Here is a 230,686-nt window from a genome sequence, read left to right on the forward strand (position 1 = left end):
TAGTCAACGCAGACGACAACTTAGGGCAAGAAATAATTAAGGAGGCTAGAACTCCCACCCTAACTTACGGATATACAAATCCTAGCGATATATTCGCTATGGATTATACCGAAGACCAAGATGGGCTTAGCTATATTCTTAACCTTTACGACCAGGTCAAAACTGTTAAATACCATCTGCACGGATTGTTTAATGTTTACAACACGCTTTGCGCTAGCGCACTTGCAAGAATATTTGGCATAAAGTTAGAGCAAATTGCGCAAGGTATTAATAAGGTAAAACAAATTGACGGAAGAAACCAAACGTTTTTTGATGGAAAAGGAAGTAGAATTGTCGTTGATTTTGCGCATACTCCCGACGGCATAAATAATATTTTAACTTATTTAAAAAGTAGCTCGCAAGGTAAATTAATCGTTGTCTTTGGTTGCGGAGGAAATAGAGATAGATTTAAGCGTCCGCTAATGGCGAAATGCGTAAGCAAATTTGCTGACTACATCTTTGTAACTAATGACAATCCTCGTAACGAAGCGCCTCAAACCATTCTCCAAGACATTGAATGCGGGCTGTCTACTACTAACTATACCTTACAGTTAACTCGCTCACAAGCCATTACAGAGGCGGTAGCGATGGCGTGCAGTGGCGATACGGTAGCAGTGTTAGGAAAAGGCGCAGAAAAATATCAAGAAATTAAAGGAGTTAAAATACCGTACAGCGATATTGACGTGGTACAAGGGTTATTGTGATAGATGCAAAAATTACTATTATTACTTTTAATATCCATCGCTTTTTCGCTAATTGCCTTAGCGGTAGGTTTGCCTATACTTAAAAAATTTAAGGCTAAGCAAGAAATTCTTAGCTATGTAATAGAACATAAGAGTAAGAGCGGTACTCCTACTATGGGTGGCGTTTGCATAATGATAGTTTTTGCTATTTGTTCCTTTATATTTTTTGAAGGAAGCAATGATTTAGGAAAATTAGCCGTTTTGTTTACGCTTGCTTACGCCGTAATAGGACTGCTTGACGACTATATTAAAATAAAATATAGACAAAATGAGGGACTTAAACCTTATCAAAAAATTATCGTTCAACTTGCTCTTGCGGTTATAATAGCCTTATTTATCTATAACAATGTTTATGTCGGCGGAAAATTACTTGTTCCGTTTACCAAACTTTCAATCGATATTAACTTTTTTATAATACCGCTTGCAATTTTTATTTTTTTGAGCGTTACAAACGGGGCTAACTTGACCGACGGACTTGACGGACTATTAACTAAGGTTACAATGGCGTATTTGTTTATAATAGCTATTTTTATCTATTTACGTTATGACGAAGCAACAAAATTAGGCGAAACTTTACTTATGCAAGAATATGGCAATCTTCTTGTGGTATGCGTAGCCTTGCTAGGCGTCTTGCTAGCATTTTTAGTATTTAATTGTTTTCCCGCAAAAATATTTATGGGCGATACCGGCTCGCTTGCCTTAGGCGCTTGCGTCGCTTGTTTGTCTATGTTTACAAGAATGAGTTTATTTATACCAATTTTAGGTATTATTTACGTTATTTCTTGTTTGTCGGTAATAATACAAGTTGGGTATTTTAAATTTAGTCACGGCAAACGAGTTTTTCTAATGGCGCCTTACCACCACCATTTGCAGAAAAAAGGTCTTAGCGAAAGTAGAATAGGCGACATCTACGCTTTAATTACTTTGTCTTGCGGAATATTATTATTGTTAGGAGGGAGCGTTTGAAAAGCTATTTAATCTATGGCTATGGAAAAAGCGGTAAGTCCTTATACGAATATCTTAAAAAAAGTAACATTGTACATATTTATGACGACAACTTGGAATTATCAATTAGCTTTCAAGAAGCCATTAAACTTATACCTACGCTAGACTATTTGATACTTAGTCCGGGCGTAGCTAGAACAAATAAATTATGTTTGTTATGTAGCGTATTTGGCGTAACTATTCTAGGCGAAACCGAATTTGCAATTGAAAATATCAAGGCTCAAATAGTTGCGGTAACTGGTACGAATGGCAAAACAACAACTTGCGAAATGATTAATCATATATTAAACATTGGCAAAAAAAGTAGTTTTCTCGCCGGTAATATCGGTACTCCTCTAACCCAAATGTGCGATAAATTGACTGGTCAAGACATCGCAGTAGTCGAAATGTCAAGTTTTCAGTTAGAAGAATTTAATACTTTTTCGCCTTACATAAGCATTGTTATAAATGTCGATATAGACCATCTTGACCGTCATTTAACAAAAGAAAATTATCAAAATTGTAAAGCTAATATCTTTATCAATCAGCAAAGAGGATATTCTCTATTTAATTATGACGATTTAACCGCTTACGAATTGAGTAAAAAGGCGAGAACAAAAGTAGGATATGTAAGTCTAACTAAAAAAGTCAATGGCTGTTATTTTGATGGTAAAGATATAATTGTAGACTTTTTTGATATAAAGATGTCTATAAATTCGCCAAATATAAAATACTATGTTAGACATAATATATCAAACTTGATGTTTGCCGTACTTGTAGGAGCTTTATACGACCTAACCAAGCAAGAAATTGAGTTAGCTATTAATACTTTTGCCGTGTCGGCTCACCGAATGGAATTTGTTAAAACTTTAAATAACATAGCTTTCTATAACGATTCCAAAGGCACTAATATTCATTCTACGCTTTCTGCTATTTCAAGTTTGGGGGAATGTTGTTTAATTTTAGGCGGTAGCGACAAAGGATACGACTTCGACGAATTAATTAGAAATTTATCAAGTTGTAAGTTTATAGCTTGCTTAGGGCAAACCAAAAATAAAATACTTTCGTCGTGCCAAAAATACAATTTTACTAGCGTTGAAGGTTGTGACAGTCTTGAAGAATGTTGTTTGGCTTGTTACAACTACGCTCGCTTAAATCATATTCCTACCATTTTACTTTCTCCCGCTTGCGCAAGCTTTGATATGTTTAAAAACTATCAAGAAAGAGGCGAGCGCTTTAAGGAAATTGTAAATTCGCTAAGCTAAAAAGCAAATTTATAAGCCGAAGGGCTTGCATTATACCGCATAACTTAAATAACAAAACCAAAATTAAAGAGCTAAAATATTTATACCGATACAAGAGGTGATAATTTGAGAACGCTTGGCAAAAAAGCCGAACTATTAAAATTTGATTACATAATTTTGCTTTCTACGATATTTCTTGTAGGGCTAGGCTTGCTTTTTATCTTCTCAGCTTCTTCCTATACGGCTCAAAAAGACTTTGGAAATAAATACTATTTCTTGATTAAACAGGCTATTGGCGCATTAGTCGGTTGTGTTTGCCTAGTTTCAATTTATTTTGTCAATCTTGAAAAAATAAAACGTCTTTCAATTCCCTTTGCCTTACTAGCTATGATATTGTTAGGTTTAGTATTTGTCCCAAAAATCGGCATAGAAAATTATGGCGCAAAGCGTTGGATAGGCTTTGGCAGTTTTTCTTTTCAACCTAGCGAACTAGCTAAGTTTGCCTTCGTATTCTTTTCTTGCGTATATATATCAAATAAGAAAGTCAATATGGCAAAGTTAACTCACAATTTGCCAATTATTATATGCGGAGTTGTATATTGCTTGCTAATTATTATCGAACCAAATATGTCAATTACGGTTTGTATGGGGTTGATAATGGTGTGTATGTTGTTTGTCGGCGGTATGAAATTAAAGTGGTTTTTTATCTGTATGATTCCACTTTTGCTAGTTGTGCCGATACTAATTGTAATAGAACCATATCGGTTGCTTAGACTACTTGCCTTTGTTAATCCTTTTGCTTCGCCTAAGGACGAAGGATATCAATTAATTCAATCGCTATATGCGCTAGGAAGCGGAGGTTTTTTTGGCGTGGGACTATTTAACAGTCGTCAAAAATACGAATTTTTACCTTTTGCCGAGAGCGACTTTATTTTTTCTATTATTGGAGAAGAAACCGGGCTATTTGGTTGCATTATTCTTTTCGGCTTATATTTTATTCTTATTTTTAGGGGAATTAAATTAGCCGTTTCTTGTAAAGATAGATACCATACATTATTTGCCAGTGGAATAATCTCGGTAATAGCCATTCAATGTTTAATAAATTTTGCCGTTGTGACCGGTAGCATACCGCCTACGGGGTTACCCTTGCCATTTGTTAGTTATGGCGGAACGTCCTTAGTTGTCTTTATGAGTTCGGTAGGAATATTACTAAATATCTCTAACAAATGCTTTCTTAACAAAAATGTCTTTCTTACCATATTATAAAACTGAGGATAAAAATACTTGTTGACGGTTTTCGTCAACTCTATTTTTTAAAACAAAAGGGAGTTTAACTATGAAATTTGTTATACAAGGCGGAAATGTTTTACAGGGAGAAATTAATGTAAACAAAGCCAAAAATAGCGTGCTTGCATTGCTTGCCGCAAGCATATTGACAGAGGAACAAGTCGTTCTTAAACAATGTCCAAAAATTTTGGACGTACATAGTATGATAAATCTTCTTACAAGCCTAAACGTCAGTTGCGTTTGGCAAGGCGACGACATTGTCATAGACAGTTCTAACATAAATAATTATGAAATAGCTTCAAGCTACGCCAAAGAAATTCGCAGTTCAATTTTTCTTATGGGTTCAATTTTAGGTAGAATTAAAAAAGTTAAGGCGGTGTTTCCGGGTGGTTGCGACATAGGGCTTAGACCTATTGACCTACACCTTAAAGGTTTGCGAGCCTTAAATATTCAAATTGAAGAATATGGCGGATATTTGTATTGCGACGGAGAAAACGCTGTCGGGGGAAATATTCATTTAGATTTTCCTAGCGTAGGAGCAACTGAAAATATTATTATGGCGGCGGTATTGAGCAAAGGCGAAACGGTAATTAGCAACGTTGCAAAAGAACCCGAGATTGTTTCTTTACAAGAATTTCTTCAATCAATGGGCGCAAAAATAAGCGGAGCAGGCACAAGCGTAATACGTATTAGCGGAGTAGACAAATTGCACGGCGTAGAATATACGCCCATTAGCGACCGAATTGTAGCTAGCACCTATTTACTCGCCGGAGCTATCACAGGCGGAGATATAACCGTTAAACAGTGCAATCCGCAAGATATGTTGGCGTTAATTAGTAAAATTGACAAAACTTGTGGCGTTGTTAGCTTAGGCAAAGATTGGGTTAGGCTAGTTTCCTACGACCGACCAAATAGTATAAAACTTGTTGAAACACAACCTTTTCCGGGCTTTCCAACCGATTTACAAGCTCAAATTCTTGCAGTTCAAACTATTTCTAAGGGCGCAAGTATGGTGGTTGAAAATATGTTTGAAACACGCTACAAGCACGTCACCGAATTGACTAAAATGGGAGCTGATATTGTAGTGAGAGATAGAACTGCGCTTATTAGAGGAGTTGACAGACTTAGCGGAGCAGACGTGTACGCCCAAGATTTACGTGGCGGAGCGGCGCTTGTGCTTGCCGGGCTTAGAGCCGAAGGGCAAACCACAGTCAATGATATTAAGCATATTGATCGAGGGTATTATCTATTTGAAGAAGCTCTTAAAAGTTTTGGCGCAGACATAATTAGAGTGTAAAACCTTAACTAATTTTGTTTTAATCGTCTTTTTGCCGTTAAAATAATTATTATCTTAAAATCGCCATAAATAAGGCGATTTTTTAATTTGTTTGTATTGACTTATTGATATATTTTATATATAATTATCACCAATAGACATCGCTAGGTAGGGTTATGAGAAAAAGAATGTTAGTTATATTTTCTATATTGCTTGTGATTGTAATTATCGTAGTGCTTAGCAGTACGGTGTTTACAGTGCAGTCGTCAAATATATGTTTTTATAATGAAGACGGTTCGCTTTCAACCACTCCGCAAGAACTCGTTTCAAGCGATTTATCTAGTAGCATTAGAGGAAAAAGTATTTTCTTTTTTAGCGAAAGCAAAGCCATAGAAGCTATTCAAAGCGACCCAGAGCTAAATCAATATTTTGTTGTCGACGTGGTTAGACATTTTCCAAATAGCGTCACCATTCATTTAGCCAAACGCAATCCTATCTTTGTGCTTAGAAAAGAAGGTAAAAATTATTTACTCGACACCTTTGGCGTTGTAATTGCATTGATAGACGATGCAAGCGGATATGTCGACATAACCGACGACTTTTCGGCTTATGCGATAAATCTTATCGTTGGTCAAAGCGTAACTTGGGCAAACGTAGAAACCGGCAATCAATACAAATATATTAGTTGCGTTGCGTCGACGGTATGGAGATTTTACTACAATTTTTCCTCGATCAATACTATTATTAAAGGATTTAAATTTGATAAAGATAGATTGACTATTTTTACTAGAACGGGCGCAGAAATAGTAATTTTAACCCCGGGCGAACAGCTCGAAACAAAATGTATACTAGCGTTTAGCGTGTACGCAAGTGAAAAAGAAGATAACACAACCGAAAAAACCATAATTATGGTAGACCAAAAAAATAGAGTATCAACAGCAAATAAATAGGAAACAACTTATGAAAAATGATTATATTGCAATTTTAGACTATGGTTCAAGCAAAATTACTTGCTTTGTAGGCTCGCCTTCCCAAGAAGGATTTGTTATAAATACAATAGGGCAAAGCAAATATAGCGGTTACTCTAACGGCGAATGGTACGAACCTGAGAAACTTGCTCAGGCGACTTCTTTTGCCATCAAACAAGCCGAACAAAACTTAGGCGAACGCATTAAAAATGTGTTTGTCGGCGTTGCCGGAGAATTTGTATCTGTAATTGCAGGCGAGGCTAGTCTAGCTTTTCACACCAACAAAAAAGTTACCAAAGACGATATATCCGAGATTTTTAGCCGAGCTAATATCTACCGAGAGGCAAAAGGGTATACCGCAATTAGTCGGTCGTCCATATACTTTCTAATTAACGATACTTTGCGTACGGTAGACCCTATTGGCAAAGTCGCAAATAAATTGACCGGACTAGTATCTTTCATATTTGCTAGCGATGTTTTTTGCGATAAAGTATCTAAGGCTCTATCAAGCTTAGGCGTAAATGTAACCGAATTTATTTCAAGTAATCTTGCGGAAGCGTTATACCTTGTCGAGCCTGCTATAAGAGACGACTTTGCCGTTTTAATAGACATAGGATATATCAGCAGTAGCGTAATGCTAATTGGCGGTGACGGATTGGTATTTATGAAGTCATTTTCACTTGGTAGCGGACATATTATAGGCGATTTATTACAAGTTCTCAATATTGCTTTTCCTGTTGCCGAACAACTATATTCTGGCATAAATCTTAATCTCGAATTTACTAAAACCGATATGTACAAGCTTAAAAGCGGAGTTGAGGTTGAAGCTAATAAGGCAAGCGATATTGTACGAGCAAGAATAGAAGATATTAGCGATTACATAGTTAAATGTTTTGTAGAATGCGAATTTGAAATTCCAGCTACTACGCCGGTTTATTTAACAGGAGGCGGACTTACCTATGTTAAAGGCGCTCACGAATACTTAGGCAAACAATTAAACAAAAATATTAAAATAATTACTTCTGCCAATTCTTTGACAAATAGGCACGAATTTACTTCGTCTTATGGTTTACTTGATTTGGCAATTAAACAGCAAAAACCTAAAAAGAAAGGTTTGTTTGCTAAGTTATTCTCATAGGAGGGGAAGAATATGTTTGAGGACAACAATATAAGTTATGAAAAGCGTGAAGGCGGTACATACGTTGCAAGCATTAAGGTGTTTGGCATAGGCGGTGGCGGTAATAATGCGGTAAATCGTATGATACAAGCTAACATTAAAAGCGCAGAATTTTACGCTATTAATACTGATAAACAAGCGTTATATATGTCTTTGGTCAAAGAACCCGACCATAGAATTCAAATAGGCAGTACTTTAACTCGTGGTTTAGGCGCAGGCGCAGACCCCGAAATAGGTAGAGCCGCCGCAGAAGAAAACAAAGAAGCGATAGCCGAACTACTTAAAAATACCGACTTATTATTTATTACAGCCGGTATGGGCGGTGGCACAGGCACAGGCGCAGCCCCCGTAATTGCCGCAATCGCTAAGGAACTAGGTATTTTAACAATTGCCGTTGTAACTAAACCCTTTGCTTTTGAAGGTAACACAAGAATGAAAAATGCCGAACTTGGCATAGCTAATCTTCGCAAATGCGTGGATACTATTGTTATAATTCCTAACGACAAACTAATTACAAGTTTTTCTAGGGATATTACAGTAGTTGAGGCATTCAAAAGGGCAGACGATGTGTTAAGACAAGGCATAAGCGGTATTTCGGACCTTATAGTTTACCCCGCTATGATTAATCTTGACTTTGCCGACGTTAAGACGGTAATGCACAATCGTGGTATGGCGCACATGGGGTTAGGCATAGGAAAAGGTCCTAATAAGACGGTAGACGCAATTAAGCAAGCTGTTTTTAGCCCTCTACTTGAAACAACTATCGAAGGTAGCACGGGTTTAATTATAAATATCACAGGCGGAGAAGACTTAAAAATTTATGAAGTTTACGAGGGAGTTAAACTCGTTCGTGATGTCGTAGATCCAACGGCTTCCTTAATATTCGGCGCAGATATTAGAGAAAATATGACAGGCGAAGTTCAAGTTACGATTATTGCAACTGGGTTTGACGCTAAAAATACTCTTAAATCTAAGCCCAACGCCTTCTTTAATGAAAAAGTTGTTACAAACGCAGATAATGCCTCGCCCTCGACAAAAGATTTATACGGGACAAAGCTTACAAGCGTATACAACACAACCGAGGGCGATAAAGAACAACCGTTAACTCCCAAAGCCAAAGCTGTGGCAACTACCGTTCCCGAAGGAATTATTAGGGTTGAAGACGATAGTAGCATACCGGCATTTTTAAGAAAATTAAAGAGGTAACAACTATGAGAACATTTATTTCACAAATATATCAAGACTTTTCTAAATTTGACAATAAGCAGGTAACCGTTTGCGGTTGGGCTAGAACAATTCGTGACCTTAAAGCGTTTGGTTTTATTGAGCTTAACGACGGTACTTGTTTAAAAAGCGTACAAATAGTATTTGAAAAAGATATCTTAACAAACTTTGACGAGATTACTAGCCAAAACGTTGGTTGTGCGCTAGCCATTGACGGCATTGTTGTATTAACTCCCGATAAGCCTCAACCTTTTGAAATAAAGGCTAATGAGATTAGCGTAGAAGGCAAATCTTGCCCAGAATATCCTATGCAAAAAAAGAGACACAGCATTGAATTTTTGCGTGAAGTTGCGCATTTAAGACCACGCACAAACTTATTTAACGCCATTATGAGAGTTCGCTCTAAGGCAGCGTTTGCCATTCACTCTTTCTTTGACAGCAGACAATTTGTATATGTTCATACGCCCATTGTAACGTGTAGCGATTGCGAAGGCGCAGGCGAGATGTTCCAAATTACTACGCTAGATATAGACAATCCGCCAAAACTTGCAAACGGCAAAACCGATTACACCCAAGACTTCTTTGGCAAAAAGGCAAGCTTGACCGTATCGGGACAACTTAACGTAGAAACTTACGCTATGGCGTTTTCTAATGTTTACACTTTTGGACCAACGTTTAGAGCCGAACACAGTAATACTCAACGTCACTCCGCCGAATTTTGGCAGATTGAACCCGAGATTGCTTTTGCCGACCTTAACGACGATATGCAACTTGCCGAAGATATGATTAAATATGTTATTAAGTATGTTCTTACAAATTGCAAACAAGAGATGGACTTTTTCAACAGCTTTGTAGATAATACCTTACTAGCAAGACTAACTACGCTTGCTGACAGCGCATTTAAGCGTATGACTTACGACCAAGCGATAGAGATGTTACAACCTCATAACAGCGAATTTGATATGCCTATTAAGTGGGGCGTAGATATCGGCACAGAGCACGAAAGATACTTGACCGAGAAGATTATTAAAGGGCCAGTGTTTGTTACAAACTATCCTAAGGAAATTAAATCTTTCTATATGCGTCAAAACGACGACGGCAAGACCGTTGCGGCTATGGATATGTTAGTTCCCGGCGTAGGCGAGATGATAGGCGGTAGTCAACGAGAAGAACGCTTAGACAAGCTTCTTGAAAGAATGAAAGAACTTAATCTTAAAGAAGAAGACTATTGGTGGTATCTTGATTTAAGGAAATACGGCGGAAACAAACACGCAGGCTTTGGACTAGGTTTTGAAAGGCTTGTAATGTATCTAACGGCAACAAGCAATATTAGAGATGTTTTGCCTTTCCCACGCACAGTTAACAACGCTGAATTTTAATAAAAATGTAAATATACTTGTTTTAGTCAACAAAGTATATTATAATAAATACAAACATCAACGGAGGAATTAGATATGGTTTTTGAAAAAATTAAAAATTTGCTTGCTCAACAATTAAACATACCCGCCGAGAAGATTACTATGGAAAGCGATATTATTGCCGACTTAGGCGCAGATTCGCTTGACGTAGTCGAACTGCTTATGGCGCTTGAAGAAACATACAATATAGTAGTTCCGGACGAACTAGCTAATCAACTAAAAACAATTAGTTCGATTGTAGACTTTATCGAAAAGAATAAGAAATAAATCTTATTTATTTTTAAAACATAATTGTATTTTATCTTTACTCAAAAAGAACGTTTTAAAGCGTTCTTTTTTATTTAATTGTTAAGCGATAAAAATTAAAGACGATATACTATAAATTTATAAAAATATGTTTAAACTAGTAATCATACTTACAAAAAAGTAATGTCAAACTTAACCTTATAATATTTTTTAGCTATAAATAAAATATTTAGTTAAAATAAAATTGTTATTTTACCCTTTTCAATTAAAAAAATTATAGTTGCATATAATAGTTGTACGGGGGAAAATATATAATGTTTGAAGCGACAATTAACGCCACATACGCAAATAAAAATTATCTTGCATATATTAAAAGTCAATTAAAAGACAAAATAATAGCCGTAGAGGGTTTGCTTGAACAACAAGATATGCTTACAAGAAGTTATTTAAGCGTAGCGTGTAACGACGCTTTTGCTACGCAAATTAAAGATATTCTAAAAGATAGCGTTGCCGAAGCATTATCGCTAGGGTACAAAAATGAGTTTTTTAAAGAACAACTTAACATTAAAAAAAATACCTTTTTAACTAATACGCTTGTTAATATTATGAGCATATTTGACAATAATTTAGATAAAAAGGCTATTAAGCAAAGTATCAATTCGTTAAATAATTTGTCGCTTGAAGGTCTTTGCGATTTTAGACTTCAAAAGCTTAAAGGTAAGTGGGAAGAAATTATTAAACTAACTAACGCTTACGATATTATTCTTAATGACAAGGGCATTCTAACCGAATTTATTCTTTATTTAGCCCAAGCAGTGCCAACAACAAATAATAGTTTAACCTTAACTTTTACCCACGACGATTATTTGTTATTTTCGGATAAAAATAAATTGCTAGATAAACTTACCCTTTTTACTCAATGTACGCTTGAAGAAAGCATTATGTATAATATAATTTGCAACAAACCAAAAAGCGTAGTTGTCGTAGGTCAAATTGACAACCTAGACGCCGACTTTGTAATGTTGCTAAATTCGCTATGTATTGTTAAAAAAGTTGGCAGTTAGAATTTGCCTTTTAAGGTTAAAAACATTTGACAATCTAATATGTTTAGATTAAAATGTAATTAATTAATAACGTTATTAATTAAGACAAGTAAATAGAAATTGTTTTTGCAGAGAGTCAAACAATGGTGTGAGTTTGATAAAATTATTCTATTTGTACCACTTATTTAGACGTCGCTAACAGCCTAGCGTAAAAGGCTAATTGAGGTTAGTAACACTAACAAATTAAGGTGGAACCACGGCAATATGTCGTCCTTATTGAGATAACACTCGGTAAGGACTTTTTTTATCGGGTTAAGCGACATTTTTAAAACTTGCTATTACTTATTACTTTAACTAAGTTTTATTAAAGACAAATAGCCAAATTATTTTAAATAACAAATTTGATAAAATAAATAAATACCGTAATATTTTTAGCATAAATAAAATTAAGACAATCATAGCTAAATAAATTTAAAAATAAATATATTGGAGGATAAAAATGATTAAAATAACTTTTCCCGACGGAAAAAGTAGGGAATACGACGCTTGTAAGGCTGGCGAAATTGTAAAAAGTCTTAGTCAAGGTTTATACAAAAATGCTGTTTGCGTAGAACACAATGGTAAGTTGCTTGACCTTGAAAGTATAATAGACACCGACGGCAATTTTAAGGTTTATACTTTTGAAGACGACATAGGCAAAGACGTTTATCACCACACTACTTCTCATATTATGGCGCAAGCTGTAAAAAGGCTGTATCCTACGGCAAAGGTTGCAATCGGCCCTTCGATTAAGAATGGTTTTTATTACGATATTGAGTTTGACCACGAGATAACGCAAGAAGATTTACCAAAAATCGAGGCGGAAATGGCAAAGATTGTAAAAGAAGACCTACCTCTTGTTAGACACGAGGTTAGCAAGCCTGACGCAATCGAAATGTTTGGCAAAGAACACGAAGATTACAAAGTATTGTTACTTAACGACCTTGATGTTGCTAGCGTTTCAACTTATACGCAGGGCGAATATACCGATATGTGTAGAGGACCGCATTTGTCAAGTACCGGAAAGGTAAAAGCTTTTAAATTACTTTCTCTTGCCGGCGCTTACTGGCGTGGAAACGTCAACAATAAAATGCTTAGCCGTATCTATGGCACGTCTTTTGACAAAAAAGCCGACCTAGATAGTTATATTAATATGCTTGAAGAAGCAAAAAAGAGAGACCACCGCAAACTCGGCAAAGAACTTGAATTGTACGATATTTACGAAGAAGGTCCGGGTTTTCCGTTCTTCTTACCTAAGGGTATGCTTCTTAGAAATCTACTTGTAGACTTTTGGCGTCAAGAGCACCGAAAAGCAGGCTACAAAGAGATAAGCACTCCGTTAATTCTTAATAAAGAGTTGTGGCTAAGGTCGGGGCACTGGGACCATTACAAAGACAATATGTACACTCTAAAAATTGACGAACAAGATTATGCGGTTAAGCCTATGAACTGTCCGGGTTGTATGTTGGTTTATAAACATAAACCTCGTTCTTATAGAGATTTGCCCGAAAGAATAGCCGAAATGGGCGTCGTTCACCGTCACGAATTGTCAGGCGCATTACACGGACTTATGAGGGTAAGATGCTTTACGCAAGACGATGCGCACTTATTTATGACAGAGGAACAAATTGTTGACGAGCTTATGGGCGTAGTCAACCTAATTGACCGCATTTATGGCGTATTTGGTTTCCATTATAAAATGGAAGTTTCGACAAAACCCGAAAATTCTATGGGTACTGACGAACAATGGGAAACAGCTACAAATATGTTAATCGAAGCGCTAAATAGACTTGGCAAGGGTTACAAAATTAACGAAGGCGACGGCGCATTCTATGGCCCGAAGATTGACTTTCACCTTGAAGATAGTCTTGGGCGTACTTGGCAATGCGGTACGGTTCAACTCGACTTTCAAATGCCAGAAAGATTTGACCTAACTTATATTGGCGCAGACGGCGAAAAGCACCGTCCGGTTATGATTCACCGCACAGCCTTAGGCAGTATCGAAAGATTTATAGCCATTATAACCGAACACTTTGCCGGCGCATTTCCAACTTGGCTAGCGCCTACGCAAGTAATAGTTTTACCAATAAGCGAAAACACCGTAGAATATGCAAAGCAAGTTGCAAAACAGCTTGAAGAAGCCGACATTCGAGTAGAAACAGACCTACGCAACGAAAAGATAGGCTATCGTATTCGTGAAGCTCAACTTCAAAAAGTTCCATATATGCTAGTAGTTGGCGACAAGGAGTCGCAAGATGGCGTTGTTGCAGTTAGACAAAGAAAGAAAGGCGACCTCGGCGTAAGCTCGATAAGCGACTTTATTAAACTTATCAAAGAAGAAGTAGCTAGCAAAATAATGTAGCAACCTTAAAATAATTATTATTTTTAACTTATGTAGCAAAACGGTTGACAATAATCAGCCGTTTTGTTATATTATACGAACAAAGAAGAAATACCATTTCTCACCAACCGACAAACGTTGTTTGGTTATTCAATAAGACTTTTACAAGAGATTATTCTTGTATGACTTATAAGATGTGGTATTTTGCCACATTTTTTTTATGGAGGTTTACCACTATTAACGAACTTCAAATTAATGACCAAATTAGAGAAAAAGAAGTACGCCTTATCGCTTCAAACGGAGCGCAACTTGGCATTGTGACACGCTTTAAAGCGCAACAGCTCGCCGAAGAAGAAGGGCTAGACTTGGTTATGATTTCACCCAAAGCAGTTCCGCCTGTTTGTAAAATTTTAGATTACAGCAAATACAAATACGAACAATCTAAAAAAGACAAAGAGATGCGTAAGAATCAAAAAGTCACAGAATTAAAAATAATCTGGCTGTCAATGACCATTAGCGAAGCAGATATGCAAACTAAGGCAAAAGCGGCGCAAAGGTGGCTAGTAGAGGGCGACAAGGTTAAAGTTTCGCTTAAAATGATAGGCAGACAGCAAGCCTACACGCTTCGTGCAATAGAAGTAGTTAAAAAGTTTTACCAAATTCTTTCACCGGTATCTAAGATTGAGAAAATCCCGCTTGCCGAAGGTAGAAACGTAACTATGGTATTAGCCCCGCTTACAAGTAAATAATAGAACAATATGGAGGAAATAAATAATGCCTAAACAAAAAACACACAGCGCATCTAAAAAAAGATTTAAAGTACTTAAATCCGGCAAAGTCAAGAGAGCGCAATGTAACAAAAACCACAAATTAACCAAAAAGACAACCAAAAGAACTCGTAATCTTCGTGGAACGGCTTATGTAGATAAGATTCAAGCTAATACCATCAAGAAAATGATGCCGTACTAATAGGGAGGTAACACAAAATGAGAATTAAACGCGCAGTTAATGCGGTTAAGAAACGTAGAAAAATATTAAAATTAACAAAAGGTTATTTTGGCGCTAAGTCCAAAAATTATAGAGTAGCTCGTCAAGCCTTTATGAAGTCAGGTAACTATGCATATATTGGTAGAAGACTTCGCAAAAGAGATATGCGAGGACTATGGATTGCTCGTATTAACGCCGGCGCAAGAGTAAACGGACTGTCTTACAGCAAGTTTATGCACGGTCTTAAAGTAGCTAACATTGACCTCAACCGCAAAGTACTTTCCGATATGGCGATAAGCGACGCAAAAGCTTTTAGTGCGCTTGCAGAAATTGTTAAGACTTCACTTACTAGTAAATAACAAGAAAATCAAGCCTTGTCGTATATCGATAAGGCTTTTTTATTAAAATGATAGAGTCAAAGAACAACCAAATAATTAGCTTTACACGCAAATTATTGCAAAAAAAATATCGCAAAGAAAGCGGTCTTTATCTTGTCGAAGGGCGTAAACTTGTAGAAGAAGCTATTAGACTTAATCTTGTCGAATATATCGTAACGTCTAGCCAAACTCAAATACAGTTTGACAAGGTCTATACCGTAGCCGACAATGTTTTTTCAACGCTTACCGATACAATTAACAGTCAAGGCGTAATCGCCGTTGTTAAAATGCCCACAAACGACTTATGCGTTCCGCAAAGCAGTTGCCTTATACTTGAAAAAATTCAAGATGCGGGCAATCTCGGGACTATTATGCGTACGGCGGTAGCTACCGGCTACAATGATATTTTTTTAATAGATTGCGTTGACGCATATAGCCCTAAGGTAATACGTTCGGCGAGTTCGGCGCATTTCTTCACGCATATTTATTCTGTCGACTTAGAAACAGTATATTCCTTATTACATTCGACGCACAAATTTATTTGCGCAGATATGAAAGGGGAGAATATCTTTAACTATACGCAAAGTATACCGCTTCACGCTCTTATTATAGGCAATGAAGGCAACGGAATAAGCGATAAAGCTAGACAACTTAGCGATTTGACACTGTCGCTACCTATGAAAAATAATCTCGAATCTCTCAATGCCGGAGTATCGGCAGGAGTTTTGATGTATATATTAAGTAATAAATAATGGAGGTAAAATATGTCAGGACATAGTAAATGGAATAATATCAAAGGCAAAAAAGGCAAGAGCGACGCCGCAAGGTCTAAAATTTTTACAAAAATCGGTAGAGAAATAGCCGTAGCTGTCCGCAGTGGCGGTAGCGACCCCGATACAAACAGTTCGTTATACAACATAATCGCTAAGGCGAAAATGTCTAATATGCCTAACGACAATATATCTCGCAGTATCAAAAAAGCCTCGGGAGAACTCGGTAACGTGGTTTACGAATCAATTATCTACGAAGGTTATGGTATCGGTGGAAGCGCAGTGATATTAGAGTGCTTAACCGACAATAAAAATCGTACGGCAGGCGATATTCGTTCGCATTTTGAAAAATATGGCGGTTCGCTAGGCACAAGCAACTGCGTATCTTTTATGTTTGAACGCAAAGGCGTAATCGTAGTCGAAAGGCTTGAAGGGCAAACCGAAGATAGTTGGTTTGAGCTTGCCTTAGAATGTGGCGCAGACGATGTTATGGTAGAGGACGAAGAAGTTTTAATGTATACTACTCCGCAAGCGTTTGATAACGTTCGCAACAATTTAACCGATAAAAAAGTTGTATTAATTTCAGCTTCGGTTGATTGGATACCTAACAATACAATAATTCTTGCTCCCGACCAGCTTGTAAGATTTAACAAAATGATTGATATAATGGAAGACAACGACGACGTACAGAATGTTTACCACAACGTCGAATTGCCGGAAGTTGAAGAAGAATAGATTAGTCTTTTTTAAACTGCCTATAAAGGCAGTTTTTTTGTTTCAAACATTTTTTGTTGACTATTTTGCTTAATACATTTATTATATAGGTACTAGGAGAATAAATGAAAATACTTGGTATTGACCCCGGTCTAGCTACGATAGGCTATGGAGTAATTGAAAGGCTTGATAAAATTGATAAAGTTTTAGATTATGGCGTTATTCTTACGCCCAAAGAAGAAACTTTGCCCGTTAGACTTGCTATGATTTACGATAATGTAACTAAATTAATTATAACTCACAAGCCCGATTGCGTAGCCGTTGAAGAATTGTTTTTTTATAAGAATATTACAACCGGTATTAGCGTCGCCGAAGCTAGGGGCGCTATACTTACCGCTGTCGTAAGAGAATGTGGCAAATTGTACGAATACACGCCTCTACAAATTAAAATGGCTCTAACCGGATACGGACGAGCCGACAAAAATCAAATTCAACAAATGGTTAAGCTAATACTTAAATTAGACAAAATTCCTAAGCCCGACGACGCCGCAGACGCTCTTGCCGTTGCGCTTACCCACCTTAATTCGGGTAGACTAGGCGAAGAAAGTTACATAAAATAGTAAAATCAAGTATTTAATTATAAAAATAGTAAAATTAGAAACTAAATTTGGAAAAATTAATCGGCTAGATTTATTAATAATATAGCTATATGATAAATTAAATACTAAATGTTTAATTAAAATAATGAGGTAATATGTTATATTTTATTTGTGGTAAAATTGTAGAAATTGAAGATACCGCCGTAATTATCGAGAATAACGGCATAGGGTATCGACTATTAGTTTCAAAAAACACTACACGCAAACTCAGCGTCGGTAAAGAAACGCAATTATATTGCCATCTTCAAGTTAGGGAAGATTGCCTTGTTTTATATGGTTTTAGCGATTTAGCCGAAAAGAATTTATTTAGTCAATTAACCAGCGTTTCGGGCATAGGCCCTAAAAATGCTCTTAATATTTTAAGCGGTATGCCACTTAACAAAATTATGGTAGCTATTGTTACTAGCGACACTTCAACTTTGTGTTCGATTAAAGGCCTAGGCAAAAAAACCGCTGAAAGAGTTATACTCGAACTAAGAGAAAAATTACAAATCGACAAACCTTTGCTTAAAGAACTACATTCAAATGAGGAAGAAGAAGTAATAAGCGTGTTGAAATCTTTGGGAATAAGCAAAAATGACGCTAGCGAAAGAATTAGATTAGCCAAAGAGAATGGCTTTGTGACAACCGAAGAAATTTTAAATTACTGTCTAAAAAATTCTTAATTTTCAATAATAAGTTATTATTGAGATTAGAACAAAAAATTTGTTAAAGGAAAAAATATGGACGAACTGATTAAAAGCACAATAGATGTTCAAGAAATTGAGAGCGAGAATGTTTTAAGACCCAAAAGTATGACAAATTATATTGGGCAAGACTCGCTCAAAGAGAAATTATCTATCTATATCGAGGCGGCAAAAAGTCGTAACGAACAGCTCGACCATTGTCTTTTCTATGGTCCTGCGGGGCTAGGCAAGACTACGCTAGCCCACATAATTGCCGGCCTTATAAATACTCGAATTACTATTACAAGCGGTCCTGCTATCGAAAGACCGGCTGATTTAGCCGCTCTACTTACTAACCTATCGCAAAATGAAGTTTTATTTATAGATGAAATACATCGGCTCAACCATTCGGTAGAAGAAATTCTTTATCCCGCTATGGAAGACTATGCGCTAGATTTTATGATTGGAAAAGGTCCAAGCGCAAGAAGCGTAAGGCTTCCATTATCCAAATTTACTTTAATTGGCGCTACTACAAAAGTTGGTATGCTTTCTCAACCGCTTAGAGATAGGTTTGGCATAAGAGCTAAACTTGAAATGTATTCGGTCGAACAATTACAGCAAATTGTAGAGAACTCGGCAAAAATTTTAAATATCAATATTGATAAAAATGCAGCTTGTCAAATAGCTTTGCGTAGTCGTGGAACGCCTAGAATAGCTAATAGACTGCTTAAAAGAGTGCGTGATTACGCCCAAGTTAAAGGCAACGGCTCGATTGACAATGTAATTACAAATTACGCTTTTTCTCAACTAGAAATAGACTCTTTGGGGCTTGATAATGTTGACAAATGCGTGCTTGAAACCATTATTGACAAATTTAACGGCGGTCCTGTTGGCATTGAAGCGTTAGCTTCGGCGTCAAACGAAGATATTACAACAATAGAGGACGTTTACGAACCCTATTTAATGCAGTTAGGTTTTATCGTTCGCACGCCAAGAGGCAGAATTTGTATGCCTAGCGCCTATGCTCATATTGGAAGGGCGCTCGACGCAAATGTAAATAAATTTATAAATTCGCAAATTGACCAAAAAGTTGAAGAAAATATTGATACAATAAAGAGTGATATAAATGAATAAATCTGATTTTTATTTTGATTTGCCCAAAGAATTAATAGCGCAAACGCCGATAGAACCTCGTGACCATTCTAGACTGCTTGTTTACGATAGGCAAACTAAGCAAATAGAGCATAAGCATTTTTACGACCTACCAAATTATTTGCGTAGCGGAGATGTTCTTGTAATAAATAATACTAAGGTTTTGCCTGCAAGAATTTATGGCAAACGCAAATTTAGCGAGGGCAAAGTTGAGTTTTTGCTACTCAAAAGACTAGATTATACGCATTATCAAGTGCTGACAAAACCCGGTAGAAGCACCAAAGTTGGCGACGAAGTAGTGTTTAGCGACGAACTTAGCGCTGTTGTAACCGACATTATCGAAGACGGAGTTCGCATAGTAGAATTTTCTTTTACAGGCGTATTTGAAGATATAATCGATAGGTTAGGACAAATGCCACTTCCGCCTTATATTACTGAAACGCTTAAAGACAATACTCGCTATAATACAGTTTACTCAAAATTGCTTGGTTCTTCGGCTGCGCCTACGGCTGGATTGCATTTTACTAACGAATTATTACAAAAAATTAAAGATTTAGGAGTAATTGTAGCCGAAGTATTACTTCACGTTGGGCTAGGCACATTTAGACCGCTTAAAGAAGAAAAAATTGAAGACCATTTAATGCACACCGAACATTATGAGATTACTCAGCAAACCGCCGATATAATCAATCTTGCAAAGGTTCAAGGGAGAAGGATTGTTTCCGTTGGCACTACTAGCACAAGAGTACTTGAAACGGTAGCCGACGAAAATGGTTTTGTAAAGGCAAGCAAAGGCGAAACAAGCATATTTATTTATCCGCCTTACAAATTTAAAGCTGTTTCGGCGCAAATTACAAATTTCCATTTACCCGAAAGCACGCTTATTATGTTAGTTTCGGCGCTATGCAGTAGAGAAGAAGTTTTAAATATTTACAAGGTTGCAATAGAAAATAAATATAGATTTTTTAGTTTCGGCGACGCTATGCTATTTATCTAACATTATAATTTTACAGTTTAGTTAGATAAGTTGAAGCAATACTCTAAGTTATTATAGGTTTTAAAGGAAAATATGACAAATTTTAGTTACAAAGTTATCAAACAATCAACCACAAGCGGAGCAAGAACGGGCGAATTTACTACGCCTCACGGAGTAATTCAAACGCCTATATTTATGCCGGTGGGAACAGCTGCAACGGTTAAAGCAATGCTACCTAGTACCCTTAATGATATAGGAACACAAATTTTGCTTTGCAACACTTATCACTTATATTTACGTCCGGGCGAACAAATAGTAAAAGACGGCGGAGGACTCCACAAATTTATGTGTTGGGATAAACCTATTCTTACCGATAGCGGTGGATTTCAAGTTTTTTCCCACGCAAAGACACGCCAAATTAATGAAGAAGGCGTTGTATTTAGTTCGCATATCGATGGTAGTAAACACTTGTTTACGCCTGAAAAAGTTATGCAAATTGAGAGCGACTTAGGCGCTGATATTATTATGGCTTTTGACGAATGTTCGCAGTACGGCATAGACCACCAAGAAGCTGAAAAAGCCAAAGATTTAACCCTTAGGTGGCTAGAACGTTGTGTAAATTCGCATAAAAATGAGAATCAAATGTTATTTCCTATAATTCAAGGCAATATGTATGAAGATTTGCGTATCGACAGCGTAAAAAAGACCATTCCTTACGCAAAATGTGGTATAGCTATCGGCGGTCTTTCGGTAGGCGAGCCTAGCGAAGTTATGTACAAAATGCTTGACGTCCTTCAACCTTATTATCCCGTTAATATGCCTAGATATTTAATGGGCGTAGGCACTCCCGATTACATTATCGAGGGCGTAAGGCGAGGCGTTGATATGTTTGACTGCGTTTTGCCTACAAGAATTGCCCGAAACGGCGCTTGTATGACCTCAAACGGGCAATTACAAATTAGAGACGCTATTTACAAAACCGATTATTCTCCGGTTGACAATGAGTGCGATTGTTATTGCTGTAAAAATTTTACACGTTCCTACATTAGACACTTAATAAATTGCGACGAAATTTTAGGGGCTATGTTACTTAGTATTCATAATATTTCTTTCTTACTTAATTTGACTAAAAATATAAGAAAAGCTATCAATGAAGACTGCTTTGAGGAATTTGCAGACAAATTTTACTCAAAATATTATACTAATTACAAAAAATAATTGCCAAATCATATTTCTTAGTATATACTAATAGAAATTGATTTATATTAAAGGAGTATATTATGTTATTAAATTTATTATCATTCTTAGCCGAAACTAAGCCCGAAAATAAAAATGGCTGGGTGACTTGGGTATTTCTAGGCGTTGTTGTTGTGTTAATGGTGGTTTTACTTATCGTTCCGCAACGCAAGCAAAAGAAACAACGTGAACAAATGGTAGCTAAGCTTAAAGTTGGTTCGTCAATTACAACTATCGGCGGTATTATTGGCACAGTGCTTGATATCAATGAAACAAATGGCGATATGGTAATTGAAACAGGTATTGACGGTTCTAAAACTACAATGAAAGTTGTAAAAGGCGCTCTTTACCAAGTTAATCCCGACGTAAGCGAAATCAACAAAGAGGGAGAACTTCCCAAGCAAGAAGACACAGTTGACGAGATAAAATAATTTAATTAGTTTTATTCATAAACAATCGAACCTCCACATAGTATTTACTATACTGTTTGGAGGTTTTCTTATGTCGCAGAATGTTATAAGTTGCAAACGCAATCTACTTAGCGAATCGTTAAAAGCAGGGTTGTTCTCCTTTATTATATGTACTTTTTTAGTATTGTTACTGGCTTTAATAGTTAAGTTAACACAAATGTCCTCAAACGCTTTGCCTATTATCAATCAAGTTATCAAAGGCGTAAGCGTAATAGCGGGTACTATTATTGGAATACGAGGTAGCAAAGGACTATATAAAGGGGCGCTTGGCGCAATTCTTTTCGTAATATTTACCACAATTATTTTTGCTTTACTAGGCGGTAAATTTGACTGGAAACAAATTGGGCTTGATGTAATTATGTGCGTGCTACTTGGCGGAGTCGTAGGCGCTATTCGTTCAAATAAGACAAGTAAAGAATAATATATCATAGGCGATTTACCCATTTAAATTTAATTTGTAGCAAGTTTACAAGGAAGATAAGCTTATCTTCCTTGTTTTTTTATGATAAATTTACCTAAAAAAGCTAGAAGAACGCAACAAAATCTTAAAATCAATTGACTTAATTGACATTTGATATTATACTTTACAAGTTAGTTATTTTATAAGCATTAAGGAGTAAACTTATGTCAAAAACAAAATCTGTTGTTCTTTTTACAATCATAATTGCAGTAATGTTGTTTTTAACTGTTTTTGCCGTGATACCCGAATTTCATATTGGCAGAAATATTTATCAATCGCCGATTACCGTACTTCCCAAAGGTCAAGATATTTACAAAGGTCTATACACCGATTTCAAAATCACTAGACCGGGTGGAATGACCGACGAAGCTTTCAATGAGTCAAAAGATAAGACTATATCTATACTTAGAAAAAGACTGGGAGATTATAACCTTAGCGACGCAATAATCTTGTCAAACGACGATGTTTATGCGATAAGACTGCCTACTTCGTTAAACGCTAAAATGGCAACCGGCGTTTTTGCGCAAAGAGGTTTGTTTGCTATTTCTACTACTGATAATCTTAACGACCCATCTAAAATAATAATATCTAATGCGCATTTATCTTCGATTGATACTGGGTTTTCCCAACAAGCAAATAAATTCTACATTTCCCTTAACCTTACAAAAGCAGGTAAAGCGGCAGTCGAGAGCGCCACAATGTTTGCTTCTTCGTCAAACAAAATTAATTTGACGCTTTTCCTTGATGGCGAGAAATTATATTCTGTGCCGGTCGAAGCGCCAATGTCGTATGATGTTTTAACTATTCCCTCAGATAACGAAGAGAATACCAAACTAATTAAGGCAGTATTGTCTTATGGAATTCTTCCTATAAGTTTGACTGTTGAAGAAGGCACGTTTATTGCTCCTGCGTTTGATACTGACGTTGTTATGTGGCTTATGATATCACTGGTTGTATTTATTGTTGCAATCTTTGTTTCACTATCCATCGTTTATGGCGTAGTCGGGCTAGCTAGCGCTTTATCCTTGGTAGTTTCTCTCTTAGCTACGCTTGCCTTATTAACTTTTGCTTACACTCCCGAATTTACTATAAGCGGAATTTTTGCCGTAGTATTTGGAATAGCCTTATTTACAGTTTGTTCGGTCAACTTCTTGCAAAAGACTAAGTCAATCGCTTTAACAATCGACGAACCCAATATGCAAAAGAGAATGTTTATCGCAACCGGTAGGGCAAGAAAACTTACCGATATGACAACGGTTAAAATTTGCAGTTTATGCGTTCTTTCCGCCGTTGTTTTAGCTTTCTTTGGTTACGGCACGTTTAGAATATTTGGCGTAGTCCTAGCCTATATGTCGCTTGCAACTTTGTTATGCAATTTGTTTGTAACAAGACCTCTTGCATACTTGCTTATCAATATTACAAACTGTCGCAAATGTCTGGCTCTACCTAAAAGCGAGGAGGTAAAATAATATGAAAAACAAATTAATTATCATTTCGGTTATATTTGCGCTTGTTATCATACTCGGCGTTGTTAGTATTTTTGTAACTGATATCGGCGGTATCGATTTTAGCAAAGGGAATAGCCTTGTTATTACAAATAAGCTATATAACGAACAAGGATTTGAAGATTATATCAAAAAATTAGACGCCGAATTTGCAACTTTGGGCGTAAAACCTCAATCTAAGCAATTATTAAACAACGCTTACGATGAAGTTTTGGGTGTTTCTTACGAATTCTACGCATTAAATCAAGAACAACTTAAAGCTATCGGTACTTCGGCTACTAACGACAACGTAATAGTTAAATCACTAGCTATTGACGGTAGCGCTAGCAAACAAAAATTAGTAATGGCTTCAATAGGCGTTGGCGTGTTATTAGTTATACAATTTTTATATTACCTAATATTTAATAAATCTACTAATGGCGTAAGAAGCGGACTTGTAGCTACTTGTTTAACTTTACTTGCTGTTATTTTTGCTTGCGGAATTGCCCTTACCCTTTGTCTAATCGGTATTAAATTTGCAGTTTTAACAGCTATGGGTATTTTTGGCGTAGCTTTTGTTAGCATTTTTACAAATGCCTACATTTTTTCAAAACTTAATATTATTGCAAAACAAAATGTAAAGAATGTTAGAGAGCATAAAGACCTTGTTTCTTATTCGCAGGCTATTGCAGAGAGCAGAACGCCTCTTACGGCTGTTTATATGTTCTTATCGGTTGCCTTAGTAATATTAGGCGCTATCGGTATGTTCTCGCTACTAAGCGTTGTTGTTACCGCTCTACTAGGAATTTATTTTGCCGGCGCAACAAGCTATATGTTTTTATTACCTCTTTGGGAAAAAAACCAAGCTAAATAAAACCTAACAATTATTACAGCCTACCTGCAACGGTTAGGCTGTTTTTTGGTATTTAAATGAAAAATAATTTTTGTCAAAAATGTGAATATAATCAACAAGATGTCGAATTCTTTTGTCAAAGGGGCGTAGATACAGCCTTTGCTAAGATTTTGTCATCTCGTGGCGTCGATTGCAAAAATTTTGACAAATTTTTTAATTTCGATTTTTCCAACTTTTACAATCCTTTTTTAATGAATAATATGGATAAAGCCGTCGAGCAAATCAAAGAGGTTATGCTTAACAACCAATCTATATTAATTTATGGCGATTATGACGCTGACGGAATTACCGCAAGTAGTATTTTAAAGTTATTTTTTGAAGATAATGGCGTTTATTGCAAGTGCATTATTCCTAGCAGAGCCGATGGATACGGACTTCACGTTGAAAATATTAGAGAGGCATTTGAAAAAACTCGTTATAATCTTGTAATCACGGTTGACTGTGGTATATCTAATAAGATTGAGGCAGGGCAAATACTTAGCGAATTTAATACAAAATTAATCATAACCGACCACCACGAATTGCCCGCTGAACTACCCGATTGTCTTTGTGTTAATCCAAAGATGGGCTATCCTTTCGCTAATCTATCCGGCGCAGGCGTTGCCTTTAAAATTGTTCAAGCCATAGCGGGAATTGAGGTCGCATCAACTTACGCCGACCTTGCCTGCGTAGGAACAATAGCCGATATGATGCCTCTTGTAGACGAGAATAGAGATATTGTAAAATTAGGACTTGCTAATTTTAATCACAAAGGATTAGTTATTCTATCTGCAAATTCTCAAAACAACAAAAATCAAGTGACCGCAAGCGATATCGCATTGAGAATTGCGCCAAAAATTAACGCTGCCGGTAGACTTGGCAATGTCGAACTTGCCTTAAATTTACTTTCAGACCGTCACTATATGAATAAAAATACGGCTGAAATGCTTACCGACCTTAACCAACAACGCAAAGATTTGTTAGAACAACTTTTGCAAAGCGCCGAAAGTAAAATAATTAAAGATGATTTTTTACAAGATAAACTAATATATATCTACGACGACAACTGGTGTAGCGGAATTCTTGGAATTGCCGCAAACAGATTTAAAGAACAATATAATATGCCTGCCGTCGTGCTTACAAAAGACGGCGACAACTACGTAGGCTCGGCTAGGGGAATTGACGGAGTCGATTTATTTGAGCTTTTTAATGCTAACAACAATTTATTGGTTAAATTTGGGGGACACAAGGCCTCAGTAGGTTTTACGGTAGCAAAAGAGAACTTATTTGCTTTACAAGATGCGCTTTCAACTGATTTGAATAAACTTAACGGCGAATTATTTAATCCTGTTTATTACTACGATTTGCCATTTGAGGATAGGTTTTTAAATAAAGATTTTATTGCCTTGCTCGACAGTATGCAACCTGTTTTTCCACGTGCAAACCCGGTATTTTGCTACACCGGTTACTGTAAATCAGCATCGTTATTTGGGCAAGATAAAAATCATTTAAAAATTACGCTTGACAACGGACTAGAACTTAAAGGTTTCTATAAATTTGCAAAGTTTTATACTCAACTTAACACTTCTTGTCAATGCGAAGTACTATTTTCGCTTGAAGAAGACAAATATAGCAAAACAACTTGCGGTATAATTATACAAATTAAGGTTAATAATTCACTATATTTTGACGATTTGTATGCTCAAAATTATATAATGCGTCTTGGTAATTCTAATAGTTTGCAATTAATTGATAAATCGCAAGTTGAAGAATTACTTAATGAAAATACAATAGCGGTTTTCAATTCTTATGTAGAATTTGAAGAGTATGCCAAAGAATTCGATTTTTCTAACTATTATTTAGATATTTTTGAACAAACTAATTTTTTTACTAAGTGCGTAATGATTTCGCCCGTAAACAACAACGTGCTTAAATATTATAAAAATGTTATTTGTTTTGGCAATTACAGTCAACTTTTCGCCAATTACGGTCAGGGCTACCTATATCAAAAAGTTACCCAAACTCCGCAATTTATTTCTCAAAAAATAGATAGGGATATATGTTTAGCAGTATTTAAAGCCTTAACAAAGGGCAGTAGGGCAAATTCTCTTAAAGAATACTATGATATTTCTCAATTTAGCGATATAACATATACGCAATTTTTGCTTGCGATAAAAGTTTTTTGCGAACTTGGACTAATTGATATTTTCCAACCTTTCAAAATAGCAATAGACAATGATAAAAAAGTAAACCTAACTAATTCTCAACTATACAACCATTTTAACCTAGTTTGATTTTTGTTGTATTTTTAGCTTTTTAGTGGTAAAATATTATTATGGACGATTTAAGAACAAAAGAATTAACTGAAAATTTAATTAGTAAGATAAATTACTACTATCCTAAGGACGAACAAACTATTATTGAGGCGCTTAAATTTGCTTCTGCGGCTCACGAAGGTCAGTTGAGAGCTAGCGGTTCTCCTTATATTAGTCACCCCATACAAGTTGCCGATATTTTAATCGATTTAGGGTTAGATTCGGCTACTATTTGCGCTGCGCTTCTTCACGATACGCTTGAAGACACCGAAGTAACCGACGCAATGTTGCGTGAAAAATTCGGCGACACAATAGGCGACCTTGTGCAAGGGTTGACCAAACTTGCAAAAATTCACTTTGACACAATCGAGCAAGAACAAGCTGAAAATATTCGCAAAATGTTTTTCGCTATGGCAAAAGATATAAGAGTGCTTATAATTAAGCTTGCCGATAGATTGCATAATATGCGTTCGCTAAGTTACCTTTCAAAAGACCGTCAGCTTGCAATGGCGAGAGAAACTATCGAGCTTTACGCTCCGCTTGCTGGTCGTCTTGGTATTTCTCCAATTAAGTGTGAGTTAGAAGACTTGTGCTTGAAATATCTTGACAACCCAATGTATGAGTATTTGTCAAAAAATATTGCGCAAACCAAAGTCGAAAGGCAAGAAATGGTTGATGCAATATTAATTGAGCTTAGAGAAATTGTAAAAGACGCTGAAATTCCCGACGCTGAAATATCGGGTCGCACAAAGCACTTTTATAGCATATACAAAAAAATGAAAAATCAACATAAGACGTTAGACCAAATTTACGACCTAACTGCCGTACGTATTATTGTTGATTCGGTTAAAGACTGTTTTACCGTACTAGGTTCTATCCACGCTAAGTGGAAACCTATTCCCGGTCGCTTTAAAGACTATATTGCCGTTCCAAAGCCTAACAGATATCAATCTTTGCACACAACAGTTATAACTAATTTTGGCGTGCCTATCGAAATTCAAATTCGTACTTACGAGATGCATAAAATTGCCGAATATGGTATTGCTGCGCACTGGAAATATAAAGAGGGTGTAACTGGGGACACTCCGCTAGACGACAAACTTCAATGGATAAAAGAATTTTTGGCTTACGAACCCGATGTAAATAGTCACGAATTTCTTGATATTATTAAAAAAGATATTTCAATTAGCAACGAAATATATGTCTTTACCCCTAAGGGTGACGTACGAGCCTTAAAAGCAGGTTCTTCTGCGCTTGACTTTGCCTACGCTATTCACAGCGAAGTCGGCAATCATTGTGTTGGCGTTAAGGTCAACTCTAAAATTGTTCCGCTTGCAACAACATTAATAACCGGCGACGTTGTCGAAGTATTAATCAATCAATCTAGCAAAGGGCCGTCAAGAGATTGGCTAAAAATTGTAAAAACGTCTTCGGCAAAAGTTAAGATAAGACAATTTTTCAAACGAGAACTTAAAGACGAATATATCAAAGCCGGCAAGCAAATGCTTGAAAAAGAGGCTAAACATAAAAATTTAACGCTTTCGCAACTTCTTACCGACGAAGCGGTCAAGGCCGTTTGCGACCGATATATGTACAATAATCTTGAAGAAATGTACGCTTCGGTAGGCTATGGGGGTATTCTTGTCAGCCAAATTATGCTTAAACTCATATCGGCAAATAAGCAATTAGGCAAAATTGAAGAAGCCGTAACCAAATCAAAGTCTACGCCGTCAAAAGATAACGCAATTACTATTAAAGGTCACGATGACTTGCTTGTTAGATTCTCCGGCTGTTGTTCTCCCGTACCGGGCGACGAAATTATCGGGTATATTTCTAGGGGTAGGGGGGTTTGTATTCACCGCAAGGACTGCGTTTCCCTTAAAAGCTTAGAGCAAGTTCGTTTAATAGAAGCGGAATGGACATCGCTAAGCGCAAACGCAACTTTTTCTGTTGATATTCAAATAGTTGCCGAGAGCCGTAGTGAAATTTTTGCCGACATAACAAAAATGGTTTCCGCCGAACAACTACCGCTACTTGCAATCAATGCAAGACGGGACAAGAACCATAACGCTATCGCTATAATTACAGTTGAAGTAACTAATCAACAACAAATCGCTCATTTAATAGAAAGGCTTAAATCTTTGCCTAGTATTATAAATGTGTTTAGAACTACTAAATAATTTGGAGAAAAACTATGCTGACTATTTGTAAACAAATCGGCGTTATAGGCACAAATTGCTACGTTGTAGTCGACCAAGAAACTAAAACTTGCTTGATTATTGATTGCGCTTATGATGGTAAAGAGATTGAAAATTACATACTGCAAAATAATCTTATTCCGCTTGCTTTTTTGCTCACTCACGGACACTTTGACCATTGTGGCGGAGTAGAAAATATCTTAAAAGAATTTAAACTTCCCGTATATTGTCATATAGAAGACGCCGAAATTGCTCGCAAGGCAGGGTCTAATCGTTGGGGCGCTCCAAGCTGTGATTGCTATGTTACTAACCCGATAAGCGACCAAACAAGCCTTAAAATAGGGTGTTTTGACATTAAAATTTTGCATACTCCGGGTCATACGCAAGGCAGTGTTTGTTATTTTATAGAAGACGGTATGTTTTCGGGCGATACTCTTTTTGCAGGCGACGTTGGTAGAACCGACCTTGCCGGCGGTAGCGGTATCGAGCAACATAAATCTATGCAAAAAATTAAACAAATTAAGCAAGACTATAAACTTTTTCCCGGACACGAAGAAAGTTCGACTCTTAGTTACGAACAAACGCATAACGAATATTTGTTGAGGTAAAATGGAACTTTATACAACTAACTTAGGCTTTGCAAGCGACTTAATTGATGTTGCAAAGCTTTTTATTATTAATACTGAAATTAAAAATACCGACAATTTGTCGGCGGACATTGTTCATAAGTCGAATATATCCAATTTTATTTTAACTAATCAATGTTTTTATAAGCAATTTAGTTTTTCTAATACCATAGCGATTGATAAAAAATGGAACTTACTCGAACAAAAGCGTTACGCAAAGCGTTATGCCAAACTTTCGGTATATTTTTGTCTTAAACAAGCCTATGATAAATCTTTGCCGTGGGGGAGTTTGACGGGAATTCGTCCTTCTAAACTTGCCCAAGAAATTATTGATAGAGAAGAAGGCGACTTCGCCAAACTTTTTGGCAATCTTTTTGATGTTTCTCAACCAAAAATTCAATTAATTAGCGATATTTTAGCTAATCAAAATGGTTTAAAACAGCTAGACGACAACGTCGTTGACTTCTATGTAAATATTCCTTTTTGTACAAGTCGTTGTAGCTATTGTTCATTTACTAGCGGAGTAATTAGTTCGTTACGCCAATTTGTCGAACCTTATGTCGATAAATTGTGTACTGAAATTGCTATTTTTATAGAAATGTGTAAACAAAAAGGCAAAAAAATTAAAAATATCTATTTTGGAGGCGGAACGCCGACTTCTTTAAGTTGCGCCGAATTAGAAAAAATTATAAAGCTGTTTAAACCTAACGGAGAATTTACCGTCGAAGCTGGACGACCTGACACAATAGATAACGATAAACTGGCTATGCTAGCAAATTATGGAGTTAATAGAATATCAATTAATCCGCAAACTTTTAACCAATCAACGCTTGATTTGGTTGGTCGTAGGCATAGCGTATTAGACATTTATCAAAAATATAATCTTGCAAGCAAATATAATTTTATTATTAATATGGACTTAATCGCCGGACTTCCGCAAGAAAATCTTATAATGTTTGAAAATTCTATAAAACAAACCTTAAACCTTTCTCCGCACAATATAACCGTACATAGTCTAGCGCTTAAAAAAGGTAGCGAACTTAAAAACAATGCCCAAGTTAGCGACCAAAAAGTTGTAGCCGATATGGTAGATTATTCTCAAAGTCAATTGTATAAGGCTAATTATTCGCCTTATTATATGTACCGACAAAAATACGTAAGCGAAAGTCTAGAAAACGTTGGGTTTTGCAAAAATAACACCCAATGTCTATATAATATTGATATTATGGAAGAAACAACCTCGATTGTAGCTTGCGGTTGTAACGCTATAAGCAAACGAGTTTTCGTTGGTCAAAACCGCATTGAAAGACAGGCAAACGCCAAAGATATCGTCACTTATTTAAATGATTTTGATAGATTTATTTCACAAAAACAAAAATTATTTGATTAAATTTTCATAAATTAAATGTAATTAGCAAAAATAAATATTATTCATAACTATTAAAATGCGTCTCATTAATTTAACATATTTTTCAATATGTATAACTTCTTGGGGCGCATTTCGAATATAGTCATTTACATTAAATTAACAATTAAATTATCAAAAGATTTAATCTTACCAAATTGAACAATATAAATAATGCAATAGGGGTATCAAAATTTTAAACATATAACTTATTAATAAAATATTAAATATAACAAGAGCAAATATTGTAAATAAATACGCTAAAATACAATATTTAAAATATACAATATATTTACAAAATAAAAAAACACAAGAAATGCTCTTGTGTTTTGGTGGGAAGAGGTGGATTCGAACCACCGTAGCAACTTGCAACAGATTTACAGTCTGCCCCCTTTGGCCGCTCGGGAATCTTCCCAAATTGTAAAATATTTGTGTGTAGTTTGATTATAAAAAAATGGAGCTGGTGATGGGAATCGAACCCGCAACCTATTGATTACAAATCAATCGCTCTGCCTAGTTGAGCTACACCAGCGTAAGTTGGTGCCTCGGGGCGGACTTGAACCACCGACACGGGGATTTTCAGTCCCCTGCTCTACCACCTGAGCTACCGAGGCATTTGCTTGTGGCGACCTGGATGGGACTCGAACCCACGACCTCTAGCGTGACAGGCTAGCGTTCTAACCAACTGAACTACCAGGCCAAAAGACAAAGCAAACACTTGTTAAAATATACTTGGTGGGGCTTCAGGGACTCGAACCCCGGACCAATCGGTTATGAGCCGACCGCTCTGACCAACTGAGCTAAAGCCCCAAAAAGGATTGTTATATGGTCGGGGTGAAGAGATTTGAACTCCCGGCCCCATGGTCCCAAACCATGTGCGCTACCAAACTGCGCTACACCCCGTTGTATTACCTACAACAGCCCTACTAATTTACAATATTTTTAGCTAATTGTCAATACTTTATCGGTATTTTTTTTATTTTTCTTTTTTTTAATTTAAACTCATAATTTGTCATATTTAGGCAATGTTTTCTAATTTTGTGGGAATACTCTAAGTTAGAATATTTAAGGAGGGCAAAGTATGGAAGTAATCTCGAAACGTGAGGCAGACAAAACTGTAATTTATCTTTTAGGGGAGCTAGATAATCATAATTCTGCTTATGCCCGTAGCAAAATGGACGCTTTATTAGAGGACGTAGGCACAAATATAGTTATTTTTGATTTAAAACTGCTTTCTTTTATGGATAGTACGGGTATAGGCGTGCTAATAGGTAGGTATAAGAAGATGAAAGACACTTTACAAATGTTTGTGCGCAATCCTAATAAAACAATCGATAAAATATTTCAAATGGCAGGGCTGTACCAAGTATTTTCAAAAGTGTAAGGAGAGAAAAATTATGACAGAAAACAAAATGACATTGACTGTTGACGCTATTTCAATCAACGTTGGTTTTACCCGTAGCGTAGTAGCTGCCTTTGTCAGCCAACTTAACCCAACGGTAGAGGAAGTCGGGGATATAAAAACCGCTGTTTCCGAAGCGATAACAAATTGTGTCGTACACGCTTATTCCAACAACGGCGGACAAGCTCAAATAAAAGTTGCTGTAAAAGGCAAAATAGTAGAAATAGAAATTGTCGACTACGGACAAGGTATTGACGACGTAGCCAAAGCTATGCAACCATTCTTCACCTCTTCTTACTGCGAAGAACGCTCTGGTATGGGCTTTACCGTAATGCAAGCTATGATGGATACTCTTGACGTTACTTCCTCCTTAGGCGTTGGCACAACAGTAAAAATGACTAAAAAAATCACCTCGTCAGTCGAGGTGTAACTATGCTTAATCACCAAGAAACAATGCGTCTTATTGTGCTTGCGCAAAAGGGCGACGAAACGGCGAAAACCGAGCTTATCGTACAAAACACTCCTCTTCTTAAAAGCATAATTAAGCGTTATATGGGAAAAAATGTCGAGTACGACGACCTTTTTCAAATCAGTAGCATTGGGTTACTTAAAGCAATTAATAATTTTTCGCTCGAATATAATGTTAGATTCTCTACTTACGCCGTGCCTATGATACTGGGGGAGATTAAGCGATTTTTAAGAGATGACGGTTATATTAAAGTGTCTCGCTCGGTAAAGTCGCTTTCTAACAAAATTAATAAATATATCGAAGCTTTTGGCAAAGAAAACAACGCCTCGCCTAGCGTAGAACAAATAGCGCAATATTTTGCGGTTGAACCGACAGAAATTGTATTTGCAATGGATAGCTCAAAAATGCCCGTATCGCTCTATGAACAAAGCGATAACGGCGACGACAAAAATCCGTGTTTGCTCGACAAATTAGTAAGCGACAAAAAAGACGACGACTTAATTGATAGGGTAATTCTCAAATCCGTCATAAACGAGTTGACCCCAAGGGAAAGAAAAATAATTTTGCTTAGATATTTTAGAGATTTAACGCAAGGAGAAATAGCTATTCAGTTAGGAGTTTCGCAAGTTCAAGTGTCAAGGTTAGAAAATAAAATTTTAGAAAAAATTAAAGATAAATTTAATTAAAAGTCCAACCTAAATAAATATCTTTTAAATTTTACAAGTCTTAAATTAATTTTAAGACTTTTTTGTTTATATTTTTTGTTTTGGTTAAAAATATCTATGAGGTATGAAAATGAAAACAAAAAAAGTTAGGGAGTTTGGTCAAAACATTGATGAAAAAGAAACATATTACAAACAGCCAAAAGATTTCGAAAGTAAAAACAGCCAACAAGGTGGGCAAAACAAAGAGTTTTACAGAAATTAATAAAGAAAATTATAAGGAATATGTCTTTAATAAAGCTCCGCATTCTAGCCATCTTAAAAATTTGGTCTACGCCTATATTGTCGGCGGACTTATTTGTACGCTTGGACAAATTTTTATCGAAGGCTTTGTGTTGCTCAAATTTTCTCGTGAAATCAGCACGGGACTTGCTTCTAGCTGTTTAATCGCTCTTGCCGCATTAACTACCGGCATAGGCGTTTATGACCGCCTAGGTAGGTTTGCCGGCGCTGGTTCGACTATACCTATTACCGGGTTTTCTAACGCTATGGTTTCGCCTGCGTTAGAATTTAGAGCCGAAGGACTAATATATGGATTAGGAGCAAAGATGTTTGTAGTTGCAGGACCAGTTGTGGTAAACGGCGTATTATTTTCAGTTTTAATCGCCTTAATTACGCTCATTTTTGAGGGCTAATATGGACGAATATTATAATTGTCGAACTATTGAGTTCAAAAATTCCTATTTTTCGCAAGGTTTTACCTTTGTTGGACCAAAAGAAGCTGAGGGTAAATTAGGCAAGTTTTTCGATTTGACTACCTTAGACGACAAATTAGGCCAAAAAACTTTTGAAAAAGCCGAAAGAAAGTTCTTTGAAAATGCAATTTATGGCTTAGTTAATAAGTGCGGAATAGAGCTTAGTCAAGTTGACGCTATTGTCGGTGGAGATTTGCTCAATCAAATTGTTTCGGTTGCTTTTGGCGTAAGGGATACTTTAAGACCTTTTTTGGGATTATATAACGCTTGCGGAACTTATGTAGAAAGTTTAATTGTCGGTTCTATTCTTGTAGACAACTACTACGATAGAGTTATTTGCCTAAGCGGTAGTCATTTTTCTACCGCCGAGAGGCAATATCGTTATCCGCTTGAACTTGGAGTGTTTCGTTCTCCCGTATCTCAATGGACTGCAACCGGGGTTGGTTGTACCTTACTTGCTAACAATAGCCTAAATAATATTCGCATAGTTAGAGCAACAATAGGCAGAGTAGTTGACTATGGTATTTTAGACTTAAACAATATGGGCGCAGCTATGGCTCCTTCGGCGTATGATACCTTGCTTAATCATTTTACAAACACAAACACAACGGCAAAAGATTACGATTTAATTTTAACCGGCGATTTAGGCAAGCTCGGCAAGTCAATTTTAATAGATTTGGCGCATTGCAAAGGTATTGATTTATCTAAAAATTTAGCCGACTGCGGAGCTAGTCTGTATCACCCCAGCCAAAAAACTTATATGGGCGGAAGCGGGGCGGCCTGCTCGGCAATAGTTGTCAATAGTTTAATTTATCAAAATTTAGTAAGCAAACGCATTAAAAGAATGTTGGTAATAGGAACAGGCGCTTTAATGAGTCCAACAACGTCTTTTCAGGGTGAAAGCATACCGGCGATTGCCCATTGCGTAGAGATAACAAGTGATTAGAGGAGGCAAATTATGGCGTTACTATTATTAAAAGCTTTTTTAGTTGGCGGAGCGATATGTCTTTTAGGACAAATAGTGCTTAATTTTACGCATATAACAAATGGAAAAATTCTTGTTTTATTTTTAATTCTTGGAGCTTTGCTTCAAGCGTTTGGACTATATGAAAAATTAATTCTTTGGGCTGGCGCCGGCGCAAGCGTGCCTATAAGCGGTTTCGGTTGCGCTCTCGTCAAAGGCGCAGTTGAAATGGCAAGAGAAAAAGGCGTAATGGGAGCTTTTATGGGCGGGTTATCGGCTACTTCGCTAGGACTTGCAACCGCTATTGTTTCGGGCTATATCGTAGCGATAATTTTTAAACCGCATACTAAAAAGAATTAATAGCGCCTCGCTTTCTTACACTGCGTAACAAAAAAGATACTTTTTAAAATGTCATTTTTATTTACGTATCATATTTATTGCAAAAGAAAAATAGAATTTAACATTTTTGTATCAAATGAGTAGTTAAATTAATATACTATACAAATGAAGTATTATAACACTAACTATTGCGAGCATTACTATAAAATTAAGAAAAAAAGACGATTTAAAAGATTATGGCCGATTATATTTCCTATAATTGCCCTAATAACTTTCTATTTATATAGATATATTTTTCCCGAAACGTCTAAAACGATAGTCGCATACTGCGATGCGCAAATGGGTTCGCTTTCGGCGATTGCAATCAATGACGCTATGATGTCTTTGTTTGAGCAATCGGTAAAATTTAGCGATTTTGTCACTATTGAAAAAGATAATAATGGTAAAATTACCTTAGTTCAAGCAAACACTACGGCTATAAATGTTCTGGCACGAAAAGTTACTAAACAAATTGAAAAAAATCTTGAATTTTTAGCTAGCGGTGGCATAGATATTCCCTTAGGCACGTTGACAAATTGGCCTATGTTTACAGGAGCGGGTCCCAATTTTAAGGTTGAAATTATGCCTAACGAATCGGTAATATGCAATTTTGTTTCAGTTTTTGAGCAGGCTGGCATTAATCAAACTCTACATAAAATTTATCTTTCAATAGAAACAAACATAATTATAATTATGCCTACGAGTAACCAAGAAGTTAATAATACAAGTCAAGTGCTTATTTGCGAAACAATTATTCTAGGCGATGTGCCGGAAGTATATTTAGGTAGTATCAAGTTAGGTAATTAGTAAAAAATAGTTGATTTTATCTCTAATCAATGCTATTATACAATAAGTAAGCGTTGACGAGGCATAAGATGTCGCCATAATATGTTTATAGAGAGCGTTTGTTTGGTGTAAAAACGTAGCATAGGCGAAATGATATTCACCTTCTAGCTCAAAAAGTGAACGGTAATTTTACTAATTAGCTCTTTGCGGGTAATTCCGTTATAGATTATGAGGTTTTTTTAAAAAACGAACTTAGGTGGTACAGTGATTAATAATCACCCTAACGGCATTATTTGCTTGTTAGGGTTTTTTAATAAGGAGAAGTATATGAAAGAAAAAATTGAAGCGCTTGTAGAAAGTTGTATTCAACAAATTAATGAGGCAAATTCTTCAACGCTTAAAGACATTAAGGTACTTTTTTTAGGTAAAAACGGTCAACTTACGACTATCTTACGTGGAATGAAAGACATTTCGCAAGAGGAACGACCTCAAATAGGTTCTCTTGTCAATCTTGCTAGGGTTAAACTAGAACAATTATTTAACGATAAGGAACAAGAACTTAAACAAGCCGAATTGCAACAAGCCATTGCGAACAATTCTTGTGATATAACGCTAACAAAAAATATTTCTAGATTAGGCACGCTTCACCCTATAAACAAGGTTGAAAATGAGATTATTGATTTGTTTACAGGACTAGGGTTTAAAGTTTTAGAAGGTCCTGAGATAGAAACCGATTATTATAATTTCCTAGCATTAAATGTTCCTGCCGACCACCCTGCTCGTGATATGCAAGATACGTTTTACTTTACTGCTAATTATCTCTTGCGCACGCATACTTCGCCTAACCAAGTACGTGTTATGGAAGTAACCAAACCGCCTATTAAGATGCTTTGCCCGGGTAAGACTTATCGTGCGGACTCAGATTCTTCGCATTCCCCGATGTTTCACCAAATAGAGGGACTTGTAGTTGACGAACATCTAACTCTTAGCGACTTGCTAGGCACTTTGGAATATGTCGCCAAAAAACTATTTAGCAAGGACACTAAGGTGCGTTTTCGCCCGTCGTACTTTCCTTTTACCGAGCCAAGCGTAGAAGTCGATTTATCTTGTTCGTCTTGTAATGGCAAGGGTTGTAGTCTTTGCAAGGGGACTGGCTGGGTAGAAGTGCTTGGCGCAGGTATGGTTCACCCAAACGTACTTGAAAATTGCGGAATAGATTCTACCAAATACTCGGCTTACGCTTTTGGGCTAGGTATTGAAAGAATGGCTATTATAAAATACGGTGTTACCGATATTAGACTGTTTTTTGAAAATGATATTAGATTTTTGAAACAGTTTAAGGGTTAAAGGGAGGAAAATTTATGAAAACAACGCTTAATTGGTTAAGAGATTACTGCGATATAGATGTTTCGGTAGAAGAACTTTGCGCTCGCCTTGTAAACGCAGGTTTTGAAGTCGAAGAAGTTAAATATTTAGGCGAAGGATTTAGTAATGTTGTAGTAGGTAAAATTACTAAAATTAGCAAGCACCCCGACGCCGATAAACTACAAATTTGCGAGTTAGACGTAGGGGACGAAATTCTTCAAATAGTAACTGGCGCAACTAACGTTCAAGTTGGCGACGTTGTTCCGGTTGCAAAACATAACTCGACTTTGCCTTGTGGCAAGCATATTACTAAGGGTAAACTTCGTGGAGTCGAATCTTGCGGTATGCTTTGTGGTGGGGAAGAAATGTGTATAAACAATTCTGTCTATCCTAACGCTGAGTTTGACGGCATAGCTCAACTAAATAAAGACGAGCAAATAGGTCAAGACATTGTAAAAGTCTTGGGACTTGACGACTACTTATTAGACATTTCCATAACGCCTAACAGACCCGATTGCGGTTCTATTTATGGCATTGCAAGAGAAATCGCTGTTATATTAAATAAGCCTTTAAAACCTATTGATGTTTCGTTTACTCCCTCAATTGATAAATGCGCTTGCGAATACGTCGATGTAAAAGTTCAAAGCCCCGAATTATGTCCAAATTATACATTGTCGGTTGTGGATAACTGCATAATTGAGCCTTCTCCAATGTGGCTTACACGTAGATTATTTGCGCTTGGACTTAGAAGTATAAACAATTATGTTGACATTACCAACTATGTTTTAATGGAATTAGGTCAGCCTATGCACGCATTTGACTATGCCGACTTGACCGACCACACAATTATAGTAAGAAGGGCAAACGAAGGCGAAAAGATAATTCCGCTAGATAATAAAGAATATGCATTGACAAAAGAATGTTTGGTAATCGCCGACAAAAATCGAGCAATAGGACTTGCCGGTATTATGGGCGGAGCAAATAGCGGTATTAAACCTACAACTGCCAGGGTTGCATTTGAGTCAGTCGTTTTTTCTAAGGAAAACATAAGAAAAAATAGTAAGATGTTAGGTATTCACTCTGATTCTTCGGCAAGATATGAAAAAGGCATTGACGACTTTACCTCATTACTTGCGACTAATCGAGCGCTACATTTAATAGAACAGCTTAACTGCGGTAAAATTGTAAAAGGGCAAGTTCACATTGGTAATTATTCTACTAAACGCAAATTAACCTTTAATTATGACGAATTTGAACGCATACTTGGTATTATTATTCCGCAAGAAGCAATTATTGATATTCTCAATAGATTAAATATTTCTACCACTATCGTAAATGGCGTTGTAGACTGTTTAATTCCCGAGTATAGGCAAGACGTTTCTTTGCCTTGCGATATTATCGAGGACGTAATTAGACTCTATGGTTACGACAAACTTACCTCAACTTTGCTCAACGGCACAAATATTACTTTTGGGGGCAAAACCACCGATAGAGTAGTAGCTGACAAAATTAAAAATATTCTCATAGGATTAGGGTTTAACGAAACTATAACTTATTCTTTTGGCGGTAAACAGCTGTTTGACAAGTTGTCGCTTACCAAAAATGCAGATTTAACCAAGAATATCCGTATAATAAATCCCTTAGGCGAGGAGTTTAGCATTATGCGGTCAACATTAGACGCTAATATGTTAGATATTTTTTCTACCAACGCTTTAAAGGGCAACTTTGATTTGTCGTTATTTGAGTATGGCAAAGTTTATATTCCAAAGTCGTTGCCACTTGAAGAATTGCCTTACGAGATTAAACAACTTTGTTTTGCGGTAACTGCAAATGACGGTTTTTATGTTGTTAAAGATATTTGCTTAGAAATACTAGCAAGTCTAGGCGTAGATATCGACAAGCTTGTATTAAAAGCTAGTAAAGTCGAACACTTGCACCCTAATATTTCTTGCGAAGTTTATTATGACGACATATTGCTTGCTTATTGCGGGCAAGTTCACCCAACAGTGCTAGATAATTTTGATTTAAAAGAAGTAGCGATAGCAAATTTAAATATTACTAATATTTTAAACTTTTACTCAACTGCTATAAAATATCGCACTATTTCAAAATTTCCTGCCATAGATAGAGATTTTGCTCTTGTTGTCGAAGAAAAAGTTACTGCAAAAGAAATTATTGACATAATTAAAAATAGTTGTAAACATTGCGAAAGCGTAAATGTTTTTGACGTATACAAGGGCGCTCAAATTGAGAAAGGAAAAAAGAGCGTGGCTTTATCGGTTAAATTTAGGGGCGAAAAGACCTTGCAAGAGAGCGATATAGAACACGAAATAAACAAATGTCTGTCTATCTTAAAAGATAAGGTAGGCGCGACGCTAAGGTAGTAATGATTAATAATAAAACTTTAATAAAACTAGAATATCAAACAATAATGTCGCAGGTTGCGCTCAAAACACGTAGCGAACTTGCAAAACAAAAGTTAAGTCAGTTTTTGCCGACTTGTGATATATCTACCGTCAACTTGTTGCTTACACAAACCCAAGAAGCCGTAGAATATGTTAATTCTGCAATTTCTCCCGACTTTACTTTTGACATTGTCACGCCTGCGCTTGAACGGGCAAGAATTTGTTCAACTCTATCTATAAGAGAAATTCTTTCAATAGGTAGGTTGCTACGCATTTCAAGGTTGCTTCGTGAAAGCATTACAAACTATGCAAGTCCTAAGGTACAACTTCTTGTAGATATGGCAACTAGACTATACTTTAATAAGGGGCTTGAAGAATTAATAGAAACTTGTTTTATTTCCGCCGAAGAAGTTGCCGACCAAGCAAGCTTGTTGCTTGCGACTATTCGCCGTAAAATGAAACGAGTAAATATTGAAATTCGTGAAAAACTTAATAGTTACACACGTTCCAAAGATTTATCGGTATATATGCAGGACACAATAGTTACTCAGCGTTCGGGTAGATATGTAATACCAATTAAACAAGAATATAAAGGCTTTGTAAAAGGACTAATTCACGACCAATCCGCATCGGGTTCGACGGTATTTATTGAACCTCTTGCGATTGTAAACTTAAATAATGATTTAAAGCAATTAGAAATGGAAGAAAGCGCCGAAATTGAACGTATTCTTATCGAATTTACTCACACGATTTGCGACATTGTTTCCGGGCTTGCAAGCAACCAAGAAATTATATCTAATCTTGATATAATATTTGCAAGAGCAAATTATTCGGTAGACAATAAGTCTACTCTACCTAAAATAAATAATAGGGGATATATTAATTTAATTAAGGCTCGTCACCCGCTATTAGATGGTAATGCCGTTCCCATAACCATAAACTTAGGCGACAAATTTAATGTAGTAGTAATCACCGGGCCTAATACCGGAGGTAAAACAGTTACGCTAAAAACCGTAGGGTTGATGTGTTTGATGGCTTATAGCGGACTATTTATTCCCACCCAAGAGGACAGCGAAATCGCTTGTTTTGACGATATATTTTGCGATATCGGCGACGAGCAAAGTATTGAACAAAGTCTTAGCACTTTTTCAAGCCACATTGCAAATATCAAATATATAACCGAAAATATGACTTCAAATTGTCTTGTTTTACTTGACGAACTAGGCGCAGGAACTGAGCCAAACGAGGGGGCGGCATTAGCCTTAGCTATTACGCAATTCCTCTTACAAGTCAAATGCAAGGCTGTGCTGACCACGCACTATGGGCAGTTAAAAGAATTTTCATTAATTACGCAGGGCATTGAGAACGCTTGTATGGAATTTAACCCCGAAACTTTTGCTCCCACCTATAAACTTGTGCTAGGACTTCCCGGCAGTTCAAACGCTATTGAAATAGCAAGTAGATTAGGTTTAAGTCAAGAAATAATTACAAATGCAAAGAGTAAATTATCCAAAGAAAAAGTCACGTTCGAACAAGTTTTGAGACGAGCCGAAGAAGTTAGACAAGCAAACGAAACTGACCGAGAAGATATTTTATCAACTAAAAAAGAACTTTCGGTTCAACTTAAAAAGGCGCAAAGTCAAAATCAAATTTTGCTTGAAGAGCGTGATAAACTACTTAAAAAAACGCAGTTAGATATTAGACAAGCCGTTAGAGAGGCGCAAGAACAAGCTAACGAGTTGATAGAACAGCTCAAAGGCATAATTAATTCTGCCGAGTATGACGAAGCGACTTTGTTTAAGGCTCGTTCGGTCGCAAAACAAATAGGTAGCATTTCTTATCAAACAAGCGAACAAGAGCAAGACTTTTTCGTAGGCGACAAAATTAATCCTAATCAATTAACGCTGGGGCTTGAAGTGTTTGTAAAGCAACTTAATTCTGTCGGCAAAGTTATTTCTATTGAAAAGAAAGGCAAAGTTATGGTGCGTTGCGGTAGTTTCTCTACAAAAGTAGACGTGGGCGATTTGTACGAAAACCATTCTGTAAAGACAAAACGTGAAATAAATACTTCTTTTCACACTCAAATTAGAGCTGAAAGCGGAAAAAGCGAGATAAATTTGTTGGGGCAAACCGTAGCCGAAGCCATAGAAAACGTAGACGCATTTTTAGACCAAGCTGCGCTTTCGGGGCTTAGCGAAGTAAGAGTTGTTCACGGCAAAGGCACAGGCAGGCTAAGAAGCGGACTACACACGCATTTAGCTAAACATCACCTAGTTAAAGAATTTAGGCTAGGGGTATATGGCGAAGGAGAAGACGGCGTAACAATCGTCAAACTTAAATAATGTATTATTTTGATAATTCTGCAACCACAGCGGTATCCCAAGAAGTTCAAGAAATAATAGAAAAATATAATAAAGAGCTGTATTTCAACCCTTCCTCGCTTCATAAGTTTTCGCTAGATATTACTAAACAAATCGAACAAGCCAAAGTTCGTATTTGTTCTTGTCTTGACGCCACAAGTTGCAAGGTTATATTTACTTCCGGCGGTACGGAAGCTGATAACCTTGCAATTTTTGGGTGTTTACATCAAAAAAAAGGCAACGTAGTTGTTTCTTTGGGGGAACATTCGGCAGTTTTTAACTGTTTTAACGTTCTTGCGAGCAAGGGTTACGAAATAAGAACGTGCAACCTTAATGCCGACGGTAGCGTAGACGCCAAACATCTTGCAAGTTTAATCGACCAACAAACCTTGCTTGTAAGCGTTATGCAGGTAAATAATGAAACTGGGGCGATAAATGATGTCGCAACTATTAGCAAAATTGCCAAAGGCATTAATCCTAGTGTTATTGTTATGAGCGACGGAATACAAGCCGTTGGCAAAGTAAAAGTTAGTTTATCGAATTTAAACGTTGACTTATATACAATTTCCGGACACAAAATTCACGCCCCAAAAGGTATAGGCGTGTTATTATACAAAAATGTTAGCCTTAACCCGACTATTTTTGGAGGCGGTCAACAAGACAATTTACGTTCGGGTACGGAAAATGTTTCGGGAATAATGGCGATAACTAAGGCAATAGAACTTGCAACTTCTAATTTAGAAGAAACAATTAATAAATATAAGCTATTTAATCAAGTTTTGGACGATGCTCTACAAGAGGTGGGCGATTGCAAACGTTTTTGCCTTAATAATTGTTTTGGTATATATTCTTTTGCCGTTAAAAATTTGCAATCTCAAATTTTGCTTAATATGCTTGAACAATTTGACATCATTGTCGGGTTAGGCTCGGCTTGCAACTCTAAAAAGAAAAGTCGTGTTATGCAATCAATAGGGTTAGAAAAAGAATATTTAAGCGGAGTAGTTAGAATTAGCTTTTCTGCCGAAAACACCTTAAACGAGGTAAAATTTTTAGCAAACAAATTGCAAGAAAGTATAATCTTGCTAAGAAAAATGAAGGGGATAAAAATATGCAAGTAATTGTAATTAGATATTCGGAAATTCACTTAAAGGGTAGAAATCGAGGATATTTTGAAAATGCGTTAGTTCGCAATATCAAAGTTGCGTTACAAGACTTTAATTGTCAGCTATCAAGGCTTTCAACACGCTACATTGTTTCGGGTTTCGAATCAACTAAGCAAGAGCAAATCGTTGCAAGACTTAAAAATGTATTTGGTATCAACTCGTTAAGCGTAGCTAACGTTACGCCAACTAATCTTGACGATATAACTAAGGCTTGTATGCAAGTCGCAAAGTCAAGCGGAACATTTAAAATTATAACTAATCGAGCCGACAAAACTTTTCCATTAAATTCAATGGAAATTAGTTGCGAAATAGGCGGACGATTGTTAGACGCAAATCCAAACATTAGCGTCGATATCCACGCTCCCGATTGGTCTATTAACATTGACGTTAGGGAAGGCGGGCAAACCTTAGTTTATTCAAATACCATGCGTTGCGTCAATGGAATGCCCGTAGGTACGAGCGGTAAGGGAATTCTATTGCTTTCTGGGGGCATAGATAGCCCCGTGGCAGGTTTTATGATGGCTAAGAGGGGAATGAGCATACGAGCTTTACACTTCCACAGCTATCCGTTTACAAGCCTACAAGCCAAAGAAAAAGTCTATGAACTTGCAAAAATTTTAAAAGAATATACGATTAATTTAACCATAGACGTAGTAAACGTTGCAGAAATTCAAACCAAAATACACGAGCTTTGCCCCGAAGAATTTATGATAACTTTGCTTAGACGTTTTATGATGCGTATAGCCGAAAGACTTGTCAAACAGCATAATGCGCAAGCCATAATTACTGGCGAGAGTCTAGGTCAAGTGGCTAGCCAAACAATCGAAGGGCTTACAAGCACTAGCTCAGTCACCACTATCCCAATACTTAGACCTTTAATAGGCTTTGATAAAGACGAAATTGTAGAAATAGCCAAAAAAATTAATACTTTTGAAACTTCAATTAAGCCTTTTGAAGATTGTTGCACTGCATTTTTACCAAAAAGTCCAAGTATCCACCCTAAATTAAAGATGGTTGAACATTTCGAAGAAGCCTTAGATATAGAAACTCTTGTAAATTCTGCTTTAACTACGATAGAGACAATTACCTTCTAAAACCTTTAATCTATGTAATATTTACTACTTTTACTCTATAAAATAGCATTTTATAGCATACTATTTGTGTAATAGTATGCTATAAATACCAACTATTTAGAATTTTGTCTAAGACTTTATTCTTTTCTTGTTTTTGTTTTTGGTTTGCCGGTATGCTTATTGTCACGTTTGCCTTTTGGCAATCGAATACGTCGCACAGTATATAGGTATATGTTTTGTTACATTCGATATTTCTGTCAACGAACGTTCTACCGCAATCTTGGCTCAATAGCTCTTTGTTTTCTTCGCAAACTCTATATAAGTAACAATTTTCGCTTTCGGTAGTTATTGTAACATTTTTACCATCGTATACAGCTTTAATCAAATTTTTCTTTTCTTGCAAGTAGTTGGGTTTATCCGGCAAATTCTTATTTGAGAAAAATACTTTAACAGTCTTTTTTGGGTCTAATAAATTGTGAGCTTGAATTAGCCTGTGTTTTTTATATAATTCGTCAAGGTCGATTGTTACTTCCTGAATATTTTGAGGAATTTCAAAATTTTGCGGAGCGTCATTGTATATTTTATTTAGAATTTTTTTAGCGATTAAGGTGGGCTGATTACTGCCCATTGTTTGATTTGTCAGCAAATTTTCCTTGCTAAGCCAAACCGTAAAAGTATGTTGTGTCGTATATCCGCAAAGGATAGCTTGACTATTTGCGTTGTCGTTTCCGCTTACCGTGCCTGTCTTGCAAGCTACTTGATAAGGTTGATTTATTTTTTTTGCCGTTCCATATTTTGCAACGTCGCATAGCATATTTGTCATAAGAAAAGCTGTTTCGGCATTAAATACTTTTTTTACGCTTGGAGTATGCGTATAAATTATACCTTGTTTATTGCTGATTGACTTAATAAAACTGGCGTTACTAAATTCGCCATCGTTAGCAAAAGTTGCATAAGATTGCGTAAGTTCTATAATATTTACGCCTTGACTTATACAGCCTAACGCAAGAGTTAAATTATCATCTTGCTTAGTAGTTTTAATGCCGTTTTTACGTAGATATTCTCGACTTTTTTGAGTGCCTATTGTGTTTAATATTTTTATTGCTGGTATATTAAGACTTTTTTCTATTGCTTTGTCAACAGTTGTCCAGCCGTAATACATATTTGCGTAGTTGTTTGGTTTGTAACCGTTAAAATTGGTAGGTTCGTCAAGAATTGGCGACTTTGGGCTAATTTCATTTAAGTCTAGCGCCGGAGCGTATACAGCAAGCGGTTTTGCTACCGAGCCGATTTGTTTACGAGCATATAGAAAGTCTTCGTTATTTGAAAAATATCCTATTATTCCTCTTGTTTTATTGTCAAGTAACATTGCTGACTTAGATATTTCTTGTCCGTGAATATCTTTTTCTTCATCTTTTTCTATCGTATCGGCAAGGTCTTTACTAATTTTTTCGTCAAGATAAGTTTGTATTAAAAGTTCGGAGTTTTCTAACTGAGTCGGCGTCATATTGAGTAAATCGCAAGCTTGTTTGATTACTCCGTCAACATAACAATCATAGCAATCATTATTTGTAATGGTAGCGACTTCGATGTTTTCTTCTAATGCGTTTTGATACTGTTCTTTGTCGATATATTTGTTTTCTAGCATAGTCGCAAGGACTGTGTTTCTTCTATTAATACATTTCTCTTTGTCAACTAGGGGAGAATATTGGTTTGGCGCTTTAATAATTCCCGCAAGCGTTGCGCTTTGCGACAATGTTAGTTTATTAGACGGAACATTAAAATATAATTTGCTAGCTCGTTCAATACCATAGGCGTTTTTACCGAAATATATTGAATTTAAATACAGTTCAAGGATTTCATTCTTCGAATAATGCTTTTCAAGTTGTAGCGACAACAGAACTTCATTAATTTTTCGCTTTATAGTTTTAGTATTTGACAAATGGCTATTTTTAATAAGTTGTTGGCTTATTGTCGAACCGCCTTCTTTGAATGAAAATGAAATAAGATTATTTAAAAAAGCTCTTAAAATACTTTTTGTATCAATTCCATTATGGGAATAAAATCGTTTATCTTCGATACTGATAAAAGCATTTTTTGTATAATCTTCAAGTTCGGTTAATACCACATACTTTTTACCCGAATTTGTAGGATTGTTAATTTTACTATTTGAATTATCGACAATAACCAAACTTTTTGATGCGTTTATTAATTTGTTTTCATCAAATTTGACATATTCTTTATTGCCCACAACACAAATAATGCTTACAACTATTGCAAGTAAACATACAATTAGTATTGCCGATAGGGTAATTAAAATTATTTTTGCTTTTTTCTTCTTCATATCAAATTTATTATCTACTTTTAAGCGTAAATTATTTGTTTTCTCTTGTAAAAAATGACAAATAAAGTTATAATCTTTAAAAGACTTGCAAAGGACGTTATTTATGAACTATTTTATCAAAACTTATGGCTGTCAAATGAATATACACGAATCCGAAAAGGTTGCGAAAATATTAGAAGATTTGGGATATATTTCAACTAATGATATCGAACTAGCCGATATTATTGCCTTTAATACTTGTTGCATTAGGGAAACGGCTGAATCAAAAATAAAGGGTCACATAGGCGAACTCAAACGACTTAAACAGCTCAATCCCAAATTAATTATAGTTATTTTTGGTTGTATGACACAACAAACCAGCGTAGCTAGTTTAGTTGCAAAGAGATTTTCTTATGTTGATATAGTAATAGGCACAACAAATTTGCACTTGCTTAAAGATAAGATACTAGCTATAAAACCAAAAAAACAAATTATTGACGTTGACGAATGTTCGGCTCACCCAGAATTGAATTCCTCTCGCACAAGTTATCCTAACGCTTGGGTAAACATAATTTATGGTTGCAATAATTTTTGTTCGTATTGTATCGTGCCTTATGTTCGTGGCAGAGAACATAGCCGAAATAAATTAGATATTATAAATGAAGTTAAACAATTAATTGACGAAGGGTATAAAGAAATAACTTTGCTAGGTCAAAATGTCAATTCCTATGGCAATGATTTGCAAGACGGTTCTAATTTTGCTGATTTACTTGCAGAAATTGCAACCCTAGACGGACATTTCCGTTTAAGATTTATGACTTCCCACCCAAAAGATTTATCACAAAAGGTAATCGATACAATAGCTAAATATCCAAAAATTTGTCATTCTGTGCATTTGCCCGTCCAAAGTGGCAGTGACGAAGTTTTACGTAAAATGAACCGTCGTTACACAAGACAGCATTATATAGACTTAGTAAATTCTATTAAGTCTACTATTTCTAACGTGGGCTTGTCTAGCGATATTATGGTGGGCTTTCCGGGCGAAACCGAACAAGACTTCCTCGACACCTTAGACCTTGTAAGACAAGTTAGATTGACTTCTTGTTTTTGTTTTGTTTATTCTAGGCGTAAAGGTACTTTGGCAAACGATATGGTTCAAGTTCCGCAAGCAATTAAGACCGACCGCATTAAGCGATTAATCGAAACTCAAAATCAAATTACCAAAGAGATTAGCAAAACGTATGAGGGAAACACCTATGAAGTTCTAATCGAAGACACTAACACTAGGTTTGTAGATACTTATTGTGGGCGTACCGATTGTGGAAAACTTGTAAACGTCAAAAGCAAGGTCAATTTAATAGGGGAGTTTATAAAAGTCAAAATTAAAAAATCTCAATCTGCAACGCTTTGGGGAGAAATATTATAGTTATGTTAATATTTCAATAATGTTTTGCTCAAATATTATTGACATATCGTTTAATTTTATTTCACCGAAATATAAACACGTTATTTAACTATTATTGTATTAACCTTAGACTAAAAATTTCTTGATATAGTAGGGAAGTTTTATAAATACTTGTAATTTTAACACCATCAAAGCTTTATTAAAAAGAGCTTGAAAGTAATAATATATTTAGATACTAAAAAACAATACTTTAAGTTGTATATTAATGTTGTGGCATCAAAAGTTTAAAAGGAGCAAGCCAATGGGGACAGCCGTTTTTGAGCAATATTTAAGCATTAAAGGTCAATATCCTGACTGTATTTTATTTTTTAGATTAGGCGACTTTTATGAAATGTATAGGGAAGACGCTGAGATTGCTAGCAATTTGCTAGATTTAACTCTAACCGCTCGTAGTTTAGGCGAAGAAACTCGCACTATTATGTGTGGAATTCCATTTCATTCGGCTCAAAAATATATAAACAAACTAGTTAGTTGCGGATATAAAGTCGCTATATGCGAACAAACACCTTCTATAAATGACAAACTAGCGTGCCGAGAAGTTGTAAAAGTTGTTACAAAAGGCACAAACATCAACGACCTTGTTGAAGATAGAAATAATTTTATTGCTTCGATATATCTATATGACAATAATTTGGGTTGCGCAATTTGCGACGTTTCAACTGGCGAATTTAATGCTTACGAACTTAATGATTTAGATAGTCTTGACAATCTTTTAGTAAGTTTTGCCCCAAATGAAATTATTAGCAATAGCTATTCTTTACGGCTAAACGATTGTTTGTCTTGTATTCTATCCAAGCAAATTTGTAAAATTACTCCGTATTACGACTACGCTTATAACTATAAAACGGCAAAAGAAATTGTTGATAAAAATTACAATAGCGATAGATTTAATTTTTCGATAAATGGACGCAAATTTGCCTTTATTGCCTGTGGTTCGCTATTAAGTTATTTAATAAATAGTCATAAATGCAATTTAAACCATATTACTAAGGTAAACTTCAAATCAAATTCGACATATATGTCCCTTGACAGCGTGACAAGACGCAATCTAGAAATATCTCTAACGCTTAGAGATGGTAGACGGAAAGGTAGTTTGATTGATTGTTTAGATATGACCTGCACTAATGCCGGCGCAAGAATGCTTGTTGACTGGATTGAACGCCCGCTACAAAATATTGAACAAATAAATTATCGCCTTTTTGGCGTAGAAGAATTAGTTAAACTAAAATTGCAAGAGCAACTAAAACAAACCTTAACGCAAACAACGGATATTCAAAGGGCGATTGCAAAAATTTCTTGCAATTCTTTTAGTGTTGACGACTGTCTGTCTATTAAAAATTCATTAAAATGTTTGCCTAGTTTGTTAATGCATATTAATCATTGCAATTCTAACATTATAAAAGATATTATTACTACTTTGCATGGTTACGAGGAAGTAGACAAATTCTTTTCACTTATTTTTGGCAGTGAGAATACTTTTGCAAAAGGATATAATGTAGATATCGACCAAGCCTACGACGAACTTAGCCTCGCAAATAAACAGCTACACGAGTATGAAGACGAACTTAAAACTTCGCTTCAAATTAAGACGTTGAAAGTTTGCGACAACAAAAATTATGGTATCTATATTGAAATTCCCAAAAAACAAAGCAATATTCCGGAAGATTTTTCATTAAAAAGCTCTACGACAGCCGTCAATCGATACGTAACGCAGTATACAATTAATCTAGAACATAACTTGCGCTATTTAACTCAAAAGGTAAGCGATTTAGAACAAAAATTATTCGCTCAATTTAGAGCGGAATTTGAATCTCGCATACCAATATTACAGCAAATTGCAATTAGCGTAGCGACAATAGACTGCCTTAATAGTTTTGCGTTTGTTGCGGTTATATATAACTACGTCTTACCTAATATTGTTGAACCTAATCAACCCTTAATAATTGTAGATGGAAGGCACGCAGTAGTTGAAAGGAATATAGAAAAATTTGTACCAAACAGCTTAATTATCAATCAAGCTCGCACAATTATAGTAACAGGTCCAAATATGGCGGGTAAAAGCACATTTCTTCGACAAAATGCAATAATTGTTTTGCTCGCACATATCGGTAGTTTTGTTCCTTGCACAAAAGCGCAAATTCCATTAACCGATAAAATTTTTACACGGGTAGGGGCAATAGACGACATCTCGCTTAACAAAAGTACTTTTATGGTAGAGATGCTTGAAGTTAAGAATATTCTCTCTCTCACTACAAATAACAGTTTGATATTGTTAGACGAGATAGGCAAAGAAACTTCAACGCAAGACGGTTTAAGTATTAGCGACGCAATTTTAGAACATATTACTTACTCGATTAAAGCCAAGACTATTTTTTCTACTCATTTTCATAAACTTGTCGAACGTTATAAAACTAATGAGTTAGTAAAATGTTATCAAAGCAAAATAGAGATTAAGGACGAACATATTAAATTTTTATACCATATAGCAGAAGGCATTTCTAACAAAAGTTACGGCATTGAGATTGCTTCGCAAGCTGGTATTGCTAAGGATATTATTTTAAGGGCAAAGGAGCTGACAAGGTTTTATGAAAATTAAGCAATTAAAAGAGTCTATATTCCTTGATACCAATAATATAGTTAGAGATATTCCTTCGGTAATTAGAGAACTAATTGAAAATAGTATTGATGCTTCGGCGACTGAAATTACTATAACTATACCCGAAGATTATAGTAGCGTTACCGTTGCCGACAATGGTTGTGGAATAGAAGCTGAGGACGTTGATTTACTTATTAAGTCAAATTGCACAAGTAAACTTGACCGTAGTGATAAGTTGTTGGGATTTAGGGGTTTATCTCTTTTTTGTATCGGCGAATTTGCAAGTATGGATATTACTACAAAAATATCTACTATGAAACCAATAGTATTTAAATATTATAAGGGTTTACGAAATACTATTAAAGACATAGTAACTGATGAAATTAAATATGACAGTGGAACAACCATAAAAGTATATGGATTTTATGAAATTGATACGACTTCGCAAACTTTAATTAATGACATTGTTAAAATCGTTGGTAATATTATTCTTTCAAAACCAAATATTACCTTTTCTCTCACGATAGGAAACTATAATTTGCATCATAAAGCAAGCGAAATGCTTGACGCCGTTGGCGATGTTTGGGGAGAAAAAGCCAAAAATGATTGTTTCTATGCAACATGGTATTATACTGGTATTACAGTTGAAGGCTGTTTTGGCAAACCTAATTGTTCAATCGATACCAAGGTATTACAAACAACGTCCATTAATGGTAGGGTAAGCGTAAACGCAGTTGTACAAAGCGCTATTGAAAACATATATAATCACTATTATATGATTTCTAGATTTCCAATTTATTCTCTAAACATTACAATTCCATACAAAGATGTCAACTTCAATCTTGTTGGAGATAAGTCGCAAATTGAATTTAGCGATGACGATTATGTCTACAAAGCTGTTAGAGCCTGTGTGTCAAAGTGTCTTCAATACTACTACTTGCATCAAAAATTGAACCAACGAGTAGATTACGTAGCTTGCTATATCAATAAACACTATCAACTATATACTAATAGTTTAAAGAAATCTAAGATAGCAACTCTTCCTAAAATTAAAGGGTATGACGGGCAAACATTCTATGACAACGGCGGAGATATACTTGAACATACAAGTAACTCGTGGTTTTTGCGTGACCATACAATATTCGAATTAAACGAAGCTCTTAGCGACCTATACAAGAGGGAAACTTGCAAAAAATCCTACTATACTTATGCAAATGCAAAAGTTCTAGGTATGGTCTTTGACCGCTTTATTCTTATGCAGAGAGATGATTTTTTCTATTGTTTAGATTATATAGGCATGAGAGCAAAATATTATTTTGATACCTACCTGCTTTCATTTGAAAAGAACATAATCGCAACAACCACAATGGTTGAACCTTACGTATTTAGACTTGACAAAGTTGATATGCATAACTTAGATTTTCGTATGCCTTTACTTGCGAAGTTAGGCTTTGTTTTTGCGCCATTAACCGACTACTATTATAGATTAAATAAGATACCCGACATTTTTGCCGGTTCGCTTGATTATAAAAAATTTGTCACCGAATTATTAGTATTATTACAGCGTCGTGAAGAACTTAATGATGAGGAATTTGCCAATTTTATTGATGCATTAGCTTGCAAACATCTTCAAATATGTACCCAAAACATTACGCTTAGCGAACTAAAATCTTTTGTCAAAAATTTAGACCGTGATAAACTAACAATATCCTACGATGGTAAACCATTAATCGTTGTTCTAACCATTTTTGATTTTCAACGTAAGTTTTTGGGGGATAAATGCTTATGAAACCTTTACTTATTATTGCCGGCGCAACGGCTGTTGGCAAAAGTTCCCTTGCCTTAGAACTGGCAAAAACTCTAAATAGCGACATTGTTTCTGCCGACTCTATGCAAATATATAGAGGGCTAGATATAGGAACGGCAAAGCCTAGCAAAGAGGAGCAAAGAGCGGTAAAACACCACTTAATCGATATTGTAAATCCAGATGAAACATTTAACAGTTTTTTATATAAAGAAAAGGTTGAAGAGCTGTTTAAATCTAACGCTTATGGCGAAGTGCCTTTATTTGTTGGCGGTACTGGATTTTACTACGATTGTCTATTGCGCTCGCTTGATTTTAAGTTTGATGAGAGTTCCTCGCAAATTAGAGAAGAGCTTCTTGAATATTATAATAATTTTGGTAAAGATGCCTTGTTTGCTAAATTAGAAGAAGTTGACCCCGAGTCGGCAAAACTAATACACAAAAACAATATTGTTAGGGTTATTCGAGCTATTGAAATCGCAAGTAGTGGGGTAAGGCTGTCTTCAAGAACACGCAATAAAAATACAAATTATCCCTATATTATGTTTACGCTTGATATGGATAGAGCAAAACTTTATGATAGAATTAATAGTAGAGTTGATAATATGATTGCGAACGGCTTAGTTGAAGAAGTGGAAAGCATCTATAATTATTACAATAGAAATAAAGAATTGCAAGCGCTACAAGCTATTGGATATAAAGAAATTATTGAATATATAGAGGGGGCTATATCAAAGAAGGATACAATCGAACTTATCAAACAGCGTACTCGCAACTATGCTAAACGACAAATAACTTTTTTTAAACGGTTTGATAACGTTATAACGTTAGATGCAAACCTAGATATTACAATTTTGATTGATAAAATATACTCTTACTATAATAGTATTATATAAAATTCGATATTGTAAGATACTATTACTGTAATAATACTATATAAAGGATAAAATATGAATAAACTAATTAAAAATGCGTTAGAAAAACTAAGCGACAAATTTGCTAAAATTGACGAAATAGCATTAAACAATCAAGCAAAGGTGCTTAGAGCTTTTAGCCAAAATAAAGTTGCGCTAAGACATTTCTCGGGAACTAGCGGTTACGGATATGATGATGCGGGTAGGGATACTTTGAGTAATCTTGTTGCAAGTATTTTTAATGCTGAAAGCGCAATAGCTAGTCCGTTGCTTGCTTCCGGAACTCACGCAATCACAGTTGCTCTATTTGGCTTGTTAAGACAAAATGATGTTATGTTAAGTATTACCGGTGAAGTCTATGATACTTTACAAGAAGTTGTTTTAGGTAAAGACGTCAATTCTCTTGCTGATATCGGCGTAAAGTACGAAGTAATTTCGTTGTTAAATGACTCTTTTGACAGCGATAAAATTCTTAATTATATCTCTACGTCTGTGCCCCGAATTATTTATATTCAACGTTCTCGTGGCTACGAAATGCGTTCGGCAATTTCAAACGATAAAATAAAAGATATTGTTAATAAAGTTAGAAAGGTTGCGCCAAATATTATCGTAATGGTTGACAACTGTTATGGCGAATTTGTCGAGGAACTCGAACCTACCGATGTCGGCGCAGATATAGTTGTTGGCTCTTTTATCAAGAACTTTGGCGGTGGGCTAGCCCCAAGCGGAGGATATATTGCAGGCAAAAACGAACTGATTAAACGAATATCATATCGCCTAACGTCTTCCGGAATAGGGCAGGAAGTCGGTAGCTATGCCTATGGCTATAAAGATTTCTATCAAGGTATTTTTCTTGCTCCACACGTCGTTGCGCAAGCAGTGAAAATAACTCAGTTGTTTAGTTATGTTTTATCAAATTTGGGTTATGAGGTTTTGCCTAGCCCAAATCAAATAAATTATGATATAGTTTGTTCAATTAAATTTAATAATAAAGATAAATTAATTTCTTTTTGTCAAGCTATCCAACGCATTTCGCCTATCGATAGTTTTGTTACTCCAATGCCGTGGGCAATGCCGGGTTACGCCGACCAAGTAATTATGTCGGCTGGTTGTTTTATTCAAGGCGCATCAATTGAGCTAAGTTGCGACGCTCCAATTAAACCGCCTTATGTGGTTTATATGCAGGGCGGACTTACCCTCGAACACGGTATACTTGCGCTAGAAGAAGTCCTCAAAACTTTATAATCAAAATGATATATTTTAGATAAATTACATTAAGTAGGTGAGTTATATTAAATATATAAGTTATATTAATTATTTAAGTTGTATTTAATATGTAAACTTTAATATTACAAAAAGATAATGACTAACGATTATTTATAAATTAAAAGGACTTTTGTAATTAAACAAAAGTCCTTTTTTAAAAAATTTGATTAAATTTCTAAAAGTGATAAGCATCATTTTAAATTAGATAAAGTTAAAAATATAATTATTTAAAATATATATCAATATCCTAGCTCAAAACTTCTTAATACAGCCTACGACAATCCCTAGAATTTGCACATCGCTGTTGTGATAATCAAGGACGATATCTTTAAGATTAGAGTTCTCCGGGTGGAGATACAACTTGTCGCCACGCCTAATAAATCTTTTAATCGTAGCTACGTCATCAAACATCGCAAGCACAATTTGATTGTTGTCGGCGTTGTTTTGCTGTTTAATAACTACTAAATCTCCGTCAAAAATACCTACCTCAATCATACTGTTGCCAGTTACTCTCAATAAAAATAAATCATTTTGATTAAATAACTGTTTGGGAAGATTGTAGTAACCTTCAATGTTTTCGACCGCTAGTATTCCTGCTCCGGCGCTTACTGTGCCAACAAGGGGTAAAAATAGACCATCGGCTTTGTTTGCTAACCCGATAGAACGGTTCTTGTTATTTTGTTTTTCTAGCTTGCCAAGTTTAACTAATTTGTCGATATAAGAATAAACCATCGACGTAGAGCTAATGTCAAGGCCGGCGCAAATTTCTCTTACGGTGGGGGGATAACTGTTTGTCTGTATAAAATCACGCACGTAATTAAAGACAGAATTTAACTTTTGTTCAACTTTACTCATATTTAGATATTAGCACATATAGTATCATTTTGCAAGCAAAAAAGAACATTTGTTTTGATTATTTGATACTTTTAATTAAACTTAGGTTATTTACACGCATAGTATAACAGCTTATGGCTAATCGTACTATACTATGCGTGTAATAGTACACTATTTAATGTATTGTTCGAACTTACTTAAATAAATACGCTCGATAGTCGTTTTAATAATAACGTTTTCTTCGGTATAGTCCATTGTAGTTTTAGTACCAAATTTTTGTATTAATCCCAAAATATCAAGCTTGTCACAGGGGACTGTTAAAACAATGTCGATATATTTTTGATTGATATGCTCTTCAATTTTTTTCAACAATTCTTCTACGCCAATATTTTTCAACGCCGAAATGTAAACGCAATCATTAGTATTTTCAAATCGTTCCATAAGCAAATCGCATTTATTATATACGGTGATTATCCTTGAAGTTATACCTAATTCGGCTAGTAATTCCTCAGTCACTTTTTGGTGCAAAGTATGTTGCGAAGAAGATATGTCTACTATATCAAGTATTAAATCGGCATAAGTAATTTCTTCCAACGTTGATTTAAAAGACTCAATTAAACCGTGCGGTAGGTTGTTAATAAAGCCAACTGTATCAGTAAATATTACGTTTACTCCGTTTAAAGACATTTTGCGGGCTGTGGTATCAAGAGTTGCAAAAAGTTTATTTTCGGCAAGAACATTCGCTTGTGTTAGAAAATTAAAAAGGGTTGATTTTCCTGCGTTTGTGTATCCGGTTAGCGCAACAATAGGCACATTATTTTGCATTCTATTATTACGAGATACGCCACGTTGTTTTGTAATTTCTCTAAGTTTTTCATTAAGGAAGGTTATTCTGTCTTTAATTTTACGTTTGTTAACTTCAAGCTTTGTTTCGCCGGGACCACGTGTGCCAATACCGCCACCTTGACGTGTAAGTTCGCCAAGCTCCGACCTAAGGCGTGGTAAGTTGTATTTTAACTGAGCAAGCTCGACTTGAATTTTTCCTTGCGCCGAACTAGCGTGCATAGCAAAAATATCTAGAATTAGATTAGTTCTGTCAATTACAAGACAAGGTATTTTTTCTTGAATATTTCTAAGTTGTATAGGGGATAAAGTTTCTTCAAATACAACTAAATCGATGTCGTTTGCCTCAACTTGACTTGCAATTTCCAGTAATTTTCCACTGCCAACAACAGTCGCCTTATCTAAATATTCTTTATTTTGATTAACTGTAAGAACAACTTCGCCATCGGCAGTTTTTACCAATTCGGTTAATTCGTCAATATCGTATTGACTTTGATTGTTTATAAAAACGAGTAGCACTCGTTGTTTTTTTATTATATTATCTTCCATAATTTTTCCTTCATATATTTTATAGTTGCGCCATAAGGCAATTAGATATACCAAAAAAGCATTACACAAAAAATAAACATCAAAAAAACTTTTAAATCAATTTTAATGTCTTTGCGCTATTTTGGTACTTTTAGTTTTATTTTTTTTAAATCTTTACTTGCTCATTTGAGTTATTCCTTTATAGTATAATTCCAATATTTATTATTGGTTGATTGTTTTTTATTAGTTTCTTTGTAATTCGCTACGTTAAAAATTACTTATGATATTTATCAAAATCTCGTCTAATATTAAAGTATTTACTAATATTATTAAGGTTAGTCGTCTTTTTTGGAGTTAGGTTTTCTTAAAACAACTTGCTTAGAAGCTTTACGCCTAACGTCGTCGCTAATTGCTGCGTAATGTTTTTTTGTTGTGTTAACGTCTTTATGACCAAGAACGTCGGCAACTATATAAATATCGCCAGTTTGCCTATATAATTCTGTTCCGTAAGTGCTACGAAGCTTATGCGGAGATATTTTTTTAAGCGGACTAGCAATTTGACTATACTTTTTAACGATATTTTCAACTGAACGAGTAGAAATGCGCTTGTTTTGTAGCGATAAAAAGAATGCGTCTTGGTTAATTTCTTTTTGATTTTTGCGTAGCTGAGAATAATCGGCTAAAATTCCGCCAATTTCTTGACTGAAATATAAAACTACACGATTTCCGCCCTTGCGAGTTATTATAAAGCTAGCGTTATCAAAGTCGATGTCCTTGACATCTAGTCCAACAAGCTCGCTTATTCTTATGCCAGTGCCAAGCAAAAGCGCTACTATTGCAACGTCTCTTACGCTAGTGTTTTTGTGATAACTAAGTTGATGGGCGCTAAGTCCAATGCCTGTTTCGGCGCTTTCTAGGATACTTACAATCTCTTCGCCTTCAAGTCTAACAATTTCTTTTTCGTGAATTTTAGGAAGTCTTACGGGCGCAGTAGGGTCTTTTGACATCATTTCTTTGCGTATAAAGAATTTGATTAGCGCTCGAATAGAAGAAAGTTTTCTAGCTTTGCCTTTTTCTCCGTTGCTTATAGATTTTCCCTCAGCATTTTCGTAATAAGATAAGTAGCTAAGATATTTTTCGATATCGTAACTGCTTAAACCTTCAATGTCGCTTAAAGTAATTTGCTTGACGGCTTTGCCAACAAATTTGGTTTCGCTAGTGATGTATTTTAAAAATAACTTAATGTCATACATATAATTAAGCCGAGTTAGCGCCGTAGTGTTGTTTTCAATACCTATGCAGTATTCTCTACAAAACTCTGGCAGTTCTAAATCTAACATCTCATATATTTTATTAGAATTTTTATAATCTCTTTGAGCAAAATACGTCTTTTGTTTTTTCATATTATAATTATACCAAATTTACTCAAATATGTAAATGCTTATTTATTTATATTTTTTTGCTTGGTTTGATATTTGAGAAATATGCGATAGTTTTTAGCTATCGTAATTAAACATAAATTCTAAGAGGCTAGCGTAGCGTAAATCAAAATTCGCTGTTGCTTAATATAATATTAAAAATTAAATATAGTTAAAAGTTCAGTTAAAGAGATACAAAATATAATATTATTTGTGTAATAGTATATAGTAATTTAATTACGAAATTGGTAAGAATTTTAATTTATAAAGGCTAAATGGTACTAATTGACAAAATTGCTTGTATCTATGCGTAAAATTCGTGTTTTACGCATAGATACTTACCCCATAGACAACCCTCCCGATAGTCCTTTTGTTAAGCCACATATAATAAAAATTAAAAAATATCCATAAGAAAAGTATAATGTTCAATCAGCTGTATGTTCTTTTTGTAATTTGGTAAAACTTTTTCAATTAAATTTATATACAAATTTGTATTTTCACTTGCTATCAATTTATATAATTGACCTACTACTATGCACAGTTGTAGATTTGGTGGTAACTGTATTACGTTACTTCGTAATTTTAGCAAATTATCCTTGCACTCTCCCCAACAATTAAGGTTGTCGCATATTTCTATGCCCGACGGGCAAAGGCTTAATCTCGAACCGATTGCTGAAACATAATTTGGCAATTTTTGGCTTGCGGACTTCTTAATTATACCGCATAAAGCGTGTCGTCTCTTGTCGTAGCTATCAAACGATGCTTGGCTAAGCAGAATATCTTGTCTAGAAACGCTTGTATTTTTTTGTTTCGACGGCAGAACGTTATAAACGTAGCCATATAGAATTGTCTTTTTACAGGCGTAGAATTCTCGTAACATTTCTTGGTCAAATTCCACGCTAGGCTTTGTGTCAATAGACTTATTGGGTTTTAAGCTCCCACAACGTTCCCTTTCAGCGCCTTCTTTTTCCGGCGTAATAATAGTAATCGGCGCATATACACTCTCTACAAGCTTCTTTTCTAATTCTACAAGTGTCATATTCTTGGGAATTTGCGCAATTAAAGTGTCACTTTTAGTAGACAATTTAATCGAATTATACTTATGCCTCAATACTACTACGTCCATTCTCTTTCTCCAACTTAATTATAATACAGTCAAAATCTAGTATTTTAGATTAAAATTAAAGATTATGTAAAATTTTGTAATAATATGATAGGCATAGTATTATATATTCTTGACAAAGCTGTTATACTGTATTAAAATTAATATAGAATTACAAAGGATGGTTAAAAATATGGCAAATTTTGACTTTTTAAAAGGCAATATTGAAATAATCATTTTAAACGCCCTATCGTTACAAGATGGTTATGGATATGATATTGCAAAAGAAATTAAAGACAAAACGCAAAATTCCTATGAGATAAAACAGCCTACCCTTTACGCATATTTAAAAAGGTTAGAATTGCAAGAATTAATAACCTCTTATTGGGGTAGCGAATCTAGCGGCGGCAGAAGGCGCTATTATAAAATTACCGAAAAAGGTCGGCAATTTTGTCAAAATTTTAATCTAGAATGGAAATATCAAAAAACAGTTCTTGACACCCTTGTCCCCGACGACGATAGTTTGCCGATAACTCAAAAAGACACTACTTTGATGTTTGGCAAAAAAGTTAAAAAGCCCGTTCAAAAGATAACTCAAATCGAACAAGAAGAAATTGCTAAACAGCTTGATTTGCTAAAAGATGTTACTGCTTCTACACAATCAAAACCCTTGGCAAAAGCCGACGTTACTGCTTCTACGCAATCAAAGCCTTTGGCAAAAAATAATGATTTATTAATAGAAGAAGAAGTAACCGCCCCAGCGCCCACCACTTTCCTATCTTACAAGAAATCAAGTCTTGAACATAAGCCGATTGCTACAACTTCACAAATTGAAGATGTTTCTAATCCTGATATAGACTTGCAACCTTACGCTCCAAATAAAGAAGAATTTTTAGAAAAATTTAATAAAAAAGCGCAAGAAATTATTGATAAAAATATCCAAACGGCTCAACCTGATGTTAAAGAAGTTTTAACCGAAACAAGTTATGATGATGTTTCAACTAATTCGACAGCTCAACAGACTAATTATAAACACGTATTTAATACTCTACTTAAAACTCAGTTAGACGACTCGGCGTTACATAGCGCCGACGTAGACATTCAACCCGAGATAAAGAGTTCGCAAACGTCTTCCCTAGACGAACTTGCAGACTCACTAGCAAAAGTTGGTATTAAGCTTAAAGTTTACAATAATCAAATATCTAACTATGCTCCCCAAGCTATGCTGTACAAAAATAAAATTATTTTTGTTTCAATTTGGCTAACGTATTTTGCGACCGCTATTGAAATGCTTTTTGTTTGGCTTGCAGGCATTAATGTTTTACCTATCAACACATTAATTATTTATTGGTTATGCCTAGCTACCCTACCTATTGCGTTAACGATACTTTACATAATCAACCCAAATAAAAAGACTAAACCGATATTTAATTTTAAGTACCATATAGTTAATGCGCTTATTGGCGCAGGACTTATAATTATTTTAGTATTTTCATTGTTTGTACTATTTGGTTGTTTGTTTAGCGACACTGTCCAGCTATTAACCTATGTAATCTTACCTTTGATTGTCGCTATAAACGTACCGATGTATCCAGTATTCTATAAACTTATATTCAAAAAAATGTTGATATAACTAATACAATTTTAAGTTAAAAATAATAAAAGTCATTTTTTAAAAAAAGTATCTCCAAAGAGATACTTTTTTGTTTATAAAACTAGGTAAAATGTGTTTTGTTATAATATTTGTAGTCAACGATTAAAAAAGTGATAGAGTCAATTATAGGTCGGTTTTATGAGCTTTAATCTCTTGCGTAGCTAAATCATCGCAAATTTGATTATATTTATCTCCGGAATGTCCCTTAACCTTTACAAAAATTAAGGTATGAATTTCTATAAGTTCCAGCAATTCTTCCCATAGGTCTTTATTCTTAACATCTTGTTTTGAGGAATTAATCCAACCGTTGCTAGACCACTTTCTTAACCAGTTGTTGTTAATAGCGTTTACAACATAAGAAGAATCAAGATTTATTTCAACTTCGCAAGGCTCTTTAAGCTGTTTGAGCGCATTAATTACAGCTTTAAGTTCCATTCTATTGTTAGTGGTTGCCACTTGGTAGCCACTAAGTTGTTTAACATTGTTATTATAAATTAGCACAGCTCCCCAACCGCCGTTACCGGGATTGCCCGAGCAAGCTCCATCGGTATAAATAATTACTTTTTTCATAATTTTCCTACTTATTGACAGATTTCTTATTGACACAACGACAAAAATATTTTATAATACTCTTACTTAGGGGAGTGGCTCAACGGTAGAGTAGTGGTCTCCAAAACCATTGGTTGCGTGTTCGAATCGCGTCTCCCCTGCCAGCAGTCCAAAATCACAATATATAGTGGTTTTGGGCTATTTTTATGCCTACATCTTGTATTGTTTGAGAATGTTGGCGCAAAAATGGCGTAAAAATTTATTTAGACATAGATTGATGTACTTACATTATACGTATTTTAATGTATATAGTCAAATAAATTGACAAATGAAAAGTTTAAGTATTAAAACAAAAAATAACTCTCTACCTAAGTAGAGAGTTAAAATTTGATTGTTATTTAGCTATGTCAACGCTACGTGTTTCTCTAATAACGTTAACTTTAATTTGACCTGGATATTCAAGCTCTTGCTCGATTTTTCTTGCTATGTCCTTAGCTAGCAATATTGTCGATTCGTCGTTGACAACTTCGGGTTTAACGATAATACGTATTTCCCTACCTGCTTGAACAGCAAAACACTTTTGAACGCCGTCAAATTGATTGGCAATTTCTTCAAGTTTTTCAAGTCGTTTAACATAGTTTTCAAGTGTTTCACGCCTTGCGCCCGGTCTAGCAGCTGAGATAGAGTCTGCCGCAGCTACAAGCACAGCTTCAACGCAAGTTGGTTCTACGTCGCCGTGATGAGCTTCAATACAATTAATGACTTCTTTACTCTCTTTGAATTTTTTAGCGATGTCTGCGCCGATTTCAATGTGAGTGCCTTCGGTTTCGTGGTCGACTGCTTTGCCTATATCGTGTAACAGTCCGCCTCTTTTTGCAAGTTGTATGTCAACGCCTAATTCCGCCGCCATAAGTCCTGCAAGATAAGATACTTCCATTGAGTGTTTTAAGACGTTTTGCCCGTAACTTGTGCGGTATTTAAGCCTGCCTAATAATTTGATAATTTCGGGGTGTAGATTAAATACGCCGGTATCAAATGAAGCTGACTCGCCGTCTTCTTTAATAGTGATATCCATTTCTTTGCGAACTTTTTCGACTGTTTCTTCGATTCTTGCCGGATGAATACGCCCGTCGGTAATTAATTTTTCAACCGTTATACGAGCAATTTGTCTACGAACAGGGTCAAAACCTGACAAAATTACTACTTCGGGAGTGTCGTCTATTATTAGTTCGACGCCGGTAGCATTTTCAAGCGAACGAATATTGCGACCTTCTCTGCCGATTAGTCTACCCTTCATTTCGTCGTTAGGTAGTGAAACAGTGGTGATTGTGATTTCGGCTACTTGATCCGAAGCGCATCTTTGTATTGCGCCACAAATAATTTCTTTTGCCTTTTTTTCGCCGTTTTCTTTTGCCTCAGCCTCAATGTCACGAACAAGACTTGCCGCATCTTTGCGAGCGTCTGCAAGCATAATGTCAACCAACTCTTGTTTTGCATCTTCTTTGGTCATCTTGGACACCGCTTCAAGCTCGGCTAAAAGTTTATCGTTAAATTTGTCAATTTCGTTTTGCTTTTTAGCTAATTCGCTTTGTTGGGCGCTTAGATTTTTTTGAATTTGTTCGGTTTGTTCAACTTTTTTGGATAAATTTTCTTCTTTACGGTCTAAATTTTCTTCTTTAAGAAGTAGCCTAGCTTCTTGTTTTTTTGCTTCGGCGCTTCTTTCTTTGAGTTGTTTGTCCAACTCGGTTTTGAGTTTAAGGGCCTCTTCCTTCGCTTCTAGTATTGTTTCCTTTTTAATAGTTTTTGCTTCTGCTGTCGCATCGTCTATTATAGATTTAACATAATTTTGCGCATTGCCAATTTTGCCTTTAATAATTTGTTTATATATGACAAAGCCTAACGGACCGCCTACCAGAATACCAATAATTGGTAAAATAATGTACCAAACTACATCGGTTGCAAAGAAGAAACCTAGCAAATTGTGAATCATAGTTCCTCCTAGATTGTTGTATTAAGTTTTCAATTTTCAAAAGTAGCAATATATGCAATTACAGCTTATTGTTAAAATCAAACTACATATAATATAACCTTATTTAAATCAAAAGTCAAGGTTATTATAAAACTATATGGTTATTTTTAGCAAAAATAAAAGACCTATACTAAGGTCTTTTATCAATTAAAATTATTCGTTAATTTCTTCGGCGGGTTTCAAATAAGTAGCACGAATTTTTGTTTCTAACTCTTTCATAAGCTTAGGATTAGCTTCTAGATAAGCTTTTACATTTTCTTTGCCCTGACCTATCTTGTCGCCGTTGTAAGAAAACCAGCTACCGCTCTTTTCGATTAAACCGCTATCGGTTGCTAAATCTAGAATACAACCCGATTGCGAAATGCCTTTTCCGTACATAATATCAAATTCGGCAGTTTTAAAAGGTGGCGCAAGCTTGTTTTTAACAACTTTAATTTTTGTGCGGTTACCCATCATATCCGCTCCGTCTTTGATTTGGTCGGTTTTTCTAACGTCAAGTCTTACGCTTGAATAGAATTTTAATGCCTTGCCACCCGTTGTTGTTTCGGGGGAACCAAACATAACGCCAATTTTATCTCTAAGTTGGTTGATAAATATTATGCAAGTATTAGATTTATTGATTATTGCAGTTAATTTGCGTAGAGCTTGCGACATTAACCTAGCTTGTAGTCCTAAGTGATTATCTCCCATATCGCCTTCAATCTCGGCTTTTGGAGTAAGCGCAGCGACCGAGTCAACTACGATTAAGTCGATTGCGCTACTGCGTACAAGATATTCGGTAATATCTAAGGCTTGTTCGCCGTTGTCGGGCTGTGAAATATATAAATTCTCTAAATCTACGCCTAAATTAGAAGCGTAAACTGGGTCTAATGCGTGTTCTGCGTCGATAAAGGCAGCCGTACCGCCTAGTTTTTGCACTTCGGCAATAATATGTAGCGAAACGGTAGTTTTGCCCGAAGACTCAGGCCCGTAAATCTCAACAACTCTACCCTTAGGAACTCCGCCAATGCCAAGAGCAATATCGAGAGTCAAACAGCCTGTGGGAATAACGTCAATACTGCGTGTTGCAGCGCCTTGTCCTAATTTCATAATAGCGCCTTTGCCAAATTGTTTCTCTATTTGCAATATTGCTTGGTCTAAGGCTTTCTTTTTGTCGTCCGTCATTATAAACTCCTTTTAGAATATTTTAATATATTTAATTAGCAAAAACAACGCCGTATTCGCCATTTTTTTGCGTATAGTGTTGCGGTCGCCATTGTGAGTAATATTATATACTTGTTTTTTACCGCTTTTATTAGTAATACAAATATAACACAAACCTTGTAATAAATCAATATTATTTTGCATTTCTGCATAACCAGTTATTGAAAGAGCGTAGTCGCAATTAGAATTTGTCATAAGTCCGCTTGCCATTTGTTCGGCAACCTGAGTAGAAACTGCCGAATATGTCAATAGGTCTCGGTTGGAAACGTCGAGCCTATCGTGTTTAGCCTTGTTTGAATAAGTAACAAGACCTTCGGTAAGAACTTTACTTGCGCCCGAAATTTCTACAATGCTTGAAGCGATTAATCCGCCGGTCACAGATTCGGCAAGCGAAAGTAGTTTGCCTTTAAGCGTAAGTAAATTTACAGCCACGCTTTGTAAACTGCGATTTTCAAGACAATATATTTCTTCAAATTGTTTTACTACCTTAGAGATAATTACATCTTTGGTTGAAGTTGTAATTTTAAAGGTAAAGGCAATAGAGAGCAAAGTATCTAGATAATTTGTATAAGTGTTTATGATTACGTCTTTGCAAGCAAGTCCGCTAAGCTTACTCTCTACTTCTTGTTTAGTTAATCCAAAAAGTTTAAAATAAGAAATTTCAGCTATACCATATCTTGGCAACAATATTTTTTTAATAAAAGTTTGGTAAAAATATTCCTGCGCTTTAACATTTTGCGGTAAAGTAATAATAAGACGACCGTCAACATCGCCTATAAGCATAACGTCCTCGTTATATGTTTCAAAAGAAAAGTTCAAAGGTAATTTAGAATTTGCCGTTGCGACAAATTCGTTAACGCCTGTCGAAATGTAAAAATTAGCTAATTTATCGTTTGTTTTGGCGGACAAATTGAGCTGTTTTAAACCCTCGCCAACTATAATTAAGCAGTCGCTATTTGTTATTTCTCCGCCACATTGATAGTTTGCATCTAAACAGTCACAGCGAAGAATGTTAAATAGCTTGTCGCAAACGGTATTTGCGGAATAGATTAAAATCATTTTTATGCCTCGGCAAAAACGTTTTTATTTTGAATTAGATATACTATGCCAGAAATAATAGTTAATAAAACGGCTAAACCGAGAGTACTATACGCTAATATGTATATAACATCGTAAAAAACTTGGGAAACAGCAACTAGTTGAGTCTTCATATTGAGTAACATTGTAATCGGTAAAGCTATGGTTTGCATAACGGTTTTTAGTTTGCCGTATATGTTAGCTTGAACAATTACTCCCTTACTTGCCGCAACTTGACGAACCATACTTATGAGCAGTTCTCTTGCAATTATGACTGCGCCAAAAATTGTGCAAATCCATTTAGGTTCAAGCATTTGACTGTACGCTATTAAAAATAAAGCAAATCCTACAAGTAGTTTATCGGCGATTGGGTCAAGTAATTTACCTAAATTAGTGACCATATTATATTTACGAGCAATATGACCATCTAGTAAATCGGTAAGAGCGGCAATAATAAATATGCCTATTGCAACAAGCGGAGCGTAAGCAAAGTCTAATAAATAGACTACTGCAAATACTGGAATTAGGGCAATTCTTAGTAGAGATAATTTGTTAGGTAAGTTCATAGTATTTCTCCTATTAAATCGTAGTCGGTATTTTGTGTAATATTTGCGTTATAAAATTGACCGATAGTCAATTCTTTGTCACTATAAATATAAACAATCCCGTCGATATCGGGGGCTTGATACATACTCCTTGCTATGTAACAATCGTCTAATTTTTCTTCTACAACCACTTCTAACTGTCTGCCAACATATTTATGTAAATTTTGACAAGAAATCTTTTGTTGAAGTTGATATAATTTTTTAACCCGAGTTTCTTTTGTGCGCTTATCTATTTGTTCAAACTTTGCAGCAGGCGTGCCTTCCTCTATCGAATACGCAAAAAAACCTACGTTATCAAGTTTGTATTTTTTTAAAAAGGTAGCGACTTTATTAAATTTTGTTTGGTCTTCATAAGGAAAACCGCATATAAAGGTTGTTCGTAGCGCAATATCGGGATAATTTGCGGTAAGATTGTCGAATAAGTCGTAGACTTGTTGTTCGTTAGTTTTGCGATTCATTTTAGCGAGAATGAAGTCGTCTACGTGTTGTAGCGGTATGTCTATGTATTTAGCAATTTTGTTTGAGGCGGTTATTAGTTTTAGCAAACTATCGTCGACGAGTTCGGGGTAACAATATAAAATACGTATCCAATGTAAATTTTGTATAGCCGTAAGCTGAGTTAGAAGTTCGACTAAACTAGGTTTGCCATATAAGTCGAAACCGTACTTAGTTGTATCCTGAGCGACTAAAATGACTTCTCTTACGCCCCCATTTACCAAGTCGACTACTTCATCGATTATATTTTTAATCGGCCTTGACCTAAATCTACCCCTTATATAAGGTATTGAGCAGTAAGAACAAAAATTATTACAGCCATCGGCAATTTTTACATAAGCATAATGACTTGGAGTAGATACAATTCTTTTGCCTTGCGAAACTGTGTCTAATTTAGAAATAGGACAAATAAAGCGTTGGGTCGAGTTAAAACAGCTGTCTACAACTTTAACTATGTCTTCATAATTTGCTCCGCAAATACAATCTGCCTCTGTCAAATCTTTGTAAAGTTCCTGACCATAAATTTGTGGCAAACAGCCGGTAAGAATTATTTTTTTACATAAATTATTTTTATATTGTGACAACTCAATAACTTTATTGATTGACTCTTGTCGTGCCGACTCAATAAAACCGCAAGAATTTACTATAATAATTTGGGCGTCTTCTTTTTGACTGAGCGTATATCCGCTTTCGACAAGTTTGTAGGCCATTATCTCGCTGTCAATTCTATTTTTATCGCAACCCAAAGACTCAATGTAAAAGGTTTGCTTATTCTCCATACAATTCGTTAAACTCCTCCATTGTGATTAGAACTTTGCGAGATTTGCTACCGTCAAAATTGCTAATATATTTTCTACGGTCAAATTCTTCGATAAGTCGTCCGGCTCTACTATATCCAATGGAAAAACGGCGTTGCAACATAGATATCGAGGCATTATTTGACTCTACGCAAAATCTCAACGCTTCGATAAAATATGGGTCTAATTCTTCTTCAAGCTCTTCAACGCTCTTAGTCTTTTTAACCTTTAAAATTTTGTTAGAAATTTCTTCGTCGAAATAAGCGGTATTGTTGCGAGCAATAAAAGTAAGTACTTTTTCGACTTCGCCCATTGTGACAAGCGCGCCTTGAAGTCTTACGGGCTTAGGCGTCATTGAGGACATATAGAGCATATCACCCTTGCCCAAAAGTTTTTCTGGCCCGCCTTGATCAAGAATTGTTTTACTGTCGCCACCCGAAACAACTCTTAAAGCCACTCTACAAGGGAAGTTGGCCTTAATTGTGCCTGTAAGTACGTCTACGCTAGGTCTTTGCGTCGCAAATACAAGGTGAATACCGGCAGCTCTTGCTTTTTGAGCCAAACTCTTAATACGACCTTCCAAATCTTGCTTGTGATAAGTCATAAGGTCGTTAAGCTCGTCGATTACAAGGACTATTCGAGGTAGAAGTTGTGTCGTTTCTTTATCAATCATATTATTGTATTGAAGCACGTCCTTTGCGCCTAACTCTTTAAATAAAGTATACCTACGTTCCATTTCGTCTATTAAATAGCTTAGCGAAGAAATGCACTGCTCGGGGTCGGTAACAACTTGATTAACCAATAAGTGAGGCGAACTTGCAAAAATAAAGAATTCGACTTGTTTAGGGTCTACGAGTATAAATCTTAATTCTTCGGGAGAATATTTATACATTAGACTTATAATTAATGAATTTAAAAGTACGCTTTTTCCCGTGCCGGTCGAACCTGCAATGAGTAAGTGTGGCATATCCGCAAGGTCGGGAACAATTTGTTTGCCACCAATATCTGTGCCAAGAGCAAAAGTAAGGTTACCCTTTGCTCTATAAAAGTCGGGCGTATCAATAACTGTTTTGAGCGCAACTGTTTCTTTAATGCGGTTAGGAACTTCTATGCCAAATAAATCTTTACCGAATATTTGCGGTTCTATTCTAACCATACCAACAGCCGAAAGATTAATACCTATGTCGTCTGCAAGCGCCATAACACGCTTGATAGAAATACCCGGCGCCATTCGCAATTCGTACCTTGTTACGGTAGGACCGGGAACGATATTTTCGACTTTTGCCTCAATGCGGAAGGAAGTTAGAATATCTTCAAGCAATTTTGCTGTTTCGTTATAATTTTCGTCTTCCTTAGATATTTTTATCGGCGAATCGTTTAATAAATCAATAGGAGGCGAAATATAAGGTTTGTAATGATAAAGTTGTTCGGCTACGTTATCTTTAATATTTAATGCAATTTGATATGCTTGTTTGCCTTGCTCGGTTTCAATAGGTTTTTCAGTATAAGAAATTACCTGTTTAGGCTTGCTAACTTCTTTTGTTACAAATAATTCTTCAACTTCGTCAATTCCCTCGTCGTCAAGCTCAACTGGTTCGGCTTGCTTTGCGTATATTTCAGCAGGAGAAACGGCTTCGGTAGGTTTAACGTTGTAAATCGGGCTTGGCTGAGGCGATATCGGTTTTGTTTCGACTTGTTTAAAAGTAGTTTCTTCAACGTAAAAAGGGTTTATTTGTGGTTTTGTATCTACTTGTGTTTCTAGACTAACTTTTGACAAATCGAGTATTTGCGAGCTGTCAAAGTTAGCGTTTGCCGAAGAATTGTTAATATGTTCGTTAATCTTTTCTTTTTCTTTGTTCTTTTTCTCTCTAATAGCCTTAGTGACAGCGTCGGCGTCAACAGGCTCGACCATATCAAAAGGACGAGTCGGTTTGATAAACTCTCTATCGGTGCTTGACATAGAGGGTTTTTCTTCAATAGGCTTATCGAATACGCTTATTGGGGCTTCGGGATAAGTAGTAGGCTTAGTTAGAGGAATAATATCGGTTGTTGAATATTCCTTTTGTGGAGTTTGTTTATCCGGTACGGTGTTTCCATATAGAATTTTTAAGGAATTTTCTAAATTATCAATGGTAGTTTTTTGCTTTTCCGCTGGTTTTTGGTCTATGTCTTTTGTCGGTTGTTGAGCGACAGGCTTAGGAGTTTTAACTAAATCATTTGCAAATACCGATAAAAATAACATTAAAAGCATGCAAACAATAAACAAAAAGTATGCGAGAAGCATTGATGTCTTTGCGACAGGATAAACTACTGCGCCGGCGATTACTCCGCCAAAACTTGGATAATTATTAAAATTGTAACACTGCTTAATATAATCGACATAGCTTACTTCAACGCCTAGATAGATGGAAGAAGTAGCTAAATGTACAAACAAAACTATGGTGTAATATAGTAATATGAAACAAATAATTTGTTTAGCGGTAACCTGTATTTTTTTGTCGGCAAGGACAAAAGCGCATACGGCAATTATGCTAATTAATATTCCAAAAGAAGAAAGTCCAAAGCAACCAAAAAAGAATTCGGCGATTACTCTACCAAATTTAAACATATATTTGCCTGTTATTAGACATATAAAGATTATTGCAGAAAGAATTACAAATATTAGACTAACAATCTTTCTTGCTGGAAATTTTTTGGAGTTTTGAACAGTTGTCATTTAATACCTTTCTCCCCTTTGTAGTGTTGACATTATAGCACTCTTTGCCGTACAAAGCAAGCCCCAAATTTAAAACTAAAAGAAATAATGTGTCTATTTTTTAACTTTTATTAAATTGTAGTTTGGCGCTTTAACTCCTACGTATACGCTAGCAGGAACACAACTAAATATTTTTTGAGTAGCGTTTGCGATATCTTTTATAGTTACTCTTTCAATTTCGGCAAGTTGTTCTTCAATGCCTTTAATCTTGTCGGTACGTAATAGTTGCGAACCGTTAGAACGCATAACGGACATTGTATTTTCCTGAGATAATTTAATGCTACCTAATATTTGTGACTTACTGCGTAAAAACTCTTGTTCGGTAATGCCTTTTGCCACTAATATATCAATTTGTTTATGCAAAATATCTACGACTTTACTAAGCTTGTTTGGATTTGTTCCACAATAAAGTTCTAAATAACCGCAATCGCTGTAAGCCGAATTATATGCGTATACCGAATAAGCTAAACCGTTCTTCTCCCTTATTGCTTGGAAAAGTCTGCTTGAAACGCCTCCTCCAAAAGCTATCGCAAGAAGTACGGTAGCTGGAAAAAGACTGTCGTTGTAGCTAAAAGAAGGATATGCAAGCGCTATATGAGATTGTTCGGTATCTTTGAATGCGTGAGAAAAGTCGCTTTTAAATTCGGGCAAAACCTCGATAGTGTTTGTGTTTCTTTTATTAAGTTGTGACTCAAAATATTTTTGCGTAAGTTCGATAGCTTCTTCGAAAGTTGTATTGCCGGCAACCGAAATAACTATGTTGTTAGGCGTGTACCTTAAACGCATAAAAGCTTGCAAACTCTCTCTGGTTGCTTGATTGATGTTTTTAGGCGTGCCTAGTATTGTTTGACCCAAACTTGTTTTTCCAAACAAATTTTGAGCAAGCATATCGTGGCAAACTTCGTCGGGGGTATCTTTATCAACCGAAATTTCTTCTTTAATTACTCTTTTTTCTAAATTAAGTTCTTTTTCGGCAAAAGTAGAATTTAGAAAAATATCCGCAAGTAAATCAAAACTATCTACGAGATTATCTTTACCTGTTTTTGTATAAAAACAAGTCGTGTCTTTGCTTGTGAAAGCGTTAATTGTACCGCCTAAGCTATCTATCTCATTAGAAATTTGCGTCGCAGAGCGTCTGCTAGTGCCTTTAAATAGCAAGTGTTCTATAAAATGAGAGTAGCCGTTGTTAGTTTCGTCCTCGTATCTACTACCGCTTTTTACTAAAATTCCCATACTTACCGAATATATATTATCGTATTTGTAAAAAACTAATCGTAATCCGCTTTCAAATTGTTTAATTTGAGCTTCCAAACTATTTTTCTCCTTTGATTTATTATATATCAACTTATGTTTTGACTAACTGTGGTAAGTTCAAACCCATTTTGCTGATAATATTTTATAATGTTTTCGAGAGCGTCTAAGGTTGAACGTGTTAAATGCATAAGAATTAGTTCTCCGTTACTGGGGTTTTTAGTCGCTCTTTTAAATATTAAATTGCTATCCTTATCTCGCCAATCGATAGTGTCTTTGCTCCACATAATTGTCTTGTAACCTAGTTCGGTTGCCTTTTCAAGCGTATGCTTGCCATAAGCTCCCGAAGGAGGGGCAAATAAAGTCATTTGTACCCCGGTCAAACTCTCAATTAATTTATGCGTTAGAAAAATTTCATTATAATTCTCGGTTGCGTTAATTTTGTCGTGAGATAAATGAAAATATCCGTGATTTCCAAGTTCGTGTCCACGCTCTACAATTTTTTTAAGGTCGCTTACGTGCTTTTCAACCCAACAACCACCTACAAAAAACGTTGTTTTAATTTTATATTTATCAAGAATTTGAAGCGTTTTATCTAAAAATTCCTCGCCCCAATACAAGTTAATCATAAGGGTCACACGCTTTTTGTTTGAGTTTCCCCTATCGATTATTTGTTTTTCTCCAAGAACGGCAAGAGCTGAATTTGCGTTAAAACAAGCAAAACCAACAGAAATAACAACTATTGCTATTATAACATTACTTACAACATTAATAAAGATATTTTTCTTTTTTTTCATAAATTACCTCTTTATACTGTATGTTGTAGCTAAATTGCTTATGAAAAAATAGCTCCGTAAGATACGGAGCTATTGATTAATTAAATTTATTTAATTTTTTAGAGTTTTAAGGTCAACATTGATTTGATTTATTAGAATTTCTTGATTAGTTTAAGGTCAATTCTACCTTTTTCGTCAACTTTGAGAACTTTTACTTTAACTCTGTCGCCGACATTTACAACGTCGGTAACTTTCTCAACTCTTTCTTTACTTAACTTAGAGATGTGAATCATACCATCTTTGCCGGGAGCAAGTTCGACAAATGCGCCAAACTCTAAACAACGCACTACGTTTCCGTCAAATTCGTCGCCAACTTCTGGGTCTTTTGCAATCGCAAGAACCATTGCCTTTGCCTTGTTAGACATTTCTTGGTCTGCCGTTGCGATAAATACTACGCCGTCGTCGGTAATATCAATTTTAACGCCTGTTACTTCGATAATCTTGTTTATTACTTTGCCACCGCTACCGATAACTTCTCTAATCTTGTCGGGGTTGATGTTAAAGCTAATAATTTTGGGAGCGTATTTAGATAATTGTTTGCGAGGAGCGGGCAAAACTTTTGCCATTTCGCCGAGTATAAATAGTCTACCTTGTCTAGCTTGTTCAAGAGCGGTTGAAAGAATATTCTCGTCAATGCCCTTAATCTTAATATCCATTTGAATAGCGGTAATACCCTTAGCTGTGCCGGCTACTTTAAAGTCCATATCGCCCAAGAAATCTTCAAGACCTTGAATATCGCTTAGAATTGCAACTTTGCTACCGTCTTCTGCTTTCATAAGTCCCATAGCTATACCTGCAACGGGAGCTTTAAGAGGAACGCCTGCGTCCATAAGAGCAAGAGTCGAACCGCATATACTTGCTTGCGAAGTACTGCCGTTACTACTTACAACTTCCGAAACAGTGCGAATTGCGTAAGGAAATTCGCTTTCGCTAGGAATAACTGGGTCAAGGGCTCTTTCAGCTAATGCGCCGTGACCAATCTCACGTCTACCAGGACTTTTAAGTTGCTTTGCCTCGCCTGTGCTATATGGCGGGAAATTGTAATGGTGCATATATCTCTTGAAACTTTCCTCTTCGTCAAGTTGTTCAAGTTTTTGTACTTCGGAGATTGTGCCTAAGGTTGCAGTTGTAATTACTTGTGTCATACCTCTTGTAAATACTGCCGAGCCGTGTACCCTAGGAAGTATGCCGGTATCACACCAAATAGGACGAATTTCAGTTGTTTTTCTGCCGTCTGGACGAATACCTTCGTTAAGAATTTTTGCTCTAACTTTTTCTTTGGTCATTTTATAAAGAACTGCGTTTACAAAGGGAACAGCTTCGGGAAGTTCGGCTGTAAAATGTTGTGTAACTTCTTTGTTAAGGTTGTCTTCGTTTTGTTGTCTTTCTAGCCTATCGAAAGTGTCAAGCGCTTTGTCAAGTTTAGCGTCGGCAAAACCACGTATCGCTGTGTCAAATTCTACCGGCGTTTCGTGACAGTCGGGCGTAACTTTGTCTTTACCAACTTCACGAACTATAAATTCGATAAAGTCGCATTGTCTTTTTATTTCTTCGTGACCAATTAAAATAGCGTCGAGCATTTCTTTTTCGGTAACTTCGTTAGAGCTAGCTTCGACCATCATAATAGCGTCTTTTGTACCTGATAAGTTAAGGTTGATTTTGCTTTTTTCTTTTTGTTCGTTGTTAGGGTTGATAATATATTTGCCATCAACATAACCTACTACGACACTACCCGTTGGACCTGCAAAAGGTATGTCCGAAATTGATAAAGCTATTGAACTACCTATCATACCGTACACTTCGGGTTGAACGTTAGGTTCAACCGACATTGCTGTTGCAACTACGGCTACGTCGTTTAGAAAACCCTTAGGGAAAAGCGGTCTAATAGGACGGTCGATTAGTCTTGATGTTAGTATAGCCTTGTCTGTTGGGCGTCCTTCTCTCTTTTTAAATCCTCCCGGAATTTTACCGACGCTGTACATCTTTTCTTCAAAGTCTACTCCTAAGGGAAAGAAATCTATCCCTGCCCTAGGCGTATCGGCTAGCGTTACGTTAACCATAACTACGGTTTCGCCAACGTGAATCATACAAGAGCCGTTTGATTGTTCGGCGTACTTGCCAATTTCTACCGACATCGTGCGTCCGCCAACCTCAGTTTCAAAGATGTTGTAAACTCGATTGCCAATTTGTTCTGTTTTCTTTACATAATTACTCATTCTCTTCTTCTCCTATTTATTACGAAAAAAAGGGGTGGTATTTACCTCCCCTTTTATTGATGTTTACTTTCTTAGATTTAGCTTAACTATGATATCTCTATATCTTTCAATATCAAGCGCTTTAAGATAATCTAGTAGACCTTTTCTATGACCTACCATTTGTAGTAGACCTCTTCTGCTGTGGTGGTCTTTCTTATGAATTTTTAAATGTTCGGTTAAGTGATTAATGCGGTCTGTAAGCAAAGCGATTTGCACTTCGGGCGAACCTGTATCTCCCTCTTTGCGAGCGTATTGCGCAATAATTTGTTGTTTGGTTTGTAGTTCTTCCATTGTTGTTACCTCCATTATTTTATTAAGCCATTAAACAAAGTAAAGCGCCGGAGTAGTTTCGCATAAACTTTGTAAAAGGACATTTATTATTATACCACAAATATGTATGTTTGTAAACATATTTTGTATTATTCTTGGTCGTCTTCCTTCTTTTTGTGAGGAGGTCTTTCGACTTCGACGGGTCTTTCCATTGTTGCTTTACGAGAAAGAGTAATGCGTCTATTCTCAATATCAAAGTCAATTACTTGTACGTCGATTTCGTCGCCAACTTTCAACGCTTCGTTAATATCGCCTAACCATTCCCAAGAAACGTTGCTAATGTGAAGTAGTCCGTCAATACCTTTGTCAAGTTCAATAAATGCGCCGAAAGGTAATATTCTCGCTACCTTACCTTTAACAACTGCGCCGATAGGAAATTTCTCTGCGGCTACTGCCCAAGGGTGCGGTTGAAGCTGTTTGTAACCTAAGCTAACACGCTTAGTATCTCTATCTAATTTAAGTACTAAAAAGTCATAAGTTTTGTTAAGTTCGAGTATATCTGCTGGTTCTTTGATGGGATTCCAAGATAAATCTGACAAATGAGCCAAGCAATCGAAGTGATTAACTTCTACAAATGCGCCAAAGTTAGAAAATCTTACAACTTTACCTTCGACGATTTCGTTTACTTCGATATTGTTCCAAAATTTGTCTTCTTTTTCTTTCTTTTCACGAATGATAAACTCTCTGTGGGAAGCGACAATCTTCTTTTTTGCGCTGTCTACGCCATCGGGCAAAGCTAGCAAACTAAGTGTTTTGCCAACATATTGCTCTAAGTTCTTAACAAAGCCTTCTCTTATTTGAGAAGCGGGAACGAATACTGTATAGCTACCTAGTCTTGAAAGTAATCCGCCCTTTACAGCCTTAGCCATTACTAGGTCAAAAGACTTGCCTTCTACGATACCGTCAACTAATTCGTCGTCTTTGTACAATATATCAATTTCTTTTTTAGAAAGAAGAACTCTCTTGTCTGTTGATGTTACCATACATTCGATTGTGTCGCCAACATTGATGTTTTCTTTGGCTATTTCCCAGTTCTCTACTGCGAGCTCCTCATTGGGGATAAATCCATCACCCTTTGAATTAGGTATTTGTAATGAAACGCCGTCGTCGTGCTTTTCAATAACTTTACCTTTAAGTTTAGAACCCTTTTTGTAGCGTCTTTGAGACATTTTGTCTACGGTTTCGGTAAATAAATTTTTAGCTATTACTTCCTTAACCTCTGCGACTTCACCGTTGTTTTTTGCTTCTGCAACCATCTGTGATAAAACCTCCTCCATCAACTCCTTTGGAGTTGAAGCACCTGCAATGATACATATTTTTAAATTTTTTGGTAAATTTACAATTTCATTTGCATTTTCGATTAATATAGCCTTAGCGTATTTGCTAGCTAGGGAAAATAGCTTATTTGTGTTACTGCTTTGCTTATCCCCAACAACAATCGCTAAATCGCTCATCGAAGCGATATATTTAGCAAATTCTTGCCTATCTAGTGTAGTATAACAAATAGTATTGAAAATTTCAAGCATTTTCACGCTATCTGTCAAAAGATTTCCAAGCGCAGGCTTAACTAGTTCGGCATTATAGGTTGTTTGAAACATTACAAGAACTTTCGAATACTTGTTTAGGTCAATTATTTGAGTTCCGTCGGTAATCAAGGCAGTATTGTCGCACCAGCCATTAATACCTATTATTTCCGGGTGAGTTGACGAACCTATAAGAACTATTTTGTATCCGTTGTCGTAATATTGTTTAGCCCGAATTTGTATAATTTTTACATAGGGACAAGTAGCGTCTATGACCTTAATATTATTTTGCATACAGTAATCAAATACGGTTGGACTTGCTCCGTGCGCTCTAATTATCAGCGTATCGCCATTATGTAATTTAGTAATATCTTCAATCGGTTTGATACCTTTGCTTTGTAAGTCTTGTACAACCCTATTATTATGCACAAGCTCGCCAAAAGTGTAGGTATTAGGTTGATTGATGTATTTGTTAGCCCTTGCTACGGCGCTAGCTACGCCCTTACAAAAGCCTTTGTCTTTGCCTAAATAAATTATCATATTTTACGCTCTAACAAATTTAATTATTGTTATCTTGGGTATCGGCTTGATTTTTGTCAACTTTGTCGTTGCAGATAAGTTCATATTCCTTCGCAAGCTCTTTTACGGCTTGATGTTGAATAACTTCTCTTACCGTCTTTTCTTTATTTATGCCTTCTTTATTTATAATAAACTGTTCTCGTTGAATAATTTCATTTCTACGTCTTTTGCGGTGAGTTATTCCTTTTTCTTTAAGTAGGTTAATTAATTCTTGGCGTGTTTTATCCATATAATAGGCTACTTTTGTAGTGGCTTCGGCAAGAACTTGTTTTGTAAGTTGTTTGCCATAATATTCGTCAAGAGTAAATTCGTCGCCAACGAGAAAATAATTTTTACAAAAGGCTTTTGTACGGTCAAAAATATAGATAGGTCTAATTGGCGATTTTGTTTTGATAGCAAGCATAGCCGTACCAACTTTAATTTCTTGCAAACGGTCAATTTCTTTATTGCGAGTTCCCTCGGGAAACACACCAAAAATTTTATCGTCTTGAAGCAAAGACATACATTTTTTTATAGCTACAAGGTCGACTTCGCCCCTATTAATAGGAACGTATTCTAAGGCTTTAAAAATAAATTTTAAAAAGGGGTTGCGGTCAAATTGAGATTTATAAAGAAATCTTGCACGAGAAGACGTCCAAATCGTCCAAACCAGTGGGTCCCAGCCCGATACGTGGTTGAAGGCTAATATTGCCTTTTTCTGTTCAAAATTAGTTGACCCAAATATTTTTGTAGGAAAAACAAGCTTGAATGGCTGTTTAAGCACAGCGATTAGATTATATAAAAATTTACCCAAATATTTTCTCCTTAATTATTAAATATATCTTGTCGACTGTTTGTTGTAAGGTTAATTCGGTAGTATCAACTTCAATGGCGTCAGCTACTTTTATCAAGGGCGCAAAAGAACGACTCGAATCATTATAGTCTCTTTGAGTCAAAGAATCAAGTACTTTTTTAAAGGTAGTGTCTACGCCTTGCTCTTGTAATTGCATATATCTACGTTTTGCTCTAATTTCTTTGCTTGCGGTAAGAAATATTTTAATTTGAGCGTTTGGCAATACATAAGAGCCTATCTCTCGCCCGTCTAAAATACAGCTTTGCTTGATTGCAATTTGACGTTGAATATTTGCCATAGCTATTCTAACAATAGGCAAAGCCGATATGTCGCTTGCTGATTTACCGACAATTTCTGTTCTAATTAGATTAGTGACTTCTTCTCCGTCAAGAAAAATTCTATTGTTATCTTGACTTATCTTTATATCTACTTTTGTGTTGTCAAGCATAGTTTGTACGCTAGCAATGTCAGCAAGAACAAGTTGCTCCCTTAACGCTTTAAGTCCTAAGCATCGATACATAGCGCCGGTATCTAAATATACAATATTTAATTTTTTAGCGAGCATTTTTGCGATTGTGCTTTTGCCTGCGCCCGATGGTCCGTCAATGGCTACGTTATAGTTCATTGTAAGTCCTCCCTTAGTATATTTGCGCCTTTAAGATAACAAAATTTAATGGTATCTATATTTTCGGCAAGAATTAATATACGAAGGCACAATTTTAAAGAATTTTTGACAGATTGCTCTTGCAAGCACATATAGGCAAGGTCTTTATATTCTTCAATTTGTCTAATAGAGTATGCGGGATAAGCCTCTGTAATGTCGGCAGTTGAAGAAAAGATAACGGCGACAATATTGTTTGGCAATAAATTATTAGCCTTAACGCAAGCTAAGAACAATTCTTGCGCGCAAGAATAAATATTTTGCTTAGTATTATTATCTACTGTTATAGCTCCTCGTATTCCTTTCATTTGTTCCTCTTATATTGTTTTATTTATAAAAATAAGTTTTATCTTCTTTTGTTCTTTTGGCTAAATTATGTTTAATATAGTTAGCTTTGCTTTTGTTGTCCGGCAAGATAGCCTGTCGCAAAAGCGATTTGTAAATTAAAACCGCCCGTTAGAGCGTCAACGTCGATTATTTCGCCTGCAAAATAAAGGTTTGGAATTAATTTGCTTTGCATTGTTTGGGGAACAATTTCTTTTACGGCGACGCCTCCGCTAGTTACGATTGCTTGGTCTATACTAGCAAGTCCTAAGCAGTCAAAAGAAAGGTTTTGTAGAGTATTTACCAGCCTATCTCGCTCGGCTACCGTTAAAGAATTTGCTATTGTTTGGGATATTTCACTTTGTTTTTCTACGACTTTTACAAGTCTTTCGGGTAGCAAGGTTAGCAAAATATTCTTAATTTCTTTTTTCGGCGCAAGCAAAATCTCACGCTTGATTCGTTCGGTTAATTGATTTATGCTTAATGCTGGTTTTAGATTTATTACTAATTTATAATTTTTAAGGTCAAGTCTATTTGCGTAAGCCGACAACGTCAACGCTATTGGTCCAGAAATACCATTAGAGGTAAACAGCATTTCGCCAAAGTCGCTTTTTATAATTTTACCGTTTGGCGCAATTAGAGAGAGTGTGACATTTTTAAGCGACAATCCTTCAAGCTCGCAACAACCGTTTGCATTAAAACTAACAAGGCTAGGTTTAGGCTCGATTATTGTGTGTCCTAACATCTTTGCAATTTTGTAGCCTATGCCGTTACTGCCGGTAGCTTTGTAGCTTACGCCTCCGCAAGCTAGAATAACGCTGTCGCATAATACTATTCCTGTCGTAGTATTTAATGAAACCACCTTATTTGAGAATACTTTACAGCTTGTAACCTCAGTATTGTATAAAATTTTGACATTTAATCTATTAAGCTCATTTGAAAGCGCTTTGGTAACGTCGCTAGATTTGTTGGATAATGGAAAAACTCTTTCGCCCCTTTCTACTATTGTTTCTAGACCCAAATCTTTAAAATACTCAATAGTTCTTTGCGGTGGAAAAGCATAGATAGCGCTATACAAGAATTTACTGTTAGTCACAACGTTAGAAAGAAAGTCTGCTGGGCTACATAAATTTGTAAGATTACATCTACCTTTACCCGTTATGTATATTTTTTTACCTAATTTATCGTTATGTTCAATCAGCGTAACAATATTACCGTTTTTTGCTGCTTCAATAGCGGATATCATTCCACTTGCGCCTCCGCCAACTACGACTACTTGCATAAGAGTTCCTTAGCTTGCGATATTGCCGAATAATCTGTGCGGTCTAAGTGTAGCGGAGTAATAGAAATATAGCCTAAATGTACGGCGTTTACGTCGGTAAATTCGGTTGAATCTAGGTCGGGGCAATCAACTATTTCGTGAGGCGTGCCTTCAAGGGAATAGCCTATTTTGCCGTCAATTTCTATTTCGGCATAATAATCGCTATATGGTCTATGTCCTTGACGTGCCACGATTACTCCCCTAATTTCTTCCTCGCAAAGATTGGGAACATTGATATTTAATAAATTTTCTTTAAATTCGAATTTTAAAAGGGTTTCTAAATTGTTGTAGATAAATTGGCAACAAGTGTCAAAATGATTGTCTTTATATGAACAGCTAGAAAGGGCTATCGACTTTAAACCTAGTATTACCGCCTCTTGGCTTGCGCCAACTGTGCCCGAATATATAATGTCGGTAGCAAGGTTAGCCCCTCTATTTGGACCCGAAATGACTACGTCGGGGGTTATTTTTAGGTGTCTTGCGGCAAACATAACGCAATCGGCGGGAGTACCGCTAATTGCATAAGAATTTGTCGCGCCTTCAACTTCGACTTGTTTAAAATAAATAGGTCTATGGAAATTTATGTAATGCGAATACGCCGAACGCTCGCCGTCAGGAGCGCATACATAAACTTCGTGTTTTTGCGACAACGTTTTTGCAAGTAATAACAGCCCTACGCTTTGTATTCCGTCGTCGTTTGTGAGTAATATTTTCATAACTTTACCTTTATATTAAATTTAACGCAACAGCTTGACATTTTATAGCAAACTTTTAAGATAGGCTATTTCCTTTGCGTTAAGGTCACGGTATGTACCTCTTGTAAGTCCGCCTAGCCTAATTTCGCCGATAGAGGTTCTCTTTAAAAACTCAACTTCTTTGCCCATAACGGCAAACATATTTTTTATTTGGTGATTTCTGCCTTCAAAAATTGTTACTTCAAGTTTTGTCTTATGAGCGTCGCCTTCAATAATATGAACAATAGCCGGCGAAGTCGGTTTGCCCTCTATAACAACGCCTTCTTGCAAAGTTTTGCGTTCCTCTTCGCTAAGCTTGCCCGAAATTCTAAGCAAATACGTCTTGGGAATTTTATTTTTAGGGTGTGTAAGAACGTTAGCTATTGAACCATCGTTAGTAAGTATAAGTAGCCCTTCCGTGTCGTAATCTAGCCTACCTACGGGGAAAAGTCTGGCTTTGATATCTATTAAGTCCATAACTGTTTTGCGGTCTAGGTCGTCTTTTACCGTTGTAACATAGCCTTTTGGCTTGTGCAACATAATATAATATTGCTTTTTTGTCGGTCTAATTGGCGACCCTTCAACGGTTACGCTGTCAGTTTCGCTTATTTGAGCGCTTAGCGTGGTTACAACTTTGCCGTTGACTTTGACCTTGCCCGAAGAAATAAGTTCTTCGCTTGCTCTACGGCTAGCAACTCCGCTATCAGCTAGATATTTGTTAATTCTCATTTATTATCTTCCTTTTATTTATATTTAAATAGTACTTAATTTTTGCGAAAAAATCAACTGTTTAGCAATATAAATACTAATATTGCCACTTTCGCCCTTTTTGGAAGGTAAATTGACGACTTTTTTTATTTCAACGTGTTCGCCATTTCTTAAAGGATATTTAAATTCTTGCGGACAATAATAATATGTTGGTTCTTTGTCAAAAAATTTAATTCCTACAACTTTATCTTTTGAAATAATAGTTTTTAAAGAATAATTTTCAAAGCCGTAGCAAAGCATATTTTTACTTTCTTCAAACATAGGCGAACAATTAAGTACGACGGCTATAAGTTGCATACCATTTTTAACTGCGCTACCAACAAAACAGCGACCGGCTCGCTTGGTAAATCCCGTTTTTACGCCATTTGCAAATTCGTAATTTTTAAGCAGTTTATTTTTATTTAATATCAAACGAGAATTTTCTTCAATACCTATTTTTTGGCTCTTGCTACTTACTATTTTTTTAAAATTTTCATTTTTAAGCCCTTCGCAAGTAATTTTTGCAAGGTCATAAGCGGTTGTATAATGTAAATCATTGTGAAGTCCGTGAGGATTTACAAAGTTACTGTTATTTGCGCCTAAACTCTTAGCGGTTTTTGTCATTAGTTTAGCAAATTCCTCTACGCTACCCGAAACATATAAGGCAAGGGCAGTAGCCGAATCGTTACCGCTTTGTAACATTAAACCATAAAGAAGGTCGGCTACGCTTATCTTTTCCCCGACTTTAAGATAAATTGACGAACCTTCTATTCCTACCGCCTCTTTTGGAATGCTTACAATATCATTTAAATTTGCGTTCTTAATTACCGTCAATGCCGTTACAACCTTAGTCGTGCTTGCCATTGGCAATTTTTTATCCATATTTTTGCCATAAAGAACTCTACCGCTAATTTCCATTAAACAAGCCCCTTCGGCGCAAGTTAAGTTTTGAGCGTGAGCGGAATTAAAATTTATACCAATATATAGGCTTATAGCAAGCAAACTTAACGCTAGGACAAAAGAGGTAAAACTTAATATTCTTATTTTCATATTTTTAAGACTTTTTAAAGTCGTCGTAGATAGTTTTTGCCGTATCAATAATTTTTGTAAAAGCGCTTTCTTCTTGCGCTTTAATTATTTTTACGCCGTCTTTGTTGACTACGAGAAACCCTACCGGAGTAACTGATGCGCCCCCACCCGAACCGCCTGCAAATTGATTGTCGTTTAGTTGCTTAAAGCCTTTTTTGCCGTATTCTCCCCCGCCTGCAACAAAAGCAAACGTTAGCTCGGACACCGGAAGAATTACGCTACCATCGCTTGTTACTATTGGTTGACCTACTATTGTGTTAACTTCGGCAAGATGCTTTATATTTGTAACGGCAGTATCAACTATTTGTTGTATTTGGTCGTTTTGCATAAGTTTTCTCCTTGTTTTTAAATATTTCTATTAGTATCTTTAAAATACTTGTATTTATACTTAACCTAATTTGAGTTAAATTTTGGTTTATCGTATACACGCAAGCATATTTTAATTTGGAATTTGTATTATTGCTAATTAAAATTGCGATTGAACTTGCAACAATATCTACGCTTTGCTCGATTAATAATTTCTTAGGTTTATCTAAACGAATATATCTTATGAGCGATATTTCATTAAGTTTAATTGCTTTTACTAAGAACATTTTACTTTTTCCTCCGCCTTTAACTAAATCTATATACTTTTTAGTAAATTTAAATGTCCCTTTACAATTAAATCTATCGCTGAAAAACTCTAATATAATTGAGATTACTCTAATAAAAGAATATAAAAATATTTTTAGGTCTACAAAATTGCCTGCAACCTTAACTTTTACAAGTATATTGATTGGGCAAACTAAAATAATAATTAAGATAAGTAAAATGATTAAATATATCATATAGTTAGTTTCAATTTAAAATATGAAAAATATGCGTAAAATTTACTCACAATAAAAATATGCGTTGAGCAGTACTCAACGCATAAGGTAAAACTAATCGATTATATCAAACTTTTCGCCGATAAGGAAATCGGGAATTGATTCTTCATTTTTGTAATCAACATCTCGATTACTATTATATAAGTCAGTTTTTGGAACAAAGCCATTTGATATCGTTTGTATTCTTTCAAGCAAAGCTTCGTAGTCGGGTAGTTGAGAAATGCTAGACAAAGAAAACCTCTTTAAAAATTCGTCGGTAGTGCCAAAAAGCAAGGGCTTGCCGATAGCGTCTTTTCTACCTAAAATTTTAATCATTGACAATTTTGCTAAATTTTGAAGGGCGTATGCGCAATCGACAGTACGAACTTCTTCCACTTCTAGCTTGGTAACGGGTTGTTTGTACGCTACAATAGCCAGCGTTTCAAGCATAGCCTTAGTAAGTTCTTTCTCTCTAATTGGATTAAGAACGGTTGAAACAGCGTCTACATAGCAAGAATTGCTTGCAAGTTGAAGTTTATCGTTAAATTGCATAAGAATAATACCATTTTCACCGCTGTAATGTTCTTTAAGCGTAGCAACTTCCTGTAATATTTCTTTTTCGGTAACTTTTAATTTATCGGCAATATCTTTAATTGATATTTCTTTGCCAGCTACAAAGAGAATTGACTCAATTATATTAGATAGATTCTTCATATTTTATATCTCCATTGAAATTCTTATTTTTGTAAATGTAGATTTCGTCAAAAAGTTTATTTTGTTCTACGCTAATTACTTGATTTTTAAGTAATTCTAAGAGCGCAATAAACGTCACGGCAATTTCTAATTTTTCGCAACCTTGCTCAAATATTTGAGAAAAAATTAAGCTGTCGTTTTCTTCAAGTAATTGTTTAATGAAGATTATTCGTTCTGTAACTGAAAATTCGTCTTTTTTAATCTCTCTTGGCGTCTTTTTGTTTATTCGGTCGACTTCAAATTTGTGCATTATATTAGCGAATGCATCAAGAAGGTTATTTAGCGAAATATCTTTTATTGAGAATCTTACGGTTTCGGCTTCGGGACTAGGGTCTTTGAATAAGTGGTTGACGTCCTCTTTGGTTTTTAATTTTTCGCTCGCCTCTTTAAAAAGATTGTATTCTTGAAGCTGTCTAATTAATATTTTTTCGGGAGCGTCAAAAGGCTCTTCGTAACCCGGCATTTTGGGAAGCAAAGCTCGTGACTTAATTTCTAGTAGCGTCGCAGCCATATCCATATATTCGCTAGCTTTGTCTACGTCAAGAGTGTCAAGTTGTGACATAAAAAATAAAAACTGCGAAGTAACTTGGGATACAAATATATCTTTTATTTCTATTTTTTCTTCTTTAACTAAGTGTAACAATAAGTCAAGCGGTCCGTTAAATATAGAAAGTTGTAGTTGTAAAATTGCTTCTTCCATTTTTTCTCCTAAGTAATTGCCGCAAATAGTCCGGATAAATCGGGAAGACCAAACAAGGACCAAAATTTGCTAAATAACCACGTTATGCCTTTGAGGGAGTAATTTAAATATAACGATAACGGAGAATAATCAGCAATTTTGCCCGCATTGCCCCATAATACAAAAAATATTAAAACGTAAAAACTATATTTGCGTAGAAAAATCATAAATTTATTGTTGTCAGGCACAAAAGTATTAAGTAATCTGTAACCGTCCAAAGGATATAACGGTAAAATATTAAATAACGCAAAGTTAATGTTTAGCACGGTCGCCCACGTAAAGTACATAAACATAAACTGATAGATATAAGCTAAAAAACTATTGTTAATTGAAACTTTATTTGTAACTAATATAAATATTGAGAATAATAGAATAAGAATAAAAGAAAGTAGCAAATTTGTAAGCACGCCTGCGATTGAAACTTGAATGTTTCCCTTTCTCTCATTTTTAAAATTGTTTGGATTGACAGGAACGGGGTTAGCGTAACCAAAGCCGACTAAAATCATCATCATAAAGCCGATTAAATTAAAGTGTTTTATTGGATTAAGCGAAAGTCTGCCTAAAAGTTTTGCAGTATTGTCGCCATTTATCAAAGCGGCTATACCGTGCGAAACTTCGTGTAGAACTAGCGCCGTACAAACTGCAAGTAAAAAGGAAAAAACATTGACTAAGGCTAGAACTAAATCGCCTTGCGCAGATTCTATCAAATGATAAATTAACATAACCTCTCCTTTTTGTTAGATTGTAACAACCTTTTGGTTTTTTGTCAATTAATACCGATAAACCCAATAAATAAATATCTCGATAGTTTTACCGAGATATTTATTTGCATACAAATATTAATTAGGCTGTTTGTAGTTACGATTACAATTAATCACATATAGTTTTAAGCAAATTATAATGTTTTACCAATTCTTGATTAATTCCCTCACACAGTCAAAATAACTTTTAGAAGATATGTCGCAACTTGCAATCAATTCTGTTTTGTCTATCACGCTACCATTTTCTTGTAAAATTGCGTACCCGATAATGTCGCCACGTTTAACCGGGCTGCAAACTTTTGTGGGTAGATCAATTACTATTTCGCCCTTAGTTTGACCCTTTTTTCCAAATAACGCTAGATTTTTTTGAGGAAATAAAGACAATTTATCGACTTTTCCGCCCGAAACATCAACATTAATTTCTTGTGTTTTGTTTAGATAGATATAACTTTCATAATTTGCAAAGGCATAATCAAACATCTTACTAATTTCGGCAAAGCGAGATTTACTATCTTCTGCGCCAATTACTACTGCAATAAATCTACTGTCTTGTCGCTTAGCGGTTGCGCATAAGCAGTGCATAGCCTCTGCGGTATAACCTGTTTTACCGCCGTCGCAACCCGAATAAAATCTTACGAGCTTGTTAGTGTTTGTCATACCCGTTGTTCTTCCGTCTGGGTGAAGATAATCTTTCATCCAAATTTTTGAACACTCAAAGAAATTTTCGTTAGTTATAAGCTCCCTCATCATTGTCGCAACGTCAATACTACACGAGAATTGTTCGGTAGTAGGCAAACCCGTACAATTAGTAAAGTGAGTGTTTACTAATTTAAGTTTATTTGCCTTGTCGTTCATTAATTTAACAAAACTTTCTACGCTACCGCTAATATGCTCGGCAAGAGCAACGCAAGAATCGTTTGCCGAACAAATTATTATCGATTGAATTAAATTTTGTACTTTATGAACGCTATTTGCCGACAAAAATACTTGTGAACCGCCCATAGATGCAGCGTAAGGCGATACAATAATTTCAGTATCTAGGGTTATTTTGCCTTGTGAAATTGCATCGTAGATGCAGAGTAAGGTCATAATTTTAACCATACTTGCAATAGGTCTAGCTTGTTTTGAATTTTTTTCAAATATAACCTTGCCGGTATTGAAGTCCATTAGCAAGCTTTGCTTAGAATTATATTTGTCAAAAGTTGTGTTAGTTTCTTGTTTTTCTAAATTTTTAGTCGGCTTACTTTGCGCTTGACACTCTAAGAGTTGATTTGATTCGCCATACACAATAATAGCGGGTATGCCTATTGAGCTAACAAACAGTAATAAAGCTAAAAACAGTAATACTAATTTTTTCATATTTCCTTTTCTCCGTTTTCTATTAGTGTTTGTTTCAAATATGTTTTTATGTAAAAATATAGTAATTACCAAAAATATAAATAACTATTTAGATAAATTGAAAGGAAAATATAACTAGCAAATTAATAATGGAATACATAATATAAAAAACCTTCTTAAAAAAGAAGGTTTAAAAACATATATTATTTAGTTAACTTATCCCAAAGCGATTTAGAATTAAAATTAAGCCCAAGCTGTTCTCGTATAGTATCGGCGATTGCGTCAAAACCCTTGATTGTGCCTAAATTAGTAGGAATAATCTTGTCGCCAAACACAAGTAAAGGCGTATATTCTCTTGTGTGGTCTGTATGTTCTTTGTGACAAGGGTCATTTCCGTGATCGGCTGTTACATATAAAACATCGTCGGGCTTTAAGTATATCATAAGTTCGGCTAGCTTAATATCGATTTTTTCTAACGCCTGAGCGTAACCAAAAACATCACGACGGTGACCGTAAAGCATATCGGTATCAATTAAATTGACAAAGACAAGTCCGTCAAAGTCTTTCTTGGCAAGTTCGATTGTTTTGTCAAGCGATTCGGCATTATTGTGAGTGTGATAACTCTCGGTTAAACCCGAAAAATTAAATATATCTTCAATTTTGCCAACGCCAACGCTAGCAAGTCCGGCATTTGAAACATTGTTAAGTAAGGTGTCGCTAGGCGGAGAAACAGAATAATCTTTGCGGTCGTCCGTTCTAACAAAAGGAAATTCTCCGGTAAAAGGACGAGCGATTATTCTACCTACGTTATATTTGCCAACGCAAAGCTTTCTTGCGATAGAACAAAACTCATATAACTTGGCAAGAGGAATAACATCGGTATGGACGGCTATTTGTAGTACGCTGTCGCCTGAGGTATAAACTATCGGGCAACCTGTCTTGATATGTTCTGCGCCGTAGTCTTTAAGCGCTTCCGTACCGCTATACGGCTTGTTAAGCAAAACTTTTACGCCAAAAGCGTCTTCGAGCTGTTGAATAAATTCGGGCGGAAAACCATCTGGAAAAGTTGGAAATGGCTGAGTAGTTACTACGCCTGCAATTTCCCAATGCCCTACCGTTGTATCTTTGGCTTTACTTAATTCTTCCATTCTTGCATAAGCGCCACGAATATTTTTGGTATCACAGTAAGTATTGTCAATGCTATATAGTCCAAGAGAAATAAGCGTTGGTATATCCATATCATAGGAATTATAAATATTTTTAAGCGTGTTAGAACCACGATCGCCATAAAGACGCGCATCTGGCATCTCACCAATGCCAAGTCCATCAATAACTAAAATAAAAGCTCTCAATATTGCATACCTCCTATTGCTAAAATTATATAATAAAAAGCAAAAAATGACAATCAAATTGATGTGGTTACTGTCAATTAAAAATATGTAAACGGTCTAATTAGTATAAAAACTATGATAGTTTGAGCAATCGAGATAATTAAACACAAAAGAACAAGCAGAACAAACTTATAGCAAAGGGCGCTTATATTTGCACAACTTAACCTACAATCATAGACGTGATTTACCGAATATAATACAATGGCTAAAATTACAACCGCTTGAATTATAAACAAAAAGACTATATACGGCAAAGCCATTAAACCTATGCTAGCTATACAAGACTTAATTGCAAATGCAGTTGTAAAAGCTTTTAACCAAGCTACGACGCAGCCAAATCTTAGTAGCGGTCGATATAGAGCTAAAACAAAGAAAACGATTATAATTGCAAGGTATAACCATAAATTTTTAAATAAAACAGGAAAGAAACCTCCTTGTATATAGACCGTAATATTTGTATATGAAATAGAATATAATTCGTATTCGCCATTTGCCTTAATAAATATTAGCCCCAAAACTAAACAAACAAGATAAATAGCAAGTACGAATATATTATATTTTTTATGCGCAAATAAACTTGCGTAAACATCCTTTAACAAATACCTCATAATAAAAAATATGAGGTATATTGAATATATATGTTAATTATTTAGTTTTCGAGCATCCATTCGGCAAGAATACCATAACCTTTTGTAGGGTCGTTGATAAATACGTGTGTGAGCGCTCCTGCAAATGCGCCGTCTTGAATAATTGGGCTACCGCTCATTCCTTGCACAATTCCGCCGGTTAGTTCAAGTAAAGTTGGGTCAACAATTCTTACAACTAGCCCCTTGTCGCTCTTGGAAGTTTGTTGAACTACTTTTATTATTTCAATATCATATTCCCTAGGCGTATCGCCTATTACCGTTGAAATAACTTTCGCATTGCCCGGTTTGACTTGCGTGCTAGATAAAACCGGATATAATTTTTGTTCAAAGTCATCTGGTAAAGAAAAAACATTGCCGTAAGCGCCATATTTATTGTTTACATATAGCGTGCCTAAGGTGTCGCTAAGCGAAAAATTCCCTTTAAGTTCGCCTGCTTTACCTTTTTCGCCTTTAACTGCGCCGTTTATTTTACAGTTATAAATTCCGCCTTTTGTAATTTTTAAAATTTCGTTAGTATCGTGATTTAATATAGGGTGACCAAGGCTACCAAATTGAAGATTGTTTCTTATATAAGTCAACGTACCTATTCCCGTGGCGTTGTCTCTTGCCCAAATACCTAGCTTATATGTCTTAGACAGAACGTCTTTTCTAGGAGTAATCTTTGAAGATATAAGTTTATCGCCTCTAATAAAACTTATATCGCAAGGCTTGCCTTGACTTGCGTTAGCAATATGAGTAAGCGTAGCTACGTTATTGATTTTAGTGCGGTCTAACTCGGTAATAATATCGCCGATATTAATGCCTGCCTCTATTGCCGGAGAAACAACGCCCTCGCTTGAAACAAATTCGTTAAGCCCTATTACTGTTATGCCGTTGCCGTCAAGAGAAATACCGATAGGTTTTCCGGATAAATAAACTTTTTCTCTAATAACTTTTTGCACTTGCGGAAAGAACAAATTATTTAATTCTTCTAAGGTTGGCGACGTAGTCTCTGCGTAAGCAAATTGCGGAAAAGCAAATAGACAAACAAAAAACAAAGCTACAAATATAAATATTTTTTTCATAATTACTCCCTTATTGTTGTTTTAAGTAGTTTGTGAATATGCTTAGAAAAATATTAAAAAAAAGAGCCTATTTAGGCTCTAAAAATTAAAAATATTAAAAAAGTAGTTTAGTTTATAAAAATAAATATAAAAAAACTATAAAACTTAACAAAAGCGTTAGTTTACCTTTGATTTAGCGCTATTTGCCCACTCAATCATTTGCTCGGCATAGACAAGCGAAACCGAACTAATGTTTTCGCCCCCTGTAAGGCGAGCTATTTCGCTTATTTTTTGTTTTTGGTCAAGAACGGTTACATTTGTGCTTGTTTTATCGTCTATTGTCGACTTAGTTATTAGTAAATTGTAGTCGCCTATCGCAGCAACTTGCGGAAGGTGAGTGATTACTATGCATTGATAGTCTTTACTGACATTTGCAAGTTTTATCGCCATTTTTTGAGCGATATTGCCGGAAATACCAAGGTCAATCTCGTCAAAAATCATTGTTGGTATTTGTTCGATTCTTGCGGTAATGTTCTTAATCGCCAACATAAATCTTGACATTTCGCCACCGCTAATTACCTTTGCAAGCTGTTTAGTTGGTTCGCCCAAATTTGCGCTAAGCATAAATTCGACTTTGTCAAATCCGTTAGAGGAAATATGCTGAGAATATTCTTCTAAGGTAGGCGTTTGCGAAAAGAAAACGTCAAATGTAGCCGACTGCATACCTAAATCGGCAAGCTGTTGTTCGATATCCTTTTTAAATAACTTTGCCGATTGTTTGCGATGAAGGGACAATTTGCAAGAAAGGTCGTACATTTTTGCGACTATTGCATCTTTTTGAGTTTGAAGTTTAGCGATTTGCTCGGTAGCGTTAGAAAGCATATCAAACTGTTTGATTGCATCTTGTAAAAAGTTATTAATCTCGTCAACATTTTGACCGTATTTGCGTTTAAGCGTTTTGTAAAGCTCAATACGTTGCTCTAAGATATCTATTTGATTAGGTTCGTATTCTATTTGAGAGAGTATATTAGAAAGCTCTTCGCATACGTCGTCAAGCTCAATCATACTAGCTTTTATTCTTTTTTGAAGCTCAAAGCATTGACTGTCAAGGTTTGAACAACAATTTAAACTTGAATTTGCCATTGAAAGTAGGTTTATAGCGTTTTCTTGATTTTGAGAAAGACTATCAAGCGCAACCGAAACGCCCTCTACAATTTTTTCGGCGTTAGCTATGCGAGCTTTTTGAGCAAGCAAATCGTCTTCTTCTTTGCTAGAAAGTTCTGCCTTGGTAATTTCGTCAATTTGATAATTTAATATGTCAAGCAAACGCTGTCTTTGACTATTATCTCCGCCAAAAACAAGTAGTTTAGAGTTAATATCCTTGTAATCTTTAAATAAAGCTGATAATTTGTCGGTTTGCTGACTTGGCATATAAGCGTCTAATACTTTAATATGGTTATCTACTTTAAATAAATTTTGATGTTGAGATTGTCCAAAAATATCTACCAAACAGCTTGTAAGCTCTTTTAGCATAGCCGTAGTTACTTGCCTGCCGTTTATGCGACATTCGTTTTTGCCCGAAGTAGTAAGAGTACGAGAAATAATTAAGGTTGTATCTTGTTCAAAACCTAATTCGTCTAGCTTAAAATAAGCGTTAGAATTTTGCTCAATTTGAAACACAACCTCTACCCTTGCCTGCTCTTGACCGAATTTAATCATTGTTTTGTCGGCTCTTTCGCCCAAAACAAAGGCTAGCGAATCAATAATAATCGATTTGCCTGCGCCCGTTTCTCCGCTTAAAACGTTAAGACCATTTGAAAGGGCGATATCTAATTTGCCAATTAACGCAATATTTCTAATATTTAAATTTGTAATCATAGTGTTTGACTAATTATGTAATTATTTAAGTATGTTTTCAAGTCTGTTTGTAATATAAATAGCGTCTTGCGAAGTTGCCGAAACAAGTAAAACACAATCATTTCCTTCAATTCTACCTAAAATTTCAGTTATTGAAAGCTGTTTTATTATGTTGCTAACTATGTTACCACTATTCTCTAAGGTTGTGACCGATACAAAATTGTTTACGGCAATTATTGAAATAACCGTTTCTCTTAAAATATTAAGTAATTTTGAGGATATTTTGGTATCTATCCCACTGATTGTAATGTAACGAGAAACGTTTGCTTCCGAGGTCGTTTTTATCAGCCCTAATTCCTTAATATCCCTAGAAATTGTAGCTTGCGTCACGGGATAACCCGATTCTATTAGCAATTTTGCCAGTTCTTCTTGCGTTTCGATATCTCGTGAGGCAATTAAACTAAGTATTTTTGACTGTCGTGTAGCTCTTATCACTATTCTACCCTACCTATTTTTCTTAATTTTTCAAAAAAGTCATTTTTTAGTGTAATAAGTTGCAAAGTTTGAGGTAATTTAACTATCTCAACTTTGTTATCTATAAACGTAACGTCTTGTAAGATGCCGTCGGCATAAAGGCAAGCGTTATTGCTTAATTCTAATTTAAGAGTGTCGCTATCTTTGTAGACAATTTGATTAGATGCGCCTATTGTGGATATTGGATTTAGATAGAAGCAATTTGTATCGGCAAGTAAAACGCTACCATTACAACTCAAAGAATATGCAGTTGAACCTACGGGCGTACTTATAATAAGACCGTCGCCGGTATGTTTGCATAAAAATTGGTCATTTAAATATGCCGAAACCGTAACCGTATTGCCTCTATACGCATTACAAATAAACATTTCATTGACGGCTACTACGTCGGTATCTTTAACTTGAAGTAGCGAACAGTTTTTAATCTTATAGTCAAGGTTTTGCAATCGAGTCAGCGCATTTAAAAAGTCTGCTCTTTTAGGCAAAATTTGAGATAAGAAGCCTACTGTACCGGCATTGACGGTTATTATTGGAACAACGCCGGCATATCTACGACCATAATAGAGCGTAGTGCCATCTCCGCCGAAACAAACTAAAATATCAAAGTCTTGACTTTGACTTTGATAACAGTAAGGAATATTAAGTTCTTGCAAACAAGTAACAAATTCTTCGACAAGTCGTTGCTTATTCTTTTTAAGATTAAGAGCAATACCGATACGCATACAAACAGTCACCTTCCGTATAATTATTATAATTATACATTAGGCTAAATAAATATTCAAGTCTATTTGTGTAAAAAGTTAATAATAAGTTTTGATAAATATTCTTTGGTAAAATTTGCCTCGACAAGTTGCTGTTCAACTTCGCCTTGCTCGACAAATTTGTCGCTTTGAGCAAGACAAACGACCGATACATTTTTTGTAGCAAAAAATTGAGTTACGGCAGAACCAAACCCACCTTGCAATACATTTTCTTCTAGCGTAATAACTAGCGAATTATTTAGAGTTGACAAAAATTTGTTATCTAGCGGTTTAATCACGCAGGCATTAGTAATATTTATAGAAATTGCATATTTTTTTAGTTCTTGCGCTGTTTGCAATGCTAAATTTATCATTCGATTGCCTACGCAAAGCAGTTCGACTTTGCTTTCGCCGTTTAAAATTCTATTCCAAGATAATCTATCAAAATGTTGGTCGAAAGATACGTCAATATCTTTGGAATATCTAATAGCAAGTGGCGAATTGAAATTTGCCGACCACAAAAGCATATCTTCAAGTTGAGTTTCGTCGGCTGGGGCAAGAATTGTTAAATTTGGAATAAGCGACAAGTAGGATAAATCAAATAATCCTTGATGCGTTTTACCGTCTGCCCCGACAAAACCAGCTCGGTCTATACAAAATACAACAGGCAAATTTTGTAAACAAGTATCGTGTATAATTTGGTCAAAACCACGTTGCAAAAAAGTAGAATAAACGCAAAAATATGGTTTAACGCCACAACTAGCTAGGCTAGACGCAAAGGTTACGGCGTGCTGTTCGGCTATACCACAGTCAAAAAATTTATCGGGGTAATTGCTTGCGAACGCATCTAAGCCCGTTCCGGACGTCATTGCAGCGGTTATAGCTACAATATTGCTACCTTCTTTGGCAAGTTTAGTAAGAGTTGCGCCTACAACATTTGACATTGATATTTTTGTGACGTTTGATTGTTTAGAAACGCCGTGAAAAAGTTCGGGATTTAGCTCGGCTGGGGCATAACCTTTACCCTTAGTTGTTTTAATATGCAAAATAGTAGGTTGCTCTACGTTCTTTTTAATTTTTTGAAGTAGGCTTATCAATTTTGCAACGTTGTGACCATCGACTGAACCAATATATTTGATGTCAAAGCTATTAAAATAAAGATTGTTTTTAATAAAGCCGTATTTTATTACACGCTTACAAAAACTACAAATTTTGTAGGTAAGCTTACCTAAAAGAGGAATTTTTAATATAAACTTTTTGAAACTTTCTTTTCTCTTGTCGTATTTGCCAACTCTTAGGTTTGCAAGCCCCGAAGCGGTGTTGCCTACAACTTTATTTATTGCTAAGCCATTGTCATTTACAATAATTAGCATTTTACTTAAAGCTATATTATTAAGCGCTTCAAAAGACATTCCGCCCCCTAACGCCCCGTCGCCGATTATTGCGATTACGTTATAATCAAGTTTATTAACATCTCTTGCCGTTGCAAGACCTAACGCAACCGATATCGAGGTGCTTGCGTGTCCGGTATTAAAAGTATCAAACTGACTTTGAGCCGTGTCGGGAAACCCACTTAGCCCGCCTTTTTGCCTAAGAGTATTAAATTCTTCTCGTCTGCCTGACAAAATTTTGTAAACGTAGCTTTGGTGTCCTACGTCCCAAACAAATTTATCGTTTTGGTCAAATACATAAGCAAGGGCTACGGTAAGCTCGACTACTCCTAAGTTACTTGAAAGATGTCCTCCGTTTTCTAGCACAATCGGCACTAAAAAATCCCGTATTTCTTGACATAATACGGGTAAATCTTTAATAGAAATTTTTTTGACATCGTCAAAACTAAAAATATTTTCTAACATTATTTATCAAAAACTGACAGTAGTTTTGCAAGGCTAAATATAATGTTATTTGCCTTAGAAACGGCTATTTTTTTGCAAATTGCTTTGCCGGTAATTGTAACCGCTGCGATTACCGCTGAAACTAGGGCACTAGTTACGATTATTGGAATAGGGTCGGTTAAGCCTAGTTGTATTTGTATTACTACGGCAATAGTAGCTCCCGAAGCGCCGGAAATAATGCTACATACGTCGCCTATAATATCGCCAAAAATTGACGATACCTTATCGGCATTTTTACATAGCCAAACGGCTCTCTTTGCGCCCTTAACCTTGCGTGAAGCCATTGATAAATACGGCTCAACATCGCAAGAGGTTGCCGCTACGCTTACCATATCGGCTGTAATTGCAATTATTACAATAAGAAGTACAAGAATAACGGCAATTATCATTTTAACGAAGTCAACTTGAATTGCGTTATATACTATTTCTGTAATAATACTAAAAAATAAAGATAAGAATACAGCAATTACTAAGACTTTAATTAACCACTTAATAACGCCTTTTTTTATCTTATCTTTGGGCTTAATATTATTACTATCTTCTTCTACTTTTGAAGAAGATAGCTCTTTTTTTGAAACAACAAAATTTCTTTTGTCTTTTGATTTTTCAGCAAAGACTTCTACGACATCGCTGTCGTTTTTGGAGTCTTTTTTTGTTGACATATTTTTCTCCGTTATTATAAAAATAAGGTGGTGATAACACAGATAAACCTTACGGCATAGGTTCAGTAGGATTTCCCCATCGTTCGCTCATCGTCGCCGAATAAGCAGTTTCCTTTTAAGAACGACAACGTAATGTTGCCAATCACGCAACTGAATCGCCACTTAGTCCGTACTATAATCTCCGCATTACCTTCTGTAAAGCAGTCTAGAAGATTTCCTTGGCAAAAAACAAATACATTTATCTTCTTTTGCAGAGTTGATTTCATAGAGCAGTCATATTTTACAGTTGGCCAACCTTAGATATGTTCACTAATCCCACAAACCCCGCTCAAAGCAGGCTACTCTGTACACAGCTTAACGGCCGCATAGCAGGTTCATACTCGAAGAGTAAGGTACTTTATTCGCTTACCCTTTCGGGTCTCCACGACTACTGGGAATATAACTCAGCCGTATGCCATTACGACATACCCAATAGTCTTAACTTCCAGCACCAACCCATGTTTGGGCAACATACGCCAGCACCAGAAACTTCATAGTTGTGCCCTTTGACGATCTTTTAGCCCCGTCTTGAATGTATCGTATTTTGACTAGAATACTGCACCACCTGTTTAGTATTATAGCATAATAGTATGCAAAATGCAAATATGTTAATACATATTAGGCTTTTTTTAATTAAATTTCATTTAATTTTCAACTGATTTAGGTTGTCAAATAGGTATCCGCTATAAATATTTAAATTTTTGAGCGCAAAATAAGCGTTTGTAAGATATTTTTCAAGTAGTTGAGCGTCCTCGCCGTTTTTAACTTCATTGTCGGCAAGGTCGTCTGCGAGTTGAAAAGCTAGCCCGTAAAAGTTAGCGTAATCAATAAAATATTGTTGAATTTGTTGACTAGCGCAAGCATATTTTGCTATGCTTAGGACGCTAGCGACAAACATCTTAGAAGTTTTTAACAAAGAAATTTGATAATTTGGACAAGCAGACTGCAAATCAAAACTTTGACCTAGTATCATACCGTTTACGCCCGAACATTCGAAGATTGAATTTATAGCTTCGGCATAACCAAAAGATAAGTCGTTATTTTGTAGCAATATTGATATCGCTGTATTTAGTAGTCCGTCGCCTGCAAGTAACGCCGTCGCTACGTCAAACTCCTTGTGACAGCTAGGTTTGCCTCGACGAAAATCGTCGTCGTCCATACAAGGCAAATCGTCGTGAATAAGCGAATACGTATGTATCATTTCAATAGCCGATGCAATCGCTCTAACTTGGTTGTTGTCTAGTAGAAAATAATCAGCAACGGCAAGACAAGTGAAAAATCGTTTGCGTTTACCGCCCGAAAGCAAACTATACTCCATAGCTTTATATAGTCTGTCGTCCCCTTTTGGCAAAAAACTTAGCAGTACAGAATTTGCGTCTACGCTATTCGTCAAGTCCATCTAGGCTCTCCTTTAAAATAATTAACTTACCTTTATAAGAATTTAGCGCTGAAAAACATTGTTTAGTAAGTTTGACCCCTTGTTCAAGCAACTCTAAACTATAATTTAAGGTAATATCTTTGTCTTCCATTTTCTCAATAATATTCTCTAATTCAATCAATAATTTTTCAATATCCATATATACCTTCTATTTTTGTGTTTTTATTTCGACAATTTTTGTTTTTAGTTGCCCGTCTTGCATAGTTAAATCGATTATATCGTCAACCTTAACTTGACTGACGCTACCTATTAATTTAGTTTGCTTAGATACTTGCGCAAAACCATTTGAAAACTTTTTGAGAGGGCTAAGCGAATCAAGTTTAATTGAAAGATTACTTAGTCTACCTTCTTGACTAGCTAAATTTGTAGCCGTTTGATAATATACTTTATTTACGCTTAGCCTAGTTTTTTGAATTTGACTGTTTAGTTTTGCATCAACCGAAGAATAAATATGCCTAAGAAGTTGAATACATCTTTGTCTGTATTTTATCAAATCTATCGTAAGTAGTTCGCCAGCTTCGGTTGGCGTAACCGCTCGAATATCTGCTGTAAAGTCGCACAGCGTAAAGTCTATGCCGTGTCCTATTGCCGAAACTGTGGGTTTTTTACAATTATATAAACACCTAACCACTGTTTCGTTGTTAAATACTGATAAATCTTCCTTGCTACCGCCACCACGTGCAAGTATAACGGCGTCAACTTGACTAGAAGAAAAATAATTTAGTGCCTCGCATATATCGTTTATAGCAAGTTCGCCAGAAACTCTTACTGGATAAAGAACTGTGTCCGCAGTATTATTACGACGTTTAACCACTTCTAGAATATCGGTAATTACAGCGCCTTTATTTGAAGTGATTATGCCTATTGTTTGGCAGTTTGTAGGTACGATTTTTTTGTTTGCAAGGTCAAAAATACCTTCTTTTTCAAGCTTTTCTTTGAGCAAAATATACGCTAGATAGTCTTGACCTAAATTTTTGGTTAATTCGACTTTTGTAACCGTAAAATTAAACCTTGCATTTTTTGTAAAAAAGTTGATATTACCGCTAGCTACAATTTCTAGACCATTTTTTAATAAGGAATCAAATTTACCTTTATAGATAAAACAATCAAGTGTGCTTGCTAAGTCTTTAAGAGTAAAATAAACGCCGGAATAGCTATCTTTTAGGTTGCATACTTCGCCCTTGATTGATAAAGTATTGAGCATACTCTCGCTGTCAAGTATGCCCTTAATATAAGTATTAAATTGAGTTACCGAAATTATCATTAAAAATTAAGCGTTGGTTGGTCTAGGATTAGCTCGTACAAATTCGGCTAATATGCCGTTAACATAAGAAAGGCTTTTGTCGGTAGAATATTTTTTTGCAAGGTCAACCGCTTCGTTAATGCAAACCGCTATTGGCGTATCGAAGTGTTCAAGCTCATACATAGTAAGCGCTAGTATAGCTAAGTCAATCTTATAAATACGGTCTAATTTAAAGCCCTTAGAATAAGTAGCGACTTTATTTTTGTATTCGTCAATATGAACGGACACACCTCTATACAGTTGCAAGACAAAATCTTTGTCTTCGGGGGCAAGTTTTTCAGCGTCAAACATTTCAAAACATTCGTCGTCTTCTTTGATTGACTGATTAAACATATATTCAAATGTTAAACAAAATGCGACTTCACGCGCGTATCTTCTCATATTCCTCCAAATATATTTTAACCCCTTAGGTTTTAAGGGGTTAAAGATTATTTATCAAAAATTACGTCTACTATATGAACATTAATTTCTTTTACACGAAATTCGGTCATAGTTTCTAAGGCGTTTTTAATCGTGCTTTGTATTTTGCTAGCTACTTCGGAAACTTTGGAAGTATAGATTAAACTTACGAATACATCGACAAAAAGCATATTGTCCACGTAATCTACTCGTATATTTTTAGGTACTTGTTTACTATTTTTACCTGAAATAGAAGGTTTGATGACTTCTTTAATCTCGCCGAGAGCGCAATCGATTAGCCCTACAACTATCTCGCTACTATACTCAACTTTGCCGATATTATCGTGATTAGATACTACTTTCATAACAATCTCCTAAATATTATGTTAGTAGTATAGCATAATAGCAAAAAAAATACAAATAAATTAAGATTATTTGCATTTTTTTAACCTATAAATATTTTAAACGCTTTGGATAGTTATATAATCAGTTGTAGTATTAGTTTCGCCAATAATTATGTTGTAGATTACCCCCGTATCTTCCTTTGTCAAATCTGAGTCAGAAACCACAACGTTGATGCGGTCGGTAGCCGCCGCAATACTTACTACCGCATCGGCAAAGCCCTGAGCTTTAAGCAAGGTTTCTAAATACAGTTCAAGTTCGGCAACCTCAATAAGTTTAAGCTTTTGCGCCATAGCGTCGGCTCTTGCTTGTTTAAATTCGTCGCCTTCGGTTTTGATAATTTCGTCAAGCTGTGATACCTCATAGCTACGCAAGCTCTGTTTGTTTAGTCGATAAGCCGAGAAAAACGTTACAGTTTGGCTTGTTCCTCCGTCCTTATCGGTTTGAGCGTCGTCGTTATTGGATAATAAAGCGATGTTTACATAGGCGGCAAGCGCTAATATAAGCACCATTGATACCAACAACACAATTTTCTTTTTCTTAGACATTTTGTTTCCCCTCCATTATTTTTTATATGAAAAAATTTCAATTAGATAGTCTTCTATTCCCAGTAGCGTGGTTATCGCTTGCGTTACCTTTACCCTATTTATAGCGTTTTCAGCTCCGCTAAATACCACTACAACGCCTAATATATTAGGCATTATTTCTTCGATTAGTACAGGTTTACCGCCGATTAGAACAATTTTCGAGTTTTGATTTTTGTCGTTTTCATAAGCATATACTTGTTTAATGTTGCCTTTATAGGTAATCGCTACCGAAACGTTGTCTACCCCGTCAATTTTTGACAAAATATCGTTTAACTTATCCTCTAAGGTATAATTGTATTTTTCTAGCTGAGTTTTATCATCTAAATTAGTTTGAACTATTTTAGGTTTTGCAGAGCTACTAAAAAATACTATCAAAACCAAAACGCACAAGATACAAGCGACAATTACCTCAATGTTTTTAATATTCTTAATTTTTGCAAAAAAACTTAACTTTTCAATATATCATCACCTGCCCTTTTTCAATCGATAAAAATTTAGCGGTAATATCTATTATCTTTTCTTTAATATTTATATGAGAAATATTTTTATCTATAACCAAATTATTTAAATTAAGTAACACTTTTTCTACCAAACGAATATTGTTAGAGTTGGCGTAAACAATTTGACATTCAACCTTTTTATAACCCTTGCTTTCTAAATAGATAATTAATGAGTTCTCTCGTTCTTGTGCGCTTAGATTATTGACAAACTCAATAAAATTAGTATCAATAGTGATAGGATCTTGATTATCGCTTGTAGTTAAATCGGCAAGATTGCTATTAAATATAATCGGCAAAGGTTGTATTATTACAAAAATTACAATAATAGCCATTATGCCCTTAATATATTTATTTGTTTGTCCGTCAGGAATTATAATGTCAACCAGTACGGTTAATATTACTACCCCTATTACGGCTATTGCCCAAACTGATAACTTTGCAAGCATATTTTTCTCCTACACAAAAGCGTTTACCGAACAAATTAGTAGCAATATCACAACAAAGAGCATAAAAGCCACTGCAAGAACGGTTAAATATAGAACGGTTAACGATTTAGAAATACTTGAAAGAAAGCTAACTACTCTTTTATCGGTTACGGGTTCGGTAACGGCTGAGGCTAGTTGAAGGGATAAACTATACGCAATAATTTCAATAATCGGCGAAGTAATAATTGTAAGAAGGGCAAATAGCCCGACAATTCCAAAAGCGTTTTTTATCAGCACGCTACTAGCTAAAATTAAGTCAAAACCTTCGGCAAGATAACCGCCTAATATAGGCACGTAATTTTTGGTAGCAAACTTTGCCGCCCTTATTGAAACGCTATCTATTGTGCCTGCGCTTACTCCTTTAATTGTCAAAAAAGCAGTAAATACAGTGAACACAATACCTAGTATTATAGTTGCGCTACTATGAAAAAATTTGGCTAGTTTTTCTAATTTAATATTGCTAGAAAGGTTAGAAATAACAGTAAAAACTATGCTCATAATTGCAAGAGGCAAAATTGCGATTGTAACAATTTCTATTATTGTTCCGCAAAAAATTGCCACTGAGGGCTGAAAAACCGATAAAGTAACTTTACCGCCTATTGCCGAAATCAGCGTCAAAAGTATAGGCAAAGCTAAATTTGATAATTTTTTAATATCTTGAATTGTACGCCTTGTATGTTCGATTAATTTCCAAACTGCAATTAAAGTAACTATTACAATTACTGCGTAACATACAAAATAAACAACCTCGCTTGTCCCTCTTATAAAGGAATTATCTTTTTTAACTAGCACTCCTAGCAATAGAGAAATGACTACAATAGTTAGAACGCTAGGTAATAAGTCAATAATTTTACCAAAAAATATTTGTATAAGAAATTGAAAATAATCAATTTCCTGAACGTCCATTTCGCCTTTAATAATCTTTTTAACTGCGTCTACTACTCCGCTATTGATTAAAGAATTATCAAGAGTAGAAAGAAAATTTTCAAGTTCCTTCCAATTTAGTTGTTCAATTTGTTTATCAGTATTTTCTTGAATATTGTCTATAACTTCGCTTTCTTTGTCTGCATAGGCAAAATTACCACTAAGTATTATAAAAATAGTCAATATTAATAATACTATGACACAAATAGTATTCTTTTTCACGGTAATAGTTTTATTACAACCTCCACAAGACTAGTAATTAAGGGCAAAGCTACTATCATAATACAAATTTTTCCGGCAAAAAATATCTTATCGCCTATGCTACGACTATCGGCGTCAATACACATATTACCTGCAAACTCAGTTAAATATCCAATACCGATTACTTTAATTACAGTTGCGAAAAGTCCGCTATTTATACCTGTCTTTTCGGCTAGATTATAGAAAGTATAAGCTACGTCAAATAGCCCGTCTAGTACGGAAATAATGATGATTATACCGCTACCAATTCCCAGTAGCAAGGCTGTTTCCTTGCTATATGGCCTTAGATAAATTACCATAAAAGTTGCAACTATGCCAAAAGCTACAATTTGCAAAATGTTCATAGCTAAAATTTAAATAATGATTCAATCGAACTAAATAATTGAAAAACCATATCTAACACAATTAAAAGCCCAAGTATAAGCCCTGCGATTGTTACCAAAGTAGCTATTTCGTCTTTATTAGCTTTTTTTAACAAAGCTGATATTACTGCGGTAAGCAAACCTATTACGGCTATTTTATAAATTAAACTTATATCCATATTAAATTATTATGATACACAATAACACACCCACAAAAACCCCTAATTTTAACACCAATAACGCTTTACTTTTACTTTCGCTAGATACTTCTTCATATTTTTTATTAAAATATTTGCTGAAAAATTCTACTTCTTTTATTTGTGTTCTTGCATCATTTTTTCCTAAAAGATTAAAGAAATCTTTAATGTAGTTGGCTTCTTGTTGTGTTAAATACTTTAAACTTATATCTTTTCCCGAGTAATAAGCGTCTTTAATAGTTATAAATTCACTGCTATAACTAGGACTACTAAACAACGCTGACAATTTATCCAATTTGTACTCTAAGTTTGCCGTATAACTAGCGCAAAAAGAAACAAAGCTATAATAAAGTTTCTCTTTAATTTTATATTTTTGAGATAACTTATAACCGATATATGTACAACTGACAACTAAGACAATACAAGCTAATTGCATAGGTTACCTAAGTTGTCGTAAACGGCTTCGACCTGCCCTATTTGAGTTTTTTTATTGAGTAAAACTATATAGTCAAACATTTGTAAATTATCTTTCAACCTTGTTTTTATTGCTTTAAAGCTGTCGGCGTGAATTGAAGCGTATAATTTTATACCGCAACTTGTTATACTTTCAAGTTTTGTTATTTCTTCGTCGCTTAGTTCGTCGCAAATAATTACGTCGGGGTTTACCGTTCTTATGCCAATTTGCATAGCGTAGACTTTTTCGCCTAAATAGACATCGCAATTTGTCATAGTTTCTAAGGCTATTTCTCGTCTTTCGTCAGCGATTAAAACGTTATAATTATGTTTGCCTATAAATCTAGCAATATCTCTAAGCAAAGTAGTCTTACCACAACCCGGAGCGGAAGCTACAAGGACGTTACAAGGTGGAAAAATATATTGTTTTAGCTTGTCGCAACAACCAACAATATTATGCGGTAATCTTATTATTAGACTTGTGACGTCTTTGATTGTTCTTACTATGTTTGATTCTTTAACTAACGTTCCAACTACGCCAATGCGAATTCCATTAGAAATTGTGAGAAAACCTTGAACAATTTCCTGCGAATAAGCGTAAACCGAATGCTCGCAAGCAATAAATAAAATATCTTCTAATTGTTTGCCTGTTGTTACAAAACATTTATAGTCGCTGTTTACAAGTCCTCTATCGCTTAAATAGTTCCATTTGCCAAAAGCTAACACTCTAATTGGTTGATTTGCTCGTAGCCTCATCTCGCAAATATTGTTTATGCCAACAGCGTCTAAGACTTGTCCATATTCGGGTAAAAGACTCATCAAGTTCATAGTTTAATTTATGGTTTAAATCAAAGTAGTAGAACAAAAAAGAAAAATGATATTATATTAAGTAAGCATAAAAAATATAAAAAAATAATAGCGCCATAAAGACGCTATTAAAAGTATGTAAATTTGATTAAATTAAAGATATTACTTCTTAACTCTTTCCATATATTCGCCTGTGCGAGTGTCAATTCTAACGATATCGCCTTCGTTTACAAACATAGGAACAGGTACTTCATAACCCGTTTCAAGAGTTGCGGGTTTAGTAACGTTTGTAGCCGTATTGCCTACTGCGCCGGGTTCGCAAACGGTAATTTTAAGTTCAACAAAGTTTGGAGGCTCAACTGAAAATGCCGCGCCCTTATAAAACTTAATTGTAGCTTGCATATTCTCGGTAATGTACATTAAGGCGTCTTCGACTTGACTCTTGTTAAGAGGAACTAAGTCGTAAGATTCGTTGTCCATAAAGTAGTATAATTCGCCATCGGAATAAGAATAGGTCATTTCTTTATTCTCAATTCTTGCTGATTCAAATTTTTCAGAAGGGTTGAAAGTTTTTTCTAAAACTGCGCCGGTAACAACGTTTTTTAATTTAGTGCGAACAAACGCCGACCCCTTACCTGGTTTAACGTGTTGGAAATCAACAACAACAAAAATGTTATTGTCGAATACGAAAGTAATGCCTTTTCTAAAATCTCCTGCTGTAATCATATACTATCCTCCTAGATACTTTATAATATTATAATATCTTTTTGTGAATTTGTCAAATTGATTATTTTATCTTTTTTAACAATTACCATATCTTCTATTCTAACTCCGCCTAAATCTGCAACATATATGCCGGGTTCGACGGTGGTAATCATATTATCTTCTAAAATATCGGTAGAAACAGCGTTGCTAGTAGGTCTTTCGTGAATATCGATACCTACGCTATGACCTAGACCGTGATTAAAGTTGTTTGCAAAACCTGCCGAAACAATTACCTGACGAGCGAGAGCGTCAATTTCTTTGCCCATCATACCGCATTTAATGTTGGATAGACAAGCTTGTTGAGCTTGTAAAACTACATTGTAAATATTTCTCATTTCAGCGCTAGGCTTGCCAAAAAATACCGTTCTTGTCATATCCGAGCAATAACCATTGTATCTTGCGCCAAAGTCCATTGTAATTGCGTCGCCATTTTTAATTAATTTGTCGGTAGGGTGAGCGTGAGGCTTGCTACCATTTGCTCCCGAAGCTATAATTGTTTCAAACGCTAAACCGTCTGCGCCAAATTTACGCATATAATATTCGAGCTCTACGGCTATTTCGTGTTCGGTTACGCTTGAAGAAATAAATGATAAAATTTTAGTAAAAGCTTTGTCAGTAATTTGCTGAGCCTTAGTCATATTGTCAATTTCAATTTGAGTTTTTGTCTTTCTTGCTTCAAGTATGCTTTCGCCTACCGGAACAAACTTATATTCGGGCAATTTTTCAAAAAGATTAACTGACTCGGCTACTGTAATTTCGGTATCTTCATAACCTACGACTTTTGCGTTAATGTTATGTAAGAGTTCGTTTGCGCATTTGTAAGCGGCGGTTGCGTTATCGGCAAGAAATACGTCAATGCCTTTGCCAGCCATAGCTTCTTTTGCCATTTGAAAATAGCGAAAATCTGTAATATAATTTGCGCTTTCTCTTGTTAAAACAAGAATTCCAAATGAACCCGAAAACTCCGTGAAGTACAAACGGTTGTTATGCGAAGTAACAACTACGGCGTCCACATTAGGAATATAACTAAACATTCTGTCTTTTTTAAGCATAATTAATCTCCTCTATTATATATTATTATATATTTTTTTCATTGTACAAGCGTCAATATCTTGCGTGCCTGCCGATTCGCACATAATTGTCGGGGATAAGTCAAGACATTTCAAGGCTTTCGCTAAGGGTTCAAATTCCGGGCCATAAGTCGAATTATCAAATGTAAGGTGACGTATCTCGCCAAATTTACCAAACTCAATTTTAGAAAAATGTATATGAAGTCGTTTAGAACGTTCCCCGAGTTTTGTCAACATATTTTCTAAAATTTTGACATAATCGTCATAAGTATTAAGTTTACCTAAACTTCTCGCATAAATATGTCCAAAATCTAAGGTAGGAATATAAATGTTGTCGATTGAACAAAGTTCAATCACTTCTTCGGCTGTGCCTATTTGACTACTTTTGCCCATTGTTTCTAAGCAAATAAGGTTATTCTGCAAAGAATTGTCATAAATTAGTTGTGTTAATACTTTTAAACGTTGTTTAACTAATTCAAAAGCATTTGCGTAAGACATTTTACCTTGCGTTCCGCTGTGGACGACAACTCTATTTCCGCCTAAGAGGTTTACCTTTTTGCAACAATTTATGATATACATAAAAGATTTATCTATCATATCTTGACTAGGATTTGCTAGATTAATGTAATACGGCGCATGAACTGACACATCAATATTATTTTTTTTACATTCTTGACTAATTTCTATGGCTTTGTCGTCGCCTAATGTAATACCCCTACCAAAAGAAATTTCGTAAGCGTCAAGCCCTAGTTTATTTAAATAGCTTGGAGCTTCAATTGTGTGTTTTAAACCGCTTTCAAAAAATTTTAAGCTGTTTCCACTGACGCCAAATTTAATATTTTGTTGCATATTCGCTGTCCGCCATAAGTTGAGCTTTTAGCTCGTTAGGATTTTTGTATATTTTGGTTTCTCTAATAAATTTAAGCAAAGTAACTGCTAATGTTTTTTGGTACAAATCACCATTAAAGCCAATAATATGAACTTCTACCAAATTTGTATAAACATTAAACGTAGGCGCTGCGCCTATATTGACTATACAGCGATATGTTTTGTCATTTAGCACGCTTTCGCCTATAAAAACGCCTTGTGGAAGAATTTTGTCATTGTCAACGGATAAATTTGCCGTAGGAAAACCTAACTTTTTGCCTTGTCCTCTACCTGCGACGACTTGTCCGCTTATAAAGAAGTCGCTACCTAATAATTTATTAGCTTCTTCGATATTACAAGAAGAAATAAGTTGTTTTATTCTTGTTGTGCTAACTTTTATATTGTCAACGCTATATTGTTCTATTACAAAAAGCTTAATATTAGCTTTATCGCAAAGTTGTTGAAGAACTTGAACGTTTGCCTTTTGACAAGAAAAAGTATAATCAAAACCGCAAACAAGGGCTACGATATTATGCTTAATTAATTTATCAAAAAAAGTTTGAGCGTCAAGCGAGGCAAAAGCTCGGTCAAACTCGCAATATAGCTCTACGTCTATGTTTGTTTGTTCAAGAAGTTGAGTGCGTTCTTCAAAAGTGTATATCAACTTGTTTGAAACGCCCAAAACATTTAAAAAATTGTTAGTAAAAGTAAATAACGCCGACTTTGCATTGCAAAGGTTGGCTACTTTTTTCACATTTAAAACTATTTCTCTATGTCCTAAGTGAAGGGAATCAAAAAATCCTAAGCCTAAGACAATTTTATCTTGTTTTGGAAAGTAGAAGTCTATTCTATCCATTATATAGGTTATACTCCATTTGCAAGGTATCGTTATTGTTTACAGCTATGCCAAACAAAGTTCCATTGCAATAAACAACAAATTTACCGTCAATTTGTTGGTTAAAAGGAATCTTTACTCCATTTGAAAGTTGACGATAAAATTCGCTGTCGATGTCTATTCGTGGTAAATCGGTAAGAGCGTAATCAATCGGCAGTAAATACTCGTCTATTTGCCCGCTTTCTTTAAGAGTATCGAGTAAAACAGAATTTTTAAGAGTAAAGCAACCGCTCTGCGTCCTTCTAAGTTTGCTCATAATAGCTAGACTACCAGTCACATTACCTAAGTCACGAGCAAGCGACCTTATATAAGTACCGCCACCGCAAAGAATCTCAAAAGTATATTTATTTGGTTCGGTTTGTTCAAGCAGTTGATAATTATATATCATAACCTTACGAGGCGCAAGATTAAATTCAGCACCGCTTCGAGCTAATTTGTAAGCTCGTACGCCACCTATCGAAAGCGCCGAGTAATTGGGAGGGAGCTGTTCTATCTCGCCTATAAAGCCAGATAAAGCCCTTAAAACCATATCTTTTGTAGGAATTATCGCCGTCGTGTCAGTTACGACTCCGCTAGCGTCAAGCGTATCGGTTGAAACACCAAAAGTATATTCGGCAATATATTTCTTTTGCTTAAAGGTTAAATAGTCAAATAGCTTAGTTGCCTTGCCTATTGCAACGGGCAATACACCGGTAGCGTCAGGGTCTAGCGTGCCTAAATGCCCGACTTTTGCCTTAGTCAATCTTTTTACAACCGCTACTGCCTTAGCCGAACTTATACCTTGTAATTTATCTATAATTATAAAACCGTCCACTTGTTTATCCTTTAAGTATACTAAATAATTTAAAAAATAAGTAAAAATTCTACTAAATTAAAGAACCTTTACAATACTTTAAGTAAAATTGTTGCTAAATTAAGTTAAGGCGAGATAGCGTATCTTCGACTTCTCTTTTAATTTTTTCGAGAACGTCTTCAAAAAATCCGCTAATTTGACAACCCGAAGCAAATTGATGTCCCCCGCCACCGAAAAATTCGCAAATTTCTCTTATTGATACATCTTTACCACGCATACTGACTTTATAAACATTTTCAGCGTATTCAAAAACTGATACTGCAATTTTTGCCGTGTTGATGTTGATAGCGTAATTTACTACGTCGCTTGCGTCCTCGGCCGTACAATTATAGTCTGCAAGGTCTTTTTTCATAATATATACAAGACAATACAAGCCGTCGTAATAAGAACGGACACGTTCAAGCATACGACCTAGCAGTTTTGTGCGGTTAAAACTAATTTCTTTAAAAAAAGTGCGATTGACTTTGGTAATACTTACATTGTGTCTAGCTAGATAACTTGCGTTTGCAAGCGTATCAGCCGTTGTATTTGCGTGTGAGAAGTTACCTGTATCCGTGCTAATTGCAAGATAAAGTAAATTTGCAAGCGTTGAATCGATATTAACATTTAATACTTTAATTATATCTAGAATAATTTCTGCTGTTGAAGAAGTGTTGAATAAACAGTTATAAACCGCATAAGGCAAACCATTGTGGTGGTCGATAGAGAGAGTATTTAAAGATTGGCTAAATTCGCCTGAAAGCTCCCCTAGTCTAAACACATCTCCGCAATCAATAGCTACTATAAGGTCAAATTTTTCTTCAATTTTAGAATATATTTGAAAATTTTCGGGAATAAAACGAGATATTTTTTCGTTAGGTTGCTCGTCGCAAAAGACTTTGCAGGTCTTATTTAGTTGGGAAAGGGATAGACTTAGCCCGATGGCGCTACCAATAGTATCTCCATCGGGATTAGAATGACATATTAAAGCAATTTTATTAAACTTAATTAATAAATCTGCTGTTTCTTGTGTTGAAAGTAAAATTTTTTTCATTTTTCTCGCTATTTTTTGTCGCCATTATTCTCGCCATTGTCAAGAACGTCTTGTTGAAGCGGTTCTTCTTTGATTTCAGCTAACAATTCGTTTATTTTGTTAGAATGTTCGTAACTGTGGTCTAACTCAAAAAAAAGTTGTGGCACTGCTCTAATTCGCATAGTTTTAAGTAAACAATTGCGAATAAAACCCGCCGAAGACTGCAAACCTTCAAATGTGCGTTTAGACGCTTCGCTTGAAGTAGAGTAAATACTTACATATACCTTAGCAAAAGTCAACTCGGTATCGCAAGTAACCTCAGTAATGGTAAACATCTCGGTAATATTTGGATTTTTTACTTTTTTATTGATAATTTCAGTGATATTTTTTCTAAATTCACTATTTAACTTTTCAATTCTGTCGCTCATAAATTTCCTATAATTACAAAACTGTAATTTAATGTTTAATAGTTTTAATTATTGTTTAATTTGTTCGATAATATACGCTTCGATAACGTCGTCTTCTTTAATGTCGTTATAATTTTCAATAGTTATACCGCATTCGTAATCGCTAGCGACTTCTTTTACATCGTCCTTAAAGCGTTTGAGCGTATCGATTACGCCCTCGAATATTAAAACGTCGTTTCTATATAATCTAACCTTGGCGATTCTGGTGATTTTACCGTTTGTAACGTAGCAACCGGCAATTGTACCGACGCTACTAGCCTTATAAATTTTACGAACCGATGCCGAACCAATAACCACTTCTTTAAATTTAGGCGAAAGCATACCGTGAATTGCTGCGTCAATGTCGTTAACTGCATCATAAATAATACGATAAAGTCTAATATCGACGTGTTCTGCCTCTGCGCTAATCTTCGCCGCATTGTCAGCTCTTACGTTAAAACCAATTATAATGGCGTTACTTGACTTAGCCAAACTTACGTCGGTTTCATTAATTGCGCCTACGCCACCGTGAATGGACTCGACTCTAACTTCTTCGTTGCCAACCTTAGACAGAGCCATTTTAATAGCGTCTAGACTACCTTGCACGTCGGTTTTGATTATTAGATTGAGAACTTTCATATTATCTTGGTCAATTTTACCAAAGAAATCGTCAAGCGTAACAGGAGCGGTTGAAGTCTTGCTTTCTTCTCTTATCTTAGTCGTTCTTTCGTCGGCAACCTTACGAATAAGTTTTTCATCGGCTACATATAAGAAGTCGCCTGCATTAGGCACTTCGGAAAAACCTACTACTTCGGCTGGCCACGAAGGTAACGCCTTAGTAATTTTTCTTCCCTTGTCGTCGGTCATAGCTCTAATTTTGCCTGTCGCAGTGCCTGCGATTACATAGTCGCCAACTCTTAAAGTACCATTGCTTACAAGAACGGTTGCTACAACGCCACGACCCTTATCAAGTCTTGACTCAATTACCGTGCCTGCGCCTTTTTTGTCGGGGTTAGCTCTAAGCTCTTTAACTTCGGCAACTGTAAGAATAGCTTCTAGTAATTCGTCAATACCTTGACCTGTCTTTGCTGAAACGGGTACCATAATCGTATCGCCACCCCATTCTTCTGTTACAAGGTTAAATTCGGTTAATTGTTGTTTGATACGCTCGATATTTGCTTCGGGTTTGTCTACTTTGTTAATAGCTACTATAATAGAAACTCCCGCAGCCTTAGCGTGAGAAATTGCCTCGATTGTTTGTGGCATAACGCCGTCGTCGGCTGCTACAACAATTATCGCAACGTCGGTAACTTGCGCTCCCCTTGCTCTCATCTTAGTAAATGCTGCGTGACCCGGGGTATCGATAAAAGTAATTTGCTCGCCGTTAATCGAAGCGATATAAGCGCCTATATGTTGAGTAATTCCGCCGGCTTCTCCCGTTGCTACCTTAGTCTTACGAATTGCGTCAAGCAGAGAAGTTTTGCCGTGGTCTACGTGTCCCATTACGGTTACAATAGGCGGTCGTTTAGCATTATCGGGAAGATTGTCTTCAAATCCGTTATCCGTCATCATTTCTTCGGCGGTCTTATCAAGTTTTAATTCAAGTTCGACGCCAAAGCCATTTGCGATGTACGCTGCGTATTCAAAGTCAACAGAATCGTTAATATTTTTAAGTATGCCTTCTTTAAATAATTGCTTAATTATTTCAGTTGCAGGTTTACCTATCTTATCGCTCAAAACCTTAATTGGAACGTCTTGGGTTGAAATTATAGCTTTGTCGATTTTTTTCATTGGGGCAATAATAATTTGTTGCTTTTTGCCTCTTGGCTTACTGCGAATTCTACCTTCCTCGTCCTCTGGCGAATAAGTGCGTGTGACAAGGGTGCGTTTATTGATTTGTTTCTTGTCGTCTGGCTTATCGTGAGTTTTATTTTTATTGCCAAAAGTCTTTGCAACGCCGGTATTTACTATTGGCGCAGTCGTCGGGTGGAGAGGTTTTTTAACTATTGGTCTAGTCGCACTAGTGTCTTGGTCTTTATTTTGTATAAATTTACCGCCAAAAGGAGCTTTTGCGCCGTTACTGGTATTATTATTGTAAGGCGGTCTAGTCGTACTAGCGTTAGGATTTCTTGGATATCTTTCGCCAACGTTTGCGGGTTTTTTGGGATAAGTTGGTGGTGGCGTAGGCTGTAAGAACCTTCTTACAGTAACGTTGCCTTTTTCGTCAGTATTTGTTTTAGTTGAAATATTAGGATTTGCTAGCGTAGGTTGCGCTGCGCTACTTGTAGCGTTAGAATTTTGAGAAATTCTCTTTTCTTTTTTAGGCTCGACCTTTTGGCTAACTTCGGTAGGCTTAATTGGTTCGACTTTTTCTTTAACTTCGATAGGTTTGCTATCTTTGTTAACTTGCGGTTTTACTTCAACACTTTCGGGCGTTGCTTCAACTTCGTTATTTGCTTTTGGCTCGGTTGGTTTGACCTCAACTTGCTGTTTTGCCTCGCTGATAACTTGCGGTACTACTTCTTCGATAATTTGCTGTTCTTGCGAAAAAATAGCATCGTTAACACTCTTGGCAAATTCGTTTTTCTTCATAGAGATAGAAACGTCAATCTCATCTAATTGAAGTTTAGCAGACCTTATAAGTTGTGATAGCTTAGTAGCCTTAGCTTTTGTACTCTTGATATTTCTAAGGTTGTCAAAACTTTGTGTGTTTTCAGTTGTAGTCTTAATTTCGGTTGTCAAACCCATTACCTCCAAATGTTTAGCCTAGAAGTTCTTCTTCTAATTGTTTATATACGTCTTTGCTAATTTCACAGCTAAGACTTCTACTTATTGCTTTGCTCTTGATACACTTATTTAAGCACGCTGTATCTTTACAAATATAAACGCCCCTACCATTAAGTTTACCAGATTTATCGATTACGATTTGCCCTTCGGGTGTGTGGACTATTCGCAATAATAAATTTTTATCTTTTTGCTGTTTGCAACCAACACAGGTGCGTTGAGGAATTTTTTTGTTCATAGTTTTGTTAATTAAACACCATTTATTATTATATCATAAATATAGAAACTTGCGTTAAATATCTATTAATTATTATCAGGTTTTGTATCTATATCAAGATTTTCGTCTAAAATTTTTGCTATAATAGGATTTACTTCTTGACTTTGGATATTTTCTTCATTTAAGGTAGGCTCATCTTCTTGAACGGTATCGTTAGCGTCAAATAGACCGCTTGCAAGAGCAACGCTATAAGATTTAACGTCAATTTTCCAACCTGTAAGACGAGCGGCCAAACGGGCATTTTGTCCGTCTTTGCCAATAGCCAATGATAGTTTATCATCGGGAACAATTACCTTAGCTTCTTTAAGATTTTCATCGGCTTGAACCATAAGAACTTTTGCAGGAGAAAGCGAACGAGCGATAAAATCGATAATATCTGCGCTCCACGGAATAATGTCAATTTTTTCTCCGCCTATTTCGCCTACGATTGCATTTACTCTTGTGCCGTGATTGCCTACGCAAGAGCCAACTGCGTCAATTTCGGGGTCAAGCGAAGTAACGGCAATTTTTGTGCGGAAACCCGCTTCTCTAACTATGCTTTTAATTTGTATAATACCCGAACGAATTTCTGGAACTTCATTTTCAAACAACCTTTTGATAAAACCAAAAGTTGTTCTTGAAAGCATAACCTGCGTACCTTTAAGACCTTCTTTAACTTTTTTGACAAAAACTTTAATTTTATCCCCGGGCGCAAATTTTTCGCCGGGAATTTGGTCAGAGCGTAGCAAAATACCTTCCATTTGATTTTTGCCTATTTCTACAAAAATTGTGCCGTCTTCTTTAATTCTAGACACTACGCCGATTAAAAGTTCATTTTCTTTTTCGATATATTGACTGTAAGTAATATCTTTTTCAGCTTGTTGAAGAAGATTTAAAATAGTATTTTTTGCTGTTTGAGCGGCAATTCTACCAAAGTCTTTGGGAGAAATTTCATTAATAACTTGGTCGCCGATATTATATGTCTTTTTAAATTCACGAGCTTCTTCAAGCGACAGTTCTTTTTCGGGTTCAACGACTTCTTCAACTACATTTTTATAGGTAAATACTCTTATCGTTGACTTTTCGGGATTAAGCTTAACTGTAACATTAAGCGCTTCGCCATAAGATTTTTTGCAAGCGTACGTCAACGCCGATTCGAGCGCCTTAATAAATACGTCTTGGTCAATACCTTTCTCTTTTTGCAAATCTTCCAAAGCAATAAAAAATTCTTTGCTTATCATCTTTATATCCTCCGATTAATTGTTAAAACTCTATATACGGCGTTATTTTTGCCGTAAGTGACTTCTTAAATGTGATTGGTTTATTATCTACTAATATTGTAACGTCTTCGTCAGTTTGAGATACCAACAAGCCGACATATTGCTTATGACCTAGGTAAGGAGCGTACAGCTTGACTACAACTTGTTTGCCACTGTTTTTTTGAAAATCCCATTCGGTTACAATAGCACGGTCTAAACCGGGAGAAGAAACGTTTAGAATATAGGACTGGTCGTCAGTAGGGTTAAGGTCGTCTAAGGGCTGGTCAATAGCTCTATGCAAGGCTTCGCAATCGACAATTCCAACGCCCTCTTTCTTGTCGATAACGACAATTAAGTGCATTCCGTCAAATTGCTTAACATAATTAACTTCTACTAAATATAGTCCTAAACTTTCGGCTATTGGCCTTACAAGTTGTTCGACATATTGACTAATTTTACTCATAAAAACATCCTTACATAAATATGAGAGCGGGCAAACCCACTCTCGCTAAGACTTCTTCATAGGTATTCTATCATAATAGGTTAAAATAATCAAGTGTTTTATAATAGATAGTTTTGTGTTGCAAAGCAATTTTTATAGTTTTATTGCTTAAATAGTAGTAAAAATAGTTAAAATATAGAAAGTTTTGACACCTTTATAGCAAATTGTTGTCTTTTACAAACATTTCAAGCAAACAAACTGCCATACTCAGCGAAGTGTCAAGATATTCTTCTTGTATTAACGTTTGAAAAATTTCGCTAAGCGTTGAGTAATTTACCTTCTTTTTCTTTTTATCGCTTAGTCTTCTACCTAATAGATAGTTTTGCGAAAGTTGAATAAAGTCAAAATTTATGTTGTTAAAATAGTAACCGTAACCCGTTGCGTAGTATTTAATAAATGACATAGCGACTTCTATATTTAGCCCAACCACAACAGAATTAGCGCAAAACTTAAATAAATCTGGAATAATATCGGTAATAGTAGGCGACTCAATCAATTTTGCATTGTCAACCCCTTCTATATCAAGAATTATTTCGGGGTTAATTAAAGTCGAAAAGCCAGAAGTAATCTTACCATTTTCAATTTTTGTACAATTAATCGAATAAACCTTGTCTTCTAACACTTTTTGACCGCTAGATTTTAAATCTAAGGTAACAATTACATTATTTTGTAAATATTCGCAAGTTTTTTCACCGCCAATTTTTATTTGTTCGGGAACGGCAACTTTTGTTGGCTTAATCAATAAATATTTCTCGGGCATAGGTTTTGTCGTATTAACATTTTCTTCCATTGGTAGAATATTACAAAGAGAAATGTCATAAACTTTTAATTCTAATTGTTTACTGTAATTTGAAAAACTTACTGCGCCACAAACAAGCGCATCAAGGTCATTTCTCAAAGTCGATAATTTAAGGGCAACGTCGTTACGCCCAAAAGCTACGGCTTGTATGCTACCGCTATAATCGGTTAGAGTAAATTTATAGATAATCGCCGTTGTTTTTTTAGATTCCAGTATATTGAAATTAGATATTTTACCGCAAACGACGCAAGATTTTTGCGTATCGACTAGGTCAATAATATATCGTGGTTGACTAAGTATCTTTTTGCCGACAAAACGTTCGACGTTTACAACTTTATTAAATCGTTTAGGCTTAGAAAGCTCGGCGTTAAGACTAATTTGTTGGTAAACTTTAACCTGTTCTTTTAGAGTGTCAATTTTAGTATCGCTACTGTGAACCATTATAGAAATATTAAAAGTTAAAGCAGATATATTTGTAAAAGTTGACTGTAATTGTTGCTTAATTTGAGCATTTTCAAATATTTGAAAAGTCAGCTTATCTAAATCGAAAGCAATATCGCACTTGCCATCATTAAGTAAAATTGAAGGTTGAGTAGTTAGACGATGCTTAATTGATGGGTGGTCGTCCATAAATTGTTGGATAATTTCCTCAACTTCTTCATTCGTGAAAGTATCAAGCATAAATTTAATGTAACATTCGTAAGAATTATCGTTAAATTTATAGGTAAGAGCCCTAATTTGTTTTTTTTGCTCCTCGCTTAAAGAATTTTTAGTACAAAAAGTATAAGTTACGTCTTGTCTATTCGTATCAATGACAGTTTTGCGTAACCTTAAATCTTCATATTTGCCTGTAACTTCTCTTATTTTTTGAGCTAACATTTTTACCTTTTGTACCTTTAAGTTGAGTTAGAATATATTAAAACGAATAATTATCACAAATATACTTATATTTTTAGTGGTTTATTTAGAATTTAATTGTTTTTCAATCACAAGTTTGTCAATCTCTTGTAAAAAAAGCTTTACTGCGTCTTTTTTATCAACTTTTTTGTAAATAACGCCTTTTTTAAAAAATGAAATTTGTCTACCGCCGGCAAGACCTAGTTCGGCACTTGCGCATTCGCCCGGTCCGTTGACTTCGCAACCCATAACGGCTATTTTTAGTTGAACATTAATATTTTTTACATAATCGTATACTTGTTTTGCAACCGAAACTAAGTCAATTTGGCATCTTCCACACATTGGGCAAGACACAAGGTCAACTTTTTGCTGTGGATAACCACATTCTTGAAGAATATTTCTAGCTACGATTACTTCTTCGATTGGATTTTCGGTAAGCGAAACTCTAATGGTATCCCCTATGCCTTGACTGAGCAAAGTAGAAATTGCCAAAGTGTTTTTAACTATTCCGTATTGCATAACGCCGGCTTCGGTAAGCCCGATATGTAACGGATAATCAAATTTTTGAGAAAGAGCGCAATTTACAGCTATTGTTTGACTAACTGAGGTGCTTTTTGCCGACAAAACAAGTTTTGTAAATTTGCGTTGCTCAAACATATCTATGTATTGAGAAATGCCCGATAAAAAAACTTCTTGCTGGCTTAACCCTTTTGAAAGTAGGTCTTTGTCGAGAGAACCGCTATTTACGCCTATTCTTATAGCTGTATTGTGTTCTTTTGCCGAATCTATAATATAATTTAAAGACTCTTTTGGAAAATTACCGGGATTTATACGAATTTTTGCCACACCGCTTTCGATAGACTTTAAAGCAAACTGAGCGTTAAAATGTATATCGGCGACAATGGGCAAAGAGCAAGAGCTTACAATTTTAGACAAGGCATTTGCGTCTTCTTGACAAAAAACAGCAAGCCTAACTATATCGCAGTTGACTCTTTTAAGCTGTTCAATTTGTAGAAGTGTAGCGTCTATATCTCTTGTCTTAGTGTTTGTCATAGACTGAACGGCTATTTTGTTGTTTCCGCCTATTACAACGCTCCCGATATTAATTTCTTTGGTAATCCTTCTCATAGCTAAAACCATTTAAATACGTCAATAAATATTACAAAGGCAAGCAAAAGAATTATACCGACAGCGTGTATCCACGACTCAACTTTGCGATTAATGGGTTTGCCCCTTATCCATTCGATTAGCACAAATATCATTCTACACCCGTCAAGAGCGGGTAGAGGCAATAAATTAAATACCGCAAGGTTGACCGAAATAAGGACTATTAAGAAAAGAATGCTGGTAAAGTCTACTGCGACTATGCTAGCTATCATATCAATCGTAGTTATTGGCCCGCCTACGCTCTCTATCCCGATTACGCCGGTAATTAGTTGACCTAATGTTTTGAGAACAACCGTTCCTACTTTACCGCAAAAGACAAAGCCCCTGCCAAACGATTGGAAAAATGGCGTAACAATACGTTCGGCGCTACTCTTTACTCGTATTCCAAAGTCGTTATAGGTCTTTTCCTTGCCGTCTTCGCCGATAATCTTATAGGTATAGATTTTAACGTTTAAAAGGGTGAGAATTTCGCCTTGTTTATCGCTTATTTTGGTAACGGGCGCAGTTTTATCAGTAGGTCTAAATACCGTTACGCTTGCAGAATCGCCAGATTCTTGAATTAATTCGGTATAGTCGGCAGGAAAATATATATCTTTGCCATTAATACCTAAGATAATATCGCCTAATTGAATTGTGTTATTGTCGTAGTTAGGCGAAGTTTCATAAATAGTGTAAGTTGTAAGTCTATATTCGCCAAAACAAGAAAAAGCTATAATTGCAATTAAAATTGCAGAAACAAAGTTAAACAAAACTCCGCCAAAAAGAACAATCAGTCTTTTCCAAGGTTTTTGATTATTAAAAGCGTCGGGACTATTTAATTTTTCTTCGTCTTCGCCGTCAAAAGAACAATATCCGCCAAGAGGAATTGCCCTAATTGAAAACTTTTCATCGGTTGTTTTATGTTTTTTTTGAAATATTTTGGGCCCCATACCAATAGAAAACTCGGTAATTTTAAATTTTAAAAGTTTTCCAAAAGTATAATGTCCAAGTTCGTGTATAGTAATCATAAACATCAATACTAATAAGGCAATTAAAATATAGCCTATTTTAGCAAAGACTTGACCAACCGTAACGCTTAAAAGAAATGTCATTTATTTCTCCTCATAATAATCCATAAGAAATTTGTAAGCCAAACTATAAACTTTAAAAATATTGTCTTTTGTTACTTCCATTGACTTTAAACTCGGGTAAAAAGAATCGGCAACAAAAAGAATATTTTTATAAAAGTCGGTAAAATGTATCTTCTTCTTTTCAAATAATTTTCTTAGAGCAAGGCAACTTGCGACCATAACAGTAGGCATTATGCCACTGTTACATTGTTGATTGTAACATAAAACCGAACAAGGGAATTTTTCCTTGTCAAGAGGCAAAAAGTTTAGCTCTCTAAGTTCGGTAAGTTTAAGGTCTTGCGCTTGCGATTTAATTCTTGTCGGGTAAGTTAATGCGTATTGTATCGGCAATCTCATATCGGGTTGGGCAAGTTGCGCTAGCGTTGAACCGTCAACAAATTGAACAAAAGAATGAACTATACATTGTGGGTGTACTACAATATCAATGTTTGAAATAGGAACGTCAAATAAAAAATGCGCTTCGAGAACTTCCATAGTCTTATTAAACATTGTATTTGAGTCTATTGTTATATCTGCGCCCATATTCCACTTTGGGTGTTTTTTAGCTTGGTCGTAAGTGATAAATTCAAGTCTACTTGAAAGTTCGTTATAAAAACTACCACCGCTAGCTGTGATTGTAATTTTTTGTATAGGTTTTCCGTCGGCGCATTGCCATATCGCCGAATGTTCGCTGTCTATGGGAAAAACTTTGCTAAGACTATTTTTCCTCATTCTGGCGATTAGGTCGCCCCCGCAAACTATAATTTCCTTGTTTGCGACAGCTATGTCAATGTTGTGAAGCAAACAATAAATAAAAGCGTCAAGAGAGTCGATTCCGCTTGTCGCAAATATTGCAAGGTCAATATTTTGTTCAACCGCCTTAGTCAAACATTCCTTGCCGTCACTAGCAACTAACCCCAAATATGTAGGCAAAAATTTAAGAGCTTGCTCCTGCAATAACTCGGCGTTAGAGTAAGCCGTAAGCGAAATAACACGAAAATCTTGTTTATGTGACGCCACAACTTCTAATACTTGTTTTCCAATAGAGCCTGTGCTACCTAAAATTGCAATTCTTCTCATATTTGTATTGTATTATAGGATAAACGTCCATATTACCGCAACAAACACGCTGTTGAGCATTATGCCGTCAAACCTATCCATAAATCCTCCGTGAGAGCCTAAAAGGTGGCTGTAATCTTTAATACCGCAATGCCGTTTTACATAGCTAGCAAGCAGGTCGCCTATTTGAGTGCAAATCGAGCCAAATATACCCATTAAAAGATAACATATTATTTTCATAGGCATACTAAGCGGTATACCTGCTTTAAACCAATGAACATTCATAAGCGGTAAGGCTTCAAATAAGAAAAACACAAGTCCGGCGCCAACAATACCGCCAAACACTCCGCCAATAGCGCCCTCGACTGTTTTGTTAGGCGATATAACGGGAGCAAGCTTGTGTTTGCCAAACAATACGCCAAAGATTAAAGCGCATACGTCCGACATACAAGAAATAGCGAATACTAACGCAAGTCCTACTGTATTTAAAGGTAAAAGTTGTTCGCCTCTTAACGAATCTACAATATAACCGTTATCAAACATAGGATTACCCGGCCCTATTTCTACCGAACTTGCTGATTTGTTGATATAAAACAATGTTGAAAGAAGTAATGCAGGATAAATCAATACAAAAGCAAAATTTTGTAGCGAACCCTCAGGTAAATTTTTAAATATGGTAATAGCGCAACCGATAATAAATATAAGTAAGCTAAATAAAACAATACCGGTATAACCAAACCAAAAGTAAGGTATGCCAAAGACGATTGCGTACGACCAAACTAGCCAACTAAGTTCGTCGGGTATCTTTGGACCGAGCGCTTTTCTAGTTTCTAGTATGCAGATGCCTATGACTGCGCACAAGAAAAATGAAACATAATATCTATCGACAAATTCTCCTAGTAGTATCATACCAACAAATACAATCATAATGAGCGTCGACATAAAAATTCTCTTTTGTATCATTTATTCTTTTACCCCTCCAAAATTACGTATCCTCTTACGATATATTTCTAATGCCGTACAAAGTTGTTGTTTGTCAAAGTCTGGCCAAAGGCAATCTGTAAAGTATAATTCGGCGTATGCGCACGAATATAACATAAAATTGCTTAGCCTCATTTGTCCGCCCGTACGGACAACAAAGTCTATTTCGGGAAGTTCATTTAATATAGTTTGAGTAAATTGTTTCTCGCTTACTCTTTTGCCTAGTTGAATAAATTTATTTGCAGTTTCAACAATTTCCGCCCTACCGCCATAATTTAAACACAAGTTAACTGTAATATCATTGTTATTGCAAGTATTCTCAACTGTTTTGTTAATTTTGTTTACTAATGTTTGCGGTAAAGAATTGTAACTACCAGTAAAAATAATGCGAATTTTGCCCGATTCGTCGTTAAAGCTGTCGAGATAACGACAAGCCAAACTAAACAGCCCGTCAACTTCGGTTTTCGGGCGTTTCCAATTTTCGGTCGAAAACACAAATAGACTTACATATTTTATGCCAAATTCTAGGCAATTATCAATAACTTTATGAACAGTTTCAAGTCCTTCTTTGTGACCTTCTTTGCGTGGTAGACCTCTTAATTTTGCCCACCTACCATTACCGTCCATAATAAAAGCTATGTGACTAGGCGTCATATATACCTCGATATTTTAAATAATGCCGTGTTTCTTTGACACGGCATTGACCAATAAACTAAGTATGCGTTGTCAAAGAGTTAAACTACTAAACAATCCGCCTCTTTGTTCTTGCCAAGAAGTTCAATCGCTTCGATTTGTTTAGCCACGATTTTGTCAATCTCGTCTTCGTAAGATTCAATTAAGTCTTCGGATATAGTCTTTTCATTTTTAATCTTTTTTAGACTTTCCATAGCGTCTCTGCGAACATTTCTAACTGCAACTTTGGCTTCTTCGGTAAGTTTTTTAACAGATTTAACTAATTCAAGCCTACGTTCTTGGTTAAGCTCAGGAAAAACAAGTCTAATTACTATGCCGTCGTTTTGAGGCGTGACGCCGATATTTGCAGCAAAAATAGCTTTTTCGACCTTGCTTAACATAGATTTGTCCCACACGGAAATGACTAGAAGTCTTGCTTCTGGGTTAGAAATGTTTGCCATTTGCGAAATAGGAGTTGGAGCGCCATAGTAGTCGACAAGAATTTTTTCAACTAGCTTAGGGTTAGCCCTGCCTGCTCGCATAAGGGAAAATTCACTCTTCATATAGTCTATGGACTTGGCAATTCTTTCATCAACGTCCATAAAGATTAATTCAATTGTTTCGTTAGCGTAAACCATAATAATTCTCCTCTACTAATATACTTATATTATACTCAATAAAATTGTAAATTTCAATAGTTATTCAATAATTGTGCCAATATTTTTACCTTCCACCGCATTAATTATGCTATTTTTGTCGGCAAGAGCAAAAACAAGAATAGGAATTTTGTTTTCCATACACATTGAGATAGCTGTGGTGTCAAGAGCGTGTAAATTTTTGCTTATAACGTCCATATAACTTATTGTGGAATATTTTTTTGCTGTTATATCAATCTTGGGATCGCTAGAATACACGCCGTCTACCGCCTTAGCGCAAAGCAAACAATCTGCGTGAAGTTCCGCCGAGCGTAACGCAGCCGCCGTATCGGTAGTAAAGTAAGGGCTACCTGTTCCGCAAGCAAATATTACTATGCGACCTTTTTGTAGGTGACTAAGGGCTTTACGCAAAATATATGGTTCGGCTACTTGTTTAATTTCTAGGGAAGTTTGCACTCTTACGGGAATAAGTTTAGCTTCAAGAGCGTCTTGAATAGCTAAGGCGTTTATAACGGTTGCAAGCATACCCATGTGGTCGGCTACCGCCCTATCCATTTGTTCGCCTTGCCTACCACGCCAAAAGTTACCTCCGCCGACAACAAGACCAATTTGCAAACCTTGCTCGTAAAGAGTTTTAAGCTGTTCGACTATTGAGTCTACGGCATTATTGTCGATACCAAAGCCTTTACCGCCCGCAAGCGCTTCACCGCTAATTTTTAAAACAATTCTCTTATATTTTAGCATTATTGCTCCTTATCAAAAGGGGACAAAATTGCTTGTCCCCTTTTATAAATTGTTATTTGTTGATAGATTCTAATTGTTCGGCAATTTCTTTTGCAAAGTCTGTTGACCTCTTTTCAAGTCCCTCGCCCATCTGGTAACAAGTAAATCTTCTAATTGATATTTTCTCGCCTACGGCGGCTATTGTTTGATTAATTAACTCTTTAATAGTAATTTCATCATTCTTTACATAAGGTTGTTCGAGTAAACAAACTTCGGTGTAATATTTTTTAATACGACCATCAACCATTTTTTGAATAATAGCTTCGGGCTTAGGCTTAGGCTCGTTTTTAGCCTGCGCAATAAGAATTTCTTTTTCGCTTTCAATTTTTTCTTGGGAAACGTCTTCGATTGAAACAACTTCGGGTCTTGTCGCTGCAATTTGCATACATAGGTTGTGAACAAGGTCGGTAAATTGTTCGCTACGAGCGACAAAATCTGTTTCGCAGTTGACTTCAAGCAACACGCCTATTTTGCCACCCATGTGGATATAACTGCCTACAACGCCTTCTGCTGCGATACGGCTTGCTTTTTTAGCTGCTGAGGCTATGCCTTTTTCTCTTAAATATTTAATTGCTTCGTCAAAATTGCCGGCTGTGGCAACAAGAGCCTTCTTGCAATCCATCATACCTACGCCGGTAGTTTCACGTAATTTCATTATATCTTGATTGGTAAATTCTGCCATTTATTTAAACTCCTTAATAATTATTCTGCCTTTGGCTCTTCGACAACAACTTCGACTGCTTTTGCTCTTGCTTTTTTAACGGGTTTTTCTTCTACAACTTCTTCTGCCGTTTGGGCTACAACAACTGTTTCGGTAACAATTTGTTCAATCTCTTGATCTTTGATAATAGGCGTTTCAACTATTTTTGCTTTAACTTCTTCTCTTGCAACTTCGTCTTCTACTTGATATATTACGCCTTCTTTGGCTTCGATTACAGCGTTTGCAATTACAGCGGCTACAATCTTAATTGCGCCTATTGCGTCGTCGTTACCGGGTATTACGCAGTCAACTTCGTCGGGGTCGCAGTTAGTATCTACTATTGCTACGATAGGAATATTAAGGGTATGAGCTTCGGCGATTGCAATAGCTTCTTTTTTGCAGTCTACTACAAATAAGCAACCGGGCATACCGGGCATATCTTTGATGCCGCCGATATTTGCTTGTAATTTATCTCTTTCGCTTCTAAGTTTAGCAACTTCTTTTTTGGGAAGAAGGTCAAATTCGCCCATAAGTTCTCTTTGATTGATACTGTTAAGTTTGTCAATACGAGTGCGAATTGTCTTAAAATTGGTAAGCGTACCGCCTAACCAACGATTATTGATGTAGAACATACCGCAACGCTCTGCCTCAGCTTGAATAGCTGTTTGAGCTTGTTTTTTTGTGCCTACAAATAGAATTGACTTACCCTCTTTGGCTATGTCACGAACAAAGTTATAAGCTTGCTCGGCAAGTAGTACGGTCTGTTGAAGGTCAATAATATGAATATCATTTCTCTCCGAATAGATGTACTTCTTCATTTTAGGGTTCCATCTTCTTGTTTGGTGTCCAAAGTGGACGCCTGCTTCTAATAGTTGTTTCATTGAAACTACTGCCATTTTGTGTTACACTCCTTTACTTTTATTGTTTTACCTCCTTGCATCATTTACTACGGCAAACCTTTTTACAAGGCACAAAAGCCGAATTGATACAAGTGCGTACTAAACCTTGTAAATTATAACATAGCTTGTTACTTTTAGCAATTATTTTTGAACTCATTTTAGGCGTTATTAGTAAGAATAACTTGTAAATATAAGTAAAATGATTGATGTTAATGTAAAATTACTTAACAAAAGCGATATACAAATTATAACCTACTTATGTTTGCATATCGCTTGTTATTAGATAAATTAAATTGATAACTTAATAGTTAAGAAATATTATTTCTTATTGCAATCGCACTTTTCGGCTGAGTGTTTGTGTTCGTCACAACCGCAATCGCACTCGTCGTCACAATCGCATTCGTCGTCGCAATCGCATTCGTCGCCACAACCGCAACCACAACCACATTCTTCGCCTTCAAATTCCTCAGCCATCTTGTCATATAGTTCAAACAAAGTGTCTTGTAACGCTTCGTCTTCTACCGGTAAGAGGTTGAATATCTCTGGGTCATTCTCGTCTTCGCTTATTTCAAATACAATAACGCAATCGTCGTCAAGATCGTCGGTTTCTTCCATTGGTTGTAAGAAAGCGTAGCTCTTACCTTCGTGCTCGATTGTAGCGGAGTGATAACACTCTAATTCCTTGCCGTCCTCGTCTGTTAGAGTTATAACTCTGTCTTCGTCAACTGGTATTTGCTCGGTCTTATCCTTCATTGTAGTTCCTCCAAAAATTTATTTTTTATAATAATCAAGATAACTTTGTAGTATTATGGTCGCCGCTACCTTGTCTATAACGCCTTTGCGTTTATCCCTAGATACATTACCCTCTATCAAAACACGTTCCGCCGAAACAGTGGTCAATCGTTCGTCAATAAACTTAACTTCAAGACCCGTTTTTGCGCTAAGTTGAGAGGCAAATTCCCTAGTCTTAATAGTTTGGGCATTTTCATTGCCGTTCATACTAATTGGTAACCCCGACACAATTACGGTTACGTCTTGCGCAAAACAAACAGAAGCAAAATATGCAAGGTCACGTTCGATTGTAGTTCGTTCGTAGGTGCAAAACGGGTTTGCAATTATTTGCATTTTGTCGGAAAGCGCAACGCCTATGCGTCTGTCGCCGATATCTAAGCTCATTATTCTACTCATTTCTTTATATTAACATATTCGCAAAAAAATTGATAGTCTTTTATTAAAGTTATTTTAATTGAAATTACCTATGATATACTATTACAGAAATAGTATTATATATTTTGTTTAGATATGTGTAAAATAAAGAAAACAGGGTAGCTTTCGCTACCTTGTTAGTCGTTATTCATTAGTTTGAGTAACTTTTTCTTACCAGTTACAAACATTTGCTTAACTTGCGGAATTTGCGCAAGCGCAAGACCCGCTGTTATTCCTACGGTTAGACCTATAATTAAACCTTTAATTTGCATTAAATTCACCCCCTTTGCCTTAGTGTGAGTAAAAGCAATGGGTAAAATGCGTGAAATATAGATAAAATTAGTAGGTAAAATTATTAAATTTATTTTTACTCGGTTAAACTAACAATAGTTTATTTCGCAGTAGAGTTTTTTTCTCTATATTGAGCGATAGCCGTTTTAATAGCTTCTTCCGCAAGCACCGAGCAGTGTATTTTTTGAGGCGGAAGCCCCTCTAAATATTCGACTATTGAGGCGTTTTTAAGGTCTAAGGCTTGGTCTAAGGTCATTCCCTTTACCATCTCGGTAGCAACCGAACTGGTAGCTATTGCAGCTGTACAGCCATAAGTTTGAAATTTTGCGTCGGTAATAATGTCGTTATCGATTTTTAGAGAAATACTCATAATATCGCCACAAGTAGCGTTGCCTACTGTGCCGATAGCGTCGGCGTTATCAATTACGCCTACATTTTTAGGGTGAGCAAAGACCTCTAATACTTTATCGTTATACATTTATCTTTTCTCCTTGTGATAATTTAAATAATGGTGAAATGTTGCGTAATTTTTCTACGCTTTCGGCAAGAACTTCTACGCAGTAATCAACTTCTTGCATTGTGTTGTGTTTGCCAAAGGAAAATCTAATCGAACCGTGAGCGTCAACAATATCTACCCCCATAGCAAGTAAAACGTGCGAAGGTAGCAAGCTTTGCGACGAACAAGCCGAACCGCTAGAAACTGCAATTCCGGCAAAATCAAGCAATGTAAGCAAACCGTCGCCTTCAATATATCTAAAACAAAAGTTTGCATTGCTCGGTAGTCTAACGGCTGTGTTTGCTGTTCCATTAAAACGAATAAACGGAATTTTTTCTTGAACTAGGGATACAAAATAATCTCTTATACTTGCTATATATTTAGCGTTTTCTTGTAGGGTCGAGGTCGCTATTTCAATAGCTCTACCCATTCCAACGATAGCTGGCGTATTGCTCGTGCCTCCTCTTTGCGCTCTTTCTTGTCCTCCGCCTATGATTAGTTTGTCGATAATTAAACCGTTGCGAATATAGAGAGCGCCAACACCCTTAGGTCCGTAGAATTTATGAGCCGAAATGGTAGCTAGGTCAACGCCAAGTTTGTGAACGTCAACTGGGATAGAGCCCATAGCTTGAACGCAGTCGGCGTGCATTAATATACCCTTAGAGTGAGCCAAAGCCGAAATTTGTTCGATAGGTTGAATAGACCCAACTTCATTGTTAGCGTACATTATTGAAATTAATACGGTATCGGGACGAATTAATTTAGTAAGTTCGTCTACTTTGACAAAGCCAAATTCGTCTACGGGAGCATAACTAGCCTCAAAACCATTTTTCGCAAGCCATTCTACGCAATTTAAAATAGAATGGTGTTCGATTGTAGATATTATTATATGTTTGCCTTTGTTTGCCCTAGCGTACATTGTTCCTTTAATAGCCCAGTTGTTAGCCTCGCTACCCGAACCGGTAAAATACACTTCGTTGGGCATTGCGTTAATTGCTTTCGCTACGCTTAATCTTGCTTTGTCGATTGCAATAGAACAAACTTTACCAAAAGAATGTAGGCTGTCGGCGTTGCCGAAATTATCGCAAAAATATGGTTTCATAGCCTCGAAAACTTGGCTATCTAATTGTGTTGTTGCCGAATTATCAAAATAAACTTTCATTTATCTTCCTCCAAAAGTTGTAAAAGCGAAATATTATCTAAAAATGCGTTAATATGCGAATAAAGTTTGTTAAATAGCTTAAAGGGAATACAGTCGTGTTTGCCGTTACATTTGCCTTCGATACAATCAACTATAAGTAAGTTATCTTCGCACGCCCTTAAAACTCTACCTACCGAAATATCTTGCGGTGGTTTAGAAAGCAGGTAACCGCCATAAGCGCCCCTAGTCGCAACAATAATACCATCTTTTTTAAGTAGAGAAAGAACTTGTTCGAGGTATTTATCCCCTACGTGAATAGTATTTGCAAGCTCGGTTGAGGTAATTAGTTTGGCTTGACTGTAATTTTGAGAAAGAATGACCGAAACATACAGTCCATAGCGAGATTTTGCCGACATTTTCATAATTTTTAATTCCTACCTTTTTACTAGGAATAGTATAACAATAGTGCTGACAAATGTCAAATAAAAATAAATAAAAAAGACAAAAATAAATAAATATTTCTGTCTTTGTTTATAGGTAATTAAGATAAGTTTTCTAAGTCTATGATTAGTCTAAAATATCATTTGCATAAAGCGGGTATTTTTGAGTTAGTTCAAGCACTTTTGCAAGATTTTTTTCAAGACAAGCTTCGCCGTTTGCAACTACGTCGCCGATAATATCGCCGATTAGTTTCATCTCGGGACTGCCCATACCACGTGTTGTTACGCTTGGAGTACCAATTCTTATACCGCTTGTAATTTTTGGAGGAAGGGTATCGAAAGGTATTGCGTTAGCGTTAACCGTAATATGTATGCGGTCAAGCATAACAGTTAAGTCTTTGCCGGTAAAGCCTGTATTTGATAGGTCAATCAAAATTAAGTGATTGTCAGTACCGCCAGAAACAAGCCTAAGCCCCTTTTCTTTAAGGGTATTTGCAAGAGTTTGAGCGTTATCAAGAACTTTTTGTTGATAAATCTTAAATTCGGGTTGCAATGCTTCGGCAAAACATACTGCCTTAGCGCCTATAATGTGCATAAGAGGTCCGCCCTGCGTTCCGGGGAAAACTCCGCTATCAATTTTTTTAGCCCACTTTTCTTTGCAAAGGATAAGTCCGCCACGAGGACCTCTAAGCGTCTTATGAGTAGTTGTTGTAACTACGTCGGCATAAGGAACGGGACTTGGGTGTAAACCTGCCGCAACTAAACCGGCAACGTGCGCCATATCTACCATAAAGATTGCGTCAACCTTGTCGGCAATTTCACGGAAACGTTTGTAATCAATAAAACGAGCGTAAGCTGACGCTCCCGCAACAATAATCTTAGGGTGACTTTCTAAGGCTATGCGTTCTAGTTCGTCATAGTCGATTGTTTCGGTTTCTTTGGTTACTCCATAAGGCACAATGTTAAAATATTTACCCGAAATATTTACTTTGCTACCGTGTGAAAGGTGTCCGCCGTGATTGAGGTTCATTGCCATTATTGTATCGCCGGGCTTTAAAAACGCTATGTATACAGCGGTGTTTGCATTTGCTCCGCAGTGAGGTTGAACGTTTGCGTGTTCTGCTCCAAAAAGTTGTTTAGCACGGTCACGAGCGATATCTTCTACGATATCAATACATTCACAACCGCCATAATAACGATTATTAGGGTAACCTTCGGCATATTTATTTGTAAGGTGAGAACCCATAGCGGCAAGAACGGCGGGAGAAGCAAAGTTTTCGCTTGCGATAAGTTCGATATTCTGTCTTTGTCTAGTCAGTTCTTTAACATACGCCTCGTAAATTGCGGGGTCGTTTTGCTTTAAAATCTTTAAATCTATCATTTTGTAAGCTCCTATAAATATTGTTTAATCTTTTCGAGTATTTCAGCTTGCGGAATAGCGCCTACTATGCGGTCAACTAATTTTCCGTCTTTGTATATGCACATATTTGGAATAGCCGAAACTTCGGCTAACGTAGCAAGCTCTCGATTGTTATCAACATCGACTTTGCCTATCTTAGCCTTACCGTCAAGTAGCTTAGCTACTTCTTCAAGAATTGGCGCTACCATTCTGCAAGGACCGCACCAGGTCGCCCAGTAATCTACTAGACAAACGCCTGTGGCTATAAAATCGTCAAATGTTTGCTTATCAAGATTGGTTATTAATTCGTTCATTGTCATTCTCCTCTATTTTCAACATTCTTGGTATTAATTTTAGCTTACTTGCATACCGTTTGTCAATACATCTTACAAAAATAAACCCTATTGCCAACCCAAAAACAAAAATTAACACAAGCGCCCAGTCGGGCAAAGGAAATATGCTTGCAAGAAGCATAACTAAAAATGCAAATACAAGCGGTATAACGTAGACAATTAGAGATGTTGCGGTCGCCGAAACACCGGTGATATCAAGTTCTACGGTTTGGTCGACAGTTGCGTTTAAGGTGTTTGGAACAGTTAAATCTACAAATTTATCTTTTTGAGAAATGTTACACATATTGCAGTTGCCACAAGCCGAAGTACGCATAATACGCACAACGGCTAAATCTTTTTTAACGCTAATTATTTTGCCGTGTTCAATCATTCTTTAATCACTTCTATGCCTAGCTCGGCAAGTTGAGGTTTATCTACTACGTTTGGCGCTTGCGACATCATACAAGTTGCGGTTTGAGTCTTAGGAAAAGCTATTACCTCTCTAATATTGTCAATTTTGCCTAGCACCATAGTAAGCCTGTCAAGTCCAAAAGCCATACCTCCGTGAGGCGGAGTGCCATATTTTAAAGCGTCTACAAAATATCCAAAGCGGTTTTTTATCTGTTCTTCGGGAATACCTAAAACATTAAACATTCTCTCTTGCATTTCAGTATCGCATATTCTTATGCTACCGCCACCCATCTCGTCGCCGTTAATTACAATATCGTAAGCTTTTGCGCGCACTAAACCCGGTTTAGAGTCAAGTAATGGTAGGTCCTCTACCATTGGACTGGTAAACGGGTGGTGACGGGCTACAAAACGACCTTCGTCCTCGCTATATTCAAGCAAAGGAAATTCGGTTATCCAAAGTAGCTTATAGTCATTTTTGTCAATTAAATTAAATTTACTTGCAAGTTCGCAACGTAAAGCCCCTAGCGCAGTTTGAGCTTTTTCGGCAACTTTGTCACAAATTACAAAGGCGATATCACCGACGGCTAAATTAAGCTTTTGTTCAAAGTCCTTAGTAGCTTGCGGAGTTAAATTCTTAGCAAAGCTACTACGAATCGAACCTTCTTCAACTGCAAAATATCCTAGCCCTTTAACTTTATAACCCTTTACAAACTCAGTGTAACGGTCAAGAGTCTTGCGAGAAAGCTCGGCTTGTTTGCCACGAAGAACAACCGCTCCTATATAGCCATTATCATTAATAATATCTTGATAAATTGAAAAACCACAGTTATTTAACGTAGTCGTTATATCTTTAATCTCAACGTCATAACGAAGGTCGGGCTTATCCGTGCCAAACCTAGACATAGATTCGGCATAAGTCATACGCATAAAGTGAGGCGCAAGTTTAATGTTTAAAAGTCTATCAAACCAACGAATTATTAAACCCTCAACAAGATTGATAATCGAATCGGGTTGGTCGATAAACGACATCTCCATATCGATTTGAGTAAATTCGGGTTGACGATTTGCTCGCAAGTCTTCATCTCTAAAACAACGAGCAATTTGATAATATCTGTCCATACCGCCCATCATAAGTAGTTGTTTATAAAGTTGGGGCGCTTGCGGAAGAGCGTAAAAAGAACCGTGTTTAATACGACTTGGAACAAGATAGTCCCTTGCTCCTTCGGGCGTACTCTTGCCTAAAATAGGCGTTTCTATCTCGCAAAAACCACATTCGTCGAAATAGTTGCGGGCAATATTGCATATTTTACTGCGTAAAATTAAGTTTTGCTGTAATTTTGAACGACGCAAGTCTAAGTAGCGGTACTGTAAACGCAACATCTCGCCCGCCGTGTCGTCGCCGATTGAAAACGGTGGAGTTAAGGCGGTAGATAAAATTCTAAGTTCGGTTGCGCATACTTCAATTTCGCCGGTTGTCATATTAGAATTAGTATTGCCCTCTTTTCTTAGGCGAACAAAACCGCAAACGGCTATTACATATTCGAGTTTGATTTCGCTAGCCTTTTGAAGCAAAGATTGGTCGCAGATATCGGTGTCAAATACTATTTGCGCAATGCCTGTAATATCCCTAAGTTGTAGAAACATTAAACTGCCTAAGTCACGCCTGCGATGTACCCAGCCCATTAAGACGACCTTTTTATCGACGTCTTTTGCCGATAACTTTCCGCACATATCTGTTCTTGTTAATCCGTTAAGAAACTCTTGCATATATGAAAATTCTCCTTGGTTTACAAAATGTATTTTTTAAGATTAAGACTTTTAGCCTCGCTAGAATAATAAGCCGTAACAAATTTTTTGTCAATTATTATTGTTTGAGATTTATTTTCTTCTTCGACTTCGTAAGAAATATCTTCGGTAATGTGTTCAAGAATACTTTGAAGTCGCCTTGCGCCTATATCTTCAAAGGTATTGTTAAAGTCTACCGCAAAGTCGGCAATCGCCTCGATACCATCTTCGGTAAATTGTAGATTAATGTTATCGACCGAGAGTAATTTAGTGTATTGCGAGGTAATAGCATTTTCGGGTTCGGTTAAAATTTTAACAAAGTCGGCTTTGTTTAAGCTTGATAGCTCGACTAAAATAGGAAATCTACCTTGTAATTCGGGAATTAAATCCGAAACACTGCTAACGTGGAAAGCTCCGCTTGCAATAAATAAGATGTGGTCTGTACGAATATTGCCATATTTTGTGTTAACCGAACAGCCCTCGATTATGGGTAGAATATCTCTTTGCACGCCTTCACGAGAAACGTCAGGACCATTAGAACTGCCTTTGCCGGCAATTTTATCTAATTCGTCAATAAATATTAGCCCTTCGTTTTCGGCACGAGAGATTGCTTCTGCGTTGACCGAATCGCTGTCAATTAGTTTCTCTGCGTTATCGGCTATTAATATTCGCATAGCTTCGCCAACGGTTAAGCGCCTTTTTTTAGTTTTATTTGGCATTAAATTGCCGAAAATACTGCCTAAATTTAGTTCGTTACCACTACCGGGAACAAGCTCGATTGATTGAGGTTTTTCGGTAATATTTATTTCGATTGGAAGGTGGTCAAGATGTCCCGAACTTACTTCGTCACGAATTGTAGTTTTATTAATATTTTCGGGGAAGTTCTTGTCGGCAAGGAGAATTTCACAAATTTTGGTTATCGCCATTTCTCGTGCTTTTTGTTCGACGTCTTTACAACGTTCGTCGTTTACTAAACGAATGGCTACTTCTACAAGGTCACGAACCATTGATTCTACATCTCTACCGACGTAACCTACTTCGGTATATTTAGTAGCTTCAACTTTTAGAAAAGGCGCTTTTACAAGTTTAGCGAGCCTACGAGCAATTTCGGTCTTGCCTACGCCGGTAGGACCTTTAAGAATTATATTTTTAGGCGTAATTTCTTCTCTATCTTTGGGCGAAAGTTGACTTCTACGATAACGGTTGCGTAGAGCAATCGCTACGGCTTTTTTTGCATTATCCTGCCCTATTATATATTTATCAAGTTCGGCAACAATTTGTTTTGGCGTCATTTTATAGTTCCTCCACAGTTATATTAGAATTTGTATAAACACAAATATCGCTTGCAATTTTAAGAGCTTGATACGCTATTTCTTTTGCCGAAAGTTCGGTAAAACCGTATAAAGCTCGTGCAGCCGAAAGAGCAAAATTTCCTCCGCTACCTATTGCGCAAATACCATTTTCGGGTTCGATAACATCGCCTGCGCCCGATAAAATTAAAAAGTTTGTTTTGTCGGCTACAATCATCATTGCGTCAAGTTTACGAAGCATTTTATCAGTACGCCATAGTTGAGCAAGCTCAACTGCGCTACGCATAAGGTTGCCCGTATATTTTTGAAGCATAGCCTCAAATTTTTCAGTTAAAGTAAATGCGTCGGCAACAGAACCTGCAAAACCGACAGCTACCGACCCGTTATAAATACGACGAACTTTTACAGCGTTACCTTTGAGAATAACGTTTTCGCCTTGTGTGACTTGACCATCGCCGGCTATTGCAATTCTGCCAAACCTAGATACTGCGCAAATTGTTGTGCCTCGTATAGTATCCGAATAAATTGTCATAGTAAATCTCCTTTGATTGTTTGAGCAATCTTACTTATATTATTAATTGAACGCTCGGCATACGCCATTTTTTTAGCTTTTTTGTCCTTTATAATTTGGTCAAGAGGGCTAAGTATGCCAAAATTTGCATTCATAGGTTGAAAATTAGAATTTTTATTACTTATATAATTAGATAATGCGCCTAAAATAGTAGAATTGTCAAGTGTTAAAAGAGGCAATTTTTTAATAAATCGCGCGATATTTATACCGCAAAGGAGTCCGCTTGCGATTGATTCGCAGTAGCCTTCTACTCCGCTAATTTGTCCGGCAAAAAACAAATTTGGGTATTGTTTCGATTGAAAAAAGTTGTTAAGCAAATCGGGCGAATTGATAAAAATATTCTTGTGCATTACTCCGTAACGGACAAATTCGGCATTAGCAAGCGCCGGAATTAATCCAAAAACACGCTTTTGTTCGCCAAATAGAAGATTGGTTTGACAACCTACTAAGTTATATAGGCTACCCTCGACATTCTCTTTGCGAAGTTGAAGTACGGCGTACGGACGTAAATTTTCGGCTGGGTTAAATAGCCCTACCGGCTTAAACATACCGTAACGAATAGTCTCTATGCCTCGACTTGCCATAACTTCAATAGGCATACAGCCTTCAAAAACATTCTTTTCGTAGTCTTTAAGGGTTGCTCTTTGGGCGGAAATTAGCTCGTGCCAAAAAATTTCGAATTGTTGCTTAGTCAAAGGGCAATTAATATAATCTTTTTCGCCCCTATCATAACGGCTTGCGATAAAGTAATTAGACTTATCAAGGCTTTCGGCTGTGACTATTGGGGCGACTGCGTCGTAAAAATGTAAAAACTCGCCCGAAAAGGCTTGTAGCGAGGGCAAAAGTTTTTGACTTGTTAGCGGACCTGTGGCGACTACTACAATTTCGTCGTTTGAAGGTAAAATACTATCTTCTTCCCTATTAATTATTTCAATATTGGGCATAGCTTGCAAACGGCTTGTAACTAACCGAGAAAATTCCTCTCGGTCTACTGCAAGCGCCGACCCCGCAGGTACGGTTGTTTTGTCGGCAGAATTAATAAGCAAACTATCAAGCAAACGAAGTTCTTGCTTGATTAGTCCGCCCGCAGTAGAAATGTCGTTACTTTTAAGCGAATTAGAACAAACTAACTCGGCATAAGTATCTAATTTATGTACGGGAGAATGAGCGAGAGGCTTACTCTCAATTAATGTCACCGCAATACCGCATTTAGCTATTTGATATGCGCATTCGCAACCGGCAAGCCCTGCGCCTATAATTTTAATTTTCAACTGTTGTCCTCTATTCTGTTGATATGATTTTAATAGTTAAATTTTTACTATTTAAATAATTGAGTATACTATTCTTCTATTTTCTTTTTATAATCGCATTCTTTGTTGGGACAAGAATAGAATTTACCCTTTTGAAGTTCTTTTATAACAAGGTTGGTTTGACAATTTGGACATTTGATGTCTGTTGGCATATCCCAACTAACATAGTCGCAGGTAGGGTAAGCCGAACAACCGTAAAACGCCTTAGATTTGCCTAAGCGCTTAATAATGTTGTTGCCACACTTAGGACATTTTGCAATATATTCCTGCAAAGAAATAGTGTTTTTACACTTTGGATACGCCGAACAAGCAAGAAATTTGCCCATTCTTCCCTCACGAATTAGCATTGGAGCGCCACATTTATCGCAAACTTTATCGCTAACTTCGGGTGGCTTTTTATTTAAATTTTTAAGTGATTTGTTCGCTCCGCAAGTTTCGCAATGGTAATATCTGCCAAAACGCCCAACTTTTATCGCCATAGTATTTTTACCGCCACAGCTTTCGCAGTCGATAAATTCTTGTTCGCCTTCAATCGGCGCAATATCGCTTGTTGAAGCCTTGCTTATCATTTGAGCAAGCGGTTTGTAGTATTCCCCTACTATTTCTTGCCACGAAACCGTAGCGTCTTCTTCGATAGTATCGAGTTTATCTTCCATTTGAGCCGTAAATTTAATGTTAATTATATCGGCGAAGTTTTTCTCTAAATATTCGATAACAGTAATGCCTAGCGAAGTGGGAATTAGCGATTTAGTGTCTTTATCTAAGTATTTTCTTGCAAAAAGAGTAGATAAAGTGCTTGTATAAGTGCTGGGTCTGCCTATTCCGTTATCTTCCATTGTCTTGATTATACTAGCTTCGGTATAGCGTGGCAAAGGTTTAGTAAATTTTTGCTCGTGTTGAAGTTCAACCAGTTTAAGAACTTCGCCCTCGCTCAAATTAGGTAAGGTAGCGTCGTCGTCTTCTTCGCTCTTAGAATAATTGTAAAGCTTGGTATAACCATCAAAGATTACAGTTTTGCCACTTGCCTTAAAACCATAACCGTTGCAATCAATTACAACTGAAAGACTGTCGTAACTAGCTTTGCTAGCGCAACTTGCCAAAAATCTATCGTAAATTAATTTGTAAAGTTGATATTGGTCTTTGGTCATTTTGTTTTTAACTAGCTCGGGTGTAACTTCGGGATTTATTGGTCTTATAGCTTCGTGAGCGTCTTGGGCTGACTTTTTCGAAGAATAAAAGTTTGGCTTTTCGGGAATATAATCTTTGCCATAGGTCAAGGCAATATATTCTCGGGCTTGATTAGTCGCATCGGCAGAAACTCTAACCGAGTCGGTACGAATATAGGTAACGTAGGCGGTATGCTCGCCGTTGACGTCAATACCTTCATAAAGTTGTTGAGCGGTTTGCATACATTTCTTGCTACTCATTTTTAATTTATTGACTGCGTCTTGTTGCATTGAGCTAGTGGTAAAAGGCGCAAAAGGCGAAGAAGTTGTTATAGAACGCTTAACCGACTGTGTAACAAAGGGTTTGCCCGACATCTGGCTTAGAGCTTGTTGGCACTCAATACTACTAGCAATTCTAAGTTTCTGTTGGTTGTAGGTGGTAAGGAGAGCCTTAAAAGTGGTCTTTTGATTTAATTTTTGTAGATTAGCCGAAACCGTCCAAAATTCTTCGGGTATAAACGAATTAATTTCTCGTTCCCTATCTACTACGATTTTTAAAGTTGCCGATTGAACTCTGCCGGCTGAAAGTTTAGGTTGTATCTTTTTACATAGTACGGGCGAAAGTTTATAGCCTACAAGTCTATCAAGCACTCGCCTTGCTTGTTGAGCGTTAACTAAATTTATGTTGACAAAGTCAGGATTTTTAATTGAATTTTCTACGGCTTTTTTGCTAATTTCATTAAATGTAATGCGGTTTTTTAACTTAGGCGAAAGTTTTAGCACGTGTTGAAGGTGCCAGGAAATAGCCTCGCCTTCTCGGTCCGGGTCAGTTGCAAGCAAGACTTCATCGCATTTTTTTGCTTTGCTAACTAGCCTAGCTATGACTTCTTTTTTGTCGGGATATACTTCATAAATTGGCTCAAAATTGTTTGCAATATCTACCGCAAGTTTTTTTTCGGGCAAATCTCTTATGTGACCTCCCGATGCGTCTACTATATAATCGTTTGATAAATATTTAGCTACTGTTTTTGCCTTTGACGGCGATTCAACTATTACTAATTTCACTATTATTCCTCCGTATTAAGATATTGATAAAAGTTCCCGACGAGCTTGCAAATTATACCTTTAAGTTCTAGGTTTGCAAGAATAAAATTTAATGTAGAACTTTTTAACTTGGTTCTATTGACAATATCATCAAAGTGTAACTTACCTTGTATCAATTCGTCAACTACTATTTGCTCCTCCATATTTAATTGTATAGGCGGTTTTGGAATTGCAACTGATAAGTCGCAATTAAGTATGTCTTGCGGACTAAGCGTCATAGCGCCTTGCAAAGATTTAAGAATTTGATTACTTCCCTTAAAATTAGTGTCAAATATATCTCCCGGAACAACATAAATATCTTTGCCTTGTTCAAGCGCATATTCGTAAGTCGACATAACGCCACTTTTTAACGGAGCTTCTACTATTAAAATGCCTTTGCTTAGCCCTGAGATTAAACGGTTACGCATTGGAAAATTATATTGATTTGGCGAGTCGTAAGCTTGATATTCGCTTATAAGTAGTCCGCCGTTATCAACAATAGACTGCGAAAGAGCTTGATTTTCAACAGGATAAACATTTAGTAATCCGCTACCTAATACTGCGACAGTTTTTCCTAAACAATTTAAAGTGGTTTGGTGAGCTACCGTATCAATTCCGTATGCAAGACCGCTAACTATTGTATAACGTTTAGCGAGTTCGGCAACATATATGCTTGCGACTTTTTTGCCATAGAGCGAAGCTTTTCTTGTGCCAACAACTGCAAAACAAGCAGAATTAAGTAAGTCTAAATTTCCTTTACAATAAATAGCTAGTGGCGGGTCGGGCATTTGTTTAAATAATTTAGGATAGTTTGAACAATAATAAGTAACTGGAATAATGCCCTTAGAAAGTAAATCTAGATATAGGCTATCACAAAATGCCTCATTTGCCGAATATTTAAGTCTAACATAGGCGGTTTGTCCTATTAAATCGATTATTTCTTGCGAGTGTGACTCAATATTCATAAAAAGTTCTTCTGCGCCCCCAAACAAATTAAGTAATTGGTAACGTTTCAAAGGAGTGCCAAAACCTAATGTTGACAGAAGAAGGCAAACTTTTTGCTTTATTTTAAACATTTTTGTTTACATTACCCCAAATTTACGGTCAAGCGACCTATATTGTATGGCTTCGGCAATATGAGAAGGTAAAATATCGTTGGAATTATCAAGGTCAGCGATTGTTCGAGCCACTTTTAAAATACGATTATACGCTCTTGCCGACAATTTAAGCCTTTCAAAAGCTTGTCTAAGTAAATTATCGCTTTCTTGGTCAAGCTTACAATACTTTTTAATTTCTGCCGAAGTAAGTTGAGCGTTACAATGGTGAGTAGAATTAATAAATCTTGTCGCTTGTATTTTACGCGCCGAATTTACCCTTAATTTTACGCTTGAAGAAGATTCTTCTTCGTTTTGGCTTACAAGTTGAGAGTATTCGATGTTGTCAACTTCAATATGTATATCAATACGGTCAAGCAAGGGCGCAGAAAGTTTACGCATATATTTAACAATTTGCGAAGCGGTGCAAGTGCAAACTTGATTTGCGCTACCAAAATTACCGCAAGGACAAGGGTTCATACTGGCTATTAAAATAAAGTTAGACGGATATGTAATAGTTCCTTGCGCTCGGGAAATAGTAATAACGCCGTCTTCTAAGGGTTGACGCAATGTTTCTAGACTTTGTCTAGTATATTCAGGCAATTCGTCAAGAAAAAGCACGCCATAATGCGCTAAGGATATTTCGCCGGGTTTAATTTTTGCCCCTCCGCCAACAAGGGCGACGGTAGTAGCGGTATGGTGAGGCGAACGGAAAGGACGAACTCTAATCATTCCGTCGTCGAGTAGTCCTGCGACGCTATAAATTTTAGCAATCTCTAAGGCTTCGTCAAAAGTCAAATCGGGCATAATTGAAGGAACTGCCCTAGCTAACATAGTTTTGCCTGCGCCGGGAGGGCCTATCAACAAAATATTATGTCCCCCGCTTACGGCAATTTCCATAGCTCGTTTTGCCGAATATTGACCTTTAATGTATTTAATGTCGTTGTCGTAAGTTATTGAAGTGTCGTTCTTCCAACCGTCAGTTTCAATAGGCGTAAGCTCGGTTTGATTAGTTAAAAATTCTATGGTTTCTCTAAGACTATCTACCGCAAAGACCTTTAAACCTTGCGTAAAACTTGCTTCTTTGCTGTTTTCTTTGGGAACAATAACATTTTTATACCCTAATTGTTTTGCCGAAATTAACATTGGAAGTATGCCGTTTACGTGTTTAACGTCGCCGTTTAAAGATAATTCGCCTAAAATAATGTATTCGTTAATTTTGTCGCAAACTATGGTTGAACAAGATTGTAAAATTCCAAGCGCTATTGGAAGGTCATACATACTACCTTCTTTTTTGATATCGGCAGGGGCAAGGTTGACTATAACCGAAGCTATTGGATATTTATAACCGCTATTTTTTATAGCCGAACGAACACGCTCTTTTGACTCTTTAACCGCAGTGTCTGCAAGACCAACAATATCCACCCCGGGAAGACCGGTTTGAATATCAACTTCGATAGTTAAAGGTATGCCTTCTAGTCCGTTTAGAGCAAAACTGTAAACTCTGCTAAGCATAATTTAATTCTCCTAGTAGAAAATATGTTTTTAGTATAGAGTGAATAATAAATAATTACAAGCCTTTTTGACTTATTTATACAAAAACGCCATAATTATGTATTTAATATACAAAAAGGCAACACGTAAGTGTTGCCAAAAAGAAAATTCGCTATTAAACTTTTTCCTTAATCTTTGCAGCTTTGCCCGTCCTATCACGTAGATAGTAAAGTTTTGCTCTCCTAACCGAACCTTTGCGTAAAATCTCGACTCTTTCAATCTTGGGGCTGTGTAGTGGGAAAGTCCTCTCTACGCCGATACCCGAAGAAATTCTTCTTACTGTGAAACTTTCTCTTAGTCCGCCGTGTTTGCGAGCGATAACAATGCCTTCATAGGCTTGTAGCCTTTCTTTGTTACCTTCAATAACTTTAAAGAACACTCTAACTGTGTCGCTGACGTTAAATTGAGGAACATTTGGATTAAGACTATCTTTTTCGATTGCTGTGATAATGTCCATAATTCTTACTTTTTCTCCTTATTAAATTTAAGTTTACTAAGTGTTCATTCACATATAGATGTCAGCGGAACACCCGAAGTACCTAGTTATACTAGCACAATTTGCCTAACTTGGCAAATGTTTTAAGTCAATTTTTAGCTTATTTTATAAGCATTATTAACTATAATCTTAGCTTTTAAGTAGATTATCTTGTAAAAGCCGAGATAATATGATTAATTTGTTTATCAATTATTTCTACGCAGTCAAAACGACAAAATGTATTGACTATATCGTGTTCGACTATATAATATTTTGCAACTTGAATAATTTTACCTTGCTTATGTTTATTTACGGCTTGCGAAGGTCTGCCATAGTCTAAATTTTTACGATACTTAACTTCTACAAAAACTAACACTCCCTTATCTAAACAAATTATATCTATTTCGCCTATTGGGCAACGATAATTGCGTTTAAGAATTTTGTAGCCCAACTTTTTTAAATAGTTGGTAGCTTTAATTTCTCCAAAAGCGCCTAAAATCTTGTTAAACATTTGTAAAGTGAGTTATAAAAGTCTTACGGTGTATCTCACAAAAACCGTATCGTTTAAGGGCTGTTATATGTTTTGCAGTACCATAGCCTTTGTTTGAAGCAAAGTCATAAAAAGGATATTTGGCTGACAGCTCTTGCATTAGCCTATCCCTAGTAACTTTCGCAACTATGCTTGCGGAGGCGATTAAATAACTTAGCAGGTCGCCTTTTACTAAGGAAAAAGTAGGAAACTTTGTAGCTTTTAGACAAACCGCATCAATTAAAACACAGTCAATATCTTGCATTTGTTCAATACAAGAAGTCATTGCGAGTTTGGTAGCGTTTAAAATATTAATTTTGTCAATTTGTTGAGGAGAAACAATGCCTATATGATATTGAGTAGCTTTACTGATAATTTGCTCGTATAGCTTTTCTCTTTTTGCAGGACTAAGCAGTTTGCTGTCGGTTACGCCCTCAATAATATCATTTAAAGGTAATTCTACGCAAGCGGTCAGCACGGGACCTGCAAGACAGCCTCTACCGACTTCGTCAACTCCGGCAAGGCGAATTAGCCCTTTTGCATTAAGTTGTCGTTCATAAATTAAGTTGTCGATAGTTTGACTTTTCACAACTTTTGTTTGGGTTGTTCAAGACAAATACGACCTATTTTGGCTTTGCGAAAGTCGTCGATTATTGCCTTTGCGCCACGTTCGAGGTCGGGAATATTACCGCTAAGTAGATATCCTCGTTTGATACAAATTTGTTTAAGCGTTTCTTCGGGCGAAAGCAATTCGGTAAGTTTATAGCGTTCGATTAAGAGCGAAGAATAAAGCTGAGCAAGCTCGGCAAGCAAATCTTGCGCAAGAGTTACTATGTCAACTATTTCTTCTTTAATACTACCTATAAAAAACAAGTGTTTACCGGTTAGCTCGTCGTCAAATTTAGGCCAAAGAGTGCCTGGCGTATCAAGAAGTTCAAGACCGTTATCAAGTCTTACCCACTGTTTTCCCTTAGTTACTCCGGGTTTATCGCCTGTTACGGTAGCTTTTCTAGCCGAAAGACAGTTGATAAGCGTTGACTTTCCCGAGTTGGGAACGCCGAGAATCATAACTCTTACCGGGCGAATTATTCCACGAGCTTTGCAAGTGTTAGTAAATTCTTGGCAAGCGTTGAGAAAAGTTGCTTGGAGTTTATTTTTTTCTGCGCTGTTAATGCTAGAAAGAGCTATGCAAGGGTGACCCCTTTCTTTAAAAAAAGATAACCATTTGTCAACAATTTGCTTGTCGGCAAGGTCGCATTTGTTAAGAATAAATACCGTAGGTTTGTTGGCAAATAACTTGTTAAATTGCGGATTAAGGCAAGAATACGGAGCGCGAGCGTCAAGCACATACCCTACGCATTGGCATAAAGAGATGTTTTCGCCCATAACTCGCAGAGCTTTGTTCATGTGACCGGGAAACCATTGTATCATAATTAATCCTTATTGAGTAAATCGGGACGAAACCGTTTTGTCATTAGTTGAGATTGTTCTTCTCGCCATTTGTCAACTTCTTGGTGATTACCGCTAATAAGTACGGGCGGAACGGAAAGACCGCAAAAAACTTGCGGGCGGGTATATTGAGGATATTCCAAAGAGTTGTTGCTAAAACTTTCATCGACTACCGATTGACTACTGCCTAGCACGCCGTCTACATAACGTGACACAGCGTCGACAACTACCATTGAAGCTAGTTCGCCTCCGGTTAAAACATAATCGCCTATTGAAAGTTCGTAATCTATGTCAAGGTCAATAATTCGTTGGTCAATGCCTTCGTAGTGACCGCATAACAACAGTATGTGTTCTTCTTCGGCAAGACTCTTTACGACTTGCTGAGTAAGCGTCACGCCCTTAGGCGACATATAAATGCGCTTAGCTTTATGCTCGCTGTCTACGAAATTAATACAGTCGTGAATGGGTTGAGGAGTAAGTAGCATACCTGCCCCTCCGCCAAAAGTATAGTCGTCGCATTTGCTATGTTTGTCTTGCGAAAACTTACGAATATCATAAACGTTGATTGTAAGAAGTTGTTTTTCCCGAGCTTTACCTAGTAGCGATGCCGATAAAGGCGTAAACATTTCGGGAAAAAGCGTTAAAATATCAATTTTCATAAACGCTAACCTCATTAAAACGTTGTTCTTCAAGAGTAATTTGTTTTTTAGTTAAATCTACATTTTTAAGCAAGCCGACAATAAAAGGAAACATAATTGTCTTGCCATTAGAACACTCTACGGTGAAGACATCTGCGCCTTTACCTTGCAAGACCGAAGCGAGTTTGCCTACTACTTCGCCTGAACTAAGTATTACTTGACAATCAATTAAGTCGTCGATAAAAAATCTATTGTCGGGTAAAGTTAAATTTTGACTTTCGACATAGACTTTTGCGTTAGCAAGTTCTTCGGCGTCGTTGCGTGTGTTTACGCCATCAAATTTGACTATAAATAAAGTATCAGTAAGCGCTCTAACGCTAGAAATATGCGTTAGAGCGTCATTGATATAGCAATTCTTTAATTTGGTAAATTGAGCTAAATTGTCAAGTAAACACGACAATTTAACTTCGCCTTTAATGCCGTGCGCTTTGACAATAACGCCGATTAATTTCATATTAGTTAATCTGCAATTTCGATTGCGTATCTTTGCCCGTTCTTAATGCCTGCCGCCTTAAAGATTGTGCGAATTGCCGTTACTATTTTGCCTTTTTTGCCGATAACTTTACCGACATCGCCGGGCGCAACTTTAACGGTGATTGTTTCTACGCCGTTTTCAAGCGAAGAAGTAATCGAGATATCTTGTTTATTGTCGACAAGATGTTCGATAATAAACCTTACTGCTTCAATCATTATATTAGTCCTTCGTAACTTTCTTAGAAGCTAATAAGCCTTGCTTTACAAGTAAATCTCTTACTGTGTCCGAAGGCGTAACGCCCTTAGCAAGCCAAAGTTTAACTTTTTCTTCGTCAAGCTTAATTTCGGCTGGATTTTTAAGAGGATCATAAGTACCGAGTAAATCGATATATGCGCCATCTCTTGCTGTGCGTGAGTCTGTCACTACCACACGGTAAAAGGGTGTCTTGTTGCTTCCTAGTCTTGTCATTCTCATTTTAACTGCCATTGTAATTTTTCCTCCGAGTAAATTTAATATATTTTGTTTGTATTATTTATGTTTGTAATTTTGTAATTTAGAAAGGTAACTTTGCGCCTTTTTTGCCAAACCTACGCATCATTTCTTTGGTTTGCTCAAATTGTTTAACTAATTTATTTACCTCGGCGACTGTAACTCCACTACCGCTAGCTATGCGTTTGCGACGAGAATAATTGAGTATCTTGGTATCTTGTCTTTCTTTTGGCGTCATTGAAAGAATAATCGCCTTAGTGTGAGAAACGTCTTTGGGGTCAATTTGCGCATCTTTAAGCCCGAGTTTGCCCGCATTTGGAATCATACCCATTAAGTCGTTAAGATTGCCCATCTTAGCCATACTGTCCATCTGCGTTAAGTAGTCGTCAAGAGTAAAGGTCGAATCTTTAAGTTTCTTTGCCATTGCCCTAGCGTCTTGCTCGCTTACCGACATTTGAGCTTTTTCAATCAATGTTAGAACGTCGCCCATACCCAGTATACGATTAGCTATTCTATCGGGATAGAAAGGTTCTAAGTCAGTGAGTTTTTCGCCTGTTCCAGTCAATTTAATTGGCTTATTGCAAACCGCTCTAATTGAAAGAATTGCGCCTCCCCTAGTATCGCCGTCAAGCTTAGTTACAATTACGCCAGTTAGACCGATTGAATCTTCAAAAGTCTTAGCTACCGTTACTGCATCTTGTCCGGTCATTGCGTCAACGACAAGTAAGGTCTCGGTTATGGATATATTCTTCTTGATGTCGGTGAGTTCCTTCATCAAGTCGGTGTTAATGTGAAGTCTGCCTGCGGTATCGGCAATAACTGTGTCAAAATTATTAGCTAGCGCATATTCGATAGCCTTAGAGAGTATTTTTGTAGGGTTTGCCGTACCCATTTGGAAAAAGCCAACGTCAGCCTTCTTGCTTACAATTTCTAACTGAGTAATAGCGGCGGGACGATAGATATCGCAAGCTACTAACAAGGGACGCTTATTCTGCTTTTTAAGGTAGACGCCAAGTTTACCGCACATTGTTGTCTTGCCTGCGCCTTGTAGACCGCACATCATTATTACGGTTGGTAGTTTGCTAGAAACTAATAGTTTACTTTGCTCGCTACCAAGTAGAGCTATAAGCTCTTGATTTACAATTTTAATTACCTGTTGACCGGGCGAGAGCGATTTAAGGATATGCTCGCCTAATGCCTTTTCGGTTACTCGGGCAATAAAGTCTTTGGCGACTAAGATATTAACGTCGGCTTCAAGCAAGGCTATTCTAATCTCTCTCATTGCTTGCTTAATTTCTAGCTCGGTCAAAGCGCCTCTATTTGTAAGTTTAGAAAATACGTGATTAATCTTGTCCGCAAGAGTAGTAAAAAATGCCATTTATTCACCGCCTACTATATTAGTTAAGATTTGTAGTTGCTGTAAAATTTGCTGTTGAAGATAAACTTCTTCCCCGCTTAAATTATCTTTAATATTTGTAACCGTTTGCTTAATTAAATCGTATTTTTCCAGTAAGCCAAGTTTATGCTCATAATTGAGTAGCTGTTGCTCGGCAGTTGTAACAAAATCATAAGCGCCTTGCCTAGAAATATTGTATTGCTCGGCAAGTTCGGCAAGCGAATTGTCATAATTGTAGAACAAGTTAAGCATATTAGCTTGTTTTTCGGTTAGCAATTTGCCATAGATATCAAAAAGCATAATTGTTTGAAGTTTGTCTTGTGTTTTGTTCATAAATTAAGGTGTAAAGCAAATTTACTTTACACCTAGATTATATCATAAATATTAAAGTTGTCAAACAAATTTAATTAAATTTTTAAATAATACTTTCAACAAAAGCTTGTTCGTCAAACGGAATTAAATCGTCAATCCCCTCGCCTAGACCTACAAAATATACCGGCAATTCTTTTTCGGCGGCGATAGCAAATATAACTCCGCCTTTTGCCGTACCATCAAGTTTAGTAAGCACAATACCGTCTAAGTCTATGGTTTGATTAAATATTTCTACTTGGGAAAGGGCATTTTGCCCCGTTGTAGCGTCAAGAACAAGTAAATTTTTTTGCGTTGCGTTAGGATATTCTCTTGCGACAACTCGATTTATCTTTTTAAGTTCTTCCATCAAGTTAACTTTATTGTGAAGTCTGCCTGCCGTATCTATTATTACAATGTCAGTGTTATGAGCCTTAGCCGAACTTAAACAGTCAAAAACTACGGCTGCGGGGTCTGAACCTTGACTATGTTTGACTAAGCGTACGTTTGCTCGTTTGCACCAAACTTCAAGTTGCTCGGCTGCGGCGGCTCTAAACGTATCTGCGGCGGCCACAAGCACGCTTTTGCCCTGCGTAGTATAGTAATTTGCAAGTTTACCAATAGTAGTAGTTTTGCCAACGCCGTTTACGCCTACAACCATAATGACAACGGGAAAAGTAAGCTCAAAGGTAGAGTCGTAAAGGTTTTCAATCAAGGTTTCTTTAAGATATTGTCTAGCTTTTGCAGTATCGGTTACTTTATCTTTTACCATCTTTTCTTTAAGTTGGTCGATAATGCCTTCGGTTGCGTAAGCGCCAACGTCAGCCGACAAAAGAAGTTCTTCAAGCTCTTGATAAAATTCTTCGCCAAAAATGCCCTTTTTAAAGAGTTGAGCAATGGTAAAGCTTATCGCTTGTTTAGTTTTTTTAAGTCCTTGCGCTATACGTGAGAATATATTCATATCGAATACCTACTTAATTATTTAGTTTTTCTAGTTAATTATTTAGACGCTGTATTGCTTAGTTTTTCTAGTTAATTATTTAGACGCTGTATTGCCTAGTTTTTCTAGTTAATTATTTAGACGCTGTATTGCTTAGTTTTTCTAGTTAATTATTTAGACGCTGTATTGCTTAGTTTGTTCTAGGCAAACATTATATTGCTGTATTGTTAGTTTGCTTTAATTAATAATCACTGCAATTTGCATAAAAGCGTCGCCTTAGTTTGCAATAGTTGACAGAGCGTCGGTCAACTGTACCGATACAATCTTGCTTACGCCCTTTTCTTCCATTGTAACGCCATAAAGAACGTCGCAACTCTCCATGGTTGGCTTTTTGTGGGTAATTATTATAAATTGCGTATCTTCTACAAACTTTTTAATGTAGCTAGATATGCGCTGAGCGTTTGCGTCGTCTAGGGCGGCTTCAATTTCGTCTAGTACGCAAAAAGGCATTGGTCTAAGTTTAAGTATGGCAAACAGTATTGCAACTGCGGTTAAAGTGCGTTCTCCGCCCGATAGTAAGGTAATATTTTGAAGTTTTTTGCCCGGAGGCTGAGCCTCTATTTCGATACCATAATCCATTTCTTCTTTGTTTTCTTGTCGGTCGATAGTCATGTGGGCGTGTCCGCCGGCAAATAGCTCTTTGAACACCATACCAAAATTAGCGTTAATAATCTCAAAACCATCGTTAAATCTTACGGTAATTTCCCTTGTGATGTCTTTCAAAAACTTTGTTAGGTCGGCTTCGGCTTTTTTAAGGTCTTCTATTTGAGTATTTATTTCGTCATAACGCTTTTGTGTGCTGTTGTAATCTTCAATAGCGTTTTGGTTAATATAACCTAAGCGAGATATGGAATTGCGAAGTTTGCCAATTTGCGGTTTGCTTGCCTCAAAATTGTAATTTATGTCTTTGTAACGCATAGCCGAACTATATGTTAAATCATATTCGTCTTCCATACGCTGTTGGGCTAATTTCATATCGTCGTCAAGCCTTACAAGATTAAATTCTTCTTTATTTTTGCTCTCGGTATGTTGTTGAACTTCGGCTAGATAAAATTGTCGGTCGTGGTCAGCCTCGCTAAATTTGCTTTGTATATCTTTTTTAAGTTTATCGGCGCTTTCTAATTTTTGGGTAATTCCGTTAAGTTCTGCAACTTCTTCGGCGTTACCTCCGCTACTATTTATTTGGTTATACAAATCTTTAATTTGTATTTCGTTCATAGCAATTTGACGCTTTTTTTGATTAATATCAATGTTTGAACGAGAAAGCGTTTGATTATAAGAACTAATTCTACTTTCGTACGAACGAATATTTGAAGTAATACCTGCAAGCTTTAATTTATTGTTGTTAATTTCTTCTTGAATACGGTCTTTTTTATCTTTTACTATGGTAAATTCTTTTTGAATTTGATTAGCCGACTCGGCAGAAGTATCTTTTTCTTGTTGAATTATTTCTTCTTGCGATAAAGAGTCTTGCAAAGATAGTTTTAAAAAATCGCATTTTCCGCTAATTTCTTGTTTTTCTTTAAGTAATTTATTTCTATTCTCAATTTTTGCCTCTTGTAAGGCTGAAAATTTTGCCAGTCTTTCGGCTAAAACCGACATAAGAATTAAATTTTGTTGCCAGTTTTCGGCTTTGACATTATCTGCTTTTAATTCGGTTTTACATTTTAAGCTAATATTCTCAACCAAAGAATTAATATATTGAGTTAAGCCTTGATCAAGCGTCATTTTTGATAACGCAGTAGAAACATTTAGCACGTAACCGTCAATTTGACCTGCCATTTCTTGCGTTGTTTGGTAGGCAAAATTGCTATCGATTAAATCTTTAATTTCTTTGCTTTGCGACTGACTCATTTGATTTAACCTATTTGTAATTTCGTCGCAGTCGTTGTCAATACGAGAAATGCGTGAAAGCAAGCTGTTTAGCTCGCCTTTAACTACTGAGGTCTTTGAACGTTGAACGCTAAGCCTATCAATGATAACCATTAATTCTTTTCGTTTTTTGTCTAACTTTTCTTGCGCTATCGTAATAGCGTCAAGATAACTAAAATGTTCCTGTTTAAGTGTTTCCAAGTGGGCGGTGATTAACCCTTCTTGTTCCTTCATCTCGATTGTAGATTTTTTAGTAAGTTCTATATTGTGTTCGGTGTTAGAAATAAGAGTTTTTAGGTCGTCTATTTCAACGTTTAATTTTTTATTATTTTCACCGTTATGTTTAATTCTTTCATTAAGAAGTTTCAATTCTCCCGAATAACGCTCGATTAAAACCGATAAATTTAATTGCGTGCGTCTTAAATCGGTAATTACAGCGTCAATATCGGTAATTTCGGCAAATAATTTTTCGTATAGAGCAAACGCTTGTTTATATTTGTCTTGCGAAATGGCAAGCTGTTCGTCTATGGCAACAATTTTTTGTTTAATAGCATTTTTATTTGCGCTAGAATTGTCATAATTATATATGTAACTGTTTATTTCGTGATATTTAAGTTCCTCGACTAAGGCTAGATATTTTTGGGTGTCGTTAGCTTGTTTTTTAAGCGGAGTTAGCTGACGATTAAGTTCGTTTATAATGTCGTAAAGTCGAACTATATTATCACGAGTTTTTTCAAGTTTCTTCTCGGTTTCGGCTTTGCGAACACGAAATTTTGATATTCCTAACGCTTCTTCAAAAATTGCTCGACGGTCTTCGGGACGAGCGTTTAAAATAGCGTCCATTCTACCTTGTCCTACTATTGAATAACCTTCTCGACCTAGTCCGGCTTCACGCAATAAGTCGCTTATGTCTTTAAGCCTAGTCAAATTTTTATTAAGATAATATTCGCTTTCGTTACTGCGATAAAGTTTACGAGAAATGGTAATTTCGTCCAAGTCTATTGGAAAAATACGTGGCTTATTGTCAAGAATTAAGGTAACTTCGCAATAACTCATAGATTTTCTTTGTTCTGTGCCTGAAAAAATTAAGTCAAGCATAGTTTTGCCTCTTAACGCTTTTGCCGACTGTTCGCCTAAAACCCAGCGAATAGCGTCAACGACGTTAGATTTTCCGCAACCGTTAGGTCCAACAACGCCAGTTATTGGATAGTCAAATTTAAGAGATAATTTGTCGCTAAACGACTTAAAACCATATATTTGTATTTCTTTAAGATTCACTTTTGCTCCTTTTTGCTGATAATTTCTAGGGCATTGCTTGCCGAAACAGTTTGGGCTATTAATTTCGAACCGCCTAGACCGCTAGAAACTAAAACTCCGTCTAGATAAAGTTCGTAACAAAATTCGGGGTTGTGGTCGGGTCCACGCTTAAACGCTTGTTTATATTTGATTGATATTTTATTTTTTTGACAATATTCTTGTAACATTGTCTTGGGGTTGCTATAAAAATTACCGCTTATGCTTTGGTCGAGTTGATTAGACAATGTATTTAATACAAATTGTTGAGCGTTAATATAGCCTCCGTCAAGATAAATTCCACAAAGTATTGATTCGTATAAATTTGCGTAAATTTTTAAATGTAACGTATCTCTAAGCATAAGTTGGCTGTCGCCTAAATACAAATATTCTTGTAATTTTAGCGACCTTGCAACGGCGGACAAAGTTTCGGCAGAAACAATAGAAGAACGAATTTTTGACAACTCGCCTTCGTCTTGCTTAGAATGGTCATAAATATACTTAGATACAATTATTTGAAGCACTGCGTCGCCTAAAAATTCCATACGCTCGTTGCTTGTTAAATTATGTTGATTTGCGTAGGACGAATGCGTCAACGCCTTGATTAAAAGGTCAACGTTAGAAAAATTGTAACCTAATATTGTTTGTAAAGCCGTTAAACTATTGTTCATTGTTACGTGGCAAAGTATCTTTTATCTTGTTGATAAAATTACTTTTGTGCATTTCCTTGACTTGCTCGATAGCGCAACAAATCGAATTAGCCTTGCTTGCTCCGTGAGCTTTAATTAATATTTTGTTTATGCCTACAAACGGCGCTCCGCCATTTTGGTTGTAATCCATACGAGATTTAACCCTTCTAAATGCAGGCTTGGCAAGTAAAGCGCCTAACTTTGTGAAAAACCCCTTAGATATTTCTTGCTTAATCATTTTTAACATAGTAGTTGCCGTACCTTCGCAAGCCTTTAAAGCTATGTTACCGTACATACCGTCAGCTACTACAATGTCGTAACTGCCCGAAAGAATATCCCTTGCCTCCATATTGCCTACGAAATTAATAGGTTCTTGTTTGAGTAGTTCAAAGACTTGTTTAGTAAATTCGTTACCTTTCTTGTCTTCTGTTCCATTACTTAAAAGAGCTACTCTTGGCGAACTTATACCCAGCACGCTATTTGCGTAGCTTATAGCAAGGTAAGCAAATTGAACAAGCATAGCTGGCTTGCAATCGACGTTTGCTCCGCAGTCAATTAGCAATACTTTACCGCCATTTAATGTTGGAAGTAGCGGAAGTAAGGCAGGACGAGAAACGCCCTCGATACGACCGATTTTTAAGACTGCGCCAGTAAGAACTGCGCCAGTACTGCCCGAGCTAACCATTCCTACGCACTCGTCGTCATTTTTAACTCTGTCAAGGGCGACAACCAAAGAAGAATCTTTTTTTGTTCTAATAGCCGTAGTGGGTACGTCAAGGTTTGTGATTACTTCGCTAGCGTTTAGATATTCGATGCGACCGTCAAATTTACCGCCTACTAGATTAGTAAGTTCGACGGCATTTCCCGTTAGAACAAGGTTAATATCTTGATTTTGCATAAGCGCTAGAAGACACCCTTTTACCGTTTCTTGCGGGGAATAATCTCCGCCGTAACAATCAACTACAATTTTCATAATACTACTCCCTATTTAATGTTATTAATTATACCTTACTATGACTACTCTTGCAATACTTTTTGATAAATTTATAATATGTTTCACAAAATTGATAAATTGTTTCACAAAAAAAGTAGGCTAGACAAAGCTAACCTACTTTTGATTGGTATCAAACTAAAAATTACTTCTTTTTCTCTTTCTCTATTACTATTGCTTTTCCGTCGTAATAACCGCAGCCTTCGCATACTCTATGAGACAATTTAAGCTCGTGACACTGTGGGCAAGTAGAAAGGCCCGGAGTAGCTGCTTTCCAGTTAGCCGCTCTGGTATGTTTTCTTTGCTTAGATACTTTACATTTTGGTACTGCCATAATTTCGCACCCCCATTTACATATTAGACACAGTCGCAATTATACTTGCTTTGTCTGCGTTTGTCAAACAATTTTTACTATTTTTTAATAACCCTTTGAGTTTCTTGGGCAATTACTAATTCTTCGTTGGTTGGAATGACCAAAATCTTAACTTTTGAGGTTGGGGCTGACAAATCAACAATTTGTCCACGTGGGCAATTATTGTTTTTGTCTAAATCAAGTTTGATGCCTAAATAATCCATATCTTCGCAAGCCTGTTCTCTTACATAAGGGGTATTCTCGCCGACGCCTGCGGTAAATACTAGACAGTCTAGACCATTCATAACTGCGCTATATTCGCCGATATACTTTTTAACACGATAAGCAAAGATGTCTACTGCACGTTTGTTATATTCTTTTGCAAGATTTTCTTCGCCAGTTAAATCTCTAAAATCACTGCTATTGCCCGAAAGCCCTAACATACCGCACTCGGCGTTTAAGTGTTTAAGAACTTGCGATATTGTTTTATTGGTTTTTTGCATTAAAAACTCAACAATAGCCGGGTCAATCGAACCCGAACGAGTACCCATTGGAAGTCCGTCTAAGGGCGTAAAGCCCATTGATGTTTCTACGCTTATTCCGCCGTTTACTGCTGTGATTGAAGAACCGTTGCCTAAGTGACAAGTAATCGTTTTAAGTTCTTTTATAGGTTTATTTAGATATTTTGCAGCTTCTTGCGAAACAAATTGGTGGCTTGTGCCGTGAAAGCCGTATTTACGTATGCGATATTGCTTGTAATCTTGGTAGGAGATACCATATAGATAAGCTTTTTGAGGCATTGTTGCGTGAAAAGCGGTGTCAAATACGCCAACCATAGGAGTTTTAGGCATAACGGCTTGACAAGCTACTATTCCCATAATATTTGCAGGGTTATGTAGAGGCGCTAGTTCGCTGTTAAGTTTACAAGAATCTAACACTTTTTGGTCGATTAAAACCGAGCTAGAATAATCTTCTGCGCCGTGAACAATACGGTGTCCTACTGCGCTTATTTCGTCCATAGACTTAATAACGCCACATTCCTTGCTAACTAAACAGTCAAGAACCATTTTGATAGCTACCGTGTGGTTAGGCATATCTTTTTCAAAAACATAGGACTTGCCATTTGCCTTATGAGTTAATACCGAACCGTCAATAGCTATTCTCTCGCAAAGACCTTTTGCAATAACGCTATTGTCTGCCATATTGATTAATTGATATTTAAGCGAGCTACTGCCCGCATTGATAACTAAAATTTTCATTTAACTTCCCCTTTAAATTGATTGTAAAGCTGTCATTGCGACAACGCCTACAATATCTTCGGCTATGCAACCACGAGATAAATCGTTGCAAGGCTTTGCCATACCTTGGCAAATAGGACCATAGGCTTGATATCCGCCTAAGCGTTGAAGTATTTTGTAACCGATGTTGCCTGCGTTTAGGTCAGGGAAAATAAAGACGTTTGCGTGACCTGCGACCTTACTGCCCGGACACTTTAATTGACCAACTTCTTCGACGATAGCTGCGTCAAATTGAATTTCGCCTTCTATTTCTATTTCGGGAGCTCGTTCTCTTACAATAGCGGTTGCGTTAGCGACCTTAGTTACGTCGTCGTTTTTAGCGCTTCCCCTAGTTGAAAATGATAACATTGCAATCTTAGGAGTGTCTGTTACGAATTTTTTAGCCGAAGCGTTTGCGCAAATTGCAAAATCTGCAAGTTCTTCTTCTTTGGGGAAAGGGGTAACTGCGCAATCTGCAAATAAAAGTTTGCCAAATTTTTCTACGTTGGGGTTATACATAACGAAAAACCCCGAAACCGCCTTGATGTTAGGAGCTGTCTTGATAATTTGTAGAGCCGGTCTAAGCAAATCGCCGGTTGAGTGGCAAGCTCCGCCTACCATACCGTCAGCGTCGCCTAATTTAACCATCATTACGCCGTAATACATAACGTCTTTGACAAGCTCGTAGGCTTGCTCACGTGTAAGACCTTTTGCTTTTCTAAGCTCAAAAAGATAGTCTGCGTAACCGTCGAGTTTGTCGCTTGTTTTTGGATTGATTATTTGAACATTTGCAAGTTTAGAACTTTTAGCTCTAATCACATCGGCATCGCCAAGTAAAATGACTTTACAAAAGCCATCTTCAACAATCATCTCGGCAGCCTTAATTACACGTTTGTCCTCGCCTTCGGGGAGAACAATAGTTTTTTGGTATGCCCTTACCAACTCTTTGTAGCTTTCAATTAATTGGGACACTTAAAACCTCCGTTGCAAAAGAATTGCAAATATGTATTTTTTAATGTATAATGAAACTATACTATAAAAAAAGCTAAAAGTCAAAAGACAAAGGACAATATTTTGAAAATTTGCGGAATTATTTGCGAATACAATCCTCTACATAGCGGACACTTATATCACCTTGATTTTACCAAACGACAAGGCGACGTTGTCGTATGCGTTATGAGCGGAAACTTTACCCAGCGGGGCGAAATAGCTTGTATGGACAAATATGTCAGGGCAAAGCACGCTATATATTCCGGAGCTGATATAGTGCTAGAACTTCCAACTATATTTGCAACCTCTTCTGCCGAACATTTTGCTTATGGCGGTATAAAAATTCTTAACGCAATAGGCGCTGATATTCTTTCTTTTGGAAGCGAATGCGGAGATATCAATTTATTGACCGAATACGCCGAGATGCTTAATCACCCAACCGAAGAATTTAACCTAACCGTCAAACATTTTCTAAGCAAAGGTATGAGCTACCCTGTTGCAATATCTAATTCGGCAAGTCAACACTTTGCGAAACCGAATATATTAAACAAACCCAATAATATCTTAGCCATAGAATTTATTAGACAAATAAAGATGCAAAATAGTAAAATGACGCCGATTACAATCGAAAGAGAAGACAACTATAACGAAAATAATCTTAGATTTAATTATCCTAGCGCAACGGCTATACGACATCTATTTGAAACAAATCAATTAGATACAATCGGCAAATTTATTCCCGACTATGTTTATGAAGATTACAAAAAACAAATACGAAGCGACTACGAACAACTAATTTACGCCTATTTAAATACTCTTAACGCCGATAGCTTAAAAAGTATTTCTAGAATAGAAGGCGTTACCGAAGGACTTGAAAACCGAATTTTAGCAAATTGCGCAAAGGGAAATTATTCTTTAATGGTAGAAGCTATCAAAACAAAAAGGTATACTTTAACAAAATTGCAACGTATATTTTTAGCAATTCTACTAGGCAAAACTAAAAATTTGCTTACAAGAGCTAAAAAAATTAGACCTTATACAAGGGTGCTAGCAATTAATAAAGATAAACTAAATCTGCTTAGTTACCTAGCAAAATGTAAAATAAGTCTTGTACCCGATATTTCAAAAGAACAAAATTGTTTGTACGAATTAGACTTAAAAGCCTCAAACATCTACGCCTCGCTTGCGCAAGAAGTAGGCAACAAAGACCTTACTATGGGACTGCAAAAAGTGTAAATTTAAAAATCATTTTTGCTCGACTTACCGCATAACTTTAAATATATGGTAAGTCTTTTTTTATTGCTTTTTTTAATAATTTTCGGGCTATATATTACTCAGTCAAACATCTATATTTTGACCTTTTTAGATGGGCTGACTATTTGGATTAAAGCCGTTGTTCCGGTATTGCTACCCTTTATGATTATTTCAAAAATAGCTCTTAACTATGGAATATTCGACAAGCTAAAAGGCGAAATAATTTTTAAAAAACTTTTTTCCGCTCCCAAAATAGCCCTAAGCGTATTTCTTCCGTCCTTGCTTTGCGGTTATCCGCTCGGCGCAAAACTTGTAAGCGAACTCTATTCTACTAGGCAAGCGGATACCGCATTATGCTATAAATTGTTAACTTTTTGCTCGTTGCCTTCGCCAATATTTACTATTGTCACAGTAGGTTGTGTAATGTTAAATAGCCTTGAAATAGGCATAATAGTCTACATTTCTTGTATTTTATCAAATACTATGTGTGGAATAGTACTTAAAAAAGCCTTTGTTTGCCAACAATTACCAACTTTACAGTTAAAAAAAGTAACCGCTACAAATATAATGACAGACTCGATTATGTCCACTCTTTCGGTTGGAAGCTATATCGCAGTCTTTGCTTTGCTACAAGAATTAATATATCAAATTACAACAACACTGATACCCAACATAAATATTAATATGTTTAACATTTTTTGCGGGCTAATCGAGATGTCGAGAGGTTGTAGCAAAGTAGCTCAGTTTTCTCCCTTGCTAGCAAGCTGTATATGCGCATTTTACGTAGGTTTTGGTGGGCTATGCGTGTTTGCTCAAAGCTATTCTTACTATAAAAAATGCCGTCTAAACGGCGGGATAATGCTAGCAATTAAGTTACTACAAGGGGCGTTTGCTTGTATATTTTGCCTGTTGATTATAGTTATTTTTTAAACTTTTTTGCCTCGATAATCGAGTCTAATTCTATTAAAAGCTTGCCTGTTTCTTGTATGGAAATACATTCGTCAATTTTAGAATATCCGTATTTTTGGCTATCTCTACCGCAGTTTAAATAGCTCTCTAACATAATTCCGCCTATTTGGTCAAAGTGATTTGTAACTGCGTCAATGGCGTTTGCCGATTGATTACTCGCCCTCTTATCGCTGTTTGCGTGCGAGCAATCTATTAAAATAAAGTTATTTTTTATATCTAATTGCTTATATAGACCGTTTAATTTTTCCAGCGTTAGGTCGTTACAGTTATTATAATTTATGTCTTTAAAAGTGTATCCCCTTAAACAAGCGTGGGCAAGTTTATTGCCCGAAGTCAAATAAGTCAAGTTATTATCAATTACTGTTTTTGGGTTAGAAATACAAAATATTGATTGAGCAAGCGCAGTCAAATTGCCCGAAGTATTGTTCTTTACGCCAACGGGTATATCTAGTCCGCTGGCAAAATTACGATGCAGGGTTGATTCGCTTGTGCGTGCGCCTAAAAAATAATAAGATATTAAATCTTTGCAATATTTATATTGTTCAAAAAAAAGTAACTCGTCCGCTAAGGGCAAATCGGTAATTGATAAGCAATCAAGCAAAAGTTTGCGAGAAGAATAAATACCATAAGCAACGTCGACGTTGTCGCTAGAAGAACCAAAAAACATACCAATATAGCCTTGACCTAAGGAACGAGGTTTTGCGGTGATTATTCTAGGCACAAGTAAAATATTTTTAAGTTGATGCGAATATTCAGCCAACAGATTGCAATATTCCTTAACTGCTTGCGCATCGTCGGCGGCGCAAGGACCACAAACAACTACAAAACGATTTTTTGTAGTAATAGCGTCAAACAAAAGTTTATCATTTGCTAATTTTTTAGCTCTTAAAGTCGAATTTAAAGGTAAATCTTTATATAGTTGCCTTAACGAAGGTAATTTTGATTGAAGTGTGAACATTATTTATCCTTAATTTATTTAGTTTTCGGTATAGTTTACTTGCTCGCAAGTTAAAAAGGCGTGTGAGCTGATTAATATAATATTATTTTGTAAGTAATTTTACTATGTTTTGTTCTAACCCATTCGGGACAAACTTCGAGATATCTTTGCCTAGAATAACAAGCTCCCTAACTAGACTGCTTGAAACTGCTTGAAACTGCTTATCACAAGCAAGGAAAACTGTTTCAACATTGCTAAATTGCTTGTTGATATCCGCCATATCCATTTCGTATTGAATATCTTGGGCGTTTCTACCGCTTTTAATAATCAAATTAGCGTTATTTTTAATACAAAAGTCAATTAACGCACCATCAAATTTTGCAACAACTACGTTTGGCAAGTTTGCCGTAGCTTTACAAACTAGGTTAAATCTATCTTCTAAGGCTATTGAATACTCTTTATTGCAGTTGTTGAGTACGGCAACAAATAATTTGTCACAGAGCTTGCTAGAACGAACAATTATATCAAGGTGACCAAGCGTAATCGGGCAAAAAGAACCACAAAAAACACCGTTCATAATTTTTAAACTCCTAATTTATAAAAAGTAAAATTAATTGTGCCGACTTTTTTAATTCTATATTGATGCAAAATATCAACCGAAGTTGGTAAAATTGTTTTTAGCGAAGATTCGCATACAATAATCGCTTGGGGAGAAAGCAAATTATATTTGCAAAGAAGTTGAAGCGCATTAACATAGTAATCGCACATATAAGGGGGGTCGATAAAAACTATGTCAAATTTACCGTCAAGCATAGCAAGAGCGGTTTGATAATCGCTTTTAATCACCGATATTTCGTCAAGGCAAACAAAACGTTGAGCATTTTGCTTGACAGCTTCAATACTAATTGAATCTTGGTCGACAAATACCGTTTGAATTGCTCCCCTACTTAACGCTTCGAAGCCTAACGAACCCGAACCTGCAAAAAGGTCTAGTACTCTTACGCCTTCTAAGTCAAATTGAAGAATATTAAATAAAGTTTCTTTGGCTCGGTCAAGCGTAGGACGAGCTTGGTTATTGGGAATAATTATGTTTCTTCCCTTAAATTTTCCACTAATAATTTTCATAGTTACATATTACCACATAATCAATATTTTTAACAAGTTAAAAATGACACTTGTAAGGTTTTTAATGTTTAATATTTATCTAAAACAAATAATTTTTGTGTTTTGAGTAATTCCGTTAAAGAAATATTTCCAAAAACACATTTTGTGAGTTCTTCGACGGTAAGATTTGTAAAAGTGGTATTTTTATCTTCTTTATGCGAAAAAGAAATTTTAGTATTAGAATTGCTTACGATTAATTTGTAATAACCATTGTTAAGAGGAAAAAAATTGTCGGTCAAATAAAAATTGTAACTGCCACAACTATCATATTTAATATGTTTAAGCAAATATTTTACGTTGACGATTCTTACCATTAAGTCCCAGTTATCAGGAGTATTTAAACCGCTAGCTAAACTAGGATAAATTGAAGAAACATCGCCGGAATAATCAAGCAAATGCCCTAAGCGGTCAAGACAAACATAGCAATTTGTTAGCCCTAATTTGTAAGAATTTATTGTAAAATTAGACACTTTCCACTCGCTAAGCAGTTGCGTATAACGAGCTAAATCTCTAATTATGTAGCCATCGAAATTTTTACAATATTGTTCGTAACAAGATAGCAAAAACGAGGGTCGCAAGTCGTTAAGAATTGAAAATTGTTGTTGAACTGCCGTTTGAGGCTTTGAATTGACTTGTATGCGGGTAAAATCATATTTGGTGTAATATGTAAAGGAAAATGGCGACAGAACTACGAAGGGCGTTCTACGAGCGTAAAGAAGGTTTAAAGCTTTGTAGATTACCTTTTCCATAATACGTTTTCCACGCAGGTCAGGCAAGGTCGCAGCTGCGCTAACATAAGAAAAATTAAAAGTCTTACCCCTTAAAAACATTTTTTTAGTGACAAGGTGCAAGGCGGAAACAATTTTTCGATTTATTTTATGCGTTACAGTGTTGCGAGGCAAAAAATAATTATCAAAAAAGAACTCTACTTCTTGGTCCAAGTCGTCAAATGATTTTTTATATAATTCTACTAATTCGCTTTTTTTCATTGAAATATTATAGCACAAGAAATAACAAAATCAATTGAAATTAATTAAAAAATATGTTAATATATATAAGAGGTGATTATGAAATTTAAATATAAAACGCCGTTACTGGCTCAAATAGTAATTTATATCTTATTGTGCGTGCAAACAGCAGTTATTTTTCTTGCAATTAGTAAAATATTTGGTTGGTTTACCTTTAATAACAATAATTTGTGGCTTGATATTCTTGAAATTGTTATAAGCGTAATTGTCATTGTCGCAAGCATATTTCTACTTACAACAAAATATATAGTAGATAAAGAAAAAATTAAAGTAAAATTCGGTTTCTTTGACCTTACAAGCGGAAGATTTTACATCAATCGCATCGCTAGCATTGTAACCGATAGCAAAACAAATAAATTATTTATAAATATACAAGAAAAAAACGGCGAGCCGTCGATTATTGAAATTGCAATTTACGCAAATAGCTTTGATGGTTTTATCACGGCTATAACAGCGGTTAACCCATCTATCGAGACCCTAGTCAATTAATATGGATTTACTTATCGCTAGCAACAATTTAGGTAAAATTGCCGAATTTAAAGCAATGTTAAGCGACAAATACAAAAATATCTATGGTCTTAAAGAATACGGCATAGTTTGCGATATAGAAGAAACCGGACAAAGTTTTGAAGAAAATGCAAAAATTAAAGCTACGTTTATTAAGAATTTACTAGGCATTAAACAAATTGATATTCTAGCCGACGACAGCGGACTATGCGTAGACGCTTTAAATGGCGCTCCTAGCATATATTCGGCAAGGTTTAGCGGTATTGACGCTACCGATAAACAAAATAGAGATAAATTATTAAACTGTTTAAACGGTATTGCCAATCGTAAAGCATATTTTGAAGCATATCTAGTCTTAATTAAAGCAAACGGACAAATTATTACTGCAAACGGCAGGGCTTATGGCGAAATTACCACAGAAGAAATAGGCGAATTTGGCTTTGGCTACGACTCTATTTTTTATAGTTACGAGTTAAACGCTACTTTTGCAAGCGCAAATATAGCTCAAAAAGACAAAATTAGTCATCGTGCAAAAGCTTTAATAAATTTACTCAATATTTTATAAAATTTAAGTTAGCCTTAGTTATGCTTAAACAATTAAACTAAAACATCTAATTTGTAATTTATTAAAAAACAACTCAAAAATATTTTTGAGTTGTTTTATTTATTTTATAATTACAGATATTCTAGTTTTTAAATATTGTTAGTCTAAAATGTTATAAAAATAAAATTAATATACTTTTAAAAAAATTTTAAAAAAATACCCAAAACTTAGCGATTGCTTAAAAGCGAATTTATAGATTTGGCGCAAATACCGGCGCTACTCCACGCAAATTGAAGATTATATCCCCCACAGTTGCCGTCAATATCAAGAAGCTCGCCGATAAAATATAAATCTTCGACTAGGTTTGAGCTCATTGTTTGAGCGTCAACTTGCGATAAATCTACTCCGCCTTTTGTAACTTGCGATTTGTCAAAAGGTAAAACGCTAAGTTGAGTTAGAGAAACCTTTTTTACAAGATTGCAAATTCTTATAGCGTCGACTTGACTAAGTGGCGTAGAGACGTCATAGCCTAACTTAAACAACAAATTTAAGGCTATTTTGTTATTGAGTAGCCCTGTAAAAAGATTTTCACACGTTAAATTTGTTTTGCATCTATTTGTAATTATCGTATCTATATCAATATCGGGAAAAAGGTCAAGTTCAATTTTGCTATTGTTATCAATTTTAAAGCGAGAAAGTTCAAAAATAGCAATACCACTTATGCCATAATCTTTAAACATAACTTCGCCGTTTACGCTTTGAACTAGCCTACCGCTATTATATAAACTTGCCTTAACATTTGCTTTTATTCCGTTAAGCCCTTTTAAAAAGGCGTCGACGCACTTAATTGGCGCAAGCGAAGGATAAAGCGCAGTTAAAGTATGCCCTAATTGCGTAACAAGTTTGTAACAAGGGTTACTTGTAACGCTACTGTTACCGCCACCGCAAAGAATAACTATATCTTGATAATATGTTTTGCCTTCGTTGTCGGTAAGAAAGAACTTAGCGTTCTTCTTTGTAATGCTAACGATTTCACAATTACATATAATTTTAACGTTGCTGTTTAAATTTAACCGCAAAACATCAAGAACGGTGCTTGCTTGATAGGTCGCAGGGTAAATAAGGTCGTCTTGATATGTCAAAAGCAAACCCAACTTTTCAAAAGCTTTTATTGTGTCTTCTACGCTAAAATTAGTAAAAATTTGCTTAGCAAACTCAAAATTGTTGTAATTAAGACAAAATTTATCTAAGTCGTTGCAACTATGCAAATTACTTAAATTACATCTGCCATTGCCGGTTTGTAGAAGTTTTTTGCCGACACGGTCATTTTTTTCAAATATTGTTACTTTGTAATCGGCTTTAAGCATATTAGCGACAAATAGTCCGCTTGCTCCACCGCCTACTATGGCTACGTTTTTCATTTTTTCTCCCCTAGCTCTTGCGTATTTTAAGTTTACCACATCTTTGTCTTTTTCACAACTTCTACATTAAACTGTTAATTTTAATTTTATTTAAACAATTACATTAAATTGTTAAATTTAAATTTATTTCAACATTTATATTAAATTGTTAATTTTAAATTTTATTTCAACAATTTAAATAGGTAATATTTACCAAGTAGTTAAAGATTGCCACCAAGTTTGCATTACTATTAGTTTTCTTGCAAAATATATTGCTACAAATACAAATACACCACAACATAGTGCGGTGTATCTTGGTGGAGATAAGGGGAGTCGAACCCCTGACCTCTTGAATGCCATTCAAGCGCTCTACCAACTGAGCTATATCCCCATAGTTTATTTAATTTTTTTATAATATGCTACTTGACTACCAGCAATCTTTTCTTTGCCGTTGGTAGAGCAAGCACTTCCGGGTCGCAATTACAAATTGCTCCCCGCTTTGGCTAACAAATTGCCAAAGGGCAATTTGTCTTAACGCGTCGCGCCAACTGAGCTATATCCCCATAGTTTATTAAATTTATATCAAAATAATATTTAGCAATTATGCTATAATTAACAAATGTTAAAAAATGGCAAACAAATAATACTAAAAATAATCTTACAAATTAAAGCAAACTGTTAGTTGAGCTTAATACTAATAGAAGAATAAACAATATATTAGATAAGGTCAATATCAAAGTTTGAAAAACGCTAAGCAGTATTTCACATAATATTTTATTGCTTATATATTATATAATCTATAATAGTTTTTGTCAATATTTATTTGTCATTTTATAAAGTATATGCTATAATAATTAAGATACTTAGGGGAAAAGCAAATATCAAGCCCGTTAAGTATCTTGCCAATATACCGTTTAGTTTTGAGGCGTCAAACTTTACAAATGTATATTCGCAGGACTTATGCTTAAAATATACTTCGTGACAAAATTTAACTGCATAATTGCATTATTTTGTTGACAAACTTATGCCAAAGTGCTAAAATTTTTAAGCGTGTTTGTGCGGGTGTGGTATAGTGGTAATACGGCAGCCTTCCAAGCTGCAGTTGTGGGTCCGATTCCCATCACCCGCTCCAAGTTGATTTGTGCCTGTAGCTCAGCTGGATAGAGCATCGGCCTTCTAAGCCGGTTGTCGGGGGTTCGAATCCCTTCAGGCACGCCAATATGGTGGGCGTAGCTCAGTTGGTTAGAGTGCCAGACTGTGACTCTGGATGTCGTGGGTTCGAGTCCCATTGCCCACCCCAGTACAATTTTTATACTTACTCGTTATAGGGGTGTAGCCAAGCGGTAAGGCATCAGACTTTGACTCTGACATGCGTAGGTCCAAATCCTGCCACCCCTGCCAAAATTTTGACCCATTAGCTCAGTTGGTAGAGCACATGACTTTTAATCATGGTGTCCCGCGTTCGAGTCGCGGATGGGTCACCAAATAGGCGCCTTTAGCTCAGTTGGTAGAGCACCTGACTCTTAATCAGGGTGTCCAGGGTTCGAGTCCCTGAAGGCGCACCACCAACTGAGGATGAAGATATTCATCCTTTATTTTGCGGATATGGCGGAATTGGCAGACGCGCTAGACTTAGGATCTAGTGGATTCACTTTCGTGCAGGTTCAACTCCTGTTATCCGCACCAAAACTTAGCCGATTAGGCTTAACTAGCTCTACAATCGTTATAATGTGTTTAAGTCGTAGTTTTTCTAAACATATTTGACCGTGTAGGGTTTTTTATTTATTAATTTTTACCGTTTCCCCCTATTTACAAAAAGTTTTATCGCTTCTTCCCCTATTTATTAAAGTTTTATTTTTCGATAATAAACAAAAACCACTTTTAGAGCTAAATTTCCTAAATACAAAAATTCTCTATCTAAATTAGATAGAGAATTATTTAAGAATATCTTTTTTGTTAAATAAATACTAAAAGTAAAATGTTAAATTATCTTATGTATATAAAAAGTAACAAATATTAAATATTTAGTGTGTCTTCATAAGAAGATATGCAGTTTTTACCACGAGATTTTGAAAAGTAAAGCGCTTTATCGGCGCAGGTTGCAAGTTCGCCTCTACTCATAGCAAGACCTTTGCTGTTTGCGTAGCCAATACTGACAGTAACTTTGCCAAAGGAAGAAGATTTGTGCGAAACATTAAGTTTGTCAACTTTTTCCATAATTAAATCACAAATTTTTACAACATTTTCATTATCAAAATTTACGCAAACTGCAACAAATTCTTCGCCTCCAATACGAGAAACGAAAAAAGAACACTCCGTCGCAATCTCACGCAAAACTTTGCCAATCTTTTGCAAACAATTATCACCGTTTAAATGACCATACACGTCGTTATATGACTTAAATGAATCTATGTCCAACATAATTATAGACACATTATCGGGTTTTTGCGAAAAAACATCATTTACAAACGTATTGTAATGACGCCGATTAGATAGTCCGGTAAGCTCGTCGATAAGGGAAAGTTTTTCTAATTGAACTTTATTTTGAAGACTAGTCAACTGTAAATTGATAATGGTAACGTCTAGCCCTATTCCAACAATACAACAGCAAACAGCGTTTAGAATATCGTTAGAATATATTAGCGGGTAAGGTTGTTTGACAATAGAAGTTAAAATACAAAAAAAGGCGCAAGAGGACGCAGATAGCGCAATTGCATAAATCGGCTTGCAAATATGTAGCATAGGAATTATTATTAAAAAAACATAAAACGTAACCGCATAAACATCGGGGCTCTTAATAGTGCCTATGTCAGCTGCAAGATATAAAATGGCGATTGCGTAAATATAAAAGAATAATTTTGTTAATTTTTTATGTTTGTTTACTACAAACAACACTAATAACGTTTCCACCAAGAAAAACAATGCGTAAAATAAATAAAACAGTTTAAGATTACTGATTAATGCGTTAAAAAATGTAAGCAAAAATAAAAATGCGCACATGCCGGTAGAAAAAATACAAGCTTTTTTTAGCAAAGAATAGTTGGTTTCTTCAAGTAAATTCTTATTTTCTATATAAAATTTCGAATCAACATTACCAAACAAATAATCTTTAAATTTCGTAAACAGTTTCATTATGTTGCGTCCTTTCGTATATATTAAAAGTATTGTGGCAAGCAAAAGACATTTAAATATTTTATCTATATGGTCTTGATTAAATATTTATTCCAAAAAGCATCAGCAATTATTCAAGTATTTTATCTAACAAGATTATCAATTACAAGATAATTATAATAAGATAAATACTCATTCTTTTTGATTATACCATAAAAAACTTTAAAAGTCAATGTATTAAAAACAATGTAAATTTTATAAAAAAAATTAGACTAAATTTTTTTAGTCTAATTGGTAATTTATAAACTTATTGTTAAATTAAATTACTTGTTACATTCCCCCACTGAGATATTCTCAAACCTTTTTGATTTAATTTCATAGATTCGTAAAAGCTTGGGTCGATTATAACGCTGTATAAATATTGGCGGAATATTTAGTATTGCGTTGATTATTACTATCGGCAATGAAATAGTCAAAAAGCTATAATTTAAAAAAATAAGATTTGCTAGTCCGGAAATTAGACAAAAGTAATGTATTATTTCTCCGCAACAGTTCTCTTGCAAAAATCTAAGCAAATAAGAGGGGTCGGTAGTATCAATTTTATTTTTCTTAAACGAGCCTAGTCCGTCAAGTTCCATAACATAGTCTTTCCATCTTTTGATGCGAGTAAATTCGTAAAATTTAAGTTCGGCGGAGTTAGTTTTAAAGAATTTTTTGTAAGGCGAAAAAAACCGCATCGGCAAAGAATGTATTAAAAAGGCAAACAAGCCATCTACGCCTACCACTAATACAAAGTTAAGCAGAGTTAGTATTAGGCAATACCACACCGAATACGAACCTAGTAACCAGTTAAGTCCAAAGATTGTAAGTAAACTTGTAGAAATTATAACTATGTAGGGAGTAAACATTTTTCACCTTTGCGTAATAGTATTAGATGGCAAAACCATCGATATTTGTTGTTTTGTAAATGTATCAAGATTAGTTCTTAATTAAACTTTACGGTATTTAAAAAAAATATATAAAATATTATACCCCAAGGCTTACATTATTACAAGAATAAAATTTAAATATCTCAAAATTTTAAACAATAAAGTTTCCGCCATCATAAGCAAGTGGAATTTTATACACTTCTTCATATTTTGCCTTAACCAAAGAGAAGTTTTGTTCTAACATATCTTCAACGTTTTCCCTTTCGGTAAGCTTAGAATTTGGATAAATCGGTGGCATTACGTGAATAGTGTAATTTTGATTAGGAAAACCAAACTCGTCTACTCCGTCTACGGTTGTAAGGGTAGTAAAACAAGGAATAACCGGAACATTATTCTTAACGGCATACAAAAAAGCTCCACGCTTAAATGGCTTAGGCTTGCGATAATTCCACCACATAGATTGTTCGGGATAAACTAAAATATATTGCCCCCGATTAAGTAATTCCGTAAAAGCGGAATTAAAATTGCGCATTGTATGGATATTGCTACTCAAAGGCAAAGTGTAGTAATATTTTAACATATAGCCGACTGAACCCGGCATATTATAATTGCCTTCTCTTATAACAAAATTAAGACGTTTGTTTACTTTTGACTCTAAAACAGCGTTATAGACACAAATATTTTCAAACTGACTGAAATGATTGCTTGTTATAATTGCACCGCCGTCAACTTTTTTGAAATTTTCTGCGCCTTCAACTTTAACGTTAAATTTCTTTTTAAAAGTTTTGTTAAAGCGGTTGCCTAAAAAGACTGCTATTGCAGTCTTAATTTTTGTAGAAAATTTAACCTTTAAATAGTCAACGTCTTCGGGAAGCAAAGTTTTTGTAGGCGGGTCAGCCTCTACGTCAATAAAGAAATAATCTCCGCCTAGCCTCTCATATTCTTTTATCTTGTTGACTATGGCTAATCTTTCAAGATATTTATCGTTTTGTTGATTGTCACTCATAATTTAATGCCTTTAAGCAAAAACCATATCGCCGATTAAGTCGTCGTTGCTTTCAAGTTTAGGCTCTTGATAATTTTTTACTACTAATTTTTTGTAAAAAGTATGTTCAAGTTTACAAATACGCTTTGCTCTTAGTTTTAAATTAACGCTACCTAATTTGTCTTTACTGCGTTGTTCGTTGGTATATTTCTCTCTCTTTTGAAATAGTAAATCATAAAAAACAGTTTTTACGGCATATTGCCAAAAATATTTGTCATATTTAATGCCATAATACGTCCACGGTTTTTTAAATAACGCATAGTGTATTAAATTTAATTCGCCCTTGTAGCCGTCTTGAACACATTCTTTATTCCAACTCAATGGAATATATGTAACTTTATCTTTTGCAATAAAATTAAGATAATCTTGGTCTTGGGCAATCGTTTCAAATTTGTAAGTTTTTATCATTTGTATAAAGCATTGCTCAATGTCATATTCTCTAAACTTTTTTAAATTCATTACTAAAATACCGGCGTTAAAATATTTGCGATAGTCAAGCCCTAAGACTATTTTGGAATAATCTCTATATTCTTTTACGCTTGCAACGATTTGTTCGGGAATTGCGCCTAAAAAGTTGTCGCCTATTTCAACATTATAAAGTTTAGAAATGTCGCCTAAAACAACTATGTCGGCGTCAAGATACAATGCCTTGTCGTATTGAGGGAACAATGTTTGTATAAAAAATCTAAAATATGTTGTCTTTGTGTAATAGTCACGAGTGTCCAAAGCGTCGCAACAGCTAGCAAGCCTTTCGCATACGTTTACAAATTCTATCTCAAAATTATCACATTGATAAGAATAAATGATATCTTTGTTGGTTGTGTTCAAGCCATTATTTAGAATATACACGCTATACTTATTTTCTTGGTTTGCATTATCTATTAAAGAGCGTAGAGCAACTGTCAAATATGGAACATAGTTATCATCAACGGCAAAAAAGATAGGTATTTTGTTAGTTTTGATAATCATAATATAATCTCCTAAATAGTATTGTTGTTACATTAATACATTTTTGTGATATTTGCACGAAAATTCTTTTAAAATTGAGATACTCTTGAAAAACTATTATTATACTCAACTCTAATAATATTCGACCTGTGTTTTTATATCTACTAATAAGAGAATTTGCTTAAAATACCTCAAATTAGTTGCCAAAAACTCTATTTTAGCTATAATAGTTGTTATGGAAGATTTAAAAATAATAATTGCTGAAAACTTAATAGATTTGCGTAAGCAAAATAAAATGACCCAATCCGAACTTGCCGAACGACTAAATTATACGGATAAAGCAGTGTCAAAATGGGAGCACGGCGACGCCTGTCCCCCGATTGAGGTGCTTAGTGAAATTGCAAATATGTATAATGTCACTGTCGACTATTTAACGCATCGTGGCACTGTAAAAGAAAAGTCTGCATTTGTGCTTAAAAATAAGAAAAATAATAAAATTATTATTGCTTTGCTTGCCGTTTCGCTTGTATGGATACTGGCTACTATTTTCTTCGTGTATTGTAAAATAATAGGAAACTATGTATTCTGGCAAGTGTTCTTGTGGGCAATTCCGGCGTCTGCGACTCTACTTATAATTTTTAACGGCATTTGGGGAAGAAGAAAATATGGCGTAATTTACGTTTCTATCCATATTTGGTCGCTACTTGTATGTTTCTATATTCAATTTATAGCCTACAACTTATGGCCAATTTTTATACTAGGCGCTCCTGTTCAAATAGCCATTGTGCTTTGGTACAATCTTAAAAAACAATAGGCTTACCGTTTAGTCGATGTTGCGCTATTCGCCCCGTCTAGATGCCCTTTACGCCCTCAAACGAGCAAGTAATGATACTAATTTATGCAAAGGTTATAGATAAAGTAATTTTATTATATTGTTTTGATTATTTTAATTATAAATTATTATTTAAAAGTATTTTCAATTTGCCTCCCTTACGCTAGGAAAAACAAGTTTGATTATATAACATATTTAAGATTTTTGTTAGAAAAATTTTCGTCATAGTCTATTAGATATTTAATAAATTTTAATTTTTAAAAAATATCTCGGTCAATTTTGACCGAGATAAATTTTATAGTTTTTACTTTAATAAAAATTAAATTTCTTTTAAAGTTTAGTAAATTTAAATATTCTATGGCTTTTGAGCTGGAATATATTCGATTACGCCCATTAACTGCATTGGACCGGCAGAACCTCTAAATTCGAGCAAATCGCTTGTAGCCGAGCCTAAAAATGACTGTGTCATCATAGTGTTATACATAGTGATATAAGCGACTGTTTTTTCAGCGTTATTTTGTTGTTGTTGATAAACTCCAACAATAAATTGTTCTTTGGGCGTTAAGGTCAAACCTTGTTGCGCCTTGCCGAGAGCTGTTCTAACCTCGTTAGTTGCCGTAGCCACTGCACTTGCAAATGCTGTAACTTGCGAATATTCGTTTACAGGCGCCATAAACATTCCACCTTGTTTACGAGGGTCGTTATAATTGTAATCGGGAGTTGTGTTATCGCTATCAACTTGATAGTAATATGGTCTAGTAATATTGTAGGTTACTTTACCGTCGGCGCTAATAAATTTAATGTCCCAACAAGGGTTAATACCTGAGGCTGCGTTACCTGCTTCCCCCACGCCACATATAATAAAGTTAACCATTTCGGCGTTTGCCGAAGTTTTTATCGCTTGCATAGAGTTTGCGGTAAACAATTTAACATTATCGTTTAATGGTCCTTTAAGGGTTTGAGCGGCAGCGCTAAATCCACTTGCTACAAACCAAAGTTCTGTGCCTGATACCCAGTTATCAAAGGTATTGTCGCCTTTAAAAGTATAACGAGGGTCGCAAGAAAAGACTTTACCGTCAACAACCTTGTCGTATTGCGTTCCAAAATAGTCTTGTAGATTGATAAGCGGACCGCCAGCTCTTGATAAGTGACAGTTTTCGACCGTTGTATCATAACAGCCCCAAGTGCTTATGGCAAAAGCGTTTGTGTTATAAATTCGAGTGTTCTTTACAATACCGCTAGAATTTAGCACGGGTTCTCCACCGCCGTGATAACAAACACCGCTAGAACCTTCGGTTAATATACAGTTATTAACGTCAATGTCGCCATAGCCTTTAATGCAAATAAAACCGCTAGTTTCGTAGTAATGCTCATTTACGGGTTTGCCCCAGGCATCTGTGCCGTCGGGGCGTTTGTTGTTGCCGATAATCTTTAAATTATTAAAGACCATTTTATTCCAGTCGCCCGGTGCCGGCGAACGAGTAATGCCGGTAAGTTTGGCAGGATAAGTGCCGTCAGCCATAACAACCGCATTTTGGAAAATTGCTTGATAACTATTTGCAAGTTTGTTTGTCTTAACATCGCCAACAAATTCAGTAAATATACCGTGCGAAGCGTTACCGCCAATACCTTTTTCGCATACGCCTAAACGAGCAAGTCCCTTGCCGTCTACCGTAAAGTAATTGCCGTTTACAGTTATGGTATTGTCTTTGTTATCGCTAAATCTTACAAAGGGGTTGCAATTTTGCTCTTTTTGACTACCCATAGAGTTACCGTCGTTAGGTCTTGCGTGTCCTAAGGGTTTGTTTGTTTTAATATCTATAAGAAGATTTGCGGTGACTGTTTCTTCTACGCCGTCATCGGTTCTTGTAAAAGTAATGGTGGTTCCATCGATAGAACGAGTAACAACTGCATCGTCGTATGTGACTACGCCGTCTTTTGTAGCTTGATTGTAAACCTTTGTATAGTAATTTCCATTTTTTTCTTCAACAATATAGAAATTCTCTTTGTTGTCAAAATAAGTTCTACCTATGCAATTACATTCGCTTTCCTTATCCAAAAAGTTCTCGCTTGTGTGAGGGGTTGTTAGCAATAGCGAACGAAGTAAGTTTACAGTGTGAATTTCAAGGTCAAGGAAGCAAGTCTTCATACCTTCTTGGGTATAAACGTTATGACCGTCGTTGACTACAAAAGTCATAATAAGCGGAGTCATATTTGTTTGGTAAGTTGGCTTGATTGTAAGTTCAATATTCTTTCCAACAGCTAAGGCGTTAAATTGAATAGAATTGTTTGTAAGCGTAGCGTATTCGCTCATTGATTTGCTTACGCCGTCAACCTTAATTGTATAAGTTACGGGGAAAGCGTTAAATAAACCGACTGCAACGTTAAAGTCAGGAACAAATAAGTTAGCAGAACCAATAGTATATGGTACGGCTATCGTATCTAAGAAACCTAATTTGGTACTTTCCTTAACTAGATTATCAACGGTATCTTGATAATTTGAATAATTAGCGCCTTGTGTGAAAGTGGTAGAATAGTCGACAATTCTTACTTTCCAAATTGCGACTTTTTCGCCTTTTGTAAGTCTAATAATAGCGTAACCTACTTTACTTGCAACTAACTTTTCATTATCTTCAATTAAATCAATGCTATCTTGCGCTGTTTGAGCTAAAATTTCAATTTTTGCGCCCGTGCCAAAAGTATACTGCATTCCTTTAAACAATATAAAAGTGCTAGTTTCAACTACTTTTTGACCGATTAATTCGCCCGAACTAATTGGAGCGTAGGTTGACTCTTGTACCGTAAAAGTAAACGTTACGGGTTTACTATCTTTTCCGTTGCCTTTTGCTATAATTTCTATGGTATGTTTTTCGCCCAAAGCAAAGTTAGGTAAAGGAAAAATATTAATGGCGACAGTACGAGGTTCTCCGCCGTCTACTATTATTTGATAAGAAGTTGCCGAAGCAGATTTATCCCAAAATAGACTTCCTTCGCAATATTGAATATTTGTAACTTCGGCGTTAACAAATACGCTCCATTTTGCGTAAAGAGTAACGTCGCCGGTTGCTTTATCTGTTGCAAAGTTCCATAAGGTAGTAAATTTGTTGTCTTTATACCAACCATCAAAAGTATAACCATCTTTTGTAGGGTCGGCGGGTCTAATTAAAAGCGAGTCGTAACCAACGGTTGTTTTTTCTATTACCGTTCCGCCGTCCGTATCAAAGTTTGCGTCATAAATTTCGACTGCCCACTTTGCGTAGAGCGTTGTATCGGCATTTGGCATCGTGGTGAAAACATAAGGCTTTTCAAGTGTAATGTCGCTAAACCAACCTTGAAAAATATAGCCAACCTTGGTAGGGTCTGCCGGTTGAATAATGGTTTCGCTCTCAAAAGTCGTAAGCGAATCAACTATACTACCGCCGTTTGTTTCAAATTCGATAGTGTATTTGCTTAGCCACTTAGCGTGAATGGTTGTTGTTTTAGTTATGTTGTTAACATTTTTATCCAAAAAAGGTTGTGTCAAGCCGGTATCCGTAAACCAACCTGCAAACTTTTTGTCTGCTTTTGTGGGGTTAGCAGGCATTTGGAAATCTTTGGTAATCTCGATATCGTCTATGCTACTTCCACCGTTTGTATCAAACTTAATATAAGCTTTATCGTTACAAGCGCTTAGAACTAACGTAGATAACATTACTATTACTAACAATAGCGCAAGATATGATTTTCTTTTCATATTATTCTCCTATTAATTATTATTGTTATAAAAACCAAAAGTATTTACAATTGGTGAATTTTTAATTATATTGATATTATTTAGGCAAATGGGTCTATCGTGCCACCGCCCGGCGTCTTTGGAGCTAGCATAATTGTCGCAGATTTTTCCGAACCGTCGGCGCATTTAATTGTGATGGGAACACCGCCTTCGGGGACTTTGCCTTTGAGAAATGTTACTATCGCCATACCCTCTCCTGCTTGGGATACTGAAACTATATCATTGTAAGATGATGGAATGATGATATTTACATCGTGTGAAGTAACATTTTCTGGGGAAACAATCCAATAAAGCAAATACGTGCTACTTGCGTCTAACTCAACTTCAATTACGAGCTTGTCTTCTTCGTTAAGCTCTAATTTTTTACCGTTTATGTCCGTAAAATATATGTCCGTAGCGGTAACATTTTCGGGAAAATAGTCAGCCATTATACCAAACACCGATACAACGATAATGGATAAACAAAATACTACAAGAACTATTACTATAATTAATTTTCTATTCATATTTACATCTCCACTTCGTTGAAATACGCTTTAAGTCGATTGACAAAAAGATAAATTCTGGCAAGGAAAAATACTATTGCCAAAGCAAGAACTTTGTAGTAACCCATATTGCCGTCTTTTAAGCCAAAAAAGGTAAGTAGTCCTGCCGTTAAAAACGCAAGAGCAAGCCCTATCCAAACACTTTTTGTAGCGTTAGAGTTGTCAATTATTGTACCGGTTGCAATATATTCTTTAATTTTTGGATTGAGTAAGTCCATTTCAAACGACCAAAGAATATGCCCGATATTGATAAACATAAACAAAGCAAATATTAGCCAAATATAATTTTTGTCAAATGTAACAACAAAAGCTAAGGTTACACAAGTTACGCCTATCGCAACGGTAGAAAAAATCATATTGACTAAAACTTTTGCCCAAGCAATAACCGAAGTTTGACTAGGGACAGTTTTAAGTAAATAGAATTCTCCGCCTTCTACGCTTAACGCTGTTGCGCTTGCGGTATTGCTTGCTAAAATCATAGTAAGACCTAGGCAAACGTTAACTACAAGAATAAGCAAATTGCCAAATTCGCTAGCGCTAATAAGCGAGAATATTTTGTTTACCAAAAATAGTAAAAATGGCATAAGCAATAAATAGACAAAGTTTCCAATCATAAGATTAGAGTTACGAACGGTCATTTTAAGCTCTTTTTTAAAGAAAGTGCTAAATACTGTTTTACTAGGCTTAGAAGAAGTATGTCGTTTAGACTTGCTACTTATCTCAGCTGTTGCGCTTGCCAATCTAAAATACGTAGGCATTGTTACAAGGAAAACTAAACCGGCTAAAACTGCAATTACAGCTAAAACTATCAGTAGATTGATAAAAATATCTTTTCCAACTAAAAAGAAAGCGATATTGCAGTAAAACAAGCCAAAGGTATTAAACACAATTAAAAAGTTATTTATCTTCTTCAATACGGCTGAATAGTAAGCAAGAATTCTCAAATCTGGGGGCAGAGAATTTACAAAGGTAATTATGCCGTAAAAGACTAGGGAAAATATGCCTATTAAAATTAAACCGACAACTACCGGCTGAGACTTTAAAAAGTTGCCGATATATACTGCGGGCAAGCTCAACAAGGCGCCGATTAAACAATTTATTAGCGGAAGAATACCTACTACAACAAACATATTGAAGAAATATATTAGGCTTAGTCCCTTTGCGTTAAATATGCCAAAGGCAAGTAAAAACGGCAGTATAGACATTAAATTCTTTAATAAATCTAGTATATAATATACGGCTATTTTACTTATAAATACTTCGTTATGCTTTGCAGGATAACTTAATAGCAAGGCGTTATCTTTACTTAGATACAGCGTGTTCATTAAACCGGTCATACAAGTGATAATGCTTAGAACTTGGGTAAAAATTATGGTAAAAAGCATTAAACTCTCCGAAACAGGCACATGAATAAAGTTTTGCACTAGAAATAGCACAAGATATATTACCGCAGTAATAAGCATAAAGATAATTAGCTTAAACAACATTTTAAGCCAAAACTTCTTTTTGTTAGATATCAAAGATACGTCGAGCCTATCGCCTAACTGCATCAGTGTTAGAATTTTTAATCTTCTAAACATTAATATCCTCCGCAGGCTTTTTCATTTCTTCTGCGCCTTCGACATATTGTAGGTACATATCTTCTAGCGAAACATTTTGTTGTTTAAGGTCGGCGATTGAATGAACGCATTGTAATTTGCCTTTTTTGATTATGGCGATACGGTTGCAAATCTTCTCAACTACTTCAATAACGTGACTTGAAAAGAATACTATATTGCCTTCGTCTGCGTGCTGACGCATACATTCTTTTATTTGCCAAGCGCTAGTCGGGTCAAGACCGGTTAAAGGTTCGTCAAGTATCCAAACCTTAGGGTTGTGTATAAGGGCGGCAATTACGGTAACTTTTTGTTTCATTCCGTGAGAATAACCCTTAATCTGTCGGTCTATATCGTTTGTTAACTTAAACAAATCAAGATATTTAGTTAGTCGGGCTTGTCTATCTTCTCGGCTAACTTGATACAAGTCGGCGACATAATTAATGTATTCTCTACCCGTTAACCTTTCGTATACTGCGTGATTATCAGGCACGTAGCCAATTAACATTTTTGCCGGAAGAGGTTGTTTTTGTATATCATAACCGCAAATCTCAATAGCGCCCGATGTTATTGTTTGAATGCCAACCAAACTCTTAATCAACGTAGACTTGCCCGCTCCGTTATGACCTAAAAAGCCAAAAACTTCGCCGTCGTTTATTTCTAGGCTAAAATCGTCTACGGACTTAAAATTATTATTAGAATATATTTTAGTAAAATGACTAATCTTTATCATATTTTTACCTTCCTCGTTTAGCGGTTGACTGTTTTTCAAATTTATTTTGCTTGCATTTGCTATTCCAAGCAAATCTGCCTTAGCTTTGCGTTTACGTATATACAAATCATACCAAGAGTCAGCAACTCTAAATAGCGAAGTGTAGGCAAACCAAGTTACAAACATTAAAACGATGTAGCCGACATAAATAATTAGCCAGTATAGCGGAAAAACTGTAAAACTTAGTCCCCAAAACTCAAATGTATAAGTAAACAACCTTTTAATCGATATTAAAAAGGTAAATTTTTCAGCTAAAAATTCGCTATTTAAAAAGAAATAGTCTACCGATCCATAGTTGCTAAACCAAGGGTTGATAATGCACATACCTAAAAAATAGGCGGTAAATACAAGTATAGCTCCCCTAACCATTTTAAAAGTCGGTCTGGGAAAAATATGCAAAGCAACGCCCATTAATGGCAACATAAAGACATAGAGATGTTCGTACCAAAAGTGCATAGCGCCTAAGGAAAATGCGTCGGTAGTTACGCTAGGCATAGCAAGAGCGCACAAAGCTCCTAAAACATTGACTAGATAGTTAAAGTAAAACAATTTTTTTACCTTAAATAACATAGCTATAAGCATAAGTATTACGGCAAGATTGCACATGTGAAGGGGCAAACGCTCAACGCTAAACGCAAAGTCATAAGTAGAAAAATATAGCATAAAATTGCTAACCGCTAAACTTACTACTAAGAAATTTCTTGTTTGATAGTCTTTTTTTCTAAATAACATATAGAGCGTTAACGGTGCGAGAAAAGCGAAGTACAAAACTAATCTATGCTCAAAATCAAAACTTTTAAGAACGTACCCCGCAGGACCTAGTAAATTAAATAGGGTTGACATAGGAGCGACCATAATCGTAAATAAAGCGATAAGAGCCGACATATAACCTAATTGTCTACCAAAAGATGCAAAATCTTTGCTAATAATTTTTTGATACAAATAGTAAACGCTAAGCCCAAAAATTAAAGCTGTTTCTAATATAAACTCATAGGTAAGATAATTTGTATAGCTAAATTCGCCTGCGATAGCCTGCATATTTGCCGAAAAGAATATAATATTGAAAAGGGCTACAAGGGGCGTGACAAAGGAAACTATGTTTTTAAGAGGTTTGATGTCAAAAAAAGTGACAAGCAAACACGAAAGTATGCTTATCGAAGTAAGTACTCTCAAAAAGACATAGAAAAGGTTGCCGACAACGCCAAACATTCCTTTTAACGCTTCAACATTATCAAACGGTTCGCCATAAGCGAATATTCTAAAAAAATACACGACGGCCAAAGCTATGCTTACGCCACGTAGTATCCATTGAATTCTGTTAGGTTTGTATTTAAGCAATACTATTAATACAGTAGCTAAACTACAACCAAAAAAACTCGTAAGTAAATATGCCATACTTCAATCCCTTATTTAATTGTTTGCCAAAGTAGATGAGTTTCAAAACATCAAACTCAATATTTGTAAAAAATATTAAAGTTTTAATGCTTATTGCTAAATAAAAAATATCTGTAAACTAAGCGGTCTAAATTGTAAGAGAACTGTTAATTAAGAAAATTTTTCTTGAAAAATTGTTCTTAGTACTAGCTTTTGTAAAAAATTTAAACGTTGCAAATTTATTACCAAAATAAATATTCAACTTATATGAAACGATATATATAATATTAAAACAAAATTTTACAGTAATAAAGAATAGAGCTCCCGTTAACACTATATTTATAAATAATATAAGTTTATCAAGCCCTATTGTAAGCGCAGTAACTAGAAAATTGTAAAATGCAAGAAATTGAGCGCTGTCAATAATCATATTTGTATGATTGAAAAAATAGAGTTTTGCGCATTGAGAAACAATATACGTGCTAATTAGCGTAAAATTGCGTATGTGAAACAAGCGTGAAATATTCCATAACGCTTTAAGCATAAAGGATAGAAGAGCAATTACGGCAAACATAATTAAAAATAGTAGCGTTAATATAAATGAAATATTAGTTTCCATACTCTCTCCTTTAACAATAATTGAGTCAAGTATAGCAAAATTAGATGAAAATTGCAATATGTTTATATAAAAATTTTGTCAATAATACAATAATATAATTACCATTGTTAAGATTTGCTATTAAAAATCACAATTCGACAAACATTTTTACTAACAAAATGCGTATTTTAGCAATATTATAGTGATTAAAAATGACATTGATATCTCTTTTTTAAAAAAATATGTGATAAAACTATATTTATCTTTAACACAAAAAAATTGCCCGTAAAAACGGACAATTTTTACATTATTTGTAATGTTTAATCGTATTCGCCCTGCGTAGTCTGCTTGATTATTTCTTTTGCTTCTCGCTCGCCTTCATTTAAAAATTTACATTCCTTAGGACTGATATATGTAAGCAAAGTCAGTAATTCGGCAAAGTGAACTTTTTCTTCGTCTCTTATGCTTTTCCATATTGCCCTTGCCGCAGGATTGTCAGTAGAGCGATAATGCAAATCATACTGATTAATCGCTTCAAGCTCCCCTCTCATATCCTCTCTAATTGCGCTCTCTAATTGCGCATTGTCAAACTCTTTCAAATTTTACCTCCCGTTTATTTTATTATATGGCGTAAAAACTAAAAGGGTTTGTTTAAAAGTTGAACTATCGAGTTTGTTTTAAGTAGCGTAAAGCTTTTACATTACGGGAAGAACTATGCCTTGAACTATCATAAAGTATAGCAATACCGATACAACGTCTACTATTGTGGTAATTATTGGCGACGCCATCAAGGCTGGGTCGAGTTTACATTTTTTGGCAAGTATAGGTAAAGTACAGCCTAACAATTTTGAAAAGATTGCTACGATAAATAGCGTTATTCCAAAAGCAAGCGTTAGCAACCATACCTGAGCGCTTGTAGCGACTTTGTGAGCGTACATAATCCATATAATAGGAACGTTGACAATAGCAAGGGTTAGTCCTACTAATGCGCCTACGCAAAATTCTCTAAACATAATTTTAAATATGTCTTTTGGCTCTACCTCGTCTAAGGCGAGAGCTCGAATAATTAATGTGCTACTTTGAGCCCCGCAGTTTCCACCGGTATCCATAAGGCGAGGAATAAAGGCTACTACTAAGGGTAAGGCAACAAAGACATTCTCGTAATGAGTAATAACTAGACCGGTTAAAATACCGCTAACCATAAGTATAAGCAACCAAACTATGCGGTTGGCAAATTGCTTGATAATTGGAGTCTTCATATAAGACTCTCCGCTAGGAAGTAATGCGCCCATCTTATGGATATCTTCGGTCGCTTCTTGTTCTAGTACGTCCATAGCGTCGTCGACAGTTACTATGCCTACAAGTCTAAGCTCGTTGTCAACAACCGGCAATGCCACAAAACCATATTTTGCAAGCTTCTTTGCGACTTCTTCTTTATCTTCAAAAGTATTCGCATAGACTATTTGAGTATTCATAATCTTGCCAACTAAGTCGTTCATATTTGCTAGCACCATTGAACGAATAGTGCACAGCCCCATTAAGTGTCTTTGTTGGTCGGTGACGTAACAAGTATATATGGTTTCTTTGTCAATGCCTGTTATGCGAATACGCTCGAAAGCTTCGGCTACCGTCATTGTAGATTTAAGGCTGACAAACTCGGTTGTCATTATTGCGCCGGCGCTAGAAGAAGGATATTTCAAAAGTTCGTTGACTTCTTGCCTTGTTTGTTCGTCGGCTACGGCGATAATACGTTTTGCTACGTTAGCCGGCATTTCTTCGATAATATCTACTAAGTCGTCTACGAATAATTCGTCAAATACAGCTTTAAGTTCGGGGCGGGTAAAGCCTTTAATCAACATTTCTTGAATGTGACTATCTAACTCGACAAAAGTTTCTGCGGCAAGCTCCTTAGGCAATATCCTAAAAAGTATAATTTGACTGTGGGCATCAACGTCGGTAATAATCTCGGCGATATCTGCCGCTTGCAAACAAATTAGTCTAGGTCGAGCTTGGGCAAATTTCTTCTCTTCGATTAATTGTAACAATTCTTCCATATTTTCACCTCCTGAATATAACAAAAACCCTGCCGAAAGGCAAGGTTAAAAGCAAATTAAAAGGCAAAATACACTTAAAAACGTATTACCACCATACAAGCTTTAGTATCAAAGGGCGATGAAGTTGCATTAGACTATGCCTTGGTTTCGACATTGTCTGCTAACCTGCGATAAGTGTCTCCACTTGTTTGCGGCAGCAACCCGTATCCCTCTGGTAACCTTACCTACCGGAGTATTTATTTCTTTCATTATATATGTACGCTTAAAATTTGTCAAGTGATACAATAACAAAAACCTTTTTAACTTTCTTGTTTACTGTTTACTTTACAAGCTTTGCTTTTACACTATCATTATAACAATTAATTGCGCATTGTATACGTATGAATTTGTCAACTTAAAAAGAAACTTTGCGAGAGTAATTTAAAAGTATATTGACATTTGACTTTTTAGTGTTATACTTCTATTAATAGCTATAACAAATCATAAGGAGAGCATATATGAGAGCAATTTTTTTCGTACTTAAAAATCAACGTTTGCTTACCCCCTTGCTCAATGAGTTAGAAATTAACGGTATAACCGGCGGTACTCTTATAAATAGCAAAGGTATGGCAAAACAAATGGCAAAGATTAGCGAATTACCTATATTTGGCTCTTTGCATCAACTGCTTAACGACGAGGAATACGACGATACCTCGACATTAATTTTTATCGCCGACGAAGTTAAAGAAAAAATAATTCTTTCGGCAATCGAAACTATCGTTGGAAAACTTGACCAACCAAATAGTGGTATAATATTTGCTATGCCGGTCGATTACACAATAGGACTTAAATTTTAAATTACAAAATATTTAAATTTTTTGCATTTCAAATTTTTGAAAAAGATAAGACAATAAAATAGAAGTGCTAATTTTTGAAAAAGATAAGACATTATAATAGAAGAAGGACGGGAAAATATGAACTTTTCACCGTCCTTCTTTTATTTATTGGAGGCTATTTGCTTATAGCAGAATACATACTAGACTGCCCCTGCCTTCGTTAATAATTCTGCCGACGGTTTTGCGGATTTTTTCTTGCGCTTCGACTGGCATTGACATCAATTTCGTTTGCAAACCTTCCCTTGCAAGGCTAGACAAACTCTTTCCAAACATATTTGTATCCCATATTCCCTTTGGATTGTTGTCAAATTGCGAAAGCAAATACTGACTTTGTTGTTGAGTGCCTACAAGCGGATTTACTTCGGTTGAAACGTCGACTTGCATAATGTGCAAACTTGGCGCAATGGCTTTGAGTTTGACGCCGTATCTACCATTTGACTTAGATATTTCGGGTTCGGCGCATTCCATTTCTTCAACTTGTGGCATAACTATGCCGTATCCGGTCGCTTTAACCGAGTCGAGAGCGTCTTTAATATGGTCGTATTGTTGTTTGCCATAGGCGCATTCGGTTACAAATGACATTAAAGAGAATTCGTCGTCAATGCTTCTTCCGGCTTGTTTGCTTAAACAATCATAAAATAGCTTTGGTTCGGCTTTGACGGCATAATTTACCGTTCCATCGCCCATATTCATATTGTCTACGTCGATTTGCGCAAGTTGACTGTCGCTGATAAATTGGCTTGTAAAGCTATTAGCGTCGCTCATTTTACGCATTGAAGCAACACAAGCTTTAAGTTTGTCAATAATGCTACAAATTAAAGGGTGGCTAGGCGGTAAAGTTTGCATCCACTTAGGAACGCTAATCGCAAGTTTTCTAATTGGAAATTCTTCAAGAACTTTTTCTAAAATTTCTTCTATTTGCTTAGTAGTAATATTGATTAAATCTACGCAAAGTACGTTAACATTATACTTTTGTCGAAGTTGATTTGCTAAATTTTGGCACGCTTCGTCTTGCGGGCGTTTACTGTTTAACAAAACAATAAATGGTTTGCCTAAATTTTTAAGCTCTTTTATAACTTTTTCTTCGCTAGAAACATAATTTTGCCTAGCTATGTCGGTAATTGTGCCGTCAGTTGTTACAACTACGGCAATATTGCTGTGGTCTTGCACGACTTTTTTAGTTCCTATTTCGGCGGCTTGTTCAAATGGCATAGCGTCCTTTGACCACGGAGTTTTTACAAGCCTTGAATGTTGGTTTTCTTCGTGTCCCATAGCGCCGTCAATTAAATAGCCGACGCAATCAATTAGTTTGGCGTTTACCTGCATTTTTTCGCCGATTGTCAGTCGAACAGCCTGCGCCGGCACGAATTTAGGCTCGGTTGTCATAATCGTTCGGCCTTCGGCAGATTGTGGCAACTCGTCGGTAGCTCGGGCAAGGTCTGCCTTGTCGCTAATTTTTGGCAAAACGACCTTCTCCATAAATTGCGAAACAAAGGTACTTTTACCCGTTCTTACCGGACCTACCACGCCTATATAGATATCGCCCTTAGTTCTCTTTGCAATATCTTGGTATATATCATACTGCATTTGTCAACCCTCCCAAAAATAACTTATCACTTGTTAATTTTATGTAGGCAAAAGTTAAATATAGAACTACATTATAAAAAAATCTAAAACAAATAAGAAAAAACAGCCTTAAATAATTAAGGCTGTTAAAATATGCCGATAAGTAATAAAACATATTTAAATTGTTAGATATTGTCTGGTAAGTCTTAGAATAATTAAAGTTTAAACAAAATTAGCTAAAACAAAAATTATTCGTCCTTTTCGTTACCGCCTCTAATTACTATTCTAAGCGGAGTACCTTGAAGGTCAAAAGTCTTACGCAAATAATTAGTTAAATAACGCTTGTAAGAAAAGTGCATAAGCGTAGGCGTATTTACAAATATTACAAAGGTAGGCGGACAAACGCTAACTTGGGTAGCGTATTTAATCTTTAACCTCTTACCGGCTTTACTTGGAGGTTCTACCGACGACACAGCGTCGCCAATACAATCGTTAAGTAGACCTGTCGTAGCTCTAAAATTAGCCTTAGCAAAGACGTAGTCAATTTGCTCCCACAGTTTGCTAACTCTTTGTCCGGTAAGCGCCGAAGTAGTGGTTGCGATAAAGTAATCCATAAAAGCAAGGTCGGCTTTAAGCTGATTGTTAAATTTATTTACGGTGTTAGAATCTTTTTCGATTGTATCCCATTTATTTATAACAACTACGCTAGGCTTGCCTTGTTCGTGACAATATGCGGCTATTTTAACGTCTTGTTCGGATATTTCGCTAGAAGCGTCAATTACAATTAAGCAAACGTCGGCTCGACGAATTGAGGCAAGCGAACGAACTACGCTATATTGTTCGATAGTCGAGTCTTCGATAGAACGTTTACGCCTAATACCTGCGGTGTCAATCAAAGTGTAATTTTTGCCGTTTACGGTCACTCTTGTATCGATGCTATCTCGGGTTGTGCCTGCAATGTCGGTAACTATTGAACGGTCGTAACCTAGCAATTTGTTTACAAGCGAAGATTTGCCCACGTTAGGTTTGCCAACAACGGCTACTTTAACATTTTCTACCGTGTCAACAGGCTCGACGCTAGGCAAGTGTTCAAGAACCTTGTCGAGAAGTTCGCCTAGACCTAGCTTTTGTTCGGCAGAAATTGGTATAGGCTCGCCCATACCTAAGCCGTAGTAATCGCATAAGTTAAGGGTAGAGAAGTCGTCTATTTTGTTGACTACAAGCAATACCGGCTTTTTTGAACGTCTAAGTAAGCTTGCTATGTCAAAGTCGTCGGCTGTTAGTTCGCTTCTGCCGTCGACAAAAAATAAAATACAATCGCAAACTTCAATAGCAAGTTCGGCTTGTTTAACTATATGCGTGTGCATTGTATCGGTAGATTTTAACTCGATACCGCCCGTATCTACAATAGTAAATTGATGCCCTAGCCAATCTACGTCCGAATATATGCGGTCACGAGTAACGCCCGGCGTGTCTAAGACGATTGAAATTCGGCTACCGCTAATTTTATTGAAAAATGTTGACTTGCCTACGTTAGGTTTGCCAATAATAGCTACTAATGGTTTCATATAATTTCCTTTAAACTAGAAAGTGACTAGGTCAAACAAGTCAATATCGGTTTTTACGACTGTGGAGTCGAGATAATGCAACGGAGAATTTTTCTCAAAGTGAAAAGTAAGTTTGTAACAGTATAAGGCTTGTTGTTTAACTTTGTACTTCTTACTAATGGCATTGACTCCATATTTGCCGTCGCCAACTATTGGTAAATTGTGAAAAGCCAGGTGCGCCCTTATTTGGTGTGTACGTCCTGTAACTAGCGTTACGTCAAGCAAAGACAGTTCGCCTTTGCGTTTAATAAATTTGTAATGTGTTTCTATCGGCGAATATCCAACTTTTTGGGTTGAAGAAACATATACTTGACTCTTTTTGCTATCTTTAAATAAAAAATCTTTAAGAATTTCGCTCTTTTTGGGTTGTCCGCTAACTAGACAATAGTATTGTTTGTCAAGTTCCCTATCTTTAAACACTTTGAGCAGTTCTTTTTCGGCAACATCGTTTAAGGCAAACAAAACTAACCCCATAGTGTTGCGGTCAAGCCTGTGAACGGCTTTAACTGTAATTTCGTCAAGTTGAGCGTTAAGACGAGTTGTCAAACTGTCCTCGCCTTCAACTTCAATTCCTGCCATTTTGTTTGCGACAAGAATATTTGTGTCTTGAAAAACAATCTCGATATTATCTTTTTCTCTATCTTTAATGTAGATATTGATAATGTCGCCAGTGTTGACATAAACGTCTTCGCCAATACGCCTACCATTGACTTTTACATTGCGATTGTTAATTACTTTAACAATTTGGAAAAAGCCTAACTCGGTATTTTTTGCTATCGCATCAGATAACAAAGTACGATTTAAAATTTTAATTTCTTGTAACATAGAAATATTATACCAAAAAAAGATAAAAGTAGCAACTACTTATACAAAATAGTGTTTCTTAAATTAAAATTAGCTAGTCAAATATTTAACTAGCTAAAATACTTTTTAAAAGATTAATTGTTTTAACTTCTTCGCCATTCAACCTTGTTTATAATTTAAGGCGTATATTTAGTCTTCGTCGATAATGTAGTCGCAAAAATGTTTGCCTTTGGGATTTTTTGGCGGAGTTGAGTTACATTCAAACTGCTTGCTTGTAACATAGACAAGTATACAGTCGTCGCCGATACGTTTAACCTGCGTCCACGGAATATACAAATCGTCTTTGCTACGAAAAACCTTGCGTTCTTGTGGCACAACTATGCCTTTTATTACGCAATTTTCGCTACTTATTACTATATCGCATATTCTTCCTAGCCTTCGCCCGTCGGTAACGTTGATAACTTCTTTACTTCTTAGCTCGTTATAGGTAATATCCATTAATAACCTCTTAATATTTGTTATTATAAGTTTAGTTTGAGTTGAGTTTTTATATGACAAAAAACAAGCTTTTTCTTTAAAATATTACTTATAAACTGTAAACAAGCTTTTTCTTTAAAATATTACTTATAAACTGTATTTATAATTTAAATACATATTTAAGCGATTTATCGACTACATATATTGTTTTAACTCTAAAAATGCGTTTTTTTCTAATCTAGAAACTTGCGCCTGAGAAATTCCAACTTCTTTTGATACTTCGCATTGAGTTTTTCCTTCATAGTAACGAAGTCGCAAAATATTTTGTTCTCTTTCGCCTAATTTTTTTATAGCTTGACTAAGCGTAACGTTATCTATCCAAACATCGTCGTTTCCGGACTTGTCGGCAATTTGGTCGACATAAAGTAGGCAATCTTTGTCGTCGCTATAAACGGGTTCGTAGAGCGAAATTGGTTCGTTTATGGCGTCAAGACAGTAAGTTATTTTTTCAATAGGTAGGTCTAGGGCTTGCGATACATTGTTGAGGTCTATTTCGTCGCTACTTTGCTGTTCAAGAAGTTCTCTTGCAAACATAACTTGATACGCCGTATCCCTTATGCCCCTTGAAACTCTCATACTATTTGTTTCTCTTAAATTGCGTCTAATCTCGCCTATTATCATAGGCACGGCATAAGTGCTAAATTTGACGTTTAAGTCAATGTTGAAGTTGTCGACTGCTTTGACAAGTCCTACGCAACCAACTTGAAATAAATCGTCTAGATTATTGCTTCTTGCCGTATATCTTTGAACTACCGATAAAACTAACCTTAAATTTGATATTATAAATTGTTTTCGAACTTCATTATCGCCCGACTTTATTTGTTTTAACATCTCAAAAGACTCTTTATAGGATATTTTTGGCAATTCCGCCGTATTTACACCGCATATAACAACTTTTTTAACCATAAAACACCTCCAAAATATCTTGCTAGACCTATTTTGCGCTAATTAATCTAAAATATACAATAAAAAGTGTCGCAAACTATGTTGACATTAGAACAAATATACATTAAAATTATATAGACAAATAATACAAAAGGTAGAAATTATGAAAAAAGAATATTATGAAGGTATTGACAAACTGCATATTAGGTCAGCGCTTAATGCGCTTAATATACCGCTTGACAAACCTACGATAGCTATTATTTCAACTCAAAACGAGGCGGACCTATCTAACAATACTCTTGAAATGGTAACTAAACGAGTGTGCGAAGGCGTGTTGAGCAATGGCGGTATTCCTAAAATTATGCACGTTTCAACCTTTTGCGATTCGACAATTTATGGCACAGAACAAGCAAAATATGAAATTTTACTTCGCAACTCTATCGCTAATCAAATTGAAATGCTTGCAAGCAACAAATTTTTTGACGCCTTTGTCTTTGTCGCTTCTAACTCAATAGCCGTTGCTGGTATGCTTATGGGCGCTATACGAATTAACCTTCCGTGTATATTTGTAAGCGGTGGTACGATGGCGCCGATTAAGAGTTTGGTTGACGAACACATCGGTTATAACTACTGGTATACCGCTGTTGGCAAAATAAAAAATGGCGAAATAAACATTGACCAAGCCAAGAAAATTGAGCAAACTAAGCCCCTTTTTACCGGCATAGATTGCGAACTTTACGAACCTAACAGCATCAACTGTATGTTAGAGGTTCTAGGTTTGGCTGTATCGGGCAATAGTACGGTTATGTCTTATTGCTCAACACGCCTTGACCTTGCCTACAAGAGCGGTCAAATAGTCCTAGAAATGATAAAAAACGACCTTACGCCCAGTAGAATTATCAACGCAAATTCTCTTACGGCTTGCCTAGTCTACGACCTTACAGTCGGCGGAAGTTGTTCAAATATTCTGCATTTACTAGCCTTTGCAAATGAGATAAAAAAATATTGGCGAATAGACACAATTAATTTTAACACAGTAGATTTACTTAGCAAGAAGATACCTGTTCTTTTTGCCAGTAGTGGCAATCGTAGCTTTGTCGAACTTCTCTGCGACGCAGGCGGAGTTTACGCCGTACTAGCTCAACTTAGTTCGCTTGCGTTAATTAATTGCGACTACCTAACTTATCTTAACAAGCCTATGTCTAAAATAGTATTTCAAGCCCCTATCAAAGATAACAAAATTATTAGAACGGCAAAAGAAGCTGTTAACCCAACCTCGTTTATTAGAGTCCTTAGCGGTAATATAGCGCAGGGCGCTCTACTTAAATTTGACGGAAAAACACCTATCTTTAATGGAACGGCAAAGGTGTACGAAAACGAAGAATCGCTTACTTACGCTATTCTTGACCGTGAAATAAAAAAAGGCGCCGTAATAGTATTGCGTAACGAAGGTATTCAATCGGGCAATGGTATGCGTCAAATTATTCAACCTATGGCTCTTTTACACGGACTTGGATTAGATAAAGACGTGGCAATAATTACCGACGCAAGAATTTGCAGTTTCTATCAAGGTTTTGCAGTTGGTCACATTACGCCCGAAACAATCGCAAACAGTATTTTAAGTATAATTCAAGACGGCGACAATATTGAGATTAATACAATTAAGTGTAGACTTACCGTAGATATTAAGGCAAAAGAGATTTCCAAACGCAAAACTAACGCTATCGGCGAAACACAAGCAAATTCTGCCCTTGTTAAACGCTGTAAAAACATTTCTACTGCGGTTGAAGGTTGCGTAGAAAACTAATTATCAGTAAAAACTAAATAAATACATAAAACTAAACTGATAAGAAGAATATATTAAGATAAGAATTATAAAAATATTTAGTTAAGAATATTTAAAGTTAATAAATATAGAAGATATTTTATTTAAAAAGAACGGTAATTTATACCGTTCTTTTTAAATATTTATGTATATTAAATTTTAATACTTTGTAAAAAGGATTTATTGTTTTTAACAAGATTAATTATATATTTTAAAAACTATTTGTCTTGATTTTGTTTTTTAGCTTTGGCAAGTTCCTTTTTCCAACACCAATAACACAAATTCTCATAGGACTCGTCTCCGCCGATAAATACAATCGGGCCGTCGTCAACTACTTTTCCATCGATAAAACGCGCATTGATTGTACTTTTTGCTCCGCAACGACAAACTGACTTAATTTCTTGTATGCTATCGCAAAGTTCGACAATACGCTTGCTACCCTCAAATAATTCGCTCTTAAAATTGCTCATTAAGCCGTAGCAAAGTACGGGGACACTGCGTGTAACTTGTTTAAACTGTTCTACTTGAACCTTCGAACAAAATTGCGCTTCGTCGACGATAACGCAGTCAAATTTGCCAAGTTGCTTAGTTAATTCCAAAAATTGTACGTAAACGTCGGTGGTTGGATTAAAAGTATAGCAAGGACTTTCTAGTCCTATTCTAGATTTAACATAGGCTTGCTCGCCAATATTATCTCTACTGTCAAGAGAGGGTTTGAGTAAAAGCACATTCATACCCTTTTGCTCGTAATTAAATTTACACATTAACGCTTGCGCAGACTTACTACTGCCCATAGTGCCATATTTAAAATATAATCTAGGCATTGCTTGCTCCTTTTAAAATATCGTTTAGTTGTTGACTTAATTGTTCGTTTGAAACATAACTTAAACAAATTAAGTTAGGATTTCCTTTAATCATACAAGAAATATCTAAGCCTTGCTCGTAAAAACAATAAATAGGTTTATGTTTTGCTTGGGCGTAAGCTATTTCGAACCCAACGCCAAGCGAGGCAACTGTAATTTCGGCAATTACAATATCGCTTTGGTCAAGCCAGGCAACGTCTTGTTCGTATACTTGTTCGGGCGAACTTTTGCCAGTTACATATTTACAATCTGCAACGTGTTCGGTCAAAACTACGCCGTAACGTTTACAAATTTCTACCATAACCGCATAAGTACTTACTTTCTGCCTGCCACCCTTAATAGAACCGCAAAAATATATGTTCACTATCTTCTTTCCTGCTCGCTTAGAAAAATATAAGCGATTGCGTTAGGCCCTACGTGACACCCTATTGTAGGTCCCATAATGCGTATTGAAGGGCGGAATTTGTATTCGAGTTCGAGGGCGCTAGCTAGTTCGTTTGCCCCCAAAACATTGTCGGTGTGAACAACGACCATACGGTTGTCTTTTGCAAGCGTAAACTTTTTACCTTCGGCAATTATAGCTTTAATCGCATTTTTTCTACCGCCAATAACTTTTTTAATAACTTTAAGCTTGCCTTCTTTGTCAAAGGTAAGCACAACTTTGAGTTGGATTGCAGTGCCTATCATTGCGGCTGCGCCCGACACTCTACCGCCACGTTTAAGATGAAATAAATCATCTACAATTACATAGTGTTGTATATGGTGTTTGATATTTTGAACATAATCAACCGTTTCTTGCATTGTTTTGCCGTTTTGTTGCATATCATAAGCAATCTTGACTAGCATACCTTGACCAACCGTTGTTGTGTGGCTCTCAATTACTTTGGCGCAAAAATTAGGGTATTGTTTTTTGACTTCTTCAATCGCTTGGTTAGCTACGTCCATCGTAGGGGCAAGACCATAAGAAATTGTAAAGTGTATTACATTATTATGTCCTTGCTCGGCTAAGCTGGCAAAATACTCTCTATGTTTCTCAAAATTATTCATAGAAGTTTTAACCGGTATAGCTTTTCTAAGAAGGTTATAGAAGTTGACATATTGTTGATACTCGGTAAAATTATCGTCTACAAAGTGTATGCCATTTTGTTCTACCGTTAAAGTCAAGGGCAAATAGTCTAGCCCCATTTGCTTGACTTCGTCGACAAACAAGTCGCAAGTACTATCTGTTGAAATGTAAAAATTATCCATTTTTCTCCTAATGCAATATCAAAAAAACTAAATTACGACAAATTTGATATTGAAGCGATGGTAAATTTATTTATCCTTTAAAAAACAAAAAGTATAATATAGTCATTTTAACATAGACGCTTAAATTTTGCAAATATATTTACCTTTTACCTAGACAAAAAATAATTAAATATGCGAGTAGCATATCTTATGATACTCGCATATATTGATAATGCAACACCGTATACGCTGTAATCATTAACGACATAAAATATTAAAAAGAATTTATTAAAAAATGATAAAAATGCTTGATTTTTACGCAAATATTTGATAAACTATCAAGGCTAATATAGCAATGCGGGAGTGGCTCAGTGGTAGAGCGTTGCCTTGCCAAGGCAAATGTCGCGGGTCCGAGTCCCGTCTCCCGCTCCACAATTAAATTGTCCCCCACTTATAGTTGGCACCATAGCCAAGTGGTAAGGCAGAGGTCTGCAAAACCTTCAACCCCAGTCCGAATCTGGGTGGTGCCTCCAAAAGCAAACCTATTGCCCTTACTTATATGGCGATAGGTTAGTTTTTTTAAATGCCGATGTGGCGAAATGGCAGACGCAAGGGACTTAAAATCCCTCGAAGGCAACTTCATGCCGGTTCGAGTCCGGCCATCGGCACCAATAGCAAACGACAATATTTATTGTCGTTTTTTTATATTTAAAGTAATTTTTAGCCTTGCAAATTTAATATAGGTTAAGAAGAATTAGCTTTTTGGTCGTATACAACGCAAGATTTTTTGTCCTTTGTCCTACCAAAAGTGCGTTCAATGCGGTATATCTTGTCAATTTGACTTTGCTATATTTTTAGCTGTGTCTATTACTATTCTTCTACGTATCTTGCGAGAAAAAAGCTCGACTAAATTTAGTCGAGCTTAATTTATTATATAAAAATGTTTTAAAAAACAATATACAAATTGCTTAGACAAGTTTATTCGGTCATAATCTTAATTATTTCTTTGTCGGTTTCACGCATTCCGTCTTTTGCAAGACGCCCGATATTTTTAATATTTTGTTCTACACCCTTAGTTACAAGCCCGTCGCCTGCATAAAATTGTTGACCTTGTTTATACATATTGTATCCTAAAATACCAGAGTAAATTGCTACCGCTATCTTACTTGCGCAAGAGGGTTTAGCTCCGTCGCAAACAACACCGCTAGATATTGCAAGTCCGTTTACAATAGTATGCGCAATAGTATCGGTGTCGCCGTCAATTAAATAAGCTATGCCTGATGCCGAGCCGATACCAGCTGAGATTGCTCCGCAATACGCCGACAATTTGCCTATGCCTGTCTTTTGATGTATTGTAACTAAATTAGAAACTACTAAGGCTCTAAATAATTTGTCTTGACTTGCATTTAAATGTTTTGCATATTCAATTACAGGTAGACTTGCCGTCATACCTTGATTACCGCTTCCCGAAACAATTATTACGGGTAGTTCGCAACCGCTCATACGCGCGTCGCTACCGGCAGACGCCATAGCCATAGCCCTAAATAGAACGTCGTCGCAAGTACTTAATACAATTTTACCTATATTTGCGCCATAATTATTATTTATACCCTCATAAGAAATTGCCGTATTATATTCTATTTGCCGGCTAATAGGTTCTTTAATATCTTCAACGTCAAGAGTATTTGCATAATCTACTATGTCTTCGATGTTAAGTAGCCCATATTCTTCGCAATAAACTTCTTGCTGTTCTTTTTCGTCAAGCGAGAATACAACTTTATTATCTTTTTCTACCCTAATTATATTAGTATGAAGGTCGGCTAAAATTACTTTTGCGCAATGTTCGTCGTCTTGTACAAATAATTCGATATAAAGTTGCTTAGAAGAAGAACTTGGAGAAATAGAAATATTGTCTTTGAGCAAATATTCATCTATTTTTTGGCGTTGCCCGTCGTTAATATGAGAAAGAACTTCAAGTTTATCGCTGAAATTTCCTGCGATTAGTCCGGCTACAAGCGAAACTTTAATGCCTTTAAGCCCCTTAGTATTGGGAACAACCACGCTTTTTGCATTTTTAATGATATTACCGCACACAGATAAACTACACTTTGTGGGTAGTTTGCCTAGCGTTTCCCTAGCGACAGATGCGCAGTAAGCTAACGCAATAGGTTCGGTACAGCCAAAGGCTGCGACAAGTTCTTTACTAAGTATATGACAATATGCCTTGTATTTAGCATCGCTCTTTAACATTTGTAACTCCTTATAGCAACTAATATATTTATTTAAGTGTTGCGTAGTAAATAATACTTTCTTTTATTGCAATTTCAATCGCATTAGTCATAAGACTAAGTTCCATGTAGGGAGCGCTAGGTTTATCTACGACTTGTTCTTTTATATAAGGAACGTGTATAAAACCATTGATATAGCGTTTATTTTGTTGAAGCAATCTATATAAGACGCTATTGCAAACATACGAACCTGCTGAAAGCGACAAAACAACGGGAATATCAGCTTTTTTAATAGCTTCTACAATATTTTCAACTGGTAAAGTCGCAAAATACGCCGTTTGTCCGCCAAAAATTAAATAGTCGGCATCGCCTACATTCTCTTTTATTTTATAGTTTAGTCCAACTTTTTCAATCGCTATTGCCTTGCTATTGCCAGATTGTCCAACATTTATAATTATATCGGGATTATATTGAGATATTAAAGCGTTAAGTTCTTCAAAAGAACGTGAAAAGTCGGTAGTAATCTCTCTTACAATAATGTTAGCCCCTTCGATTACACTAGGTAAATTCTTTACGGCTAAGTAAGAAGGGTTGACTACTTCTTTGCCAAAAGGCGTAAAACCCGTAACTAAAACAAGCATTAATTCTCCTTTTATTTGTCAACAGACCTTATAAATATTTGCAAATTTGTCCCGACCAACTTTTTTATTATAGCATAATCGAATTAAATTTGCAATATAAGCGTAGCAAATTAAAAGCCTATAAATTTTACAGCGATAGATTAATTGAACGTTTTATCTATTGTATTTTTGGCTAATATTTCTAATGTATTCGCTTAAATTTGCCGAAAAATCTCTTTTATGCGTTCGATAACTCCAATTTAAACAAGACAATGTCGAAGGTAAATTCATTCTGCTTGACTTACCTTGACATAAGAAGTCTTGCAAGGGGATAATCACCATATTTGAACGACTAGCGTAAGCAAGATTAATTAATGTTTGTATAGTATTTTTATAACCGTTAGAGCTATATTTAACGCCTAGCGCCTCGCATTGAAGTTTAAGCTGTTTGTAAAACTCTTTTTTGTCACTTAGTTCCTTAATAAATTGAGCCAAAGGCGCATTATCGTGCGTGCCGGTGTATACGACACAATTTTTATTGTAATTTGTAGGCTTATGACAATTTGCAGGGTCTTTATCAAAGGCAAATTCAAGAACTTTCATATTAGGATAATTCGTTTGTTTAACAAGCTCTTTTACATCGTCGTCAATTTGCCCTAAATCTTCGGCGATAATTTTTTTATCAAGCAAGTCTTTAAATAGGTCAAAACCTACGCCGACAAGCCATTTACCGCATTTGGCGGTAGTTTCTGCGTATGGAATTGCATAGTAATTTGCAAACCCTCTAAAATGGTCTATTCTTACATAATCGAAAAGTTTTAAAGCGTTATTTATTCGGTCTATCCACCACTTATAGTTTGTCTGTTTGATATATTCCCAGTCATAGATAGGATTTCCCCAAAGTTGCCCGGATTGGCTAAAATAGTCGGGCGGACAGCCTGCGACTACTGTTGGCTTTCTCTCTTTGTCGAGTAGAAACATTTGAGGATTTTCCCAAACTTCTAAGCTATCGTAAGATACATAAATAGGCATATCGCCGATAATTTCAACGCCTAAATTATTAGCGTAACTTTTAAGAGCAAACCATTGTTGAAGAAAAATGTATTGCGTCCACTCCCAAAATTCTATGTTTTTACTTTGCGCAAGACAAAATTGGCTTAAAGCGACGCTGTCCCTATTGCGGTATTGTAGCCCCCATTTATCCCAACTAATACCCTTATGATGTTGTTTAATGGACATAAATACGCCATAATTATGATATTTGCCTACTTTTAAAAAGTCGGCGTACTCTTGGCTGGGTTTAAATCTAGTAAACGCTTTAAAAAGCAAATTAAAACGGTTGTGATAAAGAAATTCGTAGTCGATAGGTTCAACATTATTTGTCGCAGTTAAAATATCTTCTTTGGTGAGCAAGTTCATATTCTCTAAAATATCAAGGTCGATAAAATACTGATTAAAGGCATAACTGCAACAAGATTGGTACGGACTATCGCCATATCCAGTAGGCACAAGGGGCAATATTTGCCACAGTTTAAGCCCGCACGAATTTAAAAAATCTACAAAATTATAGGCGGACTTACCTAGGCTACCTATGCCGTAATCGCTAGGCAAAGAGCTTATGTGCATTAAAATTCCGCTTTTACGCAAGTTGTCAGTCATAATCTTCTCCCCCCGCTTTTATCTAACGTAATAAAATATATTACTAATTTTACCACAACTGCCTAACTATAAGCAAGAAGAAATATCCCCCGCTTAAATAAATCTTTAATATTCTTTTAATTTAATTACAATTTATTTAACAACAAAATCTACCGCCTAAAATATTTAAGCGGTAGAATATTACCAGTATTATAAAATTAATTTAACAAATTATTTATTTGGCACTACTATTTGACTGCCGTAAACTTTATCTTTTATCCAAGGCGAAACAATGCTTACAATTTGATTGTCTTTTGTAGTAAATCTCATTGTTGTGTTTGTTCCATCGCTAGTTACCGCAAGCCCGATAAAGTATTTCTCAAAGAATTTGTCGCCTACGTCAATTTGTTGTACGTTGCTCTTTCGTGAAACCATCACAAGCGGAAAAGATGCGTTTGTAGTATAGCCTTCGGGCTTAGTTGAAGTATACCCTGCGTAGGCTTCTTGCAAATATAAAGGGGTATTTGGTTCGGCATTTGGCTCGACATACATTAGTTGATGTCTATGTCCGGCAAACATCATAGTCAATTTCATTTGATTAAGCCTTTCAATCCAACTATCTTTGACTTTGCCTGCGTGGTCTTTTGCATATTTGAAAGTAATAGGAATATGACAAATTCCTATGCGATAATCAATACCTTCGGCGTCAAATTCGTCGTCTTTGTTATCAAGAATAGTGTCTAAAAATTCGGTTTGATCGGCTCGGTATTGGTCAAATCTAGAAGAATCGTAAAACTCCGCCCAGTTATCGCCGTGATCCTCGCCTAAGTCAAGCACAACTCCCCAGATATTTTGCATTTTAAAGGTAAAATAGAAGTTTTGATTTACCGAACCTACAAATTTATATAATTCGTCGGCAATTAAACCTTTTGTTTCGTGATTTCCCCTTGCGTAAACAGTGGGAATTTCGCCCCTAGTAATTCCGCCCATAACTCTAAGCCCATAGACAACGTCGCCGATAGTATCAAGCCAGTTAGCCGTATCTCCGCAACAAATTAGGAAGTCTAACTTATCGCCAAAGAAATTGCCAGCCTTAATAGCTTGCCTATATTCGGTATGAGTATCGCTTAAAACATAGTAGTTTAAGCCGTTTTCGGTATCGATACCACGCCAATTATATTCTTGACTTATGGTAACGCCCTGCATTGCGCTATAAGGTCCTCTTAATATCATTGCCCGAGAAAAAATAGTATATCCGCCTGCATTGTCTAGCTCCTCCATAGGCACGCATACTTTATGAACTCGGTCTTGACTTGTTCTTGAACCTGCATAGGTAGCGTTATACTCTTTGTCGCCTACTTTAACCCACGCCGTACTCTTTGCGCTAGTTATAAATACAATTTGATATTCTTCTTCTACTGCGTATACAACAGGCGTAGTCTCAAATTGATTAGGAATAATGCCAAAATATCCAAAGAAAATGCCAAAAACTAAAACAAAAACTAAAACAAATTTAAATATTCTACTATTTGCAAGTTTGGTCTTAGGATAATAGAATAAAAGAAATACAAGCAAAGCAATCAATGCCGTAAAACCAAAGGCTATTGCAAACTCACGCAAAAAATATTTGTAGCTGTCGTATGCGACGCTTATTATATAGCACTCTACAACAAAAAAGAACAACGTCAACACGCTGAAAATAATAGTAGGTATTAAGTATCTCTTACCGGAAAGCAAGATTATTAGACTTGCTACTGCAATTAGAAACATTAAAGCAATTATGATATAAGGCGAAGCCTTGCCTAAAATTGCAATAATACCTGACCACATTGAGTGTATGGCATAAAAACATAGCACGTTAAACACCGAAATGACAGTAGAAGTTATAGATAGCCATAATTTACTTTGTTTCATATATATTCTCCTTTATTGATTACCTAATTAATTATATAACGAATATATACAAGTGTCAATGCAAGTTATATAAAATATACTTTGCCATAAGATTAAAATTAAACCAAAAAATAGGTTACTAGATTTGACAATCAAAGAATATATTATATTAAAGAACTTTATCTGTCTAGGTAAATTTTACATAAACAGATAGGAGAGAATTTATGGAATACCTTCAAATTGTAGGAGTACCTGCGATAGCAACCATAGTATATTGGGTTATTAACTTAATGAAATATACTTTTAACAGCGATGTAAAATTTTTAAGGTTTGTACCTTTACTGTCAGCGCTAATAGGCTCGATTATGGGCGTTTTGTGCTACTACCTTGCGCCCGAACTTATTTCGGCAAACAATATAGTAGTAGCGATTATCGTAGGCGGAGCAAGCGGTCTTTCGGCTACTGGCACGCATCAAATAATTAAACAACTTGGCGAAAAAGACGGAGTTGAACCGCCAAAAAAATTATAATAAGAAAGGTAATTATTATAGTAAACAAGCTAATTTAGCTACAAATAACCGCTCAAAATATATTTTGAGCGGTTAATGGTTAATTTAATATTTCTCAATTTATTAAAAGATTGATTTGTTAAAGGTAAATTATGTTTGATTAATCGTCAAGAATTTCTTGACAAAGTTCTTCTAGCGTTTGACTGACTTGGGTTAATTCGCTAAGTTCTACTAAATGAGTTGTGGTTACGCCTTTTTCAACTTTTGTTATTTTTACTGATTGCTTGTCAATATCGCTTACTACGGTAAAATCAATATTGGGCGTTGTGGTTACGGTAATTAAATTATTTGGGCTAACGGTTTGGGTCTTAGTCGCAGTTACCCTACTTATTCGTTTATTATTTCGTGAAGTTATTCTCAAATGTTTTCCTCTCTACTCTTAGTAATAAATTCTGTCTTAATATTATACAGTTTGTCTGATAGGTCTACCTTGTAAATTTCGCTCTTAACATTACGGGTATGTTCTTCCCAAAATTGAGCAAGGTTATCTTTGGCTTTTTGCTTAATTTTATATATGTCGGGCAATTTAACAACAAGCTTGCCATTAGAAATAATCGTATTCATCATTGGTTTTAGATAGAAGTCGCTGACAATTTGTCTTTTCCAACGTTCGGCGGGGTGAGTAATTATTAAAGGTTTGTTTTCGTCGATTACTTCGTCATATACGCAAATGATATCGGCAAGAGCTTTATTTGTAACCTTGCTGATTAATCTATAAAACGTCTTTCTACAAGGGTTGGTAATTTTAATAGGATTGTCCGAAATTTTCATTTTTGGTATATATTCGCCGTTAACTTTTAATGCCGCAAGTTTATAAACACCGCCTAGACTTGGTGTTTCGTTGCTTGTAATTAGTCTTGTGCCAACGCCGTAGACGTCAATTCTTGCGCCCTGATTGTTTAGCGATTGTATTACATATTCGTCAAGGTCACCGCTAACAAATATCTTTGCGTCGGGGTAACCTGCTTGGTCTAACATTGCGCGAGCTTTTTTGGATAAATAAGCTAAGTCTCCGCTATCCAGTCTTATGCCAACGGGTCGAATACCTTTTTGGTTAAGTTCGTCGAATACTTTAATTGCGTTAGGAACGCCACTTTTTAAGGTGTCGTAAGTGTCGACTAGCAACATACAGTTGTTTGGATAAAGTTCGGCGTAAGCTCTAAACGATTCTAGCTCGTTATCGAAAGACATTACCCAGCTGTGAGCGTGAGTACCTTTTGGAGTAAGGTTAAACATTTGACAAGTAAGCACATTGCTCGTACTACTGCAACCGCCGATTACGGCAGCTCTTGCGCCATAAATTGCAGCATCTGGGGCTTGCGCTCGTCTTAAACCAAATTCAAGTACGCTACCATTTCCTGCCGAACGACAAACTCTTGCCGATTTAGTTGCAATTAAAGTTTGGAAGTTGACAATATTAAGTAAAGCGCTTTCTATAATTTGAGCTTCGATAATTGGCGCTTCTATTGTAATTACGGGTTCGTAGGGAAAAACAACCGCCCCTTCTTCTACGGCGTAAACATTGCCCGAAAACTTAAAATTACTTAAATATTCTAAAAATTCCTTCGACATTTCATTAGTACTGCGTAAAAATTCAATATCTTGTTTAGAAAAGTGTAAATTCATAATATATTCTACGGCTTGTTCGAGTCCGGCGGCTATGCAATAGCTACTCTCGTCATAGGGACGGAAAAAAAGGTCGAATACGGCGACGGTGTTGGACATATTCTTCTTAAAATAGCCGTTGCTCATAGTCAATTCATAGTAGTCAGTCATCATACTTAGATTTCTCATATCTAAATAATCTCCTTTGCTAAATATATTTAACTTCTTAATTTGTCTTGTGTGTTGGTTATATATTTACCTTATGTTAATTTTTTGCTTGTTTTTTATGAAAAATTCGCTTTAACAAAACAAGAATTTCTTTGCGATAAATTACGATTATTTTAATAAAAGCAAGAACTATTACAAGAATAGACACCGCCTGCGATATTCTTATGCCGGTATCCCAAAGTTGTTGTTTCCAAATAAGAGGAACTCGCAAAAACAAGCTGTCGGTACGCAGACCTTCTATTACAAGTCTAACCGCTCCATAGAATAAACCGTAAAAGGTCAAACACCAACCGTTGCGGTAATGTTTGTTTTTAAGCAATAGTAAACAAATAATAAAACCTAATAGAGTACACATCGACTCGTAGAAAAATGTCGCCTGATAAAAACTACCGTTAATTTCTACGGCGTTAGGAAACCATTGCCAAATAGGGTTGGTAATTATATTGCCGTGAGCTTCGCCGTTGATAAAGTTACCCCACCGCCCCATTGATTGCGCTAAAAATAAGCCCGGAATAATGCAGTCGGCAATTTCGAGAAAGTTAAGTTTCTTTACCTTTGTTATAATGTATACGGCGACATATCCTGCGATTACTGCGCCATATATGCCTAGTCCGCCGTCACGAATTGCAAATATATGCTTAAAACTCCAATAGTAAGCCTGTGTAACCTCGCCCGACCAACCTACTGTAATCAATTCTTGATTAAAATATTGCGCCGAAGTGATATAGTCGTAAGGAAATATAAGAAAATAAAGCCTTGCGCCGATAATTGCAAGCGGTATTACCAAAACTGCGTAGTCAAGGCAAATGTCGCTTAAAAGACCTTTGCGTTTGAGCAATCTTGACATTACAATCATAGCGGCGCAAATGCCAGCTACAATAATAATGCCATAGAAATATATTGGATACCCCCAAAATTCTATGGCTCTGCCGTTAGAAGAAATTTTAATATCTAGCCAATCAAAAGAAATTTTACTTATTAATTGCCAAAATAAATACATATCTTGCTTCCTTTTCACTCAAATTAGTTAACCCATTATACCCTAGTATACAAGGCTATGTCAAGGTAAAAACAAATAGTCTGCCTCAAAATTAAAGGCAGACTAAATAAAAGTTAAATTATATATTCCACTTTCTTATATACTCAGATTTTACTTGTTTATAGTAGCAAATTGCCATAACTCCAATATTTAATAGACTAGCAAAAAATATTATAGACGAATAGAGAGAGCCGTGCGTCCTAAACGAAGGTATTGCCCAAACAAGAACTTGAAAAATTACCAAAAATACCGTACAAAATAGTAGTGCGCTAAAATATCCATAGTAAGATTTGTTGTGATTTTCAATTATTATCATAATGTCGCAAAGAATAATAGACGCTAAATAAATTGAAGGCAACACCCACTTAATAGATATTCTTATGCCTGTAAATTTGTTGATTATAAGCTCTAACATAACCGCCAAAAACGTGCCTATAATTAAGTCAATCATAATTTGATTATACAATTTGCTTTTACGAGTGATTGGAAAAAGCACGCAAAACAAAGAAAACAAAGTGCCGCACATAGCGTAAGCCGACCAAGTAATAGTATGCGCTATAAATAGGTCTATCGCAACCGCAACTACCATAATAAGTATAAGAAGTCTGTTAGCCCTGCTACGAAAGAAGTCGACTTTTTCTTCAAGAACTACTTTGGGATATATCTCATATTTTTCAATTTCTTCATATTTTTCAAAAGGTTTATCGCCCTTTTCTTCAAGAAAACTACCGCATAAAGGACAATTTTCTTCTTCTTTATTTACATTTACTTTGCAAACTGTACAATATTTCATTTTATTTCACCTCCATAAACGGTTTCTATACATAAAGGAATATTATTTTCATCAAGAATTTTTACAAATTCACGCTCGAACAAAGTGTCTTTAAGCATAGTAGAAAAAGTTATTGCGGTTAGATTGTTGTAGGTAGAAACGCCTATTCCAAATATTTCGCCTAGACAAAATTCATAGCGAACTACAAATTCTTCAAACTCTTTTGGAGCTTTAATCAAGCCTAAATTTGATAAAGTATAGGTGTTTAAGTTGCTACCAAACATACGATAAGCCATTTTAAGCGCTATGTTTTTAAAAGGCAAGGGGGCAAGTCTCATTAAAAGATGTTTTTGCGCCGAAACGTTGTAATTTATCATACGTTGGAAATATTCTTTGTTTAATTGTTTGTCAAAATCGCCTTTAATATGTTCTATTAGCTCTTCAAAAGTTCCGTCGGCATAAGTTGCGTAGATGTACGAGGTAAAATTTCTATAAGTCGTTCCGCCAAAAATTTGTCTTAGATTGCAAGGAACGCATATTCTAATTGGTTTTTTATCTTTATTTAAGGTTAAATCACAATGTTTTTTAATACTTGCTACGGCGCACGCTGAAAGAAATTGCGAGATTGTGCAATTATATTCTTTTGAGGCTTCTTTTAATTTACTTGCGTCGCATATTGCTTTACGGTGAATAACGTAATCTTTTGGCAATCGTTCGCCTATTAAATGTAGGGCTTTGATGTGTTCTACGGCCTTTTCGCCGTCGTTTGAAGCGCCCTGCGTGCTGTCGATAAGTTCTTCGTGACGGGGTAAGTCCTTAGAATGAGGAGCGTTTGTGCGGTCGGCGATAACGTATCCGCAATGCCTTAAATAAGTTGCGACTAAGGTATTTAAAAAAGATAATCCGCCTGTGCCGTCGGTAGTTGCGTGGAAAAATTCGGCGATTATCTCGTATTTACGATACAATACTCTAACGAGGGCGTGTCGCCTATCCATTTTAAACGGACGACAAGGTAATTCGGTTTCTTCTTTAACCATAACAGGATAAGACGGACTATCAAGATAATACCAAAAAAGTCCGGCTCTTAGCGTGCTTGTCATAGTTGGAAAGCGAGGAACAACGTCGTTTAAAGCTCTCTGCAAAGTTTCGGGGTCAACCTCAATATTGAGCGTGACTGATAACCTAAATAAAGCGTTATTTTCGTAAGAAATAGCCGGATAAATAAGAGCCGAGTTGTCAAGTTTGTGCCAAGCAAAGTCAAGGTAGGTTTGTTCTTTGGCAATTTCGGCTAATTTAAAAGTTAGCCCCTGCATTTGAGTAAATTTAAACTTAGACTCGGCGTTGCGTTGCTGTTTAGCAAATTTTTTTGCTTCTTTACTCATTTTTTTAGATTGCTGTAACATAATCTTTTTTTCGGTCTTATATTTATTTTTTTGGTTAGTAAGGTCAAGTTCTTTTTTGTCGACGTTTGAAACCTTTTTTTCATTTGTAGTATTTAAATTTTTAGTCATTTACTAGCTCCAAAGATAATATGTAACTTTTATATTACCACATTTTAGTTTGTTTGTATATATTATTACCAAGTTTATAAGTATAAATCAATTCTGCGTTGTCAATAATCACATTAAGTTAAAATTAAATAAAATAATAATTTATCCTAAAACGCAAATGTATATATTTTTACATACACGACAAAATTTAATTGCGAATAGGATAACAATAGGAGAAGGAACAAATGGAGATAAAAAGAGGCGATATTTTCTATGCAGACCTTAGCCCTGTTGTCGGTAGCGAGCAAGGCGGGCTTCGCCCTGTCCTAGTTTTACAAAACGACGTTGGCAATCGATACAGTCCTACGATAATAGTTTCGGCGACTACAAGCAAATTGACAAAGGCAAAACTTCCTACGCATATAGAATTGCCCACAAAAAAATACTGTATTCCCAAAGACTCGATAGTGTTGCTCGAACAACTTCGCACGCTTGATAAATCTCGCCTAAAAGACAAGATAGGCTCGTTACCGCAAGACGTTATGGAGCAAATCGACAAAGCCTTGTTAGTTTCGCTAGGCATACTTAGTTAAAGAAATACTAATGGTAGCGTAGTTGTTATACAAAAATAATTAAATATTACTAATCTACCTCTTTAAAGTCAAAGCAATCAAGATAAACCTAAGTAAAAACAATAGCGAATACTTTAAAACCATAAAAGAATTGTTTATTTTACAGAGTCAAGTTTGGGCTTGCCAAAAGGTATTTGAGCCAAAATAATGGCTACAAACATCATTCCACAGCCTATCAATTCTCGGGTGGTCAATATATCGCCGAACACCACATAACCGCCTAGAACCGAAAAGACCGACTCTAAACACATAATTAAAGAGGCGACTGTGGGATTCATATTTTTTTGAGCAACAATTTGAAGCGTAAAGCCTATGGCGCTAGAAAGTACTCCGGCGTAAAGCAAAGGGAAATATGCTTGCAAAATTAAGGTGATATCGGGTTTTTCAAAAATAAACATAGCTATAAAACCAAGTACTGCGCACACTGCATATTGTAACCAAGCAAAGTGTATGGTGTTGACCGAACTTACAAAGTGGTCGACAACAAGAATATGTATGGCAAACATTAATGCGCAACCTAGTAGAAGTAGGTCGCCGGTAGACAACTTAAATTCGCCGTCGATACACAGTAAATAGAGTCCAACGGAAGAAATGGCTACGCTGATAAATACAATCCAGTTGACTTTCTTTTTAATAAAAATTCCAAGTATAGGCACTAACACAATATAAAGCGTAGTTATAAATCCGGCTTTTCCAACCGAGTCGGTGTTGAGTATGCCAAACTGTTGTAAAGCGCAACCGGCAAATAAAATTAATCCAACGATAACTCCGGCAAATAAAGTTATTTTTTTGCCCTTAGGGTCGTTTGTACCCAAAATATTAAATTTTTCGCCTCGTCTTTTTGCCAGAATAAACATAATAGGCAACATTACCACAATAGCGAGTAAATTTCTAATGGCGATAAAGGCAAAAGAGCCTATCCCCTCGCCTGCTTTTTGAGCGACAAATGCCGTACCCCATATAAATGCGGTTACAAGTAGAATAATATTAGACCGTAATCTAGGTTTATCAATCATACTTTTATAAGGGCGAATGCAATCGCCGAAGTTTTATTGTGAGAGATAGATATCTCTATTTCTTTACCGTATTTTGCAAGTTCTTCTTTTGCCTCGCCATAAAGGACAACTATGGGCTTACCCATTATATCGTGGTCAATCTCCATTTCGTTTAATTTAACGCCGTTGCCTAGTCCAATACCGAGCGCTTTACTTATTGCTTCTTTGGCGGAAAAAAGCCCCGCAACCGTTTGAGCGGAGTTATTTTTGGTTATTATATATTCTTTTTCCTTGTCGGTAAAGAAAGTATTAAGAAAGTCTTTATTGATAAGTTTGGCTATTCTATCAATCTCAATTATATCAACGCCTATCATTCTTCCTCTTTAAGACTACTTATAGTCGTATTTATTTGCTCGTAGTCAAATCCTCGATAAAGCAAATATCTATAAAGTCCTTGTAATGTTTTGTTATCCAGTTGTTTATTCTTTAAATATTTATTTGCTTGAACTAAGCAAGATTGTTTGTAGGTTTGCGGGTCAATTTCGCAAAGAAACTGTTCGATTATTGTTTCGTCTACGCCTCGTTGAGTAAGCTCGGCTTTCATTTTTCGGTCGCCGATTGAGTTTTTAGCCTGTTCGACATAAGTTCTAGCGTAGTCAAAATCGTTAATATACTTGTAATATTTAAGTTTTGTTATGACGTTATCGACAACGACTTGGGCAAACCCCTTATCTAGCAAATAATCGGTAGCTTGTTTTTGAGTCTTTAAACTTCTTGATATATAGTCGATTGCCTTAGAAAAGGCGATATCGGTTTCGCTTGTTTGCAAAATATCGTCTAATTCTTCTTGACTAAGTTGGTCGCCGACCTTCAACCGCCTAGAAAGCACGGTAATTGCCGTAAGACCGCATTTAAACTCATTGTCTAAATATAGGTTGACACGTTGCTTATTTCTTTTTTGAATTTCAAGAGTAGTAATTTCCATTAATAATTATATGTAACCTCGCAAACTACTGTCAAACTGCTCTTTCCGCTTGTAAGCTCGGCAAGAACGGCTTCGACTTGACTAACATCTTGTTTTTTGATTATAAGGTTAGCCTCAACTCCCTGCGAATAGTCAAGTTGTATTTTACATAAATTTTGAAGTCTAGCATTTACAATTTGGTAGTTGTCGTAATTTAATATAGTCTTTGCCCTAACGCAATCAACAAATTCGACCTTTTCGGCGCTTGCAAGAACTCCGCTAGCCGTACCCGAATAAGCTCTAATTAGTCCGCCTGCGCCTAACTTGATACCGCCAAAATACCTTGTCACCACTACGCACACGTTATTTAGTCCGCTTTTTTTCAAACAATCAAGAATAGGCAACCCGGCTGTGCCTTGCGGTTCGCCGTCGTCGCTATATTTAGAATATTGTCCGCAAACATAAGCGTAAGTGTTATGATTTGCGTCATAATATTTCTTACCTATCTGTTTGATAAACTCTTGCGATTGTTCGACGCTCTCAATTCTACAAGCGTTGCCTATAAATTTTGATTTATTTATCTCTACCGAATAAGTAAATAGCTTATCTTCTATGGTTGTGTAATTCAAATTAAATAAATTGCACTTTTACGTGGATTTTTTTGCCTTTATGCAATACAAACTCGCCTTTTTCTACAAATTCGAATGGAATATCTTGTAAAACATTCTCAATTTTTTGTTCTTCAATGGCTACGCCTCCGCCTTCAATCAATCGCTTTGCCTCGCCTTTACTGTTAGCAAGTCCGCAAGCGACTAAACAATCTACAACTTTTTGGCATTTTTCAATTTGTTTTGTGGGCATTAATTCGGCGTTACCTGCAAATGCCGCACGTGATTGCTCTTGGGCAAGTTCAGCTTCTTTTTCGCCGTGAATAATTTTTGTTATCTCGTAAGCTAATCGCTCTTTCGAAGCGTTCATTCTCTCGTCCTTATATTTAACAAGTTCGGCAATTTCGAAAACGTCAACAAAAGTTAGGATATTAAAGCAATCTTCAACCTTTTCGTCTTCGATATTACGCCAATATTGATAGAATTCGTAAGGCGTAGTTTTCTCTCGGTCAAGCCAAACTGCTCCGCTAACTGTCTTGCCCATCTTCTCGCCCGTCGTAGTCGTTAATAGTTTGAAGGTCATAGCAAAGGCTGGTTTGCCGTCAAGACGCCTAATCAAGTCTGCGCCTGCAAGAATATTGCTCCATTGGTCATCGCCACCGAGTTGTAACGAACAACCATAGTTACGGTTGAGCATTAAAAAGTCATACGCCTGCATAAGCATATAGTTAAATTCTAAGAAAGATAGCCCTTTTTCCATACGCATTTTAAAACATTCTGCCGTAAGCATTTTATTTACGCTAAATTGCGAACCAACTTCACGCAAAAAGTCAATATAATTAAGGTTTAGCAACCAGTCGGCGTTATTTACTACTTTAACGTTTGGGCTAGATAAGTCAATATATTTACCCATCTGCTTTTTAAAACATTCGTTGTTATAATTGATTGTTTCTTTGGTCATAAATTTGCGCATAGCTGTCTTGCCTGATGGGTCGCCTACCATAGCAGTACCGCCACCAAGTAGAAGAATTGCTTTGTGACCGCAGTTGAGCATGTGTCTAATAGTCATCATTTGAACAAAATGCCCAATATGCAGGCTATCCGCCGTAGGGTCAAAACCAATATAAAATGTCATTTGTTCGCTACCTAACTTTTGATACAACTCATCTTCGTAAACGACTTGTTTGATAAGTCCCCTTTCTCTAAAAACATCAAGCACATTTTTCATATTATCCCTCCAAATTGTCCATTAATCTTGAACAATTATTAAATAAAATTTTTCTGGCGACTAAAACATACGCCACGCTTAGTATAATTGTAACACATATATACGCAATAATCGCCCAAAATTGAGCCGTATATACATATAAAGCTATAAACGATACGCTTACTATCAAAAAGACAACTATTATTCCAAGCCCTATTGCTAACGACCAAATCGAGGACGGGTTGTTCTTTGCCCCTTCCATAAATGTATTCCAATGTAATCTAGGCTTTAACAAATCAATGTATATTTGTAAATAACTCGAACCTAGCGTAATCAAAGCAAGTATTACAAACATAGCCATTGCAAAGAAGACAGAGATGTTAAACATCAATGCGCAAGTAAGAGTTGATAGCAAACTGGATACTAGCGTAAAAGCAAGTGTCAATATCAGTTTTGCCTTGACTCTTAATTTTGCGTCAATAGGCAAAGTTTTGTAGATAAAGAAAGTCTCGCCCTCTCGTGTAAACGCCGATACGGCATTCATATTCATTGAAATGATCATCGCAGGCGTTATCGAACAAGACACTGCGACAAATAATATGTCGATAGCGTAAGGAAAGTTTAAAAAGCCTATCATATCAAGCAATGAAGCAAGACCTGTCACAAATGCAAAGCTCATAATAACAGACATTATAGGCGCTAAAACAAAACCAATCAAAGAATATGTCCCCATAGCGGTTTCACGCATTATTTGTTTTAGGTCGTTTGACAACAACGCCTTTAACTTGCCTTTCTTTTGATATTCAACTTGTTTTTTCTTAGAATTTGACTTTTTGGGAGTTTCAAGCTGTTTGCTTATGCTCTTTTTGTATACGATAGAAGATATAAGCACAGCTAAACAGGCTAACAAAATATTTATTCCCAAACTACCGAATAATCCGCCAAAATACATTCCAACCGAATTGGCGACAAGACTACCGGCAAGTAAATAATTAGGCAACATAATCTTAGCAAAGTCATTAATTTGAGTAATTATGTTTGTTGCGTCAACGCTTCCGCCTTGAAAAGAAAATATCAACGCATAGTATCCGGCAAACAAGGCTACAAACAACACCATTGAAAGTATTGTGGTCATTGCGCCTTGACGTTTAAATAATGCCGACAAATACATAAGCGGTATCGCAAGTATTGTAGCGATAAGTAGTGGTAAAAGTGGCGAAATAAGCATTACGGGTATTAATTGTAAGTAATATCCTAAGCCTAAATTTGCGCCTATTCCAAACGGAACAAGTATTACAATAACTAATAAAGCATTGGAAATAACTTGGTTTATATATACATAAATTAATTTACTTATGTATATTGTGGTCGGTTTAATGGGTAACGCAAGCATTATTTCAATATCTTTGCTCATATAAACTACATTTAATAGAAATATTAACGAAAAAACTAAAACTGCCGCTTGACTAAATGTAATAAGCATTGTTATTACCGCTCTAACTAGCCCGATTTCGCCACCAGATTCAAGTGTATAAGCAAACTCGCCAAGCTCAACAAAATTACTGGTAAAAATAAAGAACGCCGGGAGTATACAAATGCCTAAAACTATAATTAAAATTATAGTTTTTGGTTTCAATTTACCCTTGTCAACCCTATAACGTTGTATAAATTGCACTCTAAGCAGAGATAATATTGTTTTAATCATTTTAATACCTATTTAAATATTTCGGTAGACTCTACGCTTTGCGTCTTAGTCAAACGCAAGAATGTTTCTTCAAGCGTTGCGTTAGAAGCGGTTAAAATATTGTCAAGCGTATCTACGGTTACAAGTTTACCGTGATTAATTATAGCTATGCGGTCGCATAATTTCTCGACGACTTCAATTACGTGGGAAGAAAAGAACACTGTATTGCCATTCTTTACGTGTTCTCTCATAAGTTGTTTAAGCTCGTAAGCAGATTGAGGGTCAAGTCCGGTCAAAGGTTCGTCAAGTATCCAAAGTTTAGGGTTATGAAGTAAAGCTCCAATTACGAGAATTTTTTGCTTCATACCGTGCGAATATGTCTTGATTTGACTGTTTATAGAATCGCCCAAATTAAACATTTCAATAAAGCGACTGCTTCTTTTGTTAATTTCGTCTTGTGGCACTTCGTACATTTCACCCATAAAGTTAATATATTCTTGTCCTGTTAATTTATCAAAAGTGTCGTGCGTATCGGCAACATAACCGATATTTAGTCGAGCTTTTACCGAATTTGTAACGTCTTGACCGCTTAAAGTAATTTTTCCTTGGTCAAGTTTGAGAATACCTACAATCATCTTTATGGTAGTAGATTTTCCTGCGCCGTTAGGTCCTAAAAACCCGAATATTTCGCCTTCTTTAATTTCAAGAGTAAGGTCGTCAACCGCTTTAATTTTAGAGCCTGCATAGGCTTTTGAAACATTTTCAATCTTTAACATATTTTCTCCTTATTTGTTTGAAAATTTGTAAGGTATAATTTTTTAACTGTTTTTGTATTAAATATGCAAATTATAGCTAAAAATAGCCTAATAAATATTAACGCTATCATTAATGCTAAATTTTTGCAAATATTGCTAATGTAAAAGTTTCTATTTCTTTCTGCCGGTATCTTCTCCGTGATTTGTGGGAAAATAATAAGTCTTGTCTTTAAATTTGTCGGGTAAATATTGTTGGTCTACGTAACCGCCGTAGTCGTGAGGATATTTATATTCTTCCCCCGCTCTAACCTTATCGCTACGTGGGTAACTAGCGTCGGCAAGATGCAACGGAGCTATCGCCGAGCCGTCAAGAGCGTCTTGTTCGACGTTTGCAATCGCCGTAACTACGCTATTAGACTTTGGAGCGCAAGAAACATAGAGAACGGCTTCTATTAAGGGTATTTTCCCTTCGGGTAAACCCAGTTGAGTAAAAGCGGTAAGCGCCGCAGTTGCAACTACTAATGCGTTAGGGTCGGCAAGTCCTACGTCTTCGGCGGAATGAATGACAATTCTTCTTGCAAGCAGTAGCGGGTCTACGCCTGCGTTAAGCAGTCGCATAAAATAATATACGGCAGCCGAACCGTCGCTTCCCCTCATACTTTTGATAAAGGCGCTAATTAGGTCGTAATATTGTTGTTTGTCTATGTTTACGGCTTTTTTGTGGCTTGATTGCATTGCCGTAGCCTTATCGATTATAATTTCTCCGTCTTGACTAGGAACAGTTGTAAGACAGGCTAGTTCTAAGGCGTTATAGGCTGTTCTTAAATCTCCGCAACTAGAAAGAGCGATATACTCTAAGGCTTGCGGGTCGGCTTTAACGTTTAGGTCTTTGACGCCCTTACTGCTATTTATTGCTCGGTTCAGCCCGTCAATGATATTTTGAGTTGAAAGTTTATAAAACTCAAAGACTCTGCACCTTGAAACGATAGCCGGAGTTAAACTTGCGTAAGGGTTTTCGGTTGTGCTACCTATAAATATAATGTAACCTTTTTCAATAGCTTGAAGTACGCAATCAGATTGCGCTTTACTCCATCTGTGGCACTCGTCAAGTAGCAAATATGTGCGTTTGCCCGTAGTTTCGTATCTAATAATAGCGTCGTCGATTACTTTTTTTGCCTCTTTAACTCCGCTTAAAACGGCGTTAAGACTTTCAAAATATGACTGCGTATTGTTTGCCATAATATTAGCCAGAGTAGTTTTGCCAACTCCCGGAGGTCCCCAAAATATGCAACTGCCCACGCCATCAGTTAAAATAGCGCGGTAAAGCAAAGAACCCTTCTTCAAAATGTGTTCTTGACCGATAAATTCGCTTAGAACGCTCGCCCTCATACGTTCGGCAAGCGGAGCCATCTTTTGTTTGTCAAATAGCATATCCATATTAGGTTATTTTAACACATCTTAGTAGATGTTGACAAGATTTTTTACCTTACTTTATTGATAATTTAGCTTGTAAAAGGCAATTAACCACATACATTTTGATTTTTAATAAAGATTTTGCAAAACGGTAATAATCTAGTATTTGTTTTTTGTTTTGCAAAGCGGTGGCAACAATAACAACCTAATAATAATTACTATTAAGAAAGCCCGACAACAATTTGACTATTTTCTTGTTTAACGCTCTTATAGTCAAAACTTGAATTGATATTTACGCCATTTAATTTTGTGCCTCTACTTGAAAGGTCATATTTTATGGCAAAAGAAGAATTTGAAAGTTCGACAAGAACTTGGTCTAGCTCTTGTGTTGCGTTACATTTGACTTGTAAGCTATCGTTTGCAACTTTTATTCCATACAAATTTTCAAGCAAACTTACATAATACCAACACTTGTCAATTCTTGTTAAATGCTTGGTGTATAGCGATTTGAAATAAGATTGAGAACAAATTGACGGCTCTACTGCGCCTATTAATTCGCAAATTTCTCGCTGTTTCGCATCAAGCGAAGAAACTAACGTAGTGTATTTGCACATAAGCGATAAATTATCTTTAAATATTTTTACGGCTTTTTTTAACGCCAGTAATTGATAAGGAAGTTCAAACCAGGAAACATTGCAACTTTGTAGTCTTGACAAACAATGTTCGTTAATTTGTTTATTATCCAGTAAAGAGTAGTCGTTGTAATAAGTAGTGTAATACATTACGCCTAGCGTAAGTAACCATTTATCTTGAAAAAGTCTAAGTCTACCCGTACTATCGCAATAAGTTAAAGTGTTGCTGAGCAAATATCCGTTTGAAGCGCAATCAAACAAGTAATTCTTGACAAATTCTTGCGAAATAAACACACAAGAAGCCGTAGCCAGAGCAGTCGGGGCGTGTAATTTATCTTTTAGAGCGTACATATTCTTTTGCGCAAGATAATTTAATCTTTCGGCGACAATATTCGAGCTAAATATTGGAGCAATTTCTATTTTTTCGCAAGGAATTTCTAAATCTATTTGGCAAATTTGGTCGCATTTGAAGGCGACGAACAAATTTTTACTCGCTTGTAACATATTATCAAGTCGCAAAGTATAGCTTAAAATATCAAAGGCAAGATTATTTGTAGAATATCCTAAGCATTGACTTGAAGAATTGACATTAAGGCAATTTTTGCCCACAAATTTACCTTCGACTTTTTCAAACAGCGCAACTTTTGCGAAATTTAGAGCTAACAAAACATAGACTTTTAAGTCCTCTTTTAATCGTTTTACTTCAACTTTATAGGACTTGACTTTTTCAAATTTGATTAACAATCTAGCTTGAATTGACTTGTCGCAAAAATAGTAGGTCGCCCCTTCTTGACTTAAAGAATAGTTGCAATCGGTTAAACAAACTACGTTATTTCCATAGTAAAGATAAATTTTTTCGCCGTCTTGCTTAGTTAAGTATCCCACGTTTAAAGAAGAATTTCTACCGAATTTATCAATCAAGTATGTTGCGTATTCGCCAAACCTCATACAATCAATATAACTAAATAACGGTAAATATGCGACTTTTTCAATCGGTTTTGCCCTAAGCGTTAAAGTGTTTTGCCCTAAAATACCACAAATTTGTTTTTGAGGATAGTCGTATTCTTTTGTGTCGGCAATATCGGCAAACATATTATTATCGGTTAGATAACCCACAGAATTCGCCTTGTCTATGTCAAGTTTTTCTAAACTGTTTGCGTAAGTTGTGACAATTACTACGTCAAGCGTAGATAATTTTTTAACTAATTGAGTATTCGACAAGGTAAGGCTACAACAATATTTGTTAGATTCGTAATTTTCCTTACAATTTATTTTTTTACCGCCTACAAAAACTGTCAAAGCGCAGTAATATTTTTTACCTTCGGCGTTAATCTCTACGCAAGTCGAACCGCCTACGTTAATACATTCGCTCATTAAAATACCTACGTTATCTTCGGCATAAGGAAAAAGACTTACCTCTAAGTCAAGTTTTCGGCTTTTTGAGTATAAATTTTTTAGTTTATATCGCCTTATTTCGCCATTATTTATATAAGAAATTTTTAGAGTATTTTCAATTCCCAACGTAGTTTGTCTAAACATACATAAAATATCGCTAAATTTGTACTCGTTATATAGACCGCTTATACATTTGCCTTCGTAAATTCTAAGCTGAACTCCGTTACAATGCGATGACTCAAAGGGGTAACTCATATCTCGTTGACAATAAGTAAGATAACTTGCGCCTAAGGTATCAATTTTTGCCTTAATATCCCCTTTTTCTATCACGCAATATTTGTCTTCGCTAGGTTTAAACTGAGTAAATGCAAGTTTATTGTCAACATTAAATAGTTTGCAAGTCAACTCTTCGGCTTTGCTACTACCCGACAAACATAGTTTGACAATTTCACAATAAAGTTTAATTTTTTCAACGTCGTAGACTGCGTCAAAACTTCTAATTTCTTTTAAGCTTAAACCAAAAGCAGTAACGCAAAAACTTTTTATTTTTGCGTATTCGGCGTCGCTCAATGCGCAACAAGTATTCTTTACAAGAAAATTGCATATAGTTTCAAGCCTTGTAACGCCGTTAATAAGTTGGAAAGTTTTGCCGACTAAATTTGCCTTTGCAAGCTCAAATTTTGCCTTCATTTCTTCAAAATGATTGGATAAAAACTTAATAAGTTTGTTACAATCGTTAAACTTTAAGGAATTTAAAGCAAATTCGACAAAATATAGGTTGATAGTGTTTGCGCCGAAACTTTGTTCTTGCGCAAATACGCTTAAACCATCGATTATTTCTTGATAACTCAATAGCTGGTTTTTGGGCAATATGTCAAAATTCTTTTTGCCAAACGCCCATAACATATTCCAATAAAGATATTTTAACGCTTTCATACCTTCAATTATTGCCAAAATAAGGCTAATATTACAAGTCTTAAAAAATAATGTCTTATTTAATAGATTAAAAGTTAAAAAAATAGTGTTAATAACTACAAGATAAAAATTAAAAAATTTATTTAAAAATTTAAATAAAAAAAGAGACGGCAAATGCTTTAACATTTGTCATCTCACGAATTTTACAACATAGACTGTAAGCCGAGTTCTGTATTTGACGGTCATCTATCTAGATTGTTTGTTACCAAACAATTCAAGCGAATCATATCGGGACATCGGGCAGATGTTTGTTCCCTTTTCTTGCACCAAGCGGGGTTTACATATACGCTTTGTCGCCAAAGTAATTGTGAGCCCTTACCTCACATTTTCACCCTTACAGTTGTTAAACTGCGGTATATTTCTGTTGCACTTTCCTTAAAGTCGCCTTTACAGGGTGTTGCCCTGCGCTCTCGCCCTATGGTGCTCGGACTTTCCTCGTAGACCTTTTTTCGTGCCTACGCAACCGTCTGTCTATCTTGCTTTACTATTCTATGTCAAGATATATATTTTGTCAAGCGTCTTTAACACAAACCCATTGCAAGATAAATACAAGTTAAAATATTAAAATTAGATAAACAAAAAAGATACAAGCATATTTAATAAAGGTACAAGCGCTAACTAATAAACCGTATTGCAAGGTAAATACACTATTAATAAATAACAAATACGGAGTTTATTATGAATATTCTCGATTTACTCAGTCACGCTTTCTTTTTTACAGGCTTTTTTACAAAAAGCGCAAGTTATCCTCGCCCTCTACCTATCGAATTAGAACGAAAATATTTAGAACTAGCTAAAAACGGCGACTTATACGCAAGAGAAAAACTGATAAATCATAATCTTCGCTTAGTCGCCCATATTGCTAAAAAATACAAAGGCTCTGCCGAATTTGACGACTTAATTTCGGTTGGAAGTATTGGCTTAATAAAGGGAATTGCAAGTTACAAGTTAGGACATGGTACGGCGCTTGCGACTTATCTTGCTCGCTGTATCGAAAATGAAATACTTATGATGCTTCGTTCTAACAAACGATATTCTAATACCGTTTATCTACAAGACCAAATCGGCGTTGATAACGAAGGCAATTCTTACACGCTAATGGACGTACTTAGCGAAGGCGAAGACAATGTCTTCCATCAAGTAGAATTGTCAATTCTTAGTAAAAAGCTTAACGACTGCTTGACGACTTGTTTAACTCAACGAGAACAAGAAATAGTTACTAAGCGTTACGGACTAGATGGTCTTGCTCCCCTAACTCAACTAGAAACAGCAAAACAACTTGGTATTTCTCGCAGTTACATTTCTCGAATAGAAACTAAGGCTCTACAAAAATTAAAAGCTAAATTAAATAATGAAGTTGCCCTTACTAATTGAAATAGCAATATGTAAAAAGACTTTGCTTACAAAATTTAGCTTTGTAATAATTTTTAGAATAGTTTTTAGGCAAATGTATTTTTAGACAAAAAAATTCCTCGTTTAATCTAAACGAGGAATTTTACTATTAAAAGTTTAAAATATTAATTATTTTGCTTTTACAAGTCTTGCTCTATAATCTTTCCAACCATCGGCATATTTATAATCGATTAATTTATCAGCGGGAACTGTAATCATTAAACCATCGATTACAACTTCAACGTTATTTTTGTCATAAGCGTAAAATACTTTTTCGCCTAAAACTGGGCAAGTTGTAGAAGAAATTGTAATAGATTTTAAAGAGACGCAACCGAAGAAAGCTCTATTTCCAATTTCTGTAATTTCTTTTGGTAAAATTATGCTAGCTAGCGATGAGCAACCTTCGAACATACCATTTGAAATTTTAACAACTATGTTGTCTTTATCAAAGGTAAACGAAGTTAAAGCGCTACAATTTGCAAAAGCATATTCGCCTATATAAGAAACTGTCTTAGATAACACTACTCTCTTTAAGCCAGAACTGCCGGCAAATGCGTAGGAATAAATTCCTTTAAAGGTATCATCAAGTATAAGTTCAAGAGAAATGTCTGCGCCATATACATATTTGCCGTTGATAACTTCGTCGTTTGTAATCTCAAATACGTAAATCTTTTTCTCTTTGTCGAAAGATATTTTGTTTGCAAATTCTTTATCTGTTGTTACTACTTCAAGTCCCAAATTAGCCGGAACACCAAAGTTTGCCGAAGCGCCAAAGTCAGCTAGACTTAAATTTCTAATGTTAACAAGTCTTAAACAACCTACGAAAACGTCATTTGCAATAGTCTCTACGGATTTTGCAATAGAAACGCTTTCTAGTCTGTTACAATTTGCAAAAGCTCGACTACTTATCTCTTTAATAATTGATTTGATGTCAAAATTAACAGTCTTAATACTTGCGCAACCTTCAAATGCGCTTACGCCAATTACTTCCAGTTTGCTACCAAAGTTAACTAAACCTGTTACCTCAACGTCTTGTTGTTTAATCTTAGACGAAAAGATATTCTTGCAGTTAAAGAAAGCTTTTTCCCCGATTTTTGTTAAATCGTTAAGAGCTAAATCTCCTAAAATAAAGCAGTTTGCAAAAGCGTAGTCGCCTATTTCGGTCGGGCTAGTGTTAGTTACAACGGTCTTTAATTTGTAGCAATTATTGAATACGCCGTTATTTATCTTGGTTACGCCAGCGGGTAATTCTATCGAGTCAAGAACAAAACAGTTTGCAAAGGCGTACTCGCCAATAGTTGAAAGTTTTGATTCTGTCTTTTTTATTACAAAGCGTTTGAGCGCAAAGCAATTCTCAAATGCACGTTCGCCAATAGTTGTAATGGTATCGGGCAACGTAAACTCGGCAAGACTAGTCATATTTGCAAAAGCAAGTTTACCAAATGAGCCATTCTTAATTATTGAGAAAGTAATGTCTTTAATTGTAGAACAAGCGTTAAATGCGCCGTCGCCAACGACTAATCCTTCGCCAATAACTACGGGTTTGCTAAATTTAACCTTAGCTAGACCGCTAGGAATATAGCTAACAAGATAATCTTGGGCATTGTCGCTAAATCTTTGAATTATTCTTGTTAAGTTATTTTTTGAAGCGTCGCTAAATATATAGCCAAACAAACCCTCTTTGCCTGTTGCAGAAGCATTTTTGCCAATAAACGGCAATTCTATTTCGGCTAGTCCGGTCAACCCTGCAAGAGCGTTTCTTTCAATTTCCTTAATACTGCTAGAAATAAGTATGTTTTTTACAAAACTAGCGCCCTCGAAAGCTCCGCTTAAAATTTTAGTTACAGGTTTGCCGTTATATTCGGTAGGTAAGGTAATAAAGATATCTTTACAAGTGCCTACGCTTGACAAAGCGTATTCGGTATCATTATTAATTAATATAAATTCAAGACCTTGACTGTTCCACTTTGAGTACAAGCTGATATTGCTAGCAGGCATCTTTTCAAGTTTAAATTCGCTTGTTAAAGACTTGTCCGTACACCAATTAGCAAAAATAAGACCTTGTTCGCTTGTAGGGTCAGCCGGTAGGATTATCTTATTATTATAAGGAAAAGTCAGTTTCTGCAATTCTTTATCGCCGTCAAAGAAAGTGATAGTATAACTAATAATCTCCCAAGTCGCCACTAACTTAACATTTTCATCTGTCGTAGCGGGAATAAAGGGAAATTTCTCAATCTTTTTGTTGTTATATGTCCAATATAAGAATTTGTGACCTTCTTTGCTAACAACGGGCAGTTTATCTATACTTTGAGCGACTCTGGGTTTAAGAGTATCAAACTCGCTATCATCTCCATCAACAAATGAGAAGTTGAAGAAACCTTCTTCAAGTTTCCATTTAGCGAATAACTCGGTATCTTTATCAATTGTAAGCGGAAATTGAAGTCTTTCGCCTGCAAAAGAAGCGCTGTCATACCAACCTAGAAAAATATAATTATCTCTTGTAGTCTTAGGTTCTTTAAGTAGCTCTTTGTAAGCGCCTTTTGGCGGTTCGCTACCGCTGTTGACAAAATACACAACCGTAAAGTAATCATCGAGCTTTTCCCATCTAGCGTATAAGGTAATATTATTAGTTACAGTATAAGGTAGCTCAATAGGTTTGCCCTCGTAACCTTTGGTAGTGTACCAACCCATAAACTTATGACCGTCATAGGTTAGTTCGGGTATATCATTCTTCGTAAGCTGATTCTCTTTAAGCATAACCGCAGAAGAATTACCTTCAACATTACCGCCACTTAGATTGAGCGTAACGGTGTATTTAGTCTCGCCACAAGCTGTTAGCCCAAATATCATTGTTAGGCATAGAGCAAGAACTAATAGAATAGTAGTAGCTTTTTTCATTTAACGTCCTCCAATTATGAAACTCATAATTATTGTAATACAATTAGTTATTTTACATTATCACATTTGATTTGTCAATTTAATATTTAAATTTTTGCATATTCTATTACAAATTTTTTAATTTTTAATGATTTTATTGTGTTTTTCTCAATATATCGTATTGACTTAAAGGATATGGGCAATCGAAAGTATAGATTGCTTGAACAATTTTTGCTTCTTCAACCGTTGTTCCCGAGCTATCGATTATATTATCGACCACAAAACTTTGGTTAAAACTATCGTTATTTGACAAAATTTCAAGCCGTTCGCCCTTGACAAACTTGTTACGCATCTCAACTTTAACTTTGCCATTTGAGTAATCTTTAACCACTGCGACAAATTGACTTTCGCCTATCGCTCGGCTACTTGCGTAATTTTGGCTATTAGATTGTTCAAAATAAAAGCCCGTAGTATATTCTCGGTGGCTTGCTTTATCTAAGTCTTGACAAAGACGCTTGTCTACTTCAAAGTGGTTTGCGTAGTAATTGTCTATGGCTCGTCTATATGCGTTGACTACCGTACCAACATAGTAAGCGGATTTCATTCGCCCTTCTATTTTTAAACTAGCTATTTTGCTTTGAATTAGCTTGTCGATATGACTAATCATATTTAAATCTTTACTGTTAAGTAGGTAAGTCCCTCTTTCGTCCTCAAACATTTCTAAGGTTTGCTCGGGTTTGTCGCTTGGACAAATTTCAAGAGGTTTAGCAAGATAGTTCCACCTGCACGCTTGAACGCACTCGCCACGATTGCTTGCCCTATTTGCATAATAGTTAGAGAGCAAACATCTGCCCGAATAAGAAATACACATAGCGCCGTGAACAAAGGCTTCTATCTCGCAAGAAGTATTACTAATAATTTGACTAATTTGTTTTAAGCTACATTCTCTTGCAAGCACAACCCTGCTTACGCCTAAATCTTTATAGAAATTTACCGCTCTACTATTAGTTATACTTGCTTGGGTTGACAAGTGAATTTCAAGATTTGGAGTAACTTCACGAGCAAGAGTAATTAACCCTATATCGCTTACTATAATAGCGTCGACATTTATTGCTTCTAACCGGGGCAAATATTGCCTCAGCCCGTCAAAGTCGTCGTCGTAAGCAAATATATTTACGGTTACATAGACCTTTTTGCCCATAGAATGAGCAAACTTAACGCATTCTTCAATTTCTTCTATATCAAAGTTACCGCTAAACGCCCTTAACCCGTAATTTTTGCCAGCTAGATATACCGCATCTGCTCCAAAATGAAGAGCGGTTTTTAATTTTTCCTTGTCGCCGGCAGGCGCTAGCAGTTCGATTTTTTTCATTTTTAGTCTAATCCTTTTTATCAATTCTTAATCAATGCTTAAATTAATCTTTTTCAATTGTATTTATCGTTCTTAATCTATTCTTTAATTTGATAACTTTATATTAAGGTAAGTGGTATAATTTTAAGTTAAGTTTTAAGCCTACTTATGCTTACGCCGTCTTCAACGTCAAGAATAGTTGTGTCTAACTCTGTTTGACTTGTAATTTCTTTTAAAAATTTTGCCATATTTCTTGCTATGGTGATATGTTTATGATTATTTGGCAAGCTGTCAGCACGCTTGGTAAGCCCCATAAAAAGAACGTTATCGGCAAACAAAATACCGTCTTTACTAAGCAAGTCTATTAAATATGGCAGTAAAGCCGAATACTGCGATTTGGCCCCGTCAAGCAAAATAAAGTCGTATTTTCCGCCCACAAGCGGAATTATCTCGGCGCTATCTCCGCAAAAAAAATTAACTCTTTTTGTTTCGACTTCGCAATCGACAATATTTGCCCGAGCTTGCTCTTGGGCGGAAGAAGAAATATCTATTGTGTTTACGGTAGCGTTACTAAATAATAAAAAGATTAAGGTCGAATATCCCCACGCCGTACCTATTTCGAGTACGGTTTGAGGCTGTCTTTGTTGAACTAAATCTTTAAGTATTTTAGCTGTTTGAGGACGCATAATGGGAATATGATTTGCCCTCGCGCGCTTTTCTAATTCTTCTAATTTTATCAATTTTTTATAAAAAACAGTATATCAATCTATTTCTGTAATAGTATTCTATACGTCAAGTTCGCTTGACATTACAACTACAAGTAGCATAGGAAAACGCTGGAATTTCTTTCTAAAATAGCCTCTCAGTTGCTTTGTAATCGCCCCTTTAATACTGGACACGTCTAACTTTACAAGGTTTGCAGAGGCAAGCTCCTGCCTCACAAGCTGTTTAATCTCCTCGACTGTGCCTTCGTTAGAGTTATCGCCGGTATAAAAACACCCTCGACTAAACACTTGGGGTTTTGCGCTAACTTGACCATTCTCAATTCCGCATACGACAATGACAATGCCGTCTTCGGCAAGCGCAAGTCTATCTTTAAGAATATTACTGCCTATGTCGCCGATACCTAGACCATCGATAAATACGTTGCCTGCGACGACTTTTTCTTTAATAGTCATTTTATCTTTGCCTAGTTCTACTACGTCGCCTATTTCTACAATAGTACTATTTTTGGGTGACAAACCCATTTCGATAGCTAGCCTTTGATGTTGCCATAAATGTCTATATTCGCCGTGAACGGGAATAAAAAATTTAGGCATAACAAGGCTGTGTATTAATTTAAGTTCTTCTTTATAAGCGTGCCCCGAAACGTGAACGTCCTCTATCTCGCTGTAAACTACGTTGCAACCTAGCCTAAACAAATTGTTAATTACTCTATAAACGTCCTTTTCGTTGCCGGGAATGGGCGTTGCTGAAATGATAATAGTATCATTTTTGCTAAGAGCAATTTTGTTAAATTCTCCGCTTGCCATACGAGTTAATGCGCTCATTGGCTCGCCTTGACTGCCGGTTGTAAGAATAACCATTTTGTCGTAGGGTTGTTTTTCAAGTTGATTTAGAGGTATGAGAATATTTTTGTCATATTTAATGTAGCCGGCGTTACCTGCTGTTTCCACTACGTTTTGCATGCTTCTACCCGAGATTGCAACCTTACGCCCAAATTCTTTGGCAAGGTCAAATACTTCTTGTAATCTATCTACGTTAGAAGAAAAAGTAGCTACAAATAGTCGGTGACTCTTTTCTCTTTCAAATATTTCTCTAAATTTTTGAGAAAGAATTTTTTCACTGGGGGTGTATCCTTCTCGCTCGACATTAGTGCTGTCGCAAAGCAAAAGGGCTACCCCGTGACTGCCTATTTCGGCAATTCTAGGTAAATTCATTGGTAGAGAGTGCGTGGGCGTGTGGTCGATTTTGAAGTCGCCGGTGAAGAAAACTACGCCGACAGGGGTAGTAATACTTAGCGCAAGACTGCCGGCAACCGAGTGAGTTACTCTTAAAAATTCTACGCTAAATACGCCTAATTTGGCTACGTCTTGGTCGTTTACAACGTGCTTTTTAACGTTTTCGGTAGCGTTACGCTCGATTAATTTATTTTCAACAAGGGCTAGCGTCAATTTAGAACCATAAATATCAATTAACCCCAAATCTTTTGCTACAAAAGGCACAGCGCCGATATGGTCCTCGTGTCCGTGCGTCAAAAGTAACCCTCTAATCTTGGTTTTATTCTCTTTAAGATAGGTAATATCGGGTATTACTAGGTCAATTCCGGGCATATCGCTTGTAGGAAAGCTTACGCCACAATCTACGACAATAATATCGTTGCCGTACTCTAAGGCGGTCATATTTTTGCCGATTTCTCCCACTCCGCCTAAAAAGACAACTCTTAATTTTGCCGAATTTTTTGTAGAATGTTTGCCTTTTTCTTGTAAAACTTCGCCGATTTCGGTATTAAGTATAGTGTCGTCAATTTTATTTTGCCCGCCTTTTTTGGCTTGGCGGTTGTTTTGGTTGTTGGCGTTTTTAGGTTTAGTTGGTTGATTATTATTTTTGTTTGCAAGCGGTTGAGTCTTAGCGGTTAAAGCGCCCTTTGCAATTTCGGCATTTTCTTTGCCAAGGAAAATTGCGTTGCCTTCCTTTTTAGCCTCTTGCGTTGGCTTTGTTGTGTTTGCTTGATTGTTTTTGTTTGAAGTTTTGTTGCCCGAGAAGCCCTTGCCTCGACTACTATTACCGCCAAAACTTCTAATATTATTTTTATTGATAGGTTTTGAAATAGTTTCTACTAAGCTAGTTTGAGGGTTGTCAAGTTTGACGTTTAAAGTGTCATTTTGACCTTTAAGATTGTTTTTTTCTGTTTCTGTTTGATTTTGGTTGTTCATATATCCTTTTTTAAGGTACTTTGATTTGTGTCTTGTGAGTTTTTACTCGCAACTTATACCTTTTCTTATATTCATTATAACTAATTTTTAACATTTAATCAAGTATAATACTCTACATTACATTTTCAACCATTTGTTTATTATTAGCCTAAACAAGATAAATCTTGTTCTCTTTTTAGTAATTGTGAAAGTCTTGTTAAACTTAATTTATTTGTGAAAATTTACTCCTTTATCTATTGCCAAAAAAGTCAACTAAGTATATAATACAATCGGCAAGATAAGTTAATCTTATTGCATAAATATTTTTTTGTTAGGAGGAAACTATGAGAGTTTACAATTTTTCGGCAGGTCCGTCAACAATGCCTGTTGAGGTACTCGAAACAATTCAAAAAGAGCTTCTCGACACCGACGGAGCAGGTTACGGCCACATGGAGGGTAGCCACAGAGCTAAACCTTACGAAGCCGTCAACAATGATGCTCAGGCGCTATTGAGGGAGCTTCTCAATATCCCAGAAAATTATTACATCTTGTTTTTACAAGGTGGAGCAACGCAACAGTTTGAGGCTATTCCACTTAACTTGCTTGGCAAAAATAACAAAGCCGATTACTTTGATTGCGGTCACTGGGCAACACGTGCTGCAACGCTTGCTAAGCCTTACGCCGACGTTAATATTGTAGCGTCAAGTAAAGAAGCTAAATACACCTATGTTCCTAGCGTAGAGAATTTACCAATTAGACCCGACGCTGCTTATTTGCACGTTACAAGCAATAATACAATTTTTGGCACTCGTATGACAAAATATCCTAAGACAAACCTTAATATGATAGCCGATATGTCTTCTGACATACTCTCTCGTCCTATTAACGTAGCTGACTTTGCGGTTATTTATGCAGGCGCTCAAAAGAATATGTCTTGCGCAGGCTTAACAACGGTTATTGTTCGCAAAGATTTAGTTGACAACGATTATACAATGCCGATTTGTCCTAGCATAATGAAATGGAAGACTCACGCAGACGCAAACAGCTTATACAACACTCCTCCTACATTTGCAGTATATGTTTTGCTAAGAATGTTACAGTGGCTTAAAGGCAAGGGTGGCGTAGAAGGTATTCAAATTCAAAACGAAGCGCAAGCAAAGAGATTCTATGATTACGTAGATAACAGCAAAATGTTTAGCAACCCCGTAAACAAAGCAGACCGTTCGGTTATGAACCTAATTTTCCACGCTCAAACTCCCGAACTTGAAGCTCAATTTGTTGCCGAAGCAAAAGAAGCTAAGATTGTATCTATTAAAGGACACAAGAGCGTTGGCGGACTACGTGCAAGCTTCTATAATGCGGTAACCGACGAAATGGTAGATTATCTACTTAACTTTATGCGTGAGTTTGAGAGAAAACACTTAAACGAATGCAAATAAATTATTGAGGTGTATTAATGAAGATTTTAACATTTAACAGTATTAGTCCCCTAGCGGCTCAAACGTTAGGCGACGCTTATACATTAAGCGACAATATCGACTCTCCTGAGGCTATTATGCTTCGTGCATACAAATTAACCGACTACGTTTTTCCAAAGAGCGTTAAAATTGTCACTCGTTGTGGCGCAGGCGTTAACAATATTCCTACCGACCGTTGCGCAGAAGAAGGCATTATAGTTTGTAACACACCCGGCGCAAACGCTAATGCGGTAAAAGAACTTGTTCTTTCTTCTTTATTTATGTGCGGTAGACGCATAATACCCGCTATTAACTGGGTTCAAGGCACAAAAGACGGCGAAACAACCGTACAAGACCAAGTTGAAAAAGGCAAAAGCAAATTTGTTGGTCACGAAATTACAGGCAAGACCTTAGGCATTATCGGTCTAGGCGGTATCGGCAAAAAAGTAGCCGTTGCAGCAATGGCGTTAGGTATGAAGGTACTATATTTTGAGGCTCGTGACGTAACGGCAGACGCAGACTACCCGCAAGGCGTAACTAATGTTACATTGCAACAACTTTATCAAGATAGCGACTTTATCACAATTCACGTTCCTCTACTTGACAGCACTCGTGGTATGATTAACGCTACCACAATAGCTACAATGAAGGACGGCGTAAACATTATCAATATTGCAAGAGGCGAACTTGTTGCCGACGACGATATCATAACTGCGGTTAAGTCAGGTAAAGTAAACCGTTATTGCACAGACTTTCCAAATGCAAAATTACTCGGTATTGACGGCATAGTAACTACTCCCCACTTAGGAGCAAGCACGCCCGAAGCCGAAGACAACTGCGCAGTAATTGCAGCAGAAGTTATCAAGGAATTTAACGTCAACAAAAACGTTGTGTTTTCGGTCAACTTCCCAAGTCTATCTATGGCGACAAAAGGACACGCAGTGTTGGCGCTATTTAAAGGCGATGGCGAACAATTTGCCCAAGTTGGCAAATCGTGGAAACTTCACAATTTCCAAATTAAATCTAACGGCAAGTTTGGCGTAGCTAAATTTGACTTTAAAGAAGCCGTTTCTGCCGACATTTTTGCAAACATCAATGGTATTCTTCGCATTTATATGTAATTAAACTTCCCTACATATTATTTAATTTAAATTAGACCTTCTTTTTAGAAGGTCTAATTTTTATAACTCTTATATATTTAATTTTATTTTAAAACTATTTTACTAATAGAATAACCTTACTTTTTATAACTTTTGCTTAATATATTAGAGTTTTTCTTATAAAAAACAAAATTACTACATAAAAGCCTTAATATTTTTTATTATCAGTTGAAAAAAAATAAATTGTATTGTATAATGTAAACCAATGTACAAACGGAGGAAGTTTTATGCGCAAGCAAAGTGACTCGTCAATTTCATACGTATTTCGCAATTTTTTCTTTTTGCTACCTTTTTGCATTTTGCCAGCCTTGCTAATGGCATTCGCCACAACTTCTTACGCAAATTTAACGCCGATAGATTTTTTAATAAAGATTTTAAAACAACAAGAGGCATTTGTCCTAACCGACTTTTTTAACGACGTATACATCTATTTTAGTTTAATCAACTTTACGCCTCGTTGGTGGGCGTGGGCGCTAGGCGGTATTCTTGCTGTTCTATCGCTTTGCTGTACCTTTTCGGCGGTTGAACGCCACATGCGACTAGGCATTAAACGTTACAATAATCTTGCCACTTATATAAACGAATCTTTTTTAACGGTATTTTCTTATGCGTTTTTACTGATATGTTGTTGCGAACTTCTTGCGCTTGCGACAAGCGGATTAATTCTATTAGTTATTTCAACAACAACTCGCAAATGGATAATTATCGCTATTTCTTTGTTACTTATAGTTTTGTTTTTTACGATAATAACTATTATAGTGGTAGCTACCCTTTGTACTGTGCCTAGTAGACTTATGGACGGCTACAAACTAAACGTAGCTATGAGTTACTCGGCTCAAATAGTAAGCAAAAGTTTTGGCATTGTATTTATCAAACTTTGGGTTTTAGTAATTGCAAGCCTATTGGTTTTAGGCGGAAGTAATGTTATACTCAATCTGTTCCCCTCTTTTTTAAGTCGATACATTCATTTAATTGTCGCAACCGCATTTGCTTTGTTTTGGCTAATAGAAATACCCGCATTTAGTTTTAAAACATACATCGATTTGACAAATGGCGAACGCAAAGACTTAAAGACTAACTTGTTTAACTAGGAGATAGCTTTATGACATTCAAAAAATCATTACGTTTAGCAAGAAATACTACCGGCACGGCAATTCGCTCGGTTATTGTACAAATGTTAGTAATCGCTTTTGTTATAGCCTTAGTAGCCTTGATTGTCTACCCTACCTTTTCTTCGGTATTAGACATTATTCGTAAGATTGACCTTTCAACCGAATTTATCGAACTGTATAATTTAATTACAAACACTAGTTTTGATAGCGTTGAGGTTGCCAACAAAATAACCTACATTATTAATCTTGTGGCAAACTCGATTAAAAATTTCGAAGGGCTGTTTGTTTCTATATACCTTTCTTATTTTGTTTTGGTTCTTGCGTTTGTAGTATATCGTTTTGTGTTGTCTATTGTAGATTTACCGATAGCTTCGACATTGTTAGAATTTATGCAAACCGGCAACAATCGCCCGTTTATGTGGTTTTTTGTTAAAAAAATAGGCTACGCTTGCAAATTCTCAATTTGTCAATTACTGCTATCGTTTATACTTGATATATTTACTTTTTGCGGAATAATTGCAATGTATTTTGCCTTTTTAACTGTTTTTCGTGTTGTAGGTATTATATTAATAATTCTTTTTGGTATTTTGGCCTATTCAGTAAGACTTACCATACTTGCATTTTGGCTACCCGAATATGCAACTAACGGATATAAAGCGTTGCCTGCGTTAAAAGACGGCATTAAAAAAGTAGTCGACCGTTTCGGTCACGTTTTATATAAGACGGCTATTATAATTACTTGTTGGATAGCATTGAGCTTCCTAACAGTTTTGCTTTTTGACACCATTAAGGTCGGCGTAATCGGCGTAGTAGTCACTTTAATAATTAGCTACTATTCTTTCTACATTATTAAATGTATCAACTTTATCGAATTTTTTGAACAGTCGCATAGCAAATATTTTACAAAAAAACTTCATTTAACGCCTCAAACCGAAACAGACTCAATTTCAATAGAATAATTTAAACTTTTATTTAATTTTAATATAAGAAAAAAAAGGGGAGAATATTTCTCCCCTTTTTATTGTTTGATTATTTATAATTTTACGAACTAAAAAATAAATTTTTAGATTTAAATAAGTTAAAAAATTACTATTTCATACTGTCTACATAGCTGACAATAGCGTCGTAATAATCTTTTAAGTAATATTGCAAGATAGTTGAAGAAGAAAGTAATTCTTTTGCCTTTTCCTTGCCGATAGTGTCAAAATACATTTTGGTAAGATTTAATTTTTCTTTAAGAGCTTGCTTTCGATATTCATTTCCGCCTATTTCATTGTACAAACTGATAATTTTTCCAATTCTATTTTGCTCGGCTCGCTTAGCTTTGCCAATAACTTCTTCTTTGCTGAGCAAAAATTTACTGCGATTTGCGGTTAGAGAATTATTATATTTGTCTATTTCTTGCTTTTGGGCAAGCGCATCTTCAAGAAGTTTGCTCATTTGCGCTTGTAGCTCGGCGTCGTTTACTTGACTTAAACTTTCAAGGGCGCTGGCTGTTTCTTCGATTATTTGGTCAATTTTTTCTTCTAGCAGTTCGACGTTCATTATTTTAATGCTTTCGACCTCGTCTACTTGTCCTTCTATTCGCTCGCCCTCTTGTTTTTTCAAATTACTCGCTATGCTACTTCGGCTAAGACCTTTATTTACTATTTCGCCTTGTAATTTTTCAATATTCTCGGCAAGCTGGCTTGCGAGTTTGTCAATTTTTCTTTGAGCGTAAAATTCCTCTTGCTTAATATTTTTTTGAGTATCATACTGTTTATTTAACTGGTCTTGTTTAATTTTATCTCTTTTACTTATATATTTAGCTTCGAGAGATTGTTTAGCCTTTTTAAAAAGCTCGCTATGAGTAGGCATTTTGTAAACAAGATTTTCTCCGCCTAACTCGCCCGGCAAATCAAGTTTAGGCGTATGATATTCAAAGCTATATTTATTGTCGACTTCGGTTAGAGTGTCAAGAAACTTTTGATATTCGTCTTTTGGCTCTTCTTTATCACTTCCCTCTTGGTTGTTACCGCCTGTTTGATTGTTTTTTTCAATTAATTCGGCAAAAGTAGGTTCGCTAAAATTCTTTTTAGAAAAAACATTCGTAGGCGAAGAATTAAGTCTAATTTTTTGAGCTACCACTTTTGAAGGCGTATAATCTCCGCTGATGGCAATTTTACTTGGTGTTCTTATCATATATTATCTCCTATAAATTAATAATTTTTGCTGTGTCTTGGTCAAACGCAAACAGCTTGTCCTCAATTAAAGCGCAGTCGAACAAATAATGTGTTTGGCTAGCCGTAAGCGTATTGTTAGCTTCTAGACTACTTAGCTGGCAAACCGAATTGTTTAAAGTAGCTATGCAAATTTTTCCTGCGACTTTGGCTATTCCCTTAATTTTTCCATTGGGTAAGTCGGCTATTTTTTGAAAATTTGAGTTAATTTGACTACTTTTTACTAATTTGCTGTTATATTGCTCGATTGCAAGAAATATTTCATTTCCCTCTACATAAGCCCTGCAACTGCTAACCTTACCACCTAAATCAACCTTGCTTATCGCTCCTAACACAAATTGTTGGTCAAGCAAACCTTGGTAAAGATTATTTCTTACGCACAAATAAACGGCTATTCCGCTACTGGTGTTTGCAATATCGTAGTCGGCGACGCTTTGATAAATTTCTTTAATATTTTGAATGCCGTTTAATGTAATTTCGGCTACCCTTAGTACGCCTAAGCTTGTAAAGAAAACATATTTTTTAGCGCCGAGGAAGAAAAGTTTTAGCTTATCAATTCGTTGCGTATGGTCATAAACTTGGCAATTTGCCAAATCGTTGGTAAAGATACTTAACTTATTGTTTGTCGCCACCGCATAAAAACAGTCATTATTATTTTTACTAGCCCCTATTGAGGAAAAAGAACTTCCGTAACTTAAATTTTTCCCGCTTGCTACTAACACTACGTTATTTAAACTAGCGTTACCGCTTACGGTAAACACAGCCTTTACTACGCATAGTCCTACGACGTTTACCGACTTAGCAAAATTAAACGCATAAGATTGACCCGTCTTACAGTCAATTACAATTTCTCCGCAATCTGCGCCGTTAATAAGATAATTTACTTTAATTACTTGTTGACTTTGACTACACAAATTGCCAAACAATTGAGCGCACGCATATCCGCAAGAGATAAACGAAAATTCTACATAATTTAAGCTTGTTGTAATCTCGGCATTTTTTGTCTGGACTATGCTTTGGTAATAGCTTTTATCTTGATTTATTATATAGTTAGACAATCTTTTATTAAGTTCCTGAGTTTGCAAATATGCAATTTTTCCGTAATCCATAAATTTCTCCTAACATACCGAATACAATAAAGAAGTAGCTCTTATATCGGCGTCTACGCCTAAAAAGCTAATTTTTATTAATTTAGCCTGCATATTTATTCTAACTTCTTGTATTTCTTTACTGCCGAACACATCAAAGTAGAAAGTTTCTCCGTCAAGTTCAATCTTAATTGTAACTTTCTGTTTGGTAAGAAGCATAACGCTCTTAATTAATTTATAGCGATTTGCAAGTCCTAGGTCGGTTAAAGGACAAACTCTTATGTATGGAAGCGGAAGTTCAAACATTAAGTGGCTAAGGCTAAGTTTGCCTAGCTTAGTTTGTCCGTTAAGAATTACCGCAAGGTCAAGGCTATCGTTTAAACAATTTATCATTTCTAAACAGTCAATTCCTCTCACGATTTCTTGTTGCCTTTTATCCAAATCATAATAAATTAATGCGTTGTTTTTGTATTGACTTTTTTCGCAAAGAACTCCCTCGCCTGCGGAAAATTTAAGTTTGCAAGCAAGAATATATTTACCTTTATCATATATACCGCAAGCTTGT

At 36.0% G+C, this 230,686-nt stretch carries 215 protein-coding genes, 18 tRNA genes, 1 other RNA gene, 1 pseudogene, 1 riboswitch and 2 other annotated features (2 of these 238 cut by a window edge); of the genes and pseudogenes, 73 read left to right on the forward strand and 162 right to left on the reverse strand.

Features of this window, described 5'->3' with window-relative positions; all coding sequences use genetic code 11:
* The 30 genes from RR062_00545 to hemZ all read left to right on the forward strand — a co-directional run.
* Nucleotides 1-743, forward strand: partial view of a UDP-N-acetylmuramoyl-L-alanyl-D-glutamate--2,6-diaminopimelate ligase gene (locus RR062_00545; protein ID MEG2026215.1) — the 3' portion only. It extends 685 nt beyond the left edge of the window; the window shows 743 of its 1,428 coding nt (coding positions 686-1,428); its start codon lies beyond the left edge, outside the window; it ends in the stop codon at nt 741-743.
* Nucleotides 744-746: 3 nt separating this feature from the next.
* Complete coding sequence (gene mraY, locus RR062_00550; GenBank protein ID MEG2026216.1) at nt 747-1,748, forward strand: phospho-N-acetylmuramoyl-pentapeptide-transferase; 1,002 nt, start codon at nt 747-749, stop codon at nt 1,746-1,748.
* On the forward strand, nt 1,745-3,031 hold the full coding sequence (gene murD / locus RR062_00555) for a UDP-N-acetylmuramoyl-L-alanine--D-glutamate ligase (protein ID MEG2026217.1): 1,287 nt from the start codon (nt 1,745-1,747) through the stop codon (nt 3,029-3,031). The genes mraY and murD overlap by 4 nt, the downstream gene beginning before the upstream one ends.
* Before the next feature lie 105 nt (nt 3,032-3,136).
* Nucleotides 3,137-4,276 (forward strand): putative lipid II flippase FtsW, encoded by a 1,140-nt coding sequence (gene ftsW, locus RR062_00560; protein MEG2026218.1) that lies wholly within the window; start codon nt 3,137-3,139, stop codon nt 4,274-4,276.
* Between the two features lie 70 nt (nt 4,277-4,346).
* Nucleotides 4,347-5,594 carry a UDP-N-acetylglucosamine 1-carboxyvinyltransferase gene (gene murA / locus RR062_00565; protein MEG2026219.1) on the forward strand — a complete coding sequence of 416 codons (1,248 nt, stop codon included), beginning with the start codon at nt 4,347-4,349 and terminating at the stop codon, nt 5,592-5,594.
* A gap of 155 nt (nt 5,595-5,749) precedes the next feature.
* The gene (locus RR062_00570) at nt 5,750-6,523 is read left to right on the forward strand and encodes a hypothetical protein (protein MEG2026220.1); all 774 of its coding nucleotides are present in this window, start codon (nt 5,750-5,752) and stop codon (nt 6,521-6,523) included.
* Nucleotides 6,524-6,533: 10 nt separating this feature from the next.
* Nucleotides 6,534-7,679, forward strand: coding sequence for a hypothetical protein (locus tag RR062_00575; protein ID MEG2026221.1), 1,146 nt, complete (start codon nt 6,534-6,536; stop codon nt 7,677-7,679).
* Between the two features lie 12 nt (nt 7,680-7,691).
* A complete protein-coding gene (gene ftsZ, locus RR062_00580) occupies nt 7,692-8,924 on the forward strand; it encodes a cell division protein FtsZ (protein MEG2026222.1) in 1,233 nt (410 codons plus the stop codon).
* A 5-nt stretch (nt 8,925-8,929) separates the two neighbouring features.
* Nucleotides 8,930-10,321 (forward strand): asparagine--tRNA ligase, encoded by a 1,392-nt coding sequence (gene asnS, locus RR062_00585; GenBank protein ID MEG2026223.1) that lies wholly within the window; start codon nt 8,930-8,932, stop codon nt 10,319-10,321.
* Between the two features lie 75 nt (nt 10,322-10,396).
* A complete protein-coding gene (acpP, locus tag RR062_00590) occupies nt 10,397-10,627 on the forward strand; it encodes an acyl carrier protein (protein ID MEG2026224.1) in 231 nt (76 codons plus the stop codon).
* Nucleotides 10,628-10,920: 293 nt separating this feature from the next.
* Nucleotides 10,921-11,670 (forward strand): hypothetical protein, encoded by a 750-nt coding sequence (locus RR062_00595; protein ID MEG2026225.1) that lies wholly within the window; start codon nt 10,921-10,923, stop codon nt 11,668-11,670.
* 478 nt (nt 11,671-12,148) lie between these two features.
* Nucleotides 12,149-14,050, forward strand: coding sequence for a threonine--tRNA ligase (gene thrS, locus RR062_00600; protein MEG2026226.1), 1,902 nt, complete (start codon nt 12,149-12,151; stop codon nt 14,048-14,050).
* Between the two features lie 76 nt (nt 14,051-14,126).
* Nucleotides 14,127-14,254 (forward strand) — a sequence feature (ribosomal protein L20 leader region).
* Entirely contained in the window at nt 14,212-14,778 is a 567-nt protein-coding gene (gene infC, locus RR062_00605) for a translation initiation factor IF-3 (GenBank protein ID MEG2026227.1), read from the forward strand. It overlaps the preceding feature by 43 nt.
* A gap of 25 nt (nt 14,779-14,803) precedes the next feature.
* Entirely contained in the window at nt 14,804-14,998 is a 195-nt protein-coding gene (gene rpmI, locus RR062_00610) for a 50S ribosomal protein L35 (protein ID MEG2026228.1), read from the forward strand.
* Nucleotides 14,999-15,015: 17 nt separating this feature from the next.
* Nucleotides 15,016-15,375 (forward strand): 50S ribosomal protein L20, encoded by a 360-nt coding sequence (gene rplT / locus RR062_00615; GenBank protein ID MEG2026229.1) that lies wholly within the window; start codon nt 15,016-15,018, stop codon nt 15,373-15,375.
* Between the two features lie 47 nt (nt 15,376-15,422).
* On the forward strand, nt 15,423-16,145 hold the full coding sequence (locus RR062_00620) for an RNA methyltransferase (GenBank protein ID MEG2026230.1): 723 nt from the start codon (nt 15,423-15,425) through the stop codon (nt 16,143-16,145).
* Nucleotides 16,146-16,157: 12 nt separating this feature from the next.
* A complete protein-coding gene (locus tag RR062_00625; protein MEG2026231.1) occupies nt 16,158-16,898 on the forward strand; it encodes a YebC/PmpR family DNA-binding transcriptional regulator in 741 nt (246 codons plus the stop codon).
* 104 nt (nt 16,899-17,002) lie between these two features.
* Complete coding sequence (ruvC, locus tag RR062_00630; GenBank protein ID MEG2026232.1) at nt 17,003-17,497, forward strand: crossover junction endodeoxyribonuclease RuvC; 495 nt, start codon at nt 17,003-17,005, stop codon at nt 17,495-17,497.
* 134 nt (nt 17,498-17,631) lie between these two features.
* The gene (gene ruvA / locus RR062_00635; GenBank protein MEG2026233.1) at nt 17,632-18,201 is read left to right on the forward strand and encodes a Holliday junction branch migration protein RuvA; all 570 of its coding nucleotides are present in this window, start codon (nt 17,632-17,634) and stop codon (nt 18,199-18,201) included.
* A gap of 57 nt (nt 18,202-18,258) precedes the next feature.
* A complete protein-coding gene (ruvB, locus tag RR062_00640; protein ID MEG2026234.1) occupies nt 18,259-19,335 on the forward strand; it encodes a Holliday junction branch migration DNA helicase RuvB in 1,077 nt (358 codons plus the stop codon).
* Entirely contained in the window at nt 19,328-20,350 is a 1,023-nt protein-coding gene (gene queA / locus RR062_00645; protein ID MEG2026235.1) for a tRNA preQ1(34) S-adenosylmethionine ribosyltransferase-isomerase QueA, read from the forward strand. The genes ruvB and queA overlap by 8 nt, the downstream gene beginning before the upstream one ends.
* Nucleotides 20,351-20,422: 72 nt before the next feature.
* A complete protein-coding gene (gene tgt / locus RR062_00650; GenBank protein ID MEG2026236.1) occupies nt 20,423-21,547 on the forward strand; it encodes a tRNA guanosine(34) transglycosylase Tgt in 1,125 nt (374 codons plus the stop codon).
* Between the two features lie 62 nt (nt 21,548-21,609).
* Complete coding sequence (yajC, locus tag RR062_00655; GenBank protein ID MEG2026237.1) at nt 21,610-21,996, forward strand: preprotein translocase subunit YajC; 387 nt, start codon at nt 21,610-21,612, stop codon at nt 21,994-21,996.
* Between the two features lie 70 nt (nt 21,997-22,066).
* Complete coding sequence (locus RR062_00660; protein MEG2026238.1) at nt 22,067-22,456, forward strand: TIGR04086 family membrane protein; 390 nt, start codon at nt 22,067-22,069, stop codon at nt 22,454-22,456.
* 203 nt (nt 22,457-22,659) lie between these two features.
* The gene (locus tag RR062_00665) at nt 22,660-23,964 is read left to right on the forward strand and encodes a hypothetical protein (GenBank protein ID MEG2026239.1); all 1,305 of its coding nucleotides are present in this window, start codon (nt 22,660-22,662) and stop codon (nt 23,962-23,964) included.
* Nucleotide 23,965: 1 nt separating this feature from the next.
* Nucleotides 23,966-24,853, forward strand: coding sequence for a hypothetical protein (locus RR062_00670; GenBank protein MEG2026240.1), 888 nt, complete (start codon nt 23,966-23,968; stop codon nt 24,851-24,853).
* A 56-nt stretch (nt 24,854-24,909) separates the two neighbouring features.
* On the forward strand, nt 24,910-27,165 hold the full coding sequence (gene recJ / locus RR062_00675) for a single-stranded-DNA-specific exonuclease RecJ (GenBank protein MEG2026241.1): 2,256 nt from the start codon (nt 24,910-24,912) through the stop codon (nt 27,163-27,165).
* A gap of 41 nt (nt 27,166-27,206) precedes the next feature.
* Complete coding sequence (locus tag RR062_00680; GenBank protein ID MEG2026242.1) at nt 27,207-29,366, forward strand: bifunctional (p)ppGpp synthetase/guanosine-3',5'-bis(diphosphate) 3'-pyrophosphohydrolase; 2,160 nt, start codon at nt 27,207-27,209, stop codon at nt 29,364-29,366.
* A gap of 14 nt (nt 29,367-29,380) precedes the next feature.
* On the forward strand, nt 29,381-29,992 hold the full coding sequence (locus RR062_00685; protein MEG2026243.1) for an MBL fold metallo-hydrolase: 612 nt from the start codon (nt 29,381-29,383) through the stop codon (nt 29,990-29,992).
* Between the two features lies 1 nt (nt 29,993).
* Nucleotides 29,994-31,400, forward strand: a complete 1,407-nt coding sequence (gene hemZ / locus RR062_00690) for a coproporphyrinogen dehydrogenase HemZ (GenBank protein ID MEG2026244.1) — start codon at nt 29,994-29,996, stop codon at nt 31,398-31,400.
* Nucleotides 31,401-31,745: 345 nt separating this feature from the next.
* On the opposite strand, the gene RR062_00695 is transcribed toward hemZ, so the two are convergent.
* The 6 genes from RR062_00695 to RR062_00720 form a co-directional block, all read right to left on the reverse strand.
* Nucleotides 31,746-31,830 (reverse strand) — tRNA-Tyr (locus RR062_00695).
* Nucleotides 31,831-31,870: 40 nt separating this feature from the next.
* A tRNA-Thr gene (locus RR062_00700) sits at nt 31,871-31,947 on the reverse strand.
* A gap of 6 nt (nt 31,948-31,953) precedes the next feature.
* A tRNA-Phe gene (locus RR062_00705) sits at nt 31,954-32,029 on the reverse strand.
* A 9-nt stretch (nt 32,030-32,038) separates the two neighbouring features.
* Nucleotides 32,039-32,115: transfer RNA gene (locus tag RR062_00710), tRNA-Asp, on the reverse strand.
* A 33-nt stretch (nt 32,116-32,148) separates the two neighbouring features.
* Nucleotides 32,149-32,225: transfer RNA gene (locus tag RR062_00715), tRNA-Ile, on the reverse strand.
* A gap of 16 nt (nt 32,226-32,241) precedes the next feature.
* A tRNA-Pro gene (locus RR062_00720) sits at nt 32,242-32,318 on the reverse strand.
* Between the two features lie 178 nt (nt 32,319-32,496).
* Here RR062_00720 and RR062_00725 point away from each other — a divergent pair.
* The 12 genes from RR062_00725 (at nt 32,497) to thiI (ending at nt 45,218) form a co-directional block, all read left to right on the forward strand.
* On the forward strand, nt 32,497-32,799 hold the full coding sequence (locus RR062_00725; GenBank protein MEG2026245.1) for an anti-sigma factor antagonist: 303 nt from the start codon (nt 32,497-32,499) through the stop codon (nt 32,797-32,799).
* A gap of 13 nt (nt 32,800-32,812) precedes the next feature.
* On the forward strand, nt 32,813-33,247 hold the full coding sequence (gene spoIIAB, locus RR062_00730) for an anti-sigma F factor (protein MEG2026246.1): 435 nt from the start codon (nt 32,813-32,815) through the stop codon (nt 33,245-33,247).
* Nucleotides 33,248-33,249: 2 nt separating this feature from the next.
* Nucleotides 33,250-33,972: a SigB/SigF/SigG family RNA polymerase sigma factor gene (locus tag RR062_00735; GenBank protein MEG2026247.1), complete on the forward strand. Its 723-nt coding sequence runs from the start codon at nt 33,250-33,252 to the stop codon at nt 33,970-33,972.
* 149 nt (nt 33,973-34,121) lie between these two features.
* Complete coding sequence (locus tag RR062_00740) at nt 34,122-34,643, forward strand: SpoVA/SpoVAEb family sporulation membrane protein (GenBank protein ID MEG2026248.1); 522 nt, start codon at nt 34,122-34,124, stop codon at nt 34,641-34,643.
* 1 nt (nt 34,644) lies between these two features.
* The gene (locus RR062_00745) at nt 34,645-35,649 is read left to right on the forward strand and encodes a stage V sporulation protein AD (protein ID MEG2026249.1); all 1,005 of its coding nucleotides are present in this window, start codon (nt 34,645-34,647) and stop codon (nt 35,647-35,649) included.
* 12 nt (nt 35,650-35,661) lie between these two features.
* Entirely contained in the window at nt 35,662-36,027 is a 366-nt protein-coding gene (locus RR062_00750) for a SpoVA/SpoVAEb family sporulation membrane protein (GenBank protein ID MEG2026250.1), read from the forward strand.
* A 144-nt stretch (nt 36,028-36,171) separates the two neighbouring features.
* Nucleotides 36,172-36,852 (forward strand): sporulation protein YunB, encoded by a 681-nt coding sequence (gene yunB, locus RR062_00755; GenBank protein MEG2026251.1) that lies wholly within the window; start codon nt 36,172-36,174, stop codon nt 36,850-36,852.
* Nucleotides 36,853-36,896: 44 nt separating this feature from the next.
* Nucleotides 36,897-37,117 (forward strand) — a binding site (T-box leader).
* Nucleotides 37,118-37,158: 41 nt separating this feature from the next.
* Nucleotides 37,159-38,178, forward strand: a complete 1,020-nt coding sequence (gene pheS, locus RR062_00760) for a phenylalanine--tRNA ligase subunit alpha (GenBank protein MEG2026252.1) — start codon at nt 37,159-37,161, stop codon at nt 38,176-38,178.
* A 14-nt stretch (nt 38,179-38,192) separates the two neighbouring features.
* Nucleotides 38,193-40,580, forward strand: coding sequence for a phenylalanine--tRNA ligase subunit beta (gene pheT, locus RR062_00765; GenBank protein ID MEG2026253.1), 2,388 nt, complete (start codon nt 38,193-38,195; stop codon nt 40,578-40,580).
* Between the two features lie 2 nt (nt 40,581-40,582).
* Nucleotides 40,583-42,943, forward strand: a complete 2,361-nt coding sequence (locus RR062_00770) for an endonuclease MutS2 (protein ID MEG2026254.1) — start codon at nt 40,583-40,585, stop codon at nt 42,941-42,943.
* Nucleotides 42,943-44,079, forward strand: a complete 1,137-nt coding sequence (locus RR062_00775) for a cysteine desulfurase family protein (protein ID MEG2026255.1) — start codon at nt 42,943-42,945, stop codon at nt 44,077-44,079. The genes RR062_00770 and RR062_00775 overlap by 1 nt, the downstream gene beginning before the upstream one ends.
* Complete coding sequence (thiI, locus tag RR062_00780; protein MEG2026256.1) at nt 44,070-45,218, forward strand: tRNA uracil 4-sulfurtransferase ThiI; 1,149 nt, start codon at nt 44,070-44,072, stop codon at nt 45,216-45,218. Before RR062_00775 ends, thiI begins: the two co-directional genes overlap by 10 nt.
* A 79-nt stretch (nt 45,219-45,297) precedes the next feature.
* Here the strand turns inward: thiI and RR062_00785 are convergent, their stop codons facing one another.
* Entirely contained in the window at nt 45,298-47,541 is a 2,244-nt protein-coding gene (locus tag RR062_00785) for a transglycosylase domain-containing protein (protein MEG2026257.1), read from the reverse strand.
* Nucleotides 47,542-47,644: 103 nt separating this feature from the next.
* Here RR062_00785 and miaB point away from each other — a divergent pair, with 103 nt between their 5' ends.
* The 5 genes from miaB (at nt 47,645) to RR062_00810 (ending at nt 55,544) form a co-directional block, all read left to right on the forward strand.
* Nucleotides 47,645-48,946 carry a tRNA (N6-isopentenyl adenosine(37)-C2)-methylthiotransferase MiaB gene (gene miaB / locus RR062_00790; protein MEG2026258.1) on the forward strand — a complete coding sequence of 434 codons (1,302 nt, stop codon included), beginning with the start codon at nt 47,645-47,647 and terminating at the stop codon, nt 48,944-48,946.
* A 280-nt stretch (nt 48,947-49,226) separates the two neighbouring features.
* The gene (gene mutS / locus RR062_00795; GenBank protein MEG2026259.1) at nt 49,227-51,581 is read left to right on the forward strand and encodes a DNA mismatch repair protein MutS; all 2,355 of its coding nucleotides are present in this window, start codon (nt 49,227-49,229) and stop codon (nt 51,579-51,581) included.
* On the forward strand, nt 51,571-53,370 hold the full coding sequence (mutL, locus tag RR062_00800; GenBank protein ID MEG2026260.1) for a DNA mismatch repair endonuclease MutL: 1,800 nt from the start codon (nt 51,571-51,573) through the stop codon (nt 53,368-53,370). Before mutS ends, mutL begins: the two co-directional genes overlap by 11 nt.
* On the forward strand, nt 53,367-54,281 hold the full coding sequence (miaA, locus tag RR062_00805; protein MEG2026261.1) for a tRNA (adenosine(37)-N6)-dimethylallyltransferase MiaA: 915 nt from the start codon (nt 53,367-53,369) through the stop codon (nt 54,279-54,281). The genes mutL and miaA overlap by 4 nt, the downstream gene beginning before the upstream one ends.
* A 54-nt stretch (nt 54,282-54,335) precedes the next feature.
* On the forward strand, nt 54,336-55,544 hold the full coding sequence (locus tag RR062_00810) for a methionine gamma-lyase family protein (GenBank protein ID MEG2026262.1): 1,209 nt from the start codon (nt 54,336-54,338) through the stop codon (nt 55,542-55,544).
* A 273-nt stretch (nt 55,545-55,817) separates the two neighbouring features.
* Here the strand turns inward: RR062_00810 and lexA are convergent, their stop codons facing one another.
* The 4 genes from lexA to RR062_00830 all read right to left on the reverse strand — a co-directional run bounded on the left by lexA (nt 55,818) and on the right by RR062_00830 (nt 60,314).
* Nucleotides 55,818-56,420 carry a transcriptional repressor LexA gene (gene lexA / locus RR062_00815; protein ID MEG2026263.1) on the reverse strand — a complete coding sequence of 201 codons (603 nt, stop codon included), beginning with the start codon at nt 56,418-56,420 and terminating at the stop codon, nt 55,818-55,820.
* Nucleotides 56,421-56,570: 150 nt separating this feature from the next.
* Nucleotides 56,571-57,791, reverse strand: coding sequence for a GTPase HflX (gene hflX, locus RR062_00820; GenBank protein ID MEG2026264.1), 1,221 nt, complete (start codon nt 57,789-57,791; stop codon nt 56,571-56,573).
* Nucleotides 57,792-58,105: 314 nt separating this feature from the next.
* The gene (locus tag RR062_00825) at nt 58,106-59,173 is read right to left on the reverse strand and encodes a tyrosine-type recombinase/integrase (protein ID MEG2026265.1); all 1,068 of its coding nucleotides are present in this window, start codon (nt 59,171-59,173) and stop codon (nt 58,106-58,108) included.
* Nucleotides 59,174-59,582: 409 nt separating this feature from the next.
* Nucleotides 59,583-60,314, reverse strand: a complete 732-nt coding sequence (locus RR062_00830; GenBank protein MEG2026266.1) for a YgjP-like metallopeptidase domain-containing protein — start codon at nt 60,312-60,314, stop codon at nt 59,583-59,585.
* Between the two features lie 169 nt (nt 60,315-60,483).
* Between RR062_00830 and RR062_00835 the strand changes: the two genes are divergently transcribed.
* Nucleotides 60,484-61,923, forward strand: a complete 1,440-nt coding sequence (locus RR062_00835; protein MEG2026267.1) for a PadR family transcriptional regulator — start codon at nt 60,484-60,486, stop codon at nt 61,921-61,923.
* Nucleotides 61,924-62,067: 144 nt separating this feature from the next.
* On the opposite strand, the gene rnhA is transcribed toward RR062_00835, so the two are convergent.
* Nucleotides 62,068-62,514, reverse strand: a complete 447-nt coding sequence (gene rnhA, locus RR062_00840; protein ID MEG2026268.1) for a ribonuclease HI — start codon at nt 62,512-62,514, stop codon at nt 62,068-62,070.
* A gap of 68 nt (nt 62,515-62,582) precedes the next feature.
* On the opposite strand from rnhA, the gene RR062_00845 reads away from it, so the two are divergent.
* Nucleotides 62,583-62,657, forward strand: a tRNA-Trp gene (locus tag RR062_00845).
* 230 nt (nt 62,658-62,887) lie between these two features.
* On the opposite strand, the gene rny is transcribed toward RR062_00845, so the two are convergent.
* The 99 genes and pseudogenes from rny to pta all read right to left on the reverse strand — a co-directional run bounded on the left by rny (nt 62,888) and on the right by pta (nt 155,623).
* A complete protein-coding gene (gene rny / locus RR062_00850) occupies nt 62,888-64,483 on the reverse strand; it encodes a ribonuclease Y (GenBank protein ID MEG2026269.1) in 1,596 nt (531 codons plus the stop codon).
* Nucleotides 64,484-64,675: 192 nt separating this feature from the next.
* Nucleotides 64,676-65,689 carry a recombinase RecA gene (gene recA, locus RR062_00855; GenBank protein MEG2026270.1) on the reverse strand — a complete coding sequence of 338 codons (1,014 nt, stop codon included), beginning with the start codon at nt 65,687-65,689 and terminating at the stop codon, nt 64,676-64,678.
* Between the two features lie 9 nt (nt 65,690-65,698).
* A complete protein-coding gene (locus RR062_00860; protein MEG2026271.1) occupies nt 65,699-66,784 on the reverse strand; it encodes a nicotinamide-nucleotide amidohydrolase family protein in 1,086 nt (361 codons plus the stop codon).
* Between the two features lie 2 nt (nt 66,785-66,786).
* Entirely contained in the window at nt 66,787-67,368 is a 582-nt protein-coding gene (pgsA, locus tag RR062_00865; protein MEG2026272.1) for a CDP-diacylglycerol--glycerol-3-phosphate 3-phosphatidyltransferase, read from the reverse strand.
* Entirely contained in the window at nt 67,365-68,681 is a 1,317-nt protein-coding gene (rimO, locus tag RR062_00870) for a 30S ribosomal protein S12 methylthiotransferase RimO (GenBank protein MEG2026273.1), read from the reverse strand. Before rimO ends, pgsA begins: the two co-directional genes overlap by 4 nt.
* Nucleotides 68,671-71,415, reverse strand: a complete 2,745-nt coding sequence (locus RR062_00875) for a DNA translocase FtsK (protein MEG2026274.1) — start codon at nt 71,413-71,415, stop codon at nt 68,671-68,673. The genes rimO and RR062_00875 overlap by 11 nt, the downstream gene beginning before the upstream one ends.
* A gap of 93 nt (nt 71,416-71,508) precedes the next feature.
* Complete coding sequence (locus RR062_00880; protein ID MEG2026275.1) at nt 71,509-72,765, reverse strand: pitrilysin family protein; 1,257 nt, start codon at nt 72,763-72,765, stop codon at nt 71,509-71,511.
* Between the two features lie 29 nt (nt 72,766-72,794).
* The gene (locus RR062_00885; GenBank protein MEG2026276.1) at nt 72,795-73,502 is read right to left on the reverse strand and encodes a polysaccharide deacetylase family protein; all 708 of its coding nucleotides are present in this window, start codon (nt 73,500-73,502) and stop codon (nt 72,795-72,797) included.
* Nucleotides 73,503-73,633: 131 nt separating this feature from the next.
* Nucleotides 73,634-75,757: a polyribonucleotide nucleotidyltransferase gene (locus RR062_00890; GenBank protein MEG2026277.1), complete on the reverse strand. Its 2,124-nt coding sequence runs from the start codon at nt 75,755-75,757 to the stop codon at nt 73,634-73,636.
* 63 nt (nt 75,758-75,820) lie between these two features.
* Nucleotides 75,821-76,087 carry a 30S ribosomal protein S15 gene (gene rpsO / locus RR062_00895; protein ID MEG2026278.1) on the reverse strand — a complete coding sequence of 89 codons (267 nt, stop codon included), beginning with the start codon at nt 76,085-76,087 and terminating at the stop codon, nt 75,821-75,823.
* A gap of 128 nt (nt 76,088-76,215) precedes the next feature.
* Entirely contained in the window at nt 76,216-78,189 is a 1,974-nt protein-coding gene (gene ispH, locus RR062_00900) for a 4-hydroxy-3-methylbut-2-enyl diphosphate reductase (GenBank protein MEG2026279.1), read from the reverse strand.
* Between the two features lie 19 nt (nt 78,190-78,208).
* Nucleotides 78,209-79,021: a lysophospholipid acyltransferase family protein gene (locus RR062_00905; GenBank protein MEG2026280.1), complete on the reverse strand. Its 813-nt coding sequence runs from the start codon at nt 79,019-79,021 to the stop codon at nt 78,209-78,211.
* Nucleotides 79,014-79,685 (reverse strand): (d)CMP kinase, encoded by a 672-nt coding sequence (cmk, locus tag RR062_00910; protein ID MEG2026281.1) that lies wholly within the window; start codon nt 79,683-79,685, stop codon nt 79,014-79,016. The genes RR062_00905 and cmk overlap by 8 nt, the downstream gene beginning before the upstream one ends.
* Nucleotides 79,682-80,029: a chorismate mutase gene (aroH, locus tag RR062_00915; GenBank protein MEG2026282.1), complete on the reverse strand. Its 348-nt coding sequence runs from the start codon at nt 80,027-80,029 to the stop codon at nt 79,682-79,684. Before aroH ends, cmk begins: the two co-directional genes overlap by 4 nt.
* 80 nt (nt 80,030-80,109) lie before the next feature.
* A complete protein-coding gene (locus RR062_00920) occupies nt 80,110-81,327 on the reverse strand; it encodes an NAD(P)/FAD-dependent oxidoreductase (protein MEG2026283.1) in 1,218 nt (405 codons plus the stop codon).
* Nucleotides 81,318-82,082, reverse strand: coding sequence for a 5'/3'-nucleotidase SurE (surE, locus tag RR062_00925; GenBank protein ID MEG2026284.1), 765 nt, complete (start codon nt 82,080-82,082; stop codon nt 81,318-81,320). Before surE ends, RR062_00920 begins: the two co-directional genes overlap by 10 nt.
* Before the next feature lie 42 nt (nt 82,083-82,124).
* Complete coding sequence (locus RR062_00930) at nt 82,125-82,829, reverse strand: pseudouridine synthase (protein MEG2026285.1); 705 nt, start codon at nt 82,827-82,829, stop codon at nt 82,125-82,127.
* Nucleotides 82,830-82,853: 24 nt separating this feature from the next.
* A complete protein-coding gene (locus RR062_00935; GenBank protein MEG2026286.1) occupies nt 82,854-83,897 on the reverse strand; it encodes a D-alanyl-D-alanine carboxypeptidase family protein in 1,044 nt (347 codons plus the stop codon).
* 4 nt (nt 83,898-83,901) lie between these two features.
* Nucleotides 83,902-84,264: a spore germination protein GerW family protein gene (locus RR062_00940; protein ID MEG2026287.1), complete on the reverse strand. Its 363-nt coding sequence runs from the start codon at nt 84,262-84,264 to the stop codon at nt 83,902-83,904.
* Nucleotides 84,233-84,763, reverse strand: coding sequence for a hypothetical protein (locus tag RR062_00945; GenBank protein ID MEG2026288.1), 531 nt, complete (start codon nt 84,761-84,763; stop codon nt 84,233-84,235). The genes RR062_00940 and RR062_00945 overlap by 32 nt, the downstream gene beginning before the upstream one ends.
* 93 nt (nt 84,764-84,856) lie before the next feature.
* On the reverse strand, nt 84,857-85,495 hold the full coding sequence (gene scpB, locus RR062_00950) for an SMC-Scp complex subunit ScpB (GenBank protein ID MEG2026289.1): 639 nt from the start codon (nt 85,493-85,495) through the stop codon (nt 84,857-84,859).
* A complete protein-coding gene (locus RR062_00955; GenBank protein ID MEG2026290.1) occupies nt 85,479-86,234 on the reverse strand; it encodes a segregation/condensation protein A in 756 nt (251 codons plus the stop codon). The genes scpB and RR062_00955 overlap by 17 nt, the downstream gene beginning before the upstream one ends.
* Before the next feature lie 8 nt (nt 86,235-86,242).
* Nucleotides 86,243-86,995, reverse strand: coding sequence for a site-2 protease family protein (locus RR062_00960; protein ID MEG2026291.1), 753 nt, complete (start codon nt 86,993-86,995; stop codon nt 86,243-86,245).
* A gap of 183 nt (nt 86,996-87,178) precedes the next feature.
* The gene (locus RR062_00965) at nt 87,179-88,393 is read right to left on the reverse strand and encodes a D-alanyl-D-alanine carboxypeptidase family protein (GenBank protein ID MEG2026292.1); all 1,215 of its coding nucleotides are present in this window, start codon (nt 88,391-88,393) and stop codon (nt 87,179-87,181) included.
* A gap of 182 nt (nt 88,394-88,575) precedes the next feature.
* Complete coding sequence (locus RR062_00970) at nt 88,576-89,724, reverse strand: phosphopentomutase (GenBank protein ID MEG2026293.1); 1,149 nt, start codon at nt 89,722-89,724, stop codon at nt 88,576-88,578.
* Between the two features lie 77 nt (nt 89,725-89,801).
* Complete coding sequence (locus tag RR062_00975) at nt 89,802-90,362, reverse strand: hypothetical protein (GenBank protein ID MEG2026294.1); 561 nt, start codon at nt 90,360-90,362, stop codon at nt 89,802-89,804.
* 50 nt (nt 90,363-90,412) lie between these two features.
* Nucleotides 90,413-91,474 (reverse strand): SpoIVB peptidase, encoded by a 1,062-nt coding sequence (gene spoIVB, locus RR062_00980; GenBank protein ID MEG2026295.1) that lies wholly within the window; start codon nt 91,472-91,474, stop codon nt 90,413-90,415.
* A gap of 156 nt (nt 91,475-91,630) precedes the next feature.
* Entirely contained in the window at nt 91,631-93,331 is a 1,701-nt protein-coding gene (gene recN, locus RR062_00985) for a DNA repair protein RecN (GenBank protein ID MEG2026296.1), read from the reverse strand.
* A gap of 21 nt (nt 93,332-93,352) precedes the next feature.
* On the reverse strand, nt 93,353-93,805 hold the full coding sequence (locus tag RR062_00990; GenBank protein ID MEG2026297.1) for an arginine repressor: 453 nt from the start codon (nt 93,803-93,805) through the stop codon (nt 93,353-93,355).
* Nucleotides 93,805-94,566, reverse strand: a complete 762-nt coding sequence (locus RR062_00995) for an NAD(+)/NADH kinase (GenBank protein MEG2026298.1) — start codon at nt 94,564-94,566, stop codon at nt 93,805-93,807. The genes RR062_00990 and RR062_00995 overlap by 1 nt, the downstream gene beginning before the upstream one ends.
* 62 nt (nt 94,567-94,628) lie before the next feature.
* Nucleotides 94,629-96,440: a 1-deoxy-D-xylulose-5-phosphate synthase gene (gene dxs / locus RR062_01000; protein ID MEG2026299.1), complete on the reverse strand. Its 1,812-nt coding sequence runs from the start codon at nt 96,438-96,440 to the stop codon at nt 94,629-94,631.
* On the reverse strand, nt 96,440-97,141 hold the full coding sequence (locus tag RR062_01005; protein MEG2026300.1) for a hypothetical protein: 702 nt from the start codon (nt 97,139-97,141) through the stop codon (nt 96,440-96,442). The genes dxs and RR062_01005 overlap by 1 nt, the downstream gene beginning before the upstream one ends.
* 679 nt (nt 97,142-97,820) lie before the next feature.
* Entirely contained in the window at nt 97,821-98,579 is a 759-nt protein-coding gene (locus RR062_01010) for a polyprenyl synthetase family protein (protein ID MEG2026301.1), read from the reverse strand.
* Nucleotides 98,563-98,757, reverse strand: a complete 195-nt coding sequence (gene xseB, locus RR062_01015) for an exodeoxyribonuclease VII small subunit (protein MEG2026302.1) — start codon at nt 98,755-98,757, stop codon at nt 98,563-98,565. The genes RR062_01010 and xseB overlap by 17 nt, the downstream gene beginning before the upstream one ends.
* A gap of 9 nt (nt 98,758-98,766) precedes the next feature.
* Complete coding sequence (gene xseA, locus RR062_01020; GenBank protein MEG2026303.1) at nt 98,767-99,882, reverse strand: exodeoxyribonuclease VII large subunit; 1,116 nt, start codon at nt 99,880-99,882, stop codon at nt 98,767-98,769.
* 6 nt (nt 99,883-99,888) lie between these two features.
* A complete protein-coding gene (gene nusB, locus RR062_01025; GenBank protein MEG2026304.1) occupies nt 99,889-100,302 on the reverse strand; it encodes a transcription antitermination factor NusB in 414 nt (137 codons plus the stop codon).
* 47 nt (nt 100,303-100,349) lie between these two features.
* Nucleotides 100,350-100,685 carry an Asp23/Gls24 family envelope stress response protein gene (locus RR062_01030; protein ID MEG2026305.1) on the reverse strand — a complete coding sequence of 112 codons (336 nt, stop codon included), beginning with the start codon at nt 100,683-100,685 and terminating at the stop codon, nt 100,350-100,352.
* 96 nt (nt 100,686-100,781) lie between these two features.
* Nucleotides 100,782-101,270, reverse strand: a complete 489-nt coding sequence (locus RR062_01035) for a SpoIIIAH-like family protein (protein ID MEG2026306.1) — start codon at nt 101,268-101,270, stop codon at nt 100,782-100,784.
* A gap of 15 nt (nt 101,271-101,285) precedes the next feature.
* Complete coding sequence (locus tag RR062_01040) at nt 101,286-101,684, reverse strand: hypothetical protein (protein MEG2026307.1); 399 nt, start codon at nt 101,682-101,684, stop codon at nt 101,286-101,288.
* Nucleotides 101,685-101,763: 79 nt separating this feature from the next.
* The gene (locus tag RR062_01045) at nt 101,764-102,255 is read right to left on the reverse strand and encodes a stage III sporulation protein AF (GenBank protein MEG2026308.1); all 492 of its coding nucleotides are present in this window, start codon (nt 102,253-102,255) and stop codon (nt 101,764-101,766) included.
* 9 nt (nt 102,256-102,264) lie between these two features.
* Entirely contained in the window at nt 102,265-103,401 is a 1,137-nt protein-coding gene (locus RR062_01050; GenBank protein ID MEG2026309.1) for a stage III sporulation protein AE, read from the reverse strand.
* 35 nt (nt 103,402-103,436) lie between these two features.
* The gene (locus RR062_01055) at nt 103,437-103,823 is read right to left on the reverse strand and encodes a SpoIIIAC/SpoIIIAD family protein (GenBank protein ID MEG2026310.1); all 387 of its coding nucleotides are present in this window, start codon (nt 103,821-103,823) and stop codon (nt 103,437-103,439) included.
* A 2-nt stretch (nt 103,824-103,825) separates the two neighbouring features.
* Nucleotides 103,826-104,020: a stage III sporulation protein AC gene (gene spoIIIAC / locus RR062_01060; protein ID MEG2026311.1), complete on the reverse strand. Its 195-nt coding sequence runs from the start codon at nt 104,018-104,020 to the stop codon at nt 103,826-103,828.
* Between the two features lies 1 nt (nt 104,021).
* Complete coding sequence (locus RR062_01065; GenBank protein ID MEG2026312.1) at nt 104,022-104,474, reverse strand: stage III sporulation protein AB; 453 nt, start codon at nt 104,472-104,474, stop codon at nt 104,022-104,024.
* Nucleotides 104,465-105,319, reverse strand: a complete 855-nt coding sequence (locus tag RR062_01070; protein ID MEG2026313.1) for an ATPase, T2SS/T4P/T4SS family — start codon at nt 105,317-105,319, stop codon at nt 104,465-104,467. Before RR062_01070 ends, RR062_01065 begins: the two co-directional genes overlap by 10 nt.
* 141 nt (nt 105,320-105,460) lie before the next feature.
* Nucleotides 105,461-106,024, reverse strand: coding sequence for an elongation factor P (gene efp, locus RR062_01075; GenBank protein ID MEG2026314.1), 564 nt, complete (start codon nt 106,022-106,024; stop codon nt 105,461-105,463).
* Between the two features lie 20 nt (nt 106,025-106,044).
* Complete coding sequence (locus RR062_01080) at nt 106,045-107,115, reverse strand: aminopeptidase P family protein (protein ID MEG2026315.1); 1,071 nt, start codon at nt 107,113-107,115, stop codon at nt 106,045-106,047.
* Between the two features lie 15 nt (nt 107,116-107,130).
* Entirely contained in the window at nt 107,131-107,982 is an 852-nt protein-coding gene (locus tag RR062_01085) for a TIM barrel protein (protein MEG2026316.1), read from the reverse strand.
* A complete protein-coding gene (ribF, locus tag RR062_01090; GenBank protein MEG2026317.1) occupies nt 107,966-108,856 on the reverse strand; it encodes a riboflavin biosynthesis protein RibF in 891 nt (296 codons plus the stop codon). Before ribF ends, RR062_01085 begins: the two co-directional genes overlap by 17 nt.
* Entirely contained in the window at nt 108,849-109,709 is an 861-nt protein-coding gene (gene truB, locus RR062_01095; protein ID MEG2026318.1) for a tRNA pseudouridine(55) synthase TruB, read from the reverse strand. Before truB ends, ribF begins: the two co-directional genes overlap by 8 nt.
* 94 nt (nt 109,710-109,803) lie before the next feature.
* Entirely contained in the window at nt 109,804-110,781 is a 978-nt protein-coding gene (locus RR062_01100) for a bifunctional oligoribonuclease/PAP phosphatase NrnA (GenBank protein ID MEG2026319.1), read from the reverse strand.
* 8 nt (nt 110,782-110,789) lie between these two features.
* Nucleotides 110,790-111,188: a 30S ribosome-binding factor RbfA gene (rbfA, locus tag RR062_01105; GenBank protein MEG2026320.1), complete on the reverse strand. Its 399-nt coding sequence runs from the start codon at nt 111,186-111,188 to the stop codon at nt 110,790-110,792.
* A gap of 48 nt (nt 111,189-111,236) precedes the next feature.
* On the reverse strand, nt 111,237-113,948 hold the full coding sequence (infB, locus tag RR062_01110) for a translation initiation factor IF-2 (protein ID MEG2026321.1): 2,712 nt from the start codon (nt 113,946-113,948) through the stop codon (nt 111,237-111,239).
* A 19-nt stretch (nt 113,949-113,967) separates the two neighbouring features.
* Nucleotides 113,968-114,228, reverse strand: a complete 261-nt coding sequence (locus RR062_01115; GenBank protein MEG2026322.1) for a YlxR family protein — start codon at nt 114,226-114,228, stop codon at nt 113,968-113,970.
* Between the two features lie 65 nt (nt 114,229-114,293).
* Nucleotides 114,294-115,487, reverse strand: coding sequence for a transcription termination factor NusA (gene nusA, locus RR062_01120; protein ID MEG2026323.1), 1,194 nt, complete (start codon nt 115,485-115,487; stop codon nt 114,294-114,296).
* A gap of 22 nt (nt 115,488-115,509) precedes the next feature.
* A complete protein-coding gene (gene rimP / locus RR062_01125; protein MEG2026324.1) occupies nt 115,510-115,968 on the reverse strand; it encodes a ribosome maturation factor RimP in 459 nt (152 codons plus the stop codon).
* Between the two features lie 193 nt (nt 115,969-116,161).
* The gene (locus tag RR062_01130) at nt 116,162-117,685 is read right to left on the reverse strand and encodes a hypothetical protein (protein MEG2026325.1); all 1,524 of its coding nucleotides are present in this window, start codon (nt 117,683-117,685) and stop codon (nt 116,162-116,164) included.
* Between the two features lie 81 nt (nt 117,686-117,766).
* Nucleotides 117,767-118,831 (reverse strand): flavodoxin-dependent (E)-4-hydroxy-3-methylbut-2-enyl-diphosphate synthase, encoded by a 1,065-nt coding sequence (ispG, locus tag RR062_01135; protein ID MEG2026326.1) that lies wholly within the window; start codon nt 118,829-118,831, stop codon nt 117,767-117,769.
* Between the two features lie 2 nt (nt 118,832-118,833).
* Nucleotides 118,834-119,961 carry a site-2 protease family protein gene (locus RR062_01140; protein ID MEG2026327.1) on the reverse strand — a complete coding sequence of 376 codons (1,128 nt, stop codon included), beginning with the start codon at nt 119,959-119,961 and terminating at the stop codon, nt 118,834-118,836.
* Complete coding sequence (locus RR062_01145) at nt 119,962-121,059, reverse strand: 1-deoxy-D-xylulose-5-phosphate reductoisomerase (GenBank protein MEG2026328.1); 1,098 nt, start codon at nt 121,057-121,059, stop codon at nt 119,962-119,964.
* 12 nt (nt 121,060-121,071) lie between these two features.
* A complete protein-coding gene (locus RR062_01150; protein MEG2026329.1) occupies nt 121,072-122,001 on the reverse strand; it encodes a phosphatidate cytidylyltransferase in 930 nt (309 codons plus the stop codon).
* Entirely contained in the window at nt 122,002-122,673 is a 672-nt protein-coding gene (gene uppS / locus RR062_01155) for a polyprenyl diphosphate synthase (GenBank protein ID MEG2026330.1), read from the reverse strand.
* 80 nt (nt 122,674-122,753) lie between these two features.
* Nucleotides 122,754-123,329 carry a ribosome recycling factor gene (gene frr / locus RR062_01160; GenBank protein MEG2026331.1) on the reverse strand — a complete coding sequence of 192 codons (576 nt, stop codon included), beginning with the start codon at nt 123,327-123,329 and terminating at the stop codon, nt 122,754-122,756.
* Nucleotides 123,330-123,389: 60 nt separating this feature from the next.
* Complete coding sequence (gene pyrH / locus RR062_01165) at nt 123,390-124,091, reverse strand: UMP kinase (GenBank protein MEG2026332.1); 702 nt, start codon at nt 124,089-124,091, stop codon at nt 123,390-123,392.
* A gap of 52 nt (nt 124,092-124,143) precedes the next feature.
* Nucleotides 124,144-124,812, reverse strand: a complete 669-nt coding sequence (tsf, locus tag RR062_01170) for a translation elongation factor Ts (protein MEG2026333.1) — start codon at nt 124,810-124,812, stop codon at nt 124,144-124,146.
* Nucleotides 124,813-125,006: 194 nt separating this feature from the next.
* Nucleotides 125,007-125,726 (reverse strand): annotated as a pseudogene (rpsB, locus tag RR062_01175) (30S ribosomal protein S2).
* Nucleotides 125,727-126,047: 321 nt separating this feature from the next.
* Entirely contained in the window at nt 126,048-126,482 is a 435-nt protein-coding gene (locus RR062_01180; GenBank protein ID MEG2026334.1) for a DUF1292 domain-containing protein, read from the reverse strand.
* 18 nt (nt 126,483-126,500) lie between these two features.
* Nucleotides 126,501-126,905, reverse strand: a complete 405-nt coding sequence (gene ruvX, locus RR062_01185) for a Holliday junction resolvase RuvX (protein ID MEG2026335.1) — start codon at nt 126,903-126,905, stop codon at nt 126,501-126,503.
* A 167-nt stretch (nt 126,906-127,072) separates the two neighbouring features.
* Nucleotides 127,073-127,207, reverse strand: a complete 135-nt coding sequence (locus RR062_01190; protein MEG2026336.1) for a hypothetical protein — start codon at nt 127,205-127,207, stop codon at nt 127,073-127,075.
* A gap of 119 nt (nt 127,208-127,326) precedes the next feature.
* Complete coding sequence (locus RR062_01195) at nt 127,327-127,704, reverse strand: iron-sulfur cluster assembly scaffold protein (protein MEG2026337.1); 378 nt, start codon at nt 127,702-127,704, stop codon at nt 127,327-127,329.
* Complete coding sequence (locus RR062_01200) at nt 127,697-128,884, reverse strand: aminotransferase class V-fold PLP-dependent enzyme (GenBank protein MEG2026338.1); 1,188 nt, start codon at nt 128,882-128,884, stop codon at nt 127,697-127,699. The genes RR062_01195 and RR062_01200 overlap by 8 nt, the downstream gene beginning before the upstream one ends.
* Nucleotides 128,881-129,285, reverse strand: a complete 405-nt coding sequence (locus RR062_01205; GenBank protein ID MEG2026339.1) for an Rrf2 family transcriptional regulator — start codon at nt 129,283-129,285, stop codon at nt 128,881-128,883. Before RR062_01205 ends, RR062_01200 begins: the two co-directional genes overlap by 4 nt.
* Before the next feature lie 145 nt (nt 129,286-129,430).
* Nucleotides 129,431-130,681 (reverse strand): serine hydroxymethyltransferase, encoded by a 1,251-nt coding sequence (gene glyA, locus RR062_01210; protein ID MEG2026340.1) that lies wholly within the window; start codon nt 130,679-130,681, stop codon nt 129,431-129,433.
* A gap of 14 nt (nt 130,682-130,695) precedes the next feature.
* Entirely contained in the window at nt 130,696-131,016 is a 321-nt protein-coding gene (gene trxA, locus RR062_01215; protein ID MEG2026341.1) for a thioredoxin, read from the reverse strand.
* Entirely contained in the window at nt 130,991-131,425 is a 435-nt protein-coding gene (locus RR062_01220; protein ID MEG2026342.1) for a SoxR reducing system RseC family protein, read from the reverse strand. Before RR062_01220 ends, trxA begins: the two co-directional genes overlap by 26 nt.
* The gene (aspS, locus tag RR062_01225) at nt 131,422-133,212 is read right to left on the reverse strand and encodes an aspartate--tRNA ligase (protein MEG2026343.1); all 1,791 of its coding nucleotides are present in this window, start codon (nt 133,210-133,212) and stop codon (nt 131,422-131,424) included. The genes RR062_01220 and aspS overlap by 4 nt, the downstream gene beginning before the upstream one ends.
* Before the next feature lie 20 nt (nt 133,213-133,232).
* Complete coding sequence (gene hslU, locus RR062_01230) at nt 133,233-134,522, reverse strand: ATP-dependent protease ATPase subunit HslU (protein MEG2026344.1); 1,290 nt, start codon at nt 134,520-134,522, stop codon at nt 133,233-133,235.
* Between the two features lies 1 nt (nt 134,523).
* A complete protein-coding gene (hslV, locus tag RR062_01235) occupies nt 134,524-135,072 on the reverse strand; it encodes an ATP-dependent protease subunit HslV (protein ID MEG2026345.1) in 549 nt (182 codons plus the stop codon).
* Nucleotides 135,069-136,382, reverse strand: coding sequence for a methylenetetrahydrofolate--tRNA-(uracil(54)-C(5))-methyltransferase (FADH(2)-oxidizing) TrmFO (trmFO, locus tag RR062_01240; protein MEG2026346.1), 1,314 nt, complete (start codon nt 136,380-136,382; stop codon nt 135,069-135,071). Before trmFO ends, hslV begins: the two co-directional genes overlap by 4 nt.
* Nucleotides 136,383-136,450: 68 nt before the next feature.
* Nucleotides 136,451-138,652, reverse strand: coding sequence for a type I DNA topoisomerase (gene topA / locus RR062_01245; GenBank protein MEG2026347.1), 2,202 nt, complete (start codon nt 138,650-138,652; stop codon nt 136,451-136,453).
* 2 nt (nt 138,653-138,654) lie between these two features.
* Nucleotides 138,655-139,746: a DNA-processing protein DprA gene (dprA, locus tag RR062_01250; protein MEG2026348.1), complete on the reverse strand. Its 1,092-nt coding sequence runs from the start codon at nt 139,744-139,746 to the stop codon at nt 138,655-138,657.
* Between the two features lie 6 nt (nt 139,747-139,752).
* Nucleotides 139,753-141,279, reverse strand: a complete 1,527-nt coding sequence (locus tag RR062_01255) for a YifB family Mg chelatase-like AAA ATPase (GenBank protein MEG2026349.1) — start codon at nt 141,277-141,279, stop codon at nt 139,753-139,755.
* 154 nt (nt 141,280-141,433) lie between these two features.
* A complete protein-coding gene (gene rplS, locus RR062_01260; protein MEG2026350.1) occupies nt 141,434-141,775 on the reverse strand; it encodes a 50S ribosomal protein L19 in 342 nt (113 codons plus the stop codon).
* 184 nt (nt 141,776-141,959) lie between these two features.
* Complete coding sequence (locus RR062_01265; protein ID MEG2026351.1) at nt 141,960-142,304, reverse strand: YraN family protein; 345 nt, start codon at nt 142,302-142,304, stop codon at nt 141,960-141,962.
* Entirely contained in the window at nt 142,297-142,911 is a 615-nt protein-coding gene (locus tag RR062_01270; GenBank protein MEG2026352.1) for a ribonuclease HII, read from the reverse strand. Before RR062_01270 ends, RR062_01265 begins: the two co-directional genes overlap by 8 nt.
* Nucleotides 142,908-143,753, reverse strand: a complete 846-nt coding sequence (gene ylqF / locus RR062_01275; protein ID MEG2026353.1) for a ribosome biogenesis GTPase YlqF — start codon at nt 143,751-143,753, stop codon at nt 142,908-142,910. The genes RR062_01270 and ylqF overlap by 4 nt, the downstream gene beginning before the upstream one ends.
* Nucleotides 143,754-143,755: 2 nt before the next feature.
* Nucleotides 143,756-144,430, reverse strand: a complete 675-nt coding sequence (gene trmD, locus RR062_01280) for a tRNA (guanosine(37)-N1)-methyltransferase TrmD (GenBank protein ID MEG2026354.1) — start codon at nt 144,428-144,430, stop codon at nt 143,756-143,758.
* Nucleotides 144,420-144,923, reverse strand: a complete 504-nt coding sequence (rimM, locus tag RR062_01285) for a ribosome maturation factor RimM (GenBank protein MEG2026355.1) — start codon at nt 144,921-144,923, stop codon at nt 144,420-144,422. Before rimM ends, trmD begins: the two co-directional genes overlap by 11 nt.
* Nucleotides 144,924-144,928: 5 nt before the next feature.
* A complete protein-coding gene (locus RR062_01290; GenBank protein MEG2026356.1) occupies nt 144,929-145,159 on the reverse strand; it encodes a KH domain-containing protein in 231 nt (76 codons plus the stop codon).
* A gap of 4 nt (nt 145,160-145,163) precedes the next feature.
* The gene (rpsP, locus tag RR062_01295; protein MEG2026357.1) at nt 145,164-145,430 is read right to left on the reverse strand and encodes a 30S ribosomal protein S16; all 267 of its coding nucleotides are present in this window, start codon (nt 145,428-145,430) and stop codon (nt 145,164-145,166) included.
* Between the two features lie 67 nt (nt 145,431-145,497).
* Nucleotides 145,498-146,811 carry a signal recognition particle protein gene (gene ffh / locus RR062_01300; GenBank protein ID MEG2026358.1) on the reverse strand — a complete coding sequence of 438 codons (1,314 nt, stop codon included), beginning with the start codon at nt 146,809-146,811 and terminating at the stop codon, nt 145,498-145,500.
* A complete protein-coding gene (locus RR062_01305; protein ID MEG2026359.1) occupies nt 146,812-147,162 on the reverse strand; it encodes a DNA-binding protein in 351 nt (116 codons plus the stop codon).
* Between the two features lie 82 nt (nt 147,163-147,244).
* Nucleotides 147,245-148,138, reverse strand: a complete 894-nt coding sequence (gene ftsY / locus RR062_01310; GenBank protein MEG2026360.1) for a signal recognition particle-docking protein FtsY — start codon at nt 148,136-148,138, stop codon at nt 147,245-147,247.
* A 255-nt stretch (nt 148,139-148,393) separates the two neighbouring features.
* Complete coding sequence (locus tag RR062_01315) at nt 148,394-151,327, reverse strand: AAA family ATPase (protein MEG2026361.1); 2,934 nt, start codon at nt 151,325-151,327, stop codon at nt 148,394-148,396.
* Complete coding sequence (gene rnc / locus RR062_01320) at nt 151,324-152,013, reverse strand: ribonuclease III (protein ID MEG2026362.1); 690 nt, start codon at nt 152,011-152,013, stop codon at nt 151,324-151,326. The genes RR062_01315 and rnc overlap by 4 nt, the downstream gene beginning before the upstream one ends.
* Nucleotides 152,003-153,004, reverse strand: coding sequence for a phosphate acyltransferase PlsX (plsX, locus tag RR062_01325; protein ID MEG2026363.1), 1,002 nt, complete (start codon nt 153,002-153,004; stop codon nt 152,003-152,005). Before plsX ends, rnc begins: the two co-directional genes overlap by 11 nt.
* A gap of 163 nt (nt 153,005-153,167) precedes the next feature.
* A complete protein-coding gene (gene rpmF, locus RR062_01330) occupies nt 153,168-153,356 on the reverse strand; it encodes a 50S ribosomal protein L32 (protein MEG2026364.1) in 189 nt (62 codons plus the stop codon).
* A 77-nt stretch (nt 153,357-153,433) separates the two neighbouring features.
* A complete protein-coding gene (locus RR062_01335) occupies nt 153,434-154,633 on the reverse strand; it encodes an acetate kinase (protein ID MEG2026365.1) in 1,200 nt (399 codons plus the stop codon).
* Between the two features lie 12 nt (nt 154,634-154,645).
* Nucleotides 154,646-155,623, reverse strand: a complete 978-nt coding sequence (gene pta / locus RR062_01340) for a phosphate acetyltransferase (GenBank protein MEG2026366.1) — start codon at nt 155,621-155,623, stop codon at nt 154,646-154,648.
* Nucleotides 155,624-155,725: 102 nt separating this feature from the next.
* Here pta and RR062_01345 point away from each other — a divergent pair, with 102 nt between their 5' ends.
* Both RR062_01345 and RR062_01350 read left to right on the forward strand, forming a co-directional pair.
* On the forward strand, nt 155,726-156,877 hold the full coding sequence (locus RR062_01345) for a nucleotidyltransferase family protein (protein MEG2026367.1): 1,152 nt from the start codon (nt 155,726-155,728) through the stop codon (nt 156,875-156,877).
* A 117-nt stretch (nt 156,878-156,994) separates the two neighbouring features.
* Nucleotides 156,995-157,825, forward strand: a complete 831-nt coding sequence (locus RR062_01350; GenBank protein ID MEG2026368.1) for a hypothetical protein — start codon at nt 156,995-156,997, stop codon at nt 157,823-157,825.
* On the opposite strand, the gene RR062_01355 is transcribed toward RR062_01350, so the two are convergent.
* The 4 genes from RR062_01355 to RR062_01370 form a co-directional block, all read right to left on the reverse strand.
* Nucleotides 157,815-158,822, reverse strand: a complete 1,008-nt coding sequence (locus tag RR062_01355) for a hypothetical protein (GenBank protein ID MEG2026369.1) — start codon at nt 158,820-158,822, stop codon at nt 157,815-157,817. The genes RR062_01350 and RR062_01355 overlap by 11 nt on opposite strands.
* A gap of 82 nt (nt 158,823-158,904) precedes the next feature.
* Nucleotides 158,905-159,378, reverse strand: coding sequence for a pantetheine-phosphate adenylyltransferase (gene coaD, locus RR062_01360; protein ID MEG2026370.1), 474 nt, complete (start codon nt 159,376-159,378; stop codon nt 158,905-158,907).
* Nucleotides 159,379-159,383: 5 nt separating this feature from the next.
* On the reverse strand, nt 159,384-159,926 hold the full coding sequence (gene rsmD / locus RR062_01365) for a 16S rRNA (guanine(966)-N(2))-methyltransferase RsmD (protein MEG2026371.1): 543 nt from the start codon (nt 159,924-159,926) through the stop codon (nt 159,384-159,386).
* Between the two features lie 68 nt (nt 159,927-159,994).
* A complete protein-coding gene (locus RR062_01370) occupies nt 159,995-160,954 on the reverse strand; it encodes a GNAT family N-acetyltransferase (protein MEG2026372.1) in 960 nt (319 codons plus the stop codon).
* Between the two features lie 78 nt (nt 160,955-161,032).
* On the opposite strand from RR062_01370, the gene RR062_01375 reads away from it, so the two are divergent.
* Nucleotides 161,033-161,482, forward strand: a complete 450-nt coding sequence (locus tag RR062_01375; protein ID MEG2026373.1) for a hypothetical protein — start codon at nt 161,033-161,035, stop codon at nt 161,480-161,482.
* Nucleotide 161,483: 1 nt separating this feature from the next.
* The gene (gene rdgB / locus RR062_01380; GenBank protein MEG2026374.1) at nt 161,484-162,065 is read left to right on the forward strand and encodes an RdgB/HAM1 family non-canonical purine NTP pyrophosphatase; all 582 of its coding nucleotides are present in this window, start codon (nt 161,484-161,486) and stop codon (nt 162,063-162,065) included.
* A 206-nt stretch (nt 162,066-162,271) separates the two neighbouring features.
* Here the strand turns inward: rdgB and RR062_01385 are convergent, their stop codons facing one another.
* Nucleotides 162,272-163,465 carry an aminoacetone oxidase family FAD-binding enzyme gene (locus RR062_01385; GenBank protein ID MEG2026375.1) on the reverse strand — a complete coding sequence of 398 codons (1,194 nt, stop codon included), beginning with the start codon at nt 163,463-163,465 and terminating at the stop codon, nt 162,272-162,274.
* Between the two features lie 294 nt (nt 163,466-163,759).
* A tRNA-Ala gene (locus RR062_01390) sits at nt 163,760-163,835 on the reverse strand.
* A gap of 667 nt (nt 163,836-164,502) precedes the next feature.
* Here RR062_01390 and RR062_01395 point away from each other — a divergent pair.
* The 7 genes from RR062_01395 to RR062_01425 all read left to right on the forward strand — a co-directional run bounded on the left by RR062_01395 (nt 164,503) and on the right by RR062_01425 (nt 165,130).
* Nucleotides 164,503-164,576: transfer RNA gene (locus RR062_01395), tRNA-Gly, on the forward strand.
* Nucleotides 164,577-164,585: 9 nt separating this feature from the next.
* Nucleotides 164,586-164,662, forward strand: a tRNA-Arg gene (locus tag RR062_01400).
* A gap of 5 nt (nt 164,663-164,667) precedes the next feature.
* Nucleotides 164,668-164,744: transfer RNA gene (locus RR062_01405), tRNA-His, on the forward strand.
* A 26-nt stretch (nt 164,745-164,770) separates the two neighbouring features.
* Nucleotides 164,771-164,845, forward strand: a tRNA-Gln gene (locus tag RR062_01410).
* A 7-nt stretch (nt 164,846-164,852) separates the two neighbouring features.
* A tRNA-Lys gene (locus RR062_01415) sits at nt 164,853-164,928 on the forward strand.
* A 5-nt stretch (nt 164,929-164,933) separates the two neighbouring features.
* Nucleotides 164,934-165,009, forward strand: a tRNA-Lys gene (locus RR062_01420).
* A gap of 34 nt (nt 165,010-165,043) precedes the next feature.
* Nucleotides 165,044-165,130 (forward strand) — tRNA-Leu (locus RR062_01425).
* Between the two features lie 330 nt (nt 165,131-165,460).
* Here the strand turns inward: RR062_01425 and RR062_01430 are convergent.
* The 4 genes from RR062_01430 to RR062_01445 all read right to left on the reverse strand — a co-directional run bounded on the left by RR062_01430 (nt 165,461) and on the right by RR062_01445 (nt 169,498).
* The gene (locus RR062_01430; GenBank protein ID MEG2026376.1) at nt 165,461-166,576 is read right to left on the reverse strand and encodes a GGDEF domain-containing protein; all 1,116 of its coding nucleotides are present in this window, start codon (nt 166,574-166,576) and stop codon (nt 165,461-165,463) included.
* Nucleotides 166,577-166,878: 302 nt separating this feature from the next.
* Entirely contained in the window at nt 166,879-167,463 is a 585-nt protein-coding gene (locus RR062_01435) for a hypothetical protein (protein MEG2026377.1), read from the reverse strand.
* Between the two features lie 172 nt (nt 167,464-167,635).
* Complete coding sequence (locus RR062_01440; protein ID MEG2026378.1) at nt 167,636-168,490, reverse strand: lysophospholipid acyltransferase family protein; 855 nt, start codon at nt 168,488-168,490, stop codon at nt 167,636-167,638.
* Nucleotides 168,491-168,502: 12 nt separating this feature from the next.
* Nucleotides 168,503-169,498 (reverse strand): glycosyltransferase family 8 protein, encoded by a 996-nt coding sequence (locus tag RR062_01445; GenBank protein MEG2026379.1) that lies wholly within the window; start codon nt 169,496-169,498, stop codon nt 168,503-168,505.
* 214 nt (nt 169,499-169,712) lie between these two features.
* On the opposite strand from RR062_01445, the gene RR062_01450 reads away from it, so the two are divergent.
* On the forward strand, nt 169,713-170,291 hold the full coding sequence (locus RR062_01450) for a helix-turn-helix transcriptional regulator (GenBank protein MEG2026380.1): 579 nt from the start codon (nt 169,713-169,715) through the stop codon (nt 170,289-170,291).
* Between the two features lie 373 nt (nt 170,292-170,664).
* On the opposite strand, the gene RR062_01455 is transcribed toward RR062_01450, so the two are convergent.
* The 7 genes from RR062_01455 to mgtE form a co-directional block, all read right to left on the reverse strand.
* On the reverse strand, nt 170,665-174,042 hold the full coding sequence (locus tag RR062_01455) for an InlB B-repeat-containing protein (GenBank protein ID MEG2026381.1): 3,378 nt from the start codon (nt 174,040-174,042) through the stop codon (nt 170,665-170,667).
* Nucleotides 174,043-174,122: 80 nt separating this feature from the next.
* Entirely contained in the window at nt 174,123-174,587 is a 465-nt protein-coding gene (locus RR062_01460) for a hypothetical protein (GenBank protein ID MEG2026382.1), read from the reverse strand.
* A gap of 2 nt (nt 174,588-174,589) precedes the next feature.
* Complete coding sequence (locus RR062_01465; protein ID MEG2026383.1) at nt 174,590-176,206, reverse strand: hypothetical protein; 1,617 nt, start codon at nt 176,204-176,206, stop codon at nt 174,590-174,592.
* The gene (locus RR062_01470) at nt 176,199-178,388 is read right to left on the reverse strand and encodes a YwaF family protein (protein ID MEG2026384.1); all 2,190 of its coding nucleotides are present in this window, start codon (nt 178,386-178,388) and stop codon (nt 176,199-176,201) included. The genes RR062_01465 and RR062_01470 overlap by 8 nt, the downstream gene beginning before the upstream one ends.
* 127 nt (nt 178,389-178,515) lie before the next feature.
* Nucleotides 178,516-178,986: a hypothetical protein gene (locus tag RR062_01475; GenBank protein MEG2026385.1), complete on the reverse strand. Its 471-nt coding sequence runs from the start codon at nt 178,984-178,986 to the stop codon at nt 178,516-178,518.
* A gap of 299 nt (nt 178,987-179,285) precedes the next feature.
* Nucleotides 179,286-179,564 carry a ubiquinone biosynthesis protein COQ7 gene (locus tag RR062_01480; GenBank protein ID MEG2026386.1) on the reverse strand — a complete coding sequence of 93 codons (279 nt, stop codon included), beginning with the start codon at nt 179,562-179,564 and terminating at the stop codon, nt 179,286-179,288.
* 96 nt (nt 179,565-179,660) lie between these two features.
* Nucleotides 179,661-181,019, reverse strand: coding sequence for a magnesium transporter (gene mgtE / locus RR062_01485; protein ID MEG2026387.1), 1,359 nt, complete (start codon nt 181,017-181,019; stop codon nt 179,661-179,663).
* 79 nt (nt 181,020-181,098) lie between these two features.
* Nucleotides 181,099-181,258, reverse strand: a riboswitch (M-box (ykoK) riboswitch).
* Between the two features lie 258 nt (nt 181,259-181,516).
* Here mgtE and RR062_01490 point away from each other — a divergent pair.
* Nucleotides 181,517-181,855, forward strand: a complete 339-nt coding sequence (locus RR062_01490; GenBank protein ID MEG2026388.1) for a hypothetical protein — start codon at nt 181,517-181,519, stop codon at nt 181,853-181,855.
* Nucleotides 181,856-182,017: 162 nt separating this feature from the next.
* Here the strand turns inward: RR062_01490 and spoIVA are convergent, their stop codons facing one another.
* The 5 genes from spoIVA to RR062_01515 all read right to left on the reverse strand — a co-directional run bounded on the left by spoIVA (nt 182,018) and on the right by RR062_01515 (nt 187,314).
* Nucleotides 182,018-183,481: a stage IV sporulation protein A gene (gene spoIVA, locus RR062_01495; protein ID MEG2026389.1), complete on the reverse strand. Its 1,464-nt coding sequence runs from the start codon at nt 183,479-183,481 to the stop codon at nt 182,018-182,020.
* 227 nt (nt 183,482-183,708) lie between these two features.
* Nucleotides 183,709-185,028: a ribosome biogenesis GTPase Der gene (gene der, locus RR062_01500; GenBank protein MEG2026390.1), complete on the reverse strand. Its 1,320-nt coding sequence runs from the start codon at nt 185,026-185,028 to the stop codon at nt 183,709-183,711.
* 15 nt (nt 185,029-185,043) lie between these two features.
* Complete coding sequence (locus RR062_01505) at nt 185,044-185,892, reverse strand: RluA family pseudouridine synthase (GenBank protein MEG2026391.1); 849 nt, start codon at nt 185,890-185,892, stop codon at nt 185,044-185,046.
* Nucleotides 185,893-186,060: 168 nt separating this feature from the next.
* On the reverse strand, nt 186,061-186,369 hold the full coding sequence (locus RR062_01510; protein ID MEG2026392.1) for a YlmC/YmxH family sporulation protein: 309 nt from the start codon (nt 186,367-186,369) through the stop codon (nt 186,061-186,063).
* Nucleotides 186,370-186,543: 174 nt separating this feature from the next.
* The gene (locus RR062_01515) at nt 186,544-187,314 is read right to left on the reverse strand and encodes a sigma-70 family RNA polymerase sigma factor (protein ID MEG2026393.1); all 771 of its coding nucleotides are present in this window, start codon (nt 187,312-187,314) and stop codon (nt 186,544-186,546) included.
* A gap of 142 nt (nt 187,315-187,456) precedes the next feature.
* Here RR062_01515 and RR062_01520 point away from each other — a divergent pair, with 142 nt between their 5' ends.
* Entirely contained in the window at nt 187,457-189,100 is a 1,644-nt protein-coding gene (locus RR062_01520; GenBank protein MEG2026394.1) for a dihydroxy-acid dehydratase, read from the forward strand.
* A gap of 236 nt (nt 189,101-189,336) precedes the next feature.
* Here RR062_01520 and RR062_01525 read toward each other — a convergent pair whose 3' ends face one another.
* Genes RR062_01525 through RR062_01535 form a run of 3 tightly spaced genes read right to left on the reverse strand, consistent with a single transcriptional unit; the run spans nt 189,337 to nt 191,229 of the window.
* The gene (locus tag RR062_01525) at nt 189,337-189,942 is read right to left on the reverse strand and encodes a thymidine kinase (GenBank protein MEG2026395.1); all 606 of its coding nucleotides are present in this window, start codon (nt 189,940-189,942) and stop codon (nt 189,337-189,339) included.
* Nucleotides 189,935-190,345 (reverse strand): nucleoside 2-deoxyribosyltransferase, encoded by a 411-nt coding sequence (locus RR062_01530; GenBank protein MEG2026396.1) that lies wholly within the window; start codon nt 190,343-190,345, stop codon nt 189,935-189,937. Before RR062_01530 ends, RR062_01525 begins: the two co-directional genes overlap by 8 nt.
* On the reverse strand, nt 190,345-191,229 hold the full coding sequence (locus RR062_01535; GenBank protein ID MEG2026397.1) for a DegV family protein: 885 nt from the start codon (nt 191,227-191,229) through the stop codon (nt 190,345-190,347). Before RR062_01535 ends, RR062_01530 begins: the two co-directional genes overlap by 1 nt.
* A 336-nt stretch (nt 191,230-191,565) precedes the next feature.
* Here RR062_01535 and RR062_01540 point away from each other — a divergent pair.
* The 3 genes from RR062_01540 (at nt 191,566) to RR062_01550 (ending at nt 191,879) form a co-directional block, all read left to right on the forward strand.
* Nucleotides 191,566-191,640 (forward strand) — tRNA-Gly (locus RR062_01540).
* Nucleotides 191,641-191,667: 27 nt separating this feature from the next.
* A tRNA-Cys gene (locus RR062_01545) sits at nt 191,668-191,741 on the forward strand.
* Between the two features lie 52 nt (nt 191,742-191,793).
* Nucleotides 191,794-191,879 (forward strand) — tRNA-Leu (locus RR062_01550).
* 307 nt (nt 191,880-192,186) lie between these two features.
* Here the strand turns inward: RR062_01550 and RR062_01555 are convergent.
* The 4 genes from RR062_01555 to RR062_01570 all read right to left on the reverse strand — a co-directional run bounded on the left by RR062_01555 (nt 192,187) and on the right by RR062_01570 (nt 197,608).
* Nucleotides 192,187-193,458, reverse strand: coding sequence for an L-serine ammonia-lyase, iron-sulfur-dependent, subunit alpha (locus RR062_01555; GenBank protein MEG2026398.1), 1,272 nt, complete (start codon nt 193,456-193,458; stop codon nt 192,187-192,189).
* Between the two features lie 28 nt (nt 193,459-193,486).
* Nucleotides 193,487-194,077 carry a pyroglutamyl-peptidase I gene (locus RR062_01560; GenBank protein MEG2026399.1) on the reverse strand — a complete coding sequence of 197 codons (591 nt, stop codon included), beginning with the start codon at nt 194,075-194,077 and terminating at the stop codon, nt 193,487-193,489.
* A gap of 153 nt (nt 194,078-194,230) precedes the next feature.
* Nucleotides 194,231-195,715: a 4-alpha-glucanotransferase gene (malQ, locus tag RR062_01565; GenBank protein ID MEG2026400.1), complete on the reverse strand. Its 1,485-nt coding sequence runs from the start codon at nt 195,713-195,715 to the stop codon at nt 194,231-194,233.
* A 210-nt stretch (nt 195,716-195,925) separates the two neighbouring features.
* Complete coding sequence (locus RR062_01570) at nt 195,926-197,608, reverse strand: metallophosphoesterase (protein MEG2026401.1); 1,683 nt, start codon at nt 197,606-197,608, stop codon at nt 195,926-195,928.
* 203 nt (nt 197,609-197,811) lie between these two features.
* Between RR062_01570 and RR062_01575 the strand changes: the two genes are divergently transcribed.
* The gene (locus tag RR062_01575) at nt 197,812-198,117 is read left to right on the forward strand and encodes a hypothetical protein (GenBank protein ID MEG2026402.1); all 306 of its coding nucleotides are present in this window, start codon (nt 197,812-197,814) and stop codon (nt 198,115-198,117) included.
* A 139-nt stretch (nt 198,118-198,256) separates the two neighbouring features.
* On the opposite strand, the gene RR062_01580 is transcribed toward RR062_01575, so the two are convergent.
* The 5 genes from RR062_01580 to RR062_01600 all read right to left on the reverse strand — a co-directional run bounded on the left by RR062_01580 (nt 198,257) and on the right by RR062_01600 (nt 203,311).
* On the reverse strand, nt 198,257-198,517 hold the full coding sequence (locus tag RR062_01580) for a hypothetical protein (GenBank protein MEG2026403.1): 261 nt from the start codon (nt 198,515-198,517) through the stop codon (nt 198,257-198,259).
* Nucleotides 198,514-199,950 (reverse strand): nicotinate phosphoribosyltransferase, encoded by a 1,437-nt coding sequence (locus RR062_01585; GenBank protein MEG2026404.1) that lies wholly within the window; start codon nt 199,948-199,950, stop codon nt 198,514-198,516. Before RR062_01585 ends, RR062_01580 begins: the two co-directional genes overlap by 4 nt.
* A 76-nt stretch (nt 199,951-200,026) precedes the next feature.
* Nucleotides 200,027-200,989: a prolipoprotein diacylglyceryl transferase gene (locus tag RR062_01590; protein MEG2026405.1), complete on the reverse strand. Its 963-nt coding sequence runs from the start codon at nt 200,987-200,989 to the stop codon at nt 200,027-200,029.
* 118 nt (nt 200,990-201,107) lie between these two features.
* Nucleotides 201,108-201,821: a DUF6320 domain-containing protein gene (locus RR062_01595; protein MEG2026406.1), complete on the reverse strand. Its 714-nt coding sequence runs from the start codon at nt 201,819-201,821 to the stop codon at nt 201,108-201,110.
* Complete coding sequence (locus RR062_01600) at nt 201,818-203,311, reverse strand: hypothetical protein (protein ID MEG2026407.1); 1,494 nt, start codon at nt 203,309-203,311, stop codon at nt 201,818-201,820. The genes RR062_01595 and RR062_01600 overlap by 4 nt, the downstream gene beginning before the upstream one ends.
* 224 nt (nt 203,312-203,535) lie before the next feature.
* Between RR062_01600 and RR062_01605 the strand changes: the two genes are divergently transcribed.
* Nucleotides 203,536-203,883 carry a type II toxin-antitoxin system PemK/MazF family toxin gene (locus RR062_01605; protein MEG2026408.1) on the forward strand — a complete coding sequence of 116 codons (348 nt, stop codon included), beginning with the start codon at nt 203,536-203,538 and terminating at the stop codon, nt 203,881-203,883.
* Between the two features lie 134 nt (nt 203,884-204,017).
* Here the strand turns inward: RR062_01605 and RR062_01610 are convergent, their stop codons facing one another.
* From RR062_01610 to rnpB, 10 genes are all read right to left on the reverse strand, one after another.
* Complete coding sequence (locus tag RR062_01610; protein MEG2026409.1) at nt 204,018-204,938, reverse strand: DMT family transporter; 921 nt, start codon at nt 204,936-204,938, stop codon at nt 204,018-204,020.
* Nucleotides 204,935-205,291, reverse strand: a complete 357-nt coding sequence (gene acpS / locus RR062_01615) for a holo-ACP synthase (GenBank protein MEG2026410.1) — start codon at nt 205,289-205,291, stop codon at nt 204,935-204,937. The genes RR062_01610 and acpS overlap by 4 nt, the downstream gene beginning before the upstream one ends.
* Nucleotides 205,288-205,902 carry a RecX family transcriptional regulator gene (locus RR062_01620; GenBank protein ID MEG2026411.1) on the reverse strand — a complete coding sequence of 205 codons (615 nt, stop codon included), beginning with the start codon at nt 205,900-205,902 and terminating at the stop codon, nt 205,288-205,290. Before RR062_01620 ends, acpS begins: the two co-directional genes overlap by 4 nt.
* Nucleotides 205,902-206,510, reverse strand: a complete 609-nt coding sequence (locus tag RR062_01625) for a YigZ family protein (GenBank protein ID MEG2026412.1) — start codon at nt 206,508-206,510, stop codon at nt 205,902-205,904. The genes RR062_01620 and RR062_01625 overlap by 1 nt, the downstream gene beginning before the upstream one ends.
* 1 nt (nt 206,511) lies before the next feature.
* Complete coding sequence (gene tyrS / locus RR062_01630; protein ID MEG2026413.1) at nt 206,512-207,717, reverse strand: tyrosine--tRNA ligase; 1,206 nt, start codon at nt 207,715-207,717, stop codon at nt 206,512-206,514.
* A gap of 1 nt (nt 207,718) precedes the next feature.
* Nucleotides 207,719-209,401 (reverse strand): hypothetical protein, encoded by a 1,683-nt coding sequence (locus RR062_01635; protein MEG2026414.1) that lies wholly within the window; start codon nt 209,399-209,401, stop codon nt 207,719-207,721.
* Nucleotides 209,402-209,409: 8 nt separating this feature from the next.
* Nucleotides 209,410-210,156: an ABC transporter ATP-binding protein gene (locus RR062_01640; GenBank protein MEG2026415.1), complete on the reverse strand. Its 747-nt coding sequence runs from the start codon at nt 210,154-210,156 to the stop codon at nt 209,410-209,412.
* Between the two features lie 150 nt (nt 210,157-210,306).
* Nucleotides 210,307-211,572 carry a replication-associated recombination protein A gene (locus RR062_01645; protein MEG2026416.1) on the reverse strand — a complete coding sequence of 422 codons (1,266 nt, stop codon included), beginning with the start codon at nt 211,570-211,572 and terminating at the stop codon, nt 210,307-210,309.
* Between the two features lie 197 nt (nt 211,573-211,769).
* The gene (locus RR062_01650) at nt 211,770-214,529 is read right to left on the reverse strand and encodes a hypothetical protein (protein ID MEG2026417.1); all 2,760 of its coding nucleotides are present in this window, start codon (nt 214,527-214,529) and stop codon (nt 211,770-211,772) included.
* A gap of 163 nt (nt 214,530-214,692) precedes the next feature.
* Nucleotides 214,693-215,029: RNase P RNA component class A (gene rnpB / locus RR062_01655), an RNA gene on the reverse strand.
* 199 nt (nt 215,030-215,228) lie between these two features.
* Here rnpB and sigK point away from each other — a divergent pair.
* A complete protein-coding gene (gene sigK / locus RR062_01660; protein MEG2026418.1) occupies nt 215,229-215,924 on the forward strand; it encodes an RNA polymerase sporulation sigma factor SigK in 696 nt (231 codons plus the stop codon).
* Nucleotides 215,925-216,071: 147 nt separating this feature from the next.
* On the opposite strand, the gene RR062_01665 is transcribed toward sigK, so the two are convergent.
* The 4 genes from RR062_01665 to RR062_01680 form a co-directional block, all read right to left on the reverse strand.
* Nucleotides 216,072-218,840 (reverse strand): leucine-rich repeat protein, encoded by a 2,769-nt coding sequence (locus RR062_01665; protein ID MEG2026419.1) that lies wholly within the window; start codon nt 218,838-218,840, stop codon nt 216,072-216,074.
* Between the two features lie 133 nt (nt 218,841-218,973).
* On the reverse strand, nt 218,974-220,191 hold the full coding sequence (locus RR062_01670; GenBank protein ID MEG2026420.1) for a U32 family peptidase: 1,218 nt from the start codon (nt 220,189-220,191) through the stop codon (nt 218,974-218,976).
* A 128-nt stretch (nt 220,192-220,319) separates the two neighbouring features.
* Entirely contained in the window at nt 220,320-220,910 is a 591-nt protein-coding gene (locus RR062_01675; GenBank protein MEG2026421.1) for an O-methyltransferase, read from the reverse strand.
* 45 nt (nt 220,911-220,955) lie between these two features.
* Nucleotides 220,956-222,671 (reverse strand): ribonuclease J, encoded by a 1,716-nt coding sequence (locus tag RR062_01680; GenBank protein MEG2026422.1) that lies wholly within the window; start codon nt 222,669-222,671, stop codon nt 220,956-220,958.
* Nucleotides 222,672-223,429: 758 nt separating this feature from the next.
* On the opposite strand from RR062_01680, the gene serC reads away from it, so the two are divergent.
* From serC to RR062_01700, 4 genes are all read left to right on the forward strand, one after another.
* Nucleotides 223,430-224,524: a 3-phosphoserine/phosphohydroxythreonine transaminase gene (gene serC / locus RR062_01685; GenBank protein ID MEG2026423.1), complete on the forward strand. Its 1,095-nt coding sequence runs from the start codon at nt 223,430-223,432 to the stop codon at nt 224,522-224,524.
* Between the two features lie 17 nt (nt 224,525-224,541).
* On the forward strand, nt 224,542-225,663 hold the full coding sequence (locus tag RR062_01690; GenBank protein ID MEG2026424.1) for a 3-phosphoglycerate dehydrogenase: 1,122 nt from the start codon (nt 224,542-224,544) through the stop codon (nt 225,661-225,663).
* Between the two features lie 266 nt (nt 225,664-225,929).
* Nucleotides 225,930-226,793 (forward strand): hypothetical protein, encoded by an 864-nt coding sequence (locus RR062_01695; protein MEG2026425.1) that lies wholly within the window; start codon nt 225,930-225,932, stop codon nt 226,791-226,793.
* An 11-nt stretch (nt 226,794-226,804) separates the two neighbouring features.
* Complete coding sequence (locus RR062_01700; GenBank protein ID MEG2026426.1) at nt 226,805-227,773, forward strand: hypothetical protein; 969 nt, start codon at nt 226,805-226,807, stop codon at nt 227,771-227,773.
* 130 nt (nt 227,774-227,903) lie between these two features.
* On the opposite strand, the gene RR062_01705 is transcribed toward RR062_01700, so the two are convergent.
* The 3 genes in view from RR062_01705 to RR062_01715 are tightly spaced (at most 10 nt apart) and all read right to left on the reverse strand, a layout consistent with a single transcriptional unit that may run on beyond the window.
* Complete coding sequence (locus RR062_01705; GenBank protein MEG2026427.1) at nt 227,904-228,995, reverse strand: hypothetical protein; 1,092 nt, start codon at nt 228,993-228,995, stop codon at nt 227,904-227,906.
* A gap of 10 nt (nt 228,996-229,005) precedes the next feature.
* Nucleotides 229,006-230,142, reverse strand: a complete 1,137-nt coding sequence (locus RR062_01710; protein ID MEG2026428.1) for a hypothetical protein — start codon at nt 230,140-230,142, stop codon at nt 229,006-229,008.
* A 9-nt stretch (nt 230,143-230,151) separates the two neighbouring features.
* Nucleotides 230,152-230,686, reverse strand: partial view of a hypothetical protein gene (locus RR062_01715; GenBank protein ID MEG2026429.1) — the final stretch only. The gene runs 908 nt beyond the window's last position; the window shows 535 of its 1,443 coding nt (coding positions 909-1,443); its start codon lies beyond the right edge, outside the window; the stop codon is at nt 230,152-230,154.

It is taken from the genome of Clostridia bacterium, from assembly GCA_036654455.1.
Lineage (GTDB): Bacteria > Bacillota > Clostridia > Christensenellales > CAG-314 > JAVVRZ01.

Bases quoted from the DNA above. Each gene is read 5' to 3' on its own strand.
- mraY (MEG2026216.1), top strand. From the start codon at position 747: ATGCAAAAATTACTATTATTACTTTTAATATCCATCGCTTTTTCGCTA.
- murA (MEG2026219.1), top strand. From the start codon at position 4,347: ATGAAATTTGTTATACAAGGCGGAAATGTTTTACAGGGAGAAATTAAT.
- RR062_00570 (MEG2026220.1), top strand. From the start codon at position 5,750: ATGAGAAAAAGAATGTTAGTTATATTTTCTATATTGCTTGTGATTGTA.
- RR062_00575 (MEG2026221.1), top strand. From the start codon at position 6,534: ATGAAAAATGATTATATTGCAATTTTAGACTATGGTTCAAGCAAAATT.
- ftsZ (MEG2026222.1), top strand. From the start codon at position 7,692: ATGTTTGAGGACAACAATATAAGTTATGAAAAGCGTGAAGGCGGTACA.
- asnS (MEG2026223.1), top strand. From the start codon at position 8,930: ATGAGAACATTTATTTCACAAATATATCAAGACTTTTCTAAATTTGAC.
- acpP (MEG2026224.1), top strand. From the start codon at position 10,397: ATGGTTTTTGAAAAAATTAAAAATTTGCTTGCTCAACAATTAAACATA.
- RR062_00595 (MEG2026225.1), top strand. From the start codon at position 10,921: ATGTTTGAAGCGACAATTAACGCCACATACGCAAATAAAAATTATCTT.
- thrS (MEG2026226.1), top strand. From the start codon at position 12,149: ATGATTAAAATAACTTTTCCCGACGGAAAAAGTAGGGAATACGACGCT.
- infC (MEG2026227.1), top strand. From the start codon at position 14,212: ATGACTTATAAGATGTGGTATTTTGCCACATTTTTTTTATGGAGGTTT.
- rpmI (MEG2026228.1), top strand. From the start codon at position 14,804: ATGCCTAAACAAAAAACACACAGCGCATCTAAAAAAAGATTTAAAGTA.
- rplT (MEG2026229.1), top strand. From the start codon at position 15,016: ATGAGAATTAAACGCGCAGTTAATGCGGTTAAGAAACGTAGAAAAATA.
- RR062_00620 (MEG2026230.1), top strand. From the start codon at position 15,423: ATGATAGAGTCAAAGAACAACCAAATAATTAGCTTTACACGCAAATTA.
- RR062_00625 (MEG2026231.1), top strand. From the start codon at position 16,158: ATGTCAGGACATAGTAAATGGAATAATATCAAAGGCAAAAAAGGCAAG.
- ruvC (MEG2026232.1), top strand. From the start codon at position 17,003: ATGAAAATACTTGGTATTGACCCCGGTCTAGCTACGATAGGCTATGGA.
- ruvA (MEG2026233.1), top strand. From the start codon at position 17,632: ATGTTATATTTTATTTGTGGTAAAATTGTAGAAATTGAAGATACCGCC.
- ruvB (MEG2026234.1), top strand. From the start codon at position 18,259: ATGGACGAACTGATTAAAAGCACAATAGATGTTCAAGAAATTGAGAGC.
- queA (MEG2026235.1), top strand. From the start codon at position 19,328: ATGAATAAATCTGATTTTTATTTTGATTTGCCCAAAGAATTAATAGCG.
- tgt (MEG2026236.1), top strand. From the start codon at position 20,423: ATGACAAATTTTAGTTACAAAGTTATCAAACAATCAACCACAAGCGGA.
- yajC (MEG2026237.1), top strand. From the start codon at position 21,610: ATGTTATTAAATTTATTATCATTCTTAGCCGAAACTAAGCCCGAAAAT.
- RR062_00660 (MEG2026238.1), top strand. From the start codon at position 22,067: ATGTCGCAGAATGTTATAAGTTGCAAACGCAATCTACTTAGCGAATCG.
- RR062_00665 (MEG2026239.1), top strand. From the start codon at position 22,660: ATGTCAAAAACAAAATCTGTTGTTCTTTTTACAATCATAATTGCAGTA.
- RR062_00670 (MEG2026240.1), top strand. From the start codon at position 23,966: ATGAAAAACAAATTAATTATCATTTCGGTTATATTTGCGCTTGTTATC.
- recJ (MEG2026241.1), top strand. From the start codon at position 24,910: ATGAAAAATAATTTTTGTCAAAAATGTGAATATAATCAACAAGATGTC.
- RR062_00680 (MEG2026242.1), top strand. From the start codon at position 27,207: ATGGACGATTTAAGAACAAAAGAATTAACTGAAAATTTAATTAGTAAG.
- RR062_00685 (MEG2026243.1), top strand. From the start codon at position 29,381: ATGCTGACTATTTGTAAACAAATCGGCGTTATAGGCACAAATTGCTAC.
- hemZ (MEG2026244.1), top strand. From the start codon at position 29,994: ATGGAACTTTATACAACTAACTTAGGCTTTGCAAGCGACTTAATTGAT.
- RR062_00725 (MEG2026245.1), top strand. From the start codon at position 32,497: ATGGAAGTAATCTCGAAACGTGAGGCAGACAAAACTGTAATTTATCTT.
- spoIIAB (MEG2026246.1), top strand. From the start codon at position 32,813: ATGACAGAAAACAAAATGACATTGACTGTTGACGCTATTTCAATCAAC.
- RR062_00735 (MEG2026247.1), top strand. From the start codon at position 33,250: ATGCTTAATCACCAAGAAACAATGCGTCTTATTGTGCTTGCGCAAAAG.
- RR062_00740 (MEG2026248.1), top strand. From the start codon at position 34,122: ATGAAAAAGAAACATATTACAAACAGCCAAAAGATTTCGAAAGTAAAA.
- RR062_00745 (MEG2026249.1), top strand. From the start codon at position 34,645: ATGGACGAATATTATAATTGTCGAACTATTGAGTTCAAAAATTCCTAT.
- RR062_00750 (MEG2026250.1), top strand. From the start codon at position 35,662: ATGGCGTTACTATTATTAAAAGCTTTTTTAGTTGGCGGAGCGATATGT.
- yunB (MEG2026251.1), top strand. From the start codon at position 36,172: ATGAAGTATTATAACACTAACTATTGCGAGCATTACTATAAAATTAAG.
- pheS (MEG2026252.1), top strand. From the start codon at position 37,159: ATGAAAGAAAAAATTGAAGCGCTTGTAGAAAGTTGTATTCAACAAATT.
- pheT (MEG2026253.1), top strand. From the start codon at position 38,193: ATGAAAACAACGCTTAATTGGTTAAGAGATTACTGCGATATAGATGTT.
- RR062_00770 (MEG2026254.1), top strand. From the start codon at position 40,583: ATGATTAATAATAAAACTTTAATAAAACTAGAATATCAAACAATAATG.
- RR062_00775 (MEG2026255.1), top strand. From the start codon at position 42,943: ATGTATTATTTTGATAATTCTGCAACCACAGCGGTATCCCAAGAAGTT.
- thiI (MEG2026256.1), top strand. From the start codon at position 44,070: ATGCAAGTAATTGTAATTAGATATTCGGAAATTCACTTAAAGGGTAGA.
- RR062_00785 (MEG2026257.1), bottom strand. From the start codon at position 47,541: ATGAAGAAGAAAAAAGCAAAAATAATTTTAATTACCCTATCGGCAATA.
- miaB (MEG2026258.1), top strand. From the start codon at position 47,645: ATGAACTATTTTATCAAAACTTATGGCTGTCAAATGAATATACACGAA.
- mutS (MEG2026259.1), top strand. From the start codon at position 49,227: ATGGGGACAGCCGTTTTTGAGCAATATTTAAGCATTAAAGGTCAATAT.
- mutL (MEG2026260.1), top strand. From the start codon at position 51,571: ATGAAAATTAAGCAATTAAAAGAGTCTATATTCCTTGATACCAATAAT.
- miaA (MEG2026261.1), top strand. From the start codon at position 53,367: ATGAAACCTTTACTTATTATTGCCGGCGCAACGGCTGTTGGCAAAAGT.
- RR062_00810 (MEG2026262.1), top strand. From the start codon at position 54,336: ATGAATAAACTAATTAAAAATGCGTTAGAAAAACTAAGCGACAAATTT.
- lexA (MEG2026263.1), bottom strand. From the start codon at position 56,420: ATGAGTAAAGTTGAACAAAAGTTAAATTCTGTCTTTAATTACGTGCGT.
- hflX (MEG2026264.1), bottom strand. From the start codon at position 57,791: ATGGAAGATAATATAATAAAAAAACAACGAGTGCTACTCGTTTTTATA.
- RR062_00825 (MEG2026265.1), bottom strand. From the start codon at position 59,173: ATGAAAAAACAAAAGACGTATTTTGCTCAAAGAGATTATAAAAATTCT.
- RR062_00830 (MEG2026266.1), bottom strand. From the start codon at position 60,314: ATGGACGTAGTAGTATTGAGGCATAAGTATAATTCGATTAAATTGTCT.
- RR062_00835 (MEG2026267.1), top strand. From the start codon at position 60,484: ATGGCAAATTTTGACTTTTTAAAAGGCAATATTGAAATAATCATTTTA.
- rnhA (MEG2026268.1), bottom strand. From the start codon at position 62,514: ATGAAAAAAGTAATTATTTATACCGATGGAGCTTGCTCGGGCAATCCC.
- rny (MEG2026269.1), bottom strand. From the start codon at position 64,483: ATGATTCACAATTTGCTAGGTTTCTTCTTTGCAACCGATGTAGTTTGG.
- RR062_00860 (MEG2026271.1), bottom strand. From the start codon at position 66,784: ATGATTTTAATCTATTCCGCAAATACCGTTTGCGACAAGCTATTTAAC.
- pgsA (MEG2026272.1), bottom strand. From the start codon at position 67,368: ATGAACTTACCTAACAAATTATCTCTACTAAGAATTGCCCTAATTCCA.
- rimO (MEG2026273.1), bottom strand. From the start codon at position 68,681: ATGGAGAATAAGCAAACCTTTTACATTGAGTCTTTGGGTTGCGATAAA.
- RR062_00875 (MEG2026274.1), bottom strand. From the start codon at position 71,415: ATGACAACTGTTCAAAACTCCAAAAAATTTCCAGCAAGAAAGATTGTT.
- RR062_00885 (MEG2026276.1), bottom strand. From the start codon at position 73,502: ATGAAAAAAAAGAAAAATATCTTTATTAATGTTGTAAGTAATGTTATA.
- RR062_00890 (MEG2026277.1), bottom strand. From the start codon at position 75,757: ATGAGTAATTATGTAAAGAAAACAGAACAAATTGGCAATCGAGTTTAC.
- rpsO (MEG2026278.1), bottom strand. From the start codon at position 76,087: ATGGAAGAACTACAAACCAAACAACAAATTATTGCGCAATACGCTCGC.
- ispH (MEG2026279.1), bottom strand. From the start codon at position 78,189: ATGATAATTTATTTAGGCAAAGACAAAGGCTTTTGTAAGGGCGTAGCT.
- cmk (MEG2026281.1), bottom strand. From the start codon at position 79,685: ATGAACTATAACGTAGCCATTGACGGACCATCGGGCGCAGGCAAAAGC.
- aroH (MEG2026282.1), bottom strand. From the start codon at position 80,029: ATGAAAGGAATACGAGGAGCTATAACAGTAGATAATAATACTAAGCAA.
- RR062_00920 (MEG2026283.1), bottom strand. From the start codon at position 81,327: ATGCAAGTAGTCGTAGTTGGCGGAGGCGCAAGTGGAATGATATCCGCT.
- surE (MEG2026284.1), bottom strand. From the start codon at position 82,082: ATGAAAATATTACTCACAAACGACGACGGAATACAAAGCGTAGGGCTG.
- RR062_00930 (MEG2026285.1), bottom strand. From the start codon at position 82,829: ATGAGAATTAACAAATATCTAGCTGATAGCGGAGTTGCTAGCCGTAGA.
- RR062_00935 (MEG2026286.1), bottom strand. From the start codon at position 83,897: ATGAAAATAAGAATATTAAGTTTTACCTCTTTTGTCCTAGCGTTAAGT.
- RR062_00940 (MEG2026287.1), bottom strand. From the start codon at position 84,264: ATGCAAAACGACCAAATACAACAAATAGTTGATACTGCCGTTACAAAT.
- RR062_00945 (MEG2026288.1), bottom strand. From the start codon at position 84,763: ATGATATATTTAATCATTTTACTTATCTTAATTATTATTTTAGTTTGC.
- scpB (MEG2026289.1), bottom strand. From the start codon at position 85,495: ATGAAGAATCTATCTAATATAATTGAGTCAATTCTCTTTGTAGCTGGC.
- RR062_00955 (MEG2026290.1), bottom strand. From the start codon at position 86,234: ATGGAAGAAGCAATTTTACAACTACAACTTTCTATATTTAACGGACCG.
- RR062_00960 (MEG2026291.1), bottom strand. From the start codon at position 86,995: ATGTTAATTTATCATTTGATAGAATCTGCGCAAGGCGATTTAGTTCTA.
- RR062_00965 (MEG2026292.1), bottom strand. From the start codon at position 88,393: ATGAAAAAATTAGTATTACTGTTTTTAGCTTTATTACTGTTTGTTAGC.
- spoIVB (MEG2026295.1), bottom strand. From the start codon at position 91,474: ATGAAAAAAATATTTATATTTGTAGCTTTGTTTTTTGTTTGTCTATTT.
- recN (MEG2026296.1), bottom strand. From the start codon at position 93,331: ATGATTACAAATTTAAATATTAGAAATATTGCGTTAATTGGCAAATTA.
- RR062_00995 (MEG2026298.1), bottom strand. From the start codon at position 94,566: ATGCGTATCGGTATTGCTCTTAATCTTAAAAAGAATAAGCAACGACTT.
- dxs (MEG2026299.1), bottom strand. From the start codon at position 96,440: ATGTTAGAAAATATTTTTAGTTTTGACGATGTCAAAAAAATTTCTATT.
- RR062_01005 (MEG2026300.1), bottom strand. From the start codon at position 97,141: ATGTCAACAAAAAAAGACTCCAAAAACGACAGCGATGTCGTAGAAGTC.
- RR062_01010 (MEG2026301.1), bottom strand. From the start codon at position 98,579: ATGGACTTGACGAATAGCGTAGACGCAAATTCTGTACTGCTAAGTTTT.
- xseB (MEG2026302.1), bottom strand. From the start codon at position 98,757: ATGGATATTGAAAAATTATTGATTGAATTAGAGAATATTATTGAGAAA.
- xseA (MEG2026303.1), bottom strand. From the start codon at position 99,882: ATGATAATTTCGGTAACTCAATTTAATACTTATATTAAGGGCATACTT.
- nusB (MEG2026304.1), bottom strand. From the start codon at position 100,302: ATGAGAAGATACGCGCGTGAAGTCGCATTTTGTTTAACATTTGAATAT.
- RR062_01030 (MEG2026305.1), bottom strand. From the start codon at position 100,685: ATGAAAGTAGTATCTAATCACGATAATATCGGCAAAGTTGAGTATAGT.
- RR062_01035 (MEG2026306.1), bottom strand. From the start codon at position 101,270: ATGTCTAAGAAAAAGAAAATTGTGTTGTTGGTATCAATGGTGCTTATA.
- RR062_01045 (MEG2026308.1), bottom strand. From the start codon at position 102,255: ATGCTTGCAAAGTTATCAGTTTGGGCAATAGCCGTAATAGGGGTAGTA.
- RR062_01055 (MEG2026310.1), bottom strand. From the start codon at position 103,823: ATGAACATTTTGCAAATTGTAGCTTTTGGCATAGTTGCAACTTTTATG.
- spoIIIAC (MEG2026311.1), bottom strand. From the start codon at position 104,020: ATGGATATAAGTTTAATTTATAAAATAGCCGTAATAGGTTTGCTTACC.
- RR062_01065 (MEG2026312.1), bottom strand. From the start codon at position 104,474: ATGCAATTAGCTTGTATTGTCTTAGTTGTCAGTTGTACATATATCGGT.
- RR062_01070 (MEG2026313.1), bottom strand. From the start codon at position 105,319: ATGAACTTGATGAGTCTTTTACCCGAATATGGACAAGTCTTAGACGCT.
- efp (MEG2026314.1), bottom strand. From the start codon at position 106,024: ATGATTACAGCAGGAGATTTTAGAAAAGGCATTACTTTCGTATTCGAC.
- RR062_01080 (MEG2026315.1), bottom strand. From the start codon at position 107,115: ATGCTTAAAAAAGACAGAATGTTTAGTTATATTCCTAATGTGGACGCC.
- RR062_01085 (MEG2026316.1), bottom strand. From the start codon at position 107,982: ATGCAACAAAATATTAAATTTGGCGTCAGTGGAAACAGCTTAAAATTT.
- ribF (MEG2026317.1), bottom strand. From the start codon at position 108,856: ATGGATAGAATAGACTTCTACTTTCCAAAACAAGATAAAATTGTCTTA.
- RR062_01100 (MEG2026319.1), bottom strand. From the start codon at position 110,781: ATGAAAAAAATTTTACTTTCAACACAAGAAACAGCAGATTTATTAATT.
- rbfA (MEG2026320.1), bottom strand. From the start codon at position 111,188: ATGAGCGACAGAATTGAAAAGTTAAATAGTGAATTTAGAAAAAATATC.
- RR062_01115 (MEG2026322.1), bottom strand. From the start codon at position 114,228: ATGAACAAAAAAATTCCTCAACGCACCTGTGTTGGTTGCAAACAGCAA.
- nusA (MEG2026323.1), bottom strand. From the start codon at position 115,487: ATGATAAGCAAAGAATTTTTTATTGCTTTGGAAGATTTGCAAAAAGAG.
- rimP (MEG2026324.1), bottom strand. From the start codon at position 115,968: ATGAGTAAAATTAGTCAATATGTCGAACAACTTGTAAGGCCAATAGCC.
- RR062_01130 (MEG2026325.1), bottom strand. From the start codon at position 117,685: ATGTTAGCTCAAAAAATAAGAGAAGTTACAGGCAAATATGAAGATTTA.
- ispG (MEG2026326.1), bottom strand. From the start codon at position 118,831: ATGAGAAGGATTACCAAAGAAATTAATATCGGGAGCGTTGTAATAGGC.
- RR062_01140 (MEG2026327.1), bottom strand. From the start codon at position 119,961: ATGACATTTCTTTTAAGCGTTACGGTTGGTCAAGTCTTTGCTAAAATA.
- RR062_01145 (MEG2026328.1), bottom strand. From the start codon at position 121,059: ATGAGAAGAATTGCAATTTTAGGTAGCACAGGCTCTATTGGAAAACAA.
- RR062_01150 (MEG2026329.1), bottom strand. From the start codon at position 122,001: ATGATACAAAAGAGAATTTTTATGTCGACGCTCATTATGATTGTATTT.
- uppS (MEG2026330.1), bottom strand. From the start codon at position 122,673: ATGACGCCTAGTCACATAGCTTTTATTATGGACGGTAATGGTAGGTGG.
- frr (MEG2026331.1), bottom strand. From the start codon at position 123,329: ATGGTTTACGCTAACGAAACAATTGAATTAATCTTTATGGACGTTGAT.
- pyrH (MEG2026332.1), bottom strand. From the start codon at position 124,091: ATGCTAAAATATAAGAGAATTGTTTTAAAAATTAGCGGTGAAGCGCTT.
- tsf (MEG2026333.1), bottom strand. From the start codon at position 124,812: ATGGCAGAATTTACCAATCAAGATATAATGAAATTACGTGAAACTACC.
- RR062_01180 (MEG2026334.1), bottom strand. From the start codon at position 126,482: ATGAAGGATAAGACCGAGCAAATACCAGTTGACGAAGACAGAGTTATA.
- ruvX (MEG2026335.1), bottom strand. From the start codon at position 126,905: ATGAGCTTAGATATCGGCGACAGACGCATAGGCGTTGCGCTTTCCGAC.
- RR062_01190 (MEG2026336.1), bottom strand. From the start codon at position 127,207: ATGCAAATTAAAGGTTTAATTATAGGTCTAACCGTAGGAATAACAGCG.
- RR062_01195 (MEG2026337.1), bottom strand. From the start codon at position 127,704: ATGTATAACGATAAAGTATTAGAGGTCTTTGCTCACCCTAAAAATGTA.
- RR062_01200 (MEG2026338.1), bottom strand. From the start codon at position 128,884: ATGAAAGTTTATTTTGATAATTCGGCAACAACACAATTAGATAGCCAA.
- RR062_01205 (MEG2026339.1), bottom strand. From the start codon at position 129,285: ATGAAAATGTCGGCAAAATCTCGCTATGGACTGTATGTTTCGGTCATT.
- trxA (MEG2026341.1), bottom strand. From the start codon at position 131,016: ATGAACGAATTAATAACCAATCTTGATAAGCAAACATTTGACGATTTT.
- RR062_01220 (MEG2026342.1), bottom strand. From the start codon at position 131,425: ATGATTGAACACGGCAAAATAATTAGCGTTAAAAAAGATTTAGCCGTT.
- aspS (MEG2026343.1), bottom strand. From the start codon at position 133,212: ATGCAAGAGTTTCTTAACGGATTAACAAGAACAGATATGTGCGGAAAG.
- hslU (MEG2026344.1), bottom strand. From the start codon at position 134,522: ATGACGCCAAAACAAATTGTTGCCGAACTTGATAAATATATAATAGGG.
- hslV (MEG2026345.1), bottom strand. From the start codon at position 135,072: ATGACAATTTATTCGGATACTATACGAGGCACAACAATTTGCGCAGTA.
- dprA (MEG2026348.1), bottom strand. From the start codon at position 139,746: ATGTTTAAAATAAAGCAAAAAGTTTGCCTTCTTCTGTCAACATTAGGT.
- RR062_01255 (MEG2026349.1), bottom strand. From the start codon at position 141,279: ATGCTTAGCAGAGTTTACAGTTTTGCTCTAAACGGACTAGAAGGCATA.
- rplS (MEG2026350.1), bottom strand. From the start codon at position 141,775: ATGGACATTATCACAGCAATCGAAAAAGATAGTCTTAATCCAAATGTT.
- RR062_01265 (MEG2026351.1), bottom strand. From the start codon at position 142,304: ATGTTTAACAAGATTTTAGGCGCTTTTGGAGAAATTAAAGCTACCAAC.
- ylqF (MEG2026353.1), bottom strand. From the start codon at position 143,753: ATGATACAATGGTTTCCCGGTCACATGAACAAAGCTCTGCGAGTTATG.
- trmD (MEG2026354.1), bottom strand. From the start codon at position 144,430: ATGAAAATTGATATTTTAACGCTTTTTCCCGAAATGTTTACGCCTTTA.
- rimM (MEG2026355.1), bottom strand. From the start codon at position 144,923: ATGAAATTAATCGGCGTTATTGTCAAAGCGCACGGCATTAAAGGCGAA.
- RR062_01290 (MEG2026356.1), bottom strand. From the start codon at position 145,159: ATGATTGAAGCAGTAAGGTTTATTATCGAACATCTTGTCGACAATAAA.
- rpsP (MEG2026357.1), bottom strand. From the start codon at position 145,430: ATGGCAGTTAAAATGAGAATGACAAGACTAGGAAGCAACAAGACACCC.
- ffh (MEG2026358.1), bottom strand. From the start codon at position 146,811: ATGGCATTTTTTACTACTCTTGCGGACAAGATTAATCACGTATTTTCT.
- RR062_01305 (MEG2026359.1), bottom strand. From the start codon at position 147,162: ATGAACAAAACACAAGACAAACTTCAAACAATTATGCTTTTTGATATC.
- ftsY (MEG2026360.1), bottom strand. From the start codon at position 148,138: ATGAATATATTCTCACGTATAGCGCAAGGACTTAAAAAAACTAAACAA.
- rnc (MEG2026362.1), bottom strand. From the start codon at position 152,013: ATGAACAATAGTTTAACGGCTTTACAAACAATATTAGGTTACAATTTT.
- plsX (MEG2026363.1), bottom strand. From the start codon at position 153,004: ATGAAAATTGTAGTTGATTGTTACGGCGGAGATTATTCCCCGCAAGAA.
- rpmF (MEG2026364.1), bottom strand. From the start codon at position 153,356: ATGGCAGTACCAAAATGTAAAGTATCTAAGCAAAGAAAACATACCAGA.
- RR062_01335 (MEG2026365.1), bottom strand. From the start codon at position 154,633: ATGAAAATTTTAGTTATCAATGCGGGCAGTAGCTCGCTTAAATATCAA.
- RR062_01355 (MEG2026369.1), bottom strand. From the start codon at position 158,822: ATGTTCACACTTCAATCAAAATTACCTTCGTTAAGGCAACTATATAAA.
- coaD (MEG2026370.1), bottom strand. From the start codon at position 159,378: ATGAACGGTGTTTTTTGTGGTTCTTTTTGCCCGATTACGCTTGGTCAC.
- rsmD (MEG2026371.1), bottom strand. From the start codon at position 159,926: ATGAAAATTATTAGTGGAAAATTTAAGGGAAGAAACATAATTATTCCC.
- RR062_01370 (MEG2026372.1), bottom strand. From the start codon at position 160,954: ATGAAAAAAAGCGAATTAGTAGAATTATATAAAAAATCATTTGACGAC.
- RR062_01375 (MEG2026373.1), top strand. From the start codon at position 161,033: ATGAAATTTAAATATAAAACGCCGTTACTGGCTCAAATAGTAATTTAT.
- rdgB (MEG2026374.1), top strand. From the start codon at position 161,484: ATGGATTTACTTATCGCTAGCAACAATTTAGGTAAAATTGCCGAATTT.
- RR062_01385 (MEG2026375.1), bottom strand. From the start codon at position 163,465: ATGAAAAACGTAGCCATAGTAGGCGGTGGAGCAAGCGGACTATTTGTC.
- RR062_01430 (MEG2026376.1), bottom strand. From the start codon at position 166,576: ATGAAACTGTTTACGAAATTTAAAGATTATTTGTTTGGTAATGTTGAT.
- RR062_01435 (MEG2026377.1), bottom strand. From the start codon at position 167,463: ATGTTTACTCCCTACATAGTTATAATTTCTACAAGTTTACTTACAATC.
- RR062_01440 (MEG2026378.1), bottom strand. From the start codon at position 168,490: ATGAGTGACAATCAACAAAACGATAAATATCTTGAAAGATTAGCCATA.
- RR062_01445 (MEG2026379.1), bottom strand. From the start codon at position 169,498: ATGATTATCAAAACTAACAAAATACCTATCTTTTTTGCCGTTGATGAT.
- RR062_01450 (MEG2026380.1), top strand. From the start codon at position 169,713: ATGGAAGATTTAAAAATAATAATTGCTGAAAACTTAATAGATTTGCGT.
- RR062_01455 (MEG2026381.1), bottom strand. From the start codon at position 174,042: ATGAAAAGAAAATCATATCTTGCGCTATTGTTAGTAATAGTAATGTTA.
- RR062_01460 (MEG2026382.1), bottom strand. From the start codon at position 174,587: ATGAATAGAAAATTAATTATAGTAATAGTTCTTGTAGTATTTTGTTTA.
- RR062_01465 (MEG2026383.1), bottom strand. From the start codon at position 176,206: ATGTTTAGAAGATTAAAAATTCTAACACTGATGCAGTTAGGCGATAGG.
- RR062_01470 (MEG2026384.1), bottom strand. From the start codon at position 178,388: ATGGCATATTTACTTACGAGTTTTTTTGGTTGTAGTTTAGCTACTGTA.
- RR062_01475 (MEG2026385.1), bottom strand. From the start codon at position 178,986: ATGGAAACTAATATTTCATTTATATTAACGCTACTATTTTTAATTATG.
- mgtE (MEG2026387.1), bottom strand. From the start codon at position 181,019: ATGGAAGAATTGTTACAATTAATCGAAGAGAAGAAATTTGCCCAAGCT.
- RR062_01490 (MEG2026388.1), top strand. From the start codon at position 181,517: ATGAGAGCAATTTTTTTCGTACTTAAAAATCAACGTTTGCTTACCCCC.
- spoIVA (MEG2026389.1), bottom strand. From the start codon at position 183,481: ATGCAGTATGATATATACCAAGATATTGCAAAGAGAACTAAGGGCGAT.
- der (MEG2026390.1), bottom strand. From the start codon at position 185,028: ATGAAACCATTAGTAGCTATTATTGGCAAACCTAACGTAGGCAAGTCA.
- RR062_01505 (MEG2026391.1), bottom strand. From the start codon at position 185,892: ATGTTACAAGAAATTAAAATTTTAAATCGTACTTTGTTATCTGATGCG.
- RR062_01510 (MEG2026392.1), bottom strand. From the start codon at position 186,369: ATGGATATTACCTATAACGAGCTAAGAAGTAAAGAAGTTATCAACGTT.
- RR062_01515 (MEG2026393.1), bottom strand. From the start codon at position 187,314: ATGGTTAAAAAAGTTGTTATATGCGGTGTAAATACGGCGGAATTGCCA.
- RR062_01520 (MEG2026394.1), top strand. From the start codon at position 187,457: ATGAAAAAAGAATATTATGAAGGTATTGACAAACTGCATATTAGGTCA.
- RR062_01525 (MEG2026395.1), bottom strand. From the start codon at position 189,942: ATGCCTAGATTATATTTTAAATATGGCACTATGGGCAGTAGTAAGTCT.
- RR062_01535 (MEG2026397.1), bottom strand. From the start codon at position 191,229: ATGGATAATTTTTACATTTCAACAGATAGTACTTGCGACTTGTTTGTC.
- RR062_01555 (MEG2026398.1), bottom strand. From the start codon at position 193,458: ATGTTAAAGAGCGATGCTAAATACAAGGCATATTGTCATATACTTAGT.
- RR062_01560 (MEG2026399.1), bottom strand. From the start codon at position 194,077: ATGCTTGTTTTAGTTACGGGTTTTACGCCTTTTGGCAAAGAAGTAGTC.
- malQ (MEG2026400.1), bottom strand. From the start codon at position 195,715: ATGACTGACAACTTGCGTAAAAGCGGAATTTTAATGCACATAAGCTCT.
- RR062_01570 (MEG2026401.1), bottom strand. From the start codon at position 197,608: ATGAAACAAAGTAAATTATGGCTATCTATAACTTCTACTGTCATTTCG.
- RR062_01575 (MEG2026402.1), top strand. From the start codon at position 197,812: ATGGAATACCTTCAAATTGTAGGAGTACCTGCGATAGCAACCATAGTA.
- RR062_01585 (MEG2026404.1), bottom strand. From the start codon at position 199,950: ATGAGAAATCTAAGTATGATGACTGACTACTATGAATTGACTATGAGC.
- RR062_01590 (MEG2026405.1), bottom strand. From the start codon at position 200,989: ATGTATTTATTTTGGCAATTAATAAGTAAAATTTCTTTTGATTGGCTA.
- RR062_01595 (MEG2026406.1), bottom strand. From the start codon at position 201,821: ATGAAATATTGTACAGTTTGCAAAGTAAATGTAAATAAAGAAGAAGAA.
- RR062_01600 (MEG2026407.1), bottom strand. From the start codon at position 203,311: ATGACTAAAAATTTAAATACTACAAATGAAAAAAAGGTTTCAAACGTC.
- RR062_01605 (MEG2026408.1), top strand. From the start codon at position 203,536: ATGGAGATAAAAAGAGGCGATATTTTCTATGCAGACCTTAGCCCTGTT.
- RR062_01610 (MEG2026409.1), bottom strand. From the start codon at position 204,938: ATGATTGATAAACCTAGATTACGGTCTAATATTATTCTACTTGTAACC.
- acpS (MEG2026410.1), bottom strand. From the start codon at position 205,291: ATGATAGGCGTTGATATAATTGAGATTGATAGAATAGCCAAACTTATC.
- RR062_01620 (MEG2026411.1), bottom strand. From the start codon at position 205,902: ATGGAAATTACTACTCTTGAAATTCAAAAAAGAAATAAGCAACGTGTC.
- tyrS (MEG2026413.1), bottom strand. From the start codon at position 207,717: ATGAAAAATGTGCTTGATGTTTTTAGAGAAAGGGGACTTATCAAACAA.
- RR062_01635 (MEG2026414.1), bottom strand. From the start codon at position 209,401: ATGATTAAAACAATATTATCTCTGCTTAGAGTGCAATTTATACAACGT.
- RR062_01640 (MEG2026415.1), bottom strand. From the start codon at position 210,156: ATGTTAAAGATTGAAAATGTTTCAAAAGCCTATGCAGGCTCTAAAATT.
- RR062_01645 (MEG2026416.1), bottom strand. From the start codon at position 211,572: ATGGATATGCTATTTGACAAACAAAAGATGGCTCCGCTTGCCGAACGT.
- sigK (MEG2026418.1), top strand. From the start codon at position 215,229: ATGAATATTCTCGATTTACTCAGTCACGCTTTCTTTTTTACAGGCTTT.
- RR062_01665 (MEG2026419.1), bottom strand. From the start codon at position 218,840: ATGAAAAAAGCTACTACTATTCTATTAGTTCTTGCTCTATGCCTAACA.
- RR062_01670 (MEG2026420.1), bottom strand. From the start codon at position 220,191: ATGAAAAAAATCGAACTGCTAGCGCCTGCCGGCGACAAGGAAAAATTA.
- serC (MEG2026423.1), top strand. From the start codon at position 223,430: ATGAGAGTTTACAATTTTTCGGCAGGTCCGTCAACAATGCCTGTTGAG.
- RR062_01690 (MEG2026424.1), top strand. From the start codon at position 224,542: ATGAAGATTTTAACATTTAACAGTATTAGTCCCCTAGCGGCTCAAACG.
- RR062_01695 (MEG2026425.1), top strand. From the start codon at position 225,930: ATGCGCAAGCAAAGTGACTCGTCAATTTCATACGTATTTCGCAATTTT.
- RR062_01700 (MEG2026426.1), top strand. From the start codon at position 226,805: ATGACATTCAAAAAATCATTACGTTTAGCAAGAAATACTACCGGCACG.
- RR062_01705 (MEG2026427.1), bottom strand. From the start codon at position 228,995: ATGATAAGAACACCAAGTAAAATTGCCATCAGCGGAGATTATACGCCT.
- RR062_01710 (MEG2026428.1), bottom strand. From the start codon at position 230,142: ATGGATTACGGAAAAATTGCATATTTGCAAACTCAGGAACTTAATAAA.